Source organism: Globicatella sp. PHS-GS-PNBC-21-1553, assembly GCF_033564055.1.
GTDB classification, from domain to species: domain Bacteria; phylum Bacillota; class Bacilli; order Lactobacillales; family Aerococcaceae; genus Globicatella; species Globicatella sulfidifaciens.
The window spans coordinates 2,249,184-2,479,869 of the sequence record NZ_CP085470.1 but is presented as its reverse complement, the minus strand read 5'-3'; the positions used below and the strand labels follow the sequence as shown (position 1 = coordinate 2,479,869).

Sequence of the window (230,686 nt, the reverse complement as noted above, 5' to 3'; positions counted from 1 at the left end):
CTTGGCTTTAGGAGGCAAAGGCGTCATTTCGGTTTTAGCGAATATTTTACCACAAGAAACGCATCAAATATGTCAAAGTTATTTTGAAGGTGATACTGAGACATCACATAAATTACAAAATGATTATGCGAGATTAATTGATAGTTTATTCGTAGAAGTGAATCCCATTCCAGTTAAATATATGATGCATTTAATGGGGTATAACCAAAATACCTATCGTTTACCATTATGGGAACCGAGTGAACAAGTTAAAACAGAACTCGAAAGTTTGTTACCAGTAGTTAAGCATTATAAAAAGGGAGAGTAAAGATGAAAGTAATAATCATTGGATCTAGTGGCGCAATGGGACAAGCAATCATCCGATATGCCGACAGCACACAAGATATTGAAATTTATGCCGGATTACAAAAGAGTCCGGAAAAAGATGAATTATTTCCAGTTTTTTATAATTTTAAAGAGTTAGCAGAATATGTAGCAGGACAATCTATTAAACCTGATGTAGTCATTGATTTTTCTTCACCTGCATTAACTAACGAGTTGTTACAATTTGTGAAGGAACAACAATTACCTCTTTTACTAGCTACCACTGGTCTTTCTGACGACCAACTAGCTTTAGTAAAAGAGACTAGCAAATATGTACCTATTTTTGACACCAATAATACGAGTATCGGAGTGGCTGTCGTTCAAAAGACGATTTATCAATTAACCAAAACATTATATCCATTAGGCTATGATATTGAAATTATTGAAAAACATCATCGCTATAAAAAAGACGCTCCTAGTGGAACTGCACTAATGTTACTAGAAGCGGCACAACAAGCAATTGAAGAGACAACAGAAGTTATTTATGGTCGCAGTGGAATTGGAGAAGGGCGCCCACATTCAGAAATAGCGGTCCATGCAATTCGGGGTGGTGATATTGTAGGGGAACATATTGTTTTATTTGCCAATCATCATGAAGTCATTGAAATAAAACACCAGGCAAACAATAAAGAGTTATTTGTGCAAGGAGCCTTAGCTTGTTCTGAATTCTTATTACAACAAACCGCGGGTCTATATACCATGAGTGATTTGATGCGCTAGATAGGGAGTGGACCAGAAGTAGAAAATCAAATAATTTTCGCTTCGTCTACCCACCCCCGCACAGTTGGGAGTAGACCAAAAGTAGAAAATCGAATGATTTTCGCTTTGTCTGTCCACCCCCCAAAGTTGGGAGTGGACCAAAAGTAGAAAATCGAATGATTTTCGCTTTGTCTGTCCACCCCCGCACAGTTGGGAGTGGACCAAAAGTAGAAAATCAAATGATTTTCGCTTTGTCTGTCCACCCCCGCACAGTTGAGTAGGTCTCAAGCAAGTCATTAAGACGCAGGTTGAGACCACTCAACCACTGCGCTTTTAATTTAATAACAATAATTTGATTGATGAGTTTACCAAATTTATCTTTAACCTCATTAAGACGCAGATTGAGGCCACTCAACCACTGCGCTTTTAATTTAATAACAATAACCTGATTGAGTTTACCAAATTTATCTTTAACGTCATTAAGACGCAGATTGAGACCACTCAACCACTGCGCTTTTAATTTAATAACAATAACCTGATTGAGTTTACCAAATTTATCTTTAACGTCATTAAGACGCAGGTTGAGACCACTCAACCACTGCGCTTTTAATTTAATAACAATAACTTGATTGAGTTTACCAAATTTATCTTTAACCTCATTAAGACGCAGATTGAGACCACTCAACCACTGCGCATTTAATTACTGAGCAATAAGTTGATTGAATTTACCAAGTTGAGGACCAATCTCTTTAAGACGCAGTTTGAGGCCACTCAACCACTGCGCTATTAATTAACGAACAATAATTTTGACTAAATTTATCAAGTTTATGCCCAGCTTCATTGACGAGCTTGGAAAACTGAAGATTAGTATCATAATAAGAGGCATAAAACACGTAAGAAAGACGCTTGTTTTATGCCGTTTTTATGATGAAAGGGTTGCTAGCAATCACCTTTGAAAAACAGCTAGCTTTAAAATGGTGGAAAAATTAGCAGTGGGTCTTGTTTTACTTTTATTTAAAGACAGAGCGCGCTATGAATTAATTGCTAACTATTAAAGAAATAAAAATAAGATTGCATTAATAATAATTTTATAGTTCAATCTTGACTAGCTTTCTTGATAAAGATAAGATTGAAATGCCAATCAAATTATTATAATAAGGATGAACAAATAACTTATGAATAAGATAAAACAAACAGATTTTTATTTTCCATTTTTAAATGGGTATTTAATTTATGCGATTATCTCAATATTTACACAACAGCAATATGGTTTATACGGAAATTTAGATAATGATTTTTCTTTTTTGATGGTCATTATTAGTTGTTCAGTGATCACTGGGGGACTATTCTTATTTGAAAAACTATTTAAATTAGAAGCATGGCGTGAACGATTATTTATCATATTATTCATGCTCTTTTTTAATATTTTTGCTTTTATGAGTAAAAGTATGATGGTTACTTTAGGATCAATGTTAGTGCTATTTGTTGCTTATTTATATCGACGCCTCAATCAAAAAAGATATGGCGATATCTATTTATTGGGTATCATCCTGCTAATGCTAATGGACATTTATTTTATGTTCAATCCGTCAGAGGTTGCGATAGCGGAAAAATTTTTAGTTGAATTAACTAAGAATGATAAAAATATTTTGACGGTCATCCTGTCATCAAGTGTTTTATCAGGAACATTGTTATGCTTCAAAAATAAACTACGATGGTTACAAAAGTATAAAAGACACCTGCCAATGGTCGTGGGAATAATATTGGTGTTGCAAATTATCCTACTTTCAACCATCATGATAGCAAAAGTAAAGATATTTGAGACTCCGACTTTTGATATGGGAATCTTTACGCAAATGTTTGCCAATATGAAAAAGGGGCGGGACCGGTCACGACGCTTGAACGTGATCGTCTTTTATCTCATTTCTCAGTCCATTTTTCACCCATCCATTATTTATTATTGCCAATTTATTCTATATTACCTTATGCAGAAACGTTAGAAGTTAGTCAAATATTATTGGTTGCGTCTGGTGTTGTTCCGGTTTATTTAATTGCTAAACGCTTGTCTTTTAGTCAGACCTTTACCTATCTTTTACTATTAGTCTATTTATTATTCCCTAGTTTGACGACAGGACATTTGTATGACTATCACGAAAACTGTTTTTTAGCACCAATGCTGTTATGGTTATTCTACGCTGTTTTAATTGAGAATAAAGTTTTAATTGTTCTATTTACTATTTTAACTTTAATTATTAAGGAAGATGCTACGATTTATATTTTGAGTTTAGGGATTTATTTTCTATTCCAACAATCGTTTAACTTTAACAAATCAACGAAATGGACGATTGCGATCGTTTGTTTATTATTGCCATCCATTTATTTCGTCAGTGTCATTCATTATTTAGAAACGGTTGGTACCGGGGCGATGACATCACGTTTTGCTAATTTTATGATTGGTGATCAAGAAGGATTAAAATTTGCTGTGATGAACGCATTGAAAAATCCGGTCTATACGATTGCCAGTGTATTTACCTATCGCAAAACAATTTATTTAGTAACTTTATTATGCTCACTAGGGTTATTACCATTATTTCAAAAACATTTGATTAATTATGTACTGTTATTGCCATTATTAGTGATTAATTTATTGAGTGACTGGCCTTACCAAGTGGACTTATTTAAGCAGTATCATTATGGTTCTAGTACCTTGTTGTTTTTATTATTCATGATTGCTGTTTATGAAATGCTTAAAGATCAACGAAAGACTTTATCGTTGACGGCTAAAAGATTGCTAGTGTTTGCTCTTATTGTCTCTTCAGGATTACAAGTACGATTAGTATTACCTAAAATAGATAAATGGCAAACCTATCAAGAAAATCAAGTTCACTATGAGTCGATAAAGACTACTTTAGCTAACATACCAGCAACAGCTAAAGTCGCTTCCCTCTCTAATTACACAACAGCTCTAGCTGACCGCCATGAAGTATATGATCTTTTTTACCATAAAAATGGAGAGGTTGATCATGAGCTGGATTATATTGTATTTGAATATAACTTATTAAATAATAGCAGTAAGGAAGCTAAAATTGTCAATCGATATATGGAACAAGGGTATGTCAGCAGTGAGTTATCAAGTGATTTTATTTTAATTTTAGAAAAAGCCGATCAACCTCTTAATCAAGAATAGGATTGGACAAGCTAGACACTTATGTTAGCCAAAATTAGTTTCAGTCAAATAATGATGAGGAGTTCAGGGGACTTGAAAGGTATTTATCCATTAAATTTTATATTCTTTTTTTCTAGGGTAAAATATGGTAAAGTTTAATCATGGTAATTTTTTTCGAAAGGGGTAATTACAATGAAATTATCTGTAGTTATACCGATGTATAATGAAGAAGAAATGATTTTATTGACTCATGAAACAGTCAGTAAAGTGTTAACAGAAATAAGTCAAAAATTTAAAGCAGAACAAAATAAAGAAGTTGAATTAGAGTTTGTCTATATCAATGACGGTAGTAAAGATAAAACATTACCGTTACTAAAAAAAGTCGCTAATTCCGATAGTCGTGTAAAATATATTAGTTTTAGTCGCAATTTCGGTAAAGAGTCTGGGATATTAGCTGGCTTTCAATATGCAACTGGCGATGCAGTCGTTTTAATGGACGGCGATCTCCAACATCCACCTCAAGTAGTAGAAGAAATGTTAACAGGCTATTTTGAAGGGTATGATATCGTATCTGCTCGTCGATCACGAGAAGGAGAAGGCAAGATTGATTCCTTCTTTTCACAACACTTTTATAAAGTATTCAATAGTTTAATGGATGTCCATATTTCTGAAGGGGTCTCTGATTTTCGTCTCCTGAGTCGTAATGTTGTCGATTCTATTTTAAGCTTACCGGAGTATAATCGTTTTACCAAAGGCCTAGTGTCTTGGGTAGGGTATAAAGAAAAGATTATCGAGTATGAAAATCAGGTTCGTGAGGGCGGTTCAACTAAATTTGGCTTGAAGAATAAATTGAATTATGCGATCGATGCTTTTTTATCATTCAATGATAGACCTTTACGAATATGTGTCAATTTAGGATTAATTTGTGTCTCTTTAGGCGTATTATATTTATTATGGCATTTTATTATTTGGTTAATTGATCCGAGTCGTTTAATTAGCGGCTATTTCACCACTTTATTTGCGATTGTATTATTTGGTGGGGTGCAATTAATCTCGATTGGAATTTTAGGTGAATATATAGGAAAAATTTACTATGAGGTCAAAAGACGCCCGCACTTTATTGTAGAAGAAACTAATATTCAAGTAAAAGACAAGGAACTGAGATAGTGGAACAAATAACAAAAAAATTTAATCAATTATATCAAACGAAAAAAGGACTCTATATCCTAAGTTTTATTTTACCAATTGCGATTATGTTGGTCGTATGGGCCTTTATGGGAGTTTACCCATTTGGAGACGAAACCCTAATGTCAGTCGATTTTGGACAGCAATATATCGACTTCTTCCGTTTGTATAAACGGACACTTTGGACAGGGGATTTAAGTAATTTATTTTATTCATTTTCTAAATCAATTGGTGGCACGATGATTAGTAACTGGGCTTACTATTTAATGAGCCCATTTTATTTAATCTACGCGCTATTTCCAGCAGGTGAATTTCGCTTAGCAACGACTATCATTATTGGTTTACGTTATGGCTTTATTGCCTTATCATTCGCGCATTTACTCATTAAACGTTACAATGGTCATTTAAATGATCGTCGTTTCTTAGTGCCATTGTTGTCAACTGTTTATGCCTTAGCAGGATTTTTAGTGGCTTATCAAATGAATATCATTTTTTACGATGGGATGATCATGTTACCATTGGTCATTTTAGCCCTAGAAGAAGTATTAGACGGTGGCAAAGGATATAAATTTGCGTTAATCATTGCCTTAACTTTATTCTTACAATATTATATGGGCTACATGATTTGTTTATTCGTTATCTTATATACGATATTTTATATGTCGAGTCGCCAATTATTCAGTAAAACTTCCTTATTACGTATTTTAAGAGCGGCCATCTATGCTATCTTAGGGGCAGGGATGGTGATGTGGTTATTATACCCTGTTTTTATGGACTTATTAATTTCTAAAGGGGCATATGGTAGTAAATTAACCTTCGAATGGAAGATGCAAATTAATCCACTAGATGCTTTGGCGAAATTAATGATTGGTGCTTTTGACAGTCAATCGTGGCCAGCAGGACCTAATTTACCCAATATCTTTGTCGGTAGTTTAGGATTATTTGGGACGGGTGTATTCTTTGCGAATCGCTCCATCTCTAAAAAACAAAAAATAGCGGCTGTATTTGTTTTTGCAGTCTTTTTCATTTCAATTGTCAATTTATTTTTCAATAAAATTTGGCATATGGGTCAAACACCGGCTGGCTTCTTTTATCGATTCTCATGGATTATTTCATTCTTTATGGTCTTATTAACTTATCGTGGCCTTCATAATTGGCGCAGTGTCAGTTGGCCATTAGTGATGGTTTCATCGGCCTTTATCTATTTAGCCGCTGAATGGACCTATTCAAATGAATTTTCATTTTTCAATTTTGATGCAACGAGTGAAGTAGTGCCATTATTGGAAAATTATTTAGCATTAATTTTACGAGTGTTAATCGTGTTGTTTATATTCTCATTGTACAAATACCGTCATATTGGACGACAACGATTAATATCAATGATAGGTGGTTCAGTCCTAATCTTTATTGCCGTTTCACTATTAAATCATTTTGGTTATTTAGTTAAATTACAAACCTTATCACTTGCGATTTGGATTTTTGTACTTTTCGTTTTAGCTTTTGGTTTTAAAAAATCAAGTTATTTAGTGATTAGTTTACTCACAATTTTTGAATTAGGACTTAATGCTTATATCGTTCAAAGTCGAATGAATTATGACGATGCCTCAAAATTCAGAGATGCACAATTATCCGTTTTACCGGTAATTGATTTAATTCGCCCAAGTAAGGAGGGGGAATTTTACCGTATTAATAAAATGTTTGAGCGAAGTAAAAATGATCCCTTCATGTTTGATTATCCTGGTATGACTCATTTTAGTTCAAATATGGAACGATCCACCTTGAATTTCATGACAGCAGTAGGAGATTCAGGCAGTAATGCTTCGAGCTTCTATGGTAACGGAACCGCCTTTATGGACGCTTTCTACGGCATTCGTTATGTAGTAGATTACCAAGATTATACGAATGAGGATGTCCAACAATATCCTAATCGTCGTTTCTTTAATCGTAATTCTACTCGCAGCGATTTACTTGATTATTATCAATTGTATTGGGAAGATGAGCGCTTTAAAATATACGAGAATCAGAATGTATTGCCAATAGCTTTTGGTGTCAATGAACAGACCGTGAATTTAGAAATACATCCTAACCAAGTTGCCCATACGAATAATCAAATTCTATCGGCCATCAGTGGTCAGGAATTACAAGTCTTTAAATCATACCTATTTGAAAATATTGAATTAACCAATGTTAAAAAAGAGGAAACGGCTTCTGGTAAGGTTATCTATAAGAAAATCGATGAAAGCCAAAAAGGTGAAATTAAATTTACCTTTACGCCACAAACAGATGCGACCTATTATATTAACGCGCCTTTAGCCTTAAAACGTCAAAAAGGTGGTAAGACTGAAATTAAGTTGAATGGTCGTTGGTATGATTATCAACATTCATTTGATGGTCAGCAATTATGGAATATTGCCAATAAACAAAAAGGCCAAACACAAGAAATGGTCTTAACGTTAGGCACGACGAAGGAACTTGATTTAACAGATATGTACGTCATTACAGCTGATCAAAGCATTAGTGAACAAATTATCGCACATCGTAAACAACAAGGGATGAATGTGACCGAGTGGGGGAATACCTTTATGAAAGGGACGGTTAATATTACTGATGATAGTCGTTATATGATGACTTCGATTCCCTATAATCAAGGTTGGACCGTGACCGTTGATGGCCAAGAAGTGCCAATCAAAGAGACCTGGGGTGCTTTTATTTCATTCCCAATTACTAAAGGAACTCACGAAATCGAAATGAAGTTTACACCAGACGGTTGGAGTATTGGTTGGATGATAACAGGTCTTTCAATTTTTAGCTTGATAGTGTATAGTTTACTAGAGAAAAATAAAAGAAAGCCTGTGGTAAATAGATGAGAAATTTATTCGAACAAATTATTAAATTCGGTATCGTAGGCGTCATTGCAACGGTAATTGATTGGATAATTTTTTATACTTTATTTAATGCATTTGGAGTGTGGTATATTTTAGCGAAATTTTTCGCTTTTGTCATTGCGACCATCTTTAATTATTATTTAAGTATGAAATATGTTTTTGTTAGTAAATATTCAGAAACAGAAAAAGGCCGTGAATTTCAATTGTTTGTATTATTAAGTGTCATCGGCATGTTGATTACTTTAGCTTTATTATGGTTTACAGTTGAGATATTAGGGATTAATGCCAATTATGCTAATATAATGGTCGCTGTTGTAGTGATGTGTATCAACTTTGCCATGAGAAAAATTTGGTTAGAACAAAAATAGATTGGTAACTCGATTAATAAAAGAAAGTAGAATAACACTGAAATGGTTTTATTTTAGGAGCTGAACGGTTAAGGAAACTCCTTAATGAGTAGCAGGCTGGTTATTCAAAATCGATTGTTAATCGAGTTTTTATTTGATAAAGGGCGATGGAATTTATTTGAAAATGAATGTAAAATATAGGCAATCACCATTTAATTATTTGGGTGATTTACAGAAGCGGTCAATTGAATTTTTATCAGCTAAATTGGATGTAGAAGGTGAAGGATTGGAAGAGAAAAATAAAACTTATGGATTATTAACGGCTATTGCGATGATTGTTGGAACCGTAGTGGGATCGGGAATTTATTTTAAAGCAGATGATATTTTGTCATTTACCGGGGGCAATGTTACCTTAGGAGTCCTAGTTATTTTATTAGGTGCTGTTAACATTGTTTTTGGAAGTTTAACGTTGGCACAATTAGCATTAAGAACCACTACTAGTGGTGGACTGGCCGGGTATGCTGAAATATACTATAATCAGACCTTTGCCACTGTCATAGGCTTGTTCCAGTCCTTTATCTATATCCCCGTCATCACAACGGTGGTCACTTGGGTCGCTTCGTCCTATACATTAAGCTTATTGAAGCCCGATGCCAGTTTTGAAGCTGAAATTATATTAACGATTGTTTACTTATTTATTATTGCAATCATGAACTATTATTCGAAACAATTAGCCGGATTTTTTCAAAGCCTTTCAACCTTTATCAAAGTCATTCCGTTAATTATTATTATGATAATGGGGTTAATTTGGCATCAACCGATACCAGCAATTCCTTCTAATTTACCAATCGTTGAGCCAAGAGATGTTGGCTTTGGATGGTTAGCAGCTTTAGTTCCTTTAGCATTTACCTTTGATGGTTGGAATGTGGTCACGAATATTGCACCAGAATTAAAAAATGCGAAACGTAATTTACCATTGGCTTACATACTAGGACCTATTTTTATTTTAGTCTTATATGTCAGTTATTTTGTCGGCCTAAATAATATTTTAGGCGAAACGTTTATTTTATCGACGGGTAACAATTCAGTTAATTTTGCGTTTAATATGATCTTTGGTAGAGCTTTGGGGAATGTATTCATTATTATTGTGATTATTTCAGTTTTAGGAGTGGCCAATGGCATGTTTCTAGCCAATATTCGTTTACCTCAAGCAATGGCTGAAAAAGGGTGGTTAAAGTCAGAAGCAATAAAAAAATTACATCCACAACATCAATTGTCAACGCATTCTACACTTTTAGTAATGGTGATCAATCTTCTTTGGTTAGTGATTCACTACTTTGTTTTTAAATATCAATGGTTGCCTAATTCAGATATTTCAGAAAGTGCCGTGGTCTTTAATAATTTATGCTTATTGCCGATTTATTACTTAGTCTTCCAACTATATAAAAAAGGGCAGATTAAAAATAAATTTTTTGGAATTATCGCACCATTATTTGCGAGTTTAGGTATTTTAGTAATCGTACTTGGTAATTTTATTTTAAATTTTAAAGCGGCCTTGATTACATCGATAGTGGGGATTTTATTTATATTGTTATTTTGGTCATACGCTAAGCGACAACAAAACTACCAACCGTGATAAAGGGGTGAGGTTGGACAAATACTTTGAAAATTTCATTAGTTCCAATTTTTTATAGTGTCGTGGTTGAGGAAACTCAAATTGCGCCTTCAAGAGGCTGACTATAGGTGAGGCATAAACCGGATAAATATTAGTTAAGTTATTGTTTGTTAATTAAGAGCGCAGAGGTTGAGTGGCTTCAAATTGTGCGGGGTGTGGGCAATGGACGTGATAATCTAACGATTTTCTACTTCCTCTGCCCAGTTTCTTTATATCAGATAATGTGATTATATTAACTACAATTATTTTTTAAAAATGTACTTGCAATTGATAACTTAGAGGTATATAATATAATCTTGTAACGGGCTGTTAGCTCAGTCGGTAGAGCAACTGACTCTTAATCAGTGGGTCGCGGGTTCGATCCCCTCACAGCCCAGTCATAGCACAAAAGCCAATTTGACTATAATTGACTTTTGTGCTTTTATGTACTATAATAAAGACATAATATTAAGGGGATGTCATGGTTTCGACAGGTATTGTTCGAGCTAATGACGCGTCAGGAAGGCAGCGACTTCCTAAAAACGCTACAGTTAAATATAACTGCAAACAATCAAAACAATAATTTCGCTTTAGCAGCCTAAAAACCTGCAGCGAAGATCACCCTGGTATCGCCCATGTACTCAGATCGTGGTCTCAAATTTAGTGGGATACGTTTTAACTTTCCGTCTGTAAGTTAAAAAAGAGATTATCAGACTCGCGATAGCGGATGCCTGTTTGTCGGCTATGCAGTAGCTAAATCTTAAATGGATAAACTATTGACGTAGACTCGTTTGTGACGAGATATTTGGACAGGGGTTCGAATCTCCTCATCTCCATACTTATTTTCATAAAAACATTGATTTATCAACCTTTTCATACACGAAATGAAAACAAGGTAGCGAACCACCACCGAACTTTAGTGGGAAAGTGAAAGACTACCCTCATAAAAACTAAAAAAAGGTGTGAGTCAAATGAGAAAAATCAATAGCAATTCACAGGAGCTTTTCTTAAAAAAGTTAGAAGAAAAAGAAATAGAAATTCCAAAGCATCAAGCGATAAGCAATCAGGTAGGACCAACTATATTATCACTATTCGAGTATAAACTTGTTCCTATTATGAAATTCAAAGGTCTTAGACCAAGAACTATTCAAGATTACAGAGATGAGATTATTCGCTTTGAGAAGTATACAGGTGTGAATCAAGTCATCCACCTTAGTAAGAATGCCATCATTGATTATGTGTCTTATGGTGATGTTAGCCAATTAACAAGAAATAATAGATTGAAGCGGATGAAAGCAATTCTTAACTACATGAAAAAGGAAAACCTCATTCAAACCAATGACTGGTGGAGCGAACTTAGAATGAAAGTTGATGAGAAAGTTAAGGAAGGTGCCACTCAAGCTGATATAGATGCTTATTTGAAAGTAATCGACTTTAACACTTATGTTGGAGTTAGAGATGCCTTGGCATTGCTGTTGATGTGGGAAACAGGGTTAAGGGTTGGAACAGTGACACAGCTAACTGAATCAATGATAGACTTTAATGCTAATATAATTCGCTTCCCAGGCTATACTTTAAAGAATGGACGCAATCATGTTGTTCCAATCAATAGTAGGGTCAAAAGCTTGTTGGAGATAATCATTCAGGAAAACAAGACACTCAAAGCTGAAACAGGTAAAGAAACTGATTATGTCTTTTTAACCATTGAAGGTAATGATTGTATTGGTGAGGGTGGTAAGAACTCACCATTGGCCAAAAGCATATCCAAACGGGCTAGAAAACATGGGTTAGACAAGATTAGAGCCCATAACCTTAGAAGAGGGTTTGCAAATAACTTAAGAGCTCATGGGGTGGATATAGCGACTATCTCGAAAGCTTTAGGGCATCAGGACCTTTCAACTACAACCAGATATTTATATGTGGACGAAGAAGAACAGCTAAGAGCAATTAATGATGTGTACGGAGACAATTGGTATAACCAATAATGCGAAAATAAAATTAAATATAAAAATGAAGTGCCATAAAAGAGCGATTTGATGATTCTTTTTTGGCACTTTTTTTACATTTTTTGACACTTTTTGGGTAGGTTTTTGTAAAATTAAGAATAAAATAGCTTACATTTTTTGACACTTTTTGGGTTGAAAAATGTATAAATAGACCCCTGTCGCCAAAAGTAATAATAATAATTCTAGCGACAGGGGGTGTCCTTAAAAGTTCTATATTTAATTCTCTCGACACCCCCCTGTCGCCAGAAGTATCTATTTTGCGTGTAACAGCATAAATTAAGATACCCTTATATTAAGATACCCTTAAATAAAGATATAAATATTGCTCGCTGGGGCGAGCAAGTGTTCACTCATTTTTTATTTTTGGGTGAGGTATACTCCACATCACTTGTATCTTATCTTCCCAAACTAATCATTAACACTCTTCCTTATTATCCCCATCAAAATTCCATCAAATTCCCATCACATTCCCACACCATCCATTCTAAATCATTCCAACATCCTTTAAATTTGGCATCAGTAAGTGAAAAATAATTGGTGCAAAAATTGGTTAAAATACCCCCTGTCGCCAAAAGTTCTATATTTACTTCTCTCGACAGGGGGTGTCGCTAAAAGTAATAATAATTTTTTTAAGGACAGGGGCCTGTCGCCAGAAGTAATAATAGTTCCTGTAACAGCACAAATTAAGATACCCTATAATTAAGATACCCTATATATTAAACTATAAATATTGCTTCGCCAAAGGCTCGCAAATGTGCACTTTTTAAATTTGGGTAAGGGATGAGTCTCACATCACTTTTATACTGGTTTCCAAACCACCTAAAAATAATTTAAAAAAGTTTTCAAAAATATGGTGCACTTTTGCTGCTCAAAACGTATTAGTAATAGGGAGGTAGAAAGTAATTTTTAAAATAACCCCAAAAAAGAAAATTCACTCATATAATTTGAAAATTTTATTTTCAGTAATTTCATAGTGTTTTCATGATTTTCTGAAAAAAATAAAAAAGTTTTCAAAAAAGCGGTGTATTTTTTCATCGAAAAATGTATAATAGATGGAGGGGTAAGAGTAATTTTTATTATTTGAAACACTTTCACAAAAATATCAAAAAAATTATTAATAAGGAGAGTAAACAACATGGCAAAACAAGGAATGAATAAGAATGACTTTATCATGCAAAATTTAAAGAATTTAGAAGGGCAGTTAGCGAACCAACAATCAAATGAGGTAGATGCTAATGCATACATTTCAATCGGGCAAAAAGGATTCATACAATCAAGATTAGTGGATGGAGTGAAAACCAATCTATTTGACTCATATCATGACATTGCAACTTTGGTTGTGTTGAGCAGCTTTAACAGACAAGACATGAATGGGATGTATTTGAAAACATTTCAGGTGACACCATTAATGATTTGTCAAAGATTTGGATTTAAATATGAATCAAAGAATTTGAAGATTGTTATTGAATCTTTAGAGAACTTGAAAGAGAACGGAGTTATTGGAGTCATTGACCTTGAAACCAACAAATGCCTAGAAGGTAAAATCACCAAAAACACTAGAATGATGGTCGTCCAAGAATTAAGCAAGAACAAAATCATGGGTACCGATGGGGATGATGTGAGAATTTATTCCTCAATGTTGAACGATTACTTTGACATCGTAGTTAATGGTACGAAGCATTCAGATGATGAGAAATATCGCCTTTTAGCCACCTATGCGACACTTGCAACAAGAATGAATCCATTTGACCAAGAGACCAATAAAGAGGCTTCAAACCCGTTTAAAACCTTCCTAGGAGCGATGCAAGCTATTAGTTTTGAAAGCCATGTTAATGGTGGTGCAGTCTCAAAACAATCGAGACAAACTTTTGACAATTATGCGACTAAGCTTGTTGAGTTGGGAATCTTAAGCCGAGTGGCTGTTAATAGAACATTAGCAGATAATTATCAGATTTCTTACTATTACAGTAAAAGACACGAGCAAGAAGCTTTAAGAGCTTTTGTGAGAACTAATTTAGAGCAAAGCAACTTACATCAGCTTGAACAATATGAATATCTATTAATAAGAAAGGTATGGAGTGTTGAGGAGTTGAATGGTGGAATCAAGAAGGATGTTGAAGAAAAAGATACTACAACCGATGAAGTAATCGAAGAACCAAAACAAAAACAACAACCAAAACAACAATCAAAACAACAATCAAAACCAAAACAACCAAAACAAAAACCTACATTAAAAGTGATTAGTAGAGTTGATGAAGTGGAAGAAGAATATAAGAAAGTTAATGGCTATGAAGATTTTGAAGATAATTGGGAGAAATTAGTAGTTAACCCAGATGAACCAGAGTATTTCTTTGAAGAAGAGGATGAAGAATGGGATAAGGTTCTCATGGAATTTATAGAGGGGTAATAAATGATGAAAAAAGAAAGATATTATTTAGATGAAGAATATACGGAGTTAGTTGCAAAACTTCAAGATGAGTATGGCATTCAATCAATAGGATATGATGAAGAACGATTTAGCTATGTATTTGCTGAGCCAGTTGATTGGATATTAGAAGCTGATGATTTTGAAATTAATGAAGAAGATTTTAGTTATTAAATGATAATATAAATAGGGAGAATGATGAATATGACAAATAATGAAATGATTGAAAAAGTGTTTAATAATTGGTTCGATTTAAAGGCTTTAAGAAACAAAAATTTGGACCTAAGGTTCATCATTAAGAATGAGTACCTAGCCATTCAGTGTGGTGAAACGTATACTAAACGAAATTGGCAAATGAGCTATAACAGCTTCATGGGGTTGTACATTAGCAAATGCTGGGAGGTGATGCTTGAATTTAAGGCTACTACAGACGAGTGGGAACAAATCTATATGGACACCTTAGATGGCACTGAAACAGCTGGTAAAGCTCAAGAATTGAGTAAATTTCTGTATTCTAGGGTTGGTTGGGCAGTCTTAAGAGACTATGATGACAGTCACAGTATTAGAGTCCGAAATGGTGATGTGAGAGCTAGGGTAAGTATTGACAGTGTGAATTTCAGTCAATTGGAGAATGGGCAAGGGTATCTGGATTTAGATAGTTTGATTGACCAAGAAGTTTATGCTGAATCTGAATATCAGCAAAGTTTTATTGCTGAATGGTTTGCAGAAAACAAGGATAAGATTTTAACAGATAGCCAGATTGAGTTTTTAGCTTCATTAGAGGAAGCGAATTATCTGTTGATAGATGATGAAGCAGACAATGAAGAATTGGAAAGAATAATCAAGACAAACAGAAAGAACATTGATAGCAAACTACAGAGAATAGCTAAAAGAATCATTGATGCTTTTGTTAAAGATTATCCAGAATTTGAGGGTCAATTAAATGATAAACCAAGATTAAGAAGTAAATTGATTGAACTTGCAGATGGTGTTAAGTACGCTAAAATCATTGATTTACTGGGACATCCAGTTGCAGATGAGGAAGCAATATAAATATATTGATGTAACAATATTGTATCAAAAAGTAATGGTACTGGGTCCTATTATGTTATGAAGGGCGATTTAGCCCACATATTTTTGAGATTAAATGTAAGCGGTTACAAGATATGATAAAGAGGAGAATGATTTATGCGAGAATACGGTTTTTATAAATGTTACAGCTGGAGATTAAAGAATTGGTTAAAGGCCAATGGAGTGAGCTTCATTAACAAAGGGTTCAATGAAGATACACAAAGTCCGTTTTGGATATTTGAGATTGATGATGAATTGAGTGAATTGTTAAAGATTTGGTCGCAGCAATATAATGAAAAAGTATAACAATTAAAACAAAAGAAAAAATAAATAATAAATAATATTAATACGACAGGATTTTAAATGATTTGTGAGAGAGAGTGAGAGAGTTCATTTTTAATCCTCTAATTAACTGGAGGAAAATAAAATGAATTATTTAGATTTTTTAGGTTTAGTGGCTAGTGAAGAGTTTAAAGCAGAAAAATATGAACATGTTTATCATCAAGCGATGGAACAGCTATACGATTATGGCAACATTATCAGCCTCTTTGATGATTTAATGAAAGAATTTGGGAGAGTTCCTAGCAAAACTGAATATGTTGAAGTTGGGGTTGAGCGAGCTAAGGAATTCTTTACAAGCCAACCAACTCAATGGCTGTATAAAGAAAAAATCCATTACACTTTTGAATGGAATGAACACTTGAAAGATGCTGTTAAGGCGAGATTGGGAAGAACTTATAGCTCTTATTTAATTGAGGAACAAGTTAAAGTATATCTTAAGAGCCATTTTAATTGTAAAATTGCATCCAATCAATACATTGACATGAACTTTGGTGTTGATGTTGTGGTGAAACACGAAGGGAAGCTTTATTACATTCACATAGCCAAGAACAGTCAAGCTTCTAAAAGGATGTTAAAAGAGAAGAAAAATAGAAAATCTTACATCCCTAAAGATGGCAAGAAATGTTACTGGACCAGAGATTGGGGTTCAGCACATCATTTGTTGCTTTTCAATGATGTTGATAGCGATAGAATGAAAGAGATTAATGGTAACTTGCTATTTGATGAGAGATATTTAGAAAAGTATTTTGAAGAACTATTTGCGAATGCTGATTATGATTTGGCTGATGAAACAAGTGAAATTTGGAAATTTAAAGAATTCTTAAGAAAGAATAAAATTAAATAGGAGAATGATGAATATGGATACATTAAATTTATTTTTATTGGGTTTTAACTTAGGTATGTTAGGTTTGCTGGTTGGGCAATTTTACAAGCATTATCAGATTAACCTTAAGTACGAAAAAGAAGTTGAGAGACTGAGAGATGAAATCTCTGGGAAATTGAATAAATAATTAAAGGCTGCATCCAATATCAATTGGGTGTGAATCAGAGTTACTGAGCCCCCTTTCAGTGGTTGTGATTTGCATTTTTACACGCAAAAACCCTTTCATATTTTGATGAGGCAGCTGGTCACTGCCTTATCTCTCTTTTAAAAAATATTTAAGAATTAGCCTTGAATTAAAAAATGATATCGCTTAATATTTAAGTATAAAAATGTTAAGGGAGATAAAAATGTATGAAAAAAATTATTATTGGGTTGCTTGCTGGGACGACATTGTTTACAAATTTTAATTTTGTTTTTGCTGAAGAAACGACTGTTGAGGAAACTACTGTTCAAGAAGAGAAAGAAGAAAAATTACCTCTAAATATTTTTAGCAAAGATTTTCCAGAAGATTATGAAAAATTTACTGAGTTAGTAAATGTTAACAAGCTAATTTTTGCAATGGAAGATTATTTTGGGTGGGATATTAAAGAGGAAAACATTGAAATTTTAGGTAATGGTATGATGGTACGTCTTTTTCCTGAAGAATTATTATCTGATGGAAGGGGAAATTCTATAATTGTGGCTGTTGAACCAGATAATATTCATATTGTCATGCAAAGAAAGTTCAAAAATTTGGAAGAAAAATTTAACTTTTATAAAGGCTTTACTCTGATTGCAACTTCTTACAATGACAAAAATGATATAGAAGATTTGTTTAACACTTACCATGAAAACATAAATAAGTATAAAGAAAATGGATTTCCTTTTGAAATTTTGGATGCTTTCGAAAATAAATTAGTATATACAGAATTCGTCTCAAACTCTGAGGGTGACAGAGTGCAAATTAATTATAATAATAAGGCTGGAATTTATAATGACTTTGTGTTATATATTGAATTTTTTTATAGTAAAAAAAATAATGAATATGAAAACGAAGACACATATAAATTACCTATAAATGTTGAAAAACAAGCTAGTTCAGAAAAGAAAGTTGTTTATGAAATATATATAGAAAATCCTGTTGTTGAGGAAACAACTGTTGCTGAAGTAGTTACAACAACTGCTCCTCCAGTAGAGAAAAAATTTGACCCAAATTCTTATGATACTCATAAGTATGAAGAAGTTATGAGAGATAGAGATGGGTTAATGCTACAGACATGGACATTTTATGCTGAAGTTTTCCAATACTTTGAAAGAGAAGATGGAACGGCTATTGCTTTAGTGAAAAAGGATAATGATTTTGACCAAATTATTATGTTAGAATTTTTAGAATTACCAGATAAACGTTTAGTTGAGGGAGATACTATTGATGTCTATGGGCGTTCATTTGGATTAACAGACTATAATACCTCAGGAAATTCAACAAATACTGTTCCTTTAGTAGTACCAGATAAAGTACTAATTCAAGGAATTGATTATTAATTATAATTGAAAATAATTTTATATGTAAATTGTTAAAAAGCATCCATAGGGGGTGCTTTTTTGTTTGGGAATTTTTTAAATTTTGAAAACAGTCTTTTCTTTTCTTATTTTGCCATAATTTTAGGAAGGCAAATATTGTTTTGAGGATTTAAGAATTATAAAATCTATCAAATAAAATATATAAAAAACCAGTTATAAAAATAAATGTGGTTAAAATATCACTTATTATTGATAGCTTATCTGTTCCTAATTCACTCATTATGTATAAAACGAAAATAAAAGCGTATTGTATACTATGAAATAGTACCAAAAAATCTATTTTGTTTATAGAAGGAAAAATATATTGAATTGAATCTTGAACAGTTTTTGAAAAAATACTCAAATAAACTATCAAATATATAATTATATAAATTGTTACTAAGGTAGATTCATTATCCTTAAGAGTTGGCAAGTGTGTGTATTTGATTAGTGAAAAGAGAAATTTTTGAAAAGAGATATTTAAGATTAGTAATACAATTTTAATTGTCATTTTTATAGTTGGATATTTGTCCATTTAATAACCACCTTTGAATTGATAGGTATATTTTAACCTATAAATAACAATAAAAATAGTTTTTTAATGAAAAAAGGTCACTAGCAGAAATGTTAGTGGCTTGTTTTGATTAATAAAACATGAGGTGGTGGAAAGTTGGAGAAGAAGTTAACTTTGAAACAGAAACGATTTGCTGATGAGTACATCATTTCTGGTAATGCAACAGAGGCAGCGATTAAGGCTGGGTATTCAAAAAAGACTGCAAATGTGATAGCTGCGGAGAACTTAACAAAACCTAGCATTCAAAAATACATAGAATCAAAAACAAAAAAGAAAACAGAGGATACTGAAAACAGTATTGAGGAAGTTATCCGATTACTATATGAGACTGCTAGGGGTGTACCACAAGTTGTACCCTATAAAGTGTATAACAACTTAACTAAAGAATGGGAAGTTGATGAAATTAAAACAGTCGTTCCAAATATGAAGGAACAGAATCAAGCTAGAGATATGATTCTAAAGTTAACTGGTAATTACATTGATAAGAAACAGATTGAAATGACCGCTAATCATACAGTCACCAACAACCCATTAGAAAATTTATCAACCGATGACTTAAAGAAGTTGATTGATGATGATTAGTCAAAAGCGTTTAAAGCTTATCAAATTAGAAGCAAAGAAAGAACTTGCAAGGCGAGAGTTTTTTGCATATTGCAATTTGATGGCTGGAGACTTCTACTCAAAAGATAGAGAATTTCTAGTTAACCTATGCAATGACATTCAATCATTCATTGATGATTCAGAACAAGATATATTAATCATCAACCTACCCCCTAGGCATGGCAAATCAAGGACAGCATCATTATTAGCCACATGGTTGTTTGGTCGAGATAACAAAACCAAAATCATGACTGGCTCATATAATGAGCGATTGAGTTCAACCTTTGCTAAGGGTGTAAGGAACATGATAGCAACTGAAAAGGTTGATAACAATATCGTATTTAATGATGTGTTTCCTAACACTAAAATCAAATATGGTGATGCAAGTGCCAGTCAATGGAGCTTAGAGGGTTCAGAACAGACTAATTATCTGGCAACATCTCCTAGTGGTACTGCAACTGGTTTTGGAGCAAGTGTAATCATCATAGATGACTTAATTAAGAATGCTGAGGAAGCTAATAATGCGAGAGTTTTAGAAGACCATTGGACTTGGTTCACAGATACTATGCTTTCAAGGTTGGAAGCTGGTGGGAAGATTATTTTAATCATGACCAGATGGAATTCCAAAGATTTAGCTGGTAGAGCATTACAAGAGTTGCCACATATTGGGTATAGGGTTAAACATATCAATTTAAAGGCACAGCAAGATGATGGTTCAATGTTATGTGATGATATTTTGAGTGCAGATGATTATGAGAAGAAAGTTAAGGTAATGAGTCCAGAGATAGCATCAGCTAACTATCAGCAACAACCAATTGACTTGAAAGGTCGATTGTATCAAGGATTTGAGACTTATGATATTGTGCCAGAGTTTGAACGTATCGAAGCTTATGTTGATACTGCTGATACAGGTAAAGATAAATTGGTGGCATTGATATATGGTATCAAAGACAAGCAAGCTTATATGATTGATTATATTAATACTAATGACCCTATGGAGATTACTGAACCACTGTTAGCTAATAAACTGATACTTAATCAAGTGAATGTAGCACATATAGAATCAAATAATGGTGGTAGAGGGTTTGCAAGGAATGTTGAGCGTATCATGAAGGAAAAAGGCTCAAACAGAACAGTCATTAAATGGTTCCATCAAACTAAGAATAAGGAAGCTAGAATCTTATCAGCATCAGCATGGGTTCAAGTGAATGTGTTGTTTCCAACTGATTGGGAACATTCATGGCGAGACTTATATGATGATTTGATGAGTTATCAAAGAGAAGGTAAAAATAAACATGATGATGCACCAGATGCGATTACTGGTATCTATGACAAGATGAACAATCAAGGAAAATGGCTTGTATAAAACGAAAAAAGGTGGTGAGAGATTGTTAGAGTTAAATAAAATGAATGTAGGTGCTGAATTAACTAAATTAATCAATTTAGACATGGTTAGCCAACAAAAGAAAAAAATGAAAGACTCAATTAAATATTACAATGGTGAGCATGATATTCTGAATTACAGAATGTTTTATACAACTTCTGATGGCACAATTAAAGAAGAATTTAACCGAGCGAACGAGAAAATCTCGCATAGATTCCATACGCAGTTGATTGACCAGAAAGTTGCTTATTTGCTTTCAAATAAGGTGAAATTTGAGACAAAAAACGAAGAATTAAAAGAGCTGCTCAAGAATTATATAACTCCAGAACTACAACAAACAATCTATGATTTGGTTGAAGGTGCGAGCATCAAAGGTTGGGAAGGACTTTATTACTATTATGATAGTAAAGGTGTTATTAAGTTCCAAACGCTAGACAGCTATAACTTATTTGCAATCACAGATGATTATGGGGCACCTAAACAGTTTGTAAGATATTACAAGGTTAGAGTGAATAATCTTGGTAAAGATGAAGAAATTCAAAGAGCTGAGGTATTCAGTGATGAAGGGATTTATTATTTTGTCAAAAAGAATTCTGGTTATGTATTGGATAAAAATCTTGAATTAAATCCAAAGCCATACAAGATGTTAAAGATTGGCGATAAGTTATATAAGAATAAGAATAGTAAGTTGCCTATCTTAATTTTAGAGAATAACAAACAGCGTTCTACTGATTTAGAACCTATTAAATCATTGATAGATGATTATGACAAAATTGCAAGTGGATTAACCAATAACATCTTAGATTTTGACCAACCTGTGTATATGGTTAAGAATTACATGGGTGATAACCTAGATGATTTAATTCAGAACTTGAAAACCAGAAGAACAGTTGGAGTTGACTCAGATGGTGGCTTAAGTGTGCATACTATTGACATTCCATTTGAAGCGAGAAAGGAAAAACTTTCAATCACAAGGAAAGCTATCTATGAGTTTGCTATGGGATACGATTCTAGTTCAGTTGGTTCAGAAGGTAATCAATTAACTAATGTTGGGATTAAAGCTACATTGAGTTTATTGGATATGAAAGCGAACAAGATTGAAACCAGATTAAAGAGTGTGTTGAGTCAAATGCTTGAGTTAATTCTTGAGAATATCAAAGAATTGACTGGCAAATCATTCAATGCAAGTGAAGTAGAATTTATAATTACAAGAACAGCAATGACAAATGACCTTGAAAAAGCTCAAGAAGAAAGTGAGTTAGCTAATGCTCAACTGACAAGAGTGAATTCAATCATTAATGCTTCAATTATGTTAGACAAGCAATTGGTTGCTGAAATGTTGAGCAAAGAACTAGGTTTAAATCAAGATAGAGTCATGGGGTTCATTCAATCAGAGGACTATATTGAACCACTAGGTGAATAAGATGAATAAAGCAAGATATAGATGGGCTTATTTGAGCAAGGGTGATGAGAATGAGCAAGCCTCATAATCGCTGGCAACGAGAAATGGAAAGAATCTCTCAAAAGGCTGATAAGGACATTGAGAAGAGATTGAGAGAGATATTCTTTCAGACATTAAAGCAGATTGAATCAGATATTGGTGAATTATTGGTTGATGATAAGGTTAAGTTCTGGAAAGTTTATCGGTTATCAGTATTACAAAACATGCAAAATCAATTGCTAGGTGTTTTAAATGACAAATACATTGAGTTGAGTGATGAGACAGTGAGTTATTTGGAATTAAAGCAACAGCTGGGATGGGATGAGATATTCTACCAAGCAAATCAAATTGGTTTGGTTTTAGATAGAGTTTCATTGAATAGGGCTTATTCATTAGCAAACTATTCAACAGATGAATTAGCTGATTTATTGAGTGAAAGATTGTATTCAGATACACCAGAACTAGCTAAGAGTGTTGTGAGTAAGCTAGATACATTACTTTTGACTGGTAAATCATCGCAAAACATTGCTAAAGAGTTGATGAATGATGTGAACAAGGTTCTACAAAGAGAACTTGAAACAGAATATAACAAAGCTATCAGAATAGTTAGAACCGAGAACACAAGGATTTATGGCAGAGCCAAACAGAAATCAATGGAATATACCAAATCACTTGGTATTGAAACCAAAAAGATGTGGGTGGCATCCATGGATAAGAGAACAAGGTCTAACCACTCAAAATTAGATGGTGTAGTGATTGGTATTGATGAAGAATTTGAAATTGATGGGGCGAAAGCTTTAGCTCCTGGAGGATTTGGAGTTCCACATTTAGACATTAATTGTAGATGCAAAATTGTAACCATCATTGATGATGAGATACCAGAAACTAGAAGAGTTTCCACTTATGATGAAGATGGAAATAAGAATGGTAGTAAGATAATTAAATACAAGAATTATGAAGAATGGAAAGAAGCTAAGTATAACTAGCTTTTTTATTTTGACCTAAATAAGTCACTAAACTGTTTGCTCCATCTGAACAGATGTAAAACTATATACCCTAATCTTGGTCATCCCAAGTAAAACAACATGAAATAGGAGAGATAATTATGAAAAGAGCATTTTTAACTGAGGAATTAGGTTTAGATAGAGAGACAGTCAATGCAATCATGAAGGAACATGGCTTAGCCATCCAAGCAGAGATGGATAAACACGAAGATGAGATGGAAACATTAAAAGCTGAAATGGCTAAATTAAGCACAGATTCTACTGACATTGATGAATTAAAAGCATCTCTTGAACAAGCTAAAGAATTGGCAAAACAATTTGAAGATAAATTCAACGAAACTAATCAAGCACTAGAAAGCGAGAGAAAAAATATTACAATTGAGAAAGCTTTGACAGCTCTAGGTGGTAGTGATTTGGATTATCTAAAATACAAATTGGGTGATGTTGAGGATTTAGACACCTTAGATGAGAAAGTGAATGCTCTTAAGGAGCAGTTACCTACATTCTTTGGTGAGACAGCCAGTGCACAAGTTGATGAACCTAAAGCAGATGTAGAGGTAATTGGCAATCCATTGCAAAACGGAGAAAAACATAAAACATTCAGCTTGGAAGAGATTAACCAATTAACAACAGAAGAAATTAATGCTAATTGGTCACTGATTGCTGAATCTTTAAAAAATCAATAATAGTCTAAAAGACTTAAAATAAGGAGAATTCAAACATGGCATTAGATACAGGATATAAAGGATTTATTCCAAAATTATGGTCAAGTCGCTTATTAGAACACTTTGATAACTCTTTAGTTGCTTTAAACTTAGTAACACGAGAATATGAAGGTGAAATTTCAGCATATGGAGATACCGTACACATCAACCAATTAGGTGATGTAACAATCAAAGAATATACTGGTGCAGACATTGATGGACCAGAAGATTTAACATCAACTCAACAAACATTAACAATTGATAAGGGTCGCTACTTTAATTTCCAAGTTAAAGATGTGGCAAAAGCACAAGCAAATGTAAACTTAATTGATGCAGCTACTAAACGTGCAGCTTACCAAATGGCTGATGGCATTGATAAAGAGTTATTCACTGCTATGGCAGCTGGAGCTAAGATTAAAGTTGGTACAGCATCAGCTCCAATTCAAATCACTCCAGAAAATGCTTATGATACATTAGTTGATTTAGCAGTAAAAATGAATGAAGCAAATGTACCAACAGCAGAACGCAAGGTAGTGTTACCACACTGGTTCTTAGGTATGTTAGCGAAAGATAAACGTTTCACTACTCAAGCAACTGTATTACAAAATGGTGTAGTTGAAGGTGCAAACATCTCTGGTATGCAAGTATTAGCATCTAACAACCTTAAAGGTGATGCTAAACACACAGCAATCATTGCAACAGTTCCAGAAGCTACAGCATTTGCTAACCAAGTAGTTGAGACTGAAGCATATCGTCCAGAAGCAAACTTTGCTGATGCTGTTAAAGGTTTAAATGTGTATGGTTCATCTGTAATCCGTCCAGAAGCAGTTGCAGTATTATTTGCAGTTGCTAAACCAGAAGCAGGAGCAGATGCTTAATTAGCTCCCTAAATTTGTAAGGTGATTATCTATTGGGTAGTCACCTTATTTTTTTTATTAAAATATAAAAAGAGGTGGTAAGATGCTAAAACTTGAAGAAGCTCAAAAGTTAGATGCTAACATCACACAAGATGATATTGATGCTTTAGAGCAAAAAGTAAGAGCATTATCAAATAACAAGTTTCATCATCCTCATATTAAGAACTTTAATTTAGCTTTAATGGAAAAAACTATCACCACTCCAGAGGAATTAATTGGATATAAAGTTGGAGATAGGATTGAGATTGTAGGTACTAAATATAATGATGGCTTATATACGGTTAAGGCTGTAGATAATCATACAATCACTGTTGAACAAGAGTTTATTAGTGAAACCAATACCAAGGCATTTGTGGTCAAAATAGACTATCCATTAGATGTTGTGAATGGTATCAAACAAATTATCATCTACAATAAAAAGATGGCTAGTAAGATTGGTATTAAGTCTGAATCAGTTGCAAGAATGAGTGTGACTTACCATGACATTAACAAATCTGATAATTCAGAAGGTATTCCATCTAGTTATTGGAATTTCATCAAGAAGTATCGCAAGTTAAAGTGGTGATAGCATGATTGAATTTAAAGTAAAAAAATACAACAGCAACAAGATGAATATGGTGGATTTGAAGAAACCTATCTTACTAGCTATGAAGGTGTTGGTTATTTGGATATGTTGACTGGTTCCAATGAGAGCACCATTCAAAATACATCCATTGAACAATCCACACATATCTTAATTACTGATTATTTTGATGAGTATGAAACATCTATTACTGATTCTATGATTGCTGACATTGGCAATAAAAGATACAGAGTAACCTATGTGGATAATCCAGTTGGGTTAAATCATCATTTAGAGATATACCTAAGATTTGATACTTATTTGGGTGATGCTAATGGCAGATAAGAATAATGTAGATAAGGCTAAGAAAGCTTTACTAAATGCAGTCACTAAAGGAGTAACAAAGGCAGTTGAATATGTTGAAGGTCAAGCAGTATTGAATGCACCAGTTGATTCAGGTGCATTAAGTCAATCTATTGACCATTCTGTTGACACAACAACAAAAGAAGTAACTGGTGAAGTTGGAACTAATTCAGAGTATTTCATTTATGTTGAAAAAGGAACTGGGGAACATGCAACCAATGGGCAAGGTAGAAAGACTCCATGGCGGTTCCAATTACCTAATGGGGATTGGATAACTACCACAGGGCAGAAACCTCAACCATTCTTAGAACCAGCCTTTAAGAATAATGTGAATAGAATTCAACAATTCATTAGTGATGAGATTAAAGGAGTTGATATTTAGTGGATTTAGATTATTTTAGCAAGTTTATTAATCGAGTGTTGAGAGAAGTTCATCCAGAAAGCTATTTAAGTTGGAATCATTCCACTGAGGTCAAATATCCATATCTCACTTATGAATTTGACTATCAACCAGTAGATGATATTAGAACTGAATTTAGTGTTGAATTAAGGTTATTTGATTATGGCACAAGTAAGAAGAATTTAATTCAATTGGAGTCAAAATTATTTGATGCTCTGCATAAGAAATACATCTATGAAGATGATTTAAATGCATATATTAGAATAGGTAGGTCATTAGATATACCTACAGGGAATGAAACAATAATAAGAAGAGACATTCAGTTAATGATTAAAGTTGATTGGATGAAAGAATAGGAGGAATTAAAATATGGCATTGGAAAATGTAAGAACAAGTGGGTTTACAGCAGATACCGCCAAACATTTCATTGTGGACGCAGGAGCTTTATACAAAAACCTAGAGTTTGATAAAACAGCAATGAAATATAAAGGTGAGCCTTTAGGAGCTACATCTGGTGGTTCATCTGTAAAAGTTGAACAAGAATATAGAACAATTGAAGTTGATGGTGTGTTCACAGATGCAGTTGGAACTAAAGTGTTGCAATCAGCATCTGCTTCAATGGAAGTGAACATTAAAGCTATTACAGCTGAAACAATCAAAATGGGTATTAATGGTGTAATTAAATCTGGTGATGGAACTACTTCACCTACAGGAGCTACTATTGTAACTGGTAAAGGAAAATTAGAAAATTCTGACTATATCAAGAATGTGGCATTAGTTGGTACTTATTCAGGTTCTGATGAACCAGTTATTGTTATCTTAGACAATGTATTATCAGATGGTGGATTAGAGTTCTCAGTTGAGGATAATAATGAGGCAGTGGTAACTATGACATTGAAAGCACATGCTGATGCAGGTCAAGTAGCAGATAGAGCTTTACCAATGCGAATTATTTTCCCAGCATTAAGAGGGTAATCAATCAATTCATGAGCTAGTCTTTTTGACTGGCTCTATTTAAATTAAAAAGAAATTTAGGAGAGGATATAAATGAATTTACAAATGAGAAAACTTAAAGGAACTGATATTTTCACAGTATTGAGATTACTTTCAAAATTAGGGGTAAAAGACTTAGTGTTTGATATGTTTGGTAATACTGACTTAGCAAAGGTTAAGGATGCAACAGATGTTAAATTGTTAGCAGATGGCAAAGGAGCTAATTTAATGGCTGTATTGGTTGAAACTTTGACTGATAAATTACCAACTATTGAAACAGAATTAAATCAATTCCTAGGTGAATTAACTGGTAATGATGCGAAAGATATTGCTGAATTGGAATTTGGTGAGTATATGCAACTTATCATGGACTTCTTCAAAAAAGAGGAATTAAAAGATTTTTTCCAACAGTTATCCTTATTTTCAAATACGGAGAAATAAGGTTTAAAGACTTATTATTTAAACGATACTCAAATGTAAATGAGTTGCTATCCTCCCTTGATTTATCAGAAGTAAATGATTTAGTGGTTTATTTATTAGAGCAACAAATTGAAGAACAGTTGTGGGAAATTTGGGTAAATAAAGACATTGAATTATCTTTTGATGAATTCAAAAAGAAAACAGTGAAAAAATCAACTAGCAAACAACTATCTAAGGAAGAAGAGGAAGAGATATTGAATAAGGCTCAATCTATCTTAGACATGGAAGTTTCTGAGGAAGCATCTAACATTAAGATTTAGGTGTTTTTGATTTAATCACTAAAGGAGGTAACAAATGGCAAATTCATTATTTGAATTTATGGGTTCTGTTAAAGTCAAGATTGATGAGGCAACAAAAAATCTTGATGAGGTCACCGAAAAAGCCGATAAAACAACCTCATCCATGGAAAGCAAGTTTAAAGGAGCAATAGCAGCAATTGGTGCTATGGTTGCGGTCGATAAGATTATCGATTTTGGAAAGATGAGTGTAGAAGCAGCAGCCGAAGCTCAAGCCATGGAAGCTCAATTTGAACAGGTCTTTGGAGATTTACAAGGTAAAGCCAAAGACATGATTGATGGCATGGGGAAAGAATTCAACATGTTAGATAAACGAGTTCAACCAGTGTTCACAAGCTTAACCTCAATGTTTAAAGGTGTTGGAATGGAATCGGAGAAAGCTATGGACGTAGCAAAGAAAGCTACAGAGGCAGCAGCTGATGCAGCAGCGTTCTATGATACATCTATGGAACAAGCACAAGGTTCGATTACAAGTTTTGTAAAAGGGAACTATGAAGCGGGAGAGAGTGTTGGTATCTTTGCCAATGATACTCAAATGGCTCAATTTGCTGTTAAAACAGGTGTAGTAGAATCTACCAAAGCTTGGAAAGATTTAGACGAAGCCACTAAACAAGCAACAAGGGTTGAATACATCAAAAATATGCAAGAATCATCTGGAGCTATGGGTCAAGCAGCTAGAGAAGGTGATGGTTATGCCAATGTTATGGGTAACCTTGAAGCAGCATGGGAACAATTCTTAGCAGTTGTAGGTTCACCAATTCTATCACTGGCTATTCCAATTATTCAAGGTGTGACTGATGCAGTATTAGGTCTATCAGACATTGTTCAGAACATCGTTCCACTCTATCAAGAATGGACTGACCAACATCCAATCTTAAGTCAATTCCTTGAAGGACTTGTTATGGCTTTAGGAGTTTTAGCAGCAGGATTTGGTATCTATACAGCTGCAACCACTATAGCAACAGCAGTAACCACAGCATTCACAGCTGTTATGGGAGTGTTAACTTCACCTATTACTTTGGTTATTCTTGCCATTGCTGGGTTAACCGCAGTGGTTTACACCCTTTACAAGAACTGGGAAACGGTTGGACCAATGTTAAACGAGGTTTGGACGAATATCTCAACTTGGGTAGTAACCACTGTATCTAATATGGCTAACTCGGTTGTAGCTTGGTTTAGTGACATGTGGCAAAAGGTTCAGACTTATGTAAGTAACATTTACAATTCAGTATCTGAATACTTTAGCAATGCTTACAATTCAGTTCTTAAAGCAGTTAAAGACATGTTTAATGCTGTTAAAGAATGGTTTGGAAAGATTCCAGGTCAAATCAAAGAACTTTGGAATGAAGCAGAGACATTCTTAAGAAACATTAACCTATTTGATATTGGTAAGAACATTGTAAATGGCTTACTAAATGGTATCAAGAATGCTTGGAGTGGTCTAACAAGTTGGTTAGACAACAAAACAAGAGATTTAGTCAATAGTGTTAAGGGTGTATTTGACATCAACTCTCCATCAAGGGTGTTTAGAGATGAAATCGGTCGTTTCCTACCTATGGGGATGGCAGAAGGGATTAAAGGTGCATATGGCTATGTAGAGAAAGCTATGGCTGGCATGCAAAATATTGTATCTGGTACAGAGTTTTCAACTCCAGATGTAACTGTAGCATCTGAATATGCAATCAAAGCATCTCAATCAAATGCTGAAATACAGACTAATAATAGATATATGTTAGAAGATGTGATTATGCTACTAAGAGCAATCTTAGAGAAAGATATTGATATTAAGATGAACGGTCGTTCAGTTGCTGAAGAAGTAATTGATGAGATTAATTATTTAAATGATTTACATAGTAACAGAAATATAAGAATAGGAGGAGGGTTCGCTCAATGATATTAGATTTTTGGTTTGACTCATATAAAATTACTGATTATTGTATGGTTCGCAACATATATCCTTATGTAGCACCCAAGGACCAAACATTGAAAGTAGTCATTAACATCACTATTAAAGATGATGTAAGGTATAACTTAGACAAATTAAATCAATTGTTGTTTACAAGAGAACCTAAACCACTAATCATTAGCGATACTCAAGATAGATACTTAATGTGTGAGCTTGATGGAGGCATTGAGCTCACCTCTAGGTTTAGTGGTGCAGATGCTACTTTAACTTTTAAATCCAAGGATAAATACTGGTATTCAACAGCTGGCGATAAGAAATTTGATGCAGATACTAAAGGAATCATTGCAGTACAAAGTGATGGCACAGCTCCATCAGTACCTAAGATTGAAGTTGATTTTCAATCAGATTCTGGGTTCTTAGCAGTAGTTGCTCCAAATGGGTATTTAGCATTAGGAGATAAAGAGCAAAAAGATAAAGTTGAATTACCAAAATCTCAAATAGCATTAAATGAAGAAATGCATGAGGCAGACATGAGTGACTGGACTAGATTAACTAGTGATAGTCATGCAAATGGTCTTTGGGTTCCAGATTACAATAAGTTAAGTTTAACCACAGGTAAACCTACTTTTGACCAATGGGGGATTAGATTAACCAAATCAGCAACTCCTAAGGCAGGAAGTTATTGGAATTGTTATGCCTACACAAAAGATTTAGCTCCATTACCAGAAATTCATGAATTAACTAACTTTAAATTACAATCAAGAGTATCTATGCTAGACCAATCAGGAACTACAAAGAACACAGGAATGTATCTGATTGTGTTAATGGATGCGAACAATAAACCAATTGTAACCACATCTATTTACAATGTAGATGCTAACTCCAATGAGGTAACAGTAACAGCAAAACGAAACAACTTCAATGGTGGTGCTAATACATCATCAAGTATTATTCATACTGCTAAGTTTCCTAATGGCTTTAATGGAAATATTCAAATGATTAGAGAAGGTTCTTTATTTACTTGGATATTTGATTCTGGTAGAGACCAAACAGTATATCAGACTGGTGCAGCAATTGAAAAATTTGTTGTAGGTTCTACTGTATATATCAAGAACTCAGCAAGATTTGGATATGGTCATGATGGCTCACAACATAGTATTAAAGGATTTACTAGAGGTCGAGCTAACAAGGTAACTAACACAAGAATATTTAAAGGCAAGAAACAGTATCTCATCAACAATAGTGGTGTTGCTATCTACTGGATGAATGAAGAAGATTTAACCGCTAATGCAAGTGGAGTTGGTAACACAGTTAAGCAAACAAAACAAACTAATCAGCGTTCAAGTAAGTTTAGTGTTGAAGATGGGGAGCTAGCAAGACTGACACCTACTAAAGTATTAATTGTTGGTGGTACATGGGATAAAACTAATCCATTTACAGGAGCAAATTTAACATCTGTAGTTGTCAATAGATTAAATTCAGGTGGTCAATTCGCTAAAATATCAAATACTTTTGCAAATGGCGATAAGTTAGTCATTGACAATTCAACAGGTGAAATACTATTAAATGGAATGACCTACCAAGGAATTTTAGATGTTGACTCTAGATTCTTTGATATTGATTATGGAGCATCTGATATTCAAGTTGTTCCTAGTTCATGGGCAAGTATACCAAAAGCAACAATTACATTAACTGAAAGATTTAGATAGGGAGGAAATATTTTGAAACAGATTGAATTATTAGATAAAGATTTTAAGAGACTAGCATTTATTGATAATAACACTGAAAATGGTTTGCATTTTGTGGATGATAAATTATCAACTTCAATTGAAGGTGGAATTTATGTAGCAGATATTAACTTTGATAAGAGTTCTCCTCAGCATATTAATCTTAAGGAAGGAAATTACATTACATTCTTAAATAGACAAGGTGTAAGGATTCTAGGAACTATCATGCAAGTTGATGAAACATCAAGATATAAAAAAGTATATATAGAAGATGCTTCATTAAACTTAATTAATAAGGTAGTAGGAGGGGTAGAATTACCTTCTACACCAAAAGATATTAAATGGTACTTTGATAAAATGCTATTAGATACTGGTTGGTCCATTGGTAAGAATGAATCAACTAAACAAGTAGCAATGGAGTTTTCTAATTCAGAAACCTTGCTTTCAAGAATTAAGAAAGTGTGTAAGGAATTTGAGGTTGAGTTTTATTTTGAAACTATCCTTGATACTCCAGGTGTTCCAGATTTTAAAATTCACTTAGTTAAGCAACGTGTTGAAGGAGATGCTGGTTTCAGATTGAGTTCTGATGATTTTCTTGAGGGAATCAGCCGCAAGACTAACATTGATAACATTGTAACTAAATTAATAGTTGAATCAAATGCTCAACCTAAAGATGCATCTCCAACACCTCCAACATCAAATCCAGTTAAACCTACTCCATCATCTATTCATCAAGAAATGTTGGAGAAAATGATTAAATGGTTCAAAGATAGAGAAGGTAAAGTTAAATATAGCATGACCGCAGCCAGAGTAGGTCCAAATTATTATGACTGTTCATCAGCTGTCTATTCTGCTTTGTTTTATGCTGGTTTTAAACCAAACATTAACTATATTGGCTCAACTGTTAGTTTATGGACTGACATTGGACCAGATAAATTAATGGTTGAAATACCAAGGGCACAGGCTCAAAGAGGAGATTTATTCTTATCTGGCCCTAAAGGAGCTGCAAGTGGTGGTGAGAATGGGCATACAGGTGTATTTGTAAGTAATACCCACATCATTCACTGCAATTATAAAGACAATGGTATTACTACTACACCAGTTGCTGGTAGAAGTGGAGAGCCACTCTATGTATTTAGATTAGTGAATAAGGCAAGTCAACCCACTCCAACTGTTAGTTCTAAAACTGAAAAAGCTGTTCAAAGAGCTTTAAGTTATGTGGGCAAAACTCCATATATTTGGGGTGGCACCACTACAAGAGGTTGGGATTGTTCTGGCATGATTTATGAGGTATATCGCCATGCTGGGTTCAACATCAACCATAGATGTACCACTGCTACTATTCAAGCACAGCAATCACCTTTTAGAAAGATAAGTGCATCAGAAGCAAGAAGAGGAGATTTAATTGTAAATAACAATGGTGGTCATGTTGCCATTTTACTTGGAACTATTAGTTCTGGTGCTGGTATTGTACATGCAGCTAGTGAACAATTAGGCACTATTACACAAAAAAGCCTAATGAATGGTATTGTTGGTTATTACAGAGTCATGGGTTAACTATGACTCTTTTTTATATAACAAAGGAGGTAACACATGACTCAATTAAATTTTATAAATCAAGTTAAAGATGGAGCAATTAGTGGTTGGACAAAATACAAGATTTTACCTTCTATATCAATTGCTCAAGCTTGTTTGGAATCAGGATGGGGAACTAGTGGTTTAGCTAAAGCTCCAAACTATAACTTATTTGGAATTAAAGCAGATGATGCATGGACTGGAAAGAAAGTTTTAATGGACACTCAAGAATGGTCACAAAGTAAAGGCTATTATTGGACTAAAGCATATTTTAGAGCCTATAATTCATGGAATGAATCAATAGAGGACCATGGGGCATTCTTCACTAGCACAGAATGGAGAAAGCAGAACTATGCTAAAGTGGTAGGTGAAAAGAATTATAGAGTAGCAGCTCAAGAATTAAGAAATGCTGGTTATGCTACTGATATAGAATATCCTAATAAGTTAATTAGAATCATTGACCAATACAATTTGACTCAATATGACAAGATTGCTTTTGAGGGTGGATTGACTACTACACCAGTAATCAATAATGGTATGAGTGCTGAATATTATCTTAGAAAGACAGTAGGAGACTCTTTATCATCTGGTGCAGAGGCAGCTGCTAAACATATTGATGTAACCTTTATTGGGGATTCTTTATTAGTTGGTACAGAACCCAAGCTGAAAAGGTTTGCATTTAAACAATCAAACTACAATGCTAAAGGTTCAAGACAATGGACACATCCAGATACAGCCTATAATGCTATTGCACAGCTTAAAACCATGTTAGCTAACAATCAGGTTTATAGTTATGTTGTATTCATTCTAGGAACCAATAGAGGGGTTACAGCTGATGAAATTAAACAAGCTGTAGACTTATGTGGTGTTGGTAGAAAGATTTTACTAGTGGACACTTTATCAGAAGTGGCTCATAGAGAATCTGTTGCTCAAGCCTATAAGCAAGCATCAGAGCAATACTCCAATGTATTCTATGGAAACTGGTCACAATATGCCACTCATAAAATCAGAGAATACTATTATGCAGATGGTGCTAATGGCGAGCATATCCATATGACACCAATTGGGTATGAAAGACATGCTAACTTCATCATGCATGCCTTGTATCAGATGTATAATTATGGAAACACTAGTGGTACTCCTCAAGGTACTGTTTCAATTTCTGATATTAACTATGATGATGGAATTTTCACCTCTCCAATTGGTGAAACTGTAATCTATAATAAGAAACTAAATGACCAATTTGCTTTTAAACCTAAAAATGGGAAAGCATTGTGGATTGAAAAAGTTCTATCATCTAATTCTGATGACCCACAAGAAATGATTAAAGAAGGTATTGCATACATGAAAGAACATGCTCATCCTTCTGTTCAATATACGGTTAAATTAAAAGAGTTACCAGATACTGTTTCAATTGGCGATACAGGAATTTTCATTGACCATGAATTTAACCCACCATTAGCAATTGAAGCTAGAATCTTAAATATTACCACATCAGAAACACATGAAAACAATAATACTGTAACTATTGGTAATGTGACTGAACTATTCCCTCAATCAAAAGAAGATATTATTGCTTTACAGAAACAATTGCAACAAACAAGAGAAGAACTATTAGAGGATTACCATAAAGGTGAACCATTAGAGGTTAAGATTGAAGCTACAAATGGATTAATGTTATCAGGTTCATCAAGTGGTTTTGAAACTGAATTAATTCAAGGCTCTACTACTGATTTAATATTTAATTCTACTAACAATACAATCAATCTATACAAACCTAATGATGCTGAAAACAGCTTCTATATCAAAGGTAAATTAGCTGAGAACCATATCATTAACCATAAGAGTGGAATGTTGGTAGATGAAAAACCTATTAGTGGAGATTATGATGTTAACTCAAACCCACAAGGTGCTGATATAGATAATCCTTTAGATGCTTTTGATTCTCATGAATTAGAAGTATCAGAATTGACAGTGAACTTCCTTAATGATTTAGGTCAATTTGTTGGTACAGTGAATGTTCCAGTTTATCATGATGGTGAATTCAGTACACCAATATTATTTGATGATAAATCTTTTGTTAAAGCAGTTATTGCTACTGATATTGAAATTAATTTTGACAAATTTTCTGTTGTTGAAAAGGCAAGTAAGAGAAATACAAAAGAGTCTACTCAATTAATTGCAAGAGTATTTCAAGGTAATAGAGATGTTACTGAGCGTTTTGATAACTTTTTATGGTCAAGAGTAAGTAATGATTATAGATTGGATGAAGGTTGGAATGATAAGAATAAGTTCATTCAAGCCAATCATATAACAATCTATCCAGATGATATTCAAAATGGTAAATCAACCTTCAATATTAAGGTATTTGATGATGATTTTAATGAATTAATAGCATCTGGTTCAGCATTAGTAAAAACTTCAGCAGAAGGTAAATCAGCTTATCAATTAGCTGTAGAAGCTGGATTTAAGGGGTCATTAGATGAATGGATTGAATCATTAAAAGGTAAAGATGGAACAAGTGGAACGCCTGGACCAAAAGGTGAAGATGGTAGAACTACTTATATCCATACAGCATGGGCATTAGATGATAAAGGAACAGGATTCTCTACATCAGTATCAGCCAATAAGCTCTATATGGGTACTTATACAGACTTCACAAAGGAAGATTCCACAGACTATCGCAAATATACATGGGTTAAGATTAAAGGTGAAACTGGTAAAGATGGTTACACCCCAATCAAAGGTACAGACTACTTTGATGGGCGAGATGGTCAAGATGGTAAATCATCATATACCTACATTAAATATTCAGCAAATGCCAATGGTAACCCAATGACAGACAGCCCAGTTGGTGCTAAATACATTGGTATTGCGGTTGTATCAAACAATACTGTTCCTACATCACCATCATCATACAATTGGACTCTAATCAAAGGTTCAGATGGTATTGCTGGTGAAAAAGGACAAGACGGTCGTACCTCTTACATGCACATCAAGTATTCTAATGATGGTGGTAAAACATTTACTGCTAATAATGGTGAAGAATTAGGTGCATGGATTGGTATTTATACTGACTTTACACAAGCTGACTCAACATCTGTTAGTTCATATACTTGGAATAAGATTAAAGGAGAGCAAGGTCCCCAAGGCATTCAAGGTCCAAAAGGTGCAGATGGTAAGTCTACTTACACATGGGTTAGATATTCTCCTAATGCAAATGGTTCTGGAATGACTAATCTCCCAGATTCTAATACTAAATACATTGGAATTGCTACGAATAAAACTGTAGAAACTGAATCTAATACAGCATCTGATTATGTTTGGTCTAAATTCATTGGTGATGATGGAGTGCCTGGAGCAAAAGGTGCTGATGGCAAAACTACTTACACTTGGATTAAGTATGCTGATACTGCTACAGGTGTTGGAATGTCAAATGACCCAACAGGAAAATTGTATATGGGGATTGCTTATAATAAGCTCACAGCAACAGAATCAAATACAGCTTCTGATTATACATGGACTTTAATTAAAGGCGATAAAGGTGACAAAGGAGACAAAGGTCCTCGTGGTCTCCAAGGTCTCCAAGGTCCTCAAGGAACACAAGGCATTCAAGGACCAAAAGGCGTAGATGGTAAATCATCCTACACCCACATAGCCTATGCTACAGGAAATCAAGGGCAAAGTTTCAGTCACAGTACATTTCCACAAGCCACTTACATAGGTATATATGTAAGTAATAATCAAAATAGTTCTGGTAATTGGAGAGATTATAACTGGACTCTCATCAAAGGTGCTGATGGAGCTAGAGGCTTACCAGGTGCAAAAGGAGAAGATGGTAGAACACCATATTTCCATACAGCTTATGCTAATAGTGCTGATGGTAAAGTTGATTTTAGTATCACTAATTCAGATGGTAAGAGATTTATTGGTACATATACTGACTATATAGCAGCTGATAGCACTGACCCAAGTAAATATAAGTGGGTTGATATGGTGGGAAGTGTTGAAATTGGTGGACGAAACTATTTTAGCCTAAACCAGCTCAATAATATATCCCCTAGTTCATGGGTTGTTAGAGCATATGTTTATAATTTTACTTTAGAGGCTAACACAAAATACATATTATCGTCTAATGTTCCTACTAATGGAAACCAAGAAGAAACTGTTCTTTATTTCAATGGAAGTGGAACTGCCTCTAATGGAGTTTGGTTAAATAACCCTAAAATAATGGAGACTGATAATGAAGGTAAATTCTATATAGCTATCCCAACAAGTAGAACTTATACAAATGAAATACTGAATGGTAACTACTGGGTTAAACTTGAAAAAGGGAATAAAGCCACAGACTGGTCTCCAGCTCCAGAAGATGTTCAATCAGACATTGATTCAAAAGCCGATAGCGAAGCAACAGAACAAGCCCTAAACGAAGCTACTGCACTGTTGCAAACATTACAACAAGAGATTCAAGCTGCAGCCTTAGATGGTGAATTAAAAGACTTTATTAAACAGTACAATGAGGAACAAAAAGCACTGGATGCAGATAAAAAAGAGTCAAATAAAAGACTACAAGAGGCTTTGAATAGCATTAGTTTACTAACTAACAACATGGACAATATGTCTGAAACATGGAACTTTGTGGATAGGTTTATTAAAAACACCAAAGAGGGAATCGTAGTTGGTAATCATGAAGAGGGTAGTTACATTTTAATTAAAGAAGATAGGCTATCGTTCTTTAGTAATAATGAAGAAGTTGCTTTCATAGCACAAAACTTAATGGAGATTAGCCGAGGGGCGTTCGTTGAACAAATTCAAATATCGCAATACATATTTGAGAAATATGGAACGAACCAACTAGCTATTCGATATGCTGGTTAATAGGAGAGTGAGAGATTAATGGCTACATATCAAAATTCAATTGCAAATCTGGGGGTGAGACTGGTAATTACACACCAGTCTCCAGATATTGCAAACAATAGAACAACAATTAATTATAGTGCTTATGTCTATAAGACAAATGGGAGTCCATGGAACCAGTTAAGTCAAACTCCTATGAAGTTAATCATAGACGGACAAACTCCGATTAATATTAGTAATGGTAACTATGATTTAAGAAGCACATCGCAACAACTGATTAAATCAGGAACATTAACTATCCCACACAATAGTGATGGTACGAAATCATTTAGTTTCTCATGGAATGTTAACTTTACAAGTACAGGATATGGATATGGGAATGTTACAACATCAGGAACATATACTTTACCAACAATACCGAGAACATCATCATTTTCAGTTGCATCTACTATGAATACTGGAACAAATTATACACTAACTATTAGTAGAAGCTCAGATAGTTTTACTCATGATGTGACTTACACAGTGGGTGGGGCTGAGACAAATGTTGCGACATCAACAACTGCAACATCAGTTACTGTGAATATTCCTCATACTTTATTTAATAGATACCCATCTAATTCAACTGTCACAGGAACGATTAATGTTAAGACTAAGAATGGGTCAAGTGTGATTGGGGTTAGGTCACAAAATGTGAATATTAATTTGCCAACCAATTTTATACCTAGTGTATCTGGGTTGAGTGTGAGCAATACACAATATGCACCAATGACAGCATCTAATCAGTTCATTAGAGGTATTTCAAGATTGACTTTAACAGCGAGTGGAGCGAGTGGTGTCTATTCATCTACTATCAATGGCTATGAGTTTAGATATAAGAGAGCAAATGGTAGTTATGAGGGGGTCGTATCATCTAGTACCAACTCTTTTCAGTATAGTGTATTTCAATTCCCAAATAGTGGAAGTGAAGATTTAACTGCTGAAGTTAGAGTTAAGGATTCCAGAGGAAGATATTCAGCATGGAAAACAGTACCTTCAGCATTTAGAGTTCACTTCTATCAACCACCATCAATAGGTAATATCAGAGTATGGAGAACTGGAGCAAATAACACTTCCTTAAATATGGAAAGAAATTATAAAGTGACTCCATTGTATACAGGTGGAGGAACAACTAATAATAACACTGCATTACTTACTTTTGAGACTAGGGAGCTTGGTGGAACGACATCGACTAATACTGGTGCTAATAGTAGTGTGTTATCATTGACTAACTCTACTGCAACTTTAAGTGGTACGTTTGCTGCTAATAAATCGTATGAAGTTAGAGCGGTTTTAAAAGATAGTATTCAGACTGTTTATGGTTCATGGATTCGAGTATCAACTGAAAGTCTACCTATGACAATTGCTCCAAATGGAATTGGAGTGGGTAAAGCACATAGTGGAGGAAGTTATAATTTAGAAGTTGGTAGTGGGGGAGCAAGTATTGATGGTGGGATTCAAATAAGTGGAACTGGTGGAAACGTATCTCCAGTAGCAGCATTGTATAGCCCTAGTGGCGGTGTTTTAATTGATATTATGCACAATCAAACAACTCAAATGATTACTGTTGAAGTAATAGGAAATGCTTATGGAGTTAATATCCCAATCGACTCAACGTTCCAAACATATCATTATACTCCAGTTGGTACTTTTTTAAACACATCTCAACTTAATAATGGGTTTAACATCCCACAAGGAAGATTTTTTATTCATAACAATAGAATAAAATTATGGTTCCCAGTAAATGTTAATTTTCAGACATATATAGTGAGGGCGTATGGTATGGATGGGAGAGTGTTGAACCCAACAATTGTGAGTGCTACCATGCCTACAAGTGGTATTACTGGAGAAGTTAGTTATTGTGCAGTAAGACAAGCATCACAAATGAATGAGAATGATGTTACAAACATCATCAGCACTTCACTTTCTGGATATGCTAAAAAAACAGACATACCAAGCGTTCCCTCTTATTCAGGAGGCAACAACACATCAAATGGTTATTACATCATAGGCGATTATCAAATCGCATTTGGAAAAATCACTATTAACAGCTTTTACTCATCTTATACATTAACTGGCAATGCAACATTTTATCGAAGCTTTGTCGAGCCACCAGTGATTACATTAACCACATATACAGGTTCAGGTAGTAGTTATCTTGCTGGAGATGGGTATGTTCAGACAGTGACAAACTCTGGATTTACAGCTGGATTTTCTCATACTGGATTTAAAAGTGGCGATAGTAGAGTATTGAATTATATTGCAGTAGGTAAAGGTAGATAGTTATGGGTATAATATTAAGAAACCAAGTAAATGAAAGTGAATATGTTGTTTATAGCTTTACAGAAGATGAAAAGATGATGGTTCAGTTAAAGAGCTATGCAGATAATAGCGTGGTTAGAGAACTATATTATGATTTATCTAAGGTAGAGCAAGGCAAGATGTATGAGTTAGATGAGTATGTTATTTCAGTTAGTAGAACTGATAATGGATTGGAATTAACCTTGATTAATTTTGTTCAAGAAGTTGATTACACAGATGAAGATATTGAACTGGATGTTGAATATTCTGAATTTGATAGTGATGAATGGAATGTTTTGAAAGAGATGGAAGTGACTCAAGAGGTTAATTTGTTTGAAGAGAACGATAGGTTAAAGAGTGAAATTCATGAGTTGAAACAGCAGGTTGCTGATGGAAAAAGAGAGAATGAGCAGATGTTGTTGGAGCATACCCAAGAAAACGAACTACTTACAAAGAAAATAGATGTGCTATCAGAACAATTAGATTTTAGAGATGAACTTATTCAAGAATTGGCTTTGATGGTTTATGCGTAGAATTTTGTTGGCATTACAAATATTGACAACAGGAGGTGGCGAGATGATGGCAATGTTCTTTGCACAACGTATTATTTTAGGCAAAATCACATTTGAAAAAGTTCCTTCAACTTTGAAAGAAGATGTAAGAGCAATTTTAGTTGAATCTGGTTTAGAGTATTTAATTGAAAAGTAGAACAAGATAAAAACAAATTAAGAATTCTCCCAATATGGGAGAACTCTTTTTTAGGTGGTGTAGTGTAAGAAATGATTAGTTACATTAAAAGTATCGGAGTATGGCTTTTTGGTTTGTTAGGTTTTACATTAGGTGTCTTTATAGGTGAATGGCATGCAGTATTGACTGCATTCTTAATCTTAAACTGTATAGACCTTGTAACAGGAATTATAAAGGGGCTATATTTGGAAAATCTAAGCTCAAGGGAAATGTATAAAGGTTTACTTAGAAAGTTAGCTATGTGGTGTGGAGTTGCTTTAGCACATCAAATAGATATATTGCTATTCGATGGCATCAATTCAGCTCAAATGGGATTGATATTTGGATTCATTGCAACTGAAGGACTAAGCATCACTGAGAACTTGGTTCAAGCAGAGGTAATAGTGAATGAAGATATTATTAAATATCTTAGACAAATCAAATCAACAGAACATGCTAAAGATGAAGATATGCGAGAAAATGGACAATAATGATTTTGTCTATTTTAAAGTTTTAGGCTAGTGTTTGCTAATGCAGATGCTAGTCTTTTTTTATATATAATTTGACTATAAAATGCTTTTTACTTATACTGAAATAGGGTAGTCCGAACTAACATTAAGTTCGGAAAGGTTCAATTCCCTATTTTCATAGTTTTCATAAAAAGGTTGATATACAATCTTTTTACATAGAAATTTTATCGAAAAAAGTAGGTTTAGTTCATTTTGGACAGGGGTTCGAATCCCCTCATCTCCATTTTCTAAGAGCTTTCAAACTTCGGTTTGAAGCTCTTTTTTCTGAATTTTGATTGAATTAGCAGTCATTTAGTAAACGCTGAATAACCAGGTACGTATCACAGCTCAACCACCTACTGTATGATTAAGTTAAAACTTATGGAGGTGGTTGATTGATTATTAATCTCGATGCTGCTAAAAGCTATTACATTATGACTGGATGGACAGACGTACGTAAGGAAATTGATTCTCTGGCTACTCTCGGCCAAAATGATTATCAATTAAATCCCTTTGAAAAGAATCTCTTTCTATTATGTGGGTCCAGGTTTGACCGCTTTAAAGCTCTTTATTGGGACGGCCAAGGCTTCTGGTTACTGTATAAACGCGCTATGAATCGGGCCATATTCATTGGCCTAAACAGGAGAAGTCACTGAAGGAAATTGACCGTCACCCACTCATTCAGCTTATGGATGGCTTTCTGATTGAACCCTCCGTTCAAACATTGGAGGGATATTACACAATGTGAAAACCTTTGATTAAATCGTTTACAAGGTATAGTTTGAACAGAAGGGAAGTCCAGGAATGGGCACCAAATCAATAAAAATGCAGACACCTGAACAACTTATCGATATTATTGAAACACAAGCACGTCAAAATGAATGGTTGAATGAACAGCTCCGTTTTATGATGAACAAACAGTTTGGTCGCAAGAAAAAACGTTGCCTCAACCTGTACAAACCAGTCTGTTCGAGGATTGGCAGGAAGCTCTAGACAGCCTGGAACTAGAAGAGATCGTCCAAGAAGTGAAGGCTCTTAAGCGTAAAGCAAAGAAGAATAAAGGGATAAAACGGGCGATTCTCGACCAGTTCCCTGCCGAAGAAAAGCTACATGAACTTTCAAACTGCCAGTGTCCAGACTGTGGGGAATCTATGAAACAGATAGGTGCTAGTGCTGTTCGTGAAGAGCTTTTCTTCATTCCTGCCCATATGAAACGAATCATTCATAAACAAGCTTCTTATAAATGTGAGGATTGCAATCAAAAAAAGAGGACAGTGACAAAATTGTGAAGGCTTTCGTTCCTAAGCTCCCCTCAACAATAGCTTGGGGGCAGCTTCATAGATCGCTCAAAGGATTCATCAAAAATATGGCTTGAAGTTACCCGCTTATCGTCAAGAACAAGAATGGAACAAATGAAATTGCCCCTAAGTCGGGATACGATTTGCGGTTGGCACATTTGCACCTATCAATACTGTTTCCAGGACCTCTGTGACTTACTTTTAAACAAGTTCCGTCAACAAGAAGTTCTTCACGCAGATAAAACCAGCTACCGAGTATTAGAGAGCCAAAAAGCGAAGAATTAATTTTGGCTTCTCATGAGTGGCTGGGACACACCAGAACAGGGGATTATTTATCAATTTGATGAAGGCAGAGGCCGATTGGGTCCAGATTTTGAAGGCAGCCTTCATGCAGATATGTAAGGTGCCTACGTCAAGGCAAATTTCAAGTTTAAATTAGCCAGCATTCATCATCTCAAATGGTGATTTGTAGTTGAACATTCTTTTTGGATAATGATTAATCCAATTTTCGATTTTCTTTTCCTCTAATTCCGTTACATCTGATGTTCCTTTAGGTACAAACCGTCTTATTAGTCGATTGTGGTTTTCGTTTGTTCTCCGTTCATAGGAACAATAAGGATGGGCATAATAAATATGCTTATACGGAAGCCTTCATGCAGTCTAAAAAATTCAACACCATTATCCGCAGTAATTGATTTAATCGCATATTCATTGAGTATATCTAATAAAGCATTATTTACGGATGCCGCCTGTTTATTCGGAATCAGTTGCATAATTTGATGGCGTGTCCGACGATCGGTAAATACGAGTAAACATTTATTGGTCTTGCGCGTTAGAATCACGGTGTCAATTTCATAATGACTGTACTCACCACGTTGATTACTGACTTCCGGACGCATATCGATGGATTGAAGTTTAACTCTAAATTGCGAGTTGGTATTCTTACGTTGTTTCTTTGATTTACGCGGATAAAGTAAGTCATTCGATGTTAAGCCTAAATATCCGTTATGAAGCCAATAGTAAATCGTTGAAACAGGGACGTTTACAAGATTAGAATGAACGATCATTTCTGGTGAATATTTCATTTCGGTCAGAAAATGAACGAGTGTTTCTTTGGTTTCCTTATCAAGTGACACTTTGCGGCAACACTTGTCGAGCTTTTTTAAATACTGGAATGAGCATACTCAGCAGAATAAATTTTTAGAAGCGACGCTGGCTATAAATGCCATAAATCTTACTTTTTAATCCCTTAGGTTTCGTGTTCATGGCTTTGAATTTTAAATCAAATCGAGACTAGCAAGAAATAAGTAGTACATACCATAGATTTTATGAAATAACAGATGTTAAGAGATTTTATTTAAGTTTTTTATAAGCGGTATTCAGATGGGAATTAAAAAGATTATTAAATAGGCATTCGTATATTTTTATGACATCAATTATAAATATTTATGTCATTAAATATAACATAAACTGTAATATAATTATTGCGGTGATGTGTGGTTTTATTTTATACTCAAGTAAGTTAGAATTTTATGAGTAAAATTCTATAATGCATATACTATATTAGAAAGTAGGAGTACGATGAAGTATTTTAGATGGTTATCTTTAACGTTAGTTGTCATGTTTTTAACACTTATTGGAGCACCTGTCTTGTCCCAACAAGTTGCAGCACAGGATGACAACCCAAGCTATATCATTGCGACAGATACTACCTTCGCACCGTTTGAATTCCAAGATGAGAATGGTGACTTTGTTGGTATTGATCTGGATTTATTAGCAGCAATCGCTGAGGATCAAGGCTTTGAGTATGAGCTGCGTCCTCTAGGATTCAGTGCAGCGCTACAAGCAGTAGAAAGTGGCCAAGCTGATGGAATGATTGCTGGTATGAGTATTACAGATGAACGTCGCGAGACTTTTGACTTCTCTGAGACTTATTTCTCAGCTGGAGTACAATTCGCGGTATTAGAGGATAGCGAGTTCCAATCCTTAGAAGACTTAGATGGACAAAAGGTTGCTGTTAAGTCTGGAACTCAAGGTATGGCTGTTGCAGAAGAGTTAGCAGATGAATATGGTTTCATTGTGACAATCTTTGAAGATTCAGTCAATATGTATGAAGACTTACAAGCTGGTAACTCTCAAGCCTTAATTGAAGATTATCCAGTTATGGCTTATGCCGCAGAGACTGGAGGCATTCCATTACGCTTTATCGGCGAACAAATGGAAATGGCTGATTATGGATTTGCAGTTAAGAGCGGTGATAATTCAGAACTTATTGAGATGTTTAATGCAGGTCTAGCTAATCTTCAAGAGTCTGGTGAGTATGATGAGATTCTTGCAACTTACTTAGGTGAGATTGCAATGAACGCCGACTCAGAAGAAGCTGAAGCGACAGATGCAGATGACGCTGTAGTTGTAGCTGACCCAGACACTACATATGTAATTGGTACTGATACAACTTTTGCACCATTTGAGTTTCAAGATGAAGATGGTAACTATGTAGGTATCGACATGGACTTACTTGCAGCGATTGCTGAAGACCAAGGATTTAATTATGAAGTACGTCCGTTAGGATTCAATGCCGCATTACAAGCCGTTGAAGCAGGACAAATCGACGGTATGATTGCCGGAATGAGTATTACCGACGAACGTCGTGAGACATTTGACTTCTCTGACACATACTTCTCGGCAGGTGTACAATTCGCAGTGTTAGAAGACAGTGAGATTCAAACACTTGAAGACTTAAAAGGTCAGAATGTCGCTGTTAAGACGGGGACACAAGGTATGGCTGTAGCTGAATCAGTAGCAGATCAATACGGGTTTACTTTAACTGCCTTTGAAGATTCAGTGAACATGTATGAAGATTTACAAGCTGGTAATTCATCAGCTGTTATCGAAGACTACCCAGTTATGGCTTATGCCGCAGAGACTGGAGGCATTCCATTACGCTTTATCGGTGAACAAATGGAAGTCGCTGATTATGGATTTGCCGTTCAAAAAGGACAAAGTAGTGATTTATTAGCATTATTCAACCAAGGACTAAATGCCTTAAAAGAATCTGGTGAATACGATGAGATTGTTGCAAGCTACATAGGTGAGTCTCAAGAAGCTGAGACTGAAGAAGCAAAAGCAGATTCTGCAGCAGTGGTGGCTGACCCAGACACTACATATGTAATTGGTACTGATACAACTTTTGCACCATTTGAGTTCCAAGATGAAGATGGTAACTATGTAGGTATCGACATGGACTTACTTGCAGCGATTGCTGAAGACCAAGGATTTAATTATGAAGTACGTCCGTTAGGATTCAATGCCGCATTACAAGCCGTTGAAGCAGGACAAGTCGACGGTATGATTGCCGGAATGAGTATTACCGACGAACGTCGTGAGACATTTGACTTCTCTGACACTTACTTCTCGGCAGGTGTACAATTCGCAGTGTTAGAAGACAGTGAGATTCAAACACTTGAAGACTTAAAAGGTCAGAATGTCGCTGTTAAGACGGGGACACAAGGTATGGCTGTAGCAGAGTCAATTGCAGATAAATATGGCTTCTCAATCACAACGTTTGAAGACTCAGTGAACATGTATGAAGATTTACAAGCTGGTAATTCATCAGTTGTTATCGAAGATTACCCAGTTATGGCTTATGCCGCAGAGACTGGAGGCATTCCATTACGCTTTATCGGTGAACAAATGGAAGTCGCTGATTATGGATTTGCCGTTCAAAAAGGACAAAATAGTGATTTATTAGCATTATTCAACCAAGGACTAAATGCCTTAAAAGAATCTGGTGAGTATGATGAAATCGTTGCCACTTATTTAGGAGAGACTGACGTTGAAGCTGAAGAGGCACTAACAAGATCAACGAATGCATTCGTAAGCTTAATTCAATCGAATGGTAAAGCATTAATGAATGGGCTTTGGACAACGCTTTGGGTAACCTTAGTATCATTCGCTATTGCAGCGGTACTTGGTATCATCGTTGGTTTAATGAGAACATCAGGTATCACAGCATTATCAATCATTGCTCAAATCTATATTGATATTATGCGTGGTATGCCGTTAATCGTACTAGCGTTCTTTATCTACTTTGGTGTTCCACAATTAACTGGATTACAATTCGGGGCTTACACAGCCGGAATAACCACCTTAGGTTTGAATGCAGCAGCTTATATTGCAGAGATAGTGCGTGGGGGTATTAACGCAGTTGATCGTGGTCAAACTGAAGCAGCTCGAAGCTTAGGATTAAGTCAAAGTAAGACAATGAGACGAATTATCTTACCACAAGCATTTAGAATTATGATTCCATCATTCATCAACCAATTCGTTATTACACTGAAAGATACATCTATCTTATCAGTAATTGGTTTGGTAGAATTAACACAAACAGGTCGTATAATTATTTCCCGTACATATCAATCAGGTTCAATGTGGTTAATCGTTGGATTAATGTATATTATCTTAATTACTATATTAACTAAGATTTCGAATAGACTTGAGAAGGAGTTGTAATCTATGGCAGAAGTACAAGTTAACGGATTAAAGAAAAGTTTCGGCGACAACGAAGTATTAAAAGGAATTGACTTACATGTTGCTTCAGGAGAAGTAGTATGTATTATCGGACCATCAGGATCTGGTAAATCAACTTTATTACGTTGCCTTAACCGTTTAGAAGAAATTAATGGTGGAAATGTTATTGTAAATGGAACTGACATTAGCCTAAAAGAAGCTAATATTAATAAAGTACGTGAGAACATTGGAATGGTATTCCAACATTTCAACTTATTCCCACACCTAAGTGTAAGAGAAAATATTACACTTGCTCCGGTTGAATTAGGCATCCTATCTAAAGCTGATGCGGACAAAAAAGCGAATGAGTTACTTGCACAAGTTGGATTATCTGATAAAGTAGACGCATATCCTAATTCATTATCAGGTGGGCAAAAACAGCGTGTGGCTATCGCACGCGCCTTAGCAATGGATCCAGACATTATGTTATTCGATGAGCCTACATCAGCGCTTGACCCTGAGATGGTTGGGGATGTACTGAATGTTATGAAAGACCTAGCATCTCAAGGGATGACCATGGTTGTTGTAACGCACGAGATGGGATTCGCTCGTGAAGTAGGTGACCGTGTCGTATTCATGGATGGTGGATACATCGTTGAAGAAGATACACCAGAAAACATCTTCAACGCACCAAAAGAAGAACGTACAAAGTCATTCTTAGACAAAGTATTAGTATAATTATTAATAAGCAAGAGACTCGTTATCATGGGTCTCTTATTTTTTGTGGATTAGAAGGTTTTGGAAATAGGAGTCGAAGTTTGCCGTTTCAAAAGACTAGTAGACTGGCTACTAGGTAAAATGCGATGACAAAATTTATCAAAAGTAAGGATCTAATCAAAATAGCAATAATTAGTGCAGGTTCAGCTCTTTTGCCAACTAACACTCCTACACCTCCACTTATTAATATTATAGGTGAGGATATTAAATTAGTGGCCCATTTTCAACGGCAATTTCGTTAAAAAGTGGCCACTTTTAGATTACAACAAACATTATGATCCGAAAATCAAGAATGCGCGAAAGAAACGAAAAATCTTGGGGCATCGTGATCCGGAAACAGGAGAAATCAAACCGAATCGGGCGCGTAAGAAAACGATCGAATCCCTTTCTGATCCTCAACAGGTGTTGGATATAGCCAAAACCATTGAACGGAAACACTTTGGAGCGACTTATTACCTTCATGAAGTGGCAAAAAAAGAAGGAGTCATCGATGCGTTAATCCAAAGTTTTCCTGAATATTATGAGCACCTGATTCAGCTTGCTTATTTTTTAGTCATGGCTCCGACCAACTCGATGCAACAATTTGAAAGTTGGGAAAAACTTCATTATCTCCCTTATGCTTCTGCTGATAAACTTACTTCTCAGCGAATTTCTGACGTGTTTAAGGCAATCGATGAGGACGGGATTCAACGTTTTTTTGACTTACGGATGAACCAGACAAATGCGAAGGAATTTCTCTATTATGATACAACATCGATTTCCAGTTACTCTAAGACCTTACCCTATGCCCAATATGGTTATAATAAAGAAGATGACAAGTTGCCTCAAATAAATTTAGGCGTCATTTTTTCTGAAAAAACACGCTTACCTATTATGTATCGATATTTATCTGGGAACATCCCCGACAATAAAACGATTCCTTGGTTATTAAGCTTATTAGATAATTTCAATAAAGAATCAATCAAATTAGTGATGGATCGAGGTATTTATAGCAAAGAAAATGTTTATGAACTCATCCAATCTGGAATTGGGTTTGTGATGGGTGTTAAAAAGAATTTACTTTACGTGAAAGCAGCGATAGAAGCCATTCGTCATGAGATAACGGATGTTGAAAACTATTCAACCGTGTATAAATTAGCAGGAAAACGCGTTCAAACCGACTATTTTCAGACAGAAAGTGGGAAAGGCTATTATCCCATCCAAGTCTATGTGTACTATAATCATGATCAAGCGGTGGAACAAGAACATCAATGGAACGCTGAATTACAAAAACGGTATAAAGAACTGCGAAGTGGCGAATTAAACCCTCATTTTGAGAAAGATTATGCCACCTATTTCCGAAAAGTGTCGGAAGAAGGTTCGATCCACTATGAATATCACCGAGAGAAGATTGCGGAACATAAACGACACTTTGGTTTTTTTGTTTTAATCAGTACGTATAAAATGGATGTTTTGGAACTGTTATCCCTTTATCGAAACAAAGAGTTAGTTGAGGATGCGTTTCATAATTTAAAAGATCGTTTAAACCTACGTCGATTAAGAGTTTCCACAGAAAAAAGTTTAGAAGGGAAATTATTTATTCAGTTTGTGGCATTAATTCTCCAATCTTATCTTAAACGAGCAATGAATGAAACGGCACTGGACGAGGATTATACTCAAGCTGATTTTCTAGCGAGTCTGAATCGCATTGACATTCTCACGCACAAAGAATATGGCGCAACCATCGGAGAAATGACAGTTGCGCAGAAGTTACTCTATTCAAAAACAGGGGTGAGTTATCCAAGATAAATATCATGTCACGATAATGGGAGTTTAGGATCAATGGCATTCAATTTGGCGTTCATTTCAGATTTATATAATGCATTAAGGAGATATTATTTCACCTACCCAAAACTTTTAATTGTTTCATTATTTATCTTTAACTATGTTATAATATTGCTATAATTTGCTAGTGGAGGTTATGAAATGAATAATAATCACTTAGAACGTTTTTTACGATATGCTAAAATTAATACTCGTAGTGATATTAATAGCGATGCAATTCCGTCTACTCCGAGTCAATGGGAATTTGCGGAAATGTTAGTGGAAGAATTAACAGCATTAGGATTTGAAGCAGTACAATTAGATCCACGTGATGCGTATGTTGTAGCTAAAATTTCTTCCAATATAGAAGCGGATTCTCAACCACCTGCTATCGGCTGGATTGCCCATATTGATACCGCTGATTATCCGGCTGATAATATCAATCCACAAGTTCACGATAACTATGATGGTGAAAATGTCCTATTAAATAAAGAGACCAATCATTGGATGACAACGGAAGAATTTCCAAACTTAAAAAATTATATTGGTGAAACCTTAATCACGACTGATGGAACGACTTTACTGGGGGCTGATGATAAAGCGGGGATGGTTTCAATCATTGAAGCTGGAAGATATCTAATAGAACATCCGGAAATTAAACATGGTGAATTATGGTTTGCCTTTGGTCCCGATGAAGAAATTGGTAAAGGCGCTCATCGTTTTGAAACGGACAAATTTCCAGCTGAATTCGCATATACTGCTGACAGTGGCGTAATCGGAAAATTAGAGTATGAAACATTTAATGCAGCTCGCTTAACCATTGAAATTGAAGGGACTTCCGTCCATCCTGGACAAGCTTATGGTCAAATGGTCAATGCTTTAAGTATTGCTGCTGATATTCATCAATTATTTCCTAAAGATGAAGTGCCTGAAAAAACCAAGGGTTACCAAGGTTTTTATATGTTAAGTAATATTAGTGGTCAACTAGATAAGGCACAAATGACCTATATTATTCGCGATCATGATTGGGATAAATTTGAAGACCGAAAAAATTGGATTGCTGAACAATTAACACAGTTTAATCAGCAATTTGATCGACCGCGCATTAAGTATGAAATTCAGGATCAATATTATAATATGGCCAATAAAATCTCTAAAGAATCACTGCCCGTGCAACTGGCGATTAAATCTTATGAAGCGAACGGGATTACACCTGATATACAACCATTTAGAGGAGGAACAGATGGCTGTATTATAACCTATAAAGGTATTCCAACCCCTAATATTTGTACAGGGGCCGAAAATCTTCATGGCTGTTATGAGTTTGTAACCGTTGAAAGTATGGAGAAAGTAACGGATATTATTTTAACGATTATTGAGCTAAGTCTTGAAAAAGAGGCGTAACATTATAAGGAGTTATATGAGAACACTAGAGCAAGATTTTGATTTGTTTTTTATTAGACAAGATTTTTATGATCAACACCTACAAGATTTTAAGGAAGAGTTGATTTTACCTAAACTTGATTATTATCAACATCCTGTTTATTCAAGTATTCATGCGATTTCAAGCTATCAAACATGGAAAATAACGTTTGATTATGTGATAGTTCAACAAGCAGGCTGGTATGAGGATTTACCACAGAATTTACAATATGACTTATTAAACGAACAAAGACGTAACCATAATGCGATGATGTATAAAGACAATTTAGTGACGATTAGCTTTTGGCATCGCATGCCTAAGAGTTGGCAAGATGAAATGATCGAAGGATTAGACGATTCATTTAGCGATGTGCGAATACCTGATGACATTCCAGAAAGAATTGTTCAATTTCATAATCAAATACCGCAAATTCATGGACCGAATTGCTATTCTGCAGTCATCTATTGTCTAACTAATAACGACCAAATTATTTATGAATGGATGTTTGCGAATACTTTTTTGAATTTTCTAAAACGGAATCAGTATTATCCAGTAAAAGATATGGACTATCAAGCAGGTGATGTCGTTTGTTTTTATGATACGCAACATACATTGCAACACGCTTGTTATATGGTGACGGACAGCTTATGTTTTAATAAGAATGGGCAAACATTTCATGATTTTTGGGCGATCAATTCATTCGAAAAAATCAAGGCTGAATGGCCGCAGATGATGCTTAAAGTATTTCGCAAGATAAAGGAATGAGAAAAGCGACGATTATTTTTACTTTAAAAAGCCCATATTAACAAGGAAATGGATCACTTTAGGCAACAAACAGAAAAGATTTTAATCTTTTTTTCATAAAAGTGTTGCATTTTTTAAAGTTCAGTGTTATAGTTTATTCAACTTAATATTAGTCGATGATTAAGAGAGTAAATTATTAGTTGATTACAGCGAGATAGGACAGAGTGGAAGCCTATTATGATGCGATAATTGAACCGCACTTATGAGACAAACTGGTGAATCAAGTAGCTAGTTTCGCTGTCTGAGCGTTATCAAAATGAGTGAATCGGAAATATTATTTTATTTCCCGTTAACTAGAGTGGTACCACGGGTATGTTATTTGCAACTCGTCTCTATACTTACATTTGTAAGTGTGGAGACGGGTTTTTTTATTTCAAAATATAGTATGTAAAGGAGTCATGAGATGTTGAGTATATTAAGTATTGCTGTTGATTTTAAAAAGTTAGGACCATGGTTGCCTACCTTCTGGGAGGGGACAATGGTGACGGTTGTTCTATCATTAGCAACGGTGTTATTAGGAACGATTATCGGACTGTTAGCAACTTTATTACAGCAATCGGAAAATAAATTTTTAAAAGGGATTGCCAATGTTTATACACAAGTCGTCCGCGGGACGCCGATGTTATTACAATTATTTTTATGGTTATATGGTTTTCCATTAATTGGGTTTAGCATTCAAGCTATACCAGCTTTAGGAAATGTTTATGGTTCGCGTGAATTTTTAACAGCTGTGGTAGCTTTGTCGATTAACTCGGGCGCTTATATTTGTGAAATTTTCCGTGGAGGATTGGAGTCCATTGACAAAGGTCAAATGGAAGCCGGACGTGCTTTAGGTTTAAGTCGACGCGAGACATTATTCTCCATCATTATTCCTCAAGCAACGCGGGTTGTCTTACCAGGTTTAGGTAATGAGTTTATTACGATGATAAAAGAATCTTCGATTGTCTCGACCGTAGGGGTATTCGATGTCATGTATGCGCAAAATATTGTTAAGGCTGCGACTTATTCGATTTTTGAACCCTTAGTACTGATTGGGGTCATCTACTTTGTCTTAACATTTGTTTTAACGAAATTGATGAAATTATTAGAAAAGAGGTTAGGAGTTTATGCTTAAAGTTACGAATTTACATAAAAGTTTTGGTGATTTAGACGTTCTAAAAGGAATTAATCTAGAAATCCAAAAAGGGGAGGTGGTCGCGTTGATTGGACCTTCAGGTTCCGGAAAATCAACATTGATCCGATGCCTCAACTTAATGGAAATACCTACTTCAGGTGAAGTATATTTTAAAGACCAATTAGTAAATGAAGATAAATTAATTGAAAAAAACGTAGACCAATTACGACAAAAAGTCGGGATGGTCTTCCAACATTTTAATTTATTTCCCCATTTAACCGTTAAGCAAAATATTACCTTAGCCCCGGTAAAATTAAATAAAATGTCGCAACAAGAAGCAGACCAAAAAGCAGAAGAACTATTAACAAAGGTCGGCTTATTAGATAAAAAGGATGTTTACCCAAATAAATTATCAGGTGGTCAAAAACAAAGGGTAGCGATTGCCCGATCCTTAGCAATGGAACCAGAAGTGATGTTGTTCGATGAACCGACTTCTGCTTTAGACCCAGAGATGGTAAAAGAAGTTTTATTAGTTATTCAATCTTTAGCACAAGAAGGCTTAACAACGGTGATTGTCACCCATGAGATGAATTTTGCTAAACGGGTGGCTAGCCGGGTGTTATTTTTAGCTGATGGCAATATTGTTGAACAGGGGACACCCCAAGAAATTTTTGAGAATCCACAAGTGGATCGGACGAAACAATTTTTAGATCAAATTAATTATTAATACATAGAAAAGAGGAAATATCATGAAAAAATTTATATCATTTTTAGTGGCGTTAATATTTGTCGGTTCTTTATCAATCAATCATGTGATGGCAGCTGAGGACAGTCTTACTAAAATTAAAGAAAAAGGGGAAATTTTAGTCGGGACTTCACCGGATTTTCCACCACGTGAGTTCTATATTATTAATGATAAAGGTGAAAAAGAAATTGTTGGTAGTGATATGGCGCTTGCTCAAGCGATTGCGGATGAATTAGGCGTTGAAATGAAATTAGTGACGACTGATTTTAATGGGGTGATTGCCAATATCCAATCAGGTGCAGTGGATATGGGAATCGCTGGTTTCTCATTTACTGAAGGTCGGGCTGCGGTAATGGATTTTTCAGATGGTTACTCTCAAGAAACAGGTGATAATGGTGGTTACCAAGGAATTTTAGTCACTAAAGAAACAGCTGAAAAATTCAAAACATTAGATGAATTAAAAGCGGCTAATTTAACGATTGGGGCGCAAGGTGGCTCTATCCAATATGAAATGGCCTTAAAAATTACTTCGCCAACGAATGTTAAGCAATACGGCACAATGGATGCAGAAGTATTAGCTTTAAATGCAGGTGATATTCAAGGGATGGTTGTGGCAACTTCTTCTGCGGAACCATTATTAAAATCATTTGATAATTTAGTGATTTTACCAAAAGATGGCTTTGATTTAGACCCAGAAAACATTTATGCACAAAATGTGATTGGCTTCCCGAAAAACATGGACAATACCGCATTATTAGAAGTGGTCAATAAAGTCATAAAAGAAGCGATTGACAGTGGTCAAATGGCTAAATGGGAAGATGAAGCGAAAGCTTTAAGTGTCAAAGCCATTGAAGAATAAAAAGAATGGAGGCCCAATAATGAATGCGAATGAAATAATTAAACAATCGGTTGAAGCGAAGATTGACGATTATATGGCAATCGTCCAATCATTATATGATAATCCCGAAATTGGTAATGAAGAATTTGAAACAATGGCCTTATTGGTTGATTATTTAACTAAGGCGGGTTTTGAAACACAAGCGGGTTATGTCGTGCCTACTGGTTTTTTAGGAACGTATGATTCGGGCAAGCCGGGTCTTACCATTGCCTTTATGTGTGAGTATGATGCCTTGCCTGAAGTCGGTCATGGCTGTGGCCATAATTTAATTGCGGCAATTGGGGTGGCAGCTGGAGAAGCACTAAAAGCGGTGATTGATCAGTATGGCGGTAAAGTATTGGTGGTTGGAACCCCTGCTGAAGAAAATTTTGGTGGTAAGGTATCCATGGCGGAAGCGGGTGTCTTTGATAATGTTGATGTTGCTTTAATGGTCCATCCTGGCACAAAAAATGGGGTAGGTGGCCGTTCTAATGCACTTTATCCATTGAAGTTTGAATTTTTTGGAAAAAACGCGCATGCTTGTCGTCCATCAGAAGGTGCTTCAGCTTTGGATGCCGCTGTCATGTCCTTTGTGCAAATTAATTTATTGAGACAATTTGTAGCCCCCCACCTACATTCACGGTGTGATAAGTGATGGGGGCAAAGCCGCTAATGTGATACCAGCGTATGCCTCCCTTGATTATTACTTTAGAGCGCCTAACTTTGCTTATGCTAAAGAAGTGGCGCAAAAAGCGGAAAAAATTGCTGAAAGTATTGCGATGGCCAATGGTACGACGGTTGAAACATCTGTCTATGAGTGCCCTTATGAAGATACCGTTATTAATTATAAATTAGCGGAATTATTAACTGAAAAATACCAAGAACTAGGATTAACGGATATTGAACCCGTCGATGAAGTTGCTACTGGTTCCACTGATGTTGGAGCCGTAAGTTATAAATGTCCTACTATACAAGGATATATAAAGATTGCTGAAGATTGGGTACAAGGACATTCTAAAGAAATGGCAGATGCCACCATTTCACCAGCTGGTAAAGCAGGGTTAATTAAGGCAGCTCAAGGTATTGCTCTAGTAGCCTTGCAATTATTAGAAGAACCAGAAACTTTTGCTGAGGTTCAAAAAGAACAAACAGAAACCTTATCTAAGTTATTAGGATAAATTTGGTAAAATAAGTTAAGAACTTGCTCCTTAATGAAAAGTTCAGTGGATGAATAGCATCAAACGGTGATTTAAAACTGGTTTGATGCTTATTCTACTTTTGGGGTGACCTGTTGAAGAAAATTTATCTAAATATATACAGGACAAAGCCACAGGAGCTAATTTAGACCGAGTGGGTAGATGAAACGAAACGCATCAAATTTTCTACAGCTTGTTACTCCCATTCTATTATTAAATAGTGTAAAATAGGAAGAGTAGTGAAGCTGGGTAATCACTTTAACATACCATTTGCTTCCACTGTCAACTTTATTGAACAGTGGTTGACTGGTCTCAACCTGCATTTTAATGATTTGTTTGAGTCCTATTCCACTGCATGGGGTGGGCAGACGAAGCTAAAATCACTTGATTTTTCTATTTCTAGTCCAGTCTCATTTTCGCGGGGATAGTCAGAAGAAGCTAAATTATTTGATTTTCTACTTCTGGTTTAGTCCCTATTTTATGGGGATAGGTAGACAAAGTGGAAAGCATTCAATTTTCTACTACTTGCCTGGTTCTCAACTTTTTTATTTGGTTTGTTATATCCGGATAATTATATCGAATTGTAAGGATATAACAAATGAAATAGTTAATTAATATAGAAAGAAGGGGTTTAATGATTTTTGAATTAGAACAATTATTAGAAGTAAAATTCAATCAACCATCACTTATTGAAAATGCACTATTTCATACAACATACGTTAATGAAAATCCAAAATTTAAATTACAATCCAATGAACGTTTAGAGTTTTTAGGGGATGCGGTTTTAGAAATTATCGTCAGTGATTTCTTATATCATCAATATCCTAAGTTGCCTGAGGGACAATTAACGACAATGCGTGCGCAATTAGTTCAAGAAGCCAGTCTGGCCTATGTAGCGCGTCAATTTAAAATTGACCAAGCGATCTATCTAGGTAAAGGTGAGATTGCCAGTGGCGGTCGTCAGCGAGAATCAATTATTTCCGATGCCTATGAAGCGATTTTAGGGGCGATTTATTTAGATCAAGGAATCGAATTGGCGACAAAATTTGTCAATTTAACTTTATTACATCAACATCAACAGATGCTTGCTTCCGTAAGTAAAGACTATAAAACGCATCTGCAAGAGTTGGTTCAACAAAAAGGAACCGTTAAAATTCAATATAAAGTCATCAAACAAGAAGGGCCTGCTCACAATACCCAATTTACTGTGGAAGTGCGAGTGAATGATGTGCCTTTAGCTATTGGTAAGGGGCGTAGTAAGAAACAAGCGGAAATATCGGCAGCGGAAAGTGCCTTAAATTTTATTGATGAGAAGGGTAACATCTTAAAATAAATTAAAATTTCGAAAAAATTATGAGAATATGACTAGTAAACGTTTGTATACTATGTTATAATTCCTACTATATTGATTATCGAAAGAAAGGAGAATGAATCATGAAATTATTAGTAGTAAGTAATGTTAACAATCAATTCGTGCCATCTCCTGGGGATAATCATGTACTGTTTGTATGATAACAGTTTTTTTGTGATGATTTAACCACCTACCTCGAGATGGGCTAGGTGGTTTTTTTGTGCAAAAAATTAAGAATTAAAAAACAGAAAAGAGGTCAATGATGCTTAAAGAAATTTGGAATTATATTATTCAAAGAAAATGGTTGTACACCGCCATCCTAATTTTATTATTTGTTGAATATGGATTTTCGGTGGTACCAACTAAAGTGACACAAACAATTATCAATCAAATCTCCAATAATACGCTCACTCAAACAAATTTAAATTTTCAATTAATTTTAATTTTAGTGACAGCGATATTAACCTATATTGCAGGATTTTTCTGGGTCAAATGGCTATTTTCGGCAAGAGCTCATTATGAATTAGAATTAAAACGAAAGTTATTTCATAAATTGAGTTCAATGCGCATTCCTTTTTATGATAAATTCCGTAGTGGGGATATGATGACTCGTTTTACTAGTGATATTGCGAGTCTTTCCGAATTATTAGGTTATGGTACGATGAGTTTTCTATATAGTATTGGGACGGTTATCATCATTATTCCGCAAATGTTTATGATTTCATGGTGGATTTCTCTGTTGGGCATGATTCCATTAGTGATTTTGGGAATTATTGTCTATTATATCGGGAAAAAACAAGATGATATGGTAGAAGCGAACCGTGAAGCTGTATCTGCCTTAAGTAATGAAGTATTAGAAGTAGTGGAAGGGATTCGCGTAACACGCGCCTATGGTAATAGTCGTTTAGGCGCTACGCGTTTTGCTGAAAAAACCGATCAACTTAGACAACGTGCCGATAATATTATGGTCTACCAAGCGCTTTATGGGCGTGCAGCCAATGTCTTTCTTGCTTTGAGTACCGTTATCATTTTGGGCTTAGGCGGACTAGTTATGAGTCAAGGCCAGATGCAAATTGGGGATATTGTGGCTTTACAAATGTATAGTTGGATTTTATTAGATCCTATGTGGATGTTATCGGATCTTATTTTAGTTTATAAAACAGGAGAATTATCTTTCAAAAAAATCAATGAAATCATTGAAACGGGTGATGATTTAGAAGCGGATGGTTCGATTGAATTAAAGGAATTAAATTCATTGGAATTAGTGGATTATTCCTTTAAATATGCTAATAGTGATTATGAGGGATTGAGCCATGTCAATTTAAAACTTGAAAAAGGACAAACCCTTGGTATCGTTGGTAAAACAGGTAGTGGCAAAACGACTTTTGTACGCCAGTTATTGCGTCAATATCCAGTAGGAGAAGGCCAATTATTAATCAATGGTCTTCCCATTGAAAATTATCAACGACACTCCATTGAACAGCAGATAGGTTATGTGCCGCAAGAGCATGTTTTATTCTCACGTTCAGTGGCTGATAATATTAAAGTAGGTAAAAATGATGCCAGCCAAAAAGAATTAGATATTGCGGTAGCCGTAGCAGCTTTCACTCAAGATTTGGAACGAATGGCCAATGGCTATGATACGTTAGTCGGTGAAAAAGGTGTCTCTGTTTCGGGAGGGCAAAAACAACGGATTTCGATTGCTAGAGCGATGATTAAGCAACCTAATTTATTGATTTTAGATGACTCCTTATCAGCGGTCGATGCTAAAACGGAACGCATTATTATTGAAAACATTCAAACATTACGACAAGGCAAAATGAATATTATTATCACCCACCGATTATCAGCGGTTAATCATGCCGATTGGGTAATTGTATTAGAAGGGGGCCGAATCGTTGAGGAAGGAACGCCACAAGAGTTAGTCCAACAAAAGGGTTGGTATGCTGAGCAGTATTATAAACAACAAAGTAAAAGGGGTGTGACTGAATGAAATTAGTATTGAGACTTTTATCCTATTTAAAAATAGTTCGCTTACCTTTTATTTTGGGTTTAGTATTATTACTTATTTCCAGTGGAGCTCTACAAGCAGCGCCACTTATTGTCCAATATATTATCGATAATTTATTAACGCCATTAACGAAGGGGGCTACTTTAGATTCAAGCAAGTTATTAATGTGGTTAGCATTTTATATCGGTTTGTCCATTATTGGGAGTATTATAAGCTATATTGCTATTCGTATATTGATGTATTGTGCTAATAAAGTAGCGGCTCATTTGCGTAATGAAGCCTATGAAACAATGCAAAATTTACCGGTCGCGTATTTTGATGATAAACCCGCAGGCAAGATTTCTGCTCGTATTGTCAATGACACCGAAACCTTAAGAGCGCAATTTTACGGTAGTTTGTTATCCAATATTTTAGTCTTAATGATGAGTGTCATCAGTGTTTATGTCATCATCTTTTTCATTAATTATAAAATGGGCCTAGCTTTATTATTATTAATTCCAGTTTTTATAGGGTGGCAACGACTGTGGCAATTACGAACAGAAAGTCAATTGACCACCTATTATGAAATGCAAAGTGAAGTGAACACACAGGTCAATGAAATGATGACCGGTAGTGCGATTATTCAATTATTTAATCAAGAAAAGGATGCGATTGACCGATTTGACGCCATTATCGAGAAGATGTATCAAGCCGATGTAAAGATGATTAATGTTCACGCCACTATCTCGTGGAGTTTAGTAGACTTATTTAAACGAATTGTCTTCTTTGGTGTGTTAGCTTGGGCTGGGTATCAATTTTTAGGTGGTTATGTGACCGTCTCTGCTGGTTTACTGTTAACCTATATTAATTATATCGATCGCTTGTTTAATAATATGGGGATGTTAGTGCGAATGTTTCCTGAGTTACAACGTTCATTAACGACAGGTAAACGTGTCATGGAATTATTAGATGCACAAAAAGAAGTGGACACTGAAAAGGAACTTACAGTCAGTGAAGGCAATGTCGTCTTTAACAATATTTCCTTTGGGTATACGGATGAAAAATACGTTTTAAAAAATATAAACTTGGAAGCTAAAAAAGGGCAAACAATTGCCTTAGTAGGGCATACTGGTAGTGGGAAAAGCTCTTTAATTAATTTATTATTCCGTTTTTATGATCCACAGCTTGGTGAAATTTTAATCGATGGACAAAATATTGCTGAATATAATCGCGAATCAGTTCGCCGTTCAATGGGTATCGTATTACAAGATCCGTATTTATTTACCGGAACGATCGCTTCTAATGTTGCAATGGATGATGCGACGATTACCAAAGAAACGATAATGGATGCTCTAATAAAGGTTGGCGCTAAAAATATGATTAATCGTTTAGAAAAAGGGATTGAAGAACCGGTTATTGAAAAAGGAAATGCATTTTCAAGTGGTGAGCGACAACTCATTGCTTTTGCTCGAACTTTAGCTAGTAACCCTAAAATACTTATTTTAGATGAAGCAACATCGCATATTGATACCGAAACAGAAGCTATTATCCAAAAGGCCATGAATATTGTAAAACAAGGCCGAACGACCTTTATTATTGCACACCGACTTTCAACTATTCGTGATGCGGATCAGATATTAGTTTTAGATAATGGGGAAATCGTTGAACGAGGAACCCATGAGGAACTATTAGCATTAGACGGACGCTATGCCAATATGCATCGTATGCAAGAAAAAATATAATCGATTGTAAGGCGTTTCATTATTCTTTTCATTGATGTTATGTTAAATTAAAGTAACAATACAAATTGAGAGGAAGAATAATTATGGGATTATTTGATACAGCCGGTAGTTTAATGGATATTTTGTCAAAAGTAGATAGCAATGATGTGACAGCAATTTCTGATCGTGCAGGAATAGATGCGTCTCAAGCGAGTTCAATTGTCGGGATGGCTTTACCTTTAATTTTAAAAGCAATTAATAATAATACTTCAACTGAAGAAGGGTTAATTGCGTTTGACAATGCCTTAAAAGACCATGCTAATGATACTCATTTTGATTCAGTTGCAGATTATACACGAAAAGCTGATGTCGAAGATGGCGATAAAATGTTAAACCATTTATTTGGCAACAAAACAGGTATCATTGAAAAAATTGCCGATACCTTAGGATTAAGCCCGGCAGCTGTAAAACGTGTGTTAGTATTAGTTGCGCCATTATTAATTAAATACATGGCAGATAATAAGAAAAACAAACAATTAACAGCTGAAGAAGTTCGTAGACAAGCACAAACTGAAGAAGAAACATTACAGAATCAGTACGAAGAACAAATTAGACGTTACGAAGAACAAATTGAACAATTAAAAAGACAACAAGCACAACAACAAGGTCAAGTTACACAACAAACTGAACGTCGTGAAGATTATATTCCAAAAATTCCACAACAGCCAGGCAACTCAACAACTAATGATGGGGCCTTTGGCGGCATCTTAGGTAGTCTAATTGAACAAATGTCACAAAAAGGTGGCGGTCAAGTGAGCCAAGCACCGAAAAGCGAAAATAAATCAATCGTTGAATCCCTACTAGATTCATTTTTCTAACATCGATTATTAAGGATTACTATGCTTTTCTTTTTGACAAATTACTTTGAAACAATAGTTAGTCTTTAGGTCTAGAGTATCAGAAGTTTCAAATATTGTAAGATATTTTTGACAACTCTAGCAATCGACATATTTTTTTATAAGGTGTCTTTTAAATTTTAATGAGCCTTTCCTTGCTTAAGACTTTTAGTCTGCGAACGAGGAAAGGCTTATTTTTGTGTTTTGAGGAAGGCGAAATTGTAGCGCATTTTGTGAAGTGGTATGAGCCTCAGTTTTTTAAATGTTTGTTTGGTATTACAGTTACAATAAGATTCCCCAATTTGTTGCACATAACTTTCCCAACGAAAAAGTGGGGAATCTTAAGTGAGACAAATTGTGATTTTTAAGTTGACTTTTATATTTGGTTCCGTCTGTTTATTTTATTTCGCAGTGGTTGAGTGGCCTCAAACTGCGTCTTAATGAGGTTAGGTAATACGATCAAGTGATTGCTCGATAATTATAAGCGCAGTGGTTGAGTGGCATCAAACCGCGTCTTAGAGAGATTGGTCCTCAACTTGCTAAAATCAATCAACTTATTGCTCGGTAATAAAAAACGCAGTGGTTGAGTGGTCTCAATCTGCGTCTTAATGACTTGCTTGAGACCTACTCAACTTTGCGGGGGTGGACAGACAAAGCGAAAATCATTTGATTTTCTACTTCTGGTCCACTCTTTTATTGTAATAAAGCGAATAATTAACAAATAAATTTACATTTTCATAGTGTTTTCAAATTACCTTAAAAAAATAGCAGATGGGAACGTTTACTTTACCAAAAGTCACTTTTAATGTAAATCAGCATTTGTTATAATATGAGCATGATATAAATAGGAGTGACGAAATGGAAGTTCAAAATCGTGGTCTAATCGGAAGTATATCCCATAGTATTAACAAAAAAGAGGAATTATTTGATAAGAGTATTGCCCGTTATATGGTACGTTCGATGTTAGCATGTCTTTTCTTAACAATGGGGGTAGCTATCGCCAGTTTTATCGCCGGAAAAGCAGATGCCTTAGTACCAAATATGGGTAAATTCTTTTATGCATTCATGTTCAGTTGGTCTTTAATTATGATTATTTATATGAATGCTGAACTAGGTACATCTAATATGATGTATATGACAGTTGCAATGCATCGTAAAATTTTACCAGTGTCTAAAGCGTTAAGAATTTTGTTAACGTGTATTTTATTCAATGCGATTGGTGCAGTGGTTGCTAGCTTTATTATGTCATTCACACAAGCTTATAGCACTTTAGAACCTGATCATTATTTATTTGCCGCTACTACAGCTAAATTAGCAAAAACACCGCTTCAACAGTTTTCTGAAGGTATTTTTGCCAATGTGATTGTTAATACCGCTGTATTTTGTAGTATTCGTATGAAAGACGATGCCGGAAAAGTATTTGCTATGATTTTTATTATTTTCATTTTTGCATTCTTAGGTTTTGAGCACGTTATTGCTAACTTTTCTACTTTTGCATTGTCATTCTTTGCCAATGGTGGACCGGTTGAAGGTATGACTGTACTTTCAGTTTTATCTAACTTCTTATGGTCTGGTCTAGGTAACTATGTCGGTGGGGGTATTTTTATCGGTTTAGTATATAGTTGGTTAAATAATAAGAGTGAGTTATACTTCGATTAATCTTTAGAAAAGAGGCTTGTTGGAACGTAAAGTTCTTACAAGGCTCTTTTTTTGTTTAAATAGGGTGCGGCATTTTTAGCCTAAGAGGCTGGGCATAAACTTGATAAATTTAATCAAGTGATTGTTCGGTAATTAAAAGCGCAGTGGTTGAGTGGTCTCAAACTGTGTCTTAACGTGGTTAGGCATCAATTTGATAAATTCCAATCAAGTGATTGCTCGGTAATTAAAAGCGCAGTGGTTGAGTGGTCTCAAACTGTGTCTTAACGTGGTTAGGCATCAATTTGATAAATTCCAATCAAGTGATTGTTCGGTAATTAAAAGCGCAGGGGTTGATTGGCCTCAAACTGTGTCATAAAGTAGCTGAGAATAAGCTTGGAAGATTGAATCAAGTTATTGTTATTAAATTAAAAGCGCAGTGGTTGAGTGGTCTCAATCTGCGTCTTAATGACTTGCTTGAGACCTACTCAACTTTGCGGGGGTGGACAGACAAAGCAAAAATCATTCGATTTTCTACTTCTGGTCCACTCCCAACTTTGCGGGGGTGGACAGACAAAGCGAAAATCATTTGATTTTCTACTTTTGGTCCACTCCCAAGTATGCGGGGTGGACAGACGAAGCGAAAAAGATTCAATTTTCTACTTCTAGTATACTCCCAGTGACGATTCTTTATTTATAAGCACAACGACAGTATAACATCAAACCGCATCTTGAAGCCTAATTTAAAATCTATTGAAGAGTGAAGGGTAATACGAAGCAACAACTATTTAGTCTACTCCCAAGTTTTTTAAAAATACTATCATATTTTCCCTTTAAAATGTTTGATTTAACAACATTATGACAAATAATCATATTAAAAAGTTATGAGCATAAAACTTGAGTTACAAACGTAAACGTGTTACGATGGTCTCATCAAGATTAGAATATTAATCTTAAATTAATAATAGATAGGAGATTTAAAATGTTTAAAAAGTTTGCAAAATCTTTTCTTTCAGCTGCAGCTGCTTTAACATTAGCCACTGGTAGTTTACCAGTAACTTTAGCAGAGGAGACACAAATTGATCCTTCAGTTGAACAAACATTAAGTATTATGACAATTGGAGAGTTAGCAACTTTAGACTCAGCTTTATATAATGATACGCCAAGTTCAGATATGATTGGCCAAATTTTTGAAGGGTTATATCGTGTTTCTACTGGTACTGAAGTAGAATTGGGTCAAGCTGAGAACGTTGAAGTTTCAGAAGATGGTTTAACCTATACTTTCACTTTACGTGATGGCTTAGTTTGGAGTAATGGTGAACCCGTCACAGCAGAAGATTATGTGTTTACTTATCAACGTTTAGTTGACCCAAATGGACAAAATACGTCTTCATCTGTTGAAATTTTCAAAAATGCGGCCAGCATCCGTAATGGTGAAATGGAATTAGATGAATTAGGTGTTAAAGCACTTGACGATAAAACATTAGAAATTACATTAGAATATCCAGCACCTTATTTACCGAAATTATTAACAGGTAGTCGTTTTATGCCCGTTTCTAAAAAATTTGTAGAAGAAAAAGGCGAAGCTTACGGTACTTCTGCTGAAAATATCGTAACGAATGGACCCTTTACTTTAACAGGTTGGACAGGTACTGAATTAGAGTGGACTTTAAATAAAAATGAAAATTATTGGGATGCTGAAAATGTTCATTTAACAGATGTATTAGTATCTGTTGTTAAAGAAACAGGTACTGGTGCAGACTTATATGACGCGGGTGAAATTGATTATGCAATTTTATCTGATGCCTTTGTTGGTCAATATGAAGGGGCAGAAGATTTTAATACAGTTCCTCGTGCAACATTAGGTTATATCATGTTTAACGATACAAAAGAACCTACCAACAATGCTGCCTTAAGACGTGCAGTTTCTCAAGCATTTGACAAAGAATTATATGCTGAGTCAGTGATTCAAGATGGTTCTACACCAGCGAATGGATTTGTTCCAACTGGTTTTGATGTGGATGAAGAAGGGGTAGATTATCGTGAAGCAGCAGGAGAAATCTTACCTTATAACGTAGAACAAGCCCAAAAAGATTGGGAACAAGCGAAAGAAGAATTAGGTGTCGAAGAGTTATCATTAGAATTATTAGTATCTGATGTTGATTTATCAGGTCGTACAGCTGAATACTTACAAGCTCAAATCCAAGAAAACTTACCAGGATTGACGATTACTATTCGTTCCGTTCCTTTACAAAACCGTTTAGAAATTCAAAGAAGTTTAGACTATGATTTCTATTATGGTACATGGGCGCCTGATTACCAAGATGCTTTAAACTTTGTTGAACAATTAACGACTGATGGTGGGATTAACTTTGCTAAATACTCTAACGAGGAAGTAGATAAATTAGTCGACCAAACACGCCATGAGTTAGCGAATGATCCAGCGGCACGTCGCGAAGCGTTAATCGCAGCTGAGAAAATCTTTGTAGAAGAAGATGCAATTACATCAGCATTATACCAAGTTTCTACCTCATACCTATTAAGCCCAGATGTTAAAAACTTCGAAATCATGCCATTTGGACGTACGATTAATTTACGTACTACTTATCGCGCAGCTGAATAATTTTTAATGGCGAGGCAACTCGCCATTTTCTAAGCAAAAAAATAGTGAAGTATAGACAGATATGTTAAGATTAAATCAAAATAATAAAAAGGAAGTGTCATTATGACAAAAGTTTTAACAGATGCACAATTTAACCAAGAAACTGCAGAAGGGTTAACATTGGTTGATTTCTGGGCTCCATGGTGTGGTCCGTGTCGTATGCAATCACCCGTTATCGATGAATTAGCTGAAGAATTAGCTGGACAAGTTGATTTTTACAAAATGAATGTTGATGAAGAGCAAGAAACAGCTCGTGAATTTGGCATCATGTCAATTCCAACGTTATTAGTTAAAAAAGATGGCGAAGTTGTTGAAAAATTAGTTGGTTTCCATGATAAAAATCGCTTAAACGAAATTTTATCTCGCCATATGTAATATTATAATTAAATAGTCTATTTAAAAGCGGGTCAGAATGTTATCATTTTGGCTCGTTTTTTATTGTCATATTTTATGAACGTGAAGCAATTTCAAGTACCAATGAAAACTGATTATAGACTTCAAATATAATTATAGATGTCACAATGCCAAATCATTATTTTTATAGATTCATTTTTTAGGTCTAAAGACTGATTTTATCGTTTTACTATGATTCTTATTTATGTCGGCTATAAATTAAGGTATAATAGGATAAAAGGGAGGATTATGATATGAAAAGAAAAGTTTTTATATTTCTAAGTTTATTGACATTTATTGGTTCGATAATGTTTTGGTTACCGCCAATTAAGGTTGCTTCGATTAATGACAATAATCCTCCAGTAAAAGATCAAGTTTTAAAAGATAATCAAAATAAAAGCGAGGAAAAAGTTCAAACAATTAATTATGCACCTTTCTTATATTATGAAAATTATGATTATATTGGTTCTGGTAATGAATTTGCAGGTTTTAAAGTGGTACTGCAATATCCTTTAAACGAAGAAGGGATTTATCAATTTAGACGTGATGGTGCCGGTACTTCTATCGCGTTTGTTTATCAATTAACTCCAGAGGGCATTATTGAATTGAGTTATTTTCCAGAAACCTATGATAATACAGATTTTAGAGACCATCCAGATACTTTCGATGACTCTACTTCATTAATCATGCCATTAGAGTTGGGAGTGGGGGATACTTTTTTTAGTGGCTATCAAGAAGAACAAGAGTATGAAGTGATTAACATATTGGATGATTTTACAGTTAATCAAGTGACTTATCATGATGTTTTAGTGTTGTCATTAAAACAAGACACGAATGATACGACGCAGTATTTTTATTATGCCCCCCAATATGGTTTAATTTATGATGAATTTGCTTTCAAGGATGAATTTTCGATGTATATCACCAATGAATTGAAATCTGTTCAAAATAAAATGTATTATCCTAAAGTTAAATTTAAACAATTTTTTAAGGAGTGAATTTAGATGAAAGACGTAACTAATAGTAGTCAACAACATGCGAAAAAATCTCACCGAAATTTTTTGGCTTTATTCAGTCGTATGGGTTTTAATGCTTTATATATTTTATTGTTTGTTTTAGCCTTTCTTTATTACTATATTGCCTTACCGCCGATACATTATGCCGCTTTTGATTTTTGGTTTTTCCTAGGACTCATCGTTGTGGGGATTATCGTAATTGAAGTATTAAAAGATGGTTCTAATTTTGTTTTTAATCGTAGTCAAAATACCAGTACACAGTTTAAAAGTATGTCTATTAAATATAAAGTTTTATTTGGGATTTTACCAGTGGCTCTGGTTATTTGGTTAGTGAGTTCAGCTATCTTTTCACCATTTTTTATGGCTTCCTCATATCGTGATATGTTACCAGTAGCACAGGCTGATTTTGAAACAGAATTCTCAGAAACGGATGTCAACCAGATACCATTAATTGATCGAGATACCGCGGTTAGATTAGGTAATCGTAAGCTCGGTGCCCTTACTAATTTAGTATCACAGTTTGTAGCGAGTCCTGAATATGTGCAAATTAATATTAATAATTATCCCTATCGTGTGACACCATTAGAATATGCTGGATTTTTTAAATGGTTAAATAACTTTTCTGAGGGTATTCCTCATTATTTAAAGGTAGATAATGTCACCGGAGAAGTAACGGTTGAAACACCTGAAGCTCCGATTAAATATTCTTACGCCGATAAATTTTGGCGTAATATTAATCGTCATTTAAGATTTAAATATCCCTTTACTATCTTTGGTAAACCTAGTTTTGAGGTAGACGATGAAGGGACACCTTATTATATTGCATCTACTTATGGTCGTAATTTCTTCTTATTTGAACCAGAAGTAACAGGGTTAGTGGTAGTGAATGCTTCAACTGGTGAGTCCAAACATTATTCATTAGAAGAAATACCACAATGGGTTGATCGTGTTTACAGTGCCGATTTAGTTTTACATCAATTGCAAATGCATGGAAAATATGTGAATGGGTTTTGGAATATTTTATTTTCAAATGAAGGTGTGACTCAACCTACTGAAGGCTATAATTATTTACCAATGGATGATGATTTATATCTATATACAGGGATTACCTCGATTAATGCTGATGAATCGAACATTGGGTTTGTTTTAGTTAATTTAAGAACAAAAGAAGCCAAAATGTACCCAATCAGTGCAGCCGAAGAATTTTCTGCGATGAGTTCTGCAGAAGGAAGTGTACAAGAAAAAGGTTATACGGCTACGTTCCCATTGTTAATTAACTTGAGTGGTAAGCCGGTTTATGTGCTTTCATTAAAAGATTCCTCCGGATTAATTAAAGCTTATGCTTTAGTCGATGTGCAAAATTATCAAACTGTATATGTCGAAAGTAGTGTCGAAAAACTATTGTTAAGTTATGCAGCTGAAAATCCAGTTGATATTGAGGAATTAGAGACTGAAGAGGCGTTACTTGAAGTGGTCGGTGCAGTTGAAAATGTTCAGGCTGTCGTTAAAAGTGGTAATACCGTTTATTATTTCATGATTGATGGCAAAGTTTATCAAGCACCCATTCAGTTGAATGATTCATTACCATTCTTAAATGATGGTACAGAAGTAAAGATGGGAGTAAGTGAATCAGGAGAAGTGCGTTCCATTGAATGGGATGACGCAAAAGAGAATGTAACAACTGAATAATGTAAAGCTGATTTCTAGGAATGACTGATAGTAAAATGTTCTGTTTTTACTAAAAGTCATTCTTTTTTTATTAGGCAGCTTGAGATTATGTTGGTAATCAAGAATGAGACACTGTTGTTGAAAGAATCTTAAGAGCACACTGCATTCCATTCAGTGGTTAAATATGAGTCAACGTATGATTCCATTAGAAATGATTTGAATGGCAATGGAGAACTTAATTAGTTTAGAAAAATGGTATTGTATTTACCAAAATAGCACGCTTAAACTATCATTTTGATTATAGGTGAAAGGTACTTATTCTTTTGATCGTAGTCTATCAATTTTAGAAATATCATTTCAGAATGATTCATTTTTTCAAAACGGCGGATTTTATAATGAAGTTAGCCACTTCAAAAAATCCAATTAAATAAAAAAACGCCATGTAAATTTCATGTTATTATTGAAGTTACCACACTCTCAATAGATAAGGATGAAATCACATGACGCATACTAATTCTAGCACATCATCACATAAAGGCAAACATCTCACCTATGAAGAACGGTGTCAAATTTCAATTTTGGTACTTGAAAACTATTCAAATCGTCACATTGCTAAATCCATTGAACGTGCCCCACAAACAATCAACAATGAAATAAAACGTGGGACAATTCGTCAAATCCGTCGTCAAAAACAAGGGGGTAAAGTTTATACTTATACCTACCAGGTTTACGACCCAAAACTTGCACAATCACGCTATGAAGACTTACGTAAAAATTCAGGAAGACGTCCAAAATGGATTGATTCCACTGACTTTATTGATTGGGCTGATCAAAAGATGTTAGAAGATGGATGGTCACCCGATACGGTGGTTGGTTTTGCGAATCGTTACAACTTATTCGCAAACGAACTAATTCCTTGTACCACTACTTTATACCACTGGATTGATAGTGGAATTATGCGGACTAAAAATATCGATTTATTAGAGAAACTTTCTCGTAAGATAAAGAACCCTAGTCAAAAAGTTCGTCGTAATAAGCGAGTGCTTGGAACATCCATTGAAGAACGCCCTCAATCAATTGATACTCGAGAAACATTTGGTCATTGGGAAATCGACACCGTTATAGGGAATAAGACAAAATCCGAGCCAGTACTACTCACGCTTGTTGAAAGACAAACACGCTTTGAAGTCATTCTAAAAATTGACGGAAAAGATGCTGAATCAGTCGATAAAGCAGTGACGAATTTGAAAGAACGAGCAGGTGATCAGTTTGAATATATCTTTAAGAGTATTACATCAGATAACGGTTCAGAATTTTCAGGACTCCACGAAGGGTTATCTGAGGTATTAGATGTCTACTTTACGCATCCCTATGCTTCTTGGGAAAGAGGAACGAGTGAGAATCAACATAAATTCATTCGTCGTTTCATTCCAAAAGGTAACTCTATGAGTGACTTAACTCAAAGGGATTGTTTGAGAATACAACAATGGATGAATGATTATCCTAGGAAAATATTAGGTTATCAAACACCTCATGAAGTCTTTACTAAAGCCTTCAAAAAAGTAAGACAAGAGGAAGGACTCGTCAGTGCTTGACAACGAGCCTCCTTCAGCATGACTGAAAGCCTGGGAAGCTGGTAGAAGCCAGCCTTGGAATGACCTATCATGCCTCAGCTCATTGTCAAGCACTGACTAGATAGACCAATACAGTAAGTTAGTAGGTAACACATTGTTTACGATAAGTGGCTAACTTCAACTTGAAATTTCCGATTTTTTCAAAACAAGAAAAAATATTAATAAAAGAAAAAGTCTTGATTTATTTAGCGAAAATAGACTAACATAATAGGAGATTAGGCATAAACTTGATAAATTTTGTTAAGATTTTTGTTCATTAATTAATAGCGCAGTGGTTGAGTGGTCTCAAACTACGTCTTTAATGAGGTTAAAGATAAATTTGGTAAACTTAATCAAGTTATTGTTATTAAATTAAAAGCGCAGTGGTTGAGTGGTCTCAATCTGCGTCTTTAATGAGGTTAAAGATAAATTTGGTAAACTTAATCAAGTTATTGTTATTAAATTAAAAGCGCAGTGGTTGAGTGGTCTCAATCTGCGTCTTTAATGACTTGCTTGAGACCTACTCAACTTTGCGGGGGTGGACAGACAAAGCGAAAATCATTTGATTTTCTACTTTTGGTCCACTCCCAACTTTGCGGGGGTGGACAGACAAAGCGAAAATCATTTGATTTTCTACTTTTGGTCCACTCCCAACTGTGCGGGGGTGGACAGACAAAGCGAAAATCATTCGATTTTTTACTTTTGGTTTACTCCCAACTTTGCGGGGGTGGACAGACAAAGCGAAAATCATTTGATTTTCTACTTTTGGTCCACTCCCAACTGTGCGGGGGTGGACAGACGAAGCGAAAATTATTTAATTTTCTACTTCTTGCCCACTCCCAACTTTGCGGGGGTGGACAGACAAAGCGAAAATCATTCGATTTTCTACTTCTGGTCCACTCCCAACTTTGCGGGGGTGGACAGACAAAGCGAAAATCATTTGATTTTCTACTTTTGGTCCACTCCCAACTGTGCGGGGGTGGACAGACGAAGCGAAAATTATTTAATTTTCTACTTCTTGCCCACTCCCTTAAAAGAAAATGTGCTATAATGAAAATATTATTTACAAAGGGGGAGAGAATGGATACAGTAGTCTTAACAATAGCTGGTTCGGATACTTGGGGTGGTGGCGGTATTACTACAGATATCAAGACCATTGAACAAGCAGGGAGTTTTGCGGTTAATGTGATTACTTGTATCGCAGTTGAGAGTAGTGATAGTTCTTTTGAAATTGTTTCTTTGCCTGCTAGTTTAATTAAGCAACAGCTTCAAACGATTGCGAATTCGCATCAATTATCAGCCATAAAGATCGGTTTATTAAACGATGCCAAAACGATTGCGATAGTCAAAGAATTTATTGAAACGCAAGATTGTCCGATTGTGATTGATCCTGTAATGGCTTTTAAGGAGTCATCGAAGGAAATTAAGCAAATTAGATTAGAAATGATTGACTTAATGAAATCAGCGACAGTCATTACACCTAATTTAACGGAAGCAAAGATTATTGCTGAAAGTGGTGACATTGAGAATCAATTGATGCTGGCAGATGAAGCTAAGAATATCTACTCGATTGTGAAAACTCCAGTATTGATTACCGGTGGTGCGCGCTTTCCAGGTGAAAAAGCAGTGGATGTTTTATTTGATGGCGAAAAGGTACACTTTTTTGAATTGCCTAAATTAGACACCTTAAATATACATGGAGCAGGCTGTGCATTATCTTCAATGATTGCGGCTCAATTAGCAAATAATGAAAAACTCGAGCAAGCAATCGAAAATGCTAAACACTTTGTATATCAAGGAATCAATCAAGGTTTATCTTTACCATCCGGTGATGGGGGAAATATTTGGAATAGAATAGGGGATATAAATGAGAAATAAATTTGATGTTCGTACATTAACATATTTAGCAGTCATTACAGCAGTAACTTTAGTTTTGTCATTATTAATTATTATACCCGTTCCTGCTACTAATGGATTTGTTACAATATTAGATGCCGGAATTTATTGTGCAGGTTTAGCCTTTGGTTCATTAGGTGGGGGAGTCGTAGGGGGGCTCACTGGCCTATTAATTGATTTAATTTCAGGATATACTATTTGGGCACCGTTCTCACTTGTTATTCATGGATTACAAGGATTGGTTTATGGCTTGATTATTGAAAAATATGGAAACGACAATAAAAGCATGTTGTTTGCTTTAGCAATCGCTGGCTTGATTATGGTTGGCGGCTATGCTATGGCCAATGAATTCCTATATGGTGGCGGCGTAGGATGGGTTTCAATCCCAAGTAACATTGTACAAGTTGGCTTTGGTAGTGTCGTTGTGATGCTTGTAAAAAATAAATTTTTATCGATATTAAAAGTATACTCTCATTAGGAAGAAGGAGCAGAATTGAACTTAGAACAATTACAAGAAAACTTAAATGAAATTATGGACAATATTATTGAAAAGGCAAATTTAAAAGAAAATGATGTCTTTGTTTTAGGATGTTCAACAAGTGAAGTGATGGGGCATCAAATTGGTAAACATTCTAGTTTAGAAATTGGTGAGTTGATCGTTCAAACACTTTTAAATAAGTTAAATCCATTAAACGTTCATTTAGCGGTTCAAGGCTGCGAACATTTAAATCGTTCATTGGTTATTGAGTCAGAGGTAGCTGAAAGTAAAGGCTATGAAGAGGTATGGGTCAGACCAAGTCTTCATGCCGGAGGCGCTACTTCGGTATCAGCTTTTAAATTATTTAAAAATCCGATTGAAGTGATGGCAGTACAAGCAAAAGCCGGCATTGATATTGGCGATACTTTTATTGGGATGCATGTAAAATCCGTTCAAGTACCGATTAGACCGACGATTAAAACTTTAGGACATGCTCATGTGACGGCAGTCACCTCACGTCCACGTTATGTTGGCGGTCCTAGAGCCATTTATGAGGGAATAGAAATAAAATAAGCGAAAGGTAAAGACCTTCTGACTATTGATCAGAGGGTCTTGATATTTAGAAGAAACTATTTAAACTGTAAATAAATGATATAATTAGCGAAACTAACATAGTTAATACCATTGCGATTGAAATAAAGCGGACAATTCGATCCATTTTCGATAATTTTTTCTTATTTTTATTTGATTGAAACATAACATGATCTCCTTTATTAATGACAGTACTATTATATTATAAACGATTCAAAATATAAACCAACTTAAGTTGATTTTTTTGCATTAAGCTTTAATATTTACTGAAAATTTGGTAAAATAAATGAGAAATAATAACTAGGAGGCAATTACATGTCAAAACAACAAATTGGTGTCGTAGGTATGGCCGTTATGGGACGTAACATCGCATTAAATATTGAAAGCAGAGGGTATTCAGTAGCCTTATTCAACCGTACAGGTTCGAAAACAACCGCAGTCATTGAAGAAAATCCTGAAAAAAACTTGAAAGCAACTTATTCAGTTGAAGAATTTGTTGATTCATTAGAAAAGCCTCGTAAAATTTTATTAATGGTTCAAGCCGGTAAAGGGACAGACGCAACTATTGAATCATTATTACCTCACTTAGACAAAGGGGATATTTTGATTGACGGAGGAAATACTTTCTATAAAGATACGATTCGTCGTAGTGAGTATTTAGCGAACTCTGGCATTAACTTTATTGGTACTGGAGTTTCTGGTGGTGAAGAAGGGGCATTAAAAGGACCTTCAATTATGCCAGGTGGTCAAAAAGAAGCTTATGAATTAGTAGCGCCAATCCTAGAACAAATTTCAGCTAAAGCTGAAGAAGATGGCAAACCATGTGTGACTTACATTGGTCCAAATGGTGCGGGACATTATGTTAAAATGGTACATAATGGTATCGAATATGGAGACATGCAATTAATTGCGGAATCATTTGATATTTTACACCGTGGTTTAGGCTTATCAGTTGCTGAAATAGGAGATATCTTTACAGAGTGGAATGAAGGTGAGTTGGATAGTTTCTTAATGGAAATTTCATCTCAAATCTTAAAAACCAATGATCCTGAAACAGGTAAACCAATGGTTTCTGTCATTATGGACCGTGCGGGTAACAAAGGAACTGGTAAATGGACTTCACAAAGTGCATTAGATTTAGGTGAGCCTTTATCATTAATTACTGAATCAGTGTTTGCACGCTTTATTTCAAGTCAAAAAGACCAACGTGTGCATGCAAGTACGATTATTCCAAATGTCGATGCTAAATTGGAATTAGATGAAACAGCTCGTAAAGAATTAATTGAATCCATTCGTCAAGCATTGTACTTTAGTAAAATTATGAGCTATGCTCAAGGGTTTGCTCAAATGCGTGAAGCAAGTGAAACCTATGACTGGAATTTACCTTATGGCGAAATCGCAAGTATTTTCCGTGCAGGTTGTATTATTCGTGCAAAATTCTTACAAAAAATTACCGATGCTTACGAGAAAAATCCAGAATTACCAAACTTAATGCTAGACGACTATTTCTTAGAGATTGTCTCTAAAAATCATGAAGCGGTTCGTCATGTGGTATCAGTGGCGATTGCAGCTGGAATTCCAGTTCCAACTTTCTCAGCAGCGATTGCTTATTATGATTCCTATCGCTCAGCAGTGTTACCGGCTAATTTAATCCAAGCACAACGTGATTACTTTGGGGCTCATACTTATAACCGTGTTGATAAACCAGGTACTTTCCATTTCCACTGGAATGAAGTGCGCGAAGAAAAATTAGAAGATTAATTATTTTTAACTCTTAGGAGTCCAAATTAGATAATTTGGGCTCCTTTATTAGTATTATGCGCTTAATTATTAGAAAATCTTAGGTTTTCAGTAATAAATGGTGGAATTTTGCTACAAATTTGTGTAATATAAAGACGAAGAGATTAAAAATTGATAAGGAGGACATAGTATGTCTGAAGATAAAAAACAACGTGTTTTAATTATTGAAGATGAAAAGAATCTTGCACGCTTTGTTGATTTAGAATTACAACATGAAGGCTACGAGACCAAAATTTGTAATGATGGGCGTAGTGGATTAGAAGCAGCCTTAGAAGAAGATTGGGATGTTATATTATTAGACTTAATGTTACCAGAATTAAACGGACTTGAAGTATGTCGTCGTATTCGACCAGTAAAAGATACGCCAATTATCATTATGACTGCCCGTGATTCTGTTATGGATCGTGTATCCGGTTTAGATCAAGGGGCGGATGATTATATCGTAAAACCATTTGCCATTGAAGAATTATTAGCGCGCTTGCGTGCATTATTCCGTCGAATTGAATCAGAAGAGGAACAACGTTCACCTCAACAACCGACGGTTACCTATCGTGATTTAGTCATCGAAAAAGCTAATCGGATTGTGCGTCGTGGTGATGAAGTGATTGATTTGACTAAACGTGAATATGAATTATTATTATTTTTAATGGAAAACTTGAATATGGTAATGTCGCGTGAAGTTTTATTAGATGAAGTTTGGGAATATAAATCAGAAGTGGAAACCAATGTGGTCGATGTTTATATCCGTTACTTACGTAATAAAATCGACTTACCAAATAAGGAAAGTTATATTCAAACTGTTCGTGGTACTGGTTATGTTATGAGAACGTAAAGATGAATATTAGAAAATGGTTTAAAAGAGAACAACCCATTTCCCTAAAATGGAAATGGGGCGTTTTATTATTTTTAGGTTTCTTTGTTATCGCCTTAACGACCTTAAATTTTAATTATTATTATTATCATCAAGAACAACGCTCAGCGATCAAAGCTGTTTATCAAGAAAATTTTGACCGCATGACTGAGTATATTCAAGCCTTTGATTACTTATATCAAAGACCATCAAGTACTGATTTAGATAATAAACAACTTAATAGCAATCAACAATCACAAAATATCTCGAAAGAACTGTACCAGTATATTAGCACCGGTTTAAATGATGATTTAACAATACGCTTATTTAATGAGCGCAATCAATTAGTCTTCAGCAATAGACATTTGGATGTCCCAACGGTAGAGAGTAACAAACAATTAGTGGAAACTGAAATCAAAGATGTCCTCAGTTATGTTGGTCGTACTACAATCCGTTCGACCCAATCAGGAGAAAATTTAGGTGTCTTGGAATATATTGTGCAACCACAAGCCTTAATTGAACTGGAAAAGAATCAAAGGCATATCTTTTTTATTTCAATACTCGTACTGTTATTGGTAGCAGCTGTAGTTGCCTTTGTATTATCGCGTCTATTTTTACGACCGCTAAATTATTTAAATAATGCTTTAGATTTGGTAGAAGAAGAGAACTTGTCTGAAATGCGCATGCGACGCCCACGTTCGACGGATGAATGGAGTGATTTGACTTTACATATTAATCGCATGCTAGATAAAATTGATTTGTATGTCAGAAATCAAAAACAATTCGTAGAAGATGTTTCTCACGAGTTAAGAACACCGGTCGCAATAGTGGAAGGCCATTTAAAATTATTAAATCGCTGGGGTAAGGATGATCCAGAAATATTAGAAGAGTCGATTTCTGCTTCTTTACAAGAAATATCAAGGATGAAGGGCCTTGTGCAAGAGATGCTTGATTTGATGAGGGCAGATCACGCAGAAATGGATTATAAAGACGAAATTACGGAAGTTTATTCGACCATCAGACAGATTCACAGCAATTTTGTGATGCTTTATCCAGACTTTAATTTTTACTTAGATATTGAAAAGAATCCTGATGATTTGTATATTAAAATGTTTCGTAATCACTTTGAGCAACTGCTCATTATTTTGATTGATAATGCAGTCAAATATAGTCAAGACCGTAAAGAAATCCATCTTTCAGTCAGTACTAGTCTTTCCGAAATTGAAATTGCCGTTCAAGATTTTGGTGAAGGAATGTCTGAAGAAGACAAAGAGCGCGTTTTTAGCCGATTTTACCGTGTTGACAAAGCACGATCGCGTGATAAAGGTGGTAATGGACTCGGTTTAAGTATTGCTCAACAATTAGTAAAAAGCTACAAGGGCTCAATTAAAGTCGAAAGTGCACTAGGTCATGGCTCTATTTTTTATGTCACATTTCCAATCTTAACCGACCAACGGCAAATTTATAAGAGTAAACAAAAAGCAATTCGAAAAACATTATAGTATCTTGTGAACAATAACTTTCTGTTAAAATATAAAGTAGAACTGATTTCATTTATTTTATTTATCAAAAGTTATTGTTCAATTATTTTTTAGGTTATAATTGATTTGAAATTGCTTTTTAAAAAGGGGTAAGAACATGATTGAATTTCGAAAAGTAACAAAAACTGAAAAAGAAGGGCTAATTTTGGATGGTGTTAATTTTTCCATTAAATCCCCTGGTAAAATATATACAATTTATTATGACGATGAAGCCCAAAAAGATAACTTATTGGGAATCTTATTTGGGTTAGACAGTTATTTTGAAGGGGATTATTTACTTTTCGATCAAAATGTTCATGATTTTTCTGAAGAGGATTGGCACTGTATCAGGAATCTGGAAATGCAAATTGTTTACCAGAATCAAAAATTAAATGATTTAATGACAGTGTGGGATAACTTGGCAAAATTAGGTTTATTTCCTGAAGAAGAAATTAATGAACAACTTGTTACCTTATCTTTAGAAGATGTAAAATATAAAAGAGTTTCGGAGTTAAGTACCTCTGAAAGAATGAAACTAGCCATTGCTCGATCACTGTTACTTAAACCCAAAATCTTATTATTAGATGAACCGACTAATGGCTTAGAGTTGAATAATATTCATTATTTAATGCAATATATTCATCATTTAAAAGAAAAAGGGTTGACGATTATTATCTTAAGTAATAATATGTCCGTTATTGAAAATTCTGATGATATTTTTCAGTTTAAAAATCATAAAATTGTTAAAATTAAATCTAGTGATGAAGCGACACAACCTATTGCTGAAACGTGTAAAAAAGCAAACATTGTCAAGAAAACACCTTATTTGCAAGCTTCTTCACTATTGCAAGCTAAGAGACTTGAGAATGTTTTAATGTTAGTTCCAGTAGCAGTTGTATTTTCGCTATTGTTTATGTTATTTAGTTTGCAATTTAGTCGCATAACCAATCGTTTTGAAAGCCTTTTTACAACTGTTACTGAAAATACGATTGTAATTGATACGGGGGAATTAATCCCCAATGCTCAAAGGGTGTTGCTTGGTAATGGAACAACGTCAAAACTTTCAGATGGATCTAAATTATACTTTTCTAACGAAGATATTGATAATGTAAAAAATATCAAAGGAGTCGAATCAGTCGTTAATACTGATAAAAATCTATTTTTAGAAAAAAATCCTGAAGGTTACGGTTTAAATTTAATCTATAATCAAGATCAATTGTCCGACCAAATTAAAAATCAATTCAAATATAAAAAGGGCGAATTTTATATTGGCTTTGGCTTTAAAATGCTCACAGTACCTAAAGAAGCCAGTAGCAACTTTAATCCGGAAAAATTAACTATTATCGAAGGGGAATACCCTGATGATGATTCAAATCAAGTTTTAGTACCTGATTTATTTATTCAATCTTATTACCAGCATCAAGATTATCATAATGTGGTGGGAGAAACCGTTTCTTTTGAGACTGTTTCAGTTGATAATCAATTGGATGTCAAAAAGAGTGATTACATTATTTCTGGTGTTTATCATTTAGATACTTCCAATACGAGTGAACTTTATTTCCCTATATATGTTCCTTGGAGTCATTTTCTTATTAATATTGAAAGAGATAATCTGATGGATTATTATAATTCTTTAAAAATGATGTACAATTCAAGTGGATTGGTGAAGGGCATTAATAGTGTTAAAATGTTCAATTCTTTTGAGGAATTTGAAAAAGCTTATGGTTCAGGTTATGCCACCATGATTATTGAGTTAGAATCTGACGCTGACCAGCAAGTAATTGCGGAAGAAATTGAAAGGTTATTTCCTCAATACGTACAATTAAGTCATCATAGTTTTAAAAACGGAACAATTGCTGAAGATTATCAAAGAGAGAAACTCAGATTAATTGGTATTTCTATCTTAGTATCTTTAGTAATAGGTTTATTATTAAGTCTGTTTAATCGTCAATGTTTTAAGAGACATACCGACCAGTTGGCGATTCAATTTAGTTTAGGTTATTCACGAGGTGAAGTTCAACGGATACTCATCTACGAACACTTAATTCTGTTTTACCTCAGCTTTTTATCTGCGTATATCCTATCAAGCGTCATCTACTTAATTCACTTTAAAAACACTTTATACCTAAATGGTATCAATCAATTATTTAATCCAGTTGTTATTGCGACATTATTTTGTTTAGTCAATATCTCTTTACTGGTGGCGCTAATCTGGAATGTTACCAGAGTGAAAGAAAAACAATTGTATAACTCTTTATTAGGAAAATAAAATGCAAAAGTTTTCCACGAATAAATTGAGAGTTCTTTCAAGGGGTGAATTGTATTTTGAAAGGATTAGCCCTTAATTATTTAATTTGCGACTCCATCATGGGAGACAAGCAATGGTTTTGAATTTTAACTGAACCTTGTCGATATCATCATCCCAATCATCTTAACTGACAAATTTGAAGAAAAGTTTAATTAAAATAGCATTGTAGAGAGAGAAGATAATTTGAATAATAGCGGATGGTTGATGAAGAATTTAAGCAGGAAAAAGTTTCTACTGGGAATAGCAATTTTTGTTGTTTTTACCTACTGCCAATAGACATCTTTGAAACGTACACTAACCTAAGACCATCTATCTTTATCTGCCCAATGATTGGCCTGTTAGGATTAATATTGGGGATTAAAGAAAAGGACGGGTTATTTATAGTATTGAATCTACTTTTAATGTTAATACTGCCGCTCATCATGTTTGTAGGGCAGCTGCTAGGTGCAATGTAATCAGTATTAGAAGGTAATAATGGTTCTTTTTAAATGGTGTGGGTCTCGGAGTTGGCTCTTTGTCAAATAATGCGAGTCTTAAAATTTTAGTTCTTTATCATATGGTGTGGATCACGGAATTTTGGGCCGTTTAACATGTTGAGGTTAAACGGCTATTTTTTATCTAATCAGCATTTGTAATACCAATATTTTGCTAAACATATAGGCTCTACAACTATTTGTGTGGACTCATAAGAAATAGACTATAAATATTTAGTGGAGAATGAAAGTCAAAGTTCAACCTCTTTAATTTATAGTTCAGTGATGAATAGTCTCAATCTGTGTCCTAATATCTAAGTTGAGTCTTATTTAATGCAGCGAGGACGGGCAGATGAATTAAAATTTAATCGAATTTTGACTTCTTGGGCACTCCATAAATATTTCTTTCTTAATTTTACTATTAGATATGTTATAATATTGCTTATATGAGGAGGTGCATAATGGACGAAGTATTAATTGTGGGGACAATTGACGCTATTTATTTTGAAAACCCAAGTAATTTATATAAAGTGGTTCGTATTAACGTAGACGATGAATTGTCAAATGCTTTGACAGCAGAAGACTTAGTTATTACCGGTCAATTTGCGACGCTACATTATGATACTAATTATGAGTTCTATGGCCATTTTACTAACCATCCAAAATACGGTGAACAATTCGCTGTGACGCGTTATCAACAACTAGCCCCTACCTCAGAGCAAGGTTTAATTGATTATTTATCTAGTGAACGGTTCCCCGGAATTGGGATTAAGCTTGCTAAAAATATCGTTGATGCATTAGGTATGGATGCGATTGATATTATTGTTGCGGATCCTAATGCTTTGAAAAAGGTTAAAGGTTTAAACCAAAAAGTTCAAGTTTCTTTAAGAGAAAACTTACTTAAACACCAAGGCACGGAGCGCGTGTTTATGCAATTATTTGAATGGGGTTTTAGTCCTAAATTAGCAGATAAGATTTATCAAAAATATAAAAGTTCAGCAATTGAAAAGATTAAGGAAAATCCCTATGAACTGGTTGAATCCATCGAGGGGATTGGCTTTAATAAAGCCGATAATTTGGCTGAAAAATTAGGATTTGAAGCGGATTCGGTTGATCGCATCATCGCGGGCATTTATACGGTCGTTAATGAACACTGTAATAATAATGGCGATACCTATATTGAACGCGAGGCTTGTTTAATAAAGAGTCGTGAAATGTTAGAAAATGCTCGTCCTTTTTTATTAGATGACAGTTTAATGAATTTAGCCTTAGATAAAGCGATTTTAGAAGAACGCTTGATGAATTTAGCTGAAGGCATTATGATACCGAGTTTATATTACGCTGAGGTTGGCATTGTATCGAAATTATCCAATCATTTACAATATGCAACAACTGATTATTTTGATGAAGCGGATATTGATTCAGCATTAGCAGAAGTGATGGAATTAAATGCTATTCAATACGATGAACAACAACAAGCGGCGTTAAAATTGGCGATTAATTCACCAATGTCTATTATTACCGGTGGTCCTGGAACGGGAAAAACAACTCTTGTAAAAGGACTGATTCATCTTCATGCTACCTTACATGAGTATTCATTAGAAGATTTGAAACATAAACCAGATTTTGCCCCGATATTATTAGCGGCACCTACGGGAAGAGCTTCAAAAAGAATGAATGAGATGACAGATTTACCTGCTATGACCATTCATCGTATGTTGGGATTCAATCGCGATTCTGACTATGAAGACTTTTCAGCCCAAGAAGAGTTAGAAGGCAATCTTTTGATAGTAGACGAGATGTCGATGGTCGATACTTGGTTAATGAATTGGTTACTACAAGCAATACCATATAATATGCAAGTAGTCTTCGTAGGAGATAAAGACCAACTGCCATCAGTAGGTCCTGGAAAAGTTTTTAATGACTTAATAGCCTCTAAATGTTTACCTACAATCCAACTCAACACCATTTATCGGCAAAACGAAGGCAGTACAATTGTTGAATTAGCTCATAGCATTAAGAATGGAGCTTTACCGGATAACTTTCTAGAAAAGCAAAATGATCGTTCTTTTATTCGTTGTCAAACCGATCAAGTAGCACATGTGGTGCAAACGATTGTTGCGAAAGCCCAAAATAAACATTTTGATGGCACTAACATGCAAGTGCTAGCCCCGATGTATAAAGGGGCAGCCGGTATTAATGAATTAAACACTCAATTACAAGCCATTATGAATCCAGCTAAAAAAGGTAAAAGAGAAATTCAATATTTCGATACGGTGTTTAGAGTAGGCGATAAAGTCTTACAATTAGTTAATAATGCTGAAGCCGATGTGTATAATGGTGATATTGGTAAAATAACAGCCATCATGACGGGGGCAGAAACAGATTCAAATGTAGAAGAGATCATTGTTTCCTTTGATGAACGTGAATTAACTTATAAGCGTAGTGATTTAGATCAATTAACTTTAGCTTACTGTTGTTCAATTCACAAATCACAAGGGAGTGAATATCCCTTAGTTATTCTCCCATTGGTTGATATGTATTCACGGATGTTGAGAAGAGATCTGCTTTATACAGCTATCACGCGGGCAAAGACCAGTTTAGTAATGGTCGGCAATCCTAATAGTTTTTATAAAGCGACTACTGCTAATATCATTCCTAGACAAACATTTTTAAAGGACTTATTAAAAATAAAATTTGCCAATGAAACGGTAGCGTACGAAGATGAAGAAGGGAATTTATTAACCATTCCATCTGAAACAGCTACACCTAATGGTCAACATAATGAAAATACAGTAGAAACGCTTGAACAATTAACTTTAACACCTACAACAATTGATGATACAAAGCTTAAATCAGAAGAGCATGCGAAATCAGATTCACTCGAGGCCAAACATCATCAAGGTTTAACAACTGATGAGGACAATTCAAAAAAAGCGCTAGTTTCTGATGTAGAGCCAAGGCTTAATTTAAATGAATTATCGGAAGAAACAATTTGGTTAATTGACCCGATGATTGGTATGGAAAACCAATCGCCTTATGATTTTATGAAAACAAAATAAAAAAAGAAACTTGTTTCATACTAGCATGACTCAATTAGCAACAGAAGGTGCTAAAAGGGTCATAAAGCTAGGAGAAGCAAGTTTCATTTTTCTATTAAAGGTAAAATGGATATTCAGTTAAAGTCAAGGTCAAATATGCTTGATCTTTATTAAGCAGTTCACCATCGACTTGACTAAGAATCGGTTCTTCAATTTGAATCGTTACTTTTTCACCTTTTGTGTAAAAATAGTGTTCAGCGGCCGGTGTGGTTTTGCTGACTAATATTTGCCACATTAATTTGAGTAAGTTAATTGGCTTAACGTTTTTAATAGCAACCACATTGATAATCTTTTCATCGGCTTTGATATCAGTGGATAGCTGAATACCACCACCTAAATAAGGTGAATTCATTAACGAAATTAACTGACAGTCCTCAAGCTGAATTGTTTGATTATCAACTGTTAATTGCACATCAAAATGGTCTAATTTACTAACAGCTTTAAAGACATTAACCAAATAGGCAAACTTTCCATTAAGAAATTGACGGAAAAAGGCATCTTGAGGCATTGTATTGACTTCGTAAATAACAGTACCATCAAAACCAAAACCTAAACTATTCAAGACAACATCCGTATTTTTTGTGAGATGATTATACGATTCAAAGATGGGTACTGTCGTTATATTTTTATGCATCAAGTATTGTTGTAATGTTGATTCTACCGAAGCATTTGGCGACCACGTTCGTTTAAAATCATTGCCAGTACCGGCGGCTAAATAGATGATGGGGATGGTTTGCTTGGCTTTTTTTAAAGTTGCTACAACTTCATGTAGGGTCCCATCGCCACCTACTACTATAATCGTATCAAGTGTTCGTTGTTCAGCTTTAGCTAAAATTTGTTGGGTTAATTCAATTGAATGTCCTTTATATTCTGTCGTTAGTGTAATGAAAGGAGCACGAAATTTTCTTAAGTAGTCTTGAGCTTGATTTAATACGTCGGCACCATTGCCGGATCCAGCTTGAATATTGGCAATAATATATAGATGATTCATCTGATTCCCTCTCAACTTTCTTCAGTTTCCTAATTTAAAGTATACAAGATTATGGTTAATATGCAAGAAAACCAACATAAATCAAGCAATGAAATAAAGAACTTAAACCATCTTTATTAAAGCCACGAAAATTTTAATCAGTAGAAATTTTTAAAGAGTATTCGAGATTTATTAGTGGCAGCCAGTGAGGAGGAGGCGTGGTTAAAGGTTTATCTAAACTTTTCTCCTGTCTCTAATAGTGTGAAGTCCTTGCATTTATGTTATAATAACCTAGATTGAAATTTGAAAAAATTGGAGGTGATATCATGTATTTAGCACGTGTTGAGATGACTGGGTTTAAATCATTTGCTGATAAAACGGTCATTGAATTTGACAAAGGATTAACTGCTGTTGTGGGGCCTAATGGGAGTGGCAAAAGTAATCTTTCAGAAGCCATTCGTTGGGTTTTAGGAGAGCAATCTGCTAAGAGTTTGCGTGGTTCTAAAATGGAAGACGTTATTTTTAACGGAACCCAAGACCGTAAGGCTGTTAACCTAGCTAAAGTTACCTTAGTGCTGAATAATGAGGATCGCTATCTAGATTATGATTTTAGTGAGATTAGTATTACTAGAAGTTATAATCGTAATGGTGAAAGTAATTATTATATTAACAATGAGTCAGTACGACTAAAAGATATTGTCGACTTACTATTAGACTCTGGATTAGGAAAAAATAGTTTTGCGATGATTTCTCAAGGGAAAGTCGAAAGTATTTTTCTCAATAAACCAGAAGAGCGACGGTCTATTTTTGAGGAGGCCGCCGGCGTGCAAAAATATCAGTTACGTAAAGCTGAAGCAGAACGTAAATTGATTAAATCTGAGGACCATTTAAGTCGTGTTAAAGACATTATTCATGAATTAGAAGGTCAAATTAAGCCGCTTAAAAAACAACGTGAAACAGCTTTGAAATATCAAACGTATCAAGAGGAACTATCTAGTTTAGAAATTTCACTATATACTCATCAAATTGAACAAAATCGTCTAAAATGGGATGAAGCTCAAGTGAAACTATCCAATGTCGATCAAGCCATTCAATTGGGTGAGGAAGAATTAACCCGTTTATCTGAAACAATTAATGAACAACAACAAATGTTGGACGATTTATTAATCTCAATTGACCGTGAAAATGAAACTCATCAAGAACTCGTTCGAAAGGTTGAACAAGCCAAAGCAAAATATCAGATGCTCCAACAGGAACTGCAATTCAATCAGGCCAATACGGATGAAAAAACTTTACAATTTGAAAATCAATTGGTTCAAAAAGAACGTATTCAAGAGGACTTAGCAAAACAAAGTACGTCTAAAGTGACGCTTGAAACCGAAATTGAACAATTAACAGATAAAATTAGTCAGCTTGAATCAGATAGAAAAATGGCAGCTGGTTTATCGGATGATCAGGTTGAAACACTAAGAAGTGAAATGATTCAATTTTATCAATCTGAAGCAAGTGCAAAAAATGAAGTAAACCAGTTAGAACAACAAATTGAACAACAAACAATGCGTTTGAAACGTGCTAAAAATAAACACAAAATGTTAAAAGAAACATTAGCCTCCAGTGAAACTGAATTAAAAGAATTAGAAACGTCACTCGAATTAAAAGAGGCGACCCAAAAAATGCAAAATGAACTTCATCAATCACTGCAACAAGAATGGCAAACCCTTCAACAAAAGCGTAATCAAATTCAAAAGGAATTATTTGCGATTGAACGTCAAGTCAATACGTTGAATGTACGTGTTAACTCACTAAAACAAATGCAAGAGCAGTATGATGGCTATTATGGTGGGGTAAAATTCATCATGCAACATGCTAAAGATATTGGTGGTATCAATGGTACGGTGGCCGAGTTGATCCATGTTAAGCCAGAATTTCAATTAGCGATTGATACAGCCTTAGGCGGTTCGTTACAACACATTGTAGTTGAAGATGATCAATCTGCACGTAAGGCAATTGCTTATTTGAAAGAGCATCGTGCTGGGCGAGCTACCTTCTTACCGAGACCGAATATTAAAGGCCGTTCAGTTCAAGATTATCATTTGCAAACAGCACAAAAACATGCGGGCTATATTGGGATTGGTCATCAATTGGTAGCATTTGATGAGATTAATCAAGCCATCATTGAAAATTTATTGGGTAATACTATTGTGATGGATACAATTGTCAATGCTCAAAGTTTATCTAAACAATTAAGACATCAAGTAAAAATCGTTACCCTAGAAGGCGATATTTTAATGCCAGGTGGCTCCATAACCGGTGGTCGTCAACGAAACCAACAAACTTCGATGCTAAGTCGCCAAACTGATTTAGAAAAGGCGCTAATAGAATTAGAGGCTGCTACTAACAGTCAAAAGTCAATGATTACGAAAATTGATCAAGTAGAAGAATTGGAACAAAGCGTGCGTGAAAATGGTGAGGCGAGTCTTAATCAAGTCAATCAAATTAACCATGAAGTAAACCAACAAAAACAAGCTTTACAACAATTTGTTCAACAAGTAAAAATTAATCAAAATGAACTGAAAGTAGCACAAATGGATATTGATGAAGCGGAACAATTTATCAATCAATCACAAGCTAAATTAACCGAAGCGCAAGAAACCATTCGGTTAATGACTCAAAAGATTGCGGAAGGTACTCAGCAATTGGAACAAATGAATGTATCGCAAGCAGACCGTCAAAAGAAAATTGAACAATTAAATCATGAATTGTCACAACTCAATACCGAAAAAGCCGTTAAACAATCTGAGTTAAGACAAATTAAAACTCAAGTAGAGCAACTTACTGCACAACTCGTTCAGTTAAACGAATTTATTGAAAATTATCAAAATAATCAATTAAGTAGTGAGCAAGATTTAAATCAATTGAAAGAAACCATTATGGAAGTAGAATCTCAAATCGAAACTTTAAATAATGAGTTGGTTGAACATACGACGAAGCTTGATCAAAGCAAACAAAATCGTAGTGAATGGAACCAAAATTTACGCGATTTAGAAAATAAGAAGGTAAAAATTCAACAACAACAACAAGCGCAATTTAAATTACAAGCAAAATTACAAGCTCAAATTGAGAAATTTAAAGAATTGATTGATAACCATCTAAATTATTTAAATGAAAATTATCAATTAAGTTATGAAGCGGCTAGTCAACAAGCCCAAACAGATTTAGCTATTTCAGAAGTGTCCAGTCGCGTTAAAGAATTAAGAAAAGCAATCGATAATTTAGGACCGATAAACTTAGCAGCCATTGAAGATTTTGAAAATTTAAATGAGCGTTACACTTATTTATTAGAACAACAAGAGGATTTATTAACAGCGATGGGACAATTACAAGATACGATGGATGCGATGGATGCGGAAGTTATTAAACGATTTAGTGAATCCTTCCATCAAATTAATCACCAATTTAAACGTACCTTTAAATCTTTATTTGGTGGTGGGGAAGCATCATTAGAATTGACGGATCCTGACAATTTATTAACCACTGGGGTTGATATTATTGCACAACCACCTGGTAAACGTAAGCAAAATCTTGCTTTATTATCGGGGGAGAGCGAGCTTTTACAGCCATTGCTTTGTTATTTGCAATTTTAGAGACCAAACCCGTACCATTTTGTGTATTGGATGAGGTAGAAGCGGCCTTGGATGATGCGAATGTGTATCGATACGGAGAATATTTACAACAATTTACTGAAAATACACAGTTTATTGTGATTACGCACCGTAAAGGTACGATGGAACATGCGGATGTACTATATGGTGTTACCATGGAACGTTCAGGTGTATCGAAATTGGCTTCTGTACGTTTGAGTGAAGCCAACATTGAGGAATAATAACGAAAAGGAGTGCTTAACAAGATGATGAAATTAATCGCCATTGACTTAGATGGAACATTATTAAATAGTGACGGCAATATTTCAAAAAGAAATATCCAAGCGTTGCATGATGCGCATCAACAAGGTGTGAAAATTGTTTTATGTACTGGACGTCCTTATTTATTGATGAAAGATTTTGTTGAGGAAATTGGTTTAAATTCAACGGAAGATTTTATTATTACCTTTAATGGTGGTCTCGTTCAAAAAGCGGCTAATGGCGAAGTGATTAAACAGCACACTTTGTCGCAAACCGATATGCAAAAATGGTATAATGTGACTAAAGATTTGGCATTACCATTTAATATTATTGATGCTGAACATGTCTATGAGCCACCGTTTTATCCAGAAAACCATCCGTCGATTTATTTTAATAATCGTAAAAAGACCATTGCAAAGACTCAGGACTTCGCAACTTTTTCAAAAGATCATCAATTTAATAAGTTTGTAGTATGTTGTGAACCTAAGTATTTAGATGAGCAAATTTTAAAACTACCTTCAGAGTTAGTCAGTCAATATTCTGTTTTTAAGTCACAAACTAATTTACTTGAAATTGTAGCCCCTGGTGTAACTAAAGGAAATACGTTAAAAGAATTCGCCGACTACTTAAAGATTGAACCAAGTGAAGTGATGGCAATCGGTGACCAAGAAAATGATTTATCGATGATTGAATTTGCTGGAGTTGGGGTGGCGATGGGCAATGCTGTACCCCAAGTGACAGCTAAAGCTGATCATATTACCGCAGACAATAATCATGATGGTGTCGCGGAAGCAATCTATCAATTCATCAAATAAAAGGAGGAATTCTAATGGGATTATTTGACCGTATTCGTCGTGCCTTTACCGGTGAAGATACTGTTATAAAAGAAATAGAACAACCCGTTGAAGATCAAATCGTTTTTGATACGTATGACAAGGGGATGGAGAAAACACGCAAAAACTTCTCAGATCGTATCAATGATTTATTTAGTAGCTTTAGAGAAATTGATGAAGAATTTTATGAAGACCTTGAAGAGGCTTTTATCAGTGCGGATGTTGGTTTTCAAATGACCATGGCGTTAACGGACGCAATTCGTGACGAATTAGAAGCCCGTAATGCCTATAAGGCCAATGATGTCAAACAAGTCATGTTAGAGAAAATGGTGCAAATCTATGAAAAAGATGGCCAAGAAAGTAATGATATTCGTCTTAATCCAGATGGGCCAACCGTTATTTTATTCGTTGGTGTCAATGGTGTGGGAAAAACGACCTCGGTCGGAAAAATCGGCTATCAGTTAAAACAAGATGGGCATAAAGTACTATTAGCTGCTGCTGATACTTTCCGTGCGGGTGCGATTGAACAATTGAATGTTTGGGGCGAGCGTTTAGGAATACCTGTTGTAACAGGAAAAGCGCAAAGTGATCCGGCATCCGTGGTCTTTGATGCAGTCAAAAAAGCTAACGAAGAACACTATGATTATTTATTAGTGGATACTGCTGGGCGTTTACAGACCAAAGCGAATTTGATGCAAGAATTAGCCAAAATTAAACGCATCATTGAACGCGAAAACCCTAATGGTGTTCAGGAAGTTTTACTGGCTCTAGATGCAACGACTGGTCAAAATGCGTTAATTCAAGCAAAACAATTTAATGAAGCGACTGAAATTACAGGATTAGTATTAACCAAATTAGACGGTACCGCTAAAGGTGGCGTGGTCCTTTCAATTCGTTATGAATTAGATATACCGGTTAAATATATCGGTTTAGGTGAAAAAGCAACGGATTTACAAAAATTTGATGCGGAACAATATATGTACTCATTAATTAAAGATGTTTTAGAACAACAGTAATAAGTGAGGTTAAATTTTATTTATGCTGTGTCAAAATCAATTACTGATATGAAGCGTTTCTATGGATAATGTTAAATAAATCCTGGGGAATAATAGAAAAGTATACAAGAACTAGCTAATCAATCGTGCTCACTTTGTTTGCTTACCCTGACACCGTTGAATGATTAAAAACTCGTTTAAAGTCACTGTTTAAAACCAATTAATTGCTGCGTTATAAATTAATCAGATGGATTAAGGAGATATTTTCGAAGTGTTTGTCCTGTCATTTACAAATAACGACAGGGAGTGGGCAAGAAGTAGAAAATTAAATAATTTTCGCTTCGTCTGCCCACCCCCGCACAGTTGAGTAGGTCTCAAACAAGTCGAAAGACGCAGGTTGAGACCACTCAACCACTGCGCTTTGAATTAAATAGATATGGCTGAGCAGAATTTAAAAAGTTTTTGCCCAGCTGCTTAATTATTTTAAATGTACATCACAAGCATAAAATTAGATGAGTAATAATAATACCAATGAGGTTGAGTAGGAAAATAGTACTGCTCAACCTCATTTATTTTAAAAGTTTAATCATTTATTATAGAATAGGATTGACAGTTAAAAGGGTATTTGTTACGATTCTATTCGTTAAACTAGGAGCTATCGTGTTATCGAGTCATCCCTTTTAAGACCGATTATTCAGTAATGTAACACCATAAACAAGCAATAAGATTAATAGCCGGTTTTTAATGATTTTCACGTTAGTAAAAATCTTTAACTATATATTACAAGGAGGATTTACATGAAAAGAATGAACGTATTTTTAGGCAGCATTTTATTGTTATTAAGTACAATGCTACCAACAACAATGGTTCAAGCAACAGAAAACAAATTGAATATTGTCACCAGTTTTTATCCTATTTATGCCATTACATCTGAGGTAGTTGGTGATTTACATGAAGTACGCATGATTAATTCAGGGACAGGAATTCATGGGTTTGAACCATCCGCATCTGATGTGGCGGCAATATATGATGCGGATATTTTTATTTACCATTCTAAATCATTGGAATCTTGGACCAAAAATTTAGAAGCAAATAGAGGCAATCACCCTGTGCAAATGATACAAGCATCAGAAGGCTTAGAATTTAAGATAGTAGAAGGTTTAGTCCATGACGGTCATGATCATGGTGAAGAATCTGATTTACACGGCAATACTTATGATTTACATTCCTGGCTCGATCCAATTGAAGTGGGAAATGAAGCCCAATTAATCGCCCAATCATTAGCCAAAATTGATCCTGATAATGCTGACATTTATACGCAAAATGCTGAAAAAATGGCCAAAGACGGTGAGGCATTAGTTGAACAATATCAAGCAAAGTTTAATGAGCTTGATAATAAAACCTTTTTAACTCAACATACAGCTTTTTATTATTTAGCTGAACGCTTTGGATTAAAACAGCTTGGGGTAACTGGTATTTCGGCAGAAAAAGAACCAAGCGCCAAGCAATTAAATGAAGTTATGACGTTTGTTAAAGATTATAATATTAAGACAATTTTTGTTGAACCTAATGTGAGCGATAAAATAGCCCAAATCATCTCTACTAATACCGGGGTAGAAATCGCGGTTTTAAATCCTTTAGAAAGTAATCCACAAAATGATTTAACCTTTATGGAAAACTATGAAGAGCAATTAAAAATTTTACTTGAACATTTAAAATAGGTTACTCAGCTGAAAAAAGTGAGAATGGATGTATTACAAGAAGAATCAACCCTTGCGCTGTTAATGAATAATCACTAATTTGACTGAATTTTTCAAATTTATGCCTAGCCTCAATGGTCAGTTGATGATTTATTGGCACGAGCGAAGTAATCTAATAATAGTAAATTAATATCGGTTAAAAGAAATAATTACGATTTGTCTTGACAGATCGTTTTTATTTTCGTAAAATCTAAAAAGTAATAATTACATTATTAGAGGAGGATTTATTTTGAAGAAAAAGTTAATGAGTAGCATGTTAATCTTATCATTGGTAGCAGGTGTTGAGTTAATGCGTTGTCCAGCATTAACGATTATGGCAGAAGAAAGTAGTTCACAAATGCCCGAGGAAGAAGAACATCACGACCATGACCACGACCATGACCACGATCATGACCATGACCATGACCACGAATTCGAATTTGATGCTTCAGCTGTGGTAGCGAAGGAAGGTGACGCTTATATTTTAATTCATGGTGATCACTATCATAAAATAAATGCGAGTGAATTAAGCGATACACAAATTAAAGCCGCTGATGAACATTTAGCAGACCATCCTGAATTAGCAGAAGAATATGAGCAGAAGCAAAATATTTATAACGGATATTTTGAAGATGATCAAGTTGAAGACCGTACTTTAGAAGATTGGGCAGGTGAATGGCAATCTGTATTACCATATCTAGAAGACGGTACCTTAACACCAGTAATGGAGATGAAGGCACGTAAAGAGGGTGCCACCATGTCGGCTGAAGAATATACAGAGTATTACCAAACAGGATATGCAACGGACGTTGAAAAAATTGTTATCAAAGATAATCAAATGAGTTTTACCACTGGCGATAAAACAGTAACAGGTACTTATAAAAATGATGGCTATCAAATACTTACTTATGAGAAAGGAAATCGTGGCGTTCGTTATTTATTTACCAAAGAATCTGGCGATGAAGAAGCACCACAATCTATTCAATTTTCTGACCATAACATTAGTCCAACGCCAGACTTAACTCATTATCATATTTATATGGCTGACATCAGTCATGATGAATTGCTAGAAGAGATGGATAATTGGCCAACATTTTATCCTGCAGATTGGAATGCTGGACAAATTTTAGCGGATCAATTAAATCATTAAAATTAATGAATCATTAGGACCATATAACCGTTGATGATTACCTTGGATTAACTAAATAGGGGTCGGCAGACGAAGCGAAAATCAATTAATTTTATACTTCTTGCCAACTCCCATTTTTAATCATAACTAAGTAAAATAATTCTAAAAAATGTTTTTTCTTTCAAAAGAATGTATAATAGAACTAAACTTTTATGAAGGAGTGATCAAATGAACGGCCAATGGTCATTAAAAGAATTATATTTAGGATATGATACACCTGAATACCAATCAGATTATACAAAACTTGAGGAAACACTCAACCAATTATCTAATATGGAATTAACAGATAATTTATCGACAATTAAAAAGGTCATTGATTTATTGGAGATTCAATCTGATTTAACACGTAAACTTTATGCCTTTTCAAGTTTGCAATTATCAACTAACACGACGCATGAACCAAGTTTGACCGCTATCGCAAAACTAAGAAAATTACTTTCTAATCATGCCAAAACCAATGCGCGTATAGACAAGTTTTTAGGTAATATTGAAACGGATATTACCCAAGATGAAAAATTGACACAGTATCAATTTTTATTTGCAGAACTAAAACAACAAGCCACTCATTTGTTATCAGATGAAGTTGAAGAAGTGATTGCAACCATGAATTTGAGTGCTGGACAGTCTTGGAGTCAATTACAAAGCTTTTTAACCTCAACGGTTGAAACAGAATTTAATGGTGAAAGTTTGACATTAAGTGATATTCGTAATTTAGCTTATGCAGATGATTCAGCGACACGTAAAGCGGCTTATGAAGCGGAATTAGCGATGTATGAATCAATTAAAGAACCAGTTGCTTTTGCACTTAATAATATTAAATCACAAGTCAATGATATTTCTCGTTTAAGAGGTTATGAGAGTGCATTAGAGGTGACTTTGGAACAATCTCGTATGTCAAAAGCGACTTTAGATGCCTTAATTGCTGCTATAAAAGATGCTTTACCGTCATTCCAAAAATATTTTAAACATAAAGCTGGTTTATTAGGTTATGCAAATGGTTTACCATTTTATGAACTATTCGCTCCGATTGGGGAATCAGTAGCTAAGAAATTTACGGTTGATGAAATGAAAGAGTATTTAGTTGAGCATTTTAATAAATTTGCACCTGACTTGGCTGAATTGACGACTGAAGTTTTTGATAAAGAATATGTTGATTTATTCCCACGTAAAGGAAAAGTAGGTGGCGCATTTTGTTCGAATTTAACACCAATTAAACAATCACGTATTTTAATGAACTTTGACGGTAATTTACGTAATGTCGTCACCATGGCGCATGAATTAGGTCATGCTTATCATGGCTCGATTATTCAGGAACATTTACCATTAAATCGTTCTTATACGATGCCAGTAGCAGAAACGGCTTCTACTTTTAATGAAAATATCATTATGAACACCGTTATCGCTGAAGCTAATGATAAGGAAAAAATCGGTTTATTGGAATCATTAATTAGTGATGTAGCGCAAATTGTAGTCGATATTTTATCACGTTATATCTTCGAGACGACTGTTTTTGAAAAACGTCAAGATTCATTTTTATTCTCAAAAGATTTAGAAGCGATTATGTTGGAAGCTCAAGACCAATCATATGGTGAAGGTTTAGACCCTGACTTTCGTCATCCATTTATGTGGTTGTGTAAAGGACACTATTATTCAACCGGTTTAAGTTATTACAATTTCCCTTATGCTTTTGGGGGATTATTTGCGAAAGGGCTTTATGTGCAATATCAAAATGATCCAACTGGCTTTGTTGAAAAGTATCGTGAGATGCTTTATGCTACAACCGTTGGGACTGTTGAAGAGACCGCAGCTAAAATGGGTATCGATGTGACAACCAAAGATTTCTGGGCATCAGCTCTAAAAGAATATCAAAACATGATTGAAGAGTTTATTCAATTAACAAGTGATATCAATGATTAGAAAATGTGAAGTTAAAGACTTACCCAATCTAAGAGAAATTGCGATAGAAACCTACAGGGATACCTTTCATCAAAATACTTCTGATGAAAATCTGGCACTTTATTTTAAAGAAGCATATAATTTAGACACTTTAAAGCAAGAACTAGAAAATCCTTTATCGGAAGTTTATTTATTAGAATCAGATGGAGAGATTGTTGCTTATTTAAAGCTTAATATTGAAGCTGCCCAAACGGAGCCGATGGGGGAAGAAACGTTAGAAGTTCAAAGAATCTATGTTTTAAAGGAACATAAACGCAATGGCTACGGTAAACAATTAATGCAATTAGCTGAAACCAGAGCCCGTGCTTTAGGTAAAAAGAGCATTTGGTTGGGCGTTTGGGAACATAATGAAGCGGCTAAAGCATTTTATCAAAACCATGGCTTTGAACACGTAGGGGAACATCGCTTTTTGGCTGGTAATCAAGTTGATATTGATTGGATTATGCTCAAACACATTTAATGATGACGTTTTTATAGAGTACAAATAGTGAAAAAGAAAAAATCATATCATGTTTAATGATAAATAAGATCGGGTAGAAATATTTTAAACTGTCCCTAAGAGTAGTATTACTTTTTAGTTACTACTAAATAGGGGAGTTTTCATTGTTTCTGTTCGGTCTATTTTTGATTAATGGTTGAGAGGCTAAAGTTTGTGAGATTAGCAAAGTCAATTGAACAAGCACATAAAGACAAAGTAATTTTCTGCGTTATGTCTACACTTAACTGTTACGGCATGGGCAGACGAAGCAAAAACAATCATTTTTCTACTGCTTGCCCACCCCAATGTCAGTGCGAAGTTTTAGATAAGTCACTCTTTTAAAATTCTGACTAAATTATCGGTCATCCTTAATCATTTGCAAAAAACTTGATTTACTATTTCTTTAAGTAGTAGTATCAAGCAATCCGCTTTTTAATATAACAGACTCATTAAACTGTACTAATTTAATAAAAATAATTAATGAAAAGGCTTGAAGCGATTTCGTTATGTGATATAATTTAATTATAGAAGACTATTACATTTATTAATAACAGTTTAGGACAAGGAGGATTTTATAATGACGGAAACTGTAACTCCTGTCATTGGACATGTTCATTCTACTGAAAGCTTTGGTTCAGTGGACGGTCCAGGAATTAGATTTATAAGTTTTATGCAAGGATGTCGGATGCGTTGTGAGTTTTGCCATAACCCAGATACTTGGAATACCCGAGGAGGGAAAGAGTATACTCCACAACAATTATTTGATGAAGCAGTTCAATACCAAGCTTTCTGGGGAGAAAAAGGTGGCGTGACAGTCAGTGGTGGTGAACCATTACTACAGATTGATTTTCTAATTGAATATTTCAAGCTATGTAAAGCGAACGGTGTTAATACAACATTGGATTCTTGTGGGGCTCCTTTTACACGTAAAGAACCATTCTTTAGTCGTTTCCAAGAATTAATGAAGTATACTGATTTAATTTTATTAGATATTAAACATATCGATCCTGAAGGACACCGCAAATTAACGGGACATCCTAATGACAATATTTTAGATTTAGCTCGTTATTTAAGTGAAATTAATCAACCTGTTTGGGTTCGTCATGTTCTAGTACCAGAAAGAACGGACTATGATGAGTATTTAGAGCGATTAGGTGCTTTTGTAGCAACTTTAGATAATGTGTTAAAATTTGAAGTATTGCCTTATCACAAATTAGGGGTATATAAATATAAAGCTTTAGGTATTAAATATCGTTTAGAAGGGATCGAACCGCCTACAGCTGATCGTGTTGAAAATGCTAAACGTATTTTAAATACTGAAAGCTACCAAGGATATTTAAATTATAAACCTAAAGAATTTGCCGGTTATTAAAATAAAAACTCTTTGTTGTCGGATAGCTGATACAAAGAGTATTTTTATACAAATAGATTAAATTTTAACTAATTACTTAAATTTAATAAGCTTTTATAATCTTTAAATGGCGTTTTGTGAATTTCCTCACAAGCAGTTTGAAAAACAAAATATTTTAGAGTATAATGATTAAGTCTTAAATTATTCATAAGGAAAGGGGATATATTATTGGCAAAAGCTCAAACAAAGGCTGAGTTACGTGCTAAAACGGGAGAAGTAAAAATCTTTGGTTTATTACAAAAACTTGGTCAAACATTTATGCTACCTATTTCATTATTACCGGTAGCGGGTATCTTATTAGGGATTGGTTCTTCATTTACGAATCCAACCGTTATTGAAATGTATAATTTACAAAATATTTTACATGAAGGTAATTTATTATATGGTGTGTTAAGAATCTTTGCTGATGCAGGGGACATCATCTTCGGTAACTTAGGTTTATTATTTGGTATTTCAGTTGCTTCAGGTTTAGCAAAAACTGAAAAAGGCGTTGCATCTTTATCTGGTATTATTGGTTATTTTGTAATGTACGCTGCAATGACAAGTACTTTAAACAACTTCCGTGATGTAGAAGAATTAAGCAAAGTACAAGGTTTAATTACGAGCTATTTAGGCTTTGACAATACCATGAACTTAGGGGTTTTAGGTGGGATTGTCATTGGTTTAGTAGTGGCTTATTTACATAATAAATACCATACCATTGAATTACCTGAAGCTTTATCATTCTTCGGGGGAACTCATTTTATTCCAATCGTTTCATCTGTGGCTGGGCTTGTTTTAGGAATCATGTGGGCTTTCGTATGGCCGATTGTTTCTTATGGATTCTCTAGCTTAGGTGGAATTATTTCAGGATTAGGCATTTTTGGTATTTTCTTATATGTATTTATTTACCGTGCCTTAATTCCATTTGGCTTACACCACGTGTTCTATTTACCTTTCTGGCAAACCGCTATCGGGGGAACAGCAGTAGTCAATGGTAAAACAGTTGTAGGGGCTCAAAACATTGTGTTTGCTCAATTAGCAGCTGGGGTACCGATTGATTCTCATGCAGCGGCTCACTTTACGTATATGTTCCCTGTTATGTTATTTGGTATTCCTGCAGCAGCTATCGCTTTATATCGTGCTGCTCGTCCAGAACGTAAAGCTGAAGTGAAAGGTTTCTATACTTCAAGTGCTTTAACTTGTTTTATGACCGGGATTACTGAACCAATCGAATTTGCTTTCGTGTTTGCATCACCATTTATGTATTACTTAGTACACTGTGTACTTTATGGTATTTCAGGTATCTTAGTTTATGTATTAGGTGCTGGAGTTGGATTAACATTCTCAGGTGGTATTATTGACTTCATCTTATATGGTGTTTTACCAGGTAACCACATTACTAAATGGATTCCGGTATTGATATTAGGATTAGTATATTTTGTATTATACTTTATCATCTTTAGCTGGGGTGTTCGTAAGTTCGATTGGAAAGTTCCTGGTAGAGAAGATGTAACAGAAGAAGTAGAAGTTGAATTTGCTGATGCTTCATACGATGAATTAGATGAAAAAGCTCAACGTGCTTACCGTATTGTGGCTGGTTTAGGTGGTTCAAACAACTTAAACGATGTAACTAACTGTGCAACTCGTTTACGTGTTCAAGTTAAAGATGGTTCACTTGTTAACGAAGCATTATTGAAACAAACTGGTTCAGCTGCCGTTGTTGTTAATGGTCAAAACGTTCAAGTTGTCTATGGTACAACAGTTCCTAACGTTAAATCATCGATTGATCAATTAATTGCATCTGGTAATGCGCCAACAGAAGGTGTCGTAGCAAATGGTCATGCAGCTGACACTACAGAAGTAGTTGAAGAAGAAGTTGAATTACCAACAGAAACTGGAAAATTAGTTGAAATTTACGCACCTGCTACTGGTAAAGTGATTGATATTGCGAAAGTAAACGATCCAGTATTTGGTGGAAAAATCATGGGTGAAGGATTTGCCGTTCAACCGACAAATGGCAAAGTCGTATCCCCAGTTGATGCAGAAGTTGTGATGATTATGGATTCAAAACATGCGGTTGGTTTAAAAACAGCCGATGGCTTAGAATTATTAATTCACATGGGTATTGAAACCGTTCAATTAAATGGGGGAGGATTTGAATTATTTGTTCAAGAAGGCGACCAATTAAAAGCCGGTGACGCTGTTGCACAAATGGATTTAGATTATATTTTAAATGAAGGCAAACAAACCGATGTCATCGTTGCCTTAACCAATACCCCAGATATGGTGAACCGTACGATTATTGAAGATGAAAAATCAGTAGAAGCAGGTTTATCTATCGGTCAAGTTGACATCAAAGCTTAATTGGCGATAAAAAGATTATCATAATTATATGGGGTAGTCTTGTTAATATAAAAGTATAATTTAAGACAAAAGAGTGAAGACCACGAAGCATCAACTTCGTGGTTTTTTGATTACTCGTAGCATTAATCAATTTTGAAAAATGTAGTTTCTGGTCATTGAATGGATTAAACATATAGTCATTTAGTTGTTAATATTGAATTATTTGAATTTACGTAAAAAACACGAACATTCTAATTGAAAACGAGTTGATTATTAATAATTGAATTGAAAAACTTCAATAACATGGTTATATTATTATTTGTTGATTAAACAAATATTTATTATGAGGTGTAAGTGTGGAAGAGAAAACAATCGTATCCCCAGAAGATAAGCTATTATATGGTATTAATGATGTGCCACCGATGGGTGTGACTATTTTATTAGCGTTACAACATATTTTAGCGGCCTTTGCCGGGATTATCGCTGTTCCTTTAGTTGTCTGTAGTGTATTAGGGTTTGATGTTCAAACTACTTCGATCATGGTTAGTGCTACCATTTTTGCATCAGGAATTACTACATTTATTCAATCAAAAGGGGTAGGTCCAGTTGGATCGAGAGTTTCAGGCATGATGGGAACGGACTTTACTTTCGTGAATCCATCCATTAGTGTAGGAGCTAAATTCGGCATAGCAGGGATTGTTGCAGCAACCATTACAGGTTCTTTAGTTGAAATTATTTTAAGTCGTTTTATTAAACCCTTAATGAAATTTTTCCCACCATTAATTACTGGGACAGTTGTTTCATTAATCGGGATTACGTTATTACCTGTTAGTATGGATTGGGCTGCTGGTGGTGTTGGCGCTGCTGATTATGGTTCAATAAAAAATATTGCGGTTGCTTTTGTGATTATGGTCTTTACTTTATTTTTAAATCATTATGGTAAAGGGATGTGGAGTACAGCTTCTGTCTTTATTGGGATGGTATTTGGTTATATCGTTTGTATTCCTTTAGGAATGGTTGATTTAGATTCCGTAAAAGATGCTGCTTGGTTTGCGTTTCCAAATGTATTACGTTACGGTTTTAAATTTGATTTAGCTTCAACGTTATCATTTGTACCTGCCTATGTGGTATCTTTAATTGGTACGGTGGGTATTACGATGGCGATTGGGGAAGCATCAGGTGAGAAATTACCAAGTGAGCGTGCTGCTAGTGGTGTATTAGCTGATGGTGTTGGTTCAATGATTTCTGGTTTGTTCGGTGGTGGACCGAATACCGCTTTCTCGCAAAACGTTGGTTTAATTACATTAACTAAAGTAGCGAGTCGTCACGTGATGGTGGTTGCCGGGATTATTTTAGCTATCTTAGGTGTCTTTCCTAAATTATCAGCATTAATCTCTGTTATGCCTCAACCAGTTTTAGGTGGTGTAGGGGTCATTATGTTCGGTTTAGTAGCTGCTCAAGGGATTAAAACTTTAGCGCAAATTAAATTAGGCGACCGAGAATTATTAATTATTTCCGTTGCATTTGCCTTAGGGATTGGCGTAACAGTTCGTCCTGAATTATTAGAAGGTTTACCGAATGCACTACAAATGTTATTATCTTCTGGTATTTCTACCGGTACGTTAGCAGCCTTAATCTTAAACGTTGTTTTAAAAGAAAAGTAATTTAATAAAATAAAAATAGGGAGTGGGCAAGTTTTTCTTGTCCACTCCTTATTTCATTAGGAAAGTTATTGGATAAAATTTAGTTAAAAAGCCGTTAGCTTTATTAAAAAAAACGGTGTCACTTTTGAAAAGTTAATTGATATTTCGACGTTTCATTTCATTTAAAATAAATTGTTTAGAATTTTCTAGATGTTCACCAATAATCAATTCAATTTGATCTTTATCACGATTTTTCATGCCACGATAGATTAACCAGTGTTCTTTTAAAGCTAAGTCTCGGCGATCAGACGAACGAATCGATAAGTCACGAAAATAAAGTAAATATTCAGATAATTTAGTAACGATTGATTTCAAACGAACCATTTTACTTTTCTCCCAAATAAAATTGTTGAAATCAGAAAAATTTTGTAAAACTAAATCAATCTCATTGGCATCATTATATTTTTCACCCGTTAATAATAGTTGTTTTAACTCTTCGAAATCCTCATCCGTCATTTGATCATAAGCTTTAACGGTCGCAAGGGTATCTAAGGCTTTGCGAATATCATAAATTTCAAAGGCATCTTTAATGGTAATTCCTTTAACAATCCGTCCTACTCGAGGAATATGTTCAACTAATTTTTCTTTTTCTAATTCTAATAGGGCATAGCGCACAGGGGTACGACTAATATTTAATTTTTCAGCTAATTCCTTTTCATTAATGCGTTCACCCGCAGGGATTTCCCCAATAATAATGGTTTTACGTAATGCCTCATAAACGGAATCTTTCAAAGGAATATCTTGAGAAACTAAAATATTGGATTTGATAATATTAATTTGCTGTGGCGTAATCAAAACAATCACCTCTCTATTTAATGAAACATCTTCGTTTAAATAATATCTCAACTGTGTTTTTATTGTTTTTTAAGACAATCACAATTAAAATCGTTTATAATGAACTTAAGATTAATTTTAATTAAGCGTTTTAAAGGTTAACGCTTATTATTTTAACATAAATCATTATAAAATACATATAATTTAAGAAAGAGAGAGCAGATCAATGAGCAATATTTGTGAGTGGATTACGTCAAATGCTGAAAAAGCTTTGTTAGTAGAAGTGATGTTAACGCCCAAACCTGGGTTAGTTGATTGTATGAATAGTGGCGCGCATTCCGATATGAATTATTTTACTTTTGTTGAAAGTACGAAAGCATTGACGCCATTTTTCAAGCAGTATCTACAATTGGGAATGGAACATCAAGGCAATTTACAACAATTATTTATGAATGCTCGCCAAATGGGTGTAAAAGCCGAGCAAGCGATGTTAAAAGCTACTAAGGGGGTTAATACTCATAAGGGTGCTAATTACTCTTATGCAACGATTTTAACGGCTTTAGGGTATTATTTAACGCAACATCCCGAAAAAACAACCTTTAGTGCACAAGATACCGAAGCAATCCTATCCTTATCAGAACCAATGACCTATGATTTTTGGCAATCAGAACTAGCACAATTGAAAAATAAAACAGAGTCGATTACTAATGGGGAGCGTATTTATTTAGATTATGGTTTAACAGGGATTAAAGGCGAATCGATGAATGGCTATCCATTATTGAGAGAGATGGTTTTGCCTTTTACTAGAGAATTATTGAATTATACGGACAATTTGCAATATGTCTTATCCAAAGCGCTACTATTATTAATATCTCAAGCAGAAGATACTAATATTATTCATCGAGGTAATTATGAGATATGGCAAAATGTTAAAGCGAAGGCTGGATCTATATTAAAAGAATTAAATGAGGATAATTTTCAATATTTAATTAGTCAATGGGACCAAGAATTGATTGAACAAAATTTGAGTCCGGGTGGTGCTGCTGATTTATTATCGATAGTCGTATTCTTTTTATATTTGGAAAAAATATTGTAAGATATAAAAAAAGAATGAGGAGGTACCAAGGTGAAGTTAAATAAATCGCTACTCAATAGGCGAGAATTTTTATTAATTATTACTTTATATACATTTGTATTTGCGCTGTTTATTCCTGAGGAAACGAGTGTTTTACAGATGTATTATCAATTAATCATGTCCCAAACTAATTTACTAACAGATTTTATTGAAATAGCTGGTTTTAGAGCAACTTTCTTTAATGTGGGTCTTCATAGTCTCGTTATTTACTTGCTTTTATTGTGGAAGGGTCAGCGTTATCTAACCAGTTTTGAATTAGGTGTAACAGGATTATTTTTAGGACATGCTTTTTTTGGAACTCATATCATTAATATACTGCCAATTATTTTAGGGACGATGTTTTACTATTATAGTATGAATCATGAAAAAGAGTATCGCTTGGTAAGTATCCTAGCGACTGCTAATGCACCCTTGGTTAGTTCAATTTATTTGGATAGTGTATTTGGTCCTTATCGTTGGCTTTTAGCGATGGCGGTAGGATTTGTTATTGGAAGTATTTCAGTTAAAATTGCCAACCAATTTGTCCAATTCCATAAAGGATATACGCTATATAATTTTGGGTTTACCATGGGTGTCATCGCCATGTTTATTAGTTTTGTATTCCCTTATTTCGATATGAATGTGGAAATTAATTTGTTTCAAGATAATGAGTATGCGATCAATTATTTTGAATTTTACTTTTGGGGTTGGCTAATCCTTTTAGCAATCATTGGGTTATATCGTCAAAAGGTTCAGTTTAAAGAATTATGGTCTTTTATTAAAATAAAAGGGAATTTTTACCATGATCAATTTCGATATTTTAGAACCTCTACCTTAACACTTAATATGTTAATTAATGGTATTGTATTCTATATGTTACTTAAGTTGATAAATGTCTCTTTAAATGGCCCAATAATCGGTGCAATGTTAACGGTTATTTTATTTGGTGCTGTTGGGAAAACAATATTAAATTCATTACCGATTAGTTTAGGGATAATCTTTTCAGTTTATATTTCGGGTAGTGCATTTAATAGTACCTATATTGTATTAGCGTTATTATTTAGTACGGGATTAGCACCGATTTCGGCTCGTTTTGGACCATTATGGGGCTTTGTTGCCGGGGTACTACATTTCCACATGGTTGAAATTAGTGGTCAGCTTCATCTAGGGATGAATATTTATAATAATGGTTTTGCTAGTGGTTTTGTAGCAGCGATTGTCATTCCTATTATCGAATTGATTGGCGAGTGGAAAGACTCTATATTAAATCCATCGTAAATACGAGTTCGAGTATAGAACTATCAAGGAATACTTCTTTGGTTAAGAGTCAAGAATTAATGTGAAAACATGGCTTGGAGGAGACGAAAGTGTCTTTTTCAAGCCATGTTTATTTTTTATTAGTGTGCAAAGGAGGGGGTTATTGTACGGCTCAAATCCGCTACTTCTAATGTCTGTGAGATAATAAGGACTATCAATAATTAATGATGTTGGTTATCCTTAATGGCTTTAATATTGCGAATAATCGTATGAGCTTCAGGGGATGTTAAATAGTCAAAAGTGGTACTAGACACTGATTTTTTTACAAAATCCCAGTCATCCTCTTTAATGGCCATTCTAACTTTTGAAGCACTGATTGCTTGTTTAGTGTCATCTTGTTTACGTTCAATAACCGTTAATCGAAGAGGGGAGTCTTGAAAAACATTCGTCATCATTTGGTTATAGATGTTTGTCATTTGACTGTATGGCTCTTCACCCACAAAACGATCAGTAATACCTAAGTGTTGGGCAATTTTCATAAAGATACTTGCATCAACCATCGCTTGGCTTTCCATGACACTTTGTTCATCTTTTTGGAAATAACCTGGAAAAGTTGCTTGGCTAATAATATAATGCCCAGTTGGTACAATCATCACATTCGGTAGGTGTGCTATTCCTTTTTCTACTAAGTCTTTTCTAACAGCATAGGGAAAAACACTCGCATCTTCCTCAAGTAAAAATAGATATACCCAATCAAATTTAGCCGCAACAGTTTCAACTAAATATTGGTGTCCCAAAGTAAAGGGATTACAATTCATGACGAGAGCCGCTTTCGTGCCAGACTCTTTTTTAAATGGGATGAGTGAGTTTAAATAGTGATCAAATCCTTTTTGTTTATTTTCTAAAAAAGTAATACCATTTTCTGTTTGCACCAGTTTATGAAATCCTAGTTGTTCAAAAAAATGTGCAGTATCATTTTTAGTATAGACAAAAAGATGAAAAACCTCTTGATAATAAAGTTGATGAATTAAATGGGTAATAATTTGATTCATTAACCCTTCACCTTGATAGCAATCATCAATTGCTATGCAACGTAAAGTGTTGCGATAATAACTACCAGTCGCAATCATCTCATCTTTATCATTAAAAATGCCACAACTATAGTCAATATTTTGATCGAGACGTATACCTTGTTGATTTAATAATGTTACCATTTTATTTTTTTGTTCTTTTGTATATAAAGTGGTTACTTCATAATGCATCGTCATCATCCTTTCAATATTAGAAATCAGCGTATTGGTTATCTTTATCTTATCAAAAATTTGTAAGGAAGCGTATTATTTATGATAGAAATACGATAAAAAAACACGGTGTCTAAAAATATTTTGAAAGTTGAGAAAATATTCATTCAATGAGATACTAGAATTACTAACAATGTATAAAGAGGAGTGACGATCATCGAGAAGATTTACTTAGCCGGAGGCTGTTTATGGGGCGCACAATACTTTTTTAAAGAAATGACAGGGATTCATCATGTGGAAGCTGGTCGAGCTAATGGAACCACGAATTCTCTAGAGGGTCCTTATGATGGCTACGCTTAATGTGTGAAGATTGATTATGACCCAGAAAAAATTCTTTGACCCAATTATTGGATTATTTATTTGAAATTATCGACCCTTATAGTTTAAATCAACAAGGATTTGATAAGGGTGAAAAATACCGTACTGGCATTTACAGTCAAAAAGCAGAACACTTAATAGGCGCCCGGCAAAATATCGATGCACGTGATGATGCGGATAAAATCAGAGGCGAAGTGAAACCCTTGACAAATTATATCGCCAGCGCTTTGATACATCAAAATCACTTAGATATTTATCCCGAAGATCGTTAATTGTGTCATTTACCAACAGCTGTTTTGAACCGGTATCGGAAAACGCAACCTGTTCAAGATTGAAAATTATATTCGTGCTATTTATACCCACCAAATCGAAATAGCACCAATTCAAAACTCAACATGATTTTAATCTAAGCACAAACTAGAAGGGGATAGGCAAACGAAGTGAAATTTATTTGATAATCTACCTCTGACCAACTCTCAACTATACGGGGCAGGCAAACGAAGTGAAAATCAATTAATTTTCTATTTCTGTTCTATTTCCAACTATGCGAAGGGGTGAAATCGAAGCGAAAAAAATCGTTTTTCTACTTCTATTTCACTCACTTTCTTTATTTTTCTCGCAAAGATTGATAAAATAGAGAGAATGAAAAAATTAGAAAGAGGAACATAATGAAAATACTGTTCATAGGTGATGTTGTAGGTAAAAAAGGGCAAGCAGCTTTAAAGGAGTTTTTACCGGAGTTAAAACAAACGCATCGTCCGCAAGTGACAATTATTAATGGCGAAAATATATCAGATGGAAGAGGGATTTCAGAAAAATTATACAAATGGTTATTAACGATGGGCGCTAATGTCGTGACTTTAGGTAATCATGCTTGGGATAATTATGAAATTTACCAATTTATTGAAAAAGCCCAATGTTTAGTTCGACCCATTAATTTACCAAAAGGCACTCAAGGACAAGGAATTACTTATCTTAAAGTGAATCAACAAAAATTAGCGGTCATTAATGTATTGGGAAGTGTTTTTATGAATGCTTGTATTGAACCATTTACTTATCTACCTGAACTAATCGAGGAAGTGCGTAAAGAAACCCCCTTTATTTTTATTGATTTTCATGCAGAGGCTACCAGTGAGAAACAAGCCTTAGGTTATTTACTTGATGGAAAAGTTTCAGCTATCGTTGGTACCCATACTCATGTACAAACTAATGATGCGCGTATTTTACCTAAAGGGACAGCCTATCAAACGGATGTTGGTATGACCGGGACATTAGATAGTGTGATCGGCTTTAATCACCAACAAGTCGTTCAAAAGTTTTCGACTCAATTACCGATGCGTTTAGAACAATCAGAGACAAATGAATTGTTATTAAGTGGCTGTGTAATTGAGTTGGATAACCAAACAGGTTCGGCCTTAAGTATTGAGCCGATTTATATGACAAACCAAAAACGATTTAAAACACGTAAGTATCGTCATGTATAACTAGATAGAAAGGAGAAATCGTATGGCAAAACAATCAGCCCAAACCCCAATGATGCAACAGTATAATGATTTAAAAGCTCAATATCCTGATGCGTTCTTATTTTTTAGATTAGGCGATTTCTACGAACTATTTAATGAAGATGCCATTGAAGCTTCAAAAATATTAGAAATTACCTTAACTTCACGTAATAAAAATGCAGATAATCCAATTCCTATGTGTGGAGTTCCACATCATTCTGCAAAAGATTATATTCGAAAATTAGTGGAAGAAGGTCACAAAGTTGCGATTTGTGAACAACTTGAAGATCCTAAATTAACAAAAGGGATGGTCAAACGCGATGTGATTCGGGTGGTGACACCCGGAACGATTCTTGAAGATGAAGCTTTGGTTGGAAAAGAAAATAATTATTTAGCTTCATTTGTTTACGAAGCAGGTCAATATTATATCGCTTATGTTGATGTCTCAACAGGTGAAATTCGACTTACGACGACGGCTAATCAAGATTTATTTATTAACGAGTTAAGAGCTATTGAAGCAAGTGAGATTGTTTTAAACCAAACTTTAGACGAGAATTTTAAAACTCAGTTAAAACAACAAGTTACCAGTTACTTCACTGAATTTAATCCTACTGAAGCTTTAGCCATTAAACCTTGGACCTTAAAAGATGCTACCTCAGCTGAAGAGAAAGTATTAACTTTTTTATTCCAATATTTAATGAGTGTTCAAAAACAACTGAATGACTTTGTTCAACCCGTTGAGCGATATGAAATTAGTGATTTTTTACAAATGAATCATTATACGAAATCGCAATTAGAATTAACCAAATCATTGCGTACCCAACGTAAAAAAGGGAGTTTATTATGGTTGTTAGATAAAACCAAAACAGCGATGGGCGGACGACTTTTACAACGATGGTTAGACAAACCTTTACTCAGTCAGTCAGCTCTTGAAGTTCGTCATCAGAAAGTTGAAATATTAAAAAATGCTTATTTTGAACGCTTAGAATTGGTCGATTACTTGGCGAATGTTTATGACTTAGAACGTTTAGTGACGAAAATTAGTATGGGACACGCCAATGCCCGTGATTTGGATCAATTACGTTACTCTTTAAGTCAAATTGGTCCCATTAATCAAGTGCTATCGGTCATTCAACAATCTTTAACCGTACCAGTCTTTGATTTATTACCTTCATTTGATGAATTGTATACTTTAATTGATTCCCAATTAGTGGAAGAACCTCCGATTTCGGTTACCGAAGGTGAGCTGATTCGTGACCAAGTGAGTCAAGATTTAGATCGCTTTAGAGATGCTTTAAGGAATGGTCACCAGTGGTTAGCAGAATTACAACAGCGTGAACGTGAAAAAACAGGGCTCAAAACGTTAAAAGTGGGATTTAATAAAGTCTTTGGCTATTATATTGAAATTAGTCGTCTACAAGCAGCTCAATTAAATGATGAGCGTTATGAGCGTAAACAAACTTTAGCGAATAATGAACGGTTCATCACCGAAGAACTGAAAGAATTGGAAACGACTATTTTAACAGCTCAAGAAAAATCGGTTAACTTAGAATATCAACTGTTTACTCAATTGCGAAAAGATGTTTTACCTTATATTCCCGGCTTACAAGCATTAGCACATCAAATCGCGGCTTTAGATGTTTTGGCGAACTTTGCAGCACTTAGCGAAGAAGAAAATTATGTGCGAGCAGCTATTAGTCAAGAAGAGGGTTACTTTAAATTAACAGATAGTCGTCATCCCGTAGTAGAGCATTTAATTGGCCAATCTAAATTTATTCCGAATGATTTATTGATTACAAATGATAAAAAAATGTTATTGTTAACCGGTCCGAATATGTCTGGTAAATCAACTTATATGCGACAAGTAGCTTATTGTGTGATATTGAACCAAATTGGTTGTTTTGTCCCTGCCAAAGCAGCAACACTACCAATGGTCGATAAAATATTTACGCGAATTGGTAGTTCTGATGATATTTCTACCGGTCAAAGTACCTTTATGGTGGAAATGATGGAAACTAATACCGCTATTCGAGGCGCAACCGCTAATAGTTTGTTACTATTTGATGAATTAGGTCGTGGAACGGCTACTTACGATGGTATGGCGCTGGCTGAAGCGATTATTGATTATATTGCCAATGAAGTGCAAGCAGCAACCATTTTCTCCACACATTATCATGAGTTAACCACATTAGTAGAAAGGTTATCTGTTTTAAAAAATATCCATGTTGGTGCGATTGAGCAAGATGGCAAAGTTGTGTTCCTTCACAAAATTTTAGATGGTCCGGCGGATAAGAGTTATGGTATTCATGTAGCCCAGTTAGCTGGTTTACCTGATTCCTTAATATTACAGAGTAGGGAAGTATTAACACAATTAGAACAACAAGCGCCAACCAGAACCAATGCTGATGCTATCCCTTTATTTGATGAACGGATTTTTGATGCAACTACAACTTCAAGTAATTCAGAGAACGCCGCGGTCATTGATGAATTAAAACAACTTGATCTTAATCAAATGACACCTATTGAAGCCTTAACGACTTTAATGCAATTACAAAATAAAATAAAATAGTTATAGAATTACATTTGTTAGGAGGGATAAGCGATGGGAATCATACGACAAATGCCCGAGCAATTAGCTAACCAAATCGCTGCGGGTGAAGTTGTCGAAAGACCAGCATCCGTCGTGAAAGAATTAGTCGAAAATGCGATTGATGCTAGAAGTACTAAAATATTGATTGAATTAAAAGAAGCTGGTATTCAACTTATTAGAATTAGTGATGATGGAATTGGAATGGAACAATCAGACTTACTCATGTCGGTCTTACCGCATGCGACTAGTAAAATATATGATGTCCACGACTTATTCCAAATACAGTCTTTAGGTTTTCGTGGTGAGGCGCTTGCTAGTATTGCGTCTGTCAGTAAAATGACTATTGAATCAACCGTTAATCAAATGACCGTCACTCCGGCTAATCAGGGCTATTTTATCAAAGTTCATGGCTCTGAAATCGTTGAAGAAGGGGTTACCGCACCACGTCCGGGTACCGTCATGACTGTTGAAAGTTTATTTTATAATACACCGGCCCGTTTAAAACATTTGAGTAGTTTAAAAACTGAAATTCGTCATATTTTAAATTTTGTGCAACAAATTGCTTTAGCATACCCGATGATTCGCTTTACTTTAATTAATGATGGCAGTCAAATCTTTAGTTCTTATGGAACGGGTGATTTGAGACAGGCGATTGCGAATGTGTATCAACCCTCGATCGCGCGTCAACTGATTCCAATAGCAGCAGAAGATGAGGACTTTATTATTAGTGGTTATGTATCGCCACCCCAATTAACGCGGACGTCTAAGTATTATATTCATTGGTTAATCAATGGACGCGTTATTCAAAGTTATCCCTTAACCCAAATGTTATTAAAAGCATATGGGCGACAATTAATGATTGGTCGCTACCCAATAGCGATTATCAATATTGAATTGGATCCCCAGTTAGTCGATGTTAATGTGCATCCTACCAAGCAAACAGTTCGCTTAAGTAAGGAGTCCGAGTTAGGTGCTTTATTAACCCGAGCTGTCAATAAAGTTCTTGAAGAGATTAACCCAGTACCGCAATTACAAGTAGAAGATGTTCCAGGGTTTAGAACGACACGAACGAAGGAGAAAATTCAGTATGAAGATTTGCCTTTTGATTTAACCGCTCGACCAACAGATAAAAATTCTCAATTGGATTCAAATCTGACGGTAGAATCATCACAATCAAATCATGATGAAAATAACGAAAAATATGGTAAAATTGATGAGTCAACAGAACACTACGATAATGAGCGAAATGAACATCATAATCCTATTGAAAAAACAGAAACATCCGTTACTAATTCAGATGATATTCGTGACGTTTCGTCTCTGGAAGATTATGACCGATCTTCACAGGAGTTTAGCAATCATCAGCCAACGTTATCAGCTAGTAATAGTCCAGATTTTAAGGATAATCAATCAGCGTTAACACCGACTTGGGATACCCAAAAGGTTCCTTTTTATGATTTAAGATATGTCGGTCAAATTCATGGTACCTATTTAATTGCTGAAAGCGAAGAGGGATTTTATTTAATTGATCAACATGCGGCGCAAGAAAAAATACGCTATGAACGCTTGATGAAAAACGAACCAACTGAATTTGATCAACAACATTTATTATTACCTTTTGTTTTTCATTTTTCTCCAGCGGAAGCTGCAGTGGTGGAATCCTTGCTTGAGCGTTTTGAGGCATTAGGCTTAAGCTTATCTTCATTTGGGCCTAATACTTATCAATTAGGAAGTTATCCAAATTGGTTAAATGAAGATCAAGTAGAAAAGACCGTTCATGATTTAGTCACTTTATTAGATGAAGAACCTAATTTAACGGTGAATCAATTATTAGAAAAATCGATTATTATGCAAAGTTGTCGTGGCGCGATTAAAGCTAATCATTACTTGAGCGAAGTTCAAGCACAAGCTTTAATTCGTGAGATGGCGGACTTGGAAGATCCATATCATTGTCCTCACGGTAGACCGGTTTTTGTTGAATTTAATCAAACGACATTAGAAAAATTATTTAAGCGCATTATGGATGCTCATGAGAGTGGCCATCGTGCTTAAAGGAGGAAATAAAATGGCAAAAAAAGAATTTGAAGACAAATTAAATGAATTAACAGAGTTACAATATAAAGTGACGCAGGAAAATGCAACCGAAAGACCTTTTACTGGTGAATACGATGATTTCTACGAAAAAGGAATTTATGTGGACATCGTTAGCGGGGAACCGTTATTCTCAAGTACCGATAAGTATGATGCGGGATGTGGTTGGCCATCATTTTCACGTCCAATTCAAGAAGCAATGTTAACAGAGCATGTGGACAATACTTTAGCACGTACCCGTACAGAAGTGAGAAGTTCGAATGCTGATTCGCATTTAGGTCATGTTTTTGAAGATGGGCCTCAAGAATTAGGTGGTTTACGTTACTGTATTAATTCCGCAGCATTACGTTTTGTGCCATTAGCCGAAATGGAAGCACAAGGCTATGCTGACTATATTCAATATGTGGAGTAGAGTGAAATGTATGAATATTTAGTTGGGAAGCTGATGCACATTGCTCCCACTTATTTAGTGCTTGAAGTCAATCAAATTGGATACCGTGTCCTAGCTCCAAATCCGTTTAAATATGCTTCAAAAAAGATCAAGAAATTAAACTATATGTTGAACAAGTTGTTAGAGAAGATGCCCATACCTTGTATGGTTTTAATGATCAAGAGGAAAAAGCTTTATTTTTAACGTTAAATAAAGTATCTGGCATCGGACCTAAGAGTGCCTTGTCGATTTTAGCGGCTGATGATCATAAAGGATTAGTGCAAGCCATCGAATCAGGAGACAGCAATTATTTAACTAAGTTTCCTGGAGTCGGCAAAAAAACTGCTCAACAAATTATTTTAGATCTTAAAGGTAAATTGGGAGATTTATTAGATCATAGTGAGCCTTCCCCAACGGCTGCCGATACGATGGTGGCTGGTACCAATACGCAATTAATGACGGAAGTAACCGAAGCATTAGCTGGTTTAGGTTATTCTCAACGCGAAATTAAGCGTATTGAAAAACCATTAGCACAAGCACAATGTCAAACGACACAAGAAGCGTTAAGTTTAGCATTTAAATTATTATTAAATAAATAGAAAGGGAGCGCCTGTATGGAAGAAGAACGCTTAGTCTCTGGTGAAAAATTAGCCGAAGACAGTCAAAATTTTAGTTTACGACCTCAATATTTACATGAGTATATTGGGCAATCACAATTAAAAGAAGAATTGGCTATTTATATTCAAGCGGCCAAACAACGTCAAGAAGCCTTAGACCACGTCCTCCTTTATGGGCCTCCTGGACTAGGTAAAACGACAATGGCAATGGTCATTGCTAATGAATTAAATGTGGGAATTAAAACGACCAGTGGCCCTGCTATTGAGCGACCAGGTGATTTATTAGCATTATTAAATGAATTAAATCCAGGAGATGTTTTATTCATTGATGAAATTCATCGAATGCCAAGATTAATTGAAGAAGTTCTTTATTCGGCAATGGAAGATTATTATGTTGATATAATAATTGGTCAAGGGACAACGGCTCACCCAGTACATTTTGAGTTGCCACCTTTTACTTTAATTGGTGCGACCACTCGTGCGGGGATGTTAACTCAGCCTTTACGTGATCGTTTTGGCATCATTGCCCATATGCGTTATTACGAGACCGAAGAACTTAATTTAATCGTTAATCGTAATGCCGAGGTTTTTAATACCAAAATAGCACCGGACGGTGCCTTAGAAATTGCCCTAAGAAGTCGTGGCACACCACGTATTGCCAATCGTATTTTAAAACGAGTGCGTGACTTTGCGCAAGTTGAAGGGGACGGTCGCATTACCAAAGAGCTAACTCAAAGAGCGCTAAAAGTCTTAGCCATCGATGATAAAGGCTTGGATCCAATTGACCGTAAATTATTGAGAACTTTAATCGAAGAATATAATGGTGGCCCTGTCGGGATTGGGACACTCGCTATCAATATTAGTGAAGACAGTGAAACAGTGGAAGATATGTATGAACCATTCTTATTACAAAATGGGTTTATTAGACGTACTCCAAGAGGTCGTGTCGCAACTGAATTAGCTTATACTCATTTAGGCTATCCATATTTACTAGAAAAAGAGGATTATTAATTAATGTTAACTACAAAAGATTTTGACTATGAATTACCAGAAGAATTAATTGCTCAAACCCCCTTGAGTGATCGGAGTTCTTCAAGATTATTAGTATTAGACCGTGAAACAGATGAACTAACAGACACTCATTTTACTGAGATTATTGATTATTTAAATCCTGGTGATGCTTTAGTTGTTAATGAAACACGCGTTATTCCGGCTCGTATCTTTGGTGTAAAACCAGATACTGGTGGACATTTAGAAGTATTATTGCTGAATAATACCGAAGGTAATCATTGGGAATGTTTAATTAAGCCAGCTAGAAGAGCGAAAGTTGGGACCGAAATTCATTTTGGTGACAATGCACAATTAAAAGCGACGGTCACCAAAGAATTAACCCATGGTGGTCGCATGATAGAATTTCATTATGAAGGAGTTTTTCTAGAATTATTAGAAACACTAGGTCAAATGCCATTACCACCGTATATAAAAGAACGCTTAGATGATCCTGATCGTTATCAAACAGTTTATGCCAAAGAAAATGGTTCAGCTGCTGCCCCAACAGCAGGGCTTCACTTTACTCCGGAATTACTTGAGAAAGTAAAAGCCAAGGGAATTGAAATTATACCATTAGTGCTTCATGTTGGATTAGGAACGTTTCGTCCGGTTTCGACCGATAAAATTGAAGAACATGAAATGCATGCTGAATACTATATGCTAAGCGAAGATTCAGCGGCTAAAATTCGTCAAGTACAAGCAAATGGTGGCAAAATTACCGCCGTCGGAACGACGAGTGTTAGAACCTTAGAAACGATTGCCTCGGAACATAATGGCGAAATCGTCGCAAGTTCTGGCTGGACTTCCATTTTTATCTCACCAGGTTATCAATTTAAAGTGGTGGACCATTTAATCACGAATTTCCACTTACCACAATCAACTTTAGTGATGTTAGTGAGTGCTTTTTATGATCGTGAAAAAATCTTAAAAGCCTACGAACATGCGGTAGCTGAGAAATATCGTTTCTTTAGTTTTGGCGACGCAATGTTTATTAAATAAGAGAATATAAAAAATAAGCTTTTTAACTGGATTCAAACTCTAAGAGTAGAATTTAGCTAGAAAGCTTTTTTGTTGGGAGTAGACCAGAAGTAGAAAATTGAATAATTTTCGCTTTGTTAGCCTACCCAACCAATGCACTTTGAATTAATTAGATATACCTGAACAGAAGTTAAAAAGATTTTGCTCAGCCTCTTTAAATCATGAAATAGACAATCGCAATATAATGAGCTAGTGAAGCTAGAATAATAAAGAAATGCCAAATCATATGGAAGTATGGTTTTTTCTTAGCATAGAAGAGGGCACCAATCGTATAAAGCAGCCCCCCTAATACCATTAAAGCTAGAAAGATGGCGCTCGTATGTTTAATCACGTCCGGTAAAATAAAAACGACCAACCATCCCATTATTAAGTAAAGGAATAACGAAAATTTTTCATTGACTTTTTTAGCAAATATTTTATACAAAATACCAAAAATGGTGATTCCCCATTGTAGGACAATGATAGCAATACCTAACCAACCCCCAATTAAGGAAAGGGCGACAGGTGTATAACTACCGGCTATCGCAATAAAAATCATACTGTGGTCGATGATGCGCATAACATATTTATGAGGTGAACCATAACTCATAGAATGATAAATGGTTGAAGCTAAAAACATTAGAAAGAGACTGATTGTAAAAATAGACATCCCCACGATGGCCGTGACGTCATAATGGACATAAGCATAAATCGCGGTTATCGGTAAGAGGATTAACATGGCTAAAGCCGCTACACCATGCGAAACACTATTACCAATTTCTTCACCAAAAGATAGTTGAATACTGGGTTTAAATCGTGTCATGTTCATTATTTTTTCTCCTTTATAGTCTGCAATAAGAGCTTGTGTTTGATAATATAAGATGACTGTTTGACAAGCTGATTGAATAATAGCTGGGACTTCCATTTCATTGTCTTGATCTTTAGCTAAACATTTGACAAAACCATTATATAATGTTTCCGAATCATAATCTTTACTCAACATCTTCAGTGTTTGACTGATATGTTGAATAGGAAATACATTTTTAAGGAAGGTTATCGCAATCAGTCTAGCGACTTGGCATTTACGGTATTTTTTCTTAATTGGCTTTTCAATATGATGATGTTTGACATAATTATTAATCATTGAAGCTGTTAATCCTTTTTCTTCCGACAATGTGGGTTCTACTATCAAATCATTGATTAAAATTAAAACTTGGTCTAAATATAAATCTAAATCAGGCAATTGATGCCAATACGGTAACTTTATCATATAAAATAGCCACCTCCTTACATCTAGTCTTTATAACTAGATTGTAAAGTTGTCATAATCCAAAGTCAAGTAAAGAGTATGAAAAAAACGGGAGTAGACCAGAAGTTGAAAATCGAATGATTTTCGCTTCGTCGGTCTCCCCCGCAAAGTTGAGTAGGCCTCAAACAAGTCGAAAGACGCAGTTTGAGGCCACTCAACCACTGCGCTATTAATTAGCGAAAAATAATCTTAACTAAATTTATCAAGTTTATGCCCAACCTGATTTTGTTTATTTTTCATATTGAGTAATCAATTGATAGAAGTCTTCAATGGAATTACTGATTTGGTATTGATTCATTTTTTCAATGATGGTGTCTTTTTGTTCAGTCAAGGCGACTAATTTTTCTTTCAATGTTTCTGGAGAAAGTTCTTCTTCATTTAAAACGAGGGCATATCCTTCATTTTGGAAGTTTTGAGCATTTAATAATTGATCTCCACGACTAGCTTGAACGGTTAAGGGAATTAATAGCATCGGTATTTTTAAAGCTAAAAATTCAAAAATTGAGTTAGAACCTGCTCTTGAAATAACATAGTCGGTAATAGCTAATAAGTCATTGAGTTCATCCGTTACAAATTCATATTGGACATAGCCGTCTTGAGTTAGAGAGTCATCTTTTAAACCTTTACCTGTTAAATGGATTAATTGGTATTCTGTCAATAAATAATCTAAATTTTGACGAATCGCATCATTAATTGCTTTCGAACCTAAAGAGCCTCCCATAACCATCATAATCGGTTTATCAGGTGTTAGACCTGTAGATTGATAACCACGTTCTGCATTGCCTTCAAATAAACTGTCACGGATAATAGAGCCAATAACGGTAGCTTGTCCTTTGGGCAAATGTTCTGCTGCTTGTGGAAAGGTTGTAAAAATATGATCAGCAAACTTAATACTAATTTTGTTTGCTAAACCAGGTGTCACATCTGATTCATGTAACACGATAGGAATCTTTAACATCTTGGCTGCCATCGCAACCGGCACACTTACGAAGCCACCTTTAGAAAAAATCATCGTCGGTTGTTGCTTTTTCAAAATAAAATAAGCATCGCTAACGCCTTTCATGACTTTAAAAGGATCGACAAAGTTTTGCCAATCAAAATAACGACGTAATTTACCACTACTAATGGGATAGTAGGGTACATTGTCTAATTTATTAATCATCTCACGTTCAATCCCGTTTTTTGATCCTATATAAAATGTTTCATAACCTTTTTCTTGAAAATAAGGGATTAAGGCTACGTTAACTGATACATGGCCAATAGAGCCACCACCAGTAAAACAAATTCGTTTAACCATAAGAGCCTCCTAAAAATTATTCTCATTAATTATAGCGTTCAAACCTAGATGTGTCTAGTTAAGCGTTAGGCCAGGAAGAAAAAGAATAGTGGAAAAGTTAGTAAGATAGATAACACATCAAGTGCTATAAAAATAGAATAGTTGCACTACTTTTGTTGCTTGATGATGGATGAATTAATACCCTAATGTTTTTTTGGGGCTAGATATTGTGGCACTAACTTTAGAAGATGCTTTTCATCAGATGTATGATAGATTTGCGAATAAGTATCTACATAGTCATAGATCTTTATTTTGATTGAGTTATTCTTTGGATATATAATTTCAATATTTTTTATTTCATCACATTTTACTAGATTCCATCTCAAAAGGAGAGTCTTCACCATTTAAGTAGCTCATGTAACTTTCGAACACATGAATTTCTGCTGGATTAAAGAAAATTCGCAAAAGCTCTTTACAACCGTATCTTTTATTGTATAATAATAAGAGTGGTCTACGGACCCCAAATCACGATATTCCGCTGGATAGACATTTCTGCTATCTATGAGTGTTTGTCAGAAGAGGAGAAAAAAACATGAGTAAATTAATTGAAAAAATTACTGCAGCTCAATTACGTAACGATATCCCTGAGTTTCGTGCAGGTGATACAGTTCGTGTACACGCATTAATCGTCGAAGGCGAACGCGAACGTGTGCAAATTTTCGAAGGTTTAGTTATTAAACGTCGTGGTACTGGAATTAGCGAATCTTTTACAGTTCGTAAAATTTCAAATGGTGTAGGTGTAGAACGTACATTCCCATTACATACGCCACGTGTAGCGAAAATTGAAGTTGTTCGTAAAGGTCGCGTACGTCGTGCGAAATTATACTACATTCGTGCATTGTCTGGTAAAGCAGCAAGAATTAAAGAACGTACTAGATAATCAAAGATTTGAATACTCGGTTGATTGCATTGTCAGTCAATCGGGTATTTTTTTTATTTACAATTAGATATTCACCAAAATACCATTCGTCACTGGGTTACGCTATTAGAATTGAATTACGCTATGAGCCCGATGCTCTCACCTTAATTTAAACAGACGCTGGGCAAATACTTTTTAAATTCTGTCCAGGCATATCTATTTAATTCAAAACGCAGCGGTTGAGTGGTCTCAATCTGCGTCTTAATGAGGTTAAAGATAAATTTGGTAAACTCAATCAAGTTATTGTTATTAAATTAAAAACGCAGTGGTTGAGTGGTCTCAATCTGCGTCTTAATGAGGTTAAAGATAAATTTGGTAAACTCAATCAAGTATTGTTATTAAATTAAAAACGCAGTGGTTGAGTGGTCTCAATCTGCGTCTTAATGACTTGCTTGAGACCTACTCAACTTTGCGGGGGTGGACAGACAAAGCGAAAATCATTCGATTTTCTACTTCTGGTCCACTCCCAACTGTGCGGGGGTGGACAGACAAAGCGAAAATCATTCGATTTTCTACTTCTGGTCCACTCCCAACTGAGCGGGGGTGGACAGACAAAGCGAAAATCATTTGATTTTCTACTTTTGGTCCACTCTCAATTTTGCGGGGGTAGACAGACAAAGCGAAAATCATTCGATTTTCTACTTCTGGTCCACTCCCAACTGTGCGGGGGTAGACAGACAAAGCGAAAATCATTCGATTTTCTACTTCTGGTCCACTCCCAACTGTGCGGGGGTAGACAGACAAAGCGAAACTCATTCGATTTTCTACTTCTGGTCCACTCCCAACTGTGCGGGGGTGGACAGACAAAGCGAAAATCATTTGATTTTCTACTTTTGGTCCACTCCCAATTTGTATCCAATGTTATAAACGATAAGCTTAACTTTATCTAATGCTATTTTGTCCACTCTAGACATGATTTTGCTAACGTTATTATTACTTGAAAGAACGCTCCCATTTTTCATTAAAATATGTTAAAATAGACTAGTAAACTTAGAGGGAGGTACTATGAAAAAAGATAAACAAACCCTTAGATTAGATATTATCAATAATCTTCAACATTTGAATAATGAACAACGACATCAATGGGAAAATGATTTAAAGCAACAATTTTTTGAGTATTTACAAACTATTAATGTTCAAAGAATCGCTTTGTTTTATAGCTTTCATCCTGAAGTTAATGTTTTACCTATATTAGAAGAATTAGAAGCACAAGGTTATGAAGTGTATTTACCTTGTTTAGCTCCCAATTATCAATTAGAGTTTGCTCCTTATCAAACAGGAGACACACTTAAAACTGTCTATCGCAAAGTAGTGCAACCGATGACTGATCAACGACTAGAACCTGAGCTATTAGATCTAATCATTGTACCAGGCTTAGCTTTTTCAAGAAATGGGTATCGAGTCGGCTTTGGTGGCGGTTATTATGATCGTCTATTAGCAAAATTACCTACCACCAAAACGGTTTCGCTTGTTTTTCCCATTCAAATGGTCGACAATGATTTATTGCCTGTTGAATCATTTGATCAACCTGTTAAAAAGCTCTTCATTGCGAGATAGAGAGGAGCAATAATGGAAAAAATTAAAAATCCTGAATGGTGGCGTCAGGCGCCGTTTGTAACTTATATTTTATTAACACTTAATATTGCTGTTTTTATATGGATGTTATTCGTTTTTGGTACGACACAATCGAGTGAAGCATTAGTAAGAGCAGGTGCAAATTTTAGACCTTTCATTGTTCATTTTAATGAATGGTGGCGGTTATTGACTGCCGGTTTTATTCATATTGGAATTGAACATATCTTGATGAATATGGTTTCCCTTTATTTTGTGGGGATTGAACTGGAAAAAATATTAGGTCATGGACGCTATTTAGTTATTTATTTAATCAGTGTGCTAGGTGGAAATGTCGTTTCATTTGGCTTAGCGAGTACGGGGTCTCTTTCTGCAGGGGCTAGTACTGGTATTTTTGGTTTATTTGCAGCTTATATTGTATTGGGGCGTTTATATCCACAATCATACTATTTAAGACAGCGTGGCCAAACATTTCTGACACTATTTGTTATTAATGTCTTGATGAATTTATTTTCTGGAACGATCGACAATTGGGGCCACATGGGTGGCGCTTTAATGGGAGCTTTGATGACTGCGGCGATTGGTATAAAACAATATCATCCATTAACGAAGAAACAAAGATTATTATTATCCATCAGTATCGTTTTATTATTGATTTTATTTATTTTTATTGGGATACAAAGAGAGTTTTAAAGGAGTAGGAAAAATGGAGAAAAAAATTATTGGGATTGACTTAGGTGGCACTTCAGCAAAATTAGCAATTTTAACACCCGAAGGAGAAATTCAAAAAAAATGGAGTGTTCAAACGAATATCTTAAATGATGGTGTGCATATTGTACCGGATATTATTGATTCGATTAAAGAGCAATTATCATTATTAAATTTAACAGAGGAAAGTTTTTACGGTATCGGAATGGGAACTCCCGGGAAAGTAGATGCTGAAAATAAAACAGTTATTGGTGCTTACAATTTAAACTGGAGTGAATTACAAGAAGTTGGAAAACAATTTGCCGAAGCTTTTAATTTACCTTTTTATATTGATAATGATGCGAATGTGGCTGCTTTAGGAGAACAATGGAAAGGTGCCGGTAATGGTGAACCCAATGTCGTGATGTTTACTTTAGGTACTGGTGTTGGTGGCGGTATCGTTTTAGATAATAAATTATTACATGGTGTCGGTGGTACAGCAGGCGAAGTGGGCCATATTTTTGTTGATGCGGAAAATGGCTTTGAATGTACTTGTGGTAATAAAGGCTGTCTAGAAACGGTTGCTTCAGCAACAGGAATTGTTAATCTTGCACGTCATTATTCAAATGAATTTGCAGGTGATTCAACGATAAAAGCACGTATTGATAGTGGCGATCAAGTAACGGCTCGTGATATTTTTGATGCGGCAAAGGATAGCGATACATTTAGTGAACATGTAGTTGATATGTTTTCTCACTATTTAGGTATCGCGACTTCCCATATTGCGAATATTTTAAATCCAAGTACGATTGTTTTAGGTGGTGGCGTTTCGGCAGCTGGCAATTATTTAAAAGAACGTGTTGAAAAATATCACCGTCAATATTCATTCCCACAAGTACGTGATGTCACTAAAATCCGTTTAGCAACGATTGGCAATGATGCTGGTGTTATTGGGGCTGCTCGATTAGTACCAGTTGATGAGTTAGGAGAGTAATTAATTTAATGGAAATTTTGAAATTCATTTTAGCGTTAATTGTTTTAGGTTTAGTTATTTATGGTGGCTACTTACTCTATTTATGGTGGATTGCACGTAATTCCGCACAGATGATTGAAGCAACTGAATTAGAAGCATTACGTGCTGGAGCACAAATTGTGGATGTGCGTGAAACGCCGGAATTCGAGGCGCGTCACATTTTAGGGGCACGCAATATTCCAATGTCACAGTTTAAACAACGTCAAGCCGAAGTACGCCGTGACAAACCCGTTTATTTATACGACGAAGATGGTAATTTAGCACCACGTTGTGCTCGTATTTTAAAGAAAAATGGACATGATAATGTCTTTATCTTGAAAAATGGCTTCTCTACTTGGGGCGGCAAAGTGAAATCAAGAAAATAGTATATTTTAGTCAATAAAGATGGTGGTAGTTTCATTTTTAATGGGCTATGACGATCTTTATTTTTATCACACTGAAAGGAGTGTTGAAATGGTTGAAAATATTTTAATGGATGAAATGGCCATCAATCGGACACTTAAACGCATTGCCCATGAAATCTTAGAACGTAATAAAACATTAGAGGACGTTGTGCTAGTCGGGATTAAAACGCGTGGCGAATACTTAGCAAATCGCATTGCGACAAAGATTAAAGAAATTGAAGGGCATGAAGTAGCGGTCGATTATGTAGATATTACCTTTTATCGCGATGATTTGACTCATGCGACGGTTTCCGATGAACCAGAAGTAACTGAAGCGAGCTTTACTCATGATTTAACGGGCAAAAAAGTCGTCATCGTTGATGATGTATTATATACCGGACGTACCGTTAGAGCTGCGATGGATGCGATTTTAGACCAACATCGTCCTTCGCATATTCAATTAGCTATTTTAGTGGATCGTGGACACCGCGAATTACCGATTAGAGCAGATTTTGTGGGTAAAAATGTACCAACTGCCAAAACAGAGCGAATTGCGGTACGCTTAAGTGAAGTCGACAATGGTGAAGACCAAGTGGTCATTGTCAAATAAAAAAGAAACTGAAGTTATGATTTAGCTGTGCCGTCTACTCGACACTCAACTAATCCTGTAACTTCAGTTTTTTTATTCTATTTTTATCATTGTGATAGACGAAAGATATTGCTCGTCACCAATTGGACTGCTAAATACTTGACAGGTTCAACTCAAATAGCCAATTGAGTTAATTGTCAATTTGATAGGTACGTAATTTCTGTTCATCAGGTGTCACATAAATTGTGCGTTGTCCTTCATAAATCACATAGCCCGGTTTGGCGCCATTGGGTTTGCGTAAATGTTTGACTTGTAATAAGTCTACCGGCACGGAAGCTGAATCACTAAACTTAGAATAATAAGCAGCGAGTTCTCCCGCTAGCGTAATGGTTTCATCACTTGGTTGGTCACTTTCAATGATTACATGAGAACCAGGGATATTTTTGGCATGGAGCCACCAGTGATTTTTACTGGCTTTTTTAAGACTGAGTTCGTCATTTTGATGATTATTGCGTCCAACATAAATCATCACCCCATCATCACTGCGATAGCGTCTTGGTTTTGAAGTGGATTTTGAACGTTTTTTAATATTTTGTTTGCGTTGTGCGACATAACCTTCGTTGGCTAATTCTTCTTTAATATCCTCAATGTCTTCTAAATCAGCTTGATGAATTTGGACAAGTACTGTTTCTAAATACTCATTTTCAGCTTCAGCCAGTTGGATTTGGTGGTCAATATATTTTAATGAATCACGATATTTAGTATATTTTTTAAAATATTTTTGGCTATTATCAATCGCTGATAACCGTGGATCGAGTTCAACTAATAATGGTTGATTATTGTCGTAATAATTATCCAATGTTACTGCTGTTTGACCTTTTTCAATTTGGTAAGCATACGCTTTTAAGAGTTCACCTTTTATCCGATAGGTATCCGCAGCTTGGGCTACTTTGCGATCTTCTGCTAATTTGGCGATTTTAATTTGATTGCGTTCAATCACATGTTCTATTCTTTGTATTAAATCGCCTGATAATTGACGAATACGATCTAAGTGAATTTTTTGTTGGAAAAAGGCTGTTAATAAAGTTGAAAGTGAAGGGTAGTGAATTTGTTCAGCTTCAAGATGCTTAACAGGATAATAATAAAAGGATAATTTGTCATTTTTTTGCTTGAAAATTGTGGGTTGTGCATTAGTTGTGGCAGCCATCAATTGATTGATGGCTTCACTGGCTGTCATTTTTTCATGATTCATTAAATACTCAATTTCACTGGCACCGAGTCTTCCTAATCCTTCAATAATGCGTGAAGCGAGGCCATCTGCTAATAGCTGATGATGTTCACTCGCCCAACTATCTAAATCGGTTAAAGCAAAGACATTCGTTTGTTGTGGATTTTTGGGTGGTTGAACATATTCAGCCCCTGGTTGTAACCCACGATAGCTATTAAGACTCGGGGAGACATGTTTAATACAGTCAATAATCGTATTTTTTGCCGGATTGACTAATAGAATATTACTGTGGCGTCCCATCAATTCAAAATAAAGATGGTAATTTTGTTGATCACCTAATTCGTCTAAGCCGCTGACAATAAATTGCACGATACGATCATTGTCAATTTGGCGGATGTCTAACACAATGGCATTTTCTAAATGTTTGCGCATCAACATACAAAACATCGGTGCATGAGTGGGATTACTTGGACGCTCATCTGTTAAACCTAAATGGTAGTAAGTGGGATGAATCGAGCTATTTAAACGATAATTGGTGCGATGATTACGAATTACCAATTGTAATTCTTGCTCGAAAGGTTGATATATTTTGGAAATACGGCCACCAATCAGTTGGTCCGCTAATTCCTTGACTAAGGCACGTGTAAAAAAGCCATCAAACGTCATACTTGTTTCCTCCTAAAAAGAGATATAAGTACATTTTACATGATTATCAACTAAAGTGAAAGTTATCGCGATTAATAAACGGTTTTGATAGCGAATTTACACGAACTGTCGTATAATAGTGAAGGTTATTATGTTAGATTGGAGAGGTTACATGATTCATTTATTATTAGTCATGATTTATTTATCATTTATTAGTCTTGGCTTACCGGATGCTTTATTAGGTTCTGCCTGGCCCGTAATGCATCAAACCTTAGCAGTTGATGTTTCTTATGCTGGCGTTATTTCGTTGATTATTTCTTTTGGAACGATTATTTCCAGTTTGCAAAGTGATCGCTTAACGAAGCAATTTGGCCCTGGTAAAGTAACGGCTTTTAGTGTGCTTTTAACGGCGATGGCTTTATTTGGTTTCTCAATTAGCAATCAATTTTGGATGTTATGTTTATGGGCGATTCCTTATGGTTTAGGTGCCGGCAGTGTCGATGCTTCATTAAATAATTATGTTGCTTTACACTATAAGAGTCACCATATGAGCTGGTTACACTGTATGTGGGGTGTAGGAGCAGCGATTGGGCCTTATATTATGTCTTATGCCTTGACGAATGGTTCTGGTTGGCAAAGTGGTTATTTATATATTGCGATCATTCAAATTGTTTTAACGACAAGTCTCTTTATTAGCTTACCTTTATGGCAAACGCATGAAGCCAAAAGCAATGGCAAACGTGCTGAAGGCAAACCACTGAGTATTCCAGAAATTTTATCATTAAAAGGCGCTAAAGAAATTATGATTGCTTTCTTTTGTTATTGTGCGATTGAATCGACTGCAGGACTTTGGGCAAGTAGTTATTTTGTCTTAGTAAAAGGCATTGAACCTGAGACTGCTGCCGGTTATGCTGCCTTATTTTATATCGGTATCACGGTAGGACGTGCGCTGAGTGGCTTCTTAACCTTTAAATTTAATGACGAGCAAATGATTCGCATCGGGATCGGTGTACTAGTAACCGGCATTATCTTGTTATTATTGCCAATCAAAATGCCAGTGATTGCGCTCATTAGTTTAATTATTATGGGATTAGGGTGTGCACCTATCTATCCAAGTATTATTCATATGTCACCACATTATTTTGGAAAAGATAAATCACAAGCCATTATTGGGGTACAAATGGCCAGTGCCTATGTAGGTGCAATGGCGATGCCACCTATCTTTGGTTGGATTACGAAAGTAACAGGCATGGGAATTTTACCGATTTATTTAGGATTATTAACCATTTTAATGTTATATATGTCAGAACGTTTTACCCAAAATGGTGCGATTAAGGAGGAAGGATAATGTATAAAGTAGGGCGAATTGTCAATACTTTTGGTATTAAAGGCCAAATTAAAGTCATTGCGGATACGGATTTTCCTGATGAACGCTTTGCTCCAGGTGAAAAATTAGCGATTGTCGATGGAGACAAGGTGCTAACTAAATTAACCGTAGCGGATGCTTATTTACATAAAGGGACTTATATTTTGAGTTTTGAAGGAATCCATAATATTAATGATATTGAACACTATAAAAATTATTGGTTAGCGATTGAAAAAGACCAACAACAGGCACTGCCTGAAGATGAATTCTATCATCATCAAATTATTGGCTTAAAGATTATCACAACCGATGGTGATGAATTAGGAACTGTTAAGGAGATTCTATCGTTAGGTTCGAATGATGTTTGGGTGGTTAAACGTCATGAACCGAAAAAACGAGATGTTTTATTGCCCTTTATTAATGATGTCGTGAAAGAAGTTGATTTAGCTAATGGTATAGCGACAATTGAATTGATGGAAGGTTTGATTGATGATGCAAATTGATGTGATAACTTTATTCCCAGAAATGTTTGCACCACTTAATACCTCTTTAATGAAGGAAGCGCAAAACAAAGAAAAAATGACTTTAAATTTACATGATTTTCGTCAAAAAGCGGTCAATAAACATGGCCATGTTGATGATTATCCATATGGTGGCGGAGCGGGCATGTTATTACGCGTTGAGCCTATTGTCGAAACACTCGAAGCAATTGAACGTAAAGATAAATCGAAAGTCATTTTAGTTGATCCAACCGGCAAGCCTTTTACCCAACAAATGGCTCAAGAATGGTCAACAGCAGAACAATTAATCTTTATTTGTGGTCATTATGAAGGTTTCGATGAACGAATTCGTGATTATGTAACCGATGAGGTGTCACTCGGTGATTATGTTTTAACCAATGGTGAAATGCCGACAATGGTGATGATTGATGCGACCGTCCGGTTAATTCCCGAAGTTTTAGGAAATGCCCACTCAATTGTAGACGAGTCACATCAACGTCATTTATTAGAACATCCACAATATACGCGACCAAGAGAATTCAGAGGAAAAGTCGTTCCAGATGTCTTATTAAGTGGCCATCATGAAAAGATTGAAAAATGGAAAGCCAAAGAAGCTATCCGCAAAACCTATGAAAGACGACCAGACTTACTTGAGAAAGCCGATTTAACAGAACAAGAACAAGAATGGTTAACAGAAATTCAACAAGAAAATGAAAATATTTATTTAAAATAGCTTAAGATATGATAAAATATAGAAAAGACCTTTTTAGGAGGAATTAATAAATGTCTAAATATTTAGTGTTCGGACACAAAAATCCAGATACTGATACGATTGCTTCAGCCATTGCGATGAGCTTCTTTTTAGAGCGTCAAGGATATGTCGCAGAGCCTGTTGCTTTAGGAACCCCAAATGAAGAAACCGAATTTGCTTTAAATTATTTTAATGTCGAAGCGCCACGTGTGGTAACCACGGTTGCGAACGAAGTTGAGCATGTTGCCTTAGTTGACCATAATGAACCCCAACAATCAGTCGATGATTTAGCGGATGTGACTGTTGATTATGTCATCGATCATCACCGTATTGCTGGTTTTGAAACAGCGCAACCTCTATATTACCGCGCTGAACCAATTGGATGTACCGCTACTGTATTATTAAAAATGTTCAAGGAACATGATTATGATATTCCAAAATCAATTGCTGGTTTAATGTTATCGGCTATTATTTCTGATACTTTATTATTTAAATCACCCACTTGCACGAATCAAGATGAATCTGCAGCGCGTGAATTAGCGAAAATCGCAGAAGTTGATTTAGAAAAATATGGTTTAGAATTATTAAAAGCAGGAACCAATTTATCAACTAAAACAATTGATGAATTATTAACATTAGATGCGAAATCATTCGATATGAATGGTAGAAAAGTACGTATTGCGCAAGTAAATGCGATTGGTTTCGAAGAAATGCAAGCGCAAAAAGCTGAATTATTAACTGCAATGGATGCTTCAGGATATGATTTATTCGTGTTAATCGTAACCGATATTTTAGAAAGCAATTCATTCGGTTTAGTATCTGGTGATGATTTTACACAAGTAGAAGCCGCTTTTGGTACTACGGTGACCGACAATGAACTATTATTACCAGGTGTCGTTTCACGTAAGAAACAAGTCGTACCGCAATTAACGGCTGCTTACGAAAAATAATTAAACAAGACTGACAGAAAGGTAATCTGACTGCCTCCTGAAAATAGCAATAACTAACTATTTGAAGCGAAACCGAGCATGTATTTCTGTTCGGTCTTTTTTTGTTTGTCCTTATCCATCCAGTTTCTGGCGTTAGGCAATATAGAAGCAGATTTTATTCAATTGTTGGGGCTAAATTTGCATGGTGCCAGTGGCTCCTATAAGCAAGGAGATGACTCAATTGTATTGGCTAAACTTCTTTTTGAGGGTAGGACGACGAAGCGAAAATCATTTCATTTTCTACTTCTGGTCTACTCCCAATCATGTGGAGACTATAATTAACGCAAAAACTAATTGATTTGAGAAATAGTTTTTGCGTTCTAATAAAAGTTAGCATCACTCATTTTACCCTAAAGCATGAAGAATTATCTGTGAGTGGATCATGCATTATTCATCAATAATCAACCAGGAGCTATTTTTAAACAGAAGTGAATTTGATACAATAGGACTATCGATATTATTATAAGGAGGGACGAGAGTATGGCTTTACAAATTGTAACAGGCGATTTGTCAGTTAATAAAAAAGCTCCCCTAATTCAAGAGCTATTTAAAATTAAAGCACAAGATCCGCAAGCAATTATTTATTATTTAGTGCCGGAACATATTAAGTTTGACATGGAGAACCTTTGTACTAAAAGAAAGTCAAAAAACGAGCGGACGTCAAGAATCGGCCATGATGGACATTCAAGTGGTCAGCTTTACACGTTTGGCCTGGTTTATGTTAGATGAGAAACAACATCAACGGACTAATCTATCTGATATCGGGTTAACGATGGTGATTAAGCAAATATTAGATCAATATCAAGACCAATTGATTGTTTATAAAGGGCAACAACATCACTTAGGTTTCGTTGAGAAATTATTGGCGCTATTCGAAGAGTTATATCAAGGCAATGTCAATCCAGAAGCCTTAACCGATGATATGGTGAGTGAACAAGTCATTGATGCGACGATTTTAAATATGGAAGCGCAACGTATTAAAGAATTACAATTATTATATACCGCTTTTATTGATACGATTGAAACGCAATCATTAGCTAATTATCAAACGTATTTGGATTTATCACACTATTTAGCCCAACATGAAGCATTTGAGCATCATTATTTGGTAGTGGACCATCATTATTTCTTTAATGCACAACAATATCAATTATTAGTAGACCTCGCTCAAAAATTTAAACGGGTATGGTTAACTTTACCGATTAAACAATCCCAAATTAGCAGTGCTGAATGGTTACCAATGGTTCAAGTAGTAAAAGACACTTATCGTCAACTTAAACATTATGGACAATTATTTAATTTTGAAGTGTTGCCCGATTGGGAGATTCAAGCGCATTATTTTAATTATCAGCCCGCTATTTTAGAAGTCGCCGCACGTTTCCAACAACAACAATCACAATTATTAGCGCCACAAGCTTTAAATAACGCCACAACACATCATTATTTTTGGCAATTTGAAACAGTGCAAAGTGAATTACGTCATATTAGCAATCAAATCCATTATTTAGTGACGATTGAAGGGTATCGTTATCGTGATATTTTAGTGCTAACCCGTGATATGGATTTATATCAACAAATGCTTGGACCAATCTTTGAGATGAATCAGATTCCTTACTTTTTTGACCATGAAGCCAATATGTCGCAACATCCCTTAGTCTTGTGGTTAGAAGCAGTACTCAATTTGTCCTTAAATCATTGGCGTTATCAAGACTTAATGCTTGTCATCAAATCGGATTTATTAATGCCGGAATGGCTTGAAGGGAACATTGAAGAGGCACGCCATCAAAAATCCCTCCTAGAAAATATTTTAATTGCCAATGGTTATTTTGGCTTCCGCTTTTATAGTGAAAAGTTTGACTGGCAATTTCCGCAATCAGAGCAAAGTTATGTGAATTATCAAGGTGATGAAACGAATGAAACCATTTTTGAGGTGGTCAGTCGTTGGCGTCAGTGGTTAGTATCCTATCTATATCAACCCTTAAGTCGTTGGGACAAAGGACTGTTAGGTCAACAAGCTGGAGAATGGTTATATCAATTATTAGTCGATACCCAAGTCCAACAGCGTCTCGTGGCTTTGCGCGATAAAGCGATTGAACGGGGGCAAATTGAGTTGTCACGTCGCTTTGAACAAGTATGGCAAGTATTGATGGATGCCTTAGATGAATTCCATCAACTTTATGGTGAAAAGAACTTGTCATTAGCGTTGTTTGCTGAATTATTACTAACTGGTTTACAACAAGCGACCTATCATATTATTCCACCAACGATGGATCAAGTGACGGTTACCAGTATTGAAAGTCCACAAGTGCAACCGGCTAAAATTTGCTTTATTCTAGGAGCCGATGATCATAGTTTACCGAAGACCTATACCAGTGATTCTCTCTTAACAGAAGATAATCGTGTGGCAATTCAAGAACGTTTACTACCACATCAAAACCTTGCCGATACCGCGAAGCAACGCAATCAAATGGAACAGCTCATTGGCTATCAATTATTATTAGATGCGACCGATCAATTATATTTTTCAGTGGCACTCAGTGTAGGCGAGTCACAAAGACAATTTTCACCTTATATCCTAAATCTGATTAAAGCTTGTCAATTTAAAGTAGAATCATTTGGGAGTGAACAACATCCTTTTTTAAATGAACAGATCCACAGCAATCAATTAGGACGTTTGCCAATGCAATTATCACCTTTACTCGGTGTATTACGTCATCAATATCAAAATAGTTTGCCGATGACGCATCAACAAAAACAATTATTACATCAAGTATTGTATGCGCCAGAAGCCATTGAAAAGAATTGGCAACAGTTGGTTCAGCAGATTTTTAAATTCAATGTTTTACCAACGGCACTCACACCTGAAACCGCCATCGCTTTATTTGGCCAAAATATTTCAGCCTCTGTGTCGAAGATCGAAGCATATTACCAAGACCCATTCAGTCACTTTTTAACCTATGGTTTAAGATTAAAAGAGCGTGAACAATATGAAATTGACGCGGCTAAAACCGGGGATTATTTCCATCATGCATTGGACTTGGTGATGGCTAAAATTATTGCTTCCGGTCGTACTTTAGTCAATTTAACCGCTGAAGAATTAAGGGTCATTTTAAATGAAAGCATTGAGGCCATTAATCAAGAGTGGAAATTCAATATTTTCAGTGGTCATCCACGAATGCAGGCCATTAAGTTACAACTTGATCAACAATTATGGCGCTTTTTACAATTTAGCTATCAACAACAAGCTAAAATTAAGATGCGCACCTTAAAGACGGAAGCCATCTTTGGGGTGAATCCACAACATGATTTAAAAGGGATGAGTTACCCATTGTCCAGTGGCGGTAAATTATATATTACCGGGAAAATTGACCGTATTGACGAATTAGTGGGGGCGAATAAATTACAAATCATTGACTATAAGTCAGGTAAAAAGCAATTTAAGCTAGAAGATGCTTATTATGGTCATGATTTACAAATTTTAACTTATTTAAATATTGCCTTACAAAACTATCCGCAGTTTGAAGCATTAGGGGCTTTTTATCAGCCATTGATTCATAATTTTAATGAGGTAACGCCAGATGTCTTAGCCCAAGCGTCTCAAGGAGCCCTTTATGATACCCAATTAAAAAATAATCTTTTACATGGTTTTGTAGCCGCTGATGAAGCGGATTTAATGCAAATTGATCCCGATATTGAGGAACAGTCGGATAGTTTGATTTATCCAGTATCATTAAAGAAAGATGGTCAATATAAGGCCAGTTCAAAAGTCATTCGTGGTGACGATTTACAATTAGTTTTACGCATGACCGATGAGCGCTTTATCCAAGCAGCTGAAGAAATGCAGTCGGGTCGTATTGACTTAGCGCCGTATAAAGATAATCCTTATACAACGGCTTTACAACCGGGGTATCGAGTCATTTCAGGCTTTGATGCTACCGAACATTATCATTTATATCGCCGTAAAACGATCAAAGCTAAAGAAGTTATGAACCAATTGAAAATTGACTTTGAAGGGAAGGAGGAAGGATAGATGTTAATTGAACCAAAACCTAAAGATGCGCAATACAATGACGAACAGTGGCAAGCGATTCAACAAACAGGATCTAACTTACTGGTCGCAGCCTCAGCGGGTTCGGGTAAGACGACGGTCTTAATTGAGCGAATCTTAACCCATATCCGTAAAGAGTTTGCACAAATCGATGAATTACTAGTGGTCACCTTTACCGAAGCTGCCGCTAAGGAAATGAAGGAACGGATGGAAACCAAACTTAAAGCGGTTATTTACCAACCGGAGTACCAAGACAAACAAGCCCTCTTTTTAGAACAAATTGCTAAATTACCGGCAGCCCATATTCGGACCTTGCATAGTTTTTGCTTACAGGTGATTCAACAATTTTTCTATTTAATTGATTTTAATCCGAGCTTTACTTTACTAGTGGACGAGACTCAAAAGGCCTTGATTTTCCAAGATGTTTGGGAAGTATTAGTGGCTGATATTATTGAGGGCAAGGTGACCGGACTGGATGCGAATGACTTACAAGAATTATTAAGTCGTTATGCTAATCCTAGAAGCGACCAAGATTTATTTGACTTAGTGCTTAACTTACATCTATTTTCTTCGTCCCACCCTGAACCAGAAATCTATTTACAAAACTTATCGCAATATAGTCGTGATTTTAATCAGTTTAGTCAAACAACTTTATACAAACAACAATTAGCACCTAATTTACAAAGTAATCTTCAATCGGCTTATCAATTATTATTAAAAGCTGAAAACTTATTAGCAGGTGCTAGTGATGAAATAGCACAAAAATATGGGGATTTCTTAGCGACTGAACGAGAAATGATCGGTCAGTTATTAGATAATCTATACCAAGATCAATTAGCGAACTTTGCTAATATGTTGGCGGGGGTGGAATTTAAGCGTTGGCCAAGTAAACCACGTAAGACCGAAGAAGGCGACTTAATCGATGCGATGAAAGTGGCCCGTGATCAAGCCAAAACATTGATTACCAAAAATGTGCAACCGGTCTTTCCATTAGCTTATCCTGAACTAGAGAAAGTCGAAGCCCAGTTAGCACCGATTATTGATAAATTAAGCCAACTGACCTTACACTTTAAACAGGCGGTCGCTCAGCATAAAGCTAAACTCAATATTATTGATTATAATGATTTAGAGCATTTAACCTTAAATATTTTAGCCCCTTATAATCAACAGACTGGACGTCGTGAGGCCAGCATTGCCGCTACTTATTATCAAAATCTCTTTAAAGAAGTCATGGTCGATGAATACCAAGATATTAATGAAATTCAAGCGACAATTTTATCTTGGTTATCACATGAACAACGACCAGATTTAACCGGTAATTTGTTTATGGTAGGGGACGTCAAACAATCGATTTATGGCTTCCGTATGGCTGAACCAAGCCTATTTATGAAAAAATATCGGCAATACCAAGCACATGAAGACGGCGAATTAATTGTGTTAGATAAAAATTATCGCTCACGCGATGAAGTGCTTCAATTTACCAATTATGTGTTTGAACGCATTATGGATGAGCAATTTGGTGAAATGAATTATGGCGAACAAGAGTCCTTGAAAACGGGTAATCTGTCCTTTGAACCCGTTTCGCCTTCACCGCGCTTTAACATTCAACTCTTATTGCATGAAAAAGCCGGGGAAGATGAAGAAGCAGTGCCAACCAGCTTTAATGAAGAAGCGACTGATACCGATGAGCTAGCAGATGAACTCGCTTTTGATAGTTCCATTGAAGCCCAAGCCCATTTAATTGCCCAAGACATCCGTCAAAAAGTACTGTCTAAGTGGCAAGTCTATGATAAAAAAGCCAAAGGGATGCGACCGGTGGAGTACCGCGACTTTGTCATCTTATCGTCTACTAAAAAGCCATTTTTAGAAATTCAACGGGCTTTCCAACAGTATGAGATACCGATTAATGCGCAAAAAATCGATACTTATTTCCAAAGACAAGAGATTCAATTAATGATTGCACTCTTAAAAATCATTGATAATCCCCGACAAGACTTGCCTTTAGTGGCGATCTTACGATCATACTTTGTCGGACTGAGCGATGAAGCTTTAAGTAAAATCCGGATTCATCATCCTAGTGGAACTTATTATGAAGCCGTCTTAGATTATATGACTCAAGTAGATGATGCGCTTGCGGATCGATTAAGACAATTTAATCAACAACTGATTCATTGGCGAACGATTGCCAGTGAGAAACGCTTAGTCGAATTGATATGGCAAATCTATCAAGAAACGTATTTCCTAGACTATGTTGCAGGCTTAACTAATGGAGCCCAACGTCAAGCGAATTTACATGCGTTTTACCAACAAGCCGCTAGCTTTGAAAAGAGTAATTTTAAAGGGGTATTTGGCTTTATTCGATATATTGAAGAATTAACTGAACATAATCAAGATATTGCTGAACCGGTCTTATTAGGCGATAATGAAGACTATGTGCGCATGATGACCGTGCATGGTAGTAAGGGATTAGAGTTTCCAATTGTTTATTTGATGAATATTGAAAAGCAATTTAATATGCAAGATATTAATCATAAACGCTATGTTTTATCGAAAAACTCAGGCATGGGTACCGATTTATATGATTTTACCACGATGTTAAAATACCCATCGATGGTAAATAAAGCTATAAAAATCGAAAAAAACATGCAAGCTAAAGCGGAAGAAATGCGTAAACTGTATGTGGCTTTAACCCGTTGTGAGCAACAATTAATTCTAGTTGGGACGATTGATTCACAAGATAAGTGGCAAGAAAGAAATGAAAAAACCCGTGAATTAACCGATAAACAAGATAAATTAGTCGTCTTACAAGAACGTCAAGCCGCTAATTCATGGTTAGAATGGATTCGTCAGGCATTAGCAGTACCGGATACTTTAGCCGAAAAAGTTACTGATTTTGATATAGCACAAGTTGATGTTATTTTTAAAAATCAAGCAGAGATTTTCCAAACGCAAGGCGAATTAATTCAACAACGACAATTCATCACCGAAGAAAGTTGGCTCGACTTTACACTGAAAGCGATAGAAGAAGTTTCGATGGATGAACCACTTTCATCCTTAGCGCAAACAATGGCCGCACTAGCTAACCCTGTCTATCCGTATCAATTGGCGAGTCATACGTCCTCTTATCAATCGGTATCTGAGTTAAAACGTTTGTATGAAGAACCGGCACATGATCAATTAAGTCATTTTATTGACCGAACTAAGCCAGTCAATACTGCAACGGACCATCAACTCAAGCCAAGAGAAGGGCAGTTGTTCGCTACTAACAATCAGTCAGCAGCATCGTCAGCAACTGACGTCACTGAACAAGCAGGGATTCAGAGTATTCGCTATACACAGGACACCTTTGAACCGCCACAATTTATGAAACCAAAAACGATGACTTATGCCGAAATCGGTAGCTTAACCCACTTTGTGATGCAACATTTGGCCTTTGAACAGTATCAAGGTGAAGCGATTGAATCCTGGGTGGCAAGTGAAATCAGCCGATTAGTGAGTGAGAAGTATTTAACACAAGAAGAAGCGGCCTTAATTAAAGTGGAGACTTTAGTATGGTTCTTAAAAGACCCGTATGGTCAACAATTATTTAAGCATCATCAAACCTTACAACGTGAACAAGCCTTTTCTTATTTATTGCCTGCTAAATGGTTGTTTAAAGCCCAGTTAACCGAGGAAACAATGCCACAGTTGGCCGATGATCAATTATTAGTCCATGGGATTATTGATACCTTTTACGAAACAGACGATGGGTTGGTTATATTGGATTATAAGACAGACCGCTATCGTCAATATGGTAATATCCCGCGCAGTGAGCAAATTGAATTAATTGCCGATAAGTATAAATTCCAGTTGAGTTTGTATGCACAAGCCTTGAGTCAAGCCAAAGCTAAGCCAGTTAACGATGTATGTTTGGTATTGTTAGATTTTAATGTAGTGTATCGTTATGACGAATTATATACCTTTTAGTTGCAATATTTCTGATATATAATACAAAAGTCCATAGTCTTGAAGGTGATTATTTGCTAAACTATAACTAACAAACTTGAATAGTGAGGGAAATCTATGAAAATTGAACACGTAGCGATATATGTTAATCATTTAGATGATGCGAGAGATTTCTTTGTTAAATATTTTGAGGCAAAATCAAATGAATTGTATTTCAATCCGAACACAGAATTTAGCTCATATTTTTTAACATTTGAGGATGGCGCTCGCTTAGAGTTAATGACAAGACCAGACATGGTGGATACTTATAAAGGCTTAAATCGAACCGGATTTGTTCACATGGCAATGAGTGTAGGCAGTAAGGAGAAAGTAGATGCGCTAACCAAAACATTAGAAAGCGATGGCTATGAATTAATTGATGGCCCACGTACAACCGGTGACGGTTATTATGAGAGTAAGTTCATTATCTTTGAAGGTAATCAATTAGAAATTACGGTTTAAATCAAAGTAATAATGATGACTTGATCGTGAAAATCATTAAAGACTAAGAAAGTAATTTTATATACCTTGATTCAGAATGAGAGAGGAATGGCAATAAAGAATTTGCTGTTCGATGCGACCAGAAGACTGGTTTCGACTCATACTGAGTCAAGGTATTTTGAAAATCATATTGTTTTGCTGTACCGATATAAGAAAAGACACGCGCATCTTCCATGATTGTTGCGCCCCAGCTAATAAAGTATTGTGATACCGATATAAGAGCAGACACGCAAAAAATAATAGCCTAGCAAACCCGATGTGAGTTTGTTAGGCTGTTTCTATTGCTTCAATTATTTAATGAAGAATGTATTTAAGATGAATGAAAATAATGCAATTGCATAAGCGGGTGGGTCAATATGTGTTTTGACATTGGTATTGAAGAAACGAGCAACTAACTCAAATACGAACCACGCCATCACACCAAATAAAATCGCTAAGAAGAAGTTATTAAAAGCAACCATTGCTAAAGCTGAGATAATCCCGACATGATGTCCAACCGGGAAGTTGGCACCAAAGATGGTAAAGAAGAATAAGAATGCTCCAAAACCAAAGCCAAAGAATGGAATACCTGTTAATTGTGTTACATAAGCGATGATAGCAGAGTAAGCTGCTGACCATAATAAACCAAAGACTAAATCATTGGTACTCATATTGAAGACTGGTTGTCCTTCTTCAGGTTGCGACATAAATTCGCCACCACCGAATACTAAACGAGTAATAATGGAACCAATCACGATACCGATTGCGCCACCATCAACTTTTAATCCTAATACTTCGGTAATTAAGTAAGCTGATAAATAACCGATAACGGCGAAGATACCACCGACTAATAAAGCCATTGGATCATTGGAAGCAAATGGTTGTTTATTAATATCTGTTCCATGGAAACCAGAGTTATCTTTAGAACCTAAGTAAGCAGTTGCTGCTACAGCACCGGTGAAAGCGATATGGGGTCCAAAGAAATAACCAAATGCGACATTGTTTAAGAAATCTGCTGAACCTCCAGCAGCCATGATTGATGAGCCGATTAAGACGAAGAACCCACATAAACCAATCGCAGGGATCGCTCCAATCGCAGCACCAAATACGCCACCAAAGAAAGCTAAAATAATTGCTAAAATTGACATATTGTCACTCCTTAAAATAAATTTTCACCATATTAATTATAATCATTTTAAAAAATAAAGTCTAATAATTATTATTAATAGAGAGTGATATGATTTAATTCAAACTAGCCACTTTACATATGTGCGTTAAAATTATAAAATTAAAGCATATATGTATAAAGGAGGCGACATTATGGATAAAGTTGAAGAACTGTTAGCCAATTATCAAACTTTCACTACACAACAAGCTGAATCAAAAGGGATTTCGAGAGTAACCCTATCTAGTTTAGTTAACCAAGGAAAATTGGAACGTCTAAAGGAAGGGGTTTATATAAAAAATAATGACTTAGTTGATGATTATGCCTTAATATCTTATAAAAATAAACGCGTTGTCTTTTCACATCATACAGCCTTATACTTACACGATTTAAGCGATCGCGTCCCAAACGTCTTTCATATCAGTGTCCCTCAGGGGTATAATGCAAGTCGTCTAACAAAAAAGTTCTCTAACATACAAGTCCATTACATTAAGAAAGAAAACTTCGATTTAGGTATTAGTACTAAAAAGTCTCCATTTGGCAATGCAATTCAAGTATACGATGTAGAAAGAACCATATGTGATATTATTGCTAACAAAAATAAAATCGATAAGCAAATATACACTCATGCGATAAAAACTTATTTTGAACAAGCACAAATTGATAAACGTAAACTAATCAAATATTCTAGAAAACTTGGCGTTGAATTAACTCTCCGCAGTTTAATGGAGGTATTAGGTTAATGAATAAGGATCAACTTAAAGGGAAAATAAAACAATACGCAAAAGTACGTGGACTTAGCGCAGGAGAAGTGCTCCAAATGTTTTTCTTTGAAAAGTTTATCGAAAGACTCTCTAAATCAAAATATAAAAATAATTTTATTATTAAAGGTGGTTTATTAGTAGCCTCAATTATTGGTGTTGAAAATAGAACCACATTAGATATGGACACTACCGTTATCGGTTTACCGGTTAAGAAAGAATATATTGAAAAAGTTATATTAGAAATTGTCAATATTGAAAATGATGATAATGTAGATTTCGTATTAAAGAAAATTACCGAAATCAAAGAAAACGATGTCTATGAAAATTATCGAATACATTTAGTAGCACGTTTCGAAAATATCGAGAATGTTCTGAAACTAGATATTACCGTGGGAGATAAAATTACACCCAGAGAAATTTTATATCATTATCCAAGCTTATTATCGAAAGCAATTTATCCTATTTTAGCATATCCTATAGAGACACTATTATCGGAAAAATTTGAAACGATAATTAGTAGAAATATCTCGACTACAAGAATGAGAGATTTTTATGATATTTATTATTTATATACACTAAAACATGCCGAAATTAATAACGAAATTTTAAGAGAGGCGATAATTAATACATTTTCTAATAGAAAAACAGTAAATCTTTTAGAAGAAGTATATGAAATAATTGAAGAAATTGAACAGGATGAGATTATTCATGAGTTATGGCAAACCTATTTAAATGATAATAATTATATAGGGGATTTAGCATTTAAGAAAGTCATCGATAGATTAATCGAATTTACAAGATCTTGTGATTTTTAGGAAAAGAAACATCCCATATGATAGGGATGTTTGTTCAATGAGTTAGTTAATGTTTATTTTAAGATAATTCAGACATTGAACGCATGATAATATCGATATCCTTATTTTCTAATTCCTGGATGACATGGAGATAAGTTTTTTGAGTTGTTGTCATACTTGAATGACCTAATCGCTGAGCAACACTAGCTATAGAAACACCAGCACTTAATAATTGAGAGGCATGTGTATGCCTTAATCCATGTATTGAAATTTCAGGAATCCCTATCTTTCGACAGTGTCTAGTTAAAATATTATTAATCGTTGAATTATAGATTTTTCCATTAACAAAGATAGGTTTATCAGAATCCAATCCTTTAATTAATTCAGAAAATTGAATAACTAATTGCCAATCTATTCTAACTTTTCTAATAGAAGACTGATTCTTTGTTGGTAAAAAGCCAGAATTATTCTTATAATCCCAGGTCTTATTGATTGAAATCATTTGATGAGCAAAGTCAAAATCTTCTGGTGTTAAAGCCAAGGCTTCAGAAAAACGAAGTCCTGTTTTAGCAATGAGTAAGATTAACCAGTCCCAAGATATTGTTGGAGATAAATCAAGATGATGTATTAAAGTATGCAGTTCAAATTGACTTAAATATTTTTGTTTCTTTTGCCTTGGTGTTTTTCCTTTGATGATTGCTTTGCGTGTAGGATCTCTTTCAATTAATCCTTCGTCAACAGCATCAATGATAGAACCTTTTAACTGATGATGAAAATCCATTGTTGTTTGTTTTTCATGGAACTTTGCATAATCGTTTAGTAAGGTTTGATAAGTTAATCTATTTAGATCTCTTAATAATAAATTAGGCATTAATTTTCCAACCCACTTATGCGTCATATAATATTTTGACAATGTAACATTACGAACCGCTCCTTTTTTGTATAAATTAATCCAATTCCAATAATAGTCTACAAAAAGTAAGTCTTGTACCATAATATTCTCCTTCCACTCATTGAACTTCTAAAGTATATGAGAAATATTAAAAATTTTCACAGGAAAAAATAAATTACGCTGATGAAGAGTGATGGTTGTATCAACTATTGAAAGTAAAAAACTGATGGCATCTTGCTCAGTTTTATTTGGTATATATGCAGTTGTATTTTTTAAATCAAGACTATTTATTGAGTCAAAAGTAGAACCAGTACTTAACTTTAACCAATATCCATTTAATTTAAATGTTTTCAGTAACTGAAAGATAAAACCATTGCCTTTTATTGATGCTACACCGCGACCTAGCACCACATTATATTCAGTAACTGCAACATCTCCAACAGGTGCTCGAACTGTTAAAATAATATCTCCTGGTTCTGCAGTTTTTGTAACCTCTTTTGTCCAGACTCTAGGATTTACTTTTCCATTTAAAATGTCTGCATTTCCTTGAACTAAAATATGGTCATTAGGATTATTTGTATAATTTACTGAATTAGGCGATTGTCCCATAGTTATTGAAGTAATTTCCCCCAACTTTCGCTGTTCCCAAGTTATCCCAAAGTCTATATATTAATATTTTCTTAAATATGATAAAATATTAATTGTATACACATTTAATGAAATGGGGGAGAGGTTATGAGGTTTACTGGTGAAATAAAAATAGAAAACCAGTTAATTGATCGTTTAACTACTGGGGAAAGCCAGTGGACGTATCGTAAAGATCTCCAAACAGAAGAACAATTATGGGATAATTTCTTTGAAAAATTAGCACAAAATAATGTTAGCGTTTTAAATGATGTCCCTTTAACAGACCAGGAAAAGTTACAAATTAAAAACCAATTAAATTTCACAAATTATTTTAATGCTGCTAAATGGTTAGTAGGTGAAAATGGTATTGCTAGAGTTGAAGTACAGCGTGAGGATGCAACACTTGGAAAAATTAGGTTAGAAGTGATTCGTCGAGACAACGTTACTGGTGGAACGTCTTCTTATGAGGTAGTTAATCAAGTAAAAAGGGAACGATTAACTGAAAGAGACAGTAATCGTCGATTAGATGTTACTTTGCTAATTAATGGTTTACCGATGATTCATATTGAATTAAAAAATAGATCGACTCCTTTTAAAGAGGCTTTCTATCAAATAAAGAAATATGATAAAGAGGGTATGTTTAGAGGGATTTATTCTTCACTTCAAATGTTTGTCGTTTCCAATACGGTTGAAACTCGTTATATCGCTGCGGCAAGAGAAAATAAACTTAATGATCAATTTTTAACTAAATGGGTAGATAAAAATAATCAACCTGTTAATGATTTGTTAGAGTTTGCTGAACATGTTTTGTCAATTCCTAGAGCACATCAATTAGTAATGCAATATTCTGTATTGGATAATGAAAAGAAAGCTTTAATCTTACTTAGACCCTATCAAGTGCACGCAATTGAACAAGTTAAACTTGCAAGTCAAAATAGAGAATCAGGGTATATTTGGCATACGACTGGGTCTGGAAAAACTTTAACTAGTTATAAAGTAGCAAGAAACCTTCTACAAATTCCACGTATTAATAAAACTATTTTTGTGGTAGATAGACGTGATTTAGATCAACAAACGACTTCTAGTTTCATGTCTTATGCAGAAAACGATGTGATTGATATTGATGAAACTGAGAATACAAATGAATTAGTTAATCGATTATATGCCAATGATAAAGCTGTTGTTGTTACTACAATTCAAAAAATGATGAATATGTTGCGCAAATTCGAATATGGGCACTATAAAAGCAAAAATAAATAGAATTAAACAGTTAGAAATTGCTTTTGTCGTGGATGAATGCCATAGAGCCGTCACGCCACAAACTCATCGAGAATTATCGAGGTTTTTTGTAAATTCAATGTGGTATGGCTTTACAGGTACACCTATTTTTGCAGAAAACAAACGGGAACAAGTTGGAGATTTACCTCAAACTACTGAAGAACAATATGGAAAATGTTTACATGCCTATACTGTTAAAGAAGCAATAAAAGACAAAGCAGTTTTAGGGTTTCAAGTTGAGTACTTAAATACATTCCATAATAAAATTGAAGAAAAAGATATCCCTCAAGAAGTCTATGAATCTGAAGACCATATGCTTAAAGTGGTTGATTATATTGTCAATCAAGCTCAAAGAAAGTTAGGATTACATAGAGGACAAGGGAATACTTATAATGCGATATTGACGGTTAGAAGCATCGCTTTAGCACAAAAATACTTTGAGTTATTTACAGCAGTAAAAAATGGTACTAGTCCTGTTAAAATATCAGAGGAAACAAAAAAACGGCTTCCGGATTTTCCTAAATTTGCGATTACCTATTCCGTTTCTGAAAATGAAGAAGCTAGTACTAAAAATCAAGATAAAATGAAAGAGGCCATGGATTATTATAATCAAGAATTCGGCACCCATTATACTATCAGTGACTTACGTGGTTATAATACGAATGTTAATGATCGCTTAGCAAGAAAAAAGAAATATACAATTTTCGCGATGAACAATTAGACTTAGTGATTGTAGTCGACCGTTTATTAACTGGTTTTGATGCACCTTGTTTATCTACACTGTTCATTGATAGACCTCCAATGAAATACCAAAATCTTATTCAAGCATTTAGTCGTACTAATCGTTTATATGATAGAGAAAAGAATTATGGACAAATAGTGACATTTCAATCCCCTAATACATTTAAGTTAGCAGTGGATGATGCTTTAAGATTATATTCTAATGGTGGTGAAAATTCAGTTTTAGCTCCTGAATGGGATGAAGAAATAGTTCGTTTTAACAAAAAATTAAAAACACTTTTAGATATTGCTCCTACACCGGAGGATACGCCTCAAATTGAAAGTGCCTCAATTGAAGAGTTAAAACGCTTTGCTAAAGCCTTTCAAGAATTTGATAAGTTATATGCATCCATTCAAGTTTATAGTGATTATGATAAAGAGGAAATCTTCAAGAAGTTTAATCTATCTGATAGACTTATTGAAGATTACCATGGGAAATATCAAAATGTAATAGAGGAAATTAAAAATCGTGTAATAGATGAAGTTCAAGACAGTGAAGAAATCGATATTCATTATGAATTAGAATCGGTTCACTCTGATGTTATTGATTACGAATATATTATTAGCCTGATTCAATCATTTATTCCTGATGATGATGAGATTAAGGACATTTCTAAGAAAGATATGGATTCTATAGATAAATATATAAATGAATTATCTATTACAAACCCACAGTTAGCTAAACAAATTTTAGATATCTGGTATCAAATTCAAATGGATCCTGTGAGTTATCGTGGTCAATCTGTTATGCAATTATTAGACGAAAAAAATGAAAATGTCATTCGTGAAGAAACGGAACAATTTGCAAAAAAATGGGCTGTAGGGGAAGAAGAATTGATATTCTATTCTGAAAATTATTTACCTGGTAAAAAACGACAAAGAGGAGAAAAAGCATTAGACGACTCTCGCAATTACAATGAATACAAGAAGACGCATGGAGATAAGGCATTAAGCCCACTAAAATATCGAAGAGAAATTAAAGCTGCTTATCAGTCATTCGTTGAAGAAGTGGTAGAACCGCTAAAAACCAGACGTTAGAAAGGGGATTAAGTAGATGTCAAAAAATAAAATTTTACAACCTAAAATAAGATTTAAAGAATTTTCTGGTGAAAATGCTGAAGCTTGGGAACAGCGAAAGTTGGGGGAACTAGGTGATATTGTGACAGGTAACACTCCATCAACTAAAGACAAGAATAATTATTCTAAAGACGGAATAATTTGGGTTACTCCAACTGATATTGTTGATAATATCACTTTTAATTCAGCAAAAAGGTTATCGGAGTATGGCATTACTAAAGCCAAAATAGTTCCAAAGAATAGTGTGTTAATTACATCAATTGCTAGTATTGGTAAGAACACCTTATTGGGAGTTGAAGGTAGTTTTAACCAGCAAATAAATGCATTAGTGCCTAATGAATATAATTCACCGTATTTTTTATATACCTTAAGTAGTAAATGGTCAAAATCAATGTTAAATATTGCTGGTAAAGGAACAATGCAGATAGTTAACAAAAATCAGTTTTCAAAAATAAAAACAACCGTACCTTTATTACCAGAACAGAAGTCAATTGAAAATTTATTTATATTATTAGATTCGACAATCACTCTTCATCAGCGTAAGCTCGAAACACTTGAAAGTTTAAAGAAAACTCTACTTTCAAAAATGTTTCCTAAGAATGGAAAAGCAGTTCCAGAGTTAAGATTTGCCGGTTTTACTGACAATTGGGAACAGCGAAAGTTGGGGGAAATTACTTCAATAACTATGGGACAATCGCCTAATTCAGTAAATTATACAAATAATCCTAATGACCATATTTTAGTTCAAGGAAATGCAGACATTTTAAATGGAAAAGTAAATCCTAGAGTCTGGACAAAAGAGGTTACAAAAACTGCAGAACCAGGAGATATTATTTTAACAGTTCGAGCACCTGTTGGAGATGTTGCAGTTACTGAATATAATGTGGTGCTAGGTCGCGGTGTAGCATCAATAAAAGGCAATGGTTTTATCTTTCAGTTACTGAAAACATTTAAATTAAATGGATATTGGTTAAAGTTAAGTACTGGTTCTACTTTTGACTCAATAAATAGTCTTGATTTAAAAAATACAACTGCATATATACCAAATAAAACTGAGCAAGATGCCATCAGTTTTTTACTTTCAATAGTTGATACAACCATCACTCTTCATCAGCGAAAAATAGAACAATATCAAGAATTGAAAAAGACATTACTTTCGAAAATGTTTATATAGAAAAAGGAGTATGACATGACAGAAGAAATTAAAAATTCAAGATCTTTATATCAAGCATTATGGAATTGTGCGGATGAATTACGCTCGAAAATGGATGCCAACGAATACAAATCCTATTTATTAGGCCTTGTATTCTATAAATACTTATCTGATAAAATGCTTTATTATATCTCAGAAGTGTTAGAAGAACCAACTCATAATCTTGATAAAGCACAAAAATTATTTGAAGATTCTTGGCAGGATGATGAAACACGTGAAGATTTGATTGCAATTCTTAACGACGAAATTGGTTATATTTTGGAACCTGCATTATCTTTTACTGCTTTAGTTAATCAAGCTAACATGGGTGAATTTCAATTAGAGTCTTTAGCTCAAGGCTTCAGAAATATTGAACAATCAAATGAAATTTTTGAAGATTTGTTTGAGGATATAGATTTGTACTCGAGAAAATTAGGTGCAAATAATCAAAAACAAAATGCAACAATAGCCAAAATTATGAAAGAATTGTCTAATATTAATTTGGCAGACCATGAAGGTGATATTCTTGGGGATGCTTATGAATATTTAATTGGACAATTTGCAAGTGATTCTGGAAAGAAAGCAGGTGAGTTCTATACGCCTCAACCTGTTTCACAACTAATGACTCGAATTGTTATGCATGGACGTGAGGATAAACGTGATTTCACTGTCTATGATCCAACAATGGGGTCAGGGTCGTTACTTTTAAATGCAAAAAAATATTCAAACTATCCAGATAATGTTGCCTATTTTGGACAAGAATTAAACCGTTCAACCTATAACTTAGCTCGTATGAATATGATTCTTCACGATGTTGCTGTAGAAAATCAAAATTTACGTGATGCTGATACTTTAGATCAAGACTGGCCAACAGATGAACCAACAGATTTTGATGCTGTTTTAATGAATCCACCTTATTCTGCAAAATGGTCAGCAGATAGCGGCTTTTTACAAGATCCACGTTTTTCAAGTTTTGGGGTTTTAGCTCCAAAGTCAAAAGCTGATTTTGCATTCTTACTTCATGGTTATTATCATTTAAAACAAAATTCTGGCGTAATGGCAATTGTTTTACCACATGGTGTACTATTCAGAGGCAATGCAGAAGGTAAGATTCGTCAAAGATTGTTAGAAGAAGGAGCAATTGATACGGTTATTGGATTACCAGCAAATATTTTCTTTAACACAAGTATACCTACAACCATCATGATTCTTAAGAAAAACCGAACAAATAGAGATGTTTTATTTATCGATGCTTCAAAAGAATTTGAAAAAGGTAAAAATCAAAATATTATGACTGATAAACACATTGAAAAAATCTTAAATACTTATATCAGTCGTGAAGAAATTGATAAATTCAGTTATTTAGCAAGCTTTGATGAAATTGTTGAAAATGACTTTAATTTAAATATACCTCGATACGTTGATACTTTTGAAGAAGAAGAAGTTGTTCCATTAAATGAAATTGCCAAAGATATTAAAACACTAGATGCTGAAATCGAGGTAACAACTAAAGAATTATTTGGTATGTTGAATCAACTAGTGGGGACAACACCAGAAGAAGATCAATTCTTACAGGATTTTTTAAAGGAATTTAAATAGAATAACATGGAAATCAACGAAATTATTAAAGAAATCAATCAGTTTAGAGACGAGCGTAATTGGCGACAATATCATAACGAGAAAGATCTAGCAATTTCGATTAGTTTAGAAGCTAATGAACTATTAGAAATTTTTCAGTGGCGTTCGTCTGAGGAAGCAAAGGCAGAGTCGTTAGAGCATTTAAAAGAAGAAATTGCTGATGTTTTAATCTATACTTTAATGATGGCTGATAATTTGGATTTAGACGTAAGCGATATTATTCGAAAAAAATCGTGAAGAATGGCGTTAAGTATCCAATTAGTCAAGCAAAGGGCAGCAATAAGAAATATACTGAGCTAGAAAACAATTAACTAATAGGAAGCATTCGATTAAGCCGAGGATGCTTCTTTATTTTATATTTTTCATTCAGTTCCTATTAAAAGGATTTTAAAGCATATTTTACAAAATTTTTAGACGAGTAGTAGACATGTATATTATGTTAATATAGCTAAAGCTTAGGTAGTCTCGTAACATGGACCTCGTCATTTCATCTGGGCTCTATAAAAGTTACAATAAGATTACCCAATTTGTTGCACGTAACTTTCCCCAGTTACAGAAACAATTGAGGTAATCTTTTTGATATAATTATCCAATTAGGAGGAATGATTGATTTGAAAGAAAGACAAGACTCACTCTTTGGAAGTTGGAGTAAGGAAGAGGAGATGGTGAAGGTAGAACAGGATCGACTGAAAGAGTTATGTGATAAGAATAAAGGAGAAAAGATATGAAAATAAAAAAATTCATGTTAAAAATTATCGTTTATTGAAGGATTTTTCTTTAGATTTAAAGAGTGAACTATCTTTGATTGTTGGTAAAAATAATTGCGGTAAGACTTCGATATTGTCTGTGTTAGATAAAATATTCAATAAAAATTCCAGTCGTACTTTGACATGGGAAGATATTAACTTAAATCATAGAAAGGAAATCTTTGACAATATTAAGGCTGTCTGTGACACCCCTGATTCTGTAATAGAGTCTCGTTTAGGTATCACTCTTCAAGTATGGGTTCAATACTCAGAATCAGATTCTTATCAAAATATCCAAGGTTTTATGATGGATCTAAATCCAGATAATAATTTTATTATTCTTGAATTTTCTTACCTAATTCCTCTTCAAAAGCTTTATGATTTAAGCGAATTAATTCGTGAATTTGCAGATGATTTTTCAAAATTTGATTCATTTATGAAGAAAAATGTGAGAAACTTCTTCGAGATGCAGATATATTCACTAGGATACGATCCTCTTACTCAAAAAGTGACAGAAGAAAAGTCTGATTTACTTGAAATGAAAGATGTTTACAAACTCATTAAAGTAAGAGGGATTAGTGCTACTCGAGAAGTATCTAATAAAGAAAATAATCATTCATTGTCTAAGACGTCAAATCGATTTTATAAATTAAATAATAGCGAAGATATTGACAACAATGCACTTAATATACTTCAATCTGCAATTTTACAAGCAGATGAAACTTTAACGAAAGCTTATAGTGGTGATGATAATAACGAAGGAATATTTACTCCAGTCTTTGAACGAGTAAAAAGATTTGGTGGAAATGATAGTGGATCAGAGTTAGCAATTCATTCATCACTATCTGAGAAGGATATTTTAAGTAATAATACGACGTTGTATTATAAACATGATGATAGTCTATTACCTGAGACATATAATGGTTTGGGGTATTTAAATCTATATGGAATAATTTTTGAAATTGAGACTTTAATGCTAGATATAAAAAATGATCCTGCCGATATTAACCTATTTTATATTGAAGAGCCTGAATCGCATACACATCCACAATTACAGTATATTTTTATTAAGAATATCAAAGATTTATTAAAGGAACACGATAAAGAATTAAAAGTAAGTGGAGGTACTAGTTGTATTCAAACTTTAATTACAACTCACTCATCTCATATAATATCTGACTGTAACTTTGATGATTTAATTTATTTTCAGCGTAATAATGGGGTAGTAGCAAAAGCTTTTAATTCATTGAAAGAAGAATATAAAGAGGAGCAATTAGGATATAGGTTTGTAAAGCAGTATCTTACTCTTAATAGTAGTGAATTATTTTTCGCTGATAAAGTGATTTGTATTGAGGGTGATACGGAAAGAATTTTACTGCCAACAATGATGCAAAAGGTGGATAAAGATAATCCAATAGAACAAAATTCAAATATAATGCCATTACTTTCTCAAAACATTTCAATCATTGAAACAGGTGCTCATTCACAAGTGTTTAGAAAACTATTTGAATTTTTAGGAATTAAAGTACTAATTATTACGGATATTGACAGTACGAAAGAAGAAAAAAACTGGATAAAAATGGAAAGGAGCGTACTGTTTATACAGCTTGTGCTCCTAAAGAGGGTACTCATATTAGTAATAGGTCTATTATAGATTTTTTTGGAAAAGACAATCTGAAACCTGGTGCAAAGACTCAATTTGAATTAGTGGTTGAAAAAACAAAAGAAGAAAAATGCATTGGGAATTTTCGAATTACATATCAAATTCCCGAAGATGGAAGTACGTATCAGCCTGCTAGTTTTGAAGATTCCTTTATCGGTTTAAATAAAGAATTCATTATTAAACAAAAAGATGGTCTTATTGAATATGACGCTTTAAAAAACTTTGATGATAAAGAAATAAAAGATTTATATAATTTTGTTAGGAAAAAAGTGAACAAAAAGTCTGCCTTTGCATCAAGTTTATTGTACTTTGAAGATGAAGAAAACACGTGGAAAGTACCTAAATATATTTCGGAGGGATTATTATGGTTACGAGAACAGTAGAGCCAGAAGTAGAAAAAGTATTTGAAGCAATAGAAAAAGGCTAAAATTTTATTCTTGAAGGCGGGGCTGGAAGTGGTAAAACTTATTCGCTAATTTCAATTATTGAAAAAATATCGATTAAAGAACCTAAGAAATCTATTGTATGTATTACCTATACCAATAATGCTGTAGCGGAGATTAAATCCGGGGTAGTTAATAATAATCTATGGGTATCAACAATCCATGAGTTTATCTGGCATATCATTGGAAATTTTCAAAAAGAACTTAAAGAGTGCCTTGTTGAATTGATAAATGATGATGAACAAAAACTATTCGTCGCTCCAATTGAAATATCTGATGGAGGAATTATATCACATGATTACTTTAATGATGTACGTGTTGACTATGCTGAATGGTATTCTATGAGTATAACAAAGCAAAATAACGTTCAAATAAGTCATGACCATATTATAATAGTTGCTGAAAAAATGTTTTCTAAATATCCTAAGTTATGCGACATTTTGATTGATATAGCTGACTATATTTTTGTAGATGAATACCAAGATACTAACCCGTTAGTTGTAGAAATTCTATTGACACACATACAAAGTAGGGCAAAGAAGAATATTGTGGGATTTTTTGGAGATTCTATGCAAGCCATCTATGACTCAGGAGTAGGAGATTTAAGTTCGTATAATTTAGAAAAAATACCAAAAGCTCAAAATCGTCGCAATCCTCAGAAAGTTATTGATTTAGCTAATAAATTTAGAGATGATGGATTGATTCAAACTCCCTCCAACGAAGCTACAGCACCTAATATGGATAATGGAAGTATCATTCCAGGAACAGTAAAATTTGTCTATGGAAATGATATTAATCAACTTGAAATTCTTAGATTTAGTCAACTTTATAGAGAGTTAGAATTTAATGTACCCCAAAAAACAAAAGAATTGCGCCTGACACATAAACTTAATGCAGAAATGGCAGGTTTCTCTAAGTTATTTGAATTATATAATACTGATTTATTTGTAAAATTAATTACAGGAATAAAGAAAAAGATCAAAGAGAATAAGATAGTTGATGATGGAAAATTATTTAAAGATTTAGTAGATGAAGCTCAAATTGTTGTTAGAAGGGGTGGCCCCTTAGTAATTGACGCAATTAAATCTAATTTAGAACTATTAGCTTTTTACGATGAAATTAAGATGTGCTCGTTCGAAGAAGTTAGTAATAAGATTAAAGTTAATAAAGAATCTCTGTTAGCTTATAAATTGAATGGACTAAGTAGTAGATATGAAGCGGGCACAGATAGAGATAGGATTCTTAAAAGATTAGATTTAATTTATGAGCTAATAGAACTATATAAAACAGGTAAGCATAATGAATTTTTACGTATTACTAAGTTTAAAATAACTTCGTCCAAAGATAAAATTAGTTTATCTAAAATTATGACAGAAATCTCTGCTGATGATATTACAATTGGAAAAGTAATAGAACTTGCAGAAGAAAATAGATTAATTTCAAAGGATGATTTATTTACTAATTTTATTGAAAATAAGGGATACTATTTATGGTCACGAATTAATAAATTACTATTTCAGGAATATGTGAATAGCATTGCTTATCTCAGAGAATATGTATCTGTTATAACGCAGCATAAGGTTAAAGGTAGTGAGTATGAGAATGTATTAGTTTTATTAGATAATGGAAATTGGAAAAGTTATAATTTTGCTGCCTTGTTTGGAAAAGGTTCTTTTAAAGAGAACATTCAAAATAGAACTAAGAGGTTATTCTATGTTGCAATTACAAGAGCAATGAAAAATTTAATTGTTTACATGCCGAGTAATGATAGTCAGATTATTGAAAAAGCAAAAGATTATTTTGAAAAGAATGATATTGTTAATGTTCTTTCATTAGTTGATGAGTAAATTATAATATTTGCTGAGTCAAATTTAGTAATGAAGGAATATGATCATGTTATAAAATGATTTAGTTTAATTTGATATTATAGGTATTTTAAGCTAAGAAATTAATCAAAATATTGATTTTTATATGGAGGGATAAGTGACCCTTTCTTTTTACACAATAATATGGACTTTATATTTTAAAGCCTCAAAATATTTCAGCAACACGAGTATAATTGAAAATGATATTAAAGGTTTACAAGTTCTATAGGAACTGAAAATCCCTTGTTGTAATTGAATGATCAAATTTATAAATCTTTATGTTCTGTAATAATTGCAATGAGTGCAAAAACTTGACACTATCAGTTTACAATTGTAAACTAGAGATAAATCTTGAAACGTAATAAAAATGAATGGCTCAAAATTAGTTCCAATTAATTCTTCTAAGGGAAAATTAGCAAGGTGTCTGGGTTCCAGGAAAACAATAAGTACAGTAAATAGTTTATTATAAATAATATAATTAGACGGAAGCCAAGTAAATTCAAAATTTTAAATGTCGCGTAATCAAAAAAAGACATAGGTGAGAATATATATTTCTCTACGACATGAAAAAGAGAGTATTGGTGAAGTGGCAATTAATTTATTCTAGCATATTTGCTACATAAAAGTAGGAATAACATTATCGAATATCATGTAAGAAGCCAAACCTAATCAAGCAGGTCTTAAAAATATATAAAAGATATTAAATGAAATGAAAACAGTGAGTTTGTCGTTGAAAAACTAAAAAAGTTTTGTTTCAGTCATCATAATTATTAGAGATAAAAATTTTACTGCACTATGGATTAGCTAAACAAGCTATTATTGATTCTGTATTAAGCGGAATATTATTTGACGATATAGCAGCTAAAAGGGAAAAGCTACCAGAAAAGTTAAGAAACAACATTGGTAGGGGGTGGCATCAAGACCTATTATTTAGAAATATGACAAAATAACCAAGCAATGAGATTAATATTCGGGTTTTTAATGATTTTCCCGATAGTCAAAAAGAACTTTAAATATATATTACAAGGAGGATTAATATGAAAAATAACCAACAACATCATCATAATCATAAAGACCACATGGAACACAATTTTAACGAACATGAACCACGTCATAAGCATGAAGAATATGATAATCATACTCACCATGGTCATCATGAAGTGCAAGTAGAAGAAGGATTGCATGATCACCATGGTCATCATGACCATAGTGGGGGTGGACATGAACACCACCATCATGGAAATTTCAAAGAACTCTTTTTAAAATCATTACCATTGGGAATTATTATTCTGTTGCTGTCGCCTATGATGGGAATCACGCTCCCATTTCAGTTCACTTTTCCATATTCAGATATTATTGTTTCCATATTATCCTCTATCTTGTTAATTTATGGTGGAAGACCATTTTATCAAGGTGCGTTAGAAGAATTTAAGCAAAAAGCACCCGGAATGATGTCACTGGTTTCTTTAGGAATATCTGTCTCCTATTTGTACAGTATTTACGCAGTAGTCGCTAAATATTTGACAGGGGAACACGTCATGGATTTTTTCTTTGAATTTGCGTCATTAATTTTGATTATGCTACTTGGACACTGGATTGAGATGAAAGCCATTGGGGAAGCTGGAGATGCCCAACAGGCACTTGCTGAATTATTACCAAAAGATGCGCACGTCGTACTTGACGATGACTCAATTGATACTCGGCCCGTTTCCGAATTAAAAGTAGGTGATATTGTTCGCGTACAGGCAGGAGAAAATGTGCCAGCAGACGGCATTATTAAGAGAGGAGAGTCCCGAGTTAATGAAGCACTATTAACCGGAGAATCTAAGCCTATTGAAAAAAATGTGGGTGAAAAAGTTATTGGGGGCTCTACCAATGGTGAAGGTGTTTTATATGTAGAAGTACAGGAAACAGGAGATAAATCATTCATTTCTCAAGTTCAAGCGCTAATTGGACAAGCACAGAATCAGCCTTCACGAGCTGAGAATATTGCCAATAAAGTGGCTGGTTGGTTATTTTACATTGCGGTCATAGCTGCAGTAATTGCTTTTATATATTGGATGTTGACAACCGATGTACAAACTGCCATCATTTTTATGGTTACAACATTAGTGATCGCCTGTCCGCACGCTTTAGGTTTAGCGATTCCTTTGGTCGTTGCACGAAGTACTAGTTTAGGAGCTAGCCGTGGTTTGCTAGTTAAAGACCGAGAAGCATTGGAATTAGCTACAAACGCGGACGTTATGATTTTAGACAAAACCGGTACATTAACAACCGGTGAATTTAAAGTATTGAATGTTGACTTGTTAAGTGACGATTATACTAAAGAGGAAGTTATTGCTCTTATGGCCGGAATCGAAGGCGGATCGAGTCATCCAATTGCTCAATCCATTATTAGACACGCCGAGCAACAAGATATAACACCTGTAGCGTTTGATTCCATTGATGTGATCTCAGGTGCTGGTGTGGAAGGTGAGGCCAATGGTCACCGCTATGAATTAATTAGTCAAAAAGCATTCGGGCAAAACTTAGATATTGAAGTTCCAAAAGGGGCGACACTTAGTATATTGGTTGATAACGGACAAGCTATCGGTGCGGTAGCTTTGGGAGACGAATTGAAACCTTCAAGCAAGGAGCTCATTCAAGTCTTGAAAGAACAAGGAATTACCCCTCTGATGGCTACTGGGGATAATGAAAAAGCAGCGCAAGGAGCTGCTGAAGCTCTAGGAATTGAATATAAAGCGAATCAATCTCCACAAGATAAGTATGATTTGGTAGAAGAATTTAAAAGACAAGGGCAAACCGTTATTATGGTTGGTGATGGAGTTAACGATGCACCTTCTCTTGCATTAGCAGATGTGGGAATCGCTGTTGGAGCTGGAACACAAGTAGCACTGGATTCAGCTGATGTTGTTCTAATGCAGTCAGACCCTGGCGATATCGAGTCATTTATTGAATTAGCTAATAATACATCTAGCAAAATGAAGCAAAACCTTGTTTGGGGAGCCGGCTATAACTTTCTTGCAATACCTATTGCAGCGGGTATCCTTGCACCATTTGGCATTACTCTAAGCCCTGCAGTCGGAGCAGTTTTGATGTCCTTGTCAACAGTTATCGTTGCAATTAATGCTGTGACTTTAAAACTAGATAAAAAATAATTTTATCAAGTGAGGTATGACTAAATAGTTACATTTTTAATAAGGAATAAAACTTTCTATAATTTTTAAATAAAAAGCAGATGGGCTGGTATACATTCGATAAGGTTTGAATGTATATCAGCCCGTTTTGTTTCACATACTGATTAAAATGAATTAATTTCATGTCCATAACATTGTGTAAAATTAACAAGTACATAAGCGAAGTTGAATTATTAAAAAGGTTATTGGCATTGATATTCGCTAGCTTTATACTTTGGCATATCGTTAATACTTTAAGAAGTTTCAAAAATTAATTATTTAGCGATTGTATTTCAATTGAGACAACAAAAAGCACAAAACGGACAATCTTTTTATCTATATTTTAGCTATTACCATTCAATCATTTAATACAAAATAAAAAGAAGCTTTAGGGGATAACGAAATCTTCTAAAGCTTCTTTTAACTATTCATCATTATTGTGGTTGACTCGTGTTGTCAGTGCTTTCTGTTTCTTGTGGCACAGTAATTTCAGGTGCATAATCGACATTTTCGATATAGTCACCGGTAGCATTCCATAATAAGTACTCATAAACACCATTATCGACTAAAGCATTAATTTGCGCTTGTACTTCTGCATCACCATAGAAAGAGTCATAAGAGAAGTTTTGTAACCATGGTCGAGTCGTAACAGGGCTATTCACATGTTCTAATAATTGCTTTTCTGATAACATATACTCATTAATCAAGTCATACGGTTGGAGGTCAGGGTTTTCTAAGCCAAAGAAACCGACATCCCAGTGTGAAGGGTAAACCATTGAGGAAATAACATCCACTTGATCGGCAATTCCTGCAAAGTTTTGCCCGATACCACGAACATCTTCAGAATTATTAGCAATAGCCGTATAACCAAAGACGTCGGCGTTGACATCAACACCATAGGGTGCTAATTTTTCTTTTGCATACGCTAAAAACTCCGTAATGGCCGCAATTCGTTCTTCACCTTTATCATTTGGATCTTCAGAAATATAATTTTCAAAGCGTCCTTTAGGATAGGTTAAGTATTCTTCTTCATACATAAAGGCATCAGAGAAACGAACGTAGTCAAATTGAACCTCTTTAAAGCCCATTTTGGCGGCTTCAATCGCGACGGCCACGTTATAATCCCATGTTTCTTGTAAGAAAGGATTAGTAAAGTAATCTTCACCGTCCGGGGTCCAAATTTCACCATCTTCTGTTTGGAATGATAGTTCTGGATGTGAAGAAGCTAAAAAGTTGTCTTTAAAGGTTACAATACGAGCAATCGGATAAATATTATTTTGTTCAAAAGTTTTAAGCACTTCCTTATAATCGGCTAAACCTACGACGTTTTCATTAACCATGGGATTATCGGATTCTAAGTTTGGTAGAATTTGACCAGAGTCATCTTTAAAGTCTAACACCGCACTGTTTAATGCTGTCGAATTTAATTTATCGATGCTTTCTTGGAAATACTCAGTATTGATCACACAATCAATTGGCAAATAAATACCTTTAACGCCTTCTTTAGGATAGCTAATATTAATGCCGCTATCATAGAAAAGTGAAGAGGGCAGGTCATCGGGACGTGTTAAAATATTGCTTTTATTAATCACGAGCCCTTCATAGCGATTTCCCTGATTTTGTTTGCGGCGACTACTAAAGTCACTAATGGTCTGGGCGTCTAATTTACTTTCAACTGTCGGTAACTCTGTATAGGTCGGGGTTGATGTTTGATTTTGTGCTTGATTACAACCACTTGCTAGAAGGATGGTCGCTGTAATGCTTAATAATCGTTTTGTATTCATCTTAACACCTCTATTTCGCTTCCTGTAAAGTAACAATCTTTACTTTAGTGTCGACCAATAATCCATTCAACGGTTCAAAGTGTTTCAATACGGCATCTAAATAATAGAGATTGTCTTGTGATAAGGTATTAATATTATCAAATACTTTGAAGAAAGAATTATAATCCACATTAGGATTACCGATTGATTGAAACGTTTGGGCTTCTAAATCAAGATTAGGAAGATAGTTATCCGTGTAAGTCGTTAAATCTGTTTGCAGATTGGTAATCATCGTCGCTAATTTATCAAAGTCACCAACCGGCAAATTCTGATTCTTTTTCGTACTTTCCAATTCCGGTACCAAACTGTTTAATTCTTTCATCGCATCTTTCATATTGTTTAAATGCGTCTTACGTTCAGAAATATTTTGCATCACCAAGATTTCATCTTGATTAAAATACTCTAAATTATCGTTGGCATTGGCTAAATCTTCTTCAAAATCTGATTGAAGGGTGTGTTCTAAATTTTGAACTTCATAAAGTTCATTGACGATTTTCGTCACTTGGTCTTGCATTAATCCAATTGTGTTACTAGCTCTTTCAAGAGAATTGTCACAGCCAGCCACAAATAGCGTTAAAACGACCGTTAGTAGAAAAGGTTTTATCTTCTTCATAAAGTCTCCTTAATAAAAAGTCTTAAATACATGACTTTTCACCTAAAATTAAGTATAATAAACGTTGTATGCTTATTATTATACCAAATATAAAAGCATTTTCACAAGGAGGACACCATGATAATTGGACTTTGCATTGCATTTTTTATTGTTATTATTGACCAATTAGTTAAATATTGGACAATCAACCAAATTGAATTACACAGTTCATTACCAGGGATACCCCAAGTGTTTGATTTTTATTACTTACGTAACACGGGGGCCGGTTGGGGAATACTTTCTGGAAAAATGAATTTATTCTACGTTGCCACCATCTTAATCCTAGTATATTTAGTATATTTACTTTATAAGACTACACCACAACAACGACTTAGTCAAATTGCATACGGTTTGTTGATTGGTGGTGCCTTAGGTAACTTTATCGATCGCTTGTTAAATGGCTATGTCGTCGACATGTTCCGTTTATTATTTATTGATTTCCCTGTATTCAATGTCGCAGATATGGCATTGACATTTGGTGTCATCATTTTAATGATCGTTATTTTATTTGAATTAGAAAAAGAAGGAGCGCATGATGTCACAAACATTTAATTTACAAGGGGAAACGGGACGTTTAGATAAAGTCTTGACAACCTTATTGCCGAGCGAAAGCCGGTCAACGATTCAAAAACTAATTAAACAAGATTTAGTCCAAGTCAATGGTGTCGTTGCGAAAGCTAATCTTAAATTAGAAGGTCACGAGAGCATTACCATTGTCATCCCTGAAGTTGAAGAACCAGAAGAAGAAACGTTAAAAGCAGAAGACATTCCCTTAGATATTGTTTATGAGGATGAAGATTTAGTGGTCATCAATAAAGCAGCTGGCATGGTGGTTCATCCTTCAAAAGGGCATCATTCAGGTACGTTAGTTAATGCTTTATTATATTATTTGGGTCATAACTTAGCCTATCCGGATGATAATACGCGTCCAGGATTGGTGCATCGCATTGATAAAGATACTTCTGGGTTAATAGTAGTCGCTAAAAACAATGCGGCGCATCATTTATTAAGTGAGCAATTAGCCGATCATTCCATGGGAAGAACTTATTATGCATTGGTTCATGGCACTATTAAAGAACCCGAAGGTACGATTGAAGTGCCGTTAAGTCGCGACCCAAGTAATCGATTAAGATGGTCTGTTCAACCAGATGGCAAGTATGCTTTAACTCATTTTAAAGTTTTACAGCGTTATACCGATTCAACACTCGTTGAATTACAATTGGCAACCGGACGTACTCATCAAATTAGAGTACATATGGAATATATTGGGCATCCATTAGTAGGGGATCCTGTTTACCGCATCGGTGTCGGTCAAATGCGAGGGGCGTTGACACGATTAACTGATGGACAATTATTACATGCCAAAGAAATTCATTTTAAACATCCTATTAGCAATCAATTAATGAGTTTTGAAGTGCCGTTGCCTGAACATTTTGAAGACATCTTAAGAACATTAACGCCCCTAGAATAAGGAGGTATCGTTATGATTGCTAATGATAAGATTTTAGAAAAAATCCGCAATCTACTCGAATTAGCCGAAGACGGTGGCAATGACGAGGAAAGTCAGACAGCTTTGATTATGGCGCAAAAATTAATGCTTAAGCATAAAATTTCCCAAAATGAATTAAGTAAGTCAGACAAGCAAGAAATCGTCTTACGCTCATTATCGGTTTATAAGCGTTTATATTGGTGGGAAAAATCATTAGCGATGGTCATTGCTGATAATTTTAGAGTGATGTTATACGTTCAGAGTAATCGTCTCCCTCATCAAACTTCAACCGTCCGTAAAATTGTCTTTATGGGATTTCCAGAAGATACGGATTTAGCTTATGAAATATTTCATTTAGCGGCTGATAGCATGCGTTATCATGCGAGTAATCATTTAAAAGCGATTCAAAAGGAAAATAAGAATGTCGCTTTAGTAGAGTTGCGTAAAGCTTATTACAAAGGGTTTATCGATGGTTTAGAAGAAAAATTTGCAGCTCAACGTGAAGAAATGCAAACGGAAAATGATGCCTATGCACTCGTGATTCAAGTGCCAGATGAAGTGAAAAAAGCCTTTCGTGATCAAGTAGGAGGTCAAAAATTATCGTATAAAGCGCCACGCTATACGAAAGCAGATGCCGCCTATTCGGAAGGGTATATTAAAGGAAATACGGTGAGTTTAAACCGCCAATATTTGGAGAATCATGAGTCATAATATGGACAATCATCAAATCGATGCCCACCTAGGGATTCAGACTCATCACTTAATTGAACAAGAATTTGGCGATCACTTTTGGCATTATCATCGAACAGAATCAACTGATTATCATGTCCTTGATCATCTTTTTCGTGAGTTTGAGTTTAGCGATACTGATCAATTAGTGGATATGGGCAGTGGTACCGGTCGAGTATTGATTTATTCAGCTTATAAATTGAAAATTCCAGTGGTAGGGGTTGAATTCATACCAGCTGCTTTTAATATTGCTCAGCGCAATATATTGGCATTTAGTGAAAAAATGGGTCAACAATATCCGATAACAATTTTGAATCAACCGGTAGAAGAGTATCAAATCTCAAGCCGTGATACGGTCTTTTACTTTTTCAATCCTTTTCAATTAGTTATTATGCGCTCGGTTATCTATCGTATTATGCAATCGGAAGCGGCCTTTCCAAGAAAAATAACCTTGATATATTATTATCCACTTGATAGCTGTATTCAATTTATTGAAGAAAAAACCGACTTTCAATTAAAAAAGACGATTTTATTACCCGGTAATCAACAAGATTCACGAGAAAAAATCGTCATCTATCAAAATAATTTTTAAGAGCGTTCATTCGTTTATTTTCCTGTAAGTAGGAAGTAGAGAAGAAGATAGGTATCAATTAAAGTATTTAGTTAAGTTATTGATAAGCGCATGGCCTGAGTGGCATCAAATAATGTCTTAAAGTCTAATTTAGTAACTATTTTATGCTTGGGTGGGCAAATGAAGCGAAAATCATTTGATTTTCTACTTTTGGTCCACTCCCAACTGTGCATGGGTGGGCAGACGAAGCGAAAATTATTTAATTTTCTACTTCTTGCCCACTCCCTATTTTTTAGTCAAATTCGTATAATTGAGGATATAAGTGACATTGAGGATTACGCGGATGACAAATTTCACGTCCAAAATAGATCATCGCTTGATGTGCTTTCAGCCATAACTCAGGAGGGAGGACATCGCATACTCTCTTTTCAACTTCTAAAGCAGTAGCTGATTTTTTAACAATGTCATGATGTTTACAGATGCGGGTGACATGGGTATCAACAGCAAATGCTGGGATGCCAAAACCGACACTGAGTACAACATTGGCTGTTTTACGACCAACTCCAGATAAACTCATTAGTTCTGCTCGCGTTTGTGGGACTTCGCCATTGAAATTCTCGACTAACTGTTTACCACATTCATGTAAAAATCGGGCTTTATTGCGATAAAGTCCTAAAGTAGCGATATAGGGCTCGATTTCACTTGGGGGCACTGAAGCCATCGCTTCTGGTGTTGGAAATCGTTCAAACAGGGCAGGGGTTACTTTATTGACTGCCACATCCGTTGTTTGGGCACTTAAAGTGACAGCCACCACTAATTCAAACGGATTAGTAAAATCTAAACTAGGTGGGACATCTGGATACAGGGCTATAATTTCTTCAATTACTTTTCTTGCGCGTTTTTTTGATAAAACCATTGTGACTCCTTTAAAAATTATCTTATCTTATTTCATTATATCTGAGGGATATTCTCATGTTTTTTTCACTTTATACATTATTAGTTATACAAAATAGTATAAAAAGCAGGTAAGAATAAGGCCATTAACATACCTATATTCTCACCCTTATCGCGTTTTGTCAATAATGCTTATTTTTCTTCAGGGTACTTAAAGCCGTGTTGTGCTCGCACTGTATCCATTAAACGCATGACAACTAATGAATCTTCTAAGGATACAATGTCCGATTCAATTTTACCTTGTTCAATTAAATTAATAGCTTCGCGTAATTGGAAGTCAAAGCCACCATTATCAGCCGGTCTTTGATAAGTTTCGACTAATTGATTATCTTGGTCATACAGACGCATCACATCAATATGATTAGAACCCTCAATTCTAAACATTCCTTTATCACCAATAATTAAGACATCGGTGTAGCGCATAGTTGCCATTGTCGTTAACATTTGAGCCATCCGGCCATCTGGATAGGTGAGGGTAATGGCGGTAGTACGATCAACTCCTTCATCTGTTAAATCCATTGAGGAGCTAACAGTGGCATAATCATTGCCAAACATTTGCATCACAAAATGAACATTATAGACTCCTAAGTCTAATAAGGCGCCACCAGCTAAATCAGGACGATACATTCTTTCCTTATCTTCAAGTAATGCGCCATGATTAGATTGAATTAAACGTGGCGTCCCAATCACACCTTCATCTAGCATTTGTTTTAATTTTAATTGCAGTGGCATAAAGCGACTCCAAATTGCTTCCATAAAGGTAACTTGTTTTTCATGGGCTAATTTGATTAGTTCAGCTAATTGATTGGCATTAATCGTAATAGCTTTTTCACAAAGAACATGTTTACCATGATTCATCGCTAATTTACAATGTTCATAATGGAAGTTATGAGTTGTTGCGACATAGACTAATTCGACTTCAGGGTCTTCCACTAATTCTAAATAGGATCCATATGCCTTTTCAAAATCAAATTCATCAGCAAATGCTTGTGCTCGCGTTAAATCACGTGCAGCTACAGCATAAGCTGTTGCTTTTTCTTCACAATTAATCGTATGTGCCATTTTACGCGCAATATTGCCCGCACCGATAATACCTACTTTTACCATATAAAAAACCACCTTTAATTTATAATAACCTTATTATAAACCATTCATCATCAATAGTAAAAAAGAATGAAAGTGTTTTTATAAGGAAATGGACAACTATCGCTACTACATTACTAATAATAACCTTCAATAGGGGCGGGCATAAGTTTGGTAAATTTAGCGAAGTTATTGTTCGTTAATAAAAAGCGCAGGGGTTAAGTGGCCTCAAACTGCGTCTAAATGACTTGTCTGAGACCTACTTAACTTGTTCACTCCCAAAAAAAGACTAATAATCAACTGTGAGAAGGGGAGTAGAAACCCTTGTACAATTGATTATTAGTCATAATTAAATATATTCCTTATAAAATTGTGTGTAGGAGGAAGGAATATGATTTAAATCAGTTTATTAAACACCGGAGTAGGCAGCAAAACCACCATCAATCGGTAAAACGACACCATTAACAAAACTTGCTAAGTTTTCGTCGGCTAAGAAGAAAGTACCACCGACTAATTCTTCCGCTTCACCAAAGCGACCCATTGGCGTATTGGTTAAGATTTTGTTAGCACGTGCAGTTGGAGTGCCATCTTCATTAAATAATAAACCACGGTTTTGATTGGTTACTAAGAAGCCAGGTGCAATCGCATTACAGCGAATGCCAACGTGAGAGAAGTGAACCGCTAACCATTGTGTGAAGTTAGAAATAGCCGCTTTAGCTCCCGAATAGGCTGGAATCTTAGTTAATGGAGTAAATGCATTCATACTAGAAATATTAATAATATTTGCGCCTTTACGTCCTACCATGTCTTTAGCAAATACTTGAGTTGGTAACAAAGTACCTAAGTAGTTTAAATTAAAGACGAATTCAATACCTGCTTTATCTAATTCGAAGAAAGATTTCGTTCCTTCAGGTAAATCTGTTTCATGGAATTCATTATCGGTCGTTGCTTTAGGATTATTACCACCAGCACCATTGATTAAAATATCAGTTGGTCCTAAATCATTTAAGACTGCTTCACGGACTTCCTCTAAGTTCGCTTGGTCTAATACATTGGTTTTATAAGCCTTAGCCACGCCACCTTCAGCCACGATTTCGTCTACAAATTTTTGTGCTGCTTCTTCATTTAAATCTAAAAGGGCAACACGAGCGCCTGCTTTAGCAAATTCTTTTGCTAAGAAACCACAAAGGACGCCACCAGCTCCGGTAATGACTACTGTTTTATCTTTAAAATCAATTGTTTTTGTCATATAAAGTTTCCTTTCTTAGCCTTTAATTTTATCGATTGCTTCCCATAATCCTGATAAATAAGTCGCACCTAAGGCACGATCATATAATCCATATCCAGGACGACCGGTTTCTCCCCAAATCATACGACCATGGTCTGGACGAATCGGTCCGTTCCAATTATGATCATGCAAAGCTTTTATGACTTCATACATGTCAATTGAACCATATTCAGAAGGGTGAGCTGTTTCTTTAAATGATTTGCCTTCTTCTAATTTAATGTTACGTGCATGCATGAAGTTTACACGTTGACGATCTAAAGCGTATCTTAAAATTTCAATTGGATCATTATCTGGTGTTGATGCGTATGAACCGACACATAATGTCACACCATTGTATTCACTGTCATATAAGTCTAAGAAACGCTCAACGGCTGCTTTATTCGTAATAATTCTTGGTAAACCAAAAATAGAATAAGGTGGATCATCCGGGTGGATTGCCATTTTTACTTTGACTTCTTCCGCAACAGGCATGACACGTTTAATAAAGTAAGCTAAATTTTCCCATAGTTTTTCTTCGTCAACATCAGCATAAGCATCCATTACAGCTTTCATGCTTTCTTTGGTATAAGAAGAATCCCATCCTGGTAAAGATAATTCACCATTAATTGGGTCCATTTTTTTAGAAACTTCTTCGTCAAAGATTAGGGCAGTCGATCCGTCTTCATAACGATAAGCTAAGTCTGTACGAGTCCAGTCGAATACTGGCATAAAGTTATAACAAACAACATTCACACCTTCGGCTGCTAAGTTACGAATCGTTTCAATATAGTTATCAATTAATTGGTCACGAGTGTCACGACCTAATTTAATATCTTCGTGTACTGGTACGCTCTCAATAACAGACAATTTTAAACCATTTGCTTCAATTGTTTCTTTTAATTGTTTAATACGTTCTCTTGGCCAAACTTCACCAACCGGTACATCATAAATTGCTGATACAATCCCTCTCATCGTCGGAATTTGACGAATATTCTCTAATGTTACCGGATCGTCTTCTCCATACCATCTAAATGTCATTTCCATATTCATTCACCTCTATAATTATTTTTTTATTGACATGCTTTTACAAACTCTTGAGCTTTTGCGACAATACTTTCATAACCTTTTTCCTTCACATCAGCCGCTAGGGCAGATCCAACACCGACTGCACAAGCACCGTTTTGCTTCCATGTTGCGATATTGTCGATAGATACACCACCTGAAGGCATTAGATCAACATTAGGAATGGGTCCGTGAACATCTTTAATAAAGTTAGGCCCTAAAACTCCGCCAGGGAAACATTTGATAATTTTAGCACCGCCATTCATTGCTTGAACAATCTCGGTCACCGTGCCACAACCTGGGAAGTATAATACCTCTTCAGAGAGGGCATAGCGTTGAATTTCTTTATCATAATGGGGACTGACTAAGAAATCGGCACCTGCTACTACCGCATCTTTTGCTAAGTCAAGATTCATTACCGTCCCTGCGCCAATGACTACTTTATCATCTTCACTGAATTCTGCCTTTAGTTGTTTGATAACTTCAGAAGCGTCGGGGGTAGTATAAGTTATTTCCATATTATTAATACCACCTTTGATCGCGTGACGGGCAATCTCTATAGCATCTTCAGCACTTTTACCGCGAATGACAGCAAATATATAATTGTCTTTCAATTTATCTAAAATCATTCAATCATTCTCCTTTTTCTGATGTTGGCTAAAAAAATAAACACATCAGACATAACTCAAAAGTCATCTGATGTATTTATCATATCATAATTTTTTAAATAGTCAATTGAAAACGGTATATTTTTTTTAATCTTCTAAAGAAATTCTATTATGGGATAGATGAATGACCATCGCATCATAGGCTGCGCTTGGATTTCGATCTTGAATTGCTTTAAAAATGTTACGATGCGCTCGAATTGTTTGGTCCATTATTTCATCACTGGTAAAATAGTCATCGTACAAGTTAATTGATTGGATAATAATAGGGATTAATTGTTGCATCGCTAAATTACCACTTGCTTCAGCTATTGCTGTATGGAATTGAATATCTAACTCACGATGTTTGGAGTCTTCTTTATGCTTACGGATTTCAGCTTCGGTTGCTAACATTAATTTTTCTAAGATTTCGATTTCTTCATCGGTACAATGATTAGCCGCTAAGCTAGCCATTCTAGGTTCTAGTAAAAAACGCACTTCAAATAAATCACGCGTTAACTTTAAATAATCTTCTACATCCTCAAAACTTAAAGGGCTATCACTCGTATCGACAAGATTTTTAATATAAGTCCCAGACCCTTGACGTACTTCCACAATATTGCGTGAAACTAACATCCGAATGGCTTCACGCAGGGTACTACGCCCGACTTCTAATCCTTGTGCTAATGTATATTCATTCGGTAATTTATCGCCAATTTCGAATGCTTGTTCTTGGAAATAATCCATTAATCGTTGAGCCGTAATATCAGCTAAACTTTTTTTCATATCATCACCTCGTTCATTTTTTAATTATACCACATTCATCTAAAAAATTAAATATTATCAAGATAGTCATCAGATGACTATTGAAAAGTTATCTGATGAGTGATACACTATAAGTATCAAATGAAAACGTTCATATGAATAAAAATTAAATGCAGGAGGGAAAATCATGGCGTTTATAAAAAAAGATTTTATGATTACAAGTGAAACAGGGCAGCATTTATATAAAAAATATGCAAAGGATTTGCCGATTTATGACTATCATTGTCATTTAAGTCCAGAATTAATAGCGACTGACTATCAATTTGAAGATATTACCGATGTTTGGTTATCTGGTGATCATTATAAATGGCGCGCTTTACGTGCCAATGGCGTGCCGGAAAGTCATATTACTGGTAAAGAAACGAGTGCTAAAGAGAAATTTATGGAATGGGCTCAAACCGTTCCTAATACAGTAGGGAACCCTTTATTCCACTGGACAGCTTTAGAGTTAAAACGATATTTTGATATTGATGATATTTTAACAGCTGACAATGGTGAGGAAATTTTTGATCAATTAAATAAACAAATTCAAGAAAAGCAAATGACGACTCGTTATTTTATTAATCAATCAAATGTCGCTCTAATTGGTACGACCGATAGTCCAGAAGATTCTTTAGAATTCCATCAACAAATCGCTGAGGATGATTCCTTCAAAACAAAAGTCGTCCCTTCATTTAGACCAGATAAAGCTTTAAAAGTGAACGATCCAGCGTTTAGTGAATATGTGCAATTAATTGGTAAAGTAGCTGATAGAAAGGTTAATCATTATCAAGATTTTGTTGATGCTTTAGCTCAACGTATCGCATTCTTTGATTCAGTGGGAACTGTTGCTTCAGACCATGCTTTAGAAGAAGTCAATTATGTCACAGCGACTAATGAAGATATAGAGGCAATTTTTGCCAAAGGATTAAAAGGGGACACACTCACTTCACAAGAAGTGAACCAATATACTAGCCGTTTATTAGTCGACTTAGCAAAACTTTATGCGGATTATGATTGGGCGATGCAAATTCATTTTGGTGCTTTACGTAATAATAATACTAAAATGTTTGAAACATTAGGACCTGATACTGGATTTGACTCTATTCGTGACTCGAGTAATGATGCAAGTGGATTAAACCGATTATTTGACGCAATGAATCAAAATAATGGATTACCTAAGATGATTATATACCCATTGAATCCAACGCAATATGATGTTATTGGCAGTGCTTTAGCTAACTTCCAAAGTAATGATAAAGGCATCAAATCTAAATTACAATTAGGTTCTGGTTGGTGGTTTAATGATACCGAACGTGGTATGCGTGCTCAAATGGCTGCTTTAGCTGATCAAGGACTTTTAATGAATTTTGTCGGTATGTTAACCGATTCAAGAAGTTTCTTATCATATCCACGTCATGAATACTTCCGTCGAATTTTGTGCCAATTTATCGGTGAACAAGTCGATGCGGGTAAAATTCCTAATGATGAATCATTATTGAAGACTTTAGTTCAAAATATTTGTTACTACAATGCCGTAAATTACTTCACCAAAAATACGGATAAATAATTAGCTGTCGTAGTTTAGATAAATGACGAGTTGACGAAAGTTTAACGAAGAGATAAGAGATATTATTGTGTTAAACTAATGCTTTTATCTTATTATAAAATAGAACTCAATTAAAAAGACTCTCTCAATTATAGCGTACTTCACCACAGTACCGCTTTAATTAAGGGAGTCATTTTTTATTAGTTAATTGAATAGGGCAAGCTAACATTTAACAAACTCTTCTTTCATCGTAGATAAAGACCGGGCGAAAAAGTTAAGCTTATTAAGTACCGAAAAATAATCTTAAGCGTGACACGCTGCTACAAATGCTTTGGCTTTAGTAACCACACTTTCATAACCATGTTCCTTCACATCAGAGGCTAGGGCAGAACCAACCCCAACAGCACAGGCACCATTTTTCTTCCAGGTAGCAATATTATCTAATGAAACACCACCGGAAGGCATTAAATTAACTTCTGGAATCGGTCCATGAACATCTTTAATAAAATTAGGTCCTAAGACGCCACCAGGGAAGCATTTAATAATGTTAGCCCCACCGTTCATTGCCTGCACAATTTCAGTGACCGTTCCACACCCTGGGAAGTATTCGACTTTCGCTTCTTTAGCATAAGCTAAAATCTCAGTATCAAGATGGGGACTTACCATAAAATCGGCTCCGGCAGCTACTGATTCCTTCGCTAATTCTAAATTCATCACCGTTCCTGCACCAATCACCACACGACTATCGTCTTTAAATTCTTCTTTTAATTGTTTAATGACAGCTGATGCATCCGGTGTTGTATAGGTGATTTCCATATTAAAAATACCACCTTTAATTGCATGACGGGCAATTTCCAGCGCATCATCGGCTGATTTACCACGAATTACTGCGAAAATATAATTATCTTTCAATTGTTCTAATACCATCTAGACCACTCCTTTATTCATCTATATAAAATTTTATCACAAGCAACCAATCGTGTAAATGTAAACCCTTTATAATAGCAATTTTTAAGCTATTATTGACAAGAATAACTAATTTAGACGTTCATCAGTAATACCCCTTTTACAGCAGTCAAAATAATGAGAAATGTAAACGTCAAATCAAATTTCTGAAAATAATGTAAAATAATTTCGGACATTGTAAATGATGCGTAAATTTCTGATGAGTTTTTAATAAAGTCAATTGACTTTAGCTATTGCAAATTAGATACTGAATAGCGGGTGCTACAGTACTCGAACTTTATTCTGGAGGTCTATAATAGATGAAAAAATGGATTAAAAAATTAGTTTTAGCGGCTTCATCAATTGCCGTTTCAAGCGCGGTTTTACCAATCAATCAAACAGTAAATGCGGCTGAACCAACAAAAATCACGTTCTGGCACGGAATGGGTGGTAGTGTTGGTGAAGCTTTACAAAAATTAGTAGACGAATACAATGCCTCTCAATCAGAAGTAATCGTCGATGCGCAATATCAAGGTTCTTATGATGAAACTTTAACTAAATTACGTTCTACAGCTTCTGGTTCAGAAGTGGGGGCTGACTTAGTTCAAGTTTTTGAGGTTGGCTCAACCTTTATGATTGATTCAGGATTAACGGTACCAGTTCAACAATTTGTCGATGAATCACAATTTGATTTATCTCAATTAGAGCCAAATTTATTAGCTTACTATACAATCGGTGGTCAATTGAATTCAATGCCATTTAACTCTTCTACACCGTTAATGTACTACAACAAAGATTTATTTGAAAAAGCGGGTGTTGAAGTGCCGACCACTTTAGAAGAAATTATTGAAATTGGTCCTAAATTACAAGAAGCGGGAGCACCAATGCCAGCAACTGTTTCCATCTATGGTTGGTGGATTGATCAATGGTTTAACAAAATGGAAAAAGACATTTTCAATGAGGACAATGGTCGTGGTGAACAACCTTCCACTGCGGTAGACTTTATTGATAATAGTGGGATGGAAAAAATCTTAACGATGTGGAAAAAAGGGGTAGACAGCGGTATGATGCCAAACGTCGGTCGTACTGGAGGACAACCAGAATTTATCGCCGGTCAATCTGCGATTACTTTTGGTTCAACTGCTAGTTTACGTCAAATCTTAACTGAAGTTGACGGACGTTTTGAAGTGGGCGTAGCTTATTATCCTGGTATTGATGCGGAAGATAAAGGTGGCGTTTCAATCGGTGGTGCTTCATTATGGATGATTGAATCAGGAGATGACGCTCGTAAAGCAGCAACGTGGGACTTTATCCAATACTTAGTATCAGCACCAGCTCAAGCTCAATGGAATGTTGACACAGGTTACTTCCCAGTAAATATTGGTGCTCATGATGAACAAGTCTTCAAGGACAATTTAGCAGAATATCCGCAATTCCAAACCGCAATCGATCAATTACATGATGCTAAACCAGAAGACCAAGGCGCATTATCAGGTGTAGCCCAAGAAGCCCGTCAAATCTTTGAAAATGAAGTTGAAAAAGTATTTAATGGTGAATTAGAGCCAGTAGCGGCAGCTCAATCAATGGCAGACCAAATTAATAGCGCAATCGAAAACTATAACAAAGCAAATCAATAGTCAGCTAAGTTTGGGAAAGTTATCAATCGGGAGAAAGGCAGCTTGCTTTTAATCTCGATTGACTTTCTTTTTATAGATTGGAGTACAAGATGAATCAAGATGTAGTAATTATAAAAGAAGAACAAACATTCTTCGACAAAATTAAAGGGTACCTTTATTTATCGCCGGCCATCATTATTTTGAGTCTGTTTATGTTTTGGCCCTTTATCCAAACCTTATATCGTTCGATGTTTTTAACTAATAATATGGGAGCTAATGTCGAATATTTAGGATTTGGCAATTATACTGAACTATTGAGTAGTGATAGTTTTTGGAATAGTGTCAAAACCTCTTTTGTATTTGTTGTGATTGTCGTAGTAGTCGGGGTTACGATTGGATTCCTAACGGCCTTATTATGTCAAAAATCATTTCCGGGTGTTAAATTCTTTTCCACTTCCTATGCAATGCCGATGGCGATTGCTTCTGCTGGAATGGCGATGATTTTCCAAGTCATGTTAAATCCGACAGTAGGGATTATCAATCGTCTCTTAGGGACTTATATTAACTATTTAACTAAACCTGAAACAGCTTTATTAGTTATCGGAGTATTGACGGGGTGGTTAAATAGTGGCATGAATTTTCTCTATTTTTCTTCTGGTTTAGCATCGATTGATGATGCCTTATATGAAAGTGGGCAAGTAGATGGCGCCAATGGTTTTCAGCAATTTTTATATATTACTATTCCATCATTAAAACCGACATTGTTTTTTGTGATCGTGACCAATATCATCAATGCCTTCCAAGGTTTTGGTCAGATTAATATTTTAACTAAAGGTGGCCCTGGACAAGCGACTAATGTCATTGTCTATGATATTTATCGTAATGCCTTTATGAACTATCGTTATGGATTTGCTTCAGCAGAATCGGTTATTTTATTTATAATCGTCATGTTGTTAACCATCGTGATGTTCAAATTACGTCGAAAGGAGCAGTAATCCATGAGCAATAAAGCTTTTAATGAAAATGAATTATTTTGGAGTCGTTTTTGGATGGGGTTACGATTAGTATTAAATATTGTTGTCTGGCTAATTGTGATGTTTCCCTTATTATATGGCTTTTCAATGGCCGTTAAACCAGCCGGAGAATTATATGATCCTACGTCCATTTGGTTTCCTAAAAGTCCAACCTTATCCAATTTCGTTGATGTTTTTCGGACGGCACCCATTGGTACTTATATCCGTAATTCCATGATCGTAGCAACGAGTATTACGATTTGACAAATTATCACCTCAGCGTTAGCAGCTTTTGCTTTTCGTTTTTTAGAATTTAAGGGCAGAGGTATTTTGTATGCTTTAATCTTATCGACGATGATGATTCCCGGTGAATCGGTTATCATTTCGCAATTTTTAATGGTCTCATCATGGGGTTGGACCGACTCACTGAAAGTTTTAATTATACCATTTATGATTTCAGCCTTTAATATCTTTTTATGTGTGCAAGCTTTACAAAAATTTTCCTTATGAAATTTATGAAGCAGCTAAAGTGGATGGTTGTCCTGATTTACGCTTTGTCTTTAGGATTTTAATTCCATTAATTAAACCGACACTTGGTGCAATGGCAGTTCAATCTTTCTTAGGTGGTTGGAATATGTATATGTGGCCATTATTAGTCACCAATCAAGATGGAAATCGTACCGTACAAATTGGTATCTCCATGTTAAATAGTGCCGATTCACAATCATTAGTCTTAATGGTCGCCGGTGTTGTTTTATGTATGATACCAAGTTTAGTAATCTTTATTGTTGGTTCACGCAATATGGTGAAAGGTTTAACAGCAGGTGCTGTTAAAGGTTAGAAAAGGGGATTGAATGAAATGGCAAATGTTAAGTTAAAGAAAGTAGCCAAAATTTATGAAGATGGCTATAAAGCAGTTAAGAATATTGATTTAGATATTCAAGATGGCGAATTTATTGTCTTTGTCGGACCTTCCGGATGTGGAAAATCAACTACATTGAGAATGATTGCCGGCTTAGAGCGTATTTCAGAAGGCGAATTATTCATTGATGATGTATTAGTCAATAATATGTCGCCCAAAGCACGTGATATCGCGATGGTCTTCCAATCTTATGCACTGTATCCACATATGACCAATCGTGATAATATCGCTTTTTCAATGAAGCTATCCGGTGTATCTAAAAAAGAACGCTATCGTCGTGCCGAAGAAGTCGCTAAAATCTTACAATTAGAACCCGTTCTTGATAAGAAGCCTGGCGCTTTATCAGGTGGCCAACGTCAACGGGTAGCATTAGGACGAGCAATGGTGCGTAATCCCAAAGTGTTTTTATTAGATGAACCTTTATCTAACTTGGATGCGAAATTACGTGTGTCGATGCGTGCTGAAATCGTGGCCTTACATCGTGAATTAAAAAACACCTTTATCTATGTTACCCACGACCAAACCGAAGCCATGACCATGGGGGATCGGATTGCGGTGATGTCGGTTGGGAATGTCGAACAATTTGACACACCAGCTAATTTATATCATAATCCTGCAAATGTTTTTGTCGCTGAATTTATTGGTAGTCCACAAATGAATATGCTATCATCTAAATTAGTTATGCAGAATGGTAAACCATCTTTTGCTTTATCGGATCGCACGATCGAACTACCAAATGAAATCGCCGAACGCTTAATTGTGCCGGTTGGCAATCAAGAAATATTAGTCGGCATTCGTCCTGAAAACATTAAATATAAAAAGGTGAATGATGACTCTTCTGTGTTCACGGTAACGGCTAATAATGTCGAACAAATCGGTTCTGATACCTATGTTTACTTTGAATTCCCAGATGCTATCCGTCAATGCGCTGCACGTTTTAATCCGCCACGCATTATTTCATATGGTCAAGCGGTTCATGTAAAAATGGATTTAACAAAATTAAGTCTCTTTGATAAAGCTACTGGTAAAACCATTCTCTCACCAAAAGAATTAGCAGAGGAGTTGTAAAAATGACATTTGTAATTGCACATCGGGGTTATAGTGAGCTATACCCAGAAAACACCATGTTAGCCTTTAAAAAATCGGCTGAACATGAGGCTTATGGCATTGAATTAGATGTTCATTTAACTAAAGATGAACAAGTGGTCATTTGTCATGATGAGAAAATTGATCGGACCTCGAATGGAACAGGATATTTAAAAGATTTAACTTTAAAAGAAATTCAACAATTCTCTTTCACTAATGGTCTAGAGATTCCTGAAGGAACGAACCATGAAGACATTACCGCACCTACTTTAGATGCGTTTTTTGAATGGTTAATTGAAACACCTTTAATGGTCAATATTGAAATCAAAAATAATATTTTCGTTTATCCTGGCATCGTCGATAAAACCCTTGCCTTAATTGAAAAATATAGCGTTGAAGACCGTGTCATTATTTCATCTTTCAATCATCATACTATCCAAGAAGTGAAAGAAAAAGCACCGCACATTGCTTGTGGTTTCTTATCAGATACTGCCTTATTAGAGCCTGGTAATTATTGTGCTCAATATGGTGTTGAATATTATCATCCCGTTTTCATTAGCTTAACGAAAGAAGATTTTAAAAATTTGGCTGATAAAGGTATTAAAACCAATGTCTGGACCGTCAACGAACAAGAACATCTTGAAATGATGGTAGCGCAAAAGGTCAATGCGGTCATTACCAATTGCGTAGAATTAGCTAATAAAGTCGTAGCTCATGCTTAATGTTTAGTATCTTAAGCTCAAATTACCTGGAAGCGGCATAGTCAAAATTTTTCCAATTGCATCACGCATAATAGATCGTATTTGTAGCTCAATGTACGATGCTGAGCATAAACTTAATAAATTTAGTCAAGTTATTGTTCGATAATTAAAAGCGCAGTGGTTGAGTGGTCTCAAACTGCGTCTTTCGACTTGTTTGAGGCCTACTCAACTGTGCGGGGGTAGGCAGACGAAGCGAAAATCATTTGATTTTCTACTTTTGGTCAACTCCCAAATCATTTATAGCCATGAAAATAACGCGTCTCACATAAAGAGTGGGGCGCGTTAATTTTTAACATTATAGTTTATTTTTTAAGAATGGATAATGCCTTTAAACATGTTATATGATTCCATTATTACCCAACTTCAACTGCGACAGAGTCAACAAACGATGCAATACTTATTCAATTTTTTACTTCTGGTCAACTTCCATCTGTGCTTAGGTGGAAGGCAAATCAAAATCAAACAATTTCTTACTTCTTGTCAAATACTATCTTTCAAAAGTCGATAGTAAAAGCGACAACCATTCAACTTCCTGTTCAGCTTCACCTAATTTCAGCAAAGTAGCTTTTTAAATTGGCAATTGAATGACTTGAATGCCTTGTTGTTCAAATCTTTCAACTATGGCTGGATTTGCATATGAATCGGTGATGAGGATATCAATGACATCTGTTGGTGCAACAAAGAAATTCGCATCATATCCAATTTTTCGATAATCTGCAACGACAATGACTTTCTTAGTTGTATTTTGAATAAAAAGGGCATTAACGGCTGACTCATGAATATTCACGGTCGATATGCCTCGTTCAGGACTGATACCCGAACAGCCTAAAACTAATACATCTGCTTGAAAATTCATTAATGAAGCTAAGGCCAAATCCCCAACCAAAGCTTCTTTCGGAAAGCGGATTTCACCACCTGTTAAAATAACGGAGGTATTAGGATTATTTTTCATGTCGATGACATGGGCATTATTGGTTACGACGACTAATGACTTATCAATTAAATGATTTAAGGTCATTAAGGCGGTACTACTACTATTGATAAAGATTGTCATATTATTTTCGATATAGGAACTGGCTTGTTTAGCGATTTTATATTTGATCGCTTCAATATGTTCATTATTGGTATTACCTTCAAAGTGGGGTTTTTCTAGTATTTTTGCTTTTCCATGTAGACGATTTATTTTCCCCATCATTTCTAATTCAGTTAAGTCTCGGCGAATGGTCATAGGCGAGACTGCTAATCGTTTAGCTAGCTGATTCACACTCAATACTAAATCTGGACTAGCCTGTAATAATTGCAAAATATTATAACGTCTTTCCTCAACAACTTCTTTTGACTGTTTCATCTCATTCACCTCTTATTCAAACATATTATAATCAAAACAAACATTAAAATAAAGTATATTTCTTTAACAAACGTTTAAACGAACATAAAATGTATAAAATTATCTTATTCAAACATTTAACTGGGTTGTCAGCTTAAATAGTATCGTTTATTATTAAATCAATGAAAGCGTTATAAACGTTCAAGGAGGAATTTAAATGAACATTCAAGATGTAACAAAAGAAAGTTGGTTAAAAAGTACATTTCCAGAATGGGGTACTTGGTTAAATGAAGAAATTCAAGAAGCTGAAGTTCCCGCTGGTTCATTTTCCATGTGGTGGTTAGGTTGTACTGGCATTTGGCTAAAATCGCATGAAGGCACCAATATTTTATGTGATTTATGGACAGGTACTGGTAAGAGAACTCATGGGGCAGGGGATATGAAAAAAGGACACCAAATGATGCGAATGAGTGGTGTCAAACAATTACAACCGAATCTACGTAACCAGCCATTCGTATTAGATCCATTTGAAATTCAAAATGTAGATGCCCTTGTTGTGACGCATATCCATTCAGACCATTTAGATATTAATACGGCAGCAGCAGTAGCCAAAAATTGTCCAGAAGCTAAATTTGTTGGACCTCAAGCAGTAGTGGATACCTGGGTAAAATGGGGTGTACCTGAAGACAGAACCATCGTCGTAAAACCTAATGACGAATTGATGATCAAAGACATTAAAATTACTGCTTTAGAATCATTCGACCGTACCGCTTTAGTAACTTGGGATGGTGATCCTGAATATGAATTAAAAGGTAAAATGCCACAAGATATGGATCATATCGCCGTCAATTATCTATTCACTACATCAGGTGGTAGTGTTTATCATGCTGGTGATTCACATTTTTGTAATATGTTCGCCAAACATGGAAATGAACATAAAATTGATGTCTGTTTAGGTGCTTTTGGTGAAAATCCACGCGGTATTACCGACAAACTGACGTCCGTGGATATTTTAAGAATGGCAGAAAACTTAAATGCCAAAGTCGTTATTCCGGTGCATCACGATATTTGGACAAACTTTATGGCAGATCCTCAAGAAATTGTTCAAATTTGGAAAATGAAAAAGGATCGCTTAGACTATCAATTCAATCCATACATTTGGCAAGTAGGTGGACGTTTTAACTATCCACAAGATTTAGGTAAACTTGAATTTATGTTTAACCGTGGATTTAAAGATGCCTTCCACTATGAAAATGATACACCATTCCCATCATTCTTATAATGTGACACACCTGTAGGAGGATTCTTTATGTTAGAAAATATCGTAGCAAAAGGCTTGTATTCCTTTCATCATCAATTTGAAAGTTGGGAAGATGCCATTAAAGCAGCCTGCCGACCTTTAGAAGAAAAAGGGATTATTTCGACCGACTATTCACAATATATTATTAATAATGTTCATGAATTTGGACCCTATATTGTGATTGCACCTGAAATTTGTATTCCTCATGCTCAAGAAGGTAAGGGGGTTTATCAAACTGAAATTGGCTTTATGAAAACAGAAGTACCGGTAGATTTTGGTCCTAACTGTGACTATACAGCTCGCTTGTTCTTTGTTTTAGCTTCCAAAAATAATGACCAACATCTTGAAAATTTAACACAATTGGTCACTTTATTGGAAGATGAGTCTTTAGTTGAAAAACTGCTAACAGCACAAAACGCAGAAGATTTATTATCACTCACAAGAAAGTAGGATTTTTATGCAGATTATTATTAATCTTTGGAAATTTTTCCAAGTTAACATTTTAACCAACCCAGCATTCTTCGTTGGTTTTCTAGTGCTAATTGGTTACTTATTAATGAATAAGAAATGGTACGATGCATTAGCTGGTTTTATCAAAGCCGTTGTAGGTTATTTAATATTAAACGTTGCTGCTGGCGGTTTAGTCTCTAACTTCCGTCCGATATTAGCCGGATTAAAAGAACGTTTTAATTTACAAGCTGCGGTAATAGATCCATATTTTGGGCAATCTGCGGCACAAAGTGCGGTTGAAGAAGCGGGGCGTTCATTTAGTTTAATGTTAATGGTCTTATTAGTCGCTTTTATTGTCAATATTATCTTAGTCATCTTTAGAAAGTGGACCAAAGTACGGACTGTCTTTATTACCGGACACATCATGGTTCAACAATCCTCAACGGCCTTATGGTTAGTGCTATTTGCCTTTCCACAATTACAAGATACGCAGATTTTAATCATTTTAGGTTTAGTTTTAGGGGTTTATTGGTCAGTTTCTTCAAATTTAACAGTAGAAGCGACTCAAGATTTGACTGGTGGTGCAGGATTAGCTATTGGGCATCAACAAATGTTTGGTGTTTGGTTAACAGATAAAATCGCCCCTTTCTTTAAATCGAAAGATGGCAAAGGGATTGATGAAGTTGAATTGCCAGGTTTCCTATCAATTTTTAAAGAAAGTATTGTCGCAACTTCTATCTTAATGTTTGTCTTCTTTGGTTTAATTATGGGCATCTTGGGTAAAGACTTAATGATGACCATCGATACGGCATACGGCAGCTCAGGTGGCGCACAAAACTATGTATTCTATATTTTACAAAAATCATTAACCTTCACGGTTTATTTACAAATCTTACAACTCGGGGTTCGGATGTTCGTATCAGAATTATCAGAATCGTTCCAAGGTATTTCTGATAAATTATTACCTGGATCAATGCCAGCTATTGACTGTGCAGCCGTTTATGGGTTCGGACCAGAAAATGCGGTCACCATCGGTTTCTTATTCGGAACTTTAGGACAATTTATTGCGATTATGGGGTTATTAGTATTTAAGAGTCCAGTCTTAGTTATTACCGGATTCGTGCCCGTATTCTTTGATAATGCAACCTTCGCAGTTTACGCAAATCATAAAGGTGGCTTTAGAGCTGCTACTATTATTCCATTTTTATCTGGAATAATTCAAGTCTTAGGGGGAGCCTTTGCCGCTTCAGTCTTCCAATTAGCAAAATATGGTGGCTGGCATGGTAACTTCGACTGGGATACCATCTGGGTTGGTTTCGGTTTGATGATGAAATATGGTGGTTTTATTGGGGTGGCAGCCATTCTTTTAATCTTATTAGTCATCCCTCAATTACAATATATGAAGAATAAAGAGCATTATTTCACCGTAGCTGAAGATTATGTAGCGTATTTAGAAGCAACGCAACAATAATAAAACATAATGAATTATCGTTATAAAAAATAAAATGGAGATGATAAAAATGATCAAAGTATTAGCAGCATGTGGCAGTGGTATGGGATCAAGCCAAATTATAAAAATGAAACTAGCGAATGTTTTTAGAAAGAAAAATATTCCAGTTGAAATCCACCATTGTGCCGTATCCGAAGCAAAATCGCTTGCCAAACAATTTGACATCGTCTTTGTTTCTAAAGCATTATTAGATGTTTTTAGTGGTTTAGATTTACCTAAAACTCATGTGATTGGTTTGCAAAATCTTTTATCTGAGAAAGAAATCACGGAACAATTAGAAGCTATTGAGATTAAAGCATAATTCATAAAAACGAAAGAGGGACGTGGTGAAGAGCCCGTCCTTTTTAACTAAGAAAGGATAAGATAATATGAGTATTCCAAATTTACAAGTCGCATTGGATCATTCGAATATTAAAGATGCCATTAAAGATGCGGTAGCAGTAGGACAAGAAGTCGACATTATTGAAGCAGGTACTGTTTTAATGTTAGAGGTAGGCAGTGAAGTAGTGGGCGTATTACGCGAATTATTTCCTAATAAAACAATCGTAGCCGATACCAAATGTGCAGATGCTGGTGGTACGGTAGCGAAAAACTGTGCTAATCGTGGAGCAGACTGGATGACTTGTATTTGTTCAGCAACGATTGCTACGATGAAAGCAGCAGCCAAAGAAGTAAAAGAAATACAAGTTGAATTATATGGGGACTGGACTTACGAACATGCACAACAATGGTTAGATGCGGGTATTAATCAAGCAATCTATCACCAAAGTCGAGATGCCTTATTAGCTGGGGAAACTTGGGGCGAAAAAGATTTAAACAAAGTTAAAAAATTAGTTGAAATGGGCTTCAAGGTAAGTGTGACAGGCGGATTAAATATCGATACTTTAAAATTATTTGAGGGCATTAATGTATATACCTTTATTGCAGGACGTGGTATAACTCAAGCAGAAGATCCAGCTGCTGCAGCACGTGCATTTAAAGACGAAATACGTCGAATTTGGGGGTAGTATTAATGGCAACTTTAGGAATTTATGAAAAAGCATTACCTAAAGATATAAGTTGGCTTGAACGATTGCAACTTGCCAAAGAGTTAGGTTTCGATTTTGTAGAGATGTCAATTGATGAAACCGATGAACGATTAGCTCGACTTGATTGGACTTTAGATCAAGTTTGTGAAATCCGTGCTGCAATTGATCAAACTGGTATCTTCATCCCATCAATTTGTTTAAGTGGCCATCGACGATTTCCGCTTGGTTCACATGATAAAAGCACGCGTGAAAAAGCATTAGAAATTATGAAAAAAGCCATCAATCTCGCAAGTAAATTAGGCGTTAGAACGATACAATTAGCAGGATACGACGTTTATTATGAAGAAAAAGACGTTTTAACCAGTGCTTATTTTATTGAAAATCTCAAGAAATCGGTTTGCATGGCAGCAGAAAAACAAGTAATGTTGTCTATCGAGATTATGGATGATCCCTATATTAACTCACTCACCAAATTTAAACAAATAAATCGGGCAGTGCCTTCACCTTGGTTACAAGTTTATCCAGATATTGGCAATCTTTCAGCATGGCCAGAAAATAATGTGATTGAAGAACTAACATTAGGCTTAGCATCTATCACGGCTATCCATCTTAAAGACACTAAAAATGTTACCGCTGATTCACCGGGCGTCTTTAAAAACGTCCCATTTGGTGAAGGGGATGTTGACTTTTTGGGATGCTTAAAAACGTTGGAACGTCTCGGTTATCAAGGGGCTTTCGTTATTGAAATGTGGAGTGAAACAGATTCTGAACCAACAGCACGTATTCAAGAAGCTAAAGATTATCTGTTACCACTTTTAGAGGAAGCGGGGTACTATTTTGACTAAAGAAATTATCCAAGAAATGAAAGAACGAGTTTTTCGAGCAAACTTGCAATTACCAAATTGGGGATTAGTAAAATTAACTTGGGGCAATGTGAGTGAAATTAATCGTGACCTCGGTGTCATTGTCATTAAGCCCAGTGGAGTGAATTATCAAGAGATGACTGCAGAGCAAATGGTAGTGGTCGATTTAGATGGTAATCCATTAGAGAAAGGGTATCGACCTTCATCTGATTTACCAACTCATGTGTATTTATACAAGCATTTCCCTAATATTAATGCTGTAGTCCATACTCATAGTACTAATGCTGTCGCTTGGGCACAAGCCGGTCGTTCTTTGCCTGTATATGGAACAACACACGCTGATACATTTTATGGAGAAGTGCCGATTACGCGTCATCTAACAAGTGAAGAAGTTACAGAAGCTTACGAATTGAATACCGGTAAAGTTATTGTTGAAACCTTTGAAAATCAAAACCTTGATCCCTTAGCTATCCCTGCAGTATTAGTCAATGGTCATGGTCCTTTTACATGGGGAGCAACAACGCAAAAAGCCATCGAAAACAGCTTAGTTTTAGATGAATGCTGTCAAATGGCACAGATGACTGAATCAGTTCGTGCAAACGCTGAAAAACTACCTCAATATGTGCTCGATAAACATTATTACCGTAAACACGGTGCTAATGCGTATTATGGACAAAAGTAAGTAAAAATTATTAGTACTACATAAATACAAAGACAAGAAATAACGATGTTTTACAGTTTACTACAATAGAACAACTAATAGTATGAGACTAGAACTAACGATAGTAGTTAGCTAGTCTCATATTTTTAACAACTTTTGTTAATTATTTCACAAAATAATTGAATATCACATTGCAAAGTGATAAAATTAATTTATAAGAAAAGGAGAGGGTTTTCATGAGAGAAAAATTTTTAGCAAAAGATTATGTTAATAATGACTATAAAGATATCGTATTCAATCGTCGTTCATGCCGTCGTTTTGACCCTAGTCAAAGTATCAGTCGGGATGAAATCGTCGAAATGTTAGATGAAGCTACCATTACACCATCCGCGTGTAACTTACAATCATGGCATTTTGTAGTCGTTGATAATGAAGAAGCTCGTAATAAAGTTAAAGCGATCACAATGCCGTTTAACTATCCTCAATTAGAAACAGCACCAGTAACTATCTTTATCTTAGGCGATACACACTCACATAAAGTTTATCGAGAAGTTTGGACTAAAGTTTATGAAGAGGGTAGAATTACCAAAGAGAAATTAGACTCTATTTTCAACTCATTTTTACCATTATATGAGAAAGCTGATCGCGACTTTTTAATTAAAGATGCGACCTTAGACAGTTCAATGTTAGCAATGCAATTATTATTGGTTGCTAGAGCACACGGATATGAAGCGAATGCATGGGCAGGCTATAATTCAAAAGACCTAGTTGCAACTTTAGAACTTGATAGCGAACGTTTCGTACCTATTATGGCCATTTCAATTGGTAAACCAGGCGAAGAACCACTTGAATCAACACGTTATGATGTGAATTCTAAAATTAACTTTTTAGCATAAAAATATGAGACCATTAGAAGCAGGAGAGAGTGCTTTTAATGGTTTTTTAATTCAAATAGTCAATTAAAAGTATCGTTAAATTTCTTATAAAAGGGTGATAATGTGATATAATAAAATAAAATTAACAAGGAGGATGCTAAATGAAGAAATGGAAAGAAATTAATTTAGTTGATACCCCAATACACTAAAGAAGTTAAGTCGATATTCTTATTGCATCCGTTATTATATTGCAAGTGATTATCGGCATTATGCAAGCTTTTTACCAGTTTAGTAAAGCTTCAATTCCATTAGATAATAAACATATTTTTATTGAACTGATTAGTTTTGTGGTTCTGTTTATGATGATTTTAATCATTCTCGAAGCAATTCATGGCATCTTCTTTAAACTGTTTGTTCCAAATGCTAGAATTAAGTTCGGTTATCAAACCGGAATGGTGTACACATCAAGTCCCGGCAGTCGTTATACACGCAGCCAATATATCGTTATTGCATTAATGCCTTGTTTAATCATTAGTTTGGCGTTAATCGCATTATTTTCTATTGTAGTACCTCATTTAGCTTTATTTGATATATTAACAGCAACTCATCTATCTACTTGTATCGGGGATTTTTATTTAATAAATCAATTGTTAAAAGCACCAAAAGATGTGTGGGTCGAAGATACAGAAAAGGGCATTACCTTATACTTATAAATTAGGAGCAAGTTATGACACTAAAACTAATAAAAATCTCTAAAGAATACCAACAAGCACTTGGTGAGATGATTGAAGAGTGGAAATTAGATCAAGAACTAAACAATACAAACCATTCACCTAGTGCTATATTTAGAAGAGATTATCACAATTTTGAAGATTATATTCAACATTTAGAACAAAAAGAAGAGAACAACGGCCGTGTGCCTGATTCTGTTTACTTTTTACTCGATGAGACTAACGAACGTTTACTAGGCGCTGTCAATATACGCCACTATTTGACGAATGAATTATTGCAATCTGGCGGGCATATTGGAGTTGGCATCAGACCAAGCGAAAGAAGAAAAGGGTATGCGACTAAGATGATTGGATTAGCACTTGAAGGATGTCGCAAATTAGGGATTGAGCGAGTCCTTATGACTTGTGATAAAAGTAATATTGGCTCAGCAAAATCTATTCAAAATAATGGTGGCATTTTAGAGAACGAATTTATTAATGAAGACGGAGAACTAGAACAACGCTACTGGATTGAACTTGAATAATGCGAATTTTCTTTTTCAATAAATTAATTAAAGTGCTTTTTTATCCAAAAATTTTATATTTTTATAATATAAATTGATCAAAAATATTGTATAAAGTTAATAGAACAAGTCAAAACACTACATAAAGGTGAAGTAACTGGAGTCATACCAGAATTCTCAATTGAAAGGGAAATAGCCCATAACAATTTATCAAAACTTATTGTTACTAATACTATGAGTGAAAGAAAAGATAAAATCATAGAATTAGGGGATGTCTTTATTGCTTTACCTGGCGGTCCAGGTACATTAGAAGAAATAACTGAAGTCATTTCTTGGTCAAGGATAGGACAAAATAACGCTCCATGTATCCTTTATAATAAAAATTGATATTCTAATCCATTGAAAACAATGTACCAATCAATGGTAAGCAATGGTTTTTTAACAAAAAAAGATTTTGACAAAATATTATTTTCTGAAAATATTAAGGAAATATACGATTTTATCAAAAATTATGAAGTTCCAAAAATCAGAGATTAAAACTAAACTGCTTTAATTAATAAAGTATATTTTTCCAACATAAAAACGAGTGGGGAGTCGTGCTGGAAAAATAATATATCTGGGTTAACATAATATACATTACATTTCGATAGTGGTAATTTATAACTTAATTTATAAATATAATTTTTAACTGCTATATTAATAACAATACAACGTCATCCATAATTTAATCTCATTCAAACAAACTCGATCGTTGCATTCTTGATATACATCGTTTGTTAGAGCTGACTAATATTATTAAATTGATTGTTTCATAAGCATCTTGAATTGTAGTCCATTAAACAAATTTGATCTACATCGTATATTAGCACTAATTACATGTTCTTCATCGATACCATTTGATAATCCAAATGATATATTTTGCTCCTACATCTATCATATTAGCATTTATTTTGTAGTTCGATTTTAATGTTACGATACATTTAGATTCAATCATTCATCATTTGATTGTTGTTAAGATCTGTGATGCCTCATTTAACACTTCAGCTAGCATTTACAACCGAATCAAACTTTTATTAGTATAAATATTGATGATAACCATTCGTCTTTATGATTAGAAATAAAAAAATACCGGTCAGAAATTAATTCTCTGTCCGGTATTTGTAACATTATTTAAATAATCTGTCAAACCAATTTGCTTTTCTTACAATAATCGATGTGTTTTCATTGGGTGTATAAACTTTACGATTTTCCTGAACCTCCTCGGTATTTAAGAAACTTACTGGTTGGTATTTACAACTTCTAGCCATTGTTCGGATAATTAATTTGGGTTGTTTTTTCACTGTATTTTGTTCCATGATCCTTTTCCTTTCAAAAAAACATCTAATGCAACCTACAGTTATATTGTAACATATTTCACTAAATTTCACAATAAAGATTAGATTTAAAACACCTTAATTCATTTTCATAAAATGATGATTAACCTTATAATGTATGCGCTTATATAAGTATTTTCAAAGTTTATATTAATCAGATTATCATTATTAATTAAATGATTTTTCACAATCTGATTAACATTGCTAACTTTCTTATTAATTCTAAATTATCAATTTAAAATGATGATTCTTAATAAGCAAATGATTAGAAACTCCATTTAATCAATGAGTAAAAGCTGGCAATGTCTTATCTGCCGCCCTGTTCTTCATTTGACTTTATAAACCTGGATTAACGACATCTTTTGTCAATAATTTTCCACTTTAAAATAGATACTATCAGATTTTTCCTATTTTCTAATTAAAATAAAATTTAAGCCAGTATCGTTATATTTAGTATTAATGGGGCTGGACAAAAACTTAAAGTTCCGTTTAGTTCAATTAGCCCAGTGGTTAAAAAGCATTAAAAATGTATCAAATGGCATATTTTAAAGACATATTTGATACCTACTCATTTGGAAAGGAAGATAGACCATCAAACGATGGCCTACTCCCTTTTATATAGTCATTATTTAGCATCTTCAATCACTAAATTTTCTAATGTTTGGTATAAATCGCCTGCGGTCAAAGAGGCCAACTCTGTCTTTTGATAAATACGACTAATTTGTCCACGATGCATCACAATTAAACGATCACAATAATCAAGCGCATCTTGCAAATGGTGAGTAATCATTAAAGTTGTCAAGCCATAATTTTTGATCATCAATTGAGTCATGGCCATCACTTGCTTGGCAGTTCTAGGATCCAATGCGGCTGTATGTTCGTCCAACAATAATAATTCTGGTTTTTGGATGGTCGCCATAATCAGTGATACCGCTTGTCTTTGACCTCCTGATAAATTATCCATGGGGACGTCTAAACGGTTTTCTAAATCTAGTTTAAAGGCTGCTAATTCCTTCAACATTTTTTGATAATTTTGCTTCGTTAGTGAGCGAGAAAAGCCTCGTTGCTCACCTCGTTTTTGAGCTAGCATTAAATTTTCAAAGACGGTCATTCGTGGAGCGGTGCCCATCTGAGGATTTTGGAAGACACGCCCTATTTTTTTGCAACATCACGCTTCTTCATTTTCCGGATGGCGACTCCCTCAATTAAGATTTCACCACTATCAATAGGTAATTGACCGGTTAAACAGTTCATCAAAGTTGATTTACCGGCTCCATTAGTCCCAATGACGCCAATCACTTCGCCTGCATTAATCTTTAAATTGATATTATTTAAGCCAATTACTTGTTCACCTGTTTGACGTTGAAAATGTTTCGTTACTTGATTTAATTCAATCGTTGCATGACTCATTATTGAGCACCACCTTTCTTAAGATTTTTGAATCGTTTAGAAATTGAAGGTAAAGCTAAGAAAATCGCTAAAACGGTAGCGGAAATTAATTTAAAATCATTGGCATTAAATCCTAATTGCAGTACATAAACAAGGATTAAACGATAAATAACTGCTCCAGCAACAATCGATAACAGCCTTAAGGGTAAAGTTAAATTTTTCAGCAATACTTCGCCGATTACTATCGATGATAAGGCTACTACCACGGTTCCGACCCCCATTGAAATATCCGCATAACCATTGTCCTGAGCAATTAAAGCACCACTTAAACCGATAATTCCATTGGCTAATACTAAAGCAAATCGTTTCATACGCGCGGTTGAAATACCTAATGCGTCTGCCATTATTTCATTATCTCCGGTTGCGATCACCGCTTGTCCAAAGTCAGTTTTAAAGAATAAGGCTAATAAGAGAATAACAATCCCAACTGTCGCCAGACCAATCAGTGTTCTTTGTAATAAATCCGAAGCGAATAATCCCGATAAGGTGTCATAAATGGTCGATAGACCTCTAAATGAAACATTGGGTTTGCCCATAATTCTGAGATTGATTGAATAAAAACCTGTTAAAGTAATAATACCAGCTAATAAGGACGGTATATCAAACAGAGTCATTAAAAGTCCAGTAACATACCCTGCGACCATTCCACCTAAAAACGCTATCACTGTTGCGACTAATGGATGAACGCCACTAGACGCTAATGCAACTGCTACTGACGCTCCCATAGTAAAAGAGACTTCACTCGTTAAATCAGCAAATCGTAAAATACGGAATGTTATATATAAACCAATCCCCATAATGCCCCATAAAATTCCTTGAGACATCGCATTAAAATAAATTGAAAAATGATTATTTGTAGTGGAGGTTGTGTTAACTTCATTTTCTGCAATCATACTTTCTTCTTGTTCATCAATCGTGATGCCTAATTTTTCAGCCGTCTCATAATTATAAACAGGTTGTTTATTTGTTACTAATTGAATCGGCATTTCAGCTGGATTTTGACCTTTTAGGATGTCAATCCCCATCTCTGCTGATTGTATCCCAATGGATTTTTGATTAATAGCGATCGCTGATAAAGCGCCTTTTTCGACAAAACTGTCAATCGTCGTAAATACCGGAATGCCTGCTTTATCGGTTACATCTAATAAAGTATCAATTGAACTGGCGATGGAATTATCAGAACCAACAAAAATAGCATCCACTTGTTTAGCCAAATTTTCTGCGACTAATTGCATATCTAAAGTAGAATCAATACCTGTAATGATTGTTTCTATATTATATTTTTCTGCTACGACTTCAGCTTTTTTCAATTCTGCTAAAGAATTATCTTCACTCGTTGTATAAAGCATGCCTAAAGTTTTTAAATCTGGTTGTAATTGAACGATTAAATCAAATTGTTCCTCAAACTGCACTGCGTCACTAACACCGGTAATGTTGCCCCCTGGTTGGTCCAATGATTTAACTAATGAAGCTGCAAGTGGATCGGTAATACCTGCTAATACAATTGGAGTCTCTGTAGTTGCATCGGCTATCGCTTGGGCAACCGGGGTGGTTACTGCAAAAATTAAATCAGGTTGATTATGAATAACAGTATCTGCAATCGAACCAAGTAAATTCATATCCCCTTCTGCATTATGAAATTCAATGGTTAAATTGTCACCTTCTTGATACCCGCCTTCAGCCAAACCTTCTTTAATACCCAACACAATTTGATCCAATGAAGGATGACTTACTAATTGAATAATAGCAACTTTAGCTTCCTTTTTTGCTGAAGCGATTTGGATATTAATGGATAATGACATCATAACTGTTAATGCTAACAGTGTTGTAAATAACTTATAAAGTTTACGCATCTTTTTTCCTCATTTCTTATAAAATAAAAAGCTCGACACTGGCCCCACATACTATGGGACCCTTGTCGAGCATAAAAAAATACCACATAGTATGTATTATCAGTACATCTACGTGGTAAACTCTTGAAAATCGCCACATAGATACAGAACAGTCTAAACTGGGCTGTATCCGTGGAGTATGTTCTCCAAGTCTACAACCTATCTATGCCAACTTTGCCAGCGATTTGATTTTGTTGAAAAAATTGAAAACATACTCTGTAGCTCCTCTCCTAAATGTTATCTTAATAATAACACCGGATTGAAAGCGTGTCAATGGTATTTTCATTATATTTTAATTTTATGATAAAGGATTTAATTTGATGCTCAAAAGAAAGCTCTTTATTAGTGATAAATTTACTTATCTAACAACTAAGGTTGGTTCGCTTCAATGGTTTCTTTTAGAATACGTGCATATTGATCGCGTCCACCAATATCAGGATGAATGCCATCATCAATAATCCATTCCCGATGATTTTTGACCTGAGATTCCCAATCAACAATTTTTAAATTCGGATATTGACTGGCTAGCTCATAGATTACTTGATTCGTACTGGCTTCCCATTGTAAAAACTCTCCATAAACGGTTACCCAATAAACTTCACGTTCTGGCCCAAGTAAGTCCATTAACTCTTGTCCAAAGCTAATATCAAAGTAGCCATTGGTACCTAAGGCAATTACCACCCGATTAGCCATCGTTCCATTAGCAATCATCTGTCTAAATAAATCTGTTACTTCATAGGCTTGACGTGATTCCTCGGCTTCAATGTATGCATTTGGAAATGCTGCTTGAACTTCTTTTACTGAACCTAATAAAACGGAATCTCCAATTAAAGTGATCGGTTGTTGGGTCACATCTGCACTGTCCTGATTGATTGTCGTTGTTTCCGGTTCAGCTTCCGATTCAGCTTTGGAATCATCATCAGATTCATCGATTGGAGCAACCGTTGTTTCGGTTTCATTAGTCATGTCAATCGTCGTTTCTGCTGATTGATTTTTCTTAGCTGTCTCCCTTTGTTTTGCTAACAACTCACTATTAGCTGCCAAATCAGCTTCTAATTTACTCTTGGAATCATCCGCTTTTGATGATGCGACTAAAAGTAAACCTAACCCTAAGGCAGATACGCCATAAAGTACATTACGTGCCTTTTTTACATATTGTTGAAACGCAGTTTCATCATTAAACCATTGACTAACGAAATAAAATTTATTATTAATTAATCGATATGAAAATTCAGCTAATAAGATAAAGATAAAAAACTGTATTGTTAAACTAATGAAACTTGGTTTAATTTTTAGCGAGTTGGATATAAACATGACCGCATAATGCCATAGGTATAACTCATATCCTCTAGAACCAATATAAGTTAGCACTGGATTATCAAGCAGACGTCCAAATGGTAAATGATTTTGAATGGCCAAAATTAAAAGGATACCAAATAAAAACGTCATCATTGAAAGACCGATATAATAGGTAGATGGATTCTGACCATCCAATAAGAATACTGCCAAAATTGTGACCGCTAAAATTGCACCAAATGTTAAATACAAACGATTAATATTAAACTCTTCTATAAATCGTGTGATTTTACTAGATCTCACTAAACCTAACCACACACCCAATAAAATCGCGGAAATACGCGTCGCGGTGTGATAATACAAAATCGAGATATCGACTCCCTTATAATAACCAAAAGCCATACAAAGCATTGAAATACCCGTCAGCATTAAAAACAGGACCCGATAATCATTCCCACGTGCTTTGGCTTTTTGATAAATGACAAATACCCATGGCCAAACGAGATAAAATTGCAATTCAATCGCTAAAGACCATAAATGTGTAAAGGGTGAAGCACTAGAGACTCGATCAAAATAAGATGCATTTTGAGCAATTTGCCAAAAGTTATTATAGCCTAGAAAAGCACTCATCACTTCCGGTGTACGTCCGTTTAATAATCTTGGTAAAAATAAATAACAAAATAATGAAATAAGTCCAGTAAACAAGAATAATGGTGGAAAGATTCTTTTTACTCTTGATTGATAAAATTTTTGAATCGAATATTGGTCTCTATGCCACTTTTTGGTATCTAAACTTGATAATAAATATCCTGATAAAATAAACAAAAGTGGAACTCCTAAATAACCACCTTTAACAACTCTTGGGAAAAAATGATATAAAATAACCAATAAAATTGATAATCCTCTTAAACCATCGAGACCCATAATTCTTTTAGTTACTGTAACTTGCTTTTTCTCTAAATCCATAAGACACTCTCCCTCATATGACAAAATTAAGTCTATCATATTATTATGAATTTTCAATGAACTAATGCTAAAAAAATGTATAAAAATATAATAAAAAAACTGGGACTGAATGTCCCAGAAAATTTAAATTATATTATAAAATTTAAGGAATTACCAAAGTATTTCCCGGATAAATTGGTGAGTCCGTCGTAGTCCCATTTGCTGCTGCTAAAGCATTCACGTCTACTCCATAAGTTCTAGCGATACCATACCAGGTTTCGCCGGCTGCAACAGTATGAGTTTGACCACTTGGTTGTGTTTCTGCTTCGGTTACTGCTTCTGTCACCGGTGCTTCTTCCGTTAACTGAGCAACTTCTGCTGTTGTTTCATTAACATCAACTGAAGCTACCGTCTCTTCTTCACCTTCGTTGTTACCATTTTGAACAAAAGTTCCACTAGTCGTAGTTTCATCTTCTTCTGCTTTTGATTCGGTCGTCGCTTCAGACTTACGCGTAATCATCACGCTAGTAGCCGTTTGAGGGGTATTATTATTTGTAGGCGTATTAGCTTTAACAAACCAATATAATAAAAATGGTGTTAATACAGTTAAAAATAAAATCCCTAATAAAACTCTAGACATATTCGATGCTTCTTTGACTGGTTGGTTTCTAGAGGTTCTTGAATACTTTCTTTGTTTTAAATTCTCATCAGAACCAAAGCGATTATTCCAAGGCGCCTTTGCTTTGTCAACCGTTTCATTTGGTTCTTGACGGCGTGAATTTTCATTATCCGTTGTCATTACAATTCCTCCTATTTATGTTACAATTATGAACATAAGTATGCGTTCTGTTTGATGATATACTAGATATACATCACATGATATAATAACATTACTATACCATATCTGTAAGCATTTTACACCTATTTGATACTAAATTGTAATATTATTTTAAGAAAAGGAGCCCAATATGACACAATTATACGTTATTCCAGAGAAATGTATTGCCTGTGGCAAGTGTTTTTTAAATTTTCCCGAAGTATTTGATTGTAATGATGAAGGGATTGCATTTGTAAAAAAGAAAGCTCACCTCAGCAACAAGCCGAAAGTGAGCGCGCCATTCACGATTGTCCTACAAAGGCCATTAAATGGTTACCTTCGAAGAATTAATCGGTAAATGATAATCCTCATATTCAATATTTCGTTTGGCAATTTCTGGCCAAATTTTTTCAACAACAATTAATTGCCCCACTGATAAAATGACCCCTTTTATTAAATTAAATGGGATAATAACACTTAATAAATAGGCCGTAATATCCGGAATAGGGAAATTCATGACCGTCACATAAATGGGTAACGCTACAAAATAGTTAAATAATCCCATTGAAAGGACTAATCCTAAAATAAGTGTCAAACTCATAAACACTTTACGAACAGTTGGTTTAAAACGATCAGCATGTTTTAAAATAAAATGTGTCGGTAAGAACATCGCCATACTGGCAAGAAAACTCATCATGGTGCCAATAGGAAGCCCTGCTTCCCCACCTTTCATCATATAGTTAACCGAATCCCTTATTAATGCGACAGCTACTGCGCCAATAGGTCCTTTAATCATCATTCCGATTAAGACCATTAAATCACTAAAGTCAACTTTTAAAAATGGTGCGGCCGGTAAAATCGGAAAATCAAACATCCGCAACACAATTGCCCATGCACCTAAAATCGCCAACATTACTAACGAAAACAAATTCTTGTTTTTCATCTTTTTCTCTCCTTTTTGTCTCTTTATGAGCTAAAAGGGATTGGTTACGTTATTCAAATAAAAAGACGTGCAGTATACTTGCTATTTAAAATCTTCAGCAAATACACTACACGTTTAAAAAACATGAATGACGTATCCATCTTCTCCCATCCAGACTTTACTGTCGGTACTGGAATTACACCAGTTCAACTAATGGCACCATTAGTTCGTGGACTTTACCACCGGTCGGGAATTACACCCTGCCCTGAAGACTTTTATTTTATTTGACTTAATTATAAAGCATTTTCAAAAAAATGTCAAATTATTTCAAAATAAAAATTTCGACTTATTATACTACTAGTCTCGGCTTAAACTTTGAGCATTCCCATTGCTTCCAGCTAATATTTTCTAGCGCAGTGGATGGGGCACCAAACTGCGTCTTATTGATTTATTTGACGTCCTTCCCCACTTAATTTTAATTAATGTATATTCTACGCAATAATCTTTCAGAAAATTCTTGAATTTTAATGGTAGAATTATTTTGATACACAACCCCTTCGATTAACATACCATGAGCATGTAAAGTGTCAATTTCGCCAAATTTAGGGGAAATAATATTGCCTGTTTCAATATTGATTGATAATCCACCAAAATCATCAATCTGTACATATTCATTATTGACTAAATGATATAATAACGAATCTTCTGTTAGATCTGACTTGTTTTTCAATACCATCCCTGTCGTATTAATGACCCAATCTACCTTTTGATGATCTGGGTTTTCTAAGACTAAAGCAAAGCCGTCATTATCGATTGATTCGATATCGGTTACTTCATCAAAAATGATCACTCTTTCTTTGTTAACAGCTGCAATAATTTCTTCTGCTGATGAAGGTGGTACTGGGTTTCTCAATTTAACAATTAATTTATGGTATTTGGCTGCATATTGCTCACGATCAGATTGACGCATGGCACGCCATCCTGTGGTTAATAAATTGGTAACTTGTAAAGCGATGGCTTGTAATTTACCAACTCTTTCGGCGTTAGCTATTGTCAACTGCAATCCTCTAACACCCGTTGCAAAATACCGAACGACAACTTCATCTAAATCAAAACCAAAATGTTTCATCTCATTTAATAATAATTCTTGGAAATCTTCGAAATACAAATACCCTGAACGATGTTTAATCAATTGATTCATTTTTGCTTCAGTTAAATAGTGAAATTCAGGAACTTGGTCATCGCCTCTGACAGTAGGAAAATAACCACTTTTTGAAAAGACAAAGATTTTCTCGACAGATGTTTCATGAATTAAATATTTTATCATATCAATACTGGTTAATCCGGTACCAATCACAGCTACATGGTCCTGTTCCGTAAATTTATCTTTAATTTTAGTTAAAGGATAGGGATTATGGATATATTGTTTTTGTCCTAGCAACTGATAATGATCGATAACCGGTAATTCGCCGCAACAAAGATGCACGCGATCAAAAGTGTTTAATTGTCCATTAGCGTCTTCAATGACCCACTGTCCTTTTCGATAGTCCAATGTTTCGACCATCTTGTGATGAACTGTCACTTGCAATGAGTGAATGAGCTCATTTGTTTTTTCTAGATTATACTCGCCATACCATGAACGGGCTGTATAGTCATCTGGTTGATAATCAGGATTGTTTTGTAGCCAATGATAATATTCATCCATATTTTCATAATCAAAGCTGATTTCATAACTTCTTGAATTAATTAAAGCTCCTAAGTAATCTTCACTAAAAGGAATTCCTTTTCCGATTCGTTCATTAATATCGTAAGCATGAATGTCAATCTCCAAAGCAGGGTTCTGACTTTTAATTTTTTGATAGGCTCGTAAGACACCAGAGCCACTAATACCTAATCCAATAATTGCTACTCTTTCCATTAATAGCCTCCTAATAATTTTTTTCTCATAGTTTTTTAATTTATCATTGACTTTTTCTTTGAAATGGCCTAAGCTAACATTATATTATCAATACCGGTTGATATTTAGCAGAAGAGCGTGGATTTAATCATCCCCACCGAAGGAGCAAAACTCTCAGGTACTTATCAATAAGTAAGACTGTTAAATGACGGAACTCTGGAGAGACCATTAATTTGGCGCCGAAGGGGCAAGGCTTTGCTCAATCTCTCAGGCAAAAGGACAGAGAAATTGTTTTGATGGTTTATTTGTTATACCTATTTTATTATAACATGACACCATAACAACTTCTTACCAATTCCGGAGTAATAGGGAAATCTATTGCTCTTTTTTTATTGATAATAACATTATAAAATAGGAGTGGTATGAATGGTAGTAGATTTATTTCAAATGATTGATGATTTTATTTGGGGACCTCCCCTTTTAGTCTTATTAGTAGGAACAGGTATTTATTTAACTTTCGTTTTAAGAGGAATACAATTTAATCAATTATTCCATAGTTTGCGTTTAGTTTTTAAAAATGAAACAGATTCAGATGGTGATATTTCCAGTTTTGCTGCTCTTTGTACAGCATTAGCAGGTACAGTGGGAACAGGTAATATTGTTGGCGTAGCGACTGCCATCGCTATCGGTGGACCTGGTGCTTTATTTTGGATGTGGTTTGCGGCACTGTTTGGGATGGCAACCAAATATTCAGAGGGTCTATTAGCTGTCAAATTTCGTGTTAAGGATGAACAGCAGCATGTTTCTGGCGGACCGATGTATTATATTTTAAATGGTATGGGACAAAAATATCGTCCATTAGCGACGATGTTCGCCTTTAGTGGTATCTTAGTAGCACTTTTTGGTATTGGAACTTTCACACAAGTCAATGCCATTACAGAAGCGCTCCACAATCAATTTGCGATACCAAACTTACTTACGGGTTTTATTTTAGCTTTGTTAGTCATGCTAATTGTCTTTGGTGGTATTACGATTATTTCAAAAGTCGCCAGCTTTATCGTCCCTTTTATGGCTCTTTTGTATATTGTAGCATGTCTTTTTATAATTATAGCCAATTGGCAGTTATTAGATGATAGCTTATTACTAATTATTCAATCTGCTTTCACTAAAACGGCCGCTACTGGTGGATTTGTCGGATCTACTATGAAAGCAGCCATTCAGAACGGTATTGCTCGTGGTGTGTTTTCAAACGAATCGGGATTAGGTAGTTCGCCGATTGCCAGTGCTGCAGCAAAATCAAATTCGGCCGTTGAGCAAGGTTTAGTTTCAATGACAGGAACGTTTATCGACACAATCATTATTTGTACCCTAACAGGTATTGTCTTAATTATTACCGGCGCTTGGCAAACTGAATTTCGTGGTGCTAGGATGACACAATATGCCTTTAATGCTTATTTTAGTGAATACGGCCCCTTTATTTTGACCATTAGTTTATCTTTATTTGCCTTTACCACCATTTTAGGATGGAATTACTACGGTGAACGTTGTTTTGAATTTTTATTTGGTTTGAAATATATACGCTATTATCATCTATTTTTTGTTTCCATGGTCTTTATCGGTTCGTTTTTAAATTTAGACTTAGTATGGATCATTGCTGATATCGTCAATGGGTTAATGGCCATTCCCAATCTTATTTCACTGATTGCCTTATCGCCAATTATAATTAAAGAAACTCGAGCCTATTTTAAAGCAAAGCAATATAATAATGTAACTCGATTAGAACCAATAAAATATTACTAAATATAAGACGCAAACAACTCACATAACCTGCCATAGAGGTTGTGATGCAAGCTGTTTGCGGCAAATTTTTATATGAATTCCTAAGTCAATCGTTAAATTTTCAAGATTCGACTAGGAATCATTTTATCTTCAATGAATCAACTATTATATTAGCTACAAAGATTAGTCTCTTCTTTAGTTTTCTGTAACAACTGTGTCTTTAGCTTGGAAATTCAATTGATTATCAATCAAGTCGACAGTAACCAGTTGACCTGGTAAAATATCGCCTTTAATAATTAAACGAGCGAGTGGTGTTTCAATTTCTCGTGTAATAAATCTCATCAATGGGCGTGCACCATAAATTGGATCATAACCATTGCGTGCAATCCATCCAATCGCTTCTTTAGTCACAGATAAATGAATATCTTGATAAGCTAAACGTTCTTTTAATTGTGTCAATAGTTTTTCGACAATTGCGCCCATATGATCCATTGATAATGGTGTAAACATAATGGTATCATCAATCCGATTTAAGAACTCTGGTTTGAAGTGTGTTCTTAACAATTGTCGAACTTGGCTCGCAGTTTCTTCAGCAATTTGACCATTTTCATCCACACCTTCTAACAATAATGGTGAACCGATATTACTTGTCATAATTAAGACGGTGTTTTTAAAGTCTACTGTCCGTCCTTTTGAATCTGTTAAACGACCATCATCCAATACTTGTAATAAAATATTAAAGACATCTGGATGGGCTTTTTCAATTTCATCTAATAAGACAATTGAGTACGGACTCCGTCTAACAGCTTCTGTTAATTGTCCCCCTTCTTCATAACCAATATATCCTGGAGGCGCTCCAACTAATCGGCTGACCGTATGTTTTTCCATATATTCAGACATATCGATACGTACAATATGGTGTTCATCGTCAAATAATACCTCAGCTAAAGTTTTCGCTAATTCCGTTTTACCGACACCTGTAGGTCCTAAGAATAAAAATGAACCAATTGGTCGATTAGGATTTTGTAAACCGGCACGGCTTCTTAATACCGCTTCTGAGACTTTTGTCACCGCTTCATCTTGGCCGATTACTCGTTGGTGTAATGTTTCATCCAATTTTAGTAATTTTTCTCTTTCACCTTCAACTAATCTCGTAACGGGAATACCTGTTAAACGACCGACAACTTTAGCAATTTCCTCATCAGTAACACTTTCTTGTGTTAGACGTTCTGTTTGCCCTAATTGTTTCGCTTCTAATTCTTTCAGTTCTTTTTCCAATGCGGGTATACGACCATGTCTTAATTCAGCTGCTTTTTCTAATTGATACTCGGATTCTGCTTCTTCTAATTGACGTCTTAAATCATCAATTTCTTGACGTTTATCACGTAATTCATTCATCGCTTCTTTTTCTACTTCCCAACGCATCTTTAATTCATTGGCTGTTTCACGAAGCTCTGCTAATTCTTCTTGTAAAGATTCTAAACGTTTCTTACTTGCATCATCCGTTTCTTTCTTAAGCGCTGCTTCTTCAATTTCTAATTGCATTAAACGACGATTAACAGTATCCATTTCTGTTGGCATCGAATTAATTTCTACACGAATGGTCGCACAAGCCTCATCGACTAAGTCGATCGCTTTATCTGGTAAGAAACGATCTGTAATATAACGATTAGATAAAGTTGCCGCAGCCACTAAAGCATTATCATGAATATTAACACCGTGGTGGATTTCAAAACGTTCTTTTAATCCACGCAAGATACTAATGGTGTCTTCCACTGTTGGTTCTTGGACTAATACTCTTTGGAAACGACGTTCCAATGCTTTATCTTTTTCAATGTTTTCACGATACTCATCTAAAGTGGTTGCTCCAATACAATGGATTTCACCACGAGCTAACATTGGTTTTAGAATATTACCGGCATCCATTGCTCCTTCAGACTTACCTGCACCGACTATCGTATGGATTTCATCAATAAACAGGATAATATTACCTTCCGATTTCGTTACTTCTTTTAATACCGCTTTTAAACGTTCTTCGAACTCACCACGATATTTTGCACCAGCAATTAATGAACCCATGTCTAATGAGTAAACTTGTTTCCCTTTTAAATTATCTGGTACATCCTTACGTACAATACGATGTGCTAATCCTTCAACAATCGCTGTTTTGCCAACCCCTGGTTCACCGATTAGTACCGGGTTATTTTTAGTCTTTCTTGATAAAATTCGTATCACATCACGAATTTCTTCATCGCGACCAATTACTGGATCTAATTTATTTTGTTTTATTGCCTCATTTAAATTAGTGGCATATTTTTCTAAAGATTCATAAGTTTGTTCTTGGTTTTGTGAAGTCACAGACTCACCTCCTCTTAAATTATCAATTCTTGCTTTCATCTTAGCTTCAGTAACATTGTTTGAAATTAAATATTCTGTTAATGGATTGTTTTTTTGGTCAAATAGTGCTAACACTACCATTTCCGTCGATAAATATTGATCTTGTTGTTCCTGTGCTAATTGATTTGCTTTTTGGAATAACATCGATAAGCGTTGACTAATTTGCTGTCCATACTGAATATTACTTCCTGTTATCGACGGTAACTTATCAATTTCCTGTTCGATTTTTCTTTGGAAATCATCCATATTTAATTGGAATTCATGGTATAAATTATAAGCAAAACTATCGGGTTGAACAAAAATGCGCCATAAATGTGGAATATCAATTTCTTGATGTTTTCTTGTCATCGCAATTTGTTGTGCTTGTGCCAAAGCTTCTTGCATGGCTGTTGTCATTTTTTCAATCATTCAATAACACCCCTTTGGTCAAATATAGTCAGTAAATTTTTCCTATAAAAGTAGCTCTCTTTAAGAGCTTAACTATATTATATACCTTTGGTTAAGAAAGGTCAAGGATTTTTTTGACCATTTTTGACTATATTTTTAGATAAAAAAAGGGACAAAAGTAGTCATGAACTGACCTAACCTTTTGTCCACTTATTTAAAAGATATTATTTAGATTTAATATAAGTCGTACCATTAGCTGCTGGTCCTTTAGAGTTTCCAACAAACCCAACTAATACAAAGATGGTGATGACATAAGGCGCAATTTGTAAATAAACTGAAGGGATGTTTTTAATAAATGGTATTTGTGAACCTACTACCGCTAAACTTTGAGCAAAACCAAAGAAAATAGCGGCCAACATCGCACCAATAGGATTCCATTTACCAAAAATCATTGCTGCCATTGACATGAAACCTTGTCCAGTAATCGTCGTAATAGCGAATTGTGAGTTAATTGATTGTGCCATAATCGCTCCACCTAGACCACCCATTAAACCAGATAACAAGACGCCTAGATAACGCATTTTGTATACATTAATACCTAAAGTATCAGCTGCTTGAGGATGTTCCCCAACAGAACGCAATCTTAAACCAAAACTCGTTTTAAACACAATAAACCAACAAATAATCGCTACAACAATCCCAACAAACGCTGGTTGAGAAGTTTGACTAAAGAAAATTTTTCCAACAACTGGAATTTTTGAAAGAAGAGGTACGCTCCAATAACCGAATTTTTGTTTAATAAATTCGGTTTGTCCAGCGCCATCAAACATAACACGGGTCAAGAAAACACCTAAAGATGGTGCTACTAAGTTCAATACAGTACCGGAAATAATATGATCAGCACGTAAAGAAACGGTTGCGACCGCATGAATAGATGAGAATAGTACACCAATTAAACCACCAAACAAAGTAGCAATCCAAGGTGTCCAACTTCCAAAAGTTTGAGCAAACTGAAGGTTAAAGATAATCGCACTAAACGCACCCATTACCATAATTCCTTCTAAACCAACGTTGACAATCCCACTACGTTCCGAGAAAACGCCACCTAAAGCTGTATAAATTAGAGGTGCTGAATAAACAAGAGTGGACGAAACAATTAATGCTAACATATTTACCATGCTACTCTACCCCCTAATTATTTGTTTTCTTACGATCTAAGAAGAACGTAATGATATATTGTGAACCGATAAAGAAGATGATGGATGCAATTGCGATATTAACAATTTCTGATGGTACTTTGGCAGCTAATGGCATTAACGTACCTCCTGTTTTTAATCCACCGAATAAAATGGCAGCAAATAAAGTTCCTATAGGGTGGTTGCCCCCTAATAATGAAACGGCCATCCCATCAAATCCTATAGCGGGTGCTACACCGTTCATCAAGAAGATATTACGGAACTCACCTAAACCGTTCATTACTCCCCCTAAACCAGCTAAACCACCTGATATTACCATTGCCAAGATAATATTACGTTTCGCATTCATCCCAGCATATTGAGCGGCAAAACGGTTTTTACCAACTGTCTTTAATTCGAAACCTAAAGTCGTTCTTTCCATAAAAATCCAAACTAGAATAACAGCAACAACGGCTAAGAAAATCCCTGTATGCAAGGTTGATCCTTTTGTTAATTCACTTAACCAAGGTGCACGTAATGTGGCATTGTCACCAATTTGAGGCGTTACATCCCCTTTATTAGTTAACACGTTTCGTACCAAATAGTCACTAATATAAACAGAAATATAGTTTAACATAATAGTCACAATAACTTCACTGGTATTAAAGTAAGCTTTTAATACCCCGGCAATCGCAGCCCAAAACGCACCTGCAATCATTCCGGCAATAATGGCTAATGGTAAGACAATCACTCTAGGTGCATCCGGTAAGGCTAAAGCCACCCAAATAGAAGCTAGCCATCCAGCTAGTGCTTGACCAGAAAGACCAATATTAAAGAATCCTGCTGTATAGGCTACTGAAAAACCTAACCCGGTAAATATTAAGGGAGTGGCTGCTCTTAAAGATTGTCCAATATTAAAGGGCGAACCCGCTGCACCTGTCCAAAGTGCTTTATAACCAGCAATCGCATCAAATTTGAAAGCCCACATGATTAACGCTCCAAAGAAAAGTCCAATGAAGACAGTTAATATGGGAACTAAAATACTTCTAAACTGTTTGTTCATTGTTTACACCGCCTTCTTCACGTAATCTTAATACTTCATCATAGCTTGTTCCTGCCATCATTAAACCAATCTCTTGTTCATTTGTCTCGTTCGCATGTTAAAGTAGCGATAATTTTACCATCATACATGACAATAATGCGATCTGAAACATTTAAAATTTCATCTAATTCAAAACTCATTAATAAAACAGCTTTATTTTGATCACGTTGTTGAATTAATGCTTTATGAATATATTCAATCGCCCCTACGTCTAATCCACGCGTTGGATTGGCGGCAATGAGTAAATCCGGTTTTAAATCTAATTCACGAGCAATAATTGCTTTTTGTTGGTTTCCACCTGATAAGGCACGAGCTGGAACTTTTTCAGAAGCCGCACGAACATCATATTCTTTCATTAAACGCAATGCTTTTTGATTGATTTCTTTAAAGTTTAAGAAGCCGCCTTGTGAATAAGGTTTTTTATAATATTCTTGTAACACGAAATTATCTTCTAATTTTGTTTCTAAAGAGAGGCCGTACTTATGACGGTCTTCAGGAATATGAGCCATGCCCATCTCAGTAATTTCACGGGTTGATTTATTGTTAATTTCTTCCCCTTTAAAATGAACTGCTCCAGAATCAATTGGCATTAATCCAGTTAAAGCTAACACAAGTTCTGTTTGCCCATTGCCATCAATACCGGCAATTCCGACAATTTCTCCTTTACGGACAGTGAAAGATAAATTACGAACGGCATCTAAACCTCGCTCATTTTTCACCACTAAGTTTTCAACTGCTAGCATCACTTCGCTAGGATTAGCTTCAGTTTTTTCAGTTCTAAAATTAACTGAACGGCCTACCATCATATCCGCTAGTTCTTTAGAAGTCGTTGTGGCTACATCGACAGTATCAATTGATTCACCACGACGAATTACTGTACAACGATCGGCTACTTTTTTAATTTCATCTAATTTATGGGTAATAATAATGATTGACTTACCTTCATCAGCTAAAGATCTTAAAGTTAACATCAGATCATCAATTTCTTGCGGTGTTAATACAGCTGTTGGTTCGTCAAAAATTAGAATATCTGCACCACGATATAATGTTTTAATAATTTCTGCACGTTGTTGCATCCCCACACTAATGGTTTCTACTTTAGCGTCAGGATCAATTGACAAACCATAACGTTTCGATAACTCTAAAATTTCTTCTTTTGCAGATTGCTTATCAATAATTCCAAATTTTTGGGGTTCACTACCAAGGATAATATTTTCAATAATTGAGAAGTCTTCAATTAACATGAAATGTTGGTGAACCATTCCGATTCCTAATCGATTAGCCGTTGTTGGATCGACAATCTCAACGGGTTTATTATGCATGTATATTTGACCGGATGTTGGTTGTAACAAACCGCTCAACATATTCATTAATGTTGACTTACCAGCACCATTTTCACCTAATAATGCATGAATTTCACCTTTACGCAATTCTAAATTAATATTTTTGTTTGCATAAAAGTCACCAAATTGTTTGGTAATGTCACGCATCTCAATAACTGGATAGCTAACTTCAGTCATTTGGCAACCTCACTTTCTGATAGTAATAATAATTTACATCATCTATATTTTAATATAATTATTAAATAATGGCTATACTTTTTTATGAAAAAATAAAGGGCATTCAATTGAATGCCCTACTGTTTAACTATGAATAAGATGAAAATTATTCAACAGTTGTGTCTTAAATGGCTGTTTTCTTCTGATTACTCAGCAGATTCTTCAGTTTCTTCTTCAGCTGTTTCTTCTGAATCTTCAGCTGCAGTTTCTTCTTCAGTCGCTTCTTCTGCATCTTCAGATTCTGTATCATCAGTAGATTCTACTTCTTGTCCTGGTGCTTCTGGAACTTTAATGTCGCCAGCGATAATTTTATCTGAATACTCTTTAACTGCTGCTAAAACTTCTTCTGATAATTGACCATCTGTTAAACCAACACCACCGTCTTCTAAACCGTAAACTTTATTACCAGCTTCGAAATTACCAGCTTTTGTTTGTTCAGCAAATGATTTAACTGCTGCACCAACTTGTTTTAGGGTTGATGTTAATGTTAAATGACGTTCTTCACCATCAATTTCAACAATACCTTCAGCTTCTTGGTCACGGTCAACACCGATTACATAGATTTCACGTGAAGGATCTGCTGTTACAATATCTTTAGCTTCTGAGAACACACCATTACCAGTATCTCCTGAAGCGTGGAAGATAATATCAACGTCGTTCGCGTACATCGCTGCTGCAATTTGTTTACCTTTAGCAGCATCACCGAAGCTACCTGCATATTCGATAACAACTTCAACATCTGGGTTAATGGCTTCAACACCAGCTACAAAACCAGCTTCAAAGCGGTCGATTACGAACCCTTCTTGTCCACCTACGAAACCAACTTTATTAGTCTTAGTTGTCATTGCTGCTGCAACACCTGCTAAGAATGATGCTTCGTGGTCTTTAAATGTTAATGATGCAACGTTTGGTAAGTCAATTACTGAGTCAACAATTGCGAAATGTTTTTCTGGTTGCTGTTCAGCCATTTCTCTCATTGCAGTTTCTAATTTGAATCCAATACCAAAAATTAAGTCAAAGTTAGATTGAACAGCTGTATTTAAATGTGTTACGAAATCTGAATCACTATTTGATTGTAAATATTCGTAACCATTCACACCACGTTCTAATCCGTTAGCTTCACCAAACTCAACCATACCTTCCCATGCACTTTGGTTGAATGAACCATCGTCCACCCCACCGATATCAGTTATCATCACTGTTGAGAAATCTTCCTCTGCTAAAACTGGTGTAGCAAAAGATGCTACTAATAATGCTGACGATGCTAAACTTACAAATTTTTTCATCGAATCCCTCCAAAAGATTGTGTTATCGAAACCTTGTTTCACTCTTCATTATAATTGATACCTTCTATAATTGCAACAAAAAATTAATTTTGAAAACGATTAAAGACGAACTTTGTTTTTGCTGTTTTTTTATATTCAGTTAAAATAACGAATGAAAAACGAATGTTTTTATTTAAATTGATAGATATTATAACTTTTTCTTGACAATGCATCCTATCTTTGGATAAAAAATGATAATTTTTTACTGAGATTCTTTAGCTGTCCAAAAAATAAGAGATTAGGCAGAAACGTTAATCATTTCTTTCCTAATCTCTATAAATCTGGATGTAAAGAGTGGAAATTTAAAGCAACTATGCGTTATTTATCAGTCATCTATCTGAAGTTTAATAAATGACATCATTTAACCTAAAATACCACTCATTATAAGCTTTTTTTACTTAGCATTTAATTCCACGATTTTAATAATCACTTCTGTCGCTTTGACCATTGATTCTACTGCAACAAATTCATAACGACCGTGCATATTTTCGCCACCAGCAAAAATATTAGGTGTCGGGATACCCATAAAACTAATTTTAGAACCGTCTGTACCACCACGAATCGGCTCAATGACAGCAGGAATATCTAGTGCTGCGAAAGCCTCTTTAGCTAAGTCAACCGGACGCATATCTTTTTCGATAACTTCTGCCATATTATAATATTGATCCTTAATATCAACTTCAATGACTTCATAAGGATAGCGTTGGTTAATATCTTTGACTAATTGTTCAACAAAAACTTTACGTTCTTCAAATTTTTCACGGTCATGATCTCGAATAATCAATGATAAATGACCTTCATCGACAGTCGCTTCCATATTGGTAATATGATAGAAGCCTTCGCGACCTTCTGTTTGTTCAGGTACTTCTTTTTCAGGTAAACCATTCATAAATTCATTGATAATACTAATGGAATTGATCATTTTACCTTTAGCAGTACCAGGATGGATATTTTTTCCTGTGATTTTTAGCGTTACCCCAGCCGCATTAAAACTTTCGTATTCTAACTCCCCGACTGGACCGCCATCCATCGTATAAGCAAAGTCAACTGCAAAACCTTCCGCGTCAAAATGATCTGCTCCACGTCCAATTTCTTCATCCGGACCGAAAGCCACTCTCACTTTTCCATGTTTAATCTCTGGATGAGCAATTAAATATTCTAAGGCTGTTACGATTTCAGCAATCCCAGCTTTATCGTCAGCTCCTAATAAAGTTGTGCCGTCGGTCGTAATAAGTGTTTGACCTTTATATGGTGGTAAATTTGGAAAATCTTTGACTGACATTACAATATTTTCATCTTCGTTTAAAACGATGTCTTTACCGTCATAATTTTCATGAATTTGAGGTTGAACATTGACTGAATTAAAATCAGCAGTGTCCACATGCGCGATAAAACCAATTGCTGGTAATGGTTCATCCGTATTAGCAGGTAACGTTGCCGTAACAAAAGCATTGGTAGGACTTAATTCTACATCTTCTAGACCTAATTGTTCTAATTCAATCACTAATAATTTTAATAAATCAAATTGAATCGCAGTTGAAGGAATAGTATCACTGCTTTCATCTGAGCGCGTATTAATTTTTGTATACTTTAAAAGACGTTCTTTTGTTTGATTAAAAATATCGACCATAATTTAAACACTCCTATTCATATCTAAAGGGATTAATATTCAATTCAGTAGCTTGCACTGTCACCGGCCACTGTTTTTCATTTGCTAATAATTGTATCACTTCAGCTGCCTTTTTTGCAAAAATACTTTCTGTATAATGACCAACATCAACGGTCATCATTGGAATATCTTCTAAAGCCTGCGCAGTATGATAAGTAATATCACCTGTTAAGAAGACATCGACTTCTTGGCTGGCTACTGCTTCCATTAAACTCGAACCACTTCCACCAATAATCGCAATCGTTTGATAAGATTCTTGAGGTGTTTTCTCGATAATGGGTAATTCATTTCGTTGATAAGTTGACTTTAATAAATCTAATAAAGCAGTTCGGCTCAAAGGATTAGCCAATTGACCAATACGACCTAAGCCAGGTGTATCGTCAGTAGCCTGCACAGCCAATTCTCTAATATTGATTAATCCTAATTGCTCAGCTAACCAATCATTCATACCATTATGGGCAATGTCTAAATTAGTATGCATCGCAAACACTTTAATATCATGTTTAATTAATTTTGCATAAAGTTGATTAGTTAAAGAAGATAAATCAAACCGTTGAATAGGTTTAAACAATAAAGGATGATGCGCGATAATCGTATCTACCCCAAGCTTAATCGCTTCGTCAACAACTGCAGGACGAACATCTAAAGTGGTCATGATTTTGTTGACTGGTGCTTTTGGATCACCAAAATGTAAACCAATTGGGTCCCAATCTTCTGCCAAAGTGGGTGGATACAATTCATTCAAAGCATCGATTAAATCTTGAAATGTCACTTGTGTCATTTTTATTAAGCACTTCCTTAATTTGATTAATTTCCTCTTGCATTAATTGCACTTTAGGATGATCTGCCCCTGCTTTTTCAACGATTGATTGATATGTCGTCTCAAGTAATGACAGTTCCTTTTGCCATTTTTGATAAAAAGCAGCTGTTGGGTTTTCCAAATTATATTTGCCAAATTGCAACTCATTAACCGTCAATAGTTGCTTATGATGAGAATTCTTTTGAACTACCATAATTTCATATTCACGATGATGATCTTCCACCACCGTTTCAGTAAGAAAGACAAACCCATTTTGATTGAGCCATTTTCTTAATTGATAGCTCGCCATATTAGGCTGTAAAACTAAAACCGTGTTTTCACGAATGATGACCTTGTTTTCATCTAAAATATTACGAATTAAACTGCCACCCATTCCACAAATTGTCACAGCATTGATTTGATCTGCTTCGGTGATAACCGCCAAGCCATCCCCTTTACGAACATCAATGACTCCAGTAAGTCCTCTGGTTGCGACTTCGGCTTTAGCTGATTGAAAAGGACCTTCTACTACTTCGCCAGCAATCGCAAATTCAATTTGCTTATTTAATGCTAAATGACAAGGCAAATAAGCATGGTCACTGCCGATATCCGCTAAGCGAATCGCATCTTTTTGATAATGAACTAAAAATTCACATACTTTCGCTAATCTTGGTGATAATTTTTCAGAATTCATTTAAAATCCCCTTTTACTTTACTTACTCATTTATTGTATCAAATCGTTCGCTTCAATAAAACATTTAACACTTTATTTTGTTTCAATAAATAAAAAAAGACAACGTCTTTAAATCAAGCTACCAATAGAATCGCTTGATCTAGTACGTCATCATTTTAAAGGATTATATCAATCTTTCGCTCTTTTATTGATAGTCTTGGCGAACAAGCATATGAATCCCATTATTGTCCTTAATAAAATATTCTTTGGCTGATTGATTAACGATATATTCTGGATGGGTCTCAGTCGCTTCAAGGAAACGATGCCAGTCAGTCTCATCTTTTACCTTCACTACAAAGTGATTCAAACCGGGTGTATGAATGTCTTGAATTTTATTCAATACGCCTGCCCATTTATTGGCAGCAATATGATGATGGTAATCTCCATTTGCTAACCAAGTCGCCTGATCTCTCATTGAAAATTTTTCATCCATATCTAACATTTCTTTGAAAAAAACTTGACTTTCAAGTGGATTTTCGACTGATAAGTGAACATGTCCCATCTTGGTGCCTTCTGGCATGAAATAAGTTTTTTTGTCTTCTGCTAAAGCTAATACACCTTCAGCATCCATCTCTTCAGTAATGCCAATAATTTTATCGCCTTGATAATTCCATACTGATTTAGGACGATCGTGATAAATTTCAATACCATTGCCCTCAAGGTCTGCCAAATAAATTGCTTCACTATATCCATGATTCGAAGCACCTTGTAATGGTGCTTGAGCTTTGAGTATATGTAATAAAGCATCACCTAAATCTTTACGAGAAGGAACTAAAATTGCTAAATGGTATAAGCCATAGTGATGTCCTTTAGGCAAGTTAGTCGAGATTAAAGTAATAAGTGGTTCTTTATTACCTTTAACCCCTAATTCAACTTTATTATCCTCTTCTTTTAATACCGATAAACCAATAATATGTTGGTAAAAATTTTTCTGTGCCTGTAAGTGTTTGGTGTTTAATACAACCGCTCCTAATTCTATCATTCAAATGCTCCTTTTAATGTGAATGAGTATATTAAAACAGATTATTCTAACCATGTCAATTAATACTAACTAGAAATAAAAATAAATTTTATGAGCTACATGACAATAGACAAAATCATCTTATATTCTCAATTTTATTATTGCATCATATCATTAATTTGTTTAACAAAAATATATTAAAAACAGGCTAGGCAAAATCTTAAAACATTTGGCCTAGCCATCATTTGATAATTAAAATTACAGTTGTTGAGTGTCATCAAATTTTGTCTTAATGACTGACTTGATGCCTGCACATTATACAGGATGAGTAAACAAGACGAAAAATATTCACTTTATACTGCTGGCTAGCTCTCAAACTTTTCAGAATAAGCACATAAAGATAAATTTATTCACTTTCACTGCTGACCATCTCATAACCTATAAGGGTCATCAGACAAAGCAAAAATCAACTCATTTTCTACTGCTACCCCGCTTCTACTAATCAACTATAATTACTGCTGATTCTAGCATGAACATCCTATGCATTAATTCGTCATTTATTATCTTGCTAATTCATCCATAATGCTTACCAGTTTGGTGAACATCGCATCATCATAAGGTGTATGAGAACCTAAGGCAACGATATGCAATTTAGCTTTTGGACAAAGCTGTTGTAATTCATAGGCACCACTTAAGCGACAATCGACATCATAGCGCCCATGTACAATATCCATCGGAATGTCTTGCAGCTTATCTACCCGATTCAACAAATAATTATCTTCTTCCCAAAACATCTTATGAGCAAAATAATGTGATTCTAATAAACCAATTGAACGATCACCATTAGTAACGGGTTGTCTTAAATCTTTAGGATTTTGGACTAATTTAACAATAGCTGTTTCCCATTGACTCCATTCATAACACGCTTCGTCTCTGACTGATTCATCTGAATCAAGCATTCGTTGATAATACGCTGTTACTAAATCATCCTGTTCAGCTTCAGGGATATAATTTTTAAATCGTTCAAATTCTTCAGGATAAAAGTAGCCTGCCCCTTCTTGGAAAAGCCAATCAACATCACTTTGACGGCCTAAGAAAATACCTCTCAATATTAAATGTTGAACTTGCTGCGGATAATGAATCGCATAAGCTAATGCCAAAGTAGTCCCATAACTGCCACCAAATACATACCATTGTTCTATTTGCAAATATTGTCTAATTTTTTCAATATCAGCGACACTATCGAGCACGGTATTGTTTTCTAAACTCAGAAAAGGTTGACTTTGTCCGGTTCCTCTTTGATCAAATAAAATAATACGATATTTTTCCGGATTAAAAAAGCGACGCGAAGGTTCCCCAACTGATCCTCCAGGTCCGCCATGCAGAAATAAAACCGGTTGACCCTCTGGATTACCACATTCCTCAATATAAAGAGTATGAGTCTCATCCACCTCTAAATGATAAACTTGATTGATTTTTGTATTCAAATAACCAGCCATCGTATCCCTCCTATTCCATAATGAGATGATTTAGTTGATAGCCTAAATTATCTAAGCGATTTTCAGCATCGCTTAATTGTTCAGACATCACGACAATGACCACCGGAACTTCTGATTCAACTTCATACAATAAGGCATCGTGAAGCATCCCCTCTTGCATTGCTTTCGCTTTTAAACCATAAAACAATTGATTAGTGTCTAAACTATTAGCAATACCAATGGGACCATGTTGTGAATACATCGTTAAAGCTTCTTGGTTAATATCTTCATCAAATAATACCCCTTGGAATAAAGCTAGTAATAAATTTGCTAAGTCACTCGCTGATGTTTCATTATATTGATTAGCGGCCCCGGATAATTCCGTCGCCATATTATTGACCAAGGTCGTTTGAATAAAGCCTAACTCTTGAATTTGTTGATTTACTTTTTCAATGCCACCTAATGATTCTATTAATAAATCGGTTGCCATATTATCATGAGATTGTAGCATTAATTGAACCAGTACTTTTAAACTATAGCTTTTATCTTGTGGTAAATTAGCTAAAGTACTTCCTGGTATAATTTCTTGATCAGCAATCTTTACCATATCATCTGCGGTTATTTGTTTGGTTTCTATTTGATAAAAATATACTGCCGCAATGAATAATTTTATTAAATCATCGGCCGGTAATACTTCCGTCGCATCTTCTGAAGAAGAAAGTTGATGGTTAGCCGCTTGTACAAAAATGGAACTTGTTTTTGACTGTTCTTTAATAATGCTTATTTGATCCACTATTAAACTTTTCGTTTGATCGTTAAACTCTTCAATCATATTGGAAGATGATTGTTCTTCGAAACTTTGATTAATTTCTGGCCATGAGACTTCCGTATCTATAATATATTTTGATTCTGAGGTATTAGATTCATTAGATTCTGTTGTCTGATTGGTTTCATTAGCTTCGTTTGTAATTGACGTCATCTCGGTTGCCTCGGTTGTCGTGATGTCTTGAGCCTTGATAGGTTTCTCATTACTAACAGTCCAAAATGTTAAACTTAAAAATAAAAAAGTAAACTTATTCATGTTTTTGATACTCCCTTACGTTCCCACCATTCATATTGATGAGGGATTGTGTTATTTTCATCTAATACACCCGCTACTACTTTGACTAATTGCCACTCCGTTTCATCGATGGCTGGCATAAAAACATCGCTCGGGAATTCTCTTTCAATGAACGTTCGAATAATTTGATCGGCATAGGGTAAAAACAGCTTAAAAATATCAGCACCACCAATAACCATTAATTCTTGATCTTGAGCTAACTCAAGTCCTTCTTCTAAACGATGGATAACCGTTAAGCCTTCAATGTTTTTTCCATAATTTAAATCTCGCGTCATCACCACCGTTTTTCGACCGGGTAACAAGCGTTTGCCCATCGATTCAAATGTCTTACGCCCCATTAACATTGTGTGTCCCATGGTCGTTTCTTTGAAAAATTTTAAGTCATTGGGCAAATGCCACGGTAATTGATTTTGATAGCCAATGCCACCACGTGATTCTTGTGCATAAACAAAACTAATCATGGTTGTTATCCTTTCTTAAACTGCAATCGGTGCTTTAATCGTCGGATGAGGATGATATCCTTCCAAACGAATCGCATCCGCTTCAATTTGGTCAAAGCCATTGAACCGATTAATGATCAATTTTGGTAAAGCTTTCGGTTCTCTTGTTAATAATAACTTCGCTTGTTCAAGATGATTTTGATATAAATGTGCATCGCCTAAAGTATGAACAAACTCTCCTACTCCCAATCCAGTCTCTAAGGCGATTAAATGTGTCAGCAAGGCATAACTGGCAATGTTAAAGGGTACACCTAAAAAGATATCGGCACTCCGTTGATAAAGTTGACAACTTAACTTGCCATCATTCACATAAAACTGAAATAGGGTATGACAGGGTGGTAAAGCCATGGTTGGGATGTCCTCTGGATTCCAAGCTGAAACGATTAAACGTCTAGAATCAGGATTTGTTTTAATTTGATTAATAACCTCTTTAATTTGGTCAAGTGTTTCACCATTACGTAATTCCCATTGACGCCACTGTTTACCATATACATCACCTAGTTCACCATGTTTAGCAGCGAATGCTGCATCCGATAATATTTTTTCTTGAAACAGTTTCATTTGAGTTTCATATTCTGCTTTAAACGAAGCATCTTCTAAGACTCTTAATCCAAAATTGGTCATATCGGGTCCTTGATAGTCTTCACTTTTAATATAGCGTTCGAAGGCCCATTCATCCCAAATATGATTATGGTGTTCCAAAAGATATTTAATATTGGTATCCCCTTTTAAAAACCATAATAATTCACTTTTAATTAATCCAAATGGTACTCGTTTGGTGGTGACCATTGGAAAACCTTCGTTTAAATCAAACCGCATTTGGTACCCGAATAAACTATAGGTCCCCACGCCAGTACGATCTCCTTTAAAATGTCCATTTTCTAATACCGATTGGACAAGTTGTTGATATTGTTCCATCATAATGCTCCTTTTAATTGAGCGTTGTTAATTCCTCTTGTCTTTCATATAAGGCCATTAACGCTTCTTCTTTTTCTTCAAGTTCACGCTGTAAATCCATTAATTTACCCGCGTCACTCGTGATTGTGTTCATTTCTTGTTGAATTTCGTCTAAACGTATTTCCAATTGCTCAATTTCACTTGGCAGTTTCTCTAATTCTTTCTTTTCATGATAACTTAATCTTCTCGCTTTCGGTTGAAGATCATTTTGACTAGTATCCGTATCTTGTTTCGCTACTTCATCTATTTTAACGATAGCTTTGAATTCATTATTAGTTTGTAGAGCGGCTTCTTCTAAATATTCAGAATAACTACCCCAGTAAATATCATAGGCGCCATTTCCCTTAATATTTAACAAATAATCCGTCGTCTTATCTAAGAAATAGCGATCGTGAGAAACGACAAATACCACCCCTTCAAAATTAGCTAAATAATCCTCCAGTACAGTTAAAGTATCAATATCTAAATCATTGGTCGGCTCATCTAATAATAAAACATTTGGTTGCTGAATTAAGAGTGAAAGTAAATAAAGACGACGTCTTTCTCCACCCGATAAATATTGAATTTGTGTACCATGAGTATTTCTTGGAAAATTAAATTGCTCCAATAATTGAGAAGCACTTACTAATGAGCCGTCTTCACGTTTAAAATTATCGGCGATTTTAGTTAAATAATCCAATACTCGAACATCACTAGGCAAATCTTGATCCAGTTGTCGATAATAGGCCATACGCACGGTTTGACCCACTTGGCAAACGCCACAATCAAGCGGATGATAACCGGCTAGAGTATTCAAAAAGGTTGATTTCCCCACACCATTTGCCCCGATTATGCCAATACGATCTCCTTTAACAAAATTCTTAGTATACCCTTCAATCACTTTTTGCCCATTGATTGAGATGGCAATATCTTCTAATTCAATGACACGATTCCCAATACGCTGTTGTTGGAAGTCAAATTCAATTCCTTCAGCTTCTTGATGACGATTCGCAATATTTCCTTTTAACTCCTCGAAACGATCGATACGAGCTTGTTGCTTAGTGGTACGAGCTTTAGCGCCTTTTCTCATCCAAGCTAATTCTTGTTGAAATAATTTATTCTCTTTTTCTTGTACTTTTTGATTAATGGCTGCTTGTTCTGTCCGTTTTATGACATAGGTTTCATAATTACCAACATATTCAGTTAGTTTTCCATGACGTAATTCAACAATAAAATTTACCGCACGATCTAAAAAGTAACGGTCATGGGTTACTAACAGTAAGGCACCTGGATAATTTGCTAAATATTTTTCTAGCCATTGAATACTTTTGACATCTAAATGATTTGTCGGCTCGTCTAAAATTAATAAATCAGGTGATTCAATTAATACTTGAGCAATACCGATTCTTTTCTGCTCACCACCCGAGCACTCACCTACTCGACGTGATAAATTGGTTAACCCTAATTGTGATAAAATAGCTTTTGCTTTAACTTCTATATCCCAAGCATCTTTTAAATTCATTTCATCACTAACACGCGTAAATTGAGTTAATAAATCCTCGTCCATAGGATTAGCTTCTAATTGCTCACGGATTAATTCATATTGCAATAATAGTTGAATGTCTTGAGCTTGGCTATCATAGACCGTTTCTAAAATAGTTTTATTAGGATCCAGTTCTGGATGTTGGTCGAGATAAGCTACGGTATATTGATTCGGCTTAGAAATAGTCCCACTATCATAATTATCTAAGCCAGCAATTACTTTTAACAATGAGCTCTTCCCTGTCCCATTGGGACCAATTAAGCCGACGCGTTGTCCAGTTCTAATTGACCAGTCAATTTTATCTAATAATATTTTAGTACCATATGTTTTGGATAATTGTTCAATCTTTAATTCTTTCATGGGCTTCTCCTCGTTTTTTATTCTTGTTCATTATATCATAGTTTTACTTTAATAATGAATGATATTAGTTTAAGTAAACGTTACAATATGCTATGATTATTGTATTAGAAAAGGAGTGTTGTTATGAAAAAACATCGTAATAAAATTATGTTTTTTGGTTTCTTTATTAATATGATTCTTTTTGGTGTATTAGGTGCGACTGGTGTCATAGATATGTATACCAGTACGGCTTTAAGTAGCATTATAAACGTCATGTTGGCATTATTTTTATTTGGTGATCACCTTAAAGAAGAATGGGCTCGATTTAAAACACAAACAACCTTGAAGAAAATCCTTTGGCTTTCCTTTCTTTTATTTATCATTAACGTGTTCGCTCGAACTGTTTTAATGACGCTTTTTGAACCCTACTTAGACTTGGAATCATTAGGAATGAACCAACAAGCATTAGAGGAAATGCAAACTCAAATCAATCCTTTATTATTTATTTTCTTTACTGTTATTTCAGCACCTTTAGTTGAAGAGTTAGTCTTTAGAGAGTCTTTAAACGGTTGGGTCAATAAAGCGAACCGCGGACTAGTCGTTATCATGTGGATTGTTTCTACTTTATTATTTGCGGGAGCCCATGTGGTTTCTTTACAAGACTTTCTTATTTATCTGCCATTATCGATTTCATTACTTTATATGTATGTAAGATTCGACCGTAATATTTGGGGATCCATTAGTTTTCATTTTGTCAATAATGCCTTATCCGTTATCTTAATGTATTTAGTGCAATTAATCCCCCAAGAATTATTAGAAGAAGCAGCGACTGGTTTTATTCAGTTATTTAAATAATCCAACATGGATTAAAAACAGTGGCAACAAGTAGAAAACTAGATGATTTTTGCTTCGTCTGCCATCCGTCTCGCATCTAAGAGTCAGTAGCAAACTATCCATTAAGATACCATTTTTTGCTATTCAACCAACGCTTGATAAAATTTAATAGCTGGACCAAACTGTTATTTTAGTTTTGGCCCAGCTTTATTGTTAAAACAGATTATGATGGTTTATATATTGATGACTCACCACATGGCAGGTTATGGTAATTAATACCTAAAGAAAAAGCAACTACTTCAAACGAGTAGTTGCTTCTTTTTAATTCGCGATTATTTTTTCACTTCACGGTGTAAAGTGATTTTGCGATCTCTTGGGCAATATTTTTTAACTTCTAAACGGTCTGGGTTATTACGTTTATTTTTGTTTGTTAAATAGTTACGTTCGCCACACTCTGTACATTCTAAGTTAATGTTTACGCGCATTTTGTTCCCTCCAAACTGTTTGGTAATTTGTTTCATCGAACAGTACCAAACAATTATAACATTGTCTATTTTTAAAAACAATACATTTTCAGAAAATATTGCAACTTTCAGCGAGTTTTCTTAAGCTAAAAGGCCTTTAAATCCAACTTGAAGGGAGTGAGCGAGAAATAACGTATCGATTAAATTACGCAATTTTCCCTACCGCCGAAAAGTTGGAAGTGACCAGAAGTAGAAAAACGAATAATTTTCGCTTCTTTTACCTAACCTCATTAAGACGCCGTTTGTTACCACTCAACCCCTGCACTATACAACCAACAGATGGATTGTTAAAGTGTTGGTCCAATCTCTTTAATTACTTAACGTAATAAACTTGTCTTTAATTTCCTAAAATAATTCTTTATAGAAACTAATCGTTTCTTCTAAGGTTGGAGTGAAAGGGTTACCTGGTGCACAAGCGTCGATCATTGCATTTTTTGATAAATATTCAAAATCAAACTCATCTTCTTTAATGTCTAATTCGGTTAATTTTTTAGGGATACCCACCGTTTCAGATAATTTTTCAATTTCAGCAATAGCATAATCAGCACACTCTTCATGTGAATGACCCGTAACATCCATTCCTAAAGCTTTAGCAACATCTCTAAAGGCTGCCGGTACACGTTTGGCATTTTCACGTTCAACTACTGGTAATAACATAGCACAGCAGACACCATGTGGTAATTTATATACCGCTCCTAATTGATGAGCCATTGAGTGAACATAGCCTAAACCAGCATTATTAAAGGCCATTCCTCCAAGAAAAATAGCATTAACCATCGCTTCACGCGCTTCAATATCTTCACCATTTTCAACCGCACGAGGTAAGTACTCTTTAATTAATTCGATGGCACCCATCGATAATTTCTTTGTTAAACCATAAGCACCAGGGGTCACTAATGCTTCTACTGCATGTGTTAAAGCATCCATACCGGTTGCTGCTGTTAATGCTTTTGGTTTCGACAACATTAACTCAGGATCATTGACAGAAATTGTGGCTAATGAGTTTTTATCTACCATCACCATTTTTACTTTACGTTCCTCATCGGTAATGACATAGTTAATTGTAATCTCTGCTGAAGTACCTGCTGTCGTATTAATTGCTACTACTGGTAAACCTTTATTAGATGTCTTATGAAGTCCTTCTAGCTCTTGTACTTTCATATCATTCGTTGCTAAGACAGAAATACAGCTGGCACAGTCTTGTGGTGAACCACCCCCAACACTAATAATAAAATCACATTGATTTTCTTTCAATACCGCTAAGCCATCTTCACAATTTTTAACTGTTGGATTAGGTTCCACTTGACTAAATACTACATAATCAATATTAGCGTCCTTTAAAGGTGCTGATACTTTAGCTAAAATATCACTCTTAGCAATAAATTCATCGGTTACTAATAAAGCCTTATTTAAACCTAATTCTTTAATATAAGAGCCTATTTCGTTCACAACACCGCGACCAATTAAGTTTGTTGAAGGTACATAAAATACTGACATTTTCTCATTCTCCTTTTAGTTTAAATTTTTGTTTTATTGTGAGCCAAGACAAGTTTACTTTGATTAAAGACCATCGCCTCCTTTATGATTAAGTAATTTAGTTATTAAAGTTTAATAACTTTTTCACATATTGAGTTAAAAGACAAACCCAAAAATAATAACTAATTTTTGAGTCGTCCCTTTATTCATTTAGTAGACTTTAAGTTTTATAAGTCTAAATAGCCTGCTCTAGCGGTTACCCCAAAGGCATCGGCTAAATCTTGTAATTGTTGGTCCGTAATTGTTTGTAAGATTTCACCTTGGCTACGTACATAAGTAAAAACTTGTGCCGCTTTCTCAGCTGTTTCAATTAAACCAAAAGTTTCATCCATATCTTTACCTGCTCCATAAATACCATGATGCGGCCACACGACTAAACGAGTTTCTTTAAATTTATTAGCTGTCGCTTCACCAATTTCATTCGTTCCTGGCACAATCCAAGGAGTAATGCCGACTCCTTCAGGAAATACCACTAAACATTCGGTACACATTTGCCATAAAGTACGGGTTAATTCACGTTCTTCTAACGGATGGGTAAAAGTCATCGCTAATAAATGAGTAGCATGACAGTGCATTACAATGCGATTTTCTGGGTCTACTGCTAAACGCGCAATATGACTCATTAAATGAGAAGGTAACTCTGATGTAGGTCGGCCACCATTCACGAAGCCCCATAATAATTCAACGGATCTTCCATCTGGTGCGATACGAATGACGCCTAAGCTGTCTTCAGGATCTTTTTCAACATTTTTAAAATATTTACCTGAACCCGTTACAATGAAATACTTTCCTGCTAATGCTTCACCTTCAAAGTCTATTGGAATCACGCGTTCAACATGGTTAATGTCCAAATATTCAACAACTTCAGCTTCAGTTAATAGATAACTAATATTACCTCCATTGCGTTCATCCCAACCTAAGCGATAAAGATTGGCAGTGGTATCCATCATTTCTCGAACAAATTTAGCTTCTAAAATATTTTTCATGCGTTTCTCCTTTTCACGACTATTGACGTTGGCTTAAGACATCTGCTTCATATGCTTCGATTTCTTTAATCCATTCAGTTCCCACAGGAACATTATTTTGTAAACAATAATAATCCCAAACGGCTGCAAATGGTAACGATTTTAATTCTTCTGTTAAAGCAAGACGTTTTGTAAAATTACCTTCTTTTTCGATGTTTTTTAGTTCTGCTACGGGTGCTAATAAAGCATGTAAAATGGCTTTTAAGGTATTGCGTGTTCCAATAACCCATGCTGCCACACGGTTAATACTGGCATCAAAGAAATCAAGTCCAATATGAGTAGTATCTAATAATTCGTTGTTGACAATGGTTTCAGCAATTCGTTGTAATGTATCATCTATGATTACCACATGGTCAGAATCCCAACGAACTGGTCGTGTCACATGTAAATACAATCCTTGTCCAAATGGGGCTACAGCTGCAAATTTATCCGCAGGATCCTCCGTTGGATGGAAGTGCCCTGAGTCAATCGTCCATAAAATATTACGCGTCAATGCATATGATAAGTAGAACTCATGTGTTCCCACGGTATAAGCTTCTAATCCCATCCCGAATACTTTTCCTTCTACTGCATCAATAGAATATTGCGGATCAATCGCTTCTTCACGCGCTTTGTCGAGTGATTCCATGAGTCGTTTTCTTGGTGATTTACGATCAATTGGATTATCTTTAGAACCGTCTGGTAACCAAATATTATTAACAGAAACAATGCCGGTTTCTTTACCAAAATATTCAGAAATTTTACGGCTACGTCTCGTATGTTCAATCCAAAATTCACGTGTCTCATCATCTAAGGCACTTAAAGTACCATTGGCTGCTTTAGGGTGTGAAAAGAGTGTCGGATTAAAATCTAAACCTAAACCATTTTGTTTAGCCCAATCAACCCATTTTTGATAATGACGGGGTTCAATTTCATCCGCTTCTACAATTTCATCGGTATCGGTATAGATTGCATGTAAATTTAATTTGTGTTTTCCAGGAATTAAACTAAATGCTTTATCTAAATCTTGACGTAATTCTTCTGGTGTACGAGCTGCACCTGGATAGTTCCCGCTAACAGCAATCCCACCGGATAATTCTTGATCAGGGAATTGGAATCCTTTGACATCGTCACCTTGCCAACAATGCATCGAGACTTTTACTATTTTTAATTGTTCCATTACTTTTTCTGTGTCAACACCTAATTCAGCATAACGTTGTTTAGCTAATTCATAGGCTTGTTCGATTTGTTTAACTTCTACCATTTATTTTCCTCCATTTATTTGACTTTAGCAATGTATCGACTTATTAAATCATTGGGATAAGTTGTTTGGGGTGTATAAGTTTTCACTTCAATTTGTGTCGCTAAAAACTGACGCGCTTCGGCTAGATTATCAAATACTTTCTGATTAATCATTTGTATGAGAATATTCCCAATAGCTGTTCCCTCACCCGGTCCAGCCAACAGAGGAATGCCTAATAAATCAGCAGTTAATTGATTGAGTAATTGAACATTACTACCACCACCAACGACATGTAATGTGTCAAACTTCGTACCAGTTAGGCGCTCTATGCGACCCATTTCATAAGCATAAGATAAGGCTAAATTGGAATAGACTGCCATGACCAATTCACCTACGGTTTGAGGAACGATTTGATTGGTTTCTCGACAATAAGAACGAATCGCTTCAATCATATTATCTGGATTGGTAAAACGTTCATCATTTAAATCGATAAACTGTTGGAATGGCTCTACTTGTGATGCTGCTTTTGCCATTTCAGCGTAACTCAGTTCATAATTAATCATACGCGCAATCTCCTGAACACTCCACATGCCCGTGATATTCTTTAAGAAACGATAAGTGTGCTCTGCGCCCCATTCATTAGTATAATTAGCTTCCAAAGCTTCAGGCCCATTAATCGGCTCTGTTAATTCAACACCAATCAATGACCATGTTCCTGAACTTAAATAAGCCCAATTGCCACTACTTTCTACAACCGGAATGCCCACGACTGCGCTCGCTGTATCATGGGTTGCGACAGCAATGACTTCACATGCGGGATATAAACCAGTTTCTTTTAAAGATGTTTTTAACGGACCTAACGTAGTCCCACTGTCCACTAGTTCAGGTAAAATACTTATTGGAACATTAGCTTTGTCTAAGAGTTCTTTATCATAAGTTCCTGTGTCTAAATTTAGAAATTGTGAACTAGAAACATTACTTTTCTCTCCTACCTTCCTACCAGTCAAAACATAACCCAGATAATCTGGAATAAATAATAAATGTTTAGCTTTAGATAAACTTTTCGGTGATTCTTTAAAGAGTTGATACAAAGTATTAAAATTCAAGAACTGAATACCGGTCTTTTGGTAAATATTTTCTTTTGAGATGAATTGCTCAAATTCGTTCATGGCATTGTTTGTACGATTATCACGATAAGCAATCGGTTCTGCAATTAACTGACCTTTTTCATCTAGCAATACATAATCCACTGCCCAAGTATCAATCCCCACAGTACATTGTTCAATACCACGTTTTTTCGCTAACTGTAATCCTGTGAGTACCTCATGACATAATTCCGTTATACTCCAACGTTCATGTCCATCCACTAACGAAAAGCCATTATTAAAGCGATGAATTTCTTCAAATAAAATATTTTGGTCATGATGATCATCATGATAAGTAGCAAGTATTAAGCGTCCACTGGATGCACCTATATCAACTGCAATATGGTAACTCATACGTCCCCTCCTATCTTTACTTTTAATGATTTCCCTTACAATCACTATTTAAACCTAAAATGAATTATGATACAATGGCACTTGAACAGTATTAAAGTATCAAATATACAGGTGAAAAATGAAAACAATCACAAATTATTTATTAAAAGAAACCCAACATGAAAAAGAACAAAAAGCATTAGGCCGTTTTATTGCTGATATTCCAGGAATATCGGATTTACCAACCGGTCATGTGCCTCAGCTTAATGATGCTCTTTTTTTCAAAATAAAGATATTTATATTAGTAAACACAGTCGTTATGCTAAATACCCTGAACATTCACATAATTTCTTAGAATTAAATTACATGGTTCATGGTACTTGCCAACAAGTGATTAATGGTGAACTCATCACCCTTAATGCTGGTGATTTATTATTAATGGATGTCGATAGTATTCACTCTATCCATGCATTAAATGAAGAGGATATTATGTGCAATATTCTTTTTCAAAATAATCACGTTTCCATTGAGTGGTTAAACCAAATAAAAAGTTCTAATAGCTTGTTATACCAGACTCTATTAAATCAAACGAATTCTAATCAAACAAAGGGACAATTTGCCATAATACGTTCACAAGGTGAAAGTAGTCAAATCATTCATATTTTAGAACAAATTTTAACCGAATACTTCCTACCACGTGACTTTTCTGAAGCCATTATTCAACAGTACTTGCCTATTTTATTTTATGAAATGGCTCGTAATCTACCAGAAATCGAAAAAGATTCCTTTGAAGGACATTCCCCTTATTTACAAGTGTTAAATTTAATCGATACGCAGTATCAAAAACTAACACTCAATGAAGCCGCCAGTCAGTTAAATTTTAATAAAAATTATTTAAGCAACTTAATAAAAGAAAAAAGTGGCAAAACATTCACTGAGTTAATTAATCAAAAAAAATTGCAAAAAGCCCAATTGTTAATTCAATCCACACGCTTACCGATAAATGAGATTAGTAATATCGTCGGTTTTTCTAATCGAACCTATTTTTACCGAGAATACCTAAACTTCTTCGGTCATAAACCAGGCAATGATCGTTAGCTTAGTAAACACTATTTAATTAATACTTCTGCTGAGATAAACAATACTTTGCCTCATTAAACATAACCTAAACAAACAAGACCGAACAGAAATCATTAAAATTCTGCTCGGTCTGGTTATTTTCTATTATTCAAATTCGATAGTATTCGTGTCTTCTAAAGATAACATTTGACGCATTCTTGGGAATATTTCAACATATTGTGTGTCACGATCTTCGATTGCGACACCTTCCGCTAAAGCCGCGATTGTTTGTAAACTAATCATCCAATTCGTTAAACTAATCGCTGCATTCTCATCAACAATTTCTAACCAATTAGAAAAATTAATCAACGTTGTTGTTTCAGACGTTCCCTTTAATTCAAAAGCAATCGTGCCCTCTTGCCAAGTGAAGGTGAACAATACCGGTGCTTCAATATCTAAAATCATAAACGAATGCTCTGTTTCTAATTCATCGGTATATATCAATTTACCACCAGGACGGTAATCTTCAATCCGTAAACCTTGGGACCATTGGGTAATATACTCATTCTCAGTTAAAATTTCCCAAACACGATTAATATCCGCTTGGACTTCACCATCAAAATTGATAGTTAAACCATGATGCGGTTCATAATCATGGTGGTGATCGTGATTATGACCACAACCACATTCATGGTGGTGATGCTCATGCCCGTGGTTGTGATGATGGTCACAGCAACATTCATGATGATGTTCGTTAGCATGGTCATGATGATGGCCGCAATTACATTCATGGTGGTGATGCTCATGCGCGTGATCGTGTTGATGGCCGCAACTACACTCATAGTGATGTTCGTGCCCGTGTTCTGAATAGCCACAACCACTTGTTTCGGTTTGATTAGATGCTAATTCTTTTTCATTGGACATAGCAAGGCTCCTCTATTTAAATTTAGGTTTATAAAATTGACGACGGTCTAAAGCAAAGATTGGTTCGGTAAATTCGCCACCTTCAATTTTTGCTGTTTCGCTTAACATCATGTTTAAGTTGGCATCCATTAAGTCAATTTGATGAATCAATTCAGCTTCAACAATTTGGGGGACTACTGGACTGCCAAACTCTAATTTACCATGATGCGCTAGAACGACGTGTTTCAGTAATACAATCGATTCCATTTCAGGATTAATATTGATTTCACGACAGGCTTGATCAATTAACTCCGACATGATGACAATATGTCCCATCATTTTTCCTTTTAACGTATATTCCGTTGAGACAGGACCACTTAATTCAATCGTCTTACCAATATCATGAAGGATAATCCCCGAAATTAATAAAGACGCATTTAAATCAGGATAGATTTTTAATAAGCTTTTAGCAATTCTTAACATTGAAACCGTATGGAAACTTAAACCTCCAAACATTGCATGATGAAATCTTTTCGCTGCTGGATAACTATAAAAGTCCTCTTCTACGGTATTCAAAATTTTATGGACAATACGTACAATATTAGGTTCTCGAATTAAGAAAATGGCCTCATCAATTTCGCGTTTAATATCTTCACGTTTGACTTCAACCCGTTCTAAATAGAGAGAGGGATCATTTGGTTCGCCTTCTTCAGCTAGTCGTAATTGTTTAATCTTCACTTGCGATTTTCCTTGATAACTATCGCGCATACCGCGTACAAATACAACTTTTCCGGTTTGGAATTTGGCAATTTCCTCATCAGTAGCAGACCAATACATACCATCCATCGAACCTGACTGGTCTTGGAAACTAAAAGCGATAAATGGTTTACCAGTTCGTGCAATTTTTACTTCTGCTGATTTTATTAATAAAAAGAGGTTAAAATCTTCACCTGTTTGAATATCATACAAATAAGTCATTATTCCACCGCCTTTTCTTCTACTTGTTCAATCTCGGATAAATCAATCGTCTGTTCTTCTCTAAATGATTCAATCGCTTGTTGATCAAAAGTAAAGAACAAGACTTGGGTTGTTTCACTAAATTGCTCTAACACTTGGTACATGCTTGTTTTTCTAAATTCATCGAAATTAACAAATGCATCATCAATAATAATCGGTAATTTTACCATTGAAGTAGCACTTTCAACAAATGCTAATCGTAATGCGACATACAATTGCTCTAAGGTACCTTGTGATAGTTCATGTGGTTCAAATAAAATACCACTAAACTGCATCACTTTAACACCTTGTTTATTCAGCTTGATTTGCGTATATCGTCCATAAGATAAACGTTCAAATATTTCATTCGCACGTTCAATCATAGCAGGTACTGGATCACCAATCCCATAACGGAGTGTTTTGAAAATTAATTCCATCGCAATACGTTTAGATGTCCACTCTAAAACCGCTTCTCTGACTTCAGCTTCTTTTATGGCTAATTGCTGTGTTAGATTTTGATACGTTCCATCTGATTCTAGATTACGAATCGCTACTTCTAAATTCGCACGTTCAGAATGATGAGGTACTAATTGTTCGCGTGTTAGTTCCATCTTAGCTTCTAATCGTTTATAATCTTCAACTAGCGCTTGTTTATTCACTACTTCTGCAAGTGCTTCTTCGAAACCGGCCATTTGTTGTTGATATAACTCATGTTTTTCGGTTAATTCTAAAATACGTTCATTATCACGAACCTTGTCAAAGAAAATTAATTGATTTTGACTATTCGTTGTCGCTAATATGTCATCAATTAAAGCTTGATCATCGGTAACTTTTTGTTTCAATTGTTCAATTTTAGTTTCGGCTTCAGTAATGCGGTCATTTAAATTTTGACCTCTGAACTGCGTTACTTTCAATTGGGCTTCCAATTCTTCAACATAGCGAATTTGAGCCCGTACCGATTCATCATCAAATGGGAAACGTTCGAATAATGGTTGTAATAAAGCACGCCAATCGTTAATCAATTGTAGATTATGTTCTTTTTCTTCAATGAATTTTTCTTTTACTGATTGCGCTTCGAAATACGCTTTTACCGGATTGGTTTTAAGGACTAATTCAGGATCAGCAGTTGGATAAAACCCTATTGAAACTAACCATTTTTGTAAAGCTTTATTGACTTCTTCACGTTCTTCCACAATTTTTTCTAAGGCTTCATCACGTTGATTTATTTGAATGCTAATTGCTTTACTTTGTTCTTGATAATCGCTTTCTTTCTCCCTTAATTCTTGTATTTTGCTAACGATTGGACTATTGTGAAAAATATTAAATCGTTTACGATGTTCAAAAAAGACATAGAGCGAACTCACTAAACCAATAACGGTTAGAATAGCCCCTAACCAGAATAAGAAATTCAAATTAAAGACTGAATTAATCAGTTGAGAACCCATTAACATTAAACCTAAAAACAGGAAAACGACACCCATTAAGTAGTGTTTTAGACTGGTTTCTTCAATCAAGACCGCTTCATCATTCATGCGTTGATTTTCAAGTTTCGCGACTTGCGAACGGATAATGGCACTATAATGCTGTTGTTCTTTGCGTTGTTCCAAATAAACTTTACGCTCGGATTTCAAATTATCTTCTTGTTTGGCTAAATCAATTTTTTTAGATTGAATATCAAGTCCGCTTTCTAATTTTAGTTGATATTCATTATCATCAGCAACGCGTTCAGGATAAAATTGACCTCTGGCCGCTAATTCGTGCATCAATTTTTCTTGTTCATCAATCCGTGCTTGAGCATACTCAATTTTAGCTTGGATGTCTTTGGCTTGTTGAGTTTTTGATAACCATACTTTACGTTCCTCTTCATGGTTCACTGCCCAATTTAAACGGGTCATCGTTCCTAATTCCCCACGAATTAACTCAATCTTTTCTTCTAATTGCCTAATTTCTGAGTGATTGTCAGAAATATTACGATTCGCTTGTTTAATCTTTTGTGGCATCTCGTCTTCAATCTTGGTAAAAACGAGTTGATCTAATTCACGCACAGTTGCTCTATCTTTGATAAATATGTCATAGCGTCCGATTAACTTGTCTAATTCGCGCATAGAGTTATCTAATTCTTTAATATTAGCGTTTAATTCGGCAATTGTTTTTTCTTCATCTTGTCTTTTTTGCAATAATTGATCATATTGTTCCATAGTTTCCTTGGCAGCTTCAACTTTATAGGCTAATTGATCATATTCACTTAATAATAGATTAAGTGGGCGATTTTGTGCTTGGGGACGATAAAAATCATCGGTTTCTTTTTCTAATGACTTGGCAATTTTTACAAATTGATCACTTCCAACGGTCCCAATACTTAAGAAATAATCATTAATTTGCTCGGTGTCTAATTGTGAAAGTTCTTGTAAATTTTGCAAATTAAAAGCATAAAATGTATCAAATAAGCGTTCATCAAGCCCAGATAATAATGTTTCCAATAACGCTGGGTCCTTTTCTTCTCCATCTACTGTATGAATTGAAAATTTGGAATCTGTTCGTTCAATCCATAAATCGCCTTCAGGGGTATCCATTAATAAAATACGCCCACCATAGCGACTACCTAATTTAGGTTCATAGCGATTGAGTTGATTGACACGACGGTGTTTGGTAGGAAAACCAAATAAAATACTTCGGATAAAAGATTGTAAAGTTGATTTTCCAGCTTCATTTGGACCATAAAACAATTGTAACTCTTCATCAATTTCAAAGCTTTTGTCAACCCATTTACCATAACCATAAATATCTAACTTTTTAATTTTCATGGTTATCCTCCTCCGATTCGATACTCAAAGTTTGCAGTAATCGTTGATTAGCTTTTTCAAGAGCATCATTTTTTAAATCCTCGGTTAAAATACTCCCTTTTAACCATTTTCTCATGACCGGATGTTTCGTAATCTCTTTAATGACTGTATCGTATAATTCTCCATCCTTAAATTCTTGAAGAGTCGCTAAATAACTCTCATTCAATAATGGGTCATATTCAAAAACCTCTAATCGATTGTCCGTCAATAATTTTATTTTAACTACTTTAGTAAAGCGTTTCGCCTCATAATTCGGTTGAAATACTTCTGTTAATTGCCCAGATTCAATTTGTTCTTGTAATGCATTGGATAATTTATGAGCATCATTCAAATGAATCGTTAATAAATAAGATTGCTGAGTCCCTTCAGATTCTGCTTCATAATTAGTAACAATGTCTTGAATTTCTGAAATAATCCGCTGTTGATCCCAATCATAATCGCAATATAAATTAGCTGTTTCCCAGACAATGGATGCAAGCGACACAAACTCATTTAAGGTAGGTTGATTTTGACGTAATTCAACTATATAAGCGCCTTTATCTCCCGATTCTTTGGCATTCTTTCCTTGAATAATCCCTGGATATTGAATTAAAGGTACTTCGTTTAGAACCATAGCTTGATGAATATGGCCAAGTGCCCAATAATCATATTCCTTGCTTAATAAATCTTGTAAGCTAAAAGGTGCGTAATTGGCGTGTTCGTTTTCAGTAGAATCTAAAGAACCATGTAATAAACCAATGGTGAAATCAGTTGCTCTCGGATTAATCGGATACTTTTCAATCATTCGTTCTTTAATCCAACGATGATTATAGCTAAAACCATAAATGCGGATGGTTTCATTATTTTTAGTGGTAATATCAAAATGCTTCACCAATTCTTCCTCAAATAAATAAACATTGTCAGGATAATTCATTGATAAGTAATTCGGCTCGTAATAATCATGATTACCATGACCGATGACGACTGGAATTTCTGCTTGTTTTAGACGATTCATTTGCTGAAAGAAAAAATGCTTAGCCGCAATGGTTTGCTTAGTCGCATCATAAATATCACCTGAAACTAACATTAAATCTATTTTTTGATTAATCGCGATTGAGACACATCGTTCAAAAGACTCAAAGGGAGCTTGAATCAACTTTTGTTGTAATTGATAATCTTGTTTAGCAATCCCACTAAAAGGAGTATCTAAATGTAAGTCAGATACATGTAGTAATTTCATAGCTGACTCCTTTCAAATTTGTTTTAAAAAATACCAACTGACGCAAATCGACTTCGATTGACACGCAGTTGGCAATTCAGATGCAAAATAAACTATTGTTCGTTATTTTCGCTATAAACTTCTTGCAATGGTAATGTAATGATGCGATTAATGTCTTCCATAATTTGACTTAACTGACGTTCACTTTCCATTAATTTATTAATAGACTCATTGTCCATCACTTTTTCTGAAAGTTCTTGATAATCTTTAATTTCATCTTCTGTTGGTTGTTGACCAGTCATTTGTTTCATTTGGAAACTTTGTCCCATTTGTTTAAATTCTTCAAATAATTCATTAGATGCACTATCTTCTTTAATTGATTTCATTGTTTCTACTAAATTTTTATAAGCATCTAAGCTACGTAAATCACGTTCTAATTGATTCGCTGTATCATAAATGTTGTTTTGTGTCATTTTCTAGTCATCTCCTTTTAAGTTACGTTACTATCATATCAAAATATAGATCATTCTACAATGATGCTGGGCATAAACTTGAAAATTCAGTCAAGTGATTGCTCGATAATTCAAAGCGCAGTGGTTGAGTGGTCTCAATCTGCGTCTTAATGACTTGTTTGAGGCCTACTCAACTGTGCGGGGGTAGGCCGACGAAGCGAAAATTATTCAGTTTTCTACTTCTGGTCTACTCCCAACTGTGCGGGGGTGGACAGACAAAGCGAAAATCATTTGATTTTCTACTTTTGGTCCACTCCCAACTGTGCGGGGGAGGCCGACGAAGCGAAAATCATTTGATTTTTTACTTCTGGTCTACTCCCAACTGTGCGGGGGTGAACTGACGAAGCGAAAATCATTCGATTTTTTACTTCTGATCCTCTCCCGTTAGTTTTCATTTTTTCACTTAGCTTTATTTAATTGCATTAAAATGGTAATTCAACTGTCTCTAACCACTCACTAGCTGATTGCCATAAGTCTGAAGCCTCGTTGCCTAATCTATCGACGACTTTATTTAAGGTTTCGCCCGCACCTTCTAACCATGCTTTAAAATCATCACCAAAAATATCTTCATCGATAAAGTTACTATCCGCTTCCATCTGCGAGGCCATCTGTACCTTAAACGGTGTTTGCGGTGAACTTAACATCAAATTGGTTGTTTGAATATTGAATAGACTACCCATCCCTGTCGGCATCAATTCATCTAGATTACCATCACCAACGTTATCTAAACCAACCCAAGTAACAATGGTAAAATCTGGTGTATAACCTACCATCCATTTATCACGGGTTTGCATATTGCCTTCGCTCACTTCAGTCGAACCTGTCTTACCGGCAATTAATCCATAATCGGGGCCAGCACCATAAGCCGTACCATAACCACCATAAGTATCAAGCATCATACTCGTCATATCAGCTGAGACATTGGCAGTCATCACCTTATATTTCGTTGGGTTTTCATTATTATAAACTACTTTACCACTTGGGTCTTCAATTCGACGTATAAAATTACTTTCTAAACGCACGCCATCATTACTAAAAGCAGAATAGGCTGATGCTAATTGCTGCGGTGAAACACCGTTTTTCATCGCACCTAAAGCAAGAGTTAAAGACTTATCTTCTTCATCGACCTTAATCCCAAATTGCGCTAATTTATTAACGGCGGTATCAATTTTAAATTGATCCATTAAATAAACAGCACTGGTATTTTTACTTTGAGCTAAGGCATAATAAAGTTCAACTTCACCGGTATCCGACACTTTACGGTCATAGTTTTCTGGTGCGTAATTATCACTACCATATCCTTTTACAACATCGGGGACCATCGAATGGATAGTATAACCTCTTTCCAAAGCACTCACATAGACAGCTATGGGTTTAATGGTCGAACCAGGAGAACGATACATATCAGTCGCACGGTTGAAGCCACGATAGGTATATTCGCCACGTCCCCCATAAACCGCCATTACGCCACCAGTTTTAGGGTCAACCACTACACTAGCACTTTGGACGGTTGGTTCAATCCCATCATCACCAAAAATCCAGTCGTTCGTATATGAAGCATCAATCGCATTTTGATAATCTGTATTTAAATACGTATAAATCTTATAACCACTTGAAACTAACTCATCTTCAGGGATTTTCGCTTTGGCAACTGCTTCAGAAATGGTCGCATCAAAATAAAACGGATATTCATGACTCACCGTATCATAATAAGCATCGTTCAACACAATCGAACTGACTTTAATATTTTCAACCTCAGACTGTGAAAGAATGCCTTCTTTATACATTAAATCAGCAATGACATTACGACGATCAATCGCTGCTTCATAATCATCAATCGGATTAAAAATATTAGGTCCTTTTAAAATACCAGTTAAGACCATACTTTCATTATAATCTAAGGTTGCGGCACTATGTCCAAAGTAACGCATAGAAGCATCCTCAATCCCCCAGACTCCATTACCAAAATAAGCATGGTTTAAATACATCTCTAAAATTTGATCTTTGGTATATTTCTTTTCAACTTCTAATGC

The 230,686-nt window shown here is 35.0% G+C and carries 196 protein-coding genes, 1 tRNA gene, 1 other RNA gene, 8 pseudogenes, 2 riboswitches and 1 other annotated feature (2 of these 209 only partly in view); of the genes and pseudogenes, 145 read left to right on the top strand and 61 right to left on the bottom strand.

Translation table 11 applies throughout. The features are described 5' to 3' along the window. Both dapA and dapB read left to right on the top strand, forming a co-directional pair. A protein-coding gene (gene dapA / locus LB888_RS11820) for a 4-hydroxy-tetrahydrodipicolinate synthase (RefSeq protein ID WP_318753072.1) crosses the window boundary here: on the top strand, nucleotides 1-307 show its 3' portion. The gene continues 590 nt to the left of window position 1, outside the view; only the last 307 of its 897 coding nucleotides appear in the window; its start codon lies off the left edge, out of view; its stop codon occupies nucleotides 305-307. Between the two features lie 2 nt (nucleotides 308-309). Then, a complete protein-coding gene (gene dapB / locus LB888_RS11815) occupies nucleotides 310-1,083 on the top strand; it encodes a 4-hydroxy-tetrahydrodipicolinate reductase (RefSeq protein WP_276934286.1) in 774 nt (257 codons plus the stop codon). A gap of 214 nt (nucleotides 1,084-1,297) precedes the next feature. Here dapB and LB888_RS11810 read toward each other — a convergent pair whose 3' ends face one another. Continuing rightward, the gene (locus LB888_RS11810; RefSeq protein ID WP_318753071.1) at nucleotides 1,298-1,747 is read right to left on the bottom strand and encodes a hypothetical protein; all 450 of its coding nucleotides are present in this window, start codon (nucleotides 1,745-1,747) and stop codon (nucleotides 1,298-1,300) included. A gap of 490 nt (nucleotides 1,748-2,237) precedes the next feature. Between LB888_RS11810 and LB888_RS11805 the strand changes: the two genes are divergently transcribed. From LB888_RS11805 to LB888_RS11730, 16 genes are all read left to right on the top strand, one after another. After that, nucleotides 2,238-3,062, top strand: coding sequence for a hypothetical protein (locus LB888_RS11805; protein WP_318753070.1), 825 nt, complete (start codon nucleotides 2,238-2,240; stop codon nucleotides 3,060-3,062). Next, nucleotides 3,023-4,249 carry a DUF2079 domain-containing protein gene (locus LB888_RS11800; protein ID WP_318753069.1) on the top strand — a complete coding sequence of 409 codons (1,227 nt, stop codon included), beginning with the start codon at nucleotides 3,023-3,025 and terminating at the stop codon, nucleotides 4,247-4,249. Before LB888_RS11805 ends, LB888_RS11800 begins: the two co-directional genes overlap by 40 nt. Before the next feature lie 171 nt (nucleotides 4,250-4,420). After that, a complete protein-coding gene (gene pgfS, locus LB888_RS11795; protein ID WP_311919858.1) occupies nucleotides 4,421-5,395 on the top strand; it encodes a glycosyltransferase PgfS in 975 nt (324 codons plus the stop codon). Further along, on the top strand, nucleotides 5,395-8,280 hold the full coding sequence (locus LB888_RS11790; RefSeq protein WP_318753068.1) for a YfhO family protein: 2,886 nt from the start codon (nucleotides 5,395-5,397) through the stop codon (nucleotides 8,278-8,280). Before pgfS ends, LB888_RS11790 begins: the two co-directional genes overlap by 1 nt. Beyond that, on the top strand, nucleotides 8,277-8,666 hold the full coding sequence (locus tag LB888_RS11785; RefSeq protein ID WP_318753067.1) for a GtrA family protein: 390 nt from the start codon (nucleotides 8,277-8,279) through the stop codon (nucleotides 8,664-8,666). The genes LB888_RS11790 and LB888_RS11785 overlap by 4 nt, the downstream gene beginning before the upstream one ends. Nucleotides 8,667-8,829: 163 nt before the next feature. Beyond that, complete coding sequence (locus tag LB888_RS11780; protein WP_318753066.1) at nucleotides 8,830-10,281, top strand: APC family permease; 1,452 nt, start codon at nucleotides 8,830-8,832, stop codon at nucleotides 10,279-10,281. A 342-nt stretch (nucleotides 10,282-10,623) separates the two neighbouring features. Continuing rightward, nucleotides 10,624-10,696, top strand: a tRNA-Lys gene (locus LB888_RS11775). A gap of 75 nt (nucleotides 10,697-10,771) precedes the next feature. Continuing rightward, nucleotides 10,772-11,138: a transfer-messenger RNA gene (ssrA, locus tag LB888_RS11770) on the top strand. A 132-nt stretch (nucleotides 11,139-11,270) separates the two neighbouring features. Continuing rightward, entirely contained in the window at nucleotides 11,271-12,284 is a 1,014-nt protein-coding gene (locus LB888_RS11765; RefSeq protein WP_318753065.1) for a site-specific integrase, read from the top strand. Between the two features lie 1,156 nt (nucleotides 12,285-13,440). Next, on the top strand, nucleotides 13,441-14,712 hold the full coding sequence (locus LB888_RS11760) for a hypothetical protein (protein WP_318753064.1): 1,272 nt from the start codon (nucleotides 13,441-13,443) through the stop codon (nucleotides 14,710-14,712). A 6-nt stretch (nucleotides 14,713-14,718) separates the two neighbouring features. Beyond that, complete coding sequence (locus LB888_RS11755; protein ID WP_318753063.1) at nucleotides 14,719-14,904, top strand: hypothetical protein; 186 nt, start codon at nucleotides 14,719-14,721, stop codon at nucleotides 14,902-14,904. Between the two features lie 231 nt (nucleotides 14,905-15,135). Further along, nucleotides 15,136-15,783, top strand: a complete 648-nt coding sequence (locus tag LB888_RS11750; protein ID WP_318753062.1) for a hypothetical protein — start codon at nucleotides 15,136-15,138, stop codon at nucleotides 15,781-15,783. Nucleotides 15,784-15,918: 135 nt separating this feature from the next. Further along, nucleotides 15,919-16,107, top strand: a complete 189-nt coding sequence (locus LB888_RS11745) for a hypothetical protein (protein WP_318753061.1) — start codon at nucleotides 15,919-15,921, stop codon at nucleotides 16,105-16,107. Nucleotides 16,108-16,228: 121 nt separating this feature from the next. After that, nucleotides 16,229-16,987 (top strand): hypothetical protein, encoded by a 759-nt coding sequence (locus LB888_RS11740; RefSeq protein WP_318753060.1) that lies wholly within the window; start codon nucleotides 16,229-16,231, stop codon nucleotides 16,985-16,987. A 13-nt stretch (nucleotides 16,988-17,000) separates the two neighbouring features. After that, complete coding sequence (locus LB888_RS11735; protein ID WP_318753059.1) at nucleotides 17,001-17,153, top strand: hypothetical protein; 153 nt, start codon at nucleotides 17,001-17,003, stop codon at nucleotides 17,151-17,153. 224 nt (nucleotides 17,154-17,377) lie between these two features. Beyond that, nucleotides 17,378-18,547, top strand: coding sequence for a hypothetical protein (locus tag LB888_RS11730; RefSeq protein ID WP_318753058.1), 1,170 nt, complete (start codon nucleotides 17,378-17,380; stop codon nucleotides 18,545-18,547). Nucleotides 18,548-18,695: 148 nt separating this feature from the next. Here LB888_RS11730 and LB888_RS11725 read toward each other — a convergent pair whose 3' ends face one another. Beyond that, complete coding sequence (locus LB888_RS11725; protein WP_318753057.1) at nucleotides 18,696-19,100, bottom strand: hypothetical protein; 405 nt, start codon at nucleotides 19,098-19,100, stop codon at nucleotides 18,696-18,698. A 135-nt stretch (nucleotides 19,101-19,235) separates the two neighbouring features. Between LB888_RS11725 and LB888_RS11720 the strand changes: the two genes are divergently transcribed. From LB888_RS11720 to LB888_RS12240, 24 genes are all read left to right on the top strand, one after another. Beyond that, complete coding sequence (locus LB888_RS11720; protein ID WP_318753056.1) at nucleotides 19,236-19,721, top strand: terminase small subunit; 486 nt, start codon at nucleotides 19,236-19,238, stop codon at nucleotides 19,719-19,721. After that, entirely contained in the window at nucleotides 19,711-21,105 is a 1,395-nt protein-coding gene (gene terL / locus LB888_RS11715) for a phage terminase large subunit (protein ID WP_318753055.1), read from the top strand. Before LB888_RS11720 ends, terL begins: the two co-directional genes overlap by 11 nt. A 22-nt stretch (nucleotides 21,106-21,127) precedes the next feature. After that, on the top strand, nucleotides 21,128-22,546 hold the full coding sequence (locus tag LB888_RS11710; protein WP_318753054.1) for a phage portal protein: 1,419 nt from the start codon (nucleotides 21,128-21,130) through the stop codon (nucleotides 22,544-22,546). A 50-nt stretch (nucleotides 22,547-22,596) separates the two neighbouring features. After that, on the top strand, nucleotides 22,597-23,550 hold the full coding sequence (locus LB888_RS11705) for a phage minor head protein (protein WP_318753053.1): 954 nt from the start codon (nucleotides 22,597-22,599) through the stop codon (nucleotides 23,548-23,550). Nucleotides 23,551-23,669: 119 nt separating this feature from the next. Then, complete coding sequence (locus tag LB888_RS11700; protein ID WP_318753052.1) at nucleotides 23,670-24,254, top strand: hypothetical protein; 585 nt, start codon at nucleotides 23,670-23,672, stop codon at nucleotides 24,252-24,254. A gap of 35 nt (nucleotides 24,255-24,289) precedes the next feature. Next, the gene (locus LB888_RS11695; RefSeq protein WP_318753051.1) at nucleotides 24,290-25,150 is read left to right on the top strand and encodes a P22 phage major capsid protein family protein; all 861 of its coding nucleotides are present in this window, start codon (nucleotides 24,290-24,292) and stop codon (nucleotides 25,148-25,150) included. A gap of 82 nt (nucleotides 25,151-25,232) precedes the next feature. Beyond that, nucleotides 25,233-25,754: a hypothetical protein gene (locus LB888_RS11690; RefSeq protein ID WP_318753050.1), complete on the top strand. Its 522-nt coding sequence runs from the start codon at nucleotides 25,233-25,235 to the stop codon at nucleotides 25,752-25,754. Between the two features lie 27 nt (nucleotides 25,755-25,781). Next, nucleotides 25,782-26,096: a head-tail adaptor protein gene (locus LB888_RS11685; RefSeq protein WP_412928335.1), complete on the top strand. Its 315-nt coding sequence runs from the start codon at nucleotides 25,782-25,784 to the stop codon at nucleotides 26,094-26,096. Continuing rightward, nucleotides 26,086-26,496: an HK97-gp10 family putative phage morphogenesis protein gene (locus LB888_RS11680; RefSeq protein ID WP_318753048.1), complete on the top strand. Its 411-nt coding sequence runs from the start codon at nucleotides 26,086-26,088 to the stop codon at nucleotides 26,494-26,496. The genes LB888_RS11685 and LB888_RS11680 overlap by 11 nt, the downstream gene beginning before the upstream one ends. After that, entirely contained in the window at nucleotides 26,496-26,870 is a 375-nt protein-coding gene (locus LB888_RS11675) for a hypothetical protein (RefSeq protein ID WP_318753047.1), read from the top strand. The genes LB888_RS11680 and LB888_RS11675 overlap by 1 nt, the downstream gene beginning before the upstream one ends. 13 nt (nucleotides 26,871-26,883) lie before the next feature. Continuing rightward, on the top strand, nucleotides 26,884-27,489 hold the full coding sequence (locus tag LB888_RS11670; RefSeq protein WP_318753046.1) for a hypothetical protein: 606 nt from the start codon (nucleotides 26,884-26,886) through the stop codon (nucleotides 27,487-27,489). Between the two features lie 72 nt (nucleotides 27,490-27,561). Continuing rightward, nucleotides 27,562-27,948, top strand: a complete 387-nt coding sequence (locus LB888_RS11665; protein WP_318753045.1) for a hypothetical protein — start codon at nucleotides 27,562-27,564, stop codon at nucleotides 27,946-27,948. A gap of 83 nt (nucleotides 27,949-28,031) precedes the next feature. Then, the gene (locus LB888_RS11660; RefSeq protein ID WP_318753044.1) at nucleotides 28,032-28,247 is read left to right on the top strand and encodes a hypothetical protein; all 216 of its coding nucleotides are present in this window, start codon (nucleotides 28,032-28,034) and stop codon (nucleotides 28,245-28,247) included. 34 nt (nucleotides 28,248-28,281) lie between these two features. Continuing rightward, nucleotides 28,282-30,177 (top strand): hypothetical protein, encoded by a 1,896-nt coding sequence (locus LB888_RS11655; RefSeq protein WP_318753043.1) that lies wholly within the window; start codon nucleotides 28,282-28,284, stop codon nucleotides 30,175-30,177. Further along, entirely contained in the window at nucleotides 30,174-31,898 is a 1,725-nt protein-coding gene (locus tag LB888_RS11650; protein ID WP_318753042.1) for a distal tail protein Dit, read from the top strand. Before LB888_RS11655 ends, LB888_RS11650 begins: the two co-directional genes overlap by 4 nt. A gap of 12 nt (nucleotides 31,899-31,910) precedes the next feature. Continuing rightward, on the top strand, nucleotides 31,911-33,473 hold the full coding sequence (locus LB888_RS11645; RefSeq protein WP_318753041.1) for a phage tail spike protein: 1,563 nt from the start codon (nucleotides 31,911-31,913) through the stop codon (nucleotides 33,471-33,473). A 36-nt stretch (nucleotides 33,474-33,509) separates the two neighbouring features. After that, entirely contained in the window at nucleotides 33,510-38,369 is a 4,860-nt protein-coding gene (locus LB888_RS11640; protein ID WP_318753040.1) for a glucosaminidase domain-containing protein, read from the top strand. An 18-nt stretch (nucleotides 38,370-38,387) separates the two neighbouring features. Next, nucleotides 38,388-40,670, top strand: a complete 2,283-nt coding sequence (locus LB888_RS11635; RefSeq protein WP_318753039.1) for a DUF859 family phage minor structural protein — start codon at nucleotides 38,388-38,390, stop codon at nucleotides 40,668-40,670. A gap of 2 nt (nucleotides 40,671-40,672) precedes the next feature. Further along, nucleotides 40,673-41,221, top strand: a complete 549-nt coding sequence (locus LB888_RS11630; protein ID WP_318753038.1) for a hypothetical protein — start codon at nucleotides 40,673-40,675, stop codon at nucleotides 41,219-41,221. Nucleotides 41,222-41,264: 43 nt separating this feature from the next. Beyond that, nucleotides 41,265-41,396, top strand: a complete 132-nt coding sequence (locus tag LB888_RS11625) for a hypothetical protein (protein WP_318753037.1) — start codon at nucleotides 41,265-41,267, stop codon at nucleotides 41,394-41,396. Between the two features lie 71 nt (nucleotides 41,397-41,467). Then, the gene (locus tag LB888_RS11620) at nucleotides 41,468-41,905 is read left to right on the top strand and encodes a phage holin family protein (protein ID WP_318753036.1); all 438 of its coding nucleotides are present in this window, start codon (nucleotides 41,468-41,470) and stop codon (nucleotides 41,903-41,905) included. Nucleotides 41,906-42,357: 452 nt separating this feature from the next. After that, nucleotides 42,358-42,579: an IS66 family insertion sequence element accessory protein TnpB gene (gene tnpB / locus LB888_RS12245; RefSeq protein WP_412928334.1), complete on the top strand. Its 222-nt coding sequence runs from the start codon at nucleotides 42,358-42,360 to the stop codon at nucleotides 42,577-42,579. A 285-nt stretch (nucleotides 42,580-42,864) separates the two neighbouring features. Next, nucleotides 42,865-43,212 (top strand): IS66 family transposase zinc-finger binding domain-containing protein, encoded by a 348-nt coding sequence (locus LB888_RS11615; protein ID WP_318753035.1) that lies wholly within the window; start codon nucleotides 42,865-42,867, stop codon nucleotides 43,210-43,212. A gap of 114 nt (nucleotides 43,213-43,326) precedes the next feature. Then, on the top strand, nucleotides 43,327-43,506 hold the full coding sequence (locus tag LB888_RS12240; protein WP_412928038.1) for an IS66 family transposase: 180 nt from the start codon (nucleotides 43,327-43,329) through the stop codon (nucleotides 43,504-43,506). 284 nt (nucleotides 43,507-43,790) lie between these two features. On the opposite strand, the pseudogene LB888_RS11610 reads toward LB888_RS12240, so the two are convergent. After that, nucleotides 43,791-44,378, bottom strand: a pseudogene (locus LB888_RS11610) (IS30 family transposase); the annotation flags it as partial. Nucleotides 44,379-44,802: 424 nt separating this feature from the next. On the opposite strand from LB888_RS11610, the gene LB888_RS11605 reads away from it, so the two are divergent. From LB888_RS11605 to LB888_RS11505, 21 genes are all read left to right on the top strand, one after another. Continuing rightward, nucleotides 44,803-47,733 carry an ABC transporter substrate-binding protein/permease gene (locus LB888_RS11605; protein ID WP_318753034.1) on the top strand — a complete coding sequence of 977 codons (2,931 nt, stop codon included), beginning with the start codon at nucleotides 44,803-44,805 and terminating at the stop codon, nucleotides 47,731-47,733. Between the two features lie 3 nt (nucleotides 47,734-47,736). Further along, nucleotides 47,737-48,468 carry an amino acid ABC transporter ATP-binding protein gene (locus tag LB888_RS11600; protein ID WP_318753033.1) on the top strand — a complete coding sequence of 244 codons (732 nt, stop codon included), beginning with the start codon at nucleotides 47,737-47,739 and terminating at the stop codon, nucleotides 48,466-48,468. Nucleotides 48,469-48,822: 354 nt separating this feature from the next. Continuing rightward, nucleotides 48,823-50,295 (top strand): IS1634 family transposase, encoded by a 1,473-nt coding sequence (locus tag LB888_RS11595; RefSeq protein ID WP_318753032.1) that lies wholly within the window; start codon nucleotides 48,823-48,825, stop codon nucleotides 50,293-50,295. Nucleotides 50,296-50,472: 177 nt separating this feature from the next. Beyond that, on the top strand, nucleotides 50,473-51,714 hold the full coding sequence (pepT, locus tag LB888_RS11590; protein ID WP_318753031.1) for a peptidase T: 1,242 nt from the start codon (nucleotides 50,473-50,475) through the stop codon (nucleotides 51,712-51,714). A gap of 16 nt (nucleotides 51,715-51,730) precedes the next feature. After that, the gene (locus LB888_RS11585; RefSeq protein ID WP_318753030.1) at nucleotides 51,731-52,498 is read left to right on the top strand and encodes a hypothetical protein; all 768 of its coding nucleotides are present in this window, start codon (nucleotides 51,731-51,733) and stop codon (nucleotides 52,496-52,498) included. A gap of 146 nt (nucleotides 52,499-52,644) precedes the next feature. Beyond that, nucleotides 52,645-52,874, top strand: a binding site (T-box leader). A 66-nt stretch (nucleotides 52,875-52,940) separates the two neighbouring features. Beyond that, the gene (locus LB888_RS11580; RefSeq protein ID WP_318753029.1) at nucleotides 52,941-53,651 is read left to right on the top strand and encodes an amino acid ABC transporter permease; all 711 of its coding nucleotides are present in this window, start codon (nucleotides 52,941-52,943) and stop codon (nucleotides 53,649-53,651) included. After that, the gene (locus tag LB888_RS11575; RefSeq protein WP_318753028.1) at nucleotides 53,644-54,378 is read left to right on the top strand and encodes an amino acid ABC transporter ATP-binding protein; all 735 of its coding nucleotides are present in this window, start codon (nucleotides 53,644-53,646) and stop codon (nucleotides 54,376-54,378) included. The genes LB888_RS11580 and LB888_RS11575 overlap by 8 nt, the downstream gene beginning before the upstream one ends. A 22-nt stretch (nucleotides 54,379-54,400) precedes the next feature. Then, nucleotides 54,401-55,255 carry a transporter substrate-binding domain-containing protein gene (locus tag LB888_RS11570; RefSeq protein WP_318753027.1) on the top strand — a complete coding sequence of 285 codons (855 nt, stop codon included), beginning with the start codon at nucleotides 54,401-54,403 and terminating at the stop codon, nucleotides 55,253-55,255. Nucleotides 55,256-55,274: 19 nt separating this feature from the next. Further along, entirely contained in the window at nucleotides 55,275-55,928 is a 654-nt protein-coding gene (locus tag LB888_RS11565; RefSeq protein ID WP_318753026.1) for a M20/M25/M40 family metallo-hydrolase, read from the top strand. A 19-nt stretch (nucleotides 55,929-55,947) separates the two neighbouring features. Continuing rightward, nucleotides 55,948-56,451, top strand: a complete 504-nt coding sequence (locus LB888_RS11560; protein ID WP_318753025.1) for a hypothetical protein — start codon at nucleotides 55,948-55,950, stop codon at nucleotides 56,449-56,451. A 652-nt stretch (nucleotides 56,452-57,103) separates the two neighbouring features. Then, nucleotides 57,104-57,802 carry a ribonuclease III gene (gene rnc, locus LB888_RS11555; protein ID WP_276646015.1) on the top strand — a complete coding sequence of 233 codons (699 nt, stop codon included), beginning with the start codon at nucleotides 57,104-57,106 and terminating at the stop codon, nucleotides 57,800-57,802. A 280-nt stretch (nucleotides 57,803-58,082) separates the two neighbouring features. Next, entirely contained in the window at nucleotides 58,083-59,813 is a 1,731-nt protein-coding gene (locus tag LB888_RS11550; RefSeq protein ID WP_318753024.1) for an ABC transporter ATP-binding protein, read from the top strand. Next, on the top strand, nucleotides 59,810-61,552 hold the full coding sequence (locus LB888_RS11545) for an ABC transporter ATP-binding protein (protein ID WP_318753023.1): 1,743 nt from the start codon (nucleotides 59,810-59,812) through the stop codon (nucleotides 61,550-61,552). The genes LB888_RS11550 and LB888_RS11545 overlap by 4 nt, the downstream gene beginning before the upstream one ends. A gap of 83 nt (nucleotides 61,553-61,635) precedes the next feature. Further along, nucleotides 61,636-62,409 carry a DUF937 domain-containing protein gene (locus LB888_RS11540; protein WP_318753022.1) on the top strand — a complete coding sequence of 258 codons (774 nt, stop codon included), beginning with the start codon at nucleotides 61,636-61,638 and terminating at the stop codon, nucleotides 62,407-62,409. Between the two features lie 876 nt (nucleotides 62,410-63,285). Beyond that, nucleotides 63,286-64,086 (top strand): formate/nitrite transporter family protein, encoded by an 801-nt coding sequence (locus LB888_RS11535; RefSeq protein WP_318753021.1) that lies wholly within the window; start codon nucleotides 63,286-63,288, stop codon nucleotides 64,084-64,086. A 329-nt stretch (nucleotides 64,087-64,415) separates the two neighbouring features. Further along, nucleotides 64,416-64,655, top strand: coding sequence for a hypothetical protein (locus LB888_RS11530; RefSeq protein WP_318753020.1), 240 nt, complete (start codon nucleotides 64,416-64,418; stop codon nucleotides 64,653-64,655). 389 nt (nucleotides 64,656-65,044) lie between these two features. Beyond that, nucleotides 65,045-66,685 (top strand): peptide ABC transporter substrate-binding protein, encoded by a 1,641-nt coding sequence (locus LB888_RS11525; RefSeq protein ID WP_318753019.1) that lies wholly within the window; start codon nucleotides 65,045-65,047, stop codon nucleotides 66,683-66,685. 102 nt (nucleotides 66,686-66,787) lie between these two features. After that, nucleotides 66,788-67,099 (top strand): thioredoxin, encoded by a 312-nt coding sequence (gene trxA, locus LB888_RS11520; RefSeq protein WP_276645515.1) that lies wholly within the window; start codon nucleotides 66,788-66,790, stop codon nucleotides 67,097-67,099. Between the two features lie 272 nt (nucleotides 67,100-67,371). Next, nucleotides 67,372-68,115 carry a hypothetical protein gene (locus LB888_RS11515; protein WP_318753018.1) on the top strand — a complete coding sequence of 248 codons (744 nt, stop codon included), beginning with the start codon at nucleotides 67,372-67,374 and terminating at the stop codon, nucleotides 68,113-68,115. A gap of 6 nt (nucleotides 68,116-68,121) precedes the next feature. After that, nucleotides 68,122-69,822 carry a hypothetical protein gene (locus LB888_RS11510; RefSeq protein ID WP_318753017.1) on the top strand — a complete coding sequence of 567 codons (1,701 nt, stop codon included), beginning with the start codon at nucleotides 68,122-68,124 and terminating at the stop codon, nucleotides 69,820-69,822. 479 nt (nucleotides 69,823-70,301) lie between these two features. After that, nucleotides 70,302-71,396: an IS30 family transposase gene (locus LB888_RS11505; RefSeq protein ID WP_318753016.1), complete on the top strand. Its 1,095-nt coding sequence runs from the start codon at nucleotides 70,302-70,304 to the stop codon at nucleotides 71,394-71,396. A gap of 538 nt (nucleotides 71,397-71,934) precedes the next feature. On the opposite strand, the gene LB888_RS11500 is transcribed toward LB888_RS11505, so the two are convergent. After that, nucleotides 71,935-72,165 carry a hypothetical protein gene (locus tag LB888_RS11500; RefSeq protein ID WP_318753015.1) on the bottom strand — a complete coding sequence of 77 codons (231 nt, stop codon included), beginning with the start codon at nucleotides 72,163-72,165 and terminating at the stop codon, nucleotides 71,935-71,937. Between the two features lie 63 nt (nucleotides 72,166-72,228). Further along, the gene (locus tag LB888_RS11495; RefSeq protein WP_318753014.1) at nucleotides 72,229-72,354 is read right to left on the bottom strand and encodes a hypothetical protein; all 126 of its coding nucleotides are present in this window, start codon (nucleotides 72,352-72,354) and stop codon (nucleotides 72,229-72,231) included. Between the two features lie 140 nt (nucleotides 72,355-72,494). On the opposite strand from LB888_RS11495, the gene LB888_RS11490 reads away from it, so the two are divergent. Genes LB888_RS11490 through LB888_RS11480 form a run of 3 tightly spaced genes read left to right on the top strand, consistent with a single transcriptional unit; the run spans nucleotide 72,495 to nucleotide 74,361 of the window. Continuing rightward, on the top strand, nucleotides 72,495-73,292 hold the full coding sequence (locus LB888_RS11490) for a hydroxymethylpyrimidine/phosphomethylpyrimidine kinase (RefSeq protein ID WP_318753013.1): 798 nt from the start codon (nucleotides 72,495-72,497) through the stop codon (nucleotides 73,290-73,292). Further along, nucleotides 73,282-73,788 carry an ECF transporter S component gene (locus tag LB888_RS11485; RefSeq protein WP_078755374.1) on the top strand — a complete coding sequence of 169 codons (507 nt, stop codon included), beginning with the start codon at nucleotides 73,282-73,284 and terminating at the stop codon, nucleotides 73,786-73,788. The genes LB888_RS11490 and LB888_RS11485 overlap by 11 nt, the downstream gene beginning before the upstream one ends. A 15-nt stretch (nucleotides 73,789-73,803) precedes the next feature. Continuing rightward, nucleotides 73,804-74,361 (top strand): TIGR01440 family protein, encoded by a 558-nt coding sequence (locus LB888_RS11480; protein ID WP_318753012.1) that lies wholly within the window; start codon nucleotides 73,804-73,806, stop codon nucleotides 74,359-74,361. A 46-nt stretch (nucleotides 74,362-74,407) separates the two neighbouring features. Here the strand turns inward: LB888_RS11480 and LB888_RS11475 are convergent, their stop codons facing one another. Next, nucleotides 74,408-74,545, bottom strand: a complete 138-nt coding sequence (locus tag LB888_RS11475; RefSeq protein ID WP_141749294.1) for a DUF4044 domain-containing protein — start codon at nucleotides 74,543-74,545, stop codon at nucleotides 74,408-74,410. 149 nt (nucleotides 74,546-74,694) lie between these two features. On the opposite strand from LB888_RS11475, the gene gndA reads away from it, so the two are divergent. The 5 genes from gndA (at nucleotide 74,695) to LB888_RS11450 (ending at nucleotide 84,392) form a co-directional block, all read left to right on the top strand. Further along, nucleotides 74,695-76,140, top strand: coding sequence for an NADP-dependent phosphogluconate dehydrogenase (gene gndA, locus LB888_RS11470; RefSeq protein WP_071408917.1), 1,446 nt, complete (start codon nucleotides 74,695-74,697; stop codon nucleotides 76,138-76,140). 169 nt (nucleotides 76,141-76,309) lie between these two features. Continuing rightward, nucleotides 76,310-77,011 carry a response regulator transcription factor gene (locus LB888_RS11465; protein ID WP_066126449.1) on the top strand — a complete coding sequence of 234 codons (702 nt, stop codon included), beginning with the start codon at nucleotides 76,310-76,312 and terminating at the stop codon, nucleotides 77,009-77,011. Nucleotides 77,012-77,013: 2 nt separating this feature from the next. Then, a complete protein-coding gene (locus LB888_RS11460; RefSeq protein WP_318753011.1) occupies nucleotides 77,014-78,531 on the top strand; it encodes a HAMP domain-containing sensor histidine kinase in 1,518 nt (505 codons plus the stop codon). A gap of 136 nt (nucleotides 78,532-78,667) precedes the next feature. Continuing rightward, nucleotides 78,668-80,818 carry an ATP-binding cassette domain-containing protein gene (locus LB888_RS11455; protein WP_318753010.1) on the top strand — a complete coding sequence of 717 codons (2,151 nt, stop codon included), beginning with the start codon at nucleotides 78,668-78,670 and terminating at the stop codon, nucleotides 80,816-80,818. Between the two features lie 973 nt (nucleotides 80,819-81,791). After that, a complete protein-coding gene (locus tag LB888_RS11450) occupies nucleotides 81,792-84,392 on the top strand; it encodes an ATP-dependent RecD-like DNA helicase (protein WP_318753009.1) in 2,601 nt (866 codons plus the stop codon). A gap of 94 nt (nucleotides 84,393-84,486) precedes the next feature. Here LB888_RS11450 and LB888_RS11445 read toward each other — a convergent pair whose 3' ends face one another. Further along, entirely contained in the window at nucleotides 84,487-85,422 is a 936-nt protein-coding gene (locus tag LB888_RS11445; protein ID WP_318753008.1) for a diacylglycerol/lipid kinase family protein, read from the bottom strand. 305 nt (nucleotides 85,423-85,727) lie between these two features. Between LB888_RS11445 and smc the strand changes: the two genes are divergently transcribed. The 11 genes from smc to LB888_RS11390 all read left to right on the top strand — a co-directional run bounded on the left by smc (nucleotide 85,728) and on the right by LB888_RS11390 (nucleotide 101,893). Continuing rightward, on the top strand, nucleotides 85,728-89,045 hold the full coding sequence (gene smc / locus LB888_RS11440) for a chromosome segregation protein SMC (protein WP_318753007.1): 3,318 nt from the start codon (nucleotides 85,728-85,730) through the stop codon (nucleotides 89,043-89,045). Beyond that, nucleotides 89,027-89,284 carry a hypothetical protein gene (locus LB888_RS11435; RefSeq protein WP_318753006.1) on the top strand — a complete coding sequence of 86 codons (258 nt, stop codon included), beginning with the start codon at nucleotides 89,027-89,029 and terminating at the stop codon, nucleotides 89,282-89,284. The genes smc and LB888_RS11435 overlap by 19 nt, the downstream gene beginning before the upstream one ends. 24 nt (nucleotides 89,285-89,308) lie before the next feature. After that, a complete protein-coding gene (locus tag LB888_RS11430) occupies nucleotides 89,309-90,118 on the top strand; it encodes a Cof-type HAD-IIB family hydrolase (protein ID WP_318753005.1) in 810 nt (269 codons plus the stop codon). Between the two features lie 14 nt (nucleotides 90,119-90,132). After that, the gene (gene ftsY / locus LB888_RS11425; RefSeq protein ID WP_318753004.1) at nucleotides 90,133-91,152 is read left to right on the top strand and encodes a signal recognition particle-docking protein FtsY; all 1,020 of its coding nucleotides are present in this window, start codon (nucleotides 90,133-90,135) and stop codon (nucleotides 91,150-91,152) included. A 776-nt stretch (nucleotides 91,153-91,928) separates the two neighbouring features. After that, the gene (locus tag LB888_RS11420) at nucleotides 91,929-92,852 is read left to right on the top strand and encodes a metal ABC transporter solute-binding protein, Zn/Mn family (RefSeq protein ID WP_318753003.1); all 924 of its coding nucleotides are present in this window, start codon (nucleotides 91,929-91,931) and stop codon (nucleotides 92,850-92,852) included. A gap of 268 nt (nucleotides 92,853-93,120) precedes the next feature. Continuing rightward, nucleotides 93,121-94,020 (top strand): ZinT/AdcA family metal-binding protein, encoded by a 900-nt coding sequence (locus LB888_RS11415; RefSeq protein ID WP_318753002.1) that lies wholly within the window; start codon nucleotides 93,121-93,123, stop codon nucleotides 94,018-94,020. Between the two features lie 207 nt (nucleotides 94,021-94,227). Further along, entirely contained in the window at nucleotides 94,228-95,976 is a 1,749-nt protein-coding gene (locus LB888_RS11410) for a M3 family oligoendopeptidase (protein WP_318753001.1), read from the top strand. Continuing rightward, on the top strand, nucleotides 95,969-96,475 hold the full coding sequence (locus LB888_RS11405) for a GNAT family N-acetyltransferase (RefSeq protein WP_311921333.1): 507 nt from the start codon (nucleotides 95,969-95,971) through the stop codon (nucleotides 96,473-96,475). Before LB888_RS11410 ends, LB888_RS11405 begins: the two co-directional genes overlap by 8 nt. A 595-nt stretch (nucleotides 96,476-97,070) precedes the next feature. Further along, a complete protein-coding gene (gene pflA, locus LB888_RS11400) occupies nucleotides 97,071-97,865 on the top strand; it encodes a pyruvate formate-lyase-activating protein (RefSeq protein WP_066123388.1) in 795 nt (264 codons plus the stop codon). Nucleotides 97,866-98,072: 207 nt separating this feature from the next. Further along, the gene (locus tag LB888_RS11395) at nucleotides 98,073-100,250 is read left to right on the top strand and encodes a glucose PTS transporter subunit IIA (RefSeq protein WP_318753000.1); all 2,178 of its coding nucleotides are present in this window, start codon (nucleotides 98,073-98,075) and stop codon (nucleotides 100,248-100,250) included. Nucleotides 100,251-100,585: 335 nt separating this feature from the next. Then, nucleotides 100,586-101,893 carry a nucleobase:cation symporter-2 family protein gene (locus LB888_RS11390; protein ID WP_318752999.1) on the top strand — a complete coding sequence of 436 codons (1,308 nt, stop codon included), beginning with the start codon at nucleotides 100,586-100,588 and terminating at the stop codon, nucleotides 101,891-101,893. 132 nt (nucleotides 101,894-102,025) lie between these two features. Here LB888_RS11390 and LB888_RS11385 read toward each other — a convergent pair whose 3' ends face one another. After that, nucleotides 102,026-102,709 carry a GntR family transcriptional regulator gene (locus LB888_RS11385; RefSeq protein WP_407645205.1) on the bottom strand — a complete coding sequence of 228 codons (684 nt, stop codon included), beginning with the start codon at nucleotides 102,707-102,709 and terminating at the stop codon, nucleotides 102,026-102,028. 223 nt (nucleotides 102,710-102,932) lie between these two features. On the opposite strand from LB888_RS11385, the gene citG reads away from it, so the two are divergent. Both citG and LB888_RS11375 read left to right on the top strand, forming a co-directional pair. Then, nucleotides 102,933-103,802, top strand: a complete 870-nt coding sequence (gene citG, locus LB888_RS11380) for a triphosphoribosyl-dephospho-CoA synthase CitG (RefSeq protein WP_318752998.1) — start codon at nucleotides 102,933-102,935, stop codon at nucleotides 103,800-103,802. A gap of 30 nt (nucleotides 103,803-103,832) precedes the next feature. Next, the gene (locus LB888_RS11375) at nucleotides 103,833-105,098 is read left to right on the top strand and encodes a DUF1576 domain-containing protein (RefSeq protein ID WP_318752997.1); all 1,266 of its coding nucleotides are present in this window, start codon (nucleotides 103,833-103,835) and stop codon (nucleotides 105,096-105,098) included. A 200-nt stretch (nucleotides 105,099-105,298) separates the two neighbouring features. On the opposite strand, the gene citC is transcribed toward LB888_RS11375, so the two are convergent. After that, nucleotides 105,299-106,339, bottom strand: coding sequence for a [citrate (pro-3S)-lyase] ligase (citC, locus tag LB888_RS11370; protein WP_318752996.1), 1,041 nt, complete (start codon nucleotides 106,337-106,339; stop codon nucleotides 105,299-105,301). 186 nt (nucleotides 106,340-106,525) lie between these two features. Here citC and LB888_RS11365 point away from each other — a divergent pair, with 186 nt between their 5' ends. From LB888_RS11365 to queA, 9 genes and pseudogenes are all read left to right on the top strand, one after another. Next, nucleotides 106,526-106,678: a peptide-methionine (S)-S-oxide reductase gene (locus LB888_RS11365; protein WP_318752995.1), complete on the top strand. Its 153-nt coding sequence runs from the start codon at nucleotides 106,526-106,528 to the stop codon at nucleotides 106,676-106,678. Nucleotides 106,679-106,713: 35 nt separating this feature from the next. Beyond that, a complete protein-coding gene (locus LB888_RS11360; RefSeq protein ID WP_318752994.1) occupies nucleotides 106,714-106,968 on the top strand; it encodes a peptide-methionine (S)-S-oxide reductase in 255 nt (84 codons plus the stop codon). Nucleotides 106,969-107,364: 396 nt separating this feature from the next. After that, on the top strand, nucleotides 107,365-108,180 hold the full coding sequence (locus tag LB888_RS11355) for a TIGR00282 family metallophosphoesterase (RefSeq protein ID WP_318752993.1): 816 nt from the start codon (nucleotides 107,365-107,367) through the stop codon (nucleotides 108,178-108,180). A 22-nt stretch (nucleotides 108,181-108,202) separates the two neighbouring features. Beyond that, nucleotides 108,203-110,767, top strand: a complete 2,565-nt coding sequence (gene mutS, locus LB888_RS11350; RefSeq protein WP_318752992.1) for a DNA mismatch repair protein MutS — start codon at nucleotides 108,203-108,205, stop codon at nucleotides 110,765-110,767. A gap of 33 nt (nucleotides 110,768-110,800) precedes the next feature. After that, nucleotides 110,801-112,840 carry a DNA mismatch repair endonuclease MutL gene (gene mutL / locus LB888_RS11345; protein ID WP_318752991.1) on the top strand — a complete coding sequence of 680 codons (2,040 nt, stop codon included), beginning with the start codon at nucleotides 110,801-110,803 and terminating at the stop codon, nucleotides 112,838-112,840. 13 nt (nucleotides 112,841-112,853) lie between these two features. Further along, nucleotides 112,854-113,291 (top strand): peptide-methionine (R)-S-oxide reductase MsrB, encoded by a 438-nt coding sequence (gene msrB, locus LB888_RS11340; RefSeq protein WP_276648529.1) that lies wholly within the window; start codon nucleotides 112,854-112,856, stop codon nucleotides 113,289-113,291. A gap of 6 nt (nucleotides 113,292-113,297) precedes the next feature. After that, nucleotides 113,298-113,908, top strand: a pseudogene (gene ruvA, locus LB888_RS11335) (Holliday junction branch migration protein RuvA). Nucleotides 113,909-113,923: 15 nt separating this feature from the next. Further along, a complete protein-coding gene (gene ruvB / locus LB888_RS11330) occupies nucleotides 113,924-114,937 on the top strand; it encodes a Holliday junction branch migration DNA helicase RuvB (protein WP_276648523.1) in 1,014 nt (337 codons plus the stop codon). Between the two features lie 3 nt (nucleotides 114,938-114,940). Then, nucleotides 114,941-115,975 (top strand): tRNA preQ1(34) S-adenosylmethionine ribosyltransferase-isomerase QueA, encoded by a 1,035-nt coding sequence (gene queA / locus LB888_RS11325; protein WP_276648520.1) that lies wholly within the window; start codon nucleotides 114,941-114,943, stop codon nucleotides 115,973-115,975. 193 nt (nucleotides 115,976-116,168) lie between these two features. Here the strand turns inward: queA and trhA are convergent, their stop codons facing one another. The 3 genes and pseudogenes from trhA to LB888_RS11310 all read right to left on the bottom strand — a co-directional run bounded on the left by trhA (nucleotide 116,169) and on the right by LB888_RS11310 (nucleotide 118,599). Next, nucleotides 116,169-116,822: a PAQR family membrane homeostasis protein TrhA gene (gene trhA / locus LB888_RS11320; protein ID WP_066123348.1), complete on the bottom strand. Its 654-nt coding sequence runs from the start codon at nucleotides 116,820-116,822 to the stop codon at nucleotides 116,169-116,171. A 6-nt stretch (nucleotides 116,823-116,828) separates the two neighbouring features. Further along, nucleotides 116,829-117,263: pseudogene (locus tag LB888_RS11315) on the bottom strand (DUF1836 domain-containing protein); the annotation flags it as partial. Between the two features lie 268 nt (nucleotides 117,264-117,531). After that, nucleotides 117,532-118,599 (bottom strand): undecaprenyldiphospho-muramoylpentapeptide beta-N-acetylglucosaminyltransferase, encoded by a 1,068-nt coding sequence (locus tag LB888_RS11310; RefSeq protein ID WP_318752990.1) that lies wholly within the window; start codon nucleotides 118,597-118,599, stop codon nucleotides 117,532-117,534. A 571-nt stretch (nucleotides 118,600-119,170) separates the two neighbouring features. Here LB888_RS11310 and rplS point away from each other — a divergent pair. Further along, a complete protein-coding gene (rplS, locus tag LB888_RS11305) occupies nucleotides 119,171-119,518 on the top strand; it encodes a 50S ribosomal protein L19 (protein WP_066123339.1) in 348 nt (115 codons plus the stop codon). Nucleotides 119,519-119,736: 218 nt separating this feature from the next. Continuing rightward, complete coding sequence (locus LB888_RS11300; RefSeq protein ID WP_318752989.1) at nucleotides 119,737-119,904, top strand: hypothetical protein; 168 nt, start codon at nucleotides 119,737-119,739, stop codon at nucleotides 119,902-119,904. A gap of 52 nt (nucleotides 119,905-119,956) precedes the next feature. Here LB888_RS11300 and LB888_RS11295 read toward each other — a convergent pair whose 3' ends face one another. Beyond that, nucleotides 119,957-120,376, bottom strand: coding sequence for a hypothetical protein (locus LB888_RS11295; RefSeq protein ID WP_318752988.1), 420 nt, complete (start codon nucleotides 120,374-120,376; stop codon nucleotides 119,957-119,959). A gap of 186 nt (nucleotides 120,377-120,562) precedes the next feature. Here LB888_RS11295 and LB888_RS11290 point away from each other — a divergent pair, with 186 nt between their 5' ends. The 5 genes from LB888_RS11290 (at nucleotide 120,563) to pyrR (ending at nucleotide 123,842) form a co-directional block, all read left to right on the top strand. After that, nucleotides 120,563-121,114, top strand: coding sequence for a 5-formyltetrahydrofolate cyclo-ligase (locus LB888_RS11290; protein ID WP_318752987.1), 552 nt, complete (start codon nucleotides 120,563-120,565; stop codon nucleotides 121,112-121,114). Nucleotides 121,115-121,126: 12 nt separating this feature from the next. After that, the gene (locus LB888_RS11285) at nucleotides 121,127-121,822 is read left to right on the top strand and encodes a rhomboid family intramembrane serine protease (RefSeq protein ID WP_318752986.1); all 696 of its coding nucleotides are present in this window, start codon (nucleotides 121,127-121,129) and stop codon (nucleotides 121,820-121,822) included. A gap of 13 nt (nucleotides 121,823-121,835) precedes the next feature. Beyond that, nucleotides 121,836-122,810: an ROK family glucokinase gene (locus LB888_RS11280; RefSeq protein ID WP_318752985.1), complete on the top strand. Its 975-nt coding sequence runs from the start codon at nucleotides 121,836-121,838 to the stop codon at nucleotides 122,808-122,810. An 8-nt stretch (nucleotides 122,811-122,818) separates the two neighbouring features. Continuing rightward, nucleotides 122,819-123,214 carry a rhodanese-like domain-containing protein gene (locus LB888_RS11275; RefSeq protein ID WP_078755913.1) on the top strand — a complete coding sequence of 132 codons (396 nt, stop codon included), beginning with the start codon at nucleotides 122,819-122,821 and terminating at the stop codon, nucleotides 123,212-123,214. 88 nt (nucleotides 123,215-123,302) lie between these two features. Next, the gene (pyrR, locus tag LB888_RS11270; RefSeq protein ID WP_071407566.1) at nucleotides 123,303-123,842 is read left to right on the top strand and encodes a bifunctional pyr operon transcriptional regulator/uracil phosphoribosyltransferase PyrR; all 540 of its coding nucleotides are present in this window, start codon (nucleotides 123,303-123,305) and stop codon (nucleotides 123,840-123,842) included. Between the two features lie 169 nt (nucleotides 123,843-124,011). Here the strand turns inward: pyrR and LB888_RS11265 are convergent, their stop codons facing one another. Continuing rightward, nucleotides 124,012-125,715 carry an NFACT family protein gene (locus LB888_RS11265; RefSeq protein ID WP_318752984.1) on the bottom strand — a complete coding sequence of 568 codons (1,704 nt, stop codon included), beginning with the start codon at nucleotides 125,713-125,715 and terminating at the stop codon, nucleotides 124,012-124,014. Between the two features lie 130 nt (nucleotides 125,716-125,845). On the opposite strand from LB888_RS11265, the gene LB888_RS11260 reads away from it, so the two are divergent. From LB888_RS11260 to LB888_RS11225, 8 genes are all read left to right on the top strand, one after another. Further along, entirely contained in the window at nucleotides 125,846-127,042 is a 1,197-nt protein-coding gene (locus tag LB888_RS11260) for an MFS transporter (protein ID WP_318752983.1), read from the top strand. Beyond that, nucleotides 127,042-127,563 carry a ribosome maturation factor RimM gene (gene rimM, locus LB888_RS11255; protein ID WP_078755917.1) on the top strand — a complete coding sequence of 174 codons (522 nt, stop codon included), beginning with the start codon at nucleotides 127,042-127,044 and terminating at the stop codon, nucleotides 127,561-127,563. The genes LB888_RS11260 and rimM overlap by 1 nt, the downstream gene beginning before the upstream one ends. After that, entirely contained in the window at nucleotides 127,553-128,293 is a 741-nt protein-coding gene (gene trmD, locus LB888_RS11250) for a tRNA (guanosine(37)-N1)-methyltransferase TrmD (RefSeq protein ID WP_318753984.1), read from the top strand. The genes rimM and trmD overlap by 11 nt, the downstream gene beginning before the upstream one ends. Before the next feature lie 50 nt (nucleotides 128,294-128,343). Next, nucleotides 128,344-129,261 carry a manganese-dependent inorganic pyrophosphatase gene (locus LB888_RS11245; RefSeq protein WP_318752982.1) on the top strand — a complete coding sequence of 306 codons (918 nt, stop codon included), beginning with the start codon at nucleotides 128,344-128,346 and terminating at the stop codon, nucleotides 129,259-129,261. 519 nt (nucleotides 129,262-129,780) lie between these two features. Next, nucleotides 129,781-130,029 carry a hypothetical protein gene (locus LB888_RS11240; RefSeq protein WP_318752981.1) on the top strand — a complete coding sequence of 83 codons (249 nt, stop codon included), beginning with the start codon at nucleotides 129,781-129,783 and terminating at the stop codon, nucleotides 130,027-130,029. Next, on the top strand, nucleotides 129,977-133,330 hold the full coding sequence (locus tag LB888_RS11235; RefSeq protein ID WP_318752980.1) for a PD-(D/E)XK nuclease family protein: 3,354 nt from the start codon (nucleotides 129,977-129,979) through the stop codon (nucleotides 133,328-133,330). Before LB888_RS11240 ends, LB888_RS11235 begins: the two co-directional genes overlap by 53 nt. Continuing rightward, nucleotides 133,331-137,314 carry a helicase-exonuclease AddAB subunit AddA gene (gene addA, locus LB888_RS11230; RefSeq protein ID WP_318752979.1) on the top strand — a complete coding sequence of 1,328 codons (3,984 nt, stop codon included), beginning with the start codon at nucleotides 133,331-133,333 and terminating at the stop codon, nucleotides 137,312-137,314. A 96-nt stretch (nucleotides 137,315-137,410) separates the two neighbouring features. Beyond that, the gene (locus LB888_RS11225) at nucleotides 137,411-137,794 is read left to right on the top strand and encodes a VOC family protein (RefSeq protein ID WP_078755921.1); all 384 of its coding nucleotides are present in this window, start codon (nucleotides 137,411-137,413) and stop codon (nucleotides 137,792-137,794) included. Between the two features lie 329 nt (nucleotides 137,795-138,123). Here the strand turns inward: LB888_RS11225 and LB888_RS11220 are convergent, their stop codons facing one another. Continuing rightward, nucleotides 138,124-138,960, bottom strand: a complete 837-nt coding sequence (locus LB888_RS11220; RefSeq protein WP_318752978.1) for a hypothetical protein — start codon at nucleotides 138,958-138,960, stop codon at nucleotides 138,124-138,126. Between the two features lie 172 nt (nucleotides 138,961-139,132). Between LB888_RS11220 and LB888_RS11215 the strand changes: the two genes are divergently transcribed. Beyond that, nucleotides 139,133-139,720 (top strand): type IV toxin-antitoxin system AbiEi family antitoxin domain-containing protein, encoded by a 588-nt coding sequence (locus LB888_RS11215; protein ID WP_318752977.1) that lies wholly within the window; start codon nucleotides 139,133-139,135, stop codon nucleotides 139,718-139,720. Beyond that, nucleotides 139,720-140,556: a nucleotidyl transferase AbiEii/AbiGii toxin family protein gene (locus LB888_RS11210; protein WP_318752976.1), complete on the top strand. Its 837-nt coding sequence runs from the start codon at nucleotides 139,720-139,722 to the stop codon at nucleotides 140,554-140,556. The genes LB888_RS11215 and LB888_RS11210 overlap by 1 nt, the downstream gene beginning before the upstream one ends. 58 nt (nucleotides 140,557-140,614) lie before the next feature. On the opposite strand, the gene LB888_RS11205 is transcribed toward LB888_RS11210, so the two are convergent. Beyond that, nucleotides 140,615-141,529: a site-specific integrase gene (locus LB888_RS11205; protein ID WP_101814016.1), complete on the bottom strand. Its 915-nt coding sequence runs from the start codon at nucleotides 141,527-141,529 to the stop codon at nucleotides 140,615-140,617. A 27-nt stretch (nucleotides 141,530-141,556) separates the two neighbouring features. Beyond that, entirely contained in the window at nucleotides 141,557-142,060 is a 504-nt protein-coding gene (locus LB888_RS11200; protein ID WP_412928020.1) for a restriction endonuclease subunit S, read from the bottom strand. 102 nt (nucleotides 142,061-142,162) lie between these two features. Between LB888_RS11200 and LB888_RS11195 the strand changes: the two are divergent. The 8 genes and pseudogenes from LB888_RS11195 (at nucleotide 142,163) to LB888_RS11160 (ending at nucleotide 155,894) form a co-directional block, all read left to right on the top strand. After that, nucleotides 142,163-145,150 (top strand): annotated as a pseudogene (locus LB888_RS11195) (type I restriction endonuclease subunit R). A 16-nt stretch (nucleotides 145,151-145,166) separates the two neighbouring features. Beyond that, nucleotides 145,167-146,363: a restriction endonuclease subunit S gene (locus tag LB888_RS11190; RefSeq protein ID WP_318752974.1), complete on the top strand. Its 1,197-nt coding sequence runs from the start codon at nucleotides 145,167-145,169 to the stop codon at nucleotides 146,361-146,363. A 15-nt stretch (nucleotides 146,364-146,378) separates the two neighbouring features. Next, entirely contained in the window at nucleotides 146,379-147,980 is a 1,602-nt protein-coding gene (locus tag LB888_RS11185; RefSeq protein WP_318752973.1) for a type I restriction-modification system subunit M, read from the top strand. Between the two features lie 6 nt (nucleotides 147,981-147,986). Beyond that, nucleotides 147,987-148,330, top strand: a pseudogene (locus LB888_RS11180) (nucleotide pyrophosphohydrolase). 291 nt (nucleotides 148,331-148,621) lie between these two features. Beyond that, nucleotides 148,622-148,747 (top strand): hypothetical protein, encoded by a 126-nt coding sequence (locus tag LB888_RS11175; protein WP_318752972.1) that lies wholly within the window; start codon nucleotides 148,622-148,624, stop codon nucleotides 148,745-148,747. Beyond that, nucleotides 148,719-150,811: pseudogene (locus tag LB888_RS11170) on the top strand (ATP-dependent nuclease). The gene LB888_RS11175 and the pseudogene LB888_RS11170 overlap by 29 nt, the downstream one beginning before the upstream one ends. Before the next feature lie 50 nt (nucleotides 150,812-150,861). After that, nucleotides 150,862-152,718, top strand: coding sequence for a UvrD-helicase domain-containing protein (locus tag LB888_RS11165; protein WP_318753982.1), 1,857 nt, complete (start codon nucleotides 150,862-150,864; stop codon nucleotides 152,716-152,718). Between the two features lie 1,055 nt (nucleotides 152,719-153,773). Continuing rightward, the gene (locus LB888_RS11160; protein WP_318752971.1) at nucleotides 153,774-155,894 is read left to right on the top strand and encodes a copper-translocating P-type ATPase; all 2,121 of its coding nucleotides are present in this window, start codon (nucleotides 153,774-153,776) and stop codon (nucleotides 155,892-155,894) included. Between the two features lie 452 nt (nucleotides 155,895-156,346). Here the strand turns inward: LB888_RS11160 and LB888_RS11155 are convergent, their stop codons facing one another. Both LB888_RS11155 and LB888_RS11150 read right to left on the bottom strand, forming a co-directional pair. Further along, nucleotides 156,347-157,696 carry a putative glycoside hydrolase gene (locus LB888_RS11155; protein WP_318752970.1) on the bottom strand — a complete coding sequence of 450 codons (1,350 nt, stop codon included), beginning with the start codon at nucleotides 157,694-157,696 and terminating at the stop codon, nucleotides 156,347-156,349. Nucleotides 157,697-157,706: 10 nt separating this feature from the next. Next, nucleotides 157,707-158,348 carry a YkyA family protein gene (locus LB888_RS11150; RefSeq protein WP_318752969.1) on the bottom strand — a complete coding sequence of 214 codons (642 nt, stop codon included), beginning with the start codon at nucleotides 158,346-158,348 and terminating at the stop codon, nucleotides 157,707-157,709. Between the two features lie 117 nt (nucleotides 158,349-158,465). Between LB888_RS11150 and lspA the strand changes: the two genes are divergently transcribed. From lspA to LB888_RS11130, 4 genes are read left to right on the top strand one after another with little or no spacing between them, the layout of a single operon-like run. Beyond that, nucleotides 158,466-158,939: a signal peptidase II gene (gene lspA, locus LB888_RS11145; RefSeq protein WP_311920239.1), complete on the top strand. Its 474-nt coding sequence runs from the start codon at nucleotides 158,466-158,468 to the stop codon at nucleotides 158,937-158,939. Next, a complete protein-coding gene (locus LB888_RS11140; protein WP_318752968.1) occupies nucleotides 158,923-159,858 on the top strand; it encodes an RluA family pseudouridine synthase in 936 nt (311 codons plus the stop codon). The genes lspA and LB888_RS11140 overlap by 17 nt, the downstream gene beginning before the upstream one ends. Nucleotides 159,859-159,870: 12 nt before the next feature. Then, a complete protein-coding gene (locus LB888_RS11135) occupies nucleotides 159,871-160,587 on the top strand; it encodes a DUF2786 domain-containing protein (RefSeq protein WP_078755932.1) in 717 nt (238 codons plus the stop codon). Nucleotide 160,588: 1 nt separating this feature from the next. Continuing rightward, nucleotides 160,589-161,197: a class I SAM-dependent methyltransferase gene (locus LB888_RS11130; protein ID WP_318752967.1), complete on the top strand. Its 609-nt coding sequence runs from the start codon at nucleotides 160,589-160,591 to the stop codon at nucleotides 161,195-161,197. A 271-nt stretch (nucleotides 161,198-161,468) separates the two neighbouring features. Here the strand turns inward: LB888_RS11130 and nth are convergent, their stop codons facing one another. The 6 genes from nth to LB888_RS11100 all read right to left on the bottom strand — a co-directional run bounded on the left by nth (nucleotide 161,469) and on the right by LB888_RS11100 (nucleotide 166,972). Further along, entirely contained in the window at nucleotides 161,469-162,092 is a 624-nt protein-coding gene (nth, locus tag LB888_RS11125; protein WP_071408718.1) for an endonuclease III, read from the bottom strand. A gap of 170 nt (nucleotides 162,093-162,262) precedes the next feature. Then, the gene (locus LB888_RS11120; RefSeq protein WP_276648132.1) at nucleotides 162,263-163,237 is read right to left on the bottom strand and encodes a Gfo/Idh/MocA family protein; all 975 of its coding nucleotides are present in this window, start codon (nucleotides 163,235-163,237) and stop codon (nucleotides 162,263-162,265) included. A 385-nt stretch (nucleotides 163,238-163,622) separates the two neighbouring features. After that, nucleotides 163,623-164,462, bottom strand: a complete 840-nt coding sequence (locus tag LB888_RS11115; RefSeq protein WP_078755936.1) for an SDR family oxidoreductase — start codon at nucleotides 164,460-164,462, stop codon at nucleotides 163,623-163,625. A 15-nt stretch (nucleotides 164,463-164,477) separates the two neighbouring features. Beyond that, a complete protein-coding gene (gene uxuA / locus LB888_RS11110) occupies nucleotides 164,478-165,524 on the bottom strand; it encodes a mannonate dehydratase (RefSeq protein ID WP_318752966.1) in 1,047 nt (348 codons plus the stop codon). Nucleotides 165,525-165,550: 26 nt separating this feature from the next. Next, nucleotides 165,551-166,168, bottom strand: a complete 618-nt coding sequence (locus LB888_RS11105) for a bifunctional 4-hydroxy-2-oxoglutarate aldolase/2-dehydro-3-deoxy-phosphogluconate aldolase (RefSeq protein WP_318753981.1) — start codon at nucleotides 166,166-166,168, stop codon at nucleotides 165,551-165,553. Between the two features lie 129 nt (nucleotides 166,169-166,297). After that, nucleotides 166,298-166,972 carry a FadR/GntR family transcriptional regulator gene (locus LB888_RS11100; protein WP_071408723.1) on the bottom strand — a complete coding sequence of 225 codons (675 nt, stop codon included), beginning with the start codon at nucleotides 166,970-166,972 and terminating at the stop codon, nucleotides 166,298-166,300. 166 nt (nucleotides 166,973-167,138) lie between these two features. Between LB888_RS11100 and uxaC the strand changes: the two genes are divergently transcribed. Next, nucleotides 167,139-168,560, top strand: a complete 1,422-nt coding sequence (uxaC, locus tag LB888_RS11095) for a glucuronate isomerase (RefSeq protein WP_318752965.1) — start codon at nucleotides 167,139-167,141, stop codon at nucleotides 168,558-168,560. 282 nt (nucleotides 168,561-168,842) lie between these two features. Here the strand turns inward: uxaC and LB888_RS11090 are convergent, their stop codons facing one another. Then, nucleotides 168,843-169,466, bottom strand: a complete 624-nt coding sequence (locus LB888_RS11090) for a bifunctional 4-hydroxy-2-oxoglutarate aldolase/2-dehydro-3-deoxy-phosphogluconate aldolase (protein ID WP_318752964.1) — start codon at nucleotides 169,464-169,466, stop codon at nucleotides 168,843-168,845. 338 nt (nucleotides 169,467-169,804) lie between these two features. Here LB888_RS11090 and LB888_RS11085 point away from each other — a divergent pair, with 338 nt between their 5' ends. The 6 genes from LB888_RS11085 to LB888_RS11060 all read left to right on the top strand — a co-directional run bounded on the left by LB888_RS11085 (nucleotide 169,805) and on the right by LB888_RS11060 (nucleotide 174,843). Next, nucleotides 169,805-171,121, top strand: a complete 1,317-nt coding sequence (locus LB888_RS11085; protein ID WP_318752963.1) for an ABC transporter substrate-binding protein — start codon at nucleotides 169,805-169,807, stop codon at nucleotides 171,119-171,121. 89 nt (nucleotides 171,122-171,210) lie between these two features. Further along, a complete protein-coding gene (locus tag LB888_RS11080) occupies nucleotides 171,211-172,095 on the top strand; it encodes a carbohydrate ABC transporter permease (protein WP_078755943.1) in 885 nt (294 codons plus the stop codon). 3 nt (nucleotides 172,096-172,098) lie between these two features. Further along, nucleotides 172,099-172,377: a hypothetical protein gene (locus tag LB888_RS11075; protein WP_318752962.1), complete on the top strand. Its 279-nt coding sequence runs from the start codon at nucleotides 172,099-172,101 to the stop codon at nucleotides 172,375-172,377. Nucleotides 172,378-172,642: 265 nt separating this feature from the next. Further along, a complete protein-coding gene (locus tag LB888_RS11070; RefSeq protein WP_318752961.1) occupies nucleotides 172,643-172,954 on the top strand; it encodes an ABC transporter permease subunit in 312 nt (103 codons plus the stop codon). Between the two features lie 18 nt (nucleotides 172,955-172,972). Continuing rightward, the gene (locus LB888_RS11065; RefSeq protein WP_276647763.1) at nucleotides 172,973-174,103 is read left to right on the top strand and encodes an ABC transporter ATP-binding protein; all 1,131 of its coding nucleotides are present in this window, start codon (nucleotides 172,973-172,975) and stop codon (nucleotides 174,101-174,103) included. A 2-nt stretch (nucleotides 174,104-174,105) separates the two neighbouring features. Continuing rightward, the gene (locus LB888_RS11060; RefSeq protein ID WP_311920255.1) at nucleotides 174,106-174,843 is read left to right on the top strand and encodes a glycerophosphodiester phosphodiesterase; all 738 of its coding nucleotides are present in this window, start codon (nucleotides 174,106-174,108) and stop codon (nucleotides 174,841-174,843) included. Nucleotides 174,844-175,450: 607 nt separating this feature from the next. Here LB888_RS11060 and LB888_RS11055 read toward each other — a convergent pair. Further along, nucleotides 175,451-176,230, bottom strand: a complete 780-nt coding sequence (locus tag LB888_RS11055) for a DeoR/GlpR family DNA-binding transcription regulator (RefSeq protein WP_318752960.1) — start codon at nucleotides 176,228-176,230, stop codon at nucleotides 175,451-175,453. Between the two features lie 196 nt (nucleotides 176,231-176,426). Between LB888_RS11055 and ulaG the strand changes: the two genes are divergently transcribed. The 11 genes and pseudogenes from ulaG to LB888_RS11000 form a co-directional block, all read left to right on the top strand. Next, the gene (gene ulaG / locus LB888_RS11050) at nucleotides 176,427-177,491 is read left to right on the top strand and encodes an L-ascorbate 6-phosphate lactonase (RefSeq protein ID WP_318752959.1); all 1,065 of its coding nucleotides are present in this window, start codon (nucleotides 176,427-176,429) and stop codon (nucleotides 177,489-177,491) included. Nucleotides 177,492-177,518: 27 nt separating this feature from the next. Continuing rightward, nucleotides 177,519-177,959, top strand: coding sequence for a PTS sugar transporter subunit IIA (locus tag LB888_RS11045; RefSeq protein WP_318752958.1), 441 nt, complete (start codon nucleotides 177,519-177,521; stop codon nucleotides 177,957-177,959). A gap of 7 nt (nucleotides 177,960-177,966) precedes the next feature. Then, on the top strand, nucleotides 177,967-179,430 hold the full coding sequence (locus tag LB888_RS11040) for a PTS ascorbate transporter subunit IIC (RefSeq protein WP_318752956.1): 1,464 nt from the start codon (nucleotides 177,967-177,969) through the stop codon (nucleotides 179,428-179,430). 49 nt (nucleotides 179,431-179,479) lie between these two features. Beyond that, on the top strand, nucleotides 179,480-179,770 hold the full coding sequence (locus tag LB888_RS11035) for a PTS sugar transporter subunit IIB (RefSeq protein ID WP_318752955.1): 291 nt from the start codon (nucleotides 179,480-179,482) through the stop codon (nucleotides 179,768-179,770). 67 nt (nucleotides 179,771-179,837) lie between these two features. Continuing rightward, entirely contained in the window at nucleotides 179,838-180,476 is a 639-nt protein-coding gene (locus tag LB888_RS11030) for a 3-keto-L-gulonate-6-phosphate decarboxylase UlaD (protein WP_318752954.1), read from the top strand. 5 nt (nucleotides 180,477-180,481) lie between these two features. Next, a complete protein-coding gene (locus LB888_RS11025) occupies nucleotides 180,482-181,342 on the top strand; it encodes an L-ribulose-5-phosphate 3-epimerase (RefSeq protein ID WP_318752953.1) in 861 nt (286 codons plus the stop codon). Continuing rightward, nucleotides 181,332-182,042, top strand: coding sequence for an L-ribulose-5-phosphate 4-epimerase (locus tag LB888_RS11020; RefSeq protein ID WP_318753980.1), 711 nt, complete (start codon nucleotides 181,332-181,334; stop codon nucleotides 182,040-182,042). Before LB888_RS11025 ends, LB888_RS11020 begins: the two co-directional genes overlap by 11 nt. A 215-nt stretch (nucleotides 182,043-182,257) precedes the next feature. After that, nucleotides 182,258-182,917 (top strand): nitroreductase family protein, encoded by a 660-nt coding sequence (locus tag LB888_RS11015; protein WP_318752952.1) that lies wholly within the window; start codon nucleotides 182,258-182,260, stop codon nucleotides 182,915-182,917. A gap of 248 nt (nucleotides 182,918-183,165) precedes the next feature. Next, nucleotides 183,166-183,609 (top strand): DUF3267 domain-containing protein, encoded by a 444-nt coding sequence (locus tag LB888_RS11010; RefSeq protein WP_318752951.1) that lies wholly within the window; start codon nucleotides 183,166-183,168, stop codon nucleotides 183,607-183,609. A 14-nt stretch (nucleotides 183,610-183,623) separates the two neighbouring features. Continuing rightward, the gene (locus LB888_RS11005; protein WP_318752950.1) at nucleotides 183,624-184,151 is read left to right on the top strand and encodes a GNAT family N-acetyltransferase; all 528 of its coding nucleotides are present in this window, start codon (nucleotides 183,624-183,626) and stop codon (nucleotides 184,149-184,151) included. Between the two features lie 120 nt (nucleotides 184,152-184,271). Continuing rightward, nucleotides 184,272-184,667, top strand: a pseudogene (locus LB888_RS11000) (TIGR00730 family Rossman fold protein); the annotation flags it as partial. Between the two features lie 629 nt (nucleotides 184,668-185,296). Here LB888_RS11000 and LB888_RS10995 read toward each other — a convergent pair. From LB888_RS10995 to LB888_RS10970, 6 genes are all read right to left on the bottom strand, one after another. Beyond that, complete coding sequence (locus tag LB888_RS10995; protein WP_318752949.1) at nucleotides 185,297-185,485, bottom strand: hypothetical protein; 189 nt, start codon at nucleotides 185,483-185,485, stop codon at nucleotides 185,297-185,299. A gap of 643 nt (nucleotides 185,486-186,128) precedes the next feature. Then, entirely contained in the window at nucleotides 186,129-186,614 is a 486-nt protein-coding gene (locus tag LB888_RS10990; protein ID WP_318752948.1) for an ATP-binding cassette domain-containing protein, read from the bottom strand. A 41-nt stretch (nucleotides 186,615-186,655) separates the two neighbouring features. Further along, nucleotides 186,656-186,913, bottom strand: a complete 258-nt coding sequence (locus LB888_RS10985; RefSeq protein ID WP_318752947.1) for an ATP-binding cassette domain-containing protein — start codon at nucleotides 186,911-186,913, stop codon at nucleotides 186,656-186,658. After that, nucleotides 186,913-188,805, bottom strand: coding sequence for an ABC transporter substrate binding protein (locus tag LB888_RS10980; RefSeq protein ID WP_318752946.1), 1,893 nt, complete (start codon nucleotides 188,803-188,805; stop codon nucleotides 186,913-186,915). Before LB888_RS10980 ends, LB888_RS10985 begins: the two co-directional genes overlap by 1 nt. 408 nt (nucleotides 188,806-189,213) lie before the next feature. Continuing rightward, the gene (locus LB888_RS10975) at nucleotides 189,214-191,106 is read right to left on the bottom strand and encodes an acyltransferase family protein (RefSeq protein WP_318752945.1); all 1,893 of its coding nucleotides are present in this window, start codon (nucleotides 191,104-191,106) and stop codon (nucleotides 189,214-189,216) included. Nucleotides 191,107-191,248: 142 nt separating this feature from the next. Continuing rightward, a complete protein-coding gene (locus LB888_RS10970; RefSeq protein WP_318752944.1) occupies nucleotides 191,249-191,884 on the bottom strand; it encodes a LysM domain-containing protein in 636 nt (211 codons plus the stop codon). A 169-nt stretch (nucleotides 191,885-192,053) separates the two neighbouring features. Between LB888_RS10970 and LB888_RS10965 the strand changes: the two genes are divergently transcribed. Continuing rightward, the gene (locus LB888_RS10965; RefSeq protein ID WP_318752943.1) at nucleotides 192,054-192,260 is read left to right on the top strand and encodes a ferredoxin; all 207 of its coding nucleotides are present in this window, start codon (nucleotides 192,054-192,056) and stop codon (nucleotides 192,258-192,260) included. Here the strand turns inward: LB888_RS10965 and LB888_RS10960 are convergent. Together LB888_RS10960 and LB888_RS10955 are read right to left on the bottom strand one after the other, a co-directional pair. Next, nucleotides 192,228-192,845, bottom strand: coding sequence for an ECF transporter S component (locus tag LB888_RS10960; RefSeq protein WP_318752942.1), 618 nt, complete (start codon nucleotides 192,843-192,845; stop codon nucleotides 192,228-192,230). The genes LB888_RS10965 and LB888_RS10960 overlap by 33 nt on opposite strands. Nucleotides 192,846-192,979: 134 nt before the next feature. Then, nucleotides 192,980-193,101: riboswitch (FMN riboswitch) on the bottom strand. Nucleotides 193,102-193,299: 198 nt separating this feature from the next. Further along, the gene (locus LB888_RS10955; protein WP_318752941.1) at nucleotides 193,300-194,742 is read right to left on the bottom strand and encodes an FAD/NAD(P)-binding protein; all 1,443 of its coding nucleotides are present in this window, start codon (nucleotides 194,740-194,742) and stop codon (nucleotides 193,300-193,302) included. Between the two features lie 185 nt (nucleotides 194,743-194,927). Beyond that, nucleotides 194,928-195,014, top strand: a riboswitch (glycine riboswitch). Between the two features lie 133 nt (nucleotides 195,015-195,147). Here LB888_RS10955 and LB888_RS10950 point away from each other — a divergent pair. Continuing rightward, nucleotides 195,148-196,521: a sodium:alanine symporter family protein gene (locus tag LB888_RS10950; RefSeq protein WP_318752940.1), complete on the top strand. Its 1,374-nt coding sequence runs from the start codon at nucleotides 195,148-195,150 to the stop codon at nucleotides 196,519-196,521. Nucleotides 196,522-196,695: 174 nt separating this feature from the next. Here LB888_RS10950 and clpB read toward each other — a convergent pair whose 3' ends face one another. The 14 genes and pseudogenes from clpB to LB888_RS10880 form a co-directional block, all read right to left on the bottom strand. Further along, nucleotides 196,696-199,305: an ATP-dependent chaperone ClpB gene (gene clpB / locus LB888_RS10945; protein ID WP_318752939.1), complete on the bottom strand. Its 2,610-nt coding sequence runs from the start codon at nucleotides 199,303-199,305 to the stop codon at nucleotides 196,696-196,698. A 203-nt stretch (nucleotides 199,306-199,508) separates the two neighbouring features. Beyond that, complete coding sequence (locus LB888_RS10940) at nucleotides 199,509-200,462, bottom strand: ABC transporter permease (RefSeq protein ID WP_078755979.1); 954 nt, start codon at nucleotides 200,460-200,462, stop codon at nucleotides 199,509-199,511. A 13-nt stretch (nucleotides 200,463-200,475) separates the two neighbouring features. After that, entirely contained in the window at nucleotides 200,476-201,522 is a 1,047-nt protein-coding gene (locus tag LB888_RS10935; protein ID WP_078755980.1) for an ABC transporter permease, read from the bottom strand. After that, nucleotides 201,506-203,081, bottom strand: a pseudogene (locus tag LB888_RS10930) (ABC transporter ATP-binding protein). The gene LB888_RS10935 and the pseudogene LB888_RS10930 overlap by 17 nt, the downstream one beginning before the upstream one ends. Nucleotides 203,082-203,266: 185 nt before the next feature. Then, entirely contained in the window at nucleotides 203,267-204,406 is a 1,140-nt protein-coding gene (locus LB888_RS10925) for a BMP family protein (protein ID WP_318752938.1), read from the bottom strand. A gap of 433 nt (nucleotides 204,407-204,839) precedes the next feature. Continuing rightward, complete coding sequence (gene pepT, locus LB888_RS10920; RefSeq protein WP_318752937.1) at nucleotides 204,840-206,075, bottom strand: peptidase T; 1,236 nt, start codon at nucleotides 206,073-206,075, stop codon at nucleotides 204,840-204,842. 13 nt (nucleotides 206,076-206,088) lie between these two features. After that, nucleotides 206,089-206,895, bottom strand: a complete 807-nt coding sequence (locus LB888_RS10915; RefSeq protein ID WP_318752936.1) for a Nif3-like dinuclear metal center hexameric protein — start codon at nucleotides 206,893-206,895, stop codon at nucleotides 206,089-206,091. After that, the gene (locus LB888_RS10910) at nucleotides 206,852-207,607 is read right to left on the bottom strand and encodes a tRNA (adenine(22)-N(1))-methyltransferase (protein ID WP_318752935.1); all 756 of its coding nucleotides are present in this window, start codon (nucleotides 207,605-207,607) and stop codon (nucleotides 206,852-206,854) included. The genes LB888_RS10915 and LB888_RS10910 overlap by 44 nt, the downstream gene beginning before the upstream one ends. A gap of 184 nt (nucleotides 207,608-207,791) precedes the next feature. After that, nucleotides 207,792-208,628 (bottom strand): VOC family protein, encoded by an 837-nt coding sequence (locus tag LB888_RS10905; protein ID WP_276646570.1) that lies wholly within the window; start codon nucleotides 208,626-208,628, stop codon nucleotides 207,792-207,794. Between the two features lie 539 nt (nucleotides 208,629-209,167). Further along, nucleotides 209,168-210,106 carry a prolyl aminopeptidase gene (gene pip, locus LB888_RS10900; protein ID WP_276646573.1) on the bottom strand — a complete coding sequence of 313 codons (939 nt, stop codon included), beginning with the start codon at nucleotides 210,104-210,106 and terminating at the stop codon, nucleotides 209,168-209,170. Nucleotides 210,107-210,116: 10 nt separating this feature from the next. Next, on the bottom strand, nucleotides 210,117-211,166 hold the full coding sequence (locus LB888_RS10895) for a serine hydrolase (protein WP_318752934.1): 1,050 nt from the start codon (nucleotides 211,164-211,166) through the stop codon (nucleotides 210,117-210,119). After that, nucleotides 211,163-211,666, bottom strand: coding sequence for a dihydrofolate reductase (locus LB888_RS10890; RefSeq protein WP_276931924.1), 504 nt, complete (start codon nucleotides 211,664-211,666; stop codon nucleotides 211,163-211,165). The genes LB888_RS10895 and LB888_RS10890 overlap by 4 nt, the downstream gene beginning before the upstream one ends. A gap of 15 nt (nucleotides 211,667-211,681) precedes the next feature. Then, on the bottom strand, nucleotides 211,682-212,626 hold the full coding sequence (locus LB888_RS10885; protein ID WP_318752933.1) for a thymidylate synthase: 945 nt from the start codon (nucleotides 212,624-212,626) through the stop codon (nucleotides 211,682-211,684). A gap of 10 nt (nucleotides 212,627-212,636) precedes the next feature. Continuing rightward, entirely contained in the window at nucleotides 212,637-214,544 is a 1,908-nt protein-coding gene (locus LB888_RS10880) for an ABC-F family ATP-binding cassette domain-containing protein (RefSeq protein ID WP_318752932.1), read from the bottom strand. A 123-nt stretch (nucleotides 214,545-214,667) separates the two neighbouring features. Here LB888_RS10880 and LB888_RS10875 point away from each other — a divergent pair, with 123 nt between their 5' ends. Beyond that, nucleotides 214,668-215,378, top strand: coding sequence for a CPBP family intramembrane glutamic endopeptidase (locus tag LB888_RS10875; protein WP_078755992.1), 711 nt, complete (start codon nucleotides 214,668-214,670; stop codon nucleotides 215,376-215,378). 311 nt (nucleotides 215,379-215,689) lie between these two features. Here the strand turns inward: LB888_RS10875 and rpmG are convergent, their stop codons facing one another. The 5 genes from rpmG to rhaB form a co-directional block, all read right to left on the bottom strand. Next, nucleotides 215,690-215,842, bottom strand: a complete 153-nt coding sequence (rpmG, locus tag LB888_RS10870; protein ID WP_066125827.1) for a 50S ribosomal protein L33 — start codon at nucleotides 215,840-215,842, stop codon at nucleotides 215,690-215,692. A gap of 384 nt (nucleotides 215,843-216,226) precedes the next feature. Then, complete coding sequence (locus LB888_RS10865; protein ID WP_318752931.1) at nucleotides 216,227-217,378, bottom strand: iron-containing alcohol dehydrogenase; 1,152 nt, start codon at nucleotides 217,376-217,378, stop codon at nucleotides 216,227-216,229. A gap of 206 nt (nucleotides 217,379-217,584) precedes the next feature. Next, nucleotides 217,585-218,403 carry a rhamnulose-1-phosphate aldolase gene (rhaD, locus tag LB888_RS10860; protein ID WP_318752930.1) on the bottom strand — a complete coding sequence of 273 codons (819 nt, stop codon included), beginning with the start codon at nucleotides 218,401-218,403 and terminating at the stop codon, nucleotides 217,585-217,587. Between the two features lie 19 nt (nucleotides 218,404-218,422). Further along, nucleotides 218,423-219,685, bottom strand: a complete 1,263-nt coding sequence (locus tag LB888_RS10855; RefSeq protein WP_318752929.1) for an L-rhamnose isomerase — start codon at nucleotides 219,683-219,685, stop codon at nucleotides 218,423-218,425. 14 nt (nucleotides 219,686-219,699) lie between these two features. After that, a complete protein-coding gene (gene rhaB / locus LB888_RS10850; protein WP_318752928.1) occupies nucleotides 219,700-221,163 on the bottom strand; it encodes a rhamnulokinase in 1,464 nt (487 codons plus the stop codon). A gap of 118 nt (nucleotides 221,164-221,281) precedes the next feature. Here rhaB and LB888_RS10845 point away from each other — a divergent pair, with 118 nt between their 5' ends. Further along, nucleotides 221,282-221,497 (top strand): hypothetical protein, encoded by a 216-nt coding sequence (locus LB888_RS10845; protein ID WP_318752927.1) that lies wholly within the window; start codon nucleotides 221,282-221,284, stop codon nucleotides 221,495-221,497. Continuing rightward, entirely contained in the window at nucleotides 221,437-222,240 is an 804-nt protein-coding gene (locus tag LB888_RS10840) for an AraC family transcriptional regulator (protein WP_318753979.1), read from the top strand. The genes LB888_RS10845 and LB888_RS10840 overlap by 61 nt, the downstream gene beginning before the upstream one ends. Nucleotides 222,241-222,366: 126 nt before the next feature. On the opposite strand, the gene LB888_RS10835 is transcribed toward LB888_RS10840, so the two are convergent. The 7 genes from LB888_RS10835 to LB888_RS10805 all read right to left on the bottom strand — a co-directional run. Then, nucleotides 222,367-223,125, bottom strand: a complete 759-nt coding sequence (locus LB888_RS10835; protein WP_318752926.1) for an SRPBCC domain-containing protein — start codon at nucleotides 223,123-223,125, stop codon at nucleotides 222,367-222,369. Between the two features lie 12 nt (nucleotides 223,126-223,137). Beyond that, nucleotides 223,138-224,082, bottom strand: a complete 945-nt coding sequence (locus LB888_RS10830) for a 3'-5' exoribonuclease YhaM family protein (RefSeq protein ID WP_318752925.1) — start codon at nucleotides 224,080-224,082, stop codon at nucleotides 223,138-223,140. Next, the gene (locus tag LB888_RS10825) at nucleotides 224,082-226,904 is read right to left on the bottom strand and encodes an ATP-binding protein (RefSeq protein WP_318752924.1); all 2,823 of its coding nucleotides are present in this window, start codon (nucleotides 226,902-226,904) and stop codon (nucleotides 224,082-224,084) included. Before LB888_RS10825 ends, LB888_RS10830 begins: the two co-directional genes overlap by 1 nt. Beyond that, nucleotides 226,894-228,162, bottom strand: coding sequence for a DNA repair exonuclease (locus LB888_RS10820; RefSeq protein WP_318752923.1), 1,269 nt, complete (start codon nucleotides 228,160-228,162; stop codon nucleotides 226,894-226,896). The genes LB888_RS10825 and LB888_RS10820 overlap by 11 nt, the downstream gene beginning before the upstream one ends. A gap of 92 nt (nucleotides 228,163-228,254) precedes the next feature. Next, nucleotides 228,255-228,614: a YlbF family regulator gene (locus LB888_RS10815; RefSeq protein WP_276645742.1), complete on the bottom strand. Its 360-nt coding sequence runs from the start codon at nucleotides 228,612-228,614 to the stop codon at nucleotides 228,255-228,257. Between the two features lie 278 nt (nucleotides 228,615-228,892). After that, on the bottom strand, nucleotides 228,893-229,048 hold the full coding sequence (locus LB888_RS10810; RefSeq protein WP_318752922.1) for a hypothetical protein: 156 nt from the start codon (nucleotides 229,046-229,048) through the stop codon (nucleotides 228,893-228,895). A gap of 27 nt (nucleotides 229,049-229,075) precedes the next feature. Continuing rightward, nucleotides 229,076-230,686 carry the 3' portion of a transglycosylase domain-containing protein gene (locus tag LB888_RS10805; protein WP_318752921.1) on the bottom strand. The gene runs 483 nt beyond the window's last position, so 1,611 of the gene's 2,094 nt are visible here — the last part of the coding sequence; the start codon falls outside the window, past its right edge; it ends in the stop codon at nucleotides 229,076-229,078.

Bases quoted from the DNA above. Each gene is read 5' to 3' on its own strand.
- LB888_RS11730 (WP_318753058.1), top strand. From the start codon at position 17,378: ATGAAAAAAATTATTATTGGGTTGCTTGCTGGGACGACATTGTTTACA.
- LB888_RS11240 (WP_318752981.1), top strand. From the start codon at position 129,781: ATGGCTTTACAAATTGTAACAGGCGATTTGTCAGTTAATAAAAAAGCT.
- LB888_RS11130 (WP_318752967.1), top strand. From the start codon at position 160,589: ATGGACAATCATCAAATCGATGCCCACCTAGGGATTCAGACTCATCAC.
- LB888_RS11490 (WP_318753013.1), top strand. From the start codon at position 72,495: ATGGATACAGTAGTCTTAACAATAGCTGGTTCGGATACTTGGGGTGGT.
- LB888_RS11460 (WP_318753011.1), top strand. From the start codon at position 77,014: ATGAATATTAGAAAATGGTTTAAAAGAGAACAACCCATTTCCCTAAAA.
- pip (WP_276646573.1), bottom strand. From the start codon at position 210,106: ATGGCTGGTTATTTGAATACAAAAATCAATCAAGTTTATCATTTAGAG.
- LB888_RS11605 (WP_318753034.1), top strand. From the start codon at position 44,803: ATGAAGTATTTTAGATGGTTATCTTTAACGTTAGTTGTCATGTTTTTA.
- LB888_RS10885 (WP_318752933.1), bottom strand. From the start codon at position 212,626: ATGATGGAACAATATCAACAACTTGTCCAATCGGTATTAGAAAATGGA.
- pyrR (WP_071407566.1), top strand. From the start codon at position 123,303: ATGGTTGAAAATATTTTAATGGATGAAATGGCCATCAATCGGACACTT.
- LB888_RS11500 (WP_318753015.1), bottom strand. From the start codon at position 72,165: ATGATTTTCGCTTTGTCTGTCCACCCCCGCAAAGTTGGGAGTAAACCA.
- pflA (WP_066123388.1), top strand. From the start codon at position 97,071: ATGACGGAAACTGTAACTCCTGTCATTGGACATGTTCATTCTACTGAA.
- LB888_RS11175 (WP_318752972.1), top strand. From the start codon at position 148,622: ATGATTGATTTGAAAGAAAGACAAGACTCACTCTTTGGAAGTTGGAGT.
- LB888_RS11190 (WP_318752974.1), top strand. From the start codon at position 145,167: ATGTCAAAAAATAAAATTTTACAACCTAAAATAAGATTTAAAGAATTT.
- rnc (WP_276646015.1), top strand. From the start codon at position 57,104: ATGATTTTTGAATTAGAACAATTATTAGAAGTAAAATTCAATCAACCA.
- LB888_RS11695 (WP_318753051.1), top strand. From the start codon at position 24,290: ATGGCATTAGATACAGGATATAAAGGATTTATTCCAAAATTATGGTCA.
- LB888_RS11430 (WP_318753005.1), top strand. From the start codon at position 89,309: ATGATGAAATTAATCGCCATTGACTTAGATGGAACATTATTAAATAGT.
- LB888_RS11625 (WP_318753037.1), top strand. From the start codon at position 41,265: ATGATGGCAATGTTCTTTGCACAACGTATTATTTTAGGCAAAATCACA.
- LB888_RS11535 (WP_318753021.1), top strand. From the start codon at position 63,286: ATGGAAGTTCAAAATCGTGGTCTAATCGGAAGTATATCCCATAGTATT.
- LB888_RS11210 (WP_318752976.1), top strand. From the start codon at position 139,720: ATGAATAAGGATCAACTTAAAGGGAAAATAAAACAATACGCAAAAGTA.
- LB888_RS11150 (WP_318752969.1), bottom strand. From the start codon at position 158,348: ATGAAGAAGATAAAACCTTTTCTACTAACGGTCGTTTTAACGCTATTT.
- LB888_RS11010 (WP_318752951.1), top strand. From the start codon at position 183,166: ATGCAAGCTTTTTACCAGTTTAGTAAAGCTTCAATTCCATTAGATAAT.
- LB888_RS11510 (WP_318753017.1), top strand. From the start codon at position 68,122: ATGAAAGACGTAACTAATAGTAGTCAACAACATGCGAAAAAATCTCAC.
- tnpB (WP_412928334.1), top strand. From the start codon at position 42,358: ATGACTGGATGGACAGACGTACGTAAGGAAATTGATTCTCTGGCTACT.
- LB888_RS11650 (WP_318753042.1), top strand. From the start codon at position 30,174: ATGATATTAGATTTTTGGTTTGACTCATATAAAATTACTGATTATTGT.
- LB888_RS11140 (WP_318752968.1), top strand. From the start codon at position 158,923: ATGTCACAAACATTTAATTTACAAGGGGAAACGGGACGTTTAGATAAA.
- LB888_RS10810 (WP_318752922.1), bottom strand. From the start codon at position 229,048: ATGAAAACTAACGGGAGAGGATCAGAAGTAAAAAATCGAATGATTTTC.
- LB888_RS11215 (WP_318752977.1), top strand. From the start codon at position 139,133: ATGGATAAAGTTGAAGAACTGTTAGCCAATTATCAAACTTTCACTACA.
- LB888_RS11640 (WP_318753040.1), top strand. From the start codon at position 33,510: ATGACTCAATTAAATTTTATAAATCAAGTTAAAGATGGAGCAATTAGT.
- rhaB (WP_318752928.1), bottom strand. From the start codon at position 221,163: ATGAGTTACCATATTGCAGTTGATATAGGTGCATCCAGTGGACGCTTA.
- LB888_RS10895 (WP_318752934.1), bottom strand. From the start codon at position 211,166: ATGAATAAGTTTACTTTTTTATTTTTAAGTTTAACATTTTGGACTGTT.
- LB888_RS10820 (WP_318752923.1), bottom strand. From the start codon at position 228,162: ATGAAATTACTACATGTATCTGACTTACATTTAGATACTCCTTTTAGT.
- dapB (WP_276934286.1), top strand. From the start codon at position 310: ATGAAAGTAATAATCATTGGATCTAGTGGCGCAATGGGACAAGCAATC.
- LB888_RS10875 (WP_078755992.1), top strand. From the start codon at position 214,668: ATGAAAAAACATCGTAATAAAATTATGTTTTTTGGTTTCTTTATTAAT.
- LB888_RS11485 (WP_078755374.1), top strand. From the start codon at position 73,282: ATGAGAAATAAATTTGATGTTCGTACATTAACATATTTAGCAGTCATT.
- LB888_RS11045 (WP_318752958.1), top strand. From the start codon at position 177,519: ATGTTAGAAAATATCGTAGCAAAAGGCTTGTATTCCTTTCATCATCAA.
- LB888_RS10955 (WP_318752941.1), bottom strand. From the start codon at position 194,742: ATGGAAAGAGTAGCAATTATTGGATTAGGTATTAGTGGCTCTGGTGTC.
- LB888_RS11455 (WP_318753010.1), top strand. From the start codon at position 78,668: ATGATTGAATTTCGAAAAGTAACAAAAACTGAAAAAGAAGGGCTAATT.
- LB888_RS11410 (WP_318753001.1), top strand. From the start codon at position 94,228: ATGAACGGCCAATGGTCATTAAAAGAATTATATTTAGGATATGATACA.
- LB888_RS11600 (WP_318753033.1), top strand. From the start codon at position 47,737: ATGGCAGAAGTACAAGTTAACGGATTAAAGAAAAGTTTCGGCGACAAC.
- trhA (WP_066123348.1), bottom strand. From the start codon at position 116,822: ATGAACATGACACGATTTAAACCCAGTATTCAACTATCTTTTGGTGAA.
- LB888_RS11525 (WP_318753019.1), top strand. From the start codon at position 65,045: ATGTTTAAAAAGTTTGCAAAATCTTTTCTTTCAGCTGCAGCTGCTTTA.
- mutL (WP_318752991.1), top strand. From the start codon at position 110,801: ATGGGAATCATACGACAAATGCCCGAGCAATTAGCTAACCAAATCGCT.
- clpB (WP_318752939.1), bottom strand. From the start codon at position 199,305: ATGATTGAAAAAATGACAACAGCCATGCAAGAAGCTTTGGCACAAGCA.
- ruvB (WP_276648523.1), top strand. From the start codon at position 113,924: ATGGAAGAAGAACGCTTAGTCTCTGGTGAAAAATTAGCCGAAGACAGT.
- LB888_RS11635 (WP_318753039.1), top strand. From the start codon at position 38,388: ATGGCTACATATCAAAATTCAATTGCAAATCTGGGGGTGAGACTGGTA.
- LB888_RS11075 (WP_318752962.1), top strand. From the start codon at position 172,099: ATGAGCAATAAAGCTTTTAATGAAAATGAATTATTTTGGAGTCGTTTT.
- LB888_RS11580 (WP_318753029.1), top strand. From the start codon at position 52,941: ATGTTGAGTATATTAAGTATTGCTGTTGATTTTAAAAAGTTAGGACCA.
- LB888_RS11220 (WP_318752978.1), bottom strand. From the start codon at position 138,960: ATGTCAATTTTAGCAATTATTTTAGCTTTCTTTGGTGGCGTATTTGGT.
- LB888_RS11080 (WP_078755943.1), top strand. From the start codon at position 171,211: ATGAATCAAGATGTAGTAATTATAAAAGAAGAACAAACATTCTTCGAC.
- LB888_RS10970 (WP_318752944.1), bottom strand. From the start codon at position 191,884: ATGACAACGGATAATGAAAATTCACGCCGTCAAGAACCAAATGAAACG.
- LB888_RS10965 (WP_318752943.1), top strand. From the start codon at position 192,054: ATGACACAATTATACGTTATTCCAGAGAAATGTATTGCCTGTGGCAAG.
- LB888_RS11115 (WP_078755936.1), bottom strand. From the start codon at position 164,462: ATGACAAAAACAATTGATTTTAAAGATAAAACAGTAGTCATTACCGGA.
- LB888_RS10990 (WP_318752948.1), bottom strand. From the start codon at position 186,614: ATGACCGTCTTTGAAAATTTAATGCTAGCTCAAAAACGAGGTGAGCAA.
- citC (WP_318752996.1), bottom strand. From the start codon at position 106,339: ATGCATTATGAAGTAACCACTTTATATACAAAAGAACAAAAAAATAAA.
- LB888_RS11745 (WP_318753061.1), top strand. From the start codon at position 15,919: ATGCGAGAATACGGTTTTTATAAATGTTACAGCTGGAGATTAAAGAAT.
- LB888_RS11700 (WP_318753052.1), top strand. From the start codon at position 23,670: ATGAAAAGAGCATTTTTAACTGAGGAATTAGGTTTAGATAGAGAGACA.
- gndA (WP_071408917.1), top strand. From the start codon at position 74,695: ATGTCAAAACAACAAATTGGTGTCGTAGGTATGGCCGTTATGGGACGT.
- LB888_RS10985 (WP_318752947.1), bottom strand. From the start codon at position 186,913: ATGAGTCATGCAACGATTGAATTAAATCAAGTAACGAAACATTTTCAA.
- LB888_RS11280 (WP_318752985.1), top strand. From the start codon at position 121,836: ATGGAGAAAAAAATTATTGGGATTGACTTAGGTGGCACTTCAGCAAAA.
- LB888_RS11665 (WP_318753045.1), top strand. From the start codon at position 27,562: ATGAATTTACAAATGAGAAAACTTAAAGGAACTGATATTTTCACAGTA.
- LB888_RS11785 (WP_318753067.1), top strand. From the start codon at position 8,277: ATGAGAAATTTATTCGAACAAATTATTAAATTCGGTATCGTAGGCGTC.
- LB888_RS11725 (WP_318753057.1), bottom strand. From the start codon at position 19,100: ATGGACAAATATCCAACTATAAAAATGACAATTAAAATTGTATTACTA.
- LB888_RS11540 (WP_318753022.1), top strand. From the start codon at position 61,636: ATGGGATTATTTGATACAGCCGGTAGTTTAATGGATATTTTGTCAAAA.
- LB888_RS11620 (WP_318753036.1), top strand. From the start codon at position 41,468: ATGATTAGTTACATTAAAAGTATCGGAGTATGGCTTTTTGGTTTGTTA.
- LB888_RS11475 (WP_141749294.1), bottom strand. From the start codon at position 74,545: ATGTTTCAATCAAATAAAAATAAGAAAAAATTATCGAAAATGGATCGA.
- LB888_RS10950 (WP_318752940.1), top strand. From the start codon at position 195,148: ATGGTAGTAGATTTATTTCAAATGATTGATGATTTTATTTGGGGACCT.
- LB888_RS11515 (WP_318753018.1), top strand. From the start codon at position 67,372: ATGAAAAGAAAAGTTTTTATATTTCTAAGTTTATTGACATTTATTGGT.
- LB888_RS11465 (WP_066126449.1), top strand. From the start codon at position 76,310: ATGTCTGAAGATAAAAAACAACGTGTTTTAATTATTGAAGATGAAAAG.
- LB888_RS11445 (WP_318753008.1), bottom strand. From the start codon at position 85,422: ATGAATCATCTATATATTATTGCCAATATTCAAGCTGGATCCGGCAAT.
- pgfS (WP_311919858.1), top strand. From the start codon at position 4,421: ATGAAATTATCTGTAGTTATACCGATGTATAATGAAGAAGAAATGATT.
- LB888_RS10830 (WP_318752925.1), bottom strand. From the start codon at position 224,082: ATGACTTATTTGTATGATATTCAAACAGGTGAAGATTTTAACCTCTTT.
- LB888_RS11495 (WP_318753014.1), bottom strand. From the start codon at position 72,354: ATGATTTTCGCTTTGTCTGTCCACCCCCGCAAAGTTGGGAGTGGACCA.
- LB888_RS11740 (WP_318753060.1), top strand. From the start codon at position 16,229: ATGAATTATTTAGATTTTTTAGGTTTAGTGGCTAGTGAAGAGTTTAAA.
- mutS (WP_318752992.1), top strand. From the start codon at position 108,203: ATGGCAAAACAATCAGCCCAAACCCCAATGATGCAACAGTATAATGAT.
- LB888_RS11015 (WP_318752952.1), top strand. From the start codon at position 182,258: ATGAGAGAAAAATTTTTAGCAAAAGATTATGTTAATAATGACTATAAA.
- LB888_RS10995 (WP_318752949.1), bottom strand. From the start codon at position 185,485: ATGGAACAAAATACAGTGAAAAAACAACCCAAATTAATTATCCGAACA.
- queA (WP_276648520.1), top strand. From the start codon at position 114,941: ATGTTAACTACAAAAGATTTTGACTATGAATTACCAGAAGAATTAATT.
- LB888_RS10890 (WP_276931924.1), bottom strand. From the start codon at position 211,666: ATGATTAGTTTTGTTTATGCACAAGAATCACGTGGTGGCATTGGCTAT.
- LB888_RS11355 (WP_318752993.1), top strand. From the start codon at position 107,365: ATGAAAATACTGTTCATAGGTGATGTTGTAGGTAAAAAAGGGCAAGCA.
- LB888_RS11260 (WP_318752983.1), top strand. From the start codon at position 125,846: ATGTTAGATTGGAGAGGTTACATGATTCATTTATTATTAGTCATGATT.
- LB888_RS10845 (WP_318752927.1), top strand. From the start codon at position 221,282: ATGAAAACAATCACAAATTATTTATTAAAAGAAACCCAACATGAAAAA.
- LB888_RS11690 (WP_318753050.1), top strand. From the start codon at position 25,233: ATGCTAAAACTTGAAGAAGCTCAAAAGTTAGATGCTAACATCACACAA.
- LB888_RS11545 (WP_318753023.1), top strand. From the start codon at position 59,810: ATGAAATTAGTATTGAGACTTTTATCCTATTTAAAAATAGTTCGCTTA.
- LB888_RS10905 (WP_276646570.1), bottom strand. From the start codon at position 208,628: ATGATAGAATTAGGAGCGGTTGTATTAAACACCAAACACTTACAGGCA.
- LB888_RS10935 (WP_078755980.1), bottom strand. From the start codon at position 201,522: ATGAACAAACAGTTTAGAAGTATTTTAGTTCCCATATTAACTGTCTTC.
- ulaG (WP_318752959.1), top strand. From the start codon at position 176,427: ATGAACATTCAAGATGTAACAAAAGAAAGTTGGTTAAAAAGTACATTT.
- LB888_RS11805 (WP_318753070.1), top strand. From the start codon at position 2,238: ATGAATAAGATAAAACAAACAGATTTTTATTTTCCATTTTTAAATGGG.
- LB888_RS11120 (WP_276648132.1), bottom strand. From the start codon at position 163,237: ATGGTAAAAGTAGGTATTATCGGTGCGGGCAATATTGCGCGTAAAATG.
- LB888_RS11585 (WP_318753030.1), top strand. From the start codon at position 51,731: ATGAGAACACTAGAGCAAGATTTTGATTTGTTTTTTATTAGACAAGAT.
- LB888_RS10975 (WP_318752945.1), bottom strand. From the start codon at position 191,106: ATGGATTTAGAGAAAAAGCAAGTTACAGTAACTAAAAGAATTATGGGT.
- LB888_RS11205 (WP_101814016.1), bottom strand. From the start codon at position 141,529: ATGGTACAAGACTTACTTTTTGTAGACTATTATTGGAATTGGATTAAT.
- LB888_RS11780 (WP_318753066.1), top strand. From the start codon at position 8,830: ATGAATGTAAAATATAGGCAATCACCATTTAATTATTTGGGTGATTTA.
- LB888_RS10815 (WP_276645742.1), bottom strand. From the start codon at position 228,614: ATGACACAAAACAACATTTATGATACAGCGAATCAATTAGAACGTGAT.
- trmD (WP_318753984.1), top strand. From the start codon at position 127,553: ATGCAAATTGATGTGATAACTTTATTCCCAGAAATGTTTGCACCACTT.
- uxuA (WP_318752966.1), bottom strand. From the start codon at position 165,524: ATGGAAATGACATTTAGATGGTATGGAGAAGACGATCCGGTAACATTA.
- LB888_RS11090 (WP_318752964.1), bottom strand. From the start codon at position 169,466: ATGGTATTAGAACAATTGAAAGATAATTATATTTTCGCAGTAATTCGT.
- LB888_RS11765 (WP_318753065.1), top strand. From the start codon at position 11,271: ATGAGAAAAATCAATAGCAATTCACAGGAGCTTTTCTTAAAAAAGTTA.
- LB888_RS10915 (WP_318752936.1), bottom strand. From the start codon at position 206,895: ATGACACAAGTGACATTTCAAGATTTAATCGATGCTTTGAATGAATTG.
- LB888_RS11705 (WP_318753053.1), top strand. From the start codon at position 22,597: ATGAGCAAGCCTCATAATCGCTGGCAACGAGAAATGGAAAGAATCTCT.
- citG (WP_318752998.1), top strand. From the start codon at position 102,933: ATGAGCAATATTTGTGAGTGGATTACGTCAAATGCTGAAAAAGCTTTG.
- rplS (WP_066123339.1), top strand. From the start codon at position 119,171: ATGAGTAAATTAATTGAAAAAATTACTGCAGCTCAATTACGTAACGAT.
- LB888_RS11565 (WP_318753026.1), top strand. From the start codon at position 55,275: ATGAATGCGAATGAAATAATTAAACAATCGGTTGAAGCGAAGATTGAC.
- LB888_RS11750 (WP_318753062.1), top strand. From the start codon at position 15,136: ATGCTTGAATTTAAGGCTACTACAGACGAGTGGGAACAAATCTATATG.
- LB888_RS11285 (WP_318752986.1), top strand. From the start codon at position 121,127: ATGGAAAAAATTAAAAATCCTGAATGGTGGCGTCAGGCGCCGTTTGTA.
- LB888_RS11760 (WP_318753064.1), top strand. From the start codon at position 13,441: ATGGCAAAACAAGGAATGAATAAGAATGACTTTATCATGCAAAATTTA.
- LB888_RS10855 (WP_318752929.1), bottom strand. From the start codon at position 219,685: ATGGTAGAAGTTAAACAAATCGAACAAGCCTATGAATTAGCTAAACAA.
- LB888_RS11550 (WP_318753024.1), top strand. From the start codon at position 58,083: ATGCTTAAAGAAATTTGGAATTATATTATTCAAAGAAAATGGTTGTAC.
- nth (WP_071408718.1), bottom strand. From the start codon at position 162,092: ATGGTTTTATCAAAAAAACGCGCAAGAAAAGTAATTGAAGAAATTATA.
- LB888_RS10940 (WP_078755979.1), bottom strand. From the start codon at position 200,462: ATGGTAAATATGTTAGCATTAATTGTTTCGTCCACTCTTGTTTATTCA.
- LB888_RS11295 (WP_318752988.1), bottom strand. From the start codon at position 120,376: ATGATTTTCGCTTTGTCTGTCCACCCCCGCACAGTTGGGAGTGGACCA.
- lspA (WP_311920239.1), top strand. From the start codon at position 158,466: ATGATAATTGGACTTTGCATTGCATTTTTTATTGTTATTATTGACCAA.
- LB888_RS11005 (WP_318752950.1), top strand. From the start codon at position 183,624: ATGACACTAAAACTAATAAAAATCTCTAAAGAATACCAACAAGCACTT.
- LB888_RS11630 (WP_318753038.1), top strand. From the start codon at position 40,673: ATGGGTATAATATTAAGAAACCAAGTAAATGAAAGTGAATATGTTGTT.
- LB888_RS11085 (WP_318752963.1), top strand. From the start codon at position 169,805: ATGAAAAAATGGATTAAAAAATTAGTTTTAGCGGCTTCATCAATTGCC.
- LB888_RS11670 (WP_318753046.1), top strand. From the start codon at position 26,884: ATGGCATTGGAAAATGTAAGAACAAGTGGGTTTACAGCAGATACCGCC.
- LB888_RS10980 (WP_318752946.1), bottom strand. From the start codon at position 188,805: ATGCGTAAACTTTATAAGTTATTTACAACACTGTTAGCATTAACAGTT.
- LB888_RS11310 (WP_318752990.1), bottom strand. From the start codon at position 118,599: ATGGTTAAACGAATTTGTTTTACTGGTGGTGGCTCTATTGGCCATGTA.
- LB888_RS11735 (WP_318753059.1), top strand. From the start codon at position 17,001: ATGGATACATTAAATTTATTTTTATTGGGTTTTAACTTAGGTATGTTA.
- LB888_RS10880 (WP_318752932.1), bottom strand. From the start codon at position 214,544: ATGAAAGAATTAAAGATTGAACAATTATCCAAAACATATGGTACTAAA.
- LB888_RS11065 (WP_276647763.1), top strand. From the start codon at position 172,973: ATGGCAAATGTTAAGTTAAAGAAAGTAGCCAAAATTTATGAAGATGGC.
- pepT (WP_318753031.1), top strand. From the start codon at position 50,473: ATGAATAATAATCACTTAGAACGTTTTTTACGATATGCTAAAATTAAT.
- uxaC (WP_318752965.1), top strand. From the start codon at position 167,139: ATGGCGTTTATAAAAAAAGATTTTATGATTACAAGTGAAACAGGGCAG.
- ftsY (WP_318753004.1), top strand. From the start codon at position 90,133: ATGGGATTATTTGACCGTATTCGTCGTGCCTTTACCGGTGAAGATACT.
- LB888_RS11450 (WP_318753009.1), top strand. From the start codon at position 81,792: ATGGACGAAGTATTAATTGTGGGGACAATTGACGCTATTTATTTTGAA.
- LB888_RS10865 (WP_318752931.1), bottom strand. From the start codon at position 217,378: ATGTCAGTATTTTATGTACCTTCAACAAACTTAATTGGTCGCGGTGTT.
- LB888_RS11570 (WP_318753027.1), top strand. From the start codon at position 54,401: ATGAAAAAATTTATATCATTTTTAGTGGCGTTAATATTTGTCGGTTCT.
- LB888_RS11040 (WP_318752956.1), top strand. From the start codon at position 177,967: ATGCAGATTATTATTAATCTTTGGAAATTTTTCCAAGTTAACATTTTA.
- LB888_RS11265 (WP_318752984.1), bottom strand. From the start codon at position 125,715: ATGACGTTTGATGGCTTTTTTACACGTGCCTTAGTCAAGGAATTAGCG.
- LB888_RS11275 (WP_078755913.1), top strand. From the start codon at position 122,819: ATGGAAATTTTGAAATTCATTTTAGCGTTAATTGTTTTAGGTTTAGTT.
- rhaD (WP_318752930.1), bottom strand. From the start codon at position 218,403: ATGAAAAATATTTTAGAAGCTAAATTTGTTCGAGAAATGATGGATACC.
- LB888_RS10960 (WP_318752942.1), bottom strand. From the start codon at position 192,845: ATGAAAAACAAGAATTTGTTTTCGTTAGTAATGTTGGCGATTTTAGGT.
- LB888_RS11245 (WP_318752982.1), top strand. From the start codon at position 128,344: ATGTCTAAATATTTAGTGTTCGGACACAAAAATCCAGATACTGATACG.
- LB888_RS11680 (WP_318753048.1), top strand. From the start codon at position 26,086: ATGGCAGATAAGAATAATGTAGATAAGGCTAAGAAAGCTTTACTAAAT.
- rimM (WP_078755917.1), top strand. From the start codon at position 127,042: ATGTATAAAGTAGGGCGAATTGTCAATACTTTTGGTATTAAAGGCCAA.
- LB888_RS11155 (WP_318752970.1), bottom strand. From the start codon at position 157,696: ATGAATACAAAACGATTATTAAGCATTACAGCGACCATCCTTCTAGCA.
- LB888_RS11290 (WP_318752987.1), top strand. From the start codon at position 120,563: ATGAAAAAAGATAAACAAACCCTTAGATTAGATATTATCAATAATCTT.
- addA (WP_318752979.1), top strand. From the start codon at position 133,331: ATGTTAATTGAACCAAAACCTAAAGATGCGCAATACAATGACGAACAG.
- LB888_RS11420 (WP_318753003.1), top strand. From the start codon at position 91,929: ATGAAAAGAATGAACGTATTTTTAGGCAGCATTTTATTGTTATTAAGT.
- LB888_RS11035 (WP_318752955.1), top strand. From the start codon at position 179,480: ATGATCAAAGTATTAGCAGCATGTGGCAGTGGTATGGGATCAAGCCAA.
- LB888_RS11060 (WP_311920255.1), top strand. From the start codon at position 174,106: ATGACATTTGTAATTGCACATCGGGGTTATAGTGAGCTATACCCAGAA.
- LB888_RS11575 (WP_318753028.1), top strand. From the start codon at position 53,644: ATGCTTAAAGTTACGAATTTACATAAAAGTTTTGGTGATTTAGACGTT.
- LB888_RS12240 (WP_412928038.1), top strand. From the start codon at position 43,327: ATGGAACAAATGAAATTGCCCCTAAGTCGGGATACGATTTGCGGTTGG.
- LB888_RS10925 (WP_318752938.1), bottom strand. From the start codon at position 204,406: ATGAAAAAATTTGTAAGTTTAGCATCGTCAGCATTATTAGTAGCATCT.
- pepT (WP_318752937.1), bottom strand. From the start codon at position 206,075: ATGGTCGATATTTTTAATCAAACAAAAGAACGTCTTTTAAAGTATACA.
- LB888_RS11505 (WP_318753016.1), top strand. From the start codon at position 70,302: ATGACGCATACTAATTCTAGCACATCATCACATAAAGGCAAACATCTC.
- LB888_RS11055 (WP_318752960.1), bottom strand. From the start codon at position 176,230: ATGAAACAGTCAAAAGAAGTTGTTGAGGAAAGACGTTATAATATTTTG.
- LB888_RS11185 (WP_318752973.1), top strand. From the start codon at position 146,379: ATGACAGAAGAAATTAAAAATTCAAGATCTTTATATCAAGCATTATGG.
- LB888_RS11405 (WP_311921333.1), top strand. From the start codon at position 95,969: ATGATTAGAAAATGTGAAGTTAAAGACTTACCCAATCTAAGAGAAATT.
- LB888_RS11025 (WP_318752953.1), top strand. From the start codon at position 180,482: ATGGCAACTTTAGGAATTTATGAAAAAGCATTACCTAAAGATATAAGT.
- LB888_RS11100 (WP_071408723.1), bottom strand. From the start codon at position 166,972: ATGAAAAAAAGTTTAGCTGATATTACGGCTCAACGATTAATGGATTAT.
- msrB (WP_276648529.1), top strand. From the start codon at position 112,854: ATGGCAAAAAAAGAATTTGAAGACAAATTAAATGAATTAACAGAGTTA.
- LB888_RS11755 (WP_318753063.1), top strand. From the start codon at position 14,719: ATGAAAAAAGAAAGATATTATTTAGATGAAGAATATACGGAGTTAGTT.
- LB888_RS10910 (WP_318752935.1), bottom strand. From the start codon at position 207,607: ATGAATTCTGAAAAATTATCACCAAGATTAGCGAAAGTATGTGAATTT.
- terL (WP_318753055.1), top strand. From the start codon at position 19,711: ATGATGATTAGTCAAAAGCGTTTAAAGCTTATCAAATTAGAAGCAAAG.
- LB888_RS11235 (WP_318752980.1), top strand. From the start codon at position 129,977: ATGGACATTCAAGTGGTCAGCTTTACACGTTTGGCCTGGTTTATGTTA.
- smc (WP_318753007.1), top strand. From the start codon at position 85,728: ATGTATTTAGCACGTGTTGAGATGACTGGGTTTAAATCATTTGCTGAT.
- LB888_RS10835 (WP_318752926.1), bottom strand. From the start codon at position 223,125: ATGTCCAATGAAAAAGAATTAGCATCTAATCAAACCGAAACAAGTGGT.
- LB888_RS11160 (WP_318752971.1), top strand. From the start codon at position 153,774: ATGAAAAATAACCAACAACATCATCATAATCATAAAGACCACATGGAA.
- LB888_RS10825 (WP_318752924.1), bottom strand. From the start codon at position 226,904: ATGAAAATTAAAAAGTTAGATATTTATGGTTATGGTAAATGGGTTGAC.
- LB888_RS11135 (WP_078755932.1), top strand. From the start codon at position 159,871: ATGATTGCTAATGATAAGATTTTAGAAAAAATCCGCAATCTACTCGAA.
- rpmG (WP_066125827.1), bottom strand. From the start codon at position 215,842: ATGCGCGTAAACATTAACTTAGAATGTACAGAGTGTGGCGAACGTAAC.
- trxA (WP_276645515.1), top strand. From the start codon at position 66,788: ATGACAAAAGTTTTAACAGATGCACAATTTAACCAAGAAACTGCAGAA.
- LB888_RS11655 (WP_318753043.1), top strand. From the start codon at position 28,282: ATGGCAAATTCATTATTTGAATTTATGGGTTCTGTTAAAGTCAAGATT.
- LB888_RS11030 (WP_318752954.1), top strand. From the start codon at position 179,838: ATGAGTATTCCAAATTTACAAGTCGCATTGGATCATTCGAATATTAAA.
- LB888_RS11225 (WP_078755921.1), top strand. From the start codon at position 137,411: ATGAAAATTGAACACGTAGCGATATATGTTAATCATTTAGATGATGCG.